The 230,686-nt window shown below is 41.6% G+C and carries 209 protein-coding genes, 2 tRNA genes, 3 pseudogenes and 2 riboswitches (2 of these 216 only partly in view); of the genes and pseudogenes, 113 read left to right on the top strand and 101 right to left on the bottom strand.

The window, feature by feature from the left end:
- From traM to MTO98_RS16090, 12 genes are all read left to right on the top strand, one after another.
- Positions 1–358, top strand: the 3' end of a protein-coding gene (traM, locus tag MTO98_RS16035; RefSeq protein ID WP_243487636.1) for a conjugative transposon protein TraM. Its footprint begins 788 nt before the window's first position; only the last 358 of its 1,146 coding nucleotides appear in the window; its start codon lies off the left edge, out of view; its stop codon occupies positions 356–358.
- A gap of 1 nt (position 359) precedes the next feature.
- Positions 360–1,157 (top strand): DUF4138 domain-containing protein, encoded by a 798-nt coding sequence (locus MTO98_RS16040; protein ID WP_243487637.1) that lies wholly within the window; start codon positions 360–362, stop codon positions 1,155–1,157.
- A 23-nt stretch (positions 1,158–1,180) separates the two neighbouring features.
- On the top strand, positions 1,181–3,181 hold the full coding sequence (locus MTO98_RS16045; RefSeq protein ID WP_243487638.1) for a type IV secretion system DNA-binding domain-containing protein: 2,001 nt from the start codon (positions 1,181–1,183) through the stop codon (positions 3,179–3,181).
- A gap of 32 nt (positions 3,182–3,213) precedes the next feature.
- Positions 3,214–3,624 (top strand): hypothetical protein, encoded by a 411-nt coding sequence (locus MTO98_RS16050; protein WP_243487639.1) that lies wholly within the window; start codon positions 3,214–3,216, stop codon positions 3,622–3,624.
- A 53-nt stretch (positions 3,625–3,677) separates the two neighbouring features.
- Complete coding sequence (locus MTO98_RS16055) at positions 3,678–4,091, top strand: hypothetical protein (RefSeq protein ID WP_243487640.1); 414 nt, start codon at positions 3,678–3,680, stop codon at positions 4,089–4,091.
- On the top strand, positions 4,088–4,516 hold the full coding sequence (locus MTO98_RS16060; RefSeq protein WP_243487641.1) for a M23 family metallopeptidase: 429 nt from the start codon (positions 4,088–4,090) through the stop codon (positions 4,514–4,516). Before MTO98_RS16055 ends, MTO98_RS16060 begins: the two co-directional genes overlap by 4 nt.
- On the top strand, positions 4,509–5,696 hold the full coding sequence (locus MTO98_RS16065) for an ArdC family protein (RefSeq protein ID WP_243487642.1): 1,188 nt from the start codon (positions 4,509–4,511) through the stop codon (positions 5,694–5,696). Before MTO98_RS16060 ends, MTO98_RS16065 begins: the two co-directional genes overlap by 8 nt.
- A gap of 26 nt (positions 5,697–5,722) precedes the next feature.
- Positions 5,723–6,469, top strand: coding sequence for a DUF4099 domain-containing protein (locus MTO98_RS16070; RefSeq protein ID WP_243487643.1), 747 nt, complete (start codon positions 5,723–5,725; stop codon positions 6,467–6,469).
- The gene (locus tag MTO98_RS16075; RefSeq protein WP_243487644.1) at positions 6,469–7,062 is read left to right on the top strand and encodes a hypothetical protein; all 594 of its coding nucleotides are present in this window, start codon (positions 6,469–6,471) and stop codon (positions 7,060–7,062) included. Before MTO98_RS16070 ends, MTO98_RS16075 begins: the two co-directional genes overlap by 1 nt.
- Positions 7,046–7,504, top strand: a complete 459-nt coding sequence (locus MTO98_RS16080; protein WP_243487645.1) for a PH domain-containing protein — start codon at positions 7,046–7,048, stop codon at positions 7,502–7,504. Before MTO98_RS16075 ends, MTO98_RS16080 begins: the two co-directional genes overlap by 17 nt.
- Positions 7,505–7,513: 9 nt before the next feature.
- Positions 7,514–7,861, top strand: a complete 348-nt coding sequence (locus MTO98_RS16085) for a hypothetical protein (protein WP_243487646.1) — start codon at positions 7,514–7,516, stop codon at positions 7,859–7,861.
- Positions 7,862–8,151: 290 nt separating this feature from the next.
- Positions 8,152–8,712 (top strand): GNAT family N-acetyltransferase, encoded by a 561-nt coding sequence (locus tag MTO98_RS16090; RefSeq protein ID WP_243487647.1) that lies wholly within the window; start codon positions 8,152–8,154, stop codon positions 8,710–8,712.
- Positions 8,713–8,777: 65 nt separating this feature from the next.
- On the opposite strand, the gene MTO98_RS16095 is transcribed toward MTO98_RS16090, so the two are convergent.
- On the bottom strand, positions 8,778–9,284 hold the full coding sequence (locus MTO98_RS16095) for a hypothetical protein (RefSeq protein ID WP_243487648.1): 507 nt from the start codon (positions 9,282–9,284) through the stop codon (positions 8,778–8,780).
- A gap of 41 nt (positions 9,285–9,325) precedes the next feature.
- On the opposite strand from MTO98_RS16095, the gene MTO98_RS16100 reads away from it, so the two are divergent.
- The gene (locus MTO98_RS16100) at positions 9,326–9,901 is read left to right on the top strand and encodes a hypothetical protein (RefSeq protein WP_243487649.1); all 576 of its coding nucleotides are present in this window, start codon (positions 9,326–9,328) and stop codon (positions 9,899–9,901) included.
- 56 nt (positions 9,902–9,957) lie between these two features.
- Here the strand turns inward: MTO98_RS16100 and MTO98_RS16105 are convergent, their stop codons facing one another.
- Positions 9,958–10,761: an SOS response-associated peptidase gene (locus tag MTO98_RS16105; protein ID WP_243487650.1), complete on the bottom strand. Its 804-nt coding sequence runs from the start codon at positions 10,759–10,761 to the stop codon at positions 9,958–9,960.
- A 2-nt stretch (positions 10,762–10,763) separates the two neighbouring features.
- Positions 10,764–11,252: a hypothetical protein gene (locus MTO98_RS16110; RefSeq protein WP_243487651.1), complete on the bottom strand. Its 489-nt coding sequence runs from the start codon at positions 11,250–11,252 to the stop codon at positions 10,764–10,766.
- A 145-nt stretch (positions 11,253–11,397) separates the two neighbouring features.
- Here MTO98_RS16110 and dinB point away from each other — a divergent pair, with 145 nt between their 5' ends.
- Genes dinB through MTO98_RS16125 form a run of 3 tightly spaced genes read left to right on the top strand, consistent with a single transcriptional unit; the run spans position 11,398 to position 15,770 of the window.
- On the top strand, positions 11,398–12,555 hold the full coding sequence (gene dinB, locus MTO98_RS16115; RefSeq protein ID WP_243487652.1) for a DNA polymerase IV: 1,158 nt from the start codon (positions 11,398–11,400) through the stop codon (positions 12,553–12,555).
- A 4-nt stretch (positions 12,556–12,559) separates the two neighbouring features.
- Positions 12,560–15,502 carry a DNA polymerase III subunit alpha gene (locus MTO98_RS16120; RefSeq protein ID WP_243487653.1) on the top strand — a complete coding sequence of 981 codons (2,943 nt, stop codon included), beginning with the start codon at positions 12,560–12,562 and terminating at the stop codon, positions 15,500–15,502.
- Between the two features lie 10 nt (positions 15,503–15,512).
- Entirely contained in the window at positions 15,513–15,770 is a 258-nt protein-coding gene (locus MTO98_RS16125) for a hypothetical protein (protein ID WP_243487654.1), read from the top strand.
- A 382-nt stretch (positions 15,771–16,152) separates the two neighbouring features.
- Here MTO98_RS16125 and MTO98_RS16130 read toward each other — a convergent pair whose 3' ends face one another.
- The 8 genes from MTO98_RS16130 to MTO98_RS16165 form a co-directional block, all read right to left on the bottom strand.
- Positions 16,153–16,497 carry a hypothetical protein gene (locus tag MTO98_RS16130; protein WP_243487655.1) on the bottom strand — a complete coding sequence of 115 codons (345 nt, stop codon included), beginning with the start codon at positions 16,495–16,497 and terminating at the stop codon, positions 16,153–16,155.
- Entirely contained in the window at positions 16,488–16,898 is a 411-nt protein-coding gene (locus MTO98_RS16135; RefSeq protein ID WP_243487656.1) for a hypothetical protein, read from the bottom strand. The genes MTO98_RS16130 and MTO98_RS16135 overlap by 10 nt, the downstream gene beginning before the upstream one ends.
- A 149-nt stretch (positions 16,899–17,047) precedes the next feature.
- On the bottom strand, positions 17,048–18,133 hold the full coding sequence (locus MTO98_RS16140) for an exodeoxyribonuclease VII large subunit (protein ID WP_243487657.1): 1,086 nt from the start codon (positions 18,131–18,133) through the stop codon (positions 17,048–17,050).
- A 10-nt stretch (positions 18,134–18,143) separates the two neighbouring features.
- The gene (locus tag MTO98_RS16145) at positions 18,144–19,019 is read right to left on the bottom strand and encodes a reverse transcriptase family protein (protein ID WP_243487658.1); all 876 of its coding nucleotides are present in this window, start codon (positions 19,017–19,019) and stop codon (positions 18,144–18,146) included.
- Between the two features lie 2 nt (positions 19,020–19,021).
- Positions 19,022–19,306 (bottom strand): helix-turn-helix domain-containing protein, encoded by a 285-nt coding sequence (locus MTO98_RS16150; protein ID WP_243487659.1) that lies wholly within the window; start codon positions 19,304–19,306, stop codon positions 19,022–19,024.
- A 29-nt stretch (positions 19,307–19,335) separates the two neighbouring features.
- Positions 19,336–19,569, bottom strand: coding sequence for a hypothetical protein (locus MTO98_RS16155; RefSeq protein ID WP_243487660.1), 234 nt, complete (start codon positions 19,567–19,569; stop codon positions 19,336–19,338).
- Positions 19,570–20,182: 613 nt separating this feature from the next.
- A complete protein-coding gene (locus MTO98_RS16160) occupies positions 20,183–21,475 on the bottom strand; it encodes a HEPN/Toprim-associated domain-containing protein (protein ID WP_243487661.1) in 1,293 nt (430 codons plus the stop codon).
- 79 nt (positions 21,476–21,554) lie between these two features.
- Positions 21,555–25,355 (bottom strand): SEC-C domain-containing protein, encoded by a 3,801-nt coding sequence (locus MTO98_RS16165; RefSeq protein WP_243487662.1) that lies wholly within the window; start codon positions 25,353–25,355, stop codon positions 21,555–21,557.
- A 113-nt stretch (positions 25,356–25,468) separates the two neighbouring features.
- Between MTO98_RS16165 and MTO98_RS16170 the strand changes: the two genes are divergently transcribed.
- Positions 25,469–26,839, top strand: coding sequence for a hypothetical protein (locus tag MTO98_RS16170; RefSeq protein WP_243487663.1), 1,371 nt, complete (start codon positions 25,469–25,471; stop codon positions 26,837–26,839).
- Between the two features lie 236 nt (positions 26,840–27,075).
- Here MTO98_RS16170 and MTO98_RS16175 read toward each other — a convergent pair whose 3' ends face one another.
- Both MTO98_RS16175 and MTO98_RS16180 read right to left on the bottom strand, forming a co-directional pair.
- Positions 27,076–28,137, bottom strand: a complete 1,062-nt coding sequence (locus tag MTO98_RS16175; RefSeq protein WP_243487664.1) for a hypothetical protein — start codon at positions 28,135–28,137, stop codon at positions 27,076–27,078.
- A gap of 71 nt (positions 28,138–28,208) precedes the next feature.
- Positions 28,209–29,168 carry a hypothetical protein gene (locus MTO98_RS16180; protein WP_243487665.1) on the bottom strand — a complete coding sequence of 320 codons (960 nt, stop codon included), beginning with the start codon at positions 29,166–29,168 and terminating at the stop codon, positions 28,209–28,211.
- Between the two features lie 389 nt (positions 29,169–29,557).
- Here MTO98_RS16180 and MTO98_RS16185 point away from each other — a divergent pair, with 389 nt between their 5' ends.
- Complete coding sequence (locus MTO98_RS16185) at positions 29,558–29,821, top strand: helix-turn-helix domain-containing protein (RefSeq protein WP_243487666.1); 264 nt, start codon at positions 29,558–29,560, stop codon at positions 29,819–29,821.
- A gap of 319 nt (positions 29,822–30,140) precedes the next feature.
- Here the strand turns inward: MTO98_RS16185 and MTO98_RS16190 are convergent, their stop codons facing one another.
- The 7 genes from MTO98_RS16190 to MTO98_RS16220 form a co-directional block, all read right to left on the bottom strand.
- On the bottom strand, positions 30,141–31,376 hold the full coding sequence (locus MTO98_RS16190) for a site-specific integrase (RefSeq protein ID WP_243487667.1): 1,236 nt from the start codon (positions 31,374–31,376) through the stop codon (positions 30,141–30,143).
- Positions 31,377–31,635: 259 nt separating this feature from the next.
- Positions 31,636–31,722 (bottom strand) — tRNA-Ser (locus MTO98_RS16195).
- 98 nt (positions 31,723–31,820) lie between these two features.
- The gene (locus MTO98_RS16200) at positions 31,821–32,801 is read right to left on the bottom strand and encodes a YihY/virulence factor BrkB family protein (RefSeq protein WP_243487668.1); all 981 of its coding nucleotides are present in this window, start codon (positions 32,799–32,801) and stop codon (positions 31,821–31,823) included.
- An 11-nt stretch (positions 32,802–32,812) separates the two neighbouring features.
- Positions 32,813–33,220: a thioesterase family protein gene (locus tag MTO98_RS16205; RefSeq protein WP_243487669.1), complete on the bottom strand. Its 408-nt coding sequence runs from the start codon at positions 33,218–33,220 to the stop codon at positions 32,813–32,815.
- Positions 33,220–34,269 (bottom strand): endolytic transglycosylase MltG, encoded by a 1,050-nt coding sequence (gene mltG, locus MTO98_RS16210; protein ID WP_243487670.1) that lies wholly within the window; start codon positions 34,267–34,269, stop codon positions 33,220–33,222. The genes MTO98_RS16205 and mltG overlap by 1 nt, the downstream gene beginning before the upstream one ends.
- A gap of 30 nt (positions 34,270–34,299) precedes the next feature.
- Positions 34,300–34,608 (bottom strand): rhodanese-like domain-containing protein, encoded by a 309-nt coding sequence (locus MTO98_RS16215; RefSeq protein ID WP_243487671.1) that lies wholly within the window; start codon positions 34,606–34,608, stop codon positions 34,300–34,302.
- Positions 34,586–35,380, bottom strand: a complete 795-nt coding sequence (locus tag MTO98_RS16220; RefSeq protein WP_243487672.1) for a PASTA domain-containing protein — start codon at positions 35,378–35,380, stop codon at positions 34,586–34,588. Before MTO98_RS16220 ends, MTO98_RS16215 begins: the two co-directional genes overlap by 23 nt.
- A gap of 254 nt (positions 35,381–35,634) precedes the next feature.
- On the opposite strand from MTO98_RS16220, the gene MTO98_RS16225 reads away from it, so the two are divergent.
- The 3 genes from MTO98_RS16225 (at position 35,635) to MTO98_RS16235 (ending at position 38,479) form a co-directional block, all read left to right on the top strand.
- On the top strand, positions 35,635–36,624 hold the full coding sequence (locus MTO98_RS16225) for a D-alanine--D-alanine ligase (RefSeq protein ID WP_243487673.1): 990 nt from the start codon (positions 35,635–35,637) through the stop codon (positions 36,622–36,624).
- A 110-nt stretch (positions 36,625–36,734) separates the two neighbouring features.
- Positions 36,735–37,370 carry an ABC transporter ATP-binding protein gene (locus tag MTO98_RS16230; RefSeq protein ID WP_243487674.1) on the top strand — a complete coding sequence of 212 codons (636 nt, stop codon included), beginning with the start codon at positions 36,735–36,737 and terminating at the stop codon, positions 37,368–37,370.
- Complete coding sequence (locus tag MTO98_RS16235) at positions 37,370–38,479, top strand: hypothetical protein (RefSeq protein ID WP_243487675.1); 1,110 nt, start codon at positions 37,370–37,372, stop codon at positions 38,477–38,479. Before MTO98_RS16230 ends, MTO98_RS16235 begins: the two co-directional genes overlap by 1 nt.
- Before the next feature lie 3 nt (positions 38,480–38,482).
- Here the strand turns inward: MTO98_RS16235 and prmC are convergent, their stop codons facing one another.
- The gene (gene prmC / locus MTO98_RS16240; RefSeq protein ID WP_243487676.1) at positions 38,483–39,346 is read right to left on the bottom strand and encodes a peptide chain release factor N(5)-glutamine methyltransferase; all 864 of its coding nucleotides are present in this window, start codon (positions 39,344–39,346) and stop codon (positions 38,483–38,485) included.
- A 33-nt stretch (positions 39,347–39,379) separates the two neighbouring features.
- Between prmC and ribD the strand changes: the two genes are divergently transcribed.
- The 6 genes and pseudogenes from ribD to bioB all read left to right on the top strand — a co-directional run bounded on the left by ribD (position 39,380) and on the right by bioB (position 44,934).
- Entirely contained in the window at positions 39,380–40,435 is a 1,056-nt protein-coding gene (ribD, locus tag MTO98_RS16245; protein WP_243487677.1) for a bifunctional diaminohydroxyphosphoribosylaminopyrimidine deaminase/5-amino-6-(5-phosphoribosylamino)uracil reductase RibD, read from the top strand.
- Complete coding sequence (locus tag MTO98_RS16250) at positions 40,436–41,314, top strand: DMT family transporter (RefSeq protein WP_243487678.1); 879 nt, start codon at positions 40,436–40,438, stop codon at positions 41,312–41,314.
- A gap of 9 nt (positions 41,315–41,323) precedes the next feature.
- Positions 41,324–41,938, top strand: a complete 615-nt coding sequence (locus tag MTO98_RS16255) for a YigZ family protein (protein ID WP_243487679.1) — start codon at positions 41,324–41,326, stop codon at positions 41,936–41,938.
- Between the two features lie 92 nt (positions 41,939–42,030).
- Complete coding sequence (mgtE, locus tag MTO98_RS16260; RefSeq protein WP_243487680.1) at positions 42,031–43,383, top strand: magnesium transporter; 1,353 nt, start codon at positions 42,031–42,033, stop codon at positions 43,381–43,383.
- 44 nt (positions 43,384–43,427) lie between these two features.
- Positions 43,428–43,805, top strand: a pseudogene (locus MTO98_RS16265) (GxxExxY protein).
- A gap of 124 nt (positions 43,806–43,929) precedes the next feature.
- Positions 43,930–44,934, top strand: a complete 1,005-nt coding sequence (gene bioB, locus MTO98_RS16270) for a biotin synthase BioB (RefSeq protein WP_243487681.1) — start codon at positions 43,930–43,932, stop codon at positions 44,932–44,934.
- 265 nt (positions 44,935–45,199) lie between these two features.
- Here the strand turns inward: bioB and MTO98_RS16275 are convergent, their stop codons facing one another.
- The 3 genes from MTO98_RS16275 to MTO98_RS16285 are packed head-to-tail and all read right to left on the bottom strand — an operon-like array spanning position 45,200 to position 50,095.
- Positions 45,200–46,138 (bottom strand): glycoside hydrolase family 43 protein, encoded by a 939-nt coding sequence (locus MTO98_RS16275; RefSeq protein ID WP_243487682.1) that lies wholly within the window; start codon positions 46,136–46,138, stop codon positions 45,200–45,202.
- A 1-nt stretch (position 46,139) separates the two neighbouring features.
- Positions 46,140–46,907, bottom strand: coding sequence for a response regulator (locus tag MTO98_RS16280; protein WP_243487683.1), 768 nt, complete (start codon positions 46,905–46,907; stop codon positions 46,140–46,142).
- A gap of 2 nt (positions 46,908–46,909) precedes the next feature.
- Positions 46,910–50,095: a two-component regulator propeller domain-containing protein gene (locus MTO98_RS16285; protein ID WP_243487684.1), complete on the bottom strand. Its 3,186-nt coding sequence runs from the start codon at positions 50,093–50,095 to the stop codon at positions 46,910–46,912.
- Between the two features lie 557 nt (positions 50,096–50,652).
- Between MTO98_RS16285 and MTO98_RS16290 the strand changes: the two genes are divergently transcribed.
- From MTO98_RS16290 to MTO98_RS16335, 10 genes and pseudogenes are all read left to right on the top strand, one after another.
- Positions 50,653–53,697, top strand: coding sequence for a TonB-dependent receptor (locus MTO98_RS16290; protein WP_243487685.1), 3,045 nt, complete (start codon positions 50,653–50,655; stop codon positions 53,695–53,697).
- A gap of 10 nt (positions 53,698–53,707) precedes the next feature.
- Complete coding sequence (locus tag MTO98_RS16295; RefSeq protein WP_243487686.1) at positions 53,708–55,372, top strand: RagB/SusD family nutrient uptake outer membrane protein; 1,665 nt, start codon at positions 53,708–53,710, stop codon at positions 55,370–55,372.
- A 156-nt stretch (positions 55,373–55,528) separates the two neighbouring features.
- On the top strand, positions 55,529–56,323 hold the full coding sequence (locus tag MTO98_RS16300; RefSeq protein WP_243487687.1) for a sialate O-acetylesterase: 795 nt from the start codon (positions 55,529–55,531) through the stop codon (positions 56,321–56,323).
- Between the two features lie 168 nt (positions 56,324–56,491).
- Complete coding sequence (locus MTO98_RS16305) at positions 56,492–57,577, top strand: 1,4-beta-xylanase (protein WP_243487688.1); 1,086 nt, start codon at positions 56,492–56,494, stop codon at positions 57,575–57,577.
- A gap of 96 nt (positions 57,578–57,673) precedes the next feature.
- A complete protein-coding gene (locus tag MTO98_RS16310; RefSeq protein ID WP_371825418.1) occupies positions 57,674–58,444 on the top strand; it encodes a DUF1080 domain-containing protein in 771 nt (256 codons plus the stop codon).
- Between the two features lie 8 nt (positions 58,445–58,452).
- A complete protein-coding gene (locus MTO98_RS16315) occupies positions 58,453–59,799 on the top strand; it encodes a Gfo/Idh/MocA family protein (RefSeq protein ID WP_243487937.1) in 1,347 nt (448 codons plus the stop codon).
- Positions 59,777–60,820 carry an FAD:protein FMN transferase gene (locus tag MTO98_RS16320; protein WP_243487689.1) on the top strand — a complete coding sequence of 348 codons (1,044 nt, stop codon included), beginning with the start codon at positions 59,777–59,779 and terminating at the stop codon, positions 60,818–60,820. The genes MTO98_RS16315 and MTO98_RS16320 overlap by 23 nt, the downstream gene beginning before the upstream one ends.
- Positions 60,817–62,016: a Gfo/Idh/MocA family protein gene (locus tag MTO98_RS16325; RefSeq protein WP_243487690.1), complete on the top strand. Its 1,200-nt coding sequence runs from the start codon at positions 60,817–60,819 to the stop codon at positions 62,014–62,016. Before MTO98_RS16320 ends, MTO98_RS16325 begins: the two co-directional genes overlap by 4 nt.
- 203 nt (positions 62,017–62,219) lie before the next feature.
- A protein-coding gene (locus MTO98_RS16330) for an IS3 family transposase (protein ID WP_371825378.1) occupies positions 62,220–63,472 on the top strand; the annotation gives its coding sequence in 2 pieces (ribosomal slippage) (positions 62,220–62,562 and positions 62,562–63,472; 1,254 coding nt in all).
- A gap of 614 nt (positions 63,473–64,086) precedes the next feature.
- Positions 64,087–65,538: pseudogene (locus MTO98_RS16335) on the top strand (IS1182 family transposase).
- A gap of 144 nt (positions 65,539–65,682) precedes the next feature.
- Here the strand turns inward: MTO98_RS16335 and istB are convergent.
- Together istB and istA are read right to left on the bottom strand one after the other, a co-directional pair.
- A pseudogene (gene istB / locus MTO98_RS16340) lies at positions 65,683–66,432 on the bottom strand (IS21-like element helper ATPase IstB).
- 32 nt (positions 66,433–66,464) lie between these two features.
- Positions 66,465–67,937 (bottom strand): IS21 family transposase, encoded by a 1,473-nt coding sequence (gene istA / locus MTO98_RS16345; protein WP_243487691.1) that lies wholly within the window; start codon positions 67,935–67,937, stop codon positions 66,465–66,467.
- Positions 67,938–68,429: 492 nt separating this feature from the next.
- Here istA and MTO98_RS16350 point away from each other — a divergent pair, with 492 nt between their 5' ends.
- Both MTO98_RS16350 and MTO98_RS16355 read left to right on the top strand, forming a co-directional pair.
- The gene (locus MTO98_RS16350; protein ID WP_243487938.1) at positions 68,430–68,756 is read left to right on the top strand and encodes a transposase; all 327 of its coding nucleotides are present in this window, start codon (positions 68,430–68,432) and stop codon (positions 68,754–68,756) included.
- A 1,701-nt stretch (positions 68,757–70,457) separates the two neighbouring features.
- On the top strand, positions 70,458–71,756 hold the full coding sequence (locus MTO98_RS16355) for a hypothetical protein (RefSeq protein WP_243487692.1): 1,299 nt from the start codon (positions 70,458–70,460) through the stop codon (positions 71,754–71,756).
- A 1,095-nt stretch (positions 71,757–72,851) separates the two neighbouring features.
- Here the strand turns inward: MTO98_RS16355 and MTO98_RS16360 are convergent.
- From MTO98_RS16360 to MTO98_RS34280, 3 genes are read right to left on the bottom strand one after another with little or no spacing between them, the layout of a single operon-like run.
- Complete coding sequence (locus MTO98_RS16360) at positions 72,852–73,037, bottom strand: hypothetical protein (protein ID WP_243487693.1); 186 nt, start codon at positions 73,035–73,037, stop codon at positions 72,852–72,854.
- Positions 73,034–73,264 carry a hypothetical protein gene (locus MTO98_RS16365; RefSeq protein ID WP_243487694.1) on the bottom strand — a complete coding sequence of 77 codons (231 nt, stop codon included), beginning with the start codon at positions 73,262–73,264 and terminating at the stop codon, positions 73,034–73,036. The genes MTO98_RS16360 and MTO98_RS16365 overlap by 4 nt, the downstream gene beginning before the upstream one ends.
- 48 nt (positions 73,265–73,312) lie before the next feature.
- On the bottom strand, positions 73,313–73,438 hold the full coding sequence (locus MTO98_RS34280) for a hypothetical protein (protein WP_256464375.1): 126 nt from the start codon (positions 73,436–73,438) through the stop codon (positions 73,313–73,315).
- Positions 73,439–74,055: 617 nt separating this feature from the next.
- Here MTO98_RS34280 and MTO98_RS16370 point away from each other — a divergent pair.
- Complete coding sequence (locus MTO98_RS16370; RefSeq protein ID WP_243487695.1) at positions 74,056–74,262, top strand: DUF2911 domain-containing protein; 207 nt, start codon at positions 74,056–74,058, stop codon at positions 74,260–74,262.
- 39 nt (positions 74,263–74,301) lie between these two features.
- Here MTO98_RS16370 and MTO98_RS16375 read toward each other — a convergent pair whose 3' ends face one another.
- From MTO98_RS16375 to MTO98_RS16385, 3 genes are all read right to left on the bottom strand, one after another.
- Positions 74,302–75,003 carry a hypothetical protein gene (locus MTO98_RS16375; RefSeq protein WP_243487696.1) on the bottom strand — a complete coding sequence of 234 codons (702 nt, stop codon included), beginning with the start codon at positions 75,001–75,003 and terminating at the stop codon, positions 74,302–74,304.
- A gap of 101 nt (positions 75,004–75,104) precedes the next feature.
- Entirely contained in the window at positions 75,105–75,431 is a 327-nt protein-coding gene (locus MTO98_RS16380) for a hypothetical protein (protein ID WP_243487697.1), read from the bottom strand.
- A gap of 354 nt (positions 75,432–75,785) precedes the next feature.
- A tRNA-Lys gene (locus MTO98_RS16385) sits at positions 75,786–75,858 on the bottom strand.
- Positions 75,859–76,122: 264 nt separating this feature from the next.
- Between MTO98_RS16385 and MTO98_RS16390 the strand changes: the two genes are divergently transcribed.
- On the top strand, positions 76,123–76,302 hold the full coding sequence (locus tag MTO98_RS16390; RefSeq protein ID WP_243487698.1) for a hypothetical protein: 180 nt from the start codon (positions 76,123–76,125) through the stop codon (positions 76,300–76,302).
- A 62-nt stretch (positions 76,303–76,364) separates the two neighbouring features.
- On the opposite strand, the gene MTO98_RS16395 is transcribed toward MTO98_RS16390, so the two are convergent.
- From MTO98_RS16395 to pyrE, 3 genes are all read right to left on the bottom strand, one after another.
- Positions 76,365–77,993, bottom strand: coding sequence for an ABC-F family ATP-binding cassette domain-containing protein (locus tag MTO98_RS16395; protein ID WP_243487699.1), 1,629 nt, complete (start codon positions 77,991–77,993; stop codon positions 76,365–76,367).
- A gap of 375 nt (positions 77,994–78,368) precedes the next feature.
- Positions 78,369–78,764, bottom strand: coding sequence for an SRPBCC family protein (locus tag MTO98_RS16400; RefSeq protein ID WP_243487700.1), 396 nt, complete (start codon positions 78,762–78,764; stop codon positions 78,369–78,371).
- Between the two features lie 95 nt (positions 78,765–78,859).
- Positions 78,860–79,519 carry an orotate phosphoribosyltransferase gene (gene pyrE, locus MTO98_RS16405; RefSeq protein WP_243487701.1) on the bottom strand — a complete coding sequence of 220 codons (660 nt, stop codon included), beginning with the start codon at positions 79,517–79,519 and terminating at the stop codon, positions 78,860–78,862.
- Between pyrE and MTO98_RS16410 the strand changes: the two genes are divergently transcribed.
- Positions 79,518–80,156: an NUDIX hydrolase gene (locus MTO98_RS16410; RefSeq protein ID WP_243487702.1), complete on the top strand. Its 639-nt coding sequence runs from the start codon at positions 79,518–79,520 to the stop codon at positions 80,154–80,156. The genes pyrE and MTO98_RS16410 overlap by 2 nt on opposite strands.
- Here the strand turns inward: MTO98_RS16410 and coaD are convergent.
- Positions 80,125–80,586, bottom strand: a complete 462-nt coding sequence (gene coaD / locus MTO98_RS16415) for a pantetheine-phosphate adenylyltransferase (RefSeq protein WP_243487703.1) — start codon at positions 80,584–80,586, stop codon at positions 80,125–80,127. The two genes, MTO98_RS16410 and coaD, sit on opposite strands and share 32 nt — an antisense overlap.
- 73 nt (positions 80,587–80,659) lie before the next feature.
- Positions 80,660–81,235, bottom strand: a complete 576-nt coding sequence (gene nudK / locus MTO98_RS16420) for a GDP-mannose pyrophosphatase NudK (RefSeq protein WP_243487704.1) — start codon at positions 81,233–81,235, stop codon at positions 80,660–80,662.
- Between the two features lie 59 nt (positions 81,236–81,294).
- On the opposite strand from nudK, the gene MTO98_RS16425 reads away from it, so the two are divergent.
- Entirely contained in the window at positions 81,295–82,047 is a 753-nt protein-coding gene (locus tag MTO98_RS16425) for a DeoR/GlpR family DNA-binding transcription regulator (protein ID WP_243487705.1), read from the top strand.
- On the opposite strand, the gene rsmD is transcribed toward MTO98_RS16425, so the two are convergent.
- The 3 genes from rsmD to MTO98_RS16440 all read right to left on the bottom strand — a co-directional run bounded on the left by rsmD (position 82,044) and on the right by MTO98_RS16440 (position 83,910).
- Positions 82,044–82,580: a 16S rRNA (guanine(966)-N(2))-methyltransferase RsmD gene (gene rsmD, locus MTO98_RS16430; protein WP_243487706.1), complete on the bottom strand. Its 537-nt coding sequence runs from the start codon at positions 82,578–82,580 to the stop codon at positions 82,044–82,046. The genes MTO98_RS16425 and rsmD overlap by 4 nt on opposite strands.
- Positions 82,568–83,368: a DUF3822 family protein gene (locus tag MTO98_RS16435; protein WP_243487707.1), complete on the bottom strand. Its 801-nt coding sequence runs from the start codon at positions 83,366–83,368 to the stop codon at positions 82,568–82,570. Before MTO98_RS16435 ends, rsmD begins: the two co-directional genes overlap by 13 nt.
- 68 nt (positions 83,369–83,436) lie before the next feature.
- Positions 83,437–83,910 carry a hypothetical protein gene (locus tag MTO98_RS16440; RefSeq protein ID WP_243487708.1) on the bottom strand — a complete coding sequence of 158 codons (474 nt, stop codon included), beginning with the start codon at positions 83,908–83,910 and terminating at the stop codon, positions 83,437–83,439.
- 57 nt (positions 83,911–83,967) lie between these two features.
- Between MTO98_RS16440 and MTO98_RS16445 the strand changes: the two genes are divergently transcribed.
- Entirely contained in the window at positions 83,968–85,389 is a 1,422-nt protein-coding gene (locus MTO98_RS16445) for an ATP-dependent RecD-like DNA helicase (RefSeq protein ID WP_243487709.1), read from the top strand.
- Between the two features lie 66 nt (positions 85,390–85,455).
- Here the strand turns inward: MTO98_RS16445 and MTO98_RS16450 are convergent, their stop codons facing one another.
- A complete protein-coding gene (locus MTO98_RS16450) occupies positions 85,456–86,643 on the bottom strand; it encodes an erythromycin esterase family protein (protein ID WP_243487710.1) in 1,188 nt (395 codons plus the stop codon).
- 103 nt (positions 86,644–86,746) lie between these two features.
- Positions 86,747–88,135: a sensor histidine kinase KdpD gene (locus tag MTO98_RS16455; protein WP_243487711.1), complete on the bottom strand. Its 1,389-nt coding sequence runs from the start codon at positions 88,133–88,135 to the stop codon at positions 86,747–86,749.
- A 150-nt stretch (positions 88,136–88,285) separates the two neighbouring features.
- Here MTO98_RS16455 and clpB point away from each other — a divergent pair, with 150 nt between their 5' ends.
- On the top strand, positions 88,286–90,904 hold the full coding sequence (clpB, locus tag MTO98_RS16460) for an ATP-dependent chaperone ClpB (protein WP_243487712.1): 2,619 nt from the start codon (positions 88,286–88,288) through the stop codon (positions 90,902–90,904).
- 82 nt (positions 90,905–90,986) lie between these two features.
- On the opposite strand, the gene MTO98_RS16465 is transcribed toward clpB, so the two are convergent.
- From MTO98_RS16465 to MTO98_RS16480, 4 genes are all read right to left on the bottom strand, one after another.
- Complete coding sequence (locus tag MTO98_RS16465; RefSeq protein ID WP_243487713.1) at positions 90,987–92,222, bottom strand: homoserine dehydrogenase; 1,236 nt, start codon at positions 92,220–92,222, stop codon at positions 90,987–90,989.
- The gene (metX, locus tag MTO98_RS16470) at positions 92,222–93,277 is read right to left on the bottom strand and encodes a homoserine O-acetyltransferase (protein ID WP_243487714.1); all 1,056 of its coding nucleotides are present in this window, start codon (positions 93,275–93,277) and stop codon (positions 92,222–92,224) included. The genes MTO98_RS16465 and metX overlap by 1 nt, the downstream gene beginning before the upstream one ends.
- A gap of 152 nt (positions 93,278–93,429) precedes the next feature.
- Positions 93,430–94,749, bottom strand: coding sequence for an O-acetylhomoserine aminocarboxypropyltransferase/cysteine synthase family protein (locus tag MTO98_RS16475; protein ID WP_243487715.1), 1,320 nt, complete (start codon positions 94,747–94,749; stop codon positions 93,430–93,432).
- A gap of 246 nt (positions 94,750–94,995) precedes the next feature.
- A riboswitch (SAM riboswitch) is annotated at positions 94,996–95,107 on the bottom strand.
- Between the two features lie 214 nt (positions 95,108–95,321).
- Entirely contained in the window at positions 95,322–96,440 is a 1,119-nt protein-coding gene (locus MTO98_RS16480; protein WP_243487716.1) for a PLP-dependent aspartate aminotransferase family protein, read from the bottom strand.
- A gap of 98 nt (positions 96,441–96,538) precedes the next feature.
- On the opposite strand from MTO98_RS16480, the gene MTO98_RS16485 reads away from it, so the two are divergent.
- From MTO98_RS16485 to MTO98_RS16525, 9 genes are all read left to right on the top strand, one after another.
- The gene (locus MTO98_RS16485) at positions 96,539–97,057 is read left to right on the top strand and encodes a hypothetical protein (RefSeq protein WP_243487717.1); all 519 of its coding nucleotides are present in this window, start codon (positions 96,539–96,541) and stop codon (positions 97,055–97,057) included.
- Between the two features lie 92 nt (positions 97,058–97,149).
- Entirely contained in the window at positions 97,150–98,343 is a 1,194-nt protein-coding gene (mqnE, locus tag MTO98_RS16490) for an aminofutalosine synthase MqnE (RefSeq protein ID WP_243487939.1), read from the top strand.
- A gap of 86 nt (positions 98,344–98,429) precedes the next feature.
- Positions 98,430–99,062, top strand: a complete 633-nt coding sequence (locus tag MTO98_RS16495; RefSeq protein WP_243487718.1) for a histidine phosphatase family protein — start codon at positions 98,430–98,432, stop codon at positions 99,060–99,062.
- A 7-nt stretch (positions 99,063–99,069) separates the two neighbouring features.
- Positions 99,070–99,813, top strand: coding sequence for a menaquinone biosynthetic enzyme MqnA/MqnD family protein (locus tag MTO98_RS16500; protein WP_243487719.1), 744 nt, complete (start codon positions 99,070–99,072; stop codon positions 99,811–99,813).
- A gap of 176 nt (positions 99,814–99,989) precedes the next feature.
- Complete coding sequence (locus MTO98_RS16505) at positions 99,990–100,802, top strand: SDR family oxidoreductase (protein WP_243487720.1); 813 nt, start codon at positions 99,990–99,992, stop codon at positions 100,800–100,802.
- Positions 100,803–101,028: 226 nt separating this feature from the next.
- Positions 101,029–101,505: a hypothetical protein gene (locus MTO98_RS16510; protein WP_243487721.1), complete on the top strand. Its 477-nt coding sequence runs from the start codon at positions 101,029–101,031 to the stop codon at positions 101,503–101,505.
- Between the two features lie 150 nt (positions 101,506–101,655).
- Positions 101,656–103,863, top strand: coding sequence for a bifunctional alpha,alpha-trehalose-phosphate synthase (UDP-forming)/trehalose-phosphatase (locus MTO98_RS16515; RefSeq protein WP_243487722.1), 2,208 nt, complete (start codon positions 101,656–101,658; stop codon positions 103,861–103,863).
- Between the two features lie 117 nt (positions 103,864–103,980).
- A complete protein-coding gene (locus MTO98_RS16520) occupies positions 103,981–104,217 on the top strand; it encodes a hypothetical protein (RefSeq protein WP_243487723.1) in 237 nt (78 codons plus the stop codon).
- 74 nt (positions 104,218–104,291) lie between these two features.
- Positions 104,292–104,831, top strand: a complete 540-nt coding sequence (locus MTO98_RS16525; protein WP_371825428.1) for an MBL fold metallo-hydrolase — start codon at positions 104,292–104,294, stop codon at positions 104,829–104,831.
- A 101-nt stretch (positions 104,832–104,932) separates the two neighbouring features.
- Here MTO98_RS16525 and MTO98_RS16530 read toward each other — a convergent pair whose 3' ends face one another.
- Complete coding sequence (locus MTO98_RS16530) at positions 104,933–106,717, bottom strand: glycoside hydrolase family 15 protein (RefSeq protein ID WP_243487724.1); 1,785 nt, start codon at positions 106,715–106,717, stop codon at positions 104,933–104,935.
- 146 nt (positions 106,718–106,863) lie between these two features.
- Here MTO98_RS16530 and MTO98_RS16535 point away from each other — a divergent pair, with 146 nt between their 5' ends.
- The 12 genes from MTO98_RS16535 (at position 106,864) to MTO98_RS16590 (ending at position 120,472) form a co-directional block, all read left to right on the top strand.
- Positions 106,864–107,499: a peroxiredoxin gene (locus tag MTO98_RS16535; protein WP_243487725.1), complete on the top strand. Its 636-nt coding sequence runs from the start codon at positions 106,864–106,866 to the stop codon at positions 107,497–107,499.
- A gap of 141 nt (positions 107,500–107,640) precedes the next feature.
- The gene (locus tag MTO98_RS16540; protein WP_091207011.1) at positions 107,641–107,838 is read left to right on the top strand and encodes a cold-shock protein; all 198 of its coding nucleotides are present in this window, start codon (positions 107,641–107,643) and stop codon (positions 107,836–107,838) included.
- Positions 107,839–107,964: 126 nt separating this feature from the next.
- Positions 107,965–109,197 carry an MFS transporter gene (locus tag MTO98_RS16545; RefSeq protein WP_243487726.1) on the top strand — a complete coding sequence of 411 codons (1,233 nt, stop codon included), beginning with the start codon at positions 107,965–107,967 and terminating at the stop codon, positions 109,195–109,197.
- 292 nt (positions 109,198–109,489) lie between these two features.
- Entirely contained in the window at positions 109,490–110,404 is a 915-nt protein-coding gene (gene hemF / locus MTO98_RS16550) for an oxygen-dependent coproporphyrinogen oxidase (RefSeq protein ID WP_243487727.1), read from the top strand.
- An 83-nt stretch (positions 110,405–110,487) separates the two neighbouring features.
- The gene (locus tag MTO98_RS16555; RefSeq protein WP_243487728.1) at positions 110,488–110,886 is read left to right on the top strand and encodes a hypothetical protein; all 399 of its coding nucleotides are present in this window, start codon (positions 110,488–110,490) and stop codon (positions 110,884–110,886) included.
- A 161-nt stretch (positions 110,887–111,047) separates the two neighbouring features.
- Positions 111,048–113,639 (top strand): DNA gyrase subunit A, encoded by a 2,592-nt coding sequence (gene gyrA, locus MTO98_RS16560; RefSeq protein ID WP_243487729.1) that lies wholly within the window; start codon positions 111,048–111,050, stop codon positions 113,637–113,639.
- A gap of 5 nt (positions 113,640–113,644) precedes the next feature.
- Positions 113,645–114,763 (top strand): lipopolysaccharide assembly protein LapB, encoded by a 1,119-nt coding sequence (locus tag MTO98_RS16565; RefSeq protein WP_243487730.1) that lies wholly within the window; start codon positions 113,645–113,647, stop codon positions 114,761–114,763.
- 5 nt (positions 114,764–114,768) lie between these two features.
- Positions 114,769–116,028, top strand: coding sequence for a lipopolysaccharide assembly protein LapB (locus MTO98_RS16570; protein ID WP_243487731.1), 1,260 nt, complete (start codon positions 114,769–114,771; stop codon positions 116,026–116,028).
- Positions 116,029–116,533: 505 nt separating this feature from the next.
- Positions 116,534–117,394 (top strand): glycosyltransferase family 2 protein, encoded by an 861-nt coding sequence (locus tag MTO98_RS16575; RefSeq protein WP_243487732.1) that lies wholly within the window; start codon positions 116,534–116,536, stop codon positions 117,392–117,394.
- 270 nt (positions 117,395–117,664) lie between these two features.
- Positions 117,665–118,753: a GNAT family N-acetyltransferase gene (locus MTO98_RS16580; RefSeq protein WP_243487733.1), complete on the top strand. Its 1,089-nt coding sequence runs from the start codon at positions 117,665–117,667 to the stop codon at positions 118,751–118,753.
- Positions 118,754–118,759: 6 nt separating this feature from the next.
- Positions 118,760–119,563, top strand: a complete 804-nt coding sequence (locus tag MTO98_RS16585; protein WP_243487734.1) for a phytanoyl-CoA dioxygenase family protein — start codon at positions 118,760–118,762, stop codon at positions 119,561–119,563.
- 114 nt (positions 119,564–119,677) lie between these two features.
- Positions 119,678–120,472, top strand: a complete 795-nt coding sequence (locus MTO98_RS16590) for an SDR family NAD(P)-dependent oxidoreductase (RefSeq protein ID WP_243487735.1) — start codon at positions 119,678–119,680, stop codon at positions 120,470–120,472.
- Between the two features lie 76 nt (positions 120,473–120,548).
- On the opposite strand, the gene MTO98_RS16595 is transcribed toward MTO98_RS16590, so the two are convergent.
- On the bottom strand, positions 120,549–120,731 hold the full coding sequence (locus MTO98_RS16595) for a hypothetical protein (RefSeq protein WP_243487736.1): 183 nt from the start codon (positions 120,729–120,731) through the stop codon (positions 120,549–120,551).
- Between the two features lie 174 nt (positions 120,732–120,905).
- Here MTO98_RS16595 and MTO98_RS16600 point away from each other — a divergent pair, with 174 nt between their 5' ends.
- Genes MTO98_RS16600 through MTO98_RS16615 form a run of 4 tightly spaced genes read left to right on the top strand, consistent with a single transcriptional unit; the run spans position 120,906 to position 123,931 of the window.
- Positions 120,906–121,382: a DUF4442 domain-containing protein gene (locus MTO98_RS16600; RefSeq protein WP_243487737.1), complete on the top strand. Its 477-nt coding sequence runs from the start codon at positions 120,906–120,908 to the stop codon at positions 121,380–121,382.
- Between the two features lie 9 nt (positions 121,383–121,391).
- Positions 121,392–121,847 carry a GNAT family N-acetyltransferase gene (locus tag MTO98_RS16605; protein WP_243487738.1) on the top strand — a complete coding sequence of 152 codons (456 nt, stop codon included), beginning with the start codon at positions 121,392–121,394 and terminating at the stop codon, positions 121,845–121,847.
- 16 nt (positions 121,848–121,863) lie between these two features.
- Positions 121,864–122,496, top strand: a complete 633-nt coding sequence (locus MTO98_RS16610) for a helix-turn-helix domain-containing protein (protein WP_243487739.1) — start codon at positions 121,864–121,866, stop codon at positions 122,494–122,496.
- A 52-nt stretch (positions 122,497–122,548) separates the two neighbouring features.
- Positions 122,549–123,931: an MATE family efflux transporter gene (locus tag MTO98_RS16615; RefSeq protein WP_243487740.1), complete on the top strand. Its 1,383-nt coding sequence runs from the start codon at positions 122,549–122,551 to the stop codon at positions 123,929–123,931.
- On the opposite strand, the gene MTO98_RS16620 is transcribed toward MTO98_RS16615, so the two are convergent.
- Genes MTO98_RS16620 through MTO98_RS16645 form a run of 6 tightly spaced genes read right to left on the bottom strand, consistent with a single transcriptional unit; the run spans position 123,928 to position 128,736 of the window.
- Positions 123,928–124,830, bottom strand: a complete 903-nt coding sequence (locus tag MTO98_RS16620) for a histone deacetylase (RefSeq protein WP_243487741.1) — start codon at positions 124,828–124,830, stop codon at positions 123,928–123,930. The genes MTO98_RS16615 and MTO98_RS16620 overlap by 4 nt on opposite strands.
- A 5-nt stretch (positions 124,831–124,835) precedes the next feature.
- Entirely contained in the window at positions 124,836–125,690 is an 855-nt protein-coding gene (locus MTO98_RS16625) for a bestrophin family protein (protein ID WP_243487742.1), read from the bottom strand.
- 14 nt (positions 125,691–125,704) lie between these two features.
- On the bottom strand, positions 125,705–126,988 hold the full coding sequence (gene kynU / locus MTO98_RS16630) for a kynureninase (protein WP_243487743.1): 1,284 nt from the start codon (positions 126,986–126,988) through the stop codon (positions 125,705–125,707).
- 25 nt (positions 126,989–127,013) lie between these two features.
- Positions 127,014–127,616, bottom strand: a complete 603-nt coding sequence (locus MTO98_RS16635) for a DNA-3-methyladenine glycosylase (protein WP_243487744.1) — start codon at positions 127,614–127,616, stop codon at positions 127,014–127,016.
- A complete protein-coding gene (locus MTO98_RS16640) occupies positions 127,613–128,260 on the bottom strand; it encodes an alpha/beta hydrolase (protein WP_243487745.1) in 648 nt (215 codons plus the stop codon). The genes MTO98_RS16635 and MTO98_RS16640 overlap by 4 nt, the downstream gene beginning before the upstream one ends.
- Complete coding sequence (locus MTO98_RS16645) at positions 128,260–128,736, bottom strand: GAF domain-containing protein (RefSeq protein WP_243487746.1); 477 nt, start codon at positions 128,734–128,736, stop codon at positions 128,260–128,262. Before MTO98_RS16645 ends, MTO98_RS16640 begins: the two co-directional genes overlap by 1 nt.
- Positions 128,737–128,810: 74 nt before the next feature.
- On the opposite strand from MTO98_RS16645, the gene MTO98_RS16650 reads away from it, so the two are divergent.
- Positions 128,811–129,512, top strand: a complete 702-nt coding sequence (locus MTO98_RS16650; protein ID WP_243487747.1) for a DUF3291 domain-containing protein — start codon at positions 128,811–128,813, stop codon at positions 129,510–129,512.
- Positions 129,513–129,519: 7 nt separating this feature from the next.
- A complete protein-coding gene (locus tag MTO98_RS16655) occupies positions 129,520–129,768 on the top strand; it encodes a hypothetical protein (protein ID WP_243487748.1) in 249 nt (82 codons plus the stop codon).
- A gap of 225 nt (positions 129,769–129,993) precedes the next feature.
- Here the strand turns inward: MTO98_RS16655 and MTO98_RS16660 are convergent, their stop codons facing one another.
- The 4 genes from MTO98_RS16660 to MTO98_RS16675 form a co-directional block, all read right to left on the bottom strand.
- Entirely contained in the window at positions 129,994–130,707 is a 714-nt protein-coding gene (locus MTO98_RS16660; RefSeq protein WP_243487749.1) for a diphthine--ammonia ligase, read from the bottom strand.
- 39 nt (positions 130,708–130,746) lie between these two features.
- Positions 130,747–131,433, bottom strand: a complete 687-nt coding sequence (locus MTO98_RS16665; protein WP_243487750.1) for an NAD-dependent deacylase — start codon at positions 131,431–131,433, stop codon at positions 130,747–130,749.
- An 85-nt stretch (positions 131,434–131,518) separates the two neighbouring features.
- A complete protein-coding gene (locus MTO98_RS16670; RefSeq protein WP_243487751.1) occupies positions 131,519–132,091 on the bottom strand; it encodes a DUF6580 family putative transport protein in 573 nt (190 codons plus the stop codon).
- A gap of 52 nt (positions 132,092–132,143) precedes the next feature.
- Complete coding sequence (locus MTO98_RS16675) at positions 132,144–134,096, bottom strand: TonB-dependent siderophore receptor (RefSeq protein WP_243487752.1); 1,953 nt, start codon at positions 134,094–134,096, stop codon at positions 132,144–132,146.
- Positions 134,097–134,215: 119 nt separating this feature from the next.
- Positions 134,216–134,410, bottom strand: a riboswitch (cobalamin riboswitch).
- Between the two features lie 136 nt (positions 134,411–134,546).
- Here MTO98_RS16675 and MTO98_RS16680 point away from each other — a divergent pair.
- The 3 genes from MTO98_RS16680 to MTO98_RS16690 all read left to right on the top strand — a co-directional run bounded on the left by MTO98_RS16680 (position 134,547) and on the right by MTO98_RS16690 (position 137,212).
- Positions 134,547–135,137, top strand: coding sequence for a hypothetical protein (locus MTO98_RS16680; protein WP_243487753.1), 591 nt, complete (start codon positions 134,547–134,549; stop codon positions 135,135–135,137).
- Positions 135,138–135,155: 18 nt separating this feature from the next.
- Positions 135,156–136,412: a serine hydrolase gene (locus MTO98_RS16685; RefSeq protein ID WP_243487754.1), complete on the top strand. Its 1,257-nt coding sequence runs from the start codon at positions 135,156–135,158 to the stop codon at positions 136,410–136,412.
- 65 nt (positions 136,413–136,477) lie between these two features.
- Entirely contained in the window at positions 136,478–137,212 is a 735-nt protein-coding gene (locus tag MTO98_RS16690; protein WP_243487755.1) for an SRPBCC family protein, read from the top strand.
- A gap of 111 nt (positions 137,213–137,323) precedes the next feature.
- Here the strand turns inward: MTO98_RS16690 and rplT are convergent, their stop codons facing one another.
- The 5 genes from rplT to MTO98_RS16715 form a co-directional block, all read right to left on the bottom strand.
- Complete coding sequence (gene rplT, locus MTO98_RS16695) at positions 137,324–137,668, bottom strand: 50S ribosomal protein L20 (RefSeq protein WP_022829871.1); 345 nt, start codon at positions 137,666–137,668, stop codon at positions 137,324–137,326.
- 81 nt (positions 137,669–137,749) lie between these two features.
- The gene (gene rpmI, locus MTO98_RS16700) at positions 137,750–137,950 is read right to left on the bottom strand and encodes a 50S ribosomal protein L35 (RefSeq protein ID WP_090525627.1); all 201 of its coding nucleotides are present in this window, start codon (positions 137,948–137,950) and stop codon (positions 137,750–137,752) included.
- 91 nt (positions 137,951–138,041) lie between these two features.
- Entirely contained in the window at positions 138,042–138,608 is a 567-nt protein-coding gene (gene infC, locus MTO98_RS16705) for a translation initiation factor IF-3 (RefSeq protein WP_090525629.1), read from the bottom strand.
- Between the two features lies 1 nt (position 138,609).
- Complete coding sequence (thrS, locus tag MTO98_RS16710; RefSeq protein WP_121225221.1) at positions 138,610–140,535, bottom strand: threonine--tRNA ligase; 1,926 nt, start codon at positions 140,533–140,535, stop codon at positions 138,610–138,612.
- A gap of 234 nt (positions 140,536–140,769) precedes the next feature.
- Positions 140,770–143,373, bottom strand: a complete 2,604-nt coding sequence (locus tag MTO98_RS16715) for a M1 family metallopeptidase (protein WP_243487756.1) — start codon at positions 143,371–143,373, stop codon at positions 140,770–140,772.
- A gap of 269 nt (positions 143,374–143,642) precedes the next feature.
- Here MTO98_RS16715 and MTO98_RS16720 point away from each other — a divergent pair, with 269 nt between their 5' ends.
- The 6 genes from MTO98_RS16720 (at position 143,643) to rseP (ending at position 150,498) form a co-directional block, all read left to right on the top strand.
- The gene (locus MTO98_RS16720; RefSeq protein ID WP_243487757.1) at positions 143,643–144,593 is read left to right on the top strand and encodes a glycosyltransferase family 2 protein; all 951 of its coding nucleotides are present in this window, start codon (positions 143,643–143,645) and stop codon (positions 144,591–144,593) included.
- A 104-nt stretch (positions 144,594–144,697) separates the two neighbouring features.
- Positions 144,698–145,666, top strand: a complete 969-nt coding sequence (locus MTO98_RS16725; RefSeq protein ID WP_243487758.1) for a glycosyltransferase family 2 protein — start codon at positions 144,698–144,700, stop codon at positions 145,664–145,666.
- Between the two features lie 5 nt (positions 145,667–145,671).
- Positions 145,672–146,448, top strand: a complete 777-nt coding sequence (locus tag MTO98_RS16730) for a glycerophosphoryl diester phosphodiesterase membrane domain-containing protein (protein WP_243487759.1) — start codon at positions 145,672–145,674, stop codon at positions 146,446–146,448.
- Between the two features lie 2 nt (positions 146,449–146,450).
- Positions 146,451–147,950, top strand: a complete 1,500-nt coding sequence (locus MTO98_RS16735) for a GH3 auxin-responsive promoter family protein (RefSeq protein WP_243487760.1) — start codon at positions 146,451–146,453, stop codon at positions 147,948–147,950.
- Positions 147,951–147,956: 6 nt separating this feature from the next.
- Positions 147,957–149,144 (top strand): 1-deoxy-D-xylulose-5-phosphate reductoisomerase, encoded by a 1,188-nt coding sequence (locus MTO98_RS16740; protein WP_243487761.1) that lies wholly within the window; start codon positions 147,957–147,959, stop codon positions 149,142–149,144.
- 19 nt (positions 149,145–149,163) lie between these two features.
- Positions 149,164–150,498, top strand: a complete 1,335-nt coding sequence (rseP, locus tag MTO98_RS16745) for an RIP metalloprotease RseP (protein ID WP_243487762.1) — start codon at positions 149,164–149,166, stop codon at positions 150,496–150,498.
- 186 nt (positions 150,499–150,684) lie between these two features.
- Here rseP and MTO98_RS16750 read toward each other — a convergent pair whose 3' ends face one another.
- The 5 genes from MTO98_RS16750 to MTO98_RS16770 all read right to left on the bottom strand — a co-directional run bounded on the left by MTO98_RS16750 (position 150,685) and on the right by MTO98_RS16770 (position 156,017).
- Positions 150,685–151,248: a DUF4199 domain-containing protein gene (locus tag MTO98_RS16750; RefSeq protein ID WP_243487763.1), complete on the bottom strand. Its 564-nt coding sequence runs from the start codon at positions 151,246–151,248 to the stop codon at positions 150,685–150,687.
- A gap of 145 nt (positions 151,249–151,393) precedes the next feature.
- The gene (locus MTO98_RS16755) at positions 151,394–151,975 is read right to left on the bottom strand and encodes a DUF4199 domain-containing protein (RefSeq protein ID WP_243487764.1); all 582 of its coding nucleotides are present in this window, start codon (positions 151,973–151,975) and stop codon (positions 151,394–151,396) included.
- A 34-nt stretch (positions 151,976–152,009) separates the two neighbouring features.
- Entirely contained in the window at positions 152,010–152,678 is a 669-nt protein-coding gene (locus MTO98_RS16760; RefSeq protein WP_243487765.1) for a hypothetical protein, read from the bottom strand.
- Between the two features lie 7 nt (positions 152,679–152,685).
- The gene (locus tag MTO98_RS16765) at positions 152,686–153,936 is read right to left on the bottom strand and encodes a dihydroorotase family protein (RefSeq protein WP_243487766.1); all 1,251 of its coding nucleotides are present in this window, start codon (positions 153,934–153,936) and stop codon (positions 152,686–152,688) included.
- A 32-nt stretch (positions 153,937–153,968) separates the two neighbouring features.
- Positions 153,969–156,017 (bottom strand): BatA and WFA domain-containing protein, encoded by a 2,049-nt coding sequence (locus MTO98_RS16770; RefSeq protein ID WP_243487767.1) that lies wholly within the window; start codon positions 156,015–156,017, stop codon positions 153,969–153,971.
- A 168-nt stretch (positions 156,018–156,185) separates the two neighbouring features.
- On the opposite strand from MTO98_RS16770, the gene MTO98_RS16775 reads away from it, so the two are divergent.
- From MTO98_RS16775 to MTO98_RS16800, 6 genes are all read left to right on the top strand, one after another.
- On the top strand, positions 156,186–157,181 hold the full coding sequence (locus tag MTO98_RS16775; RefSeq protein WP_243487768.1) for an aldo/keto reductase: 996 nt from the start codon (positions 156,186–156,188) through the stop codon (positions 157,179–157,181).
- A 60-nt stretch (positions 157,182–157,241) separates the two neighbouring features.
- Positions 157,242–157,694 (top strand): DUF3592 domain-containing protein, encoded by a 453-nt coding sequence (locus tag MTO98_RS16780; protein ID WP_243487769.1) that lies wholly within the window; start codon positions 157,242–157,244, stop codon positions 157,692–157,694.
- 71 nt (positions 157,695–157,765) lie between these two features.
- Entirely contained in the window at positions 157,766–158,941 is a 1,176-nt protein-coding gene (locus tag MTO98_RS16785; RefSeq protein ID WP_243487770.1) for a dipeptidase, read from the top strand.
- A 73-nt stretch (positions 158,942–159,014) separates the two neighbouring features.
- The gene (trxB, locus tag MTO98_RS16790; protein ID WP_090526227.1) at positions 159,015–159,971 is read left to right on the top strand and encodes a thioredoxin-disulfide reductase; all 957 of its coding nucleotides are present in this window, start codon (positions 159,015–159,017) and stop codon (positions 159,969–159,971) included.
- A gap of 397 nt (positions 159,972–160,368) precedes the next feature.
- The gene (locus MTO98_RS16795; RefSeq protein WP_243487771.1) at positions 160,369–162,672 is read left to right on the top strand and encodes a family 20 glycosylhydrolase; all 2,304 of its coding nucleotides are present in this window, start codon (positions 160,369–160,371) and stop codon (positions 162,670–162,672) included.
- A gap of 19 nt (positions 162,673–162,691) precedes the next feature.
- Positions 162,692–163,438, top strand: coding sequence for a PliI family lysozyme inhibitor of I-type lysozyme (locus MTO98_RS16800; protein ID WP_243487772.1), 747 nt, complete (start codon positions 162,692–162,694; stop codon positions 163,436–163,438).
- 132 nt (positions 163,439–163,570) lie between these two features.
- On the opposite strand, the gene MTO98_RS16805 is transcribed toward MTO98_RS16800, so the two are convergent.
- Positions 163,571–165,199, bottom strand: coding sequence for an acyl-CoA carboxylase subunit beta (locus MTO98_RS16805; protein WP_243487773.1), 1,629 nt, complete (start codon positions 165,197–165,199; stop codon positions 163,571–163,573).
- Positions 165,200–165,388: 189 nt separating this feature from the next.
- Complete coding sequence (locus MTO98_RS16810) at positions 165,389–165,973, bottom strand: TIGR00730 family Rossman fold protein (RefSeq protein WP_243487774.1); 585 nt, start codon at positions 165,971–165,973, stop codon at positions 165,389–165,391.
- Between the two features lie 108 nt (positions 165,974–166,081).
- On the opposite strand from MTO98_RS16810, the gene MTO98_RS16815 reads away from it, so the two are divergent.
- Entirely contained in the window at positions 166,082–166,846 is a 765-nt protein-coding gene (locus MTO98_RS16815; protein WP_243487775.1) for a hypothetical protein, read from the top strand.
- A gap of 191 nt (positions 166,847–167,037) precedes the next feature.
- Here MTO98_RS16815 and guaB read toward each other — a convergent pair whose 3' ends face one another.
- The 3 genes from guaB to MTO98_RS16830 form a co-directional block, all read right to left on the bottom strand.
- Complete coding sequence (gene guaB, locus MTO98_RS16820) at positions 167,038–168,510, bottom strand: IMP dehydrogenase (RefSeq protein ID WP_243487776.1); 1,473 nt, start codon at positions 168,508–168,510, stop codon at positions 167,038–167,040.
- A gap of 302 nt (positions 168,511–168,812) precedes the next feature.
- Positions 168,813–170,090 (bottom strand): pitrilysin family protein, encoded by a 1,278-nt coding sequence (locus tag MTO98_RS16825; protein WP_243487777.1) that lies wholly within the window; start codon positions 170,088–170,090, stop codon positions 168,813–168,815.
- Positions 170,091–170,193: 103 nt separating this feature from the next.
- Positions 170,194–171,432 carry a pitrilysin family protein gene (locus MTO98_RS16830; protein ID WP_243487778.1) on the bottom strand — a complete coding sequence of 413 codons (1,239 nt, stop codon included), beginning with the start codon at positions 171,430–171,432 and terminating at the stop codon, positions 170,194–170,196.
- A gap of 122 nt (positions 171,433–171,554) precedes the next feature.
- Between MTO98_RS16830 and MTO98_RS16835 the strand changes: the two genes are divergently transcribed.
- Positions 171,555–172,139 carry a hypothetical protein gene (locus MTO98_RS16835; protein WP_243487779.1) on the top strand — a complete coding sequence of 195 codons (585 nt, stop codon included), beginning with the start codon at positions 171,555–171,557 and terminating at the stop codon, positions 172,137–172,139.
- A gap of 92 nt (positions 172,140–172,231) precedes the next feature.
- Here the strand turns inward: MTO98_RS16835 and MTO98_RS16840 are convergent, their stop codons facing one another.
- The 3 genes from MTO98_RS16840 to gpmA form a co-directional block, all read right to left on the bottom strand.
- The gene (locus MTO98_RS16840) at positions 172,232–172,576 is read right to left on the bottom strand and encodes a phosphoribosylpyrophosphate synthetase (protein ID WP_243487780.1); all 345 of its coding nucleotides are present in this window, start codon (positions 172,574–172,576) and stop codon (positions 172,232–172,234) included.
- Positions 172,577–172,746: 170 nt separating this feature from the next.
- The gene (locus MTO98_RS16845) at positions 172,747–174,357 is read right to left on the bottom strand and encodes a hypothetical protein (protein ID WP_243487781.1); all 1,611 of its coding nucleotides are present in this window, start codon (positions 174,355–174,357) and stop codon (positions 172,747–172,749) included.
- A 182-nt stretch (positions 174,358–174,539) separates the two neighbouring features.
- Entirely contained in the window at positions 174,540–175,229 is a 690-nt protein-coding gene (gene gpmA / locus MTO98_RS16850) for a 2,3-diphosphoglycerate-dependent phosphoglycerate mutase (protein ID WP_243487782.1), read from the bottom strand.
- 103 nt (positions 175,230–175,332) lie between these two features.
- Between gpmA and MTO98_RS16855 the strand changes: the two genes are divergently transcribed.
- Genes MTO98_RS16855 through MTO98_RS16865 form a run of 3 tightly spaced genes read left to right on the top strand, consistent with a single transcriptional unit; the run spans position 175,333 to position 177,137 of the window.
- Complete coding sequence (locus tag MTO98_RS16855; RefSeq protein WP_243487783.1) at positions 175,333–175,923, top strand: acetate uptake transporter; 591 nt, start codon at positions 175,333–175,335, stop codon at positions 175,921–175,923.
- 23 nt (positions 175,924–175,946) lie between these two features.
- Positions 175,947–176,330, top strand: coding sequence for an SRPBCC domain-containing protein (locus MTO98_RS16860; RefSeq protein ID WP_243487784.1), 384 nt, complete (start codon positions 175,947–175,949; stop codon positions 176,328–176,330).
- Positions 176,331–176,360: 30 nt separating this feature from the next.
- Positions 176,361–177,137, top strand: a complete 777-nt coding sequence (locus tag MTO98_RS16865; RefSeq protein ID WP_243487785.1) for an HAD-IIA family hydrolase — start codon at positions 176,361–176,363, stop codon at positions 177,135–177,137.
- 122 nt (positions 177,138–177,259) lie between these two features.
- On the opposite strand, the gene MTO98_RS16870 is transcribed toward MTO98_RS16865, so the two are convergent.
- The gene (locus MTO98_RS16870; RefSeq protein ID WP_243487786.1) at positions 177,260–177,616 is read right to left on the bottom strand and encodes a response regulator; all 357 of its coding nucleotides are present in this window, start codon (positions 177,614–177,616) and stop codon (positions 177,260–177,262) included.
- Positions 177,617–177,989: 373 nt separating this feature from the next.
- Here MTO98_RS16870 and MTO98_RS16875 point away from each other — a divergent pair, with 373 nt between their 5' ends.
- Entirely contained in the window at positions 177,990–178,412 is a 423-nt protein-coding gene (locus tag MTO98_RS16875) for a thioesterase family protein (RefSeq protein ID WP_243487787.1), read from the top strand.
- 3 nt (positions 178,413–178,415) lie between these two features.
- On the opposite strand, the gene xerD is transcribed toward MTO98_RS16875, so the two are convergent.
- Entirely contained in the window at positions 178,416–179,315 is a 900-nt protein-coding gene (gene xerD / locus MTO98_RS16880) for a site-specific tyrosine recombinase XerD (protein ID WP_243487788.1), read from the bottom strand.
- Between the two features lie 40 nt (positions 179,316–179,355).
- Here xerD and aroQ point away from each other — a divergent pair, with 40 nt between their 5' ends.
- Both aroQ and MTO98_RS16890 read left to right on the top strand, forming a co-directional pair.
- Positions 179,356–179,775: a type II 3-dehydroquinate dehydratase gene (aroQ, locus tag MTO98_RS16885; RefSeq protein ID WP_243487789.1), complete on the top strand. Its 420-nt coding sequence runs from the start codon at positions 179,356–179,358 to the stop codon at positions 179,773–179,775.
- A gap of 79 nt (positions 179,776–179,854) precedes the next feature.
- Positions 179,855–182,398, top strand: a complete 2,544-nt coding sequence (locus tag MTO98_RS16890) for a mechanosensitive ion channel family protein (protein WP_243487790.1) — start codon at positions 179,855–179,857, stop codon at positions 182,396–182,398.
- Here MTO98_RS16890 and MTO98_RS16895 read toward each other — a convergent pair.
- Positions 182,370–183,407 carry a glycosyltransferase family 2 protein gene (locus MTO98_RS16895; protein WP_243487791.1) on the bottom strand — a complete coding sequence of 346 codons (1,038 nt, stop codon included), beginning with the start codon at positions 183,405–183,407 and terminating at the stop codon, positions 182,370–182,372. The genes MTO98_RS16890 and MTO98_RS16895 overlap by 29 nt on opposite strands.
- On the bottom strand, positions 183,404–184,288 hold the full coding sequence (locus tag MTO98_RS16900) for a lysophospholipid acyltransferase family protein (protein WP_243487792.1): 885 nt from the start codon (positions 184,286–184,288) through the stop codon (positions 183,404–183,406). The genes MTO98_RS16895 and MTO98_RS16900 overlap by 4 nt, the downstream gene beginning before the upstream one ends.
- 35 nt (positions 184,289–184,323) lie before the next feature.
- Here MTO98_RS16900 and MTO98_RS16905 point away from each other — a divergent pair, with 35 nt between their 5' ends.
- Together MTO98_RS16905 and corA are read left to right on the top strand one after the other, a co-directional pair.
- On the top strand, positions 184,324–184,935 hold the full coding sequence (locus tag MTO98_RS16905) for a WbqC family protein (RefSeq protein ID WP_243487793.1): 612 nt from the start codon (positions 184,324–184,326) through the stop codon (positions 184,933–184,935).
- Complete coding sequence (corA, locus tag MTO98_RS16910) at positions 184,936–186,060, top strand: magnesium/cobalt transporter CorA (RefSeq protein WP_243487794.1); 1,125 nt, start codon at positions 184,936–184,938, stop codon at positions 186,058–186,060.
- 76 nt (positions 186,061–186,136) lie between these two features.
- Here the strand turns inward: corA and msrA are convergent, their stop codons facing one another.
- The 3 genes from msrA to MTO98_RS16925 all read right to left on the bottom strand — a co-directional run bounded on the left by msrA (position 186,137) and on the right by MTO98_RS16925 (position 188,095).
- Entirely contained in the window at positions 186,137–186,796 is a 660-nt protein-coding gene (msrA, locus tag MTO98_RS16915; protein WP_243487795.1) for a peptide-methionine (S)-S-oxide reductase MsrA, read from the bottom strand.
- Positions 186,797–186,871: 75 nt separating this feature from the next.
- The gene (locus tag MTO98_RS16920) at positions 186,872–187,123 is read right to left on the bottom strand and encodes a DUF3820 family protein (protein ID WP_243487796.1); all 252 of its coding nucleotides are present in this window, start codon (positions 187,121–187,123) and stop codon (positions 186,872–186,874) included.
- A 36-nt stretch (positions 187,124–187,159) separates the two neighbouring features.
- Entirely contained in the window at positions 187,160–188,095 is a 936-nt protein-coding gene (locus MTO98_RS16925; protein ID WP_243487797.1) for an MBL fold metallo-hydrolase, read from the bottom strand.
- A 166-nt stretch (positions 188,096–188,261) separates the two neighbouring features.
- On the opposite strand from MTO98_RS16925, the gene MTO98_RS16930 reads away from it, so the two are divergent.
- Complete coding sequence (locus MTO98_RS16930; RefSeq protein ID WP_243487798.1) at positions 188,262–188,498, top strand: hypothetical protein; 237 nt, start codon at positions 188,262–188,264, stop codon at positions 188,496–188,498.
- A 54-nt stretch (positions 188,499–188,552) separates the two neighbouring features.
- Here MTO98_RS16930 and MTO98_RS16935 read toward each other — a convergent pair whose 3' ends face one another.
- The 7 genes from MTO98_RS16935 to MTO98_RS16965 all read right to left on the bottom strand — a co-directional run bounded on the left by MTO98_RS16935 (position 188,553) and on the right by MTO98_RS16965 (position 197,853).
- Positions 188,553–189,863 carry an MFS transporter gene (locus MTO98_RS16935; protein ID WP_243487799.1) on the bottom strand — a complete coding sequence of 437 codons (1,311 nt, stop codon included), beginning with the start codon at positions 189,861–189,863 and terminating at the stop codon, positions 188,553–188,555.
- 19 nt (positions 189,864–189,882) lie between these two features.
- Positions 189,883–190,545, bottom strand: a complete 663-nt coding sequence (locus MTO98_RS16940; RefSeq protein WP_371825419.1) for a bifunctional 4-hydroxy-2-oxoglutarate aldolase/2-dehydro-3-deoxy-phosphogluconate aldolase — start codon at positions 190,543–190,545, stop codon at positions 189,883–189,885.
- Positions 190,545–191,573: a sugar kinase gene (locus MTO98_RS16945; RefSeq protein ID WP_243487800.1), complete on the bottom strand. Its 1,029-nt coding sequence runs from the start codon at positions 191,571–191,573 to the stop codon at positions 190,545–190,547. The genes MTO98_RS16940 and MTO98_RS16945 overlap by 1 nt, the downstream gene beginning before the upstream one ends.
- Complete coding sequence (gene uxaC / locus MTO98_RS16950) at positions 191,574–192,974, bottom strand: glucuronate isomerase (protein ID WP_243487801.1); 1,401 nt, start codon at positions 192,972–192,974, stop codon at positions 191,574–191,576.
- Positions 192,975–193,184: 210 nt separating this feature from the next.
- Positions 193,185–194,891, bottom strand: a complete 1,707-nt coding sequence (locus tag MTO98_RS16955) for a sodium/sugar symporter (RefSeq protein ID WP_243487802.1) — start codon at positions 194,889–194,891, stop codon at positions 193,185–193,187.
- Positions 194,892–194,939: 48 nt separating this feature from the next.
- On the bottom strand, positions 194,940–196,268 hold the full coding sequence (gene xylA, locus MTO98_RS16960; protein WP_243487803.1) for a xylose isomerase: 1,329 nt from the start codon (positions 196,266–196,268) through the stop codon (positions 194,940–194,942).
- 109 nt (positions 196,269–196,377) lie between these two features.
- Entirely contained in the window at positions 196,378–197,853 is a 1,476-nt protein-coding gene (locus MTO98_RS16965; protein ID WP_243487804.1) for a xylulokinase, read from the bottom strand.
- 130 nt (positions 197,854–197,983) lie between these two features.
- On the opposite strand from MTO98_RS16965, the gene MTO98_RS16970 reads away from it, so the two are divergent.
- The 5 genes from MTO98_RS16970 (at position 197,984) to MTO98_RS16990 (ending at position 203,828) form a co-directional block, all read left to right on the top strand.
- On the top strand, positions 197,984–199,015 hold the full coding sequence (locus MTO98_RS16970; protein ID WP_243487805.1) for a LacI family DNA-binding transcriptional regulator: 1,032 nt from the start codon (positions 197,984–197,986) through the stop codon (positions 199,013–199,015).
- Positions 199,016–199,128: 113 nt separating this feature from the next.
- Complete coding sequence (locus tag MTO98_RS16975; RefSeq protein ID WP_243484318.1) at positions 199,129–200,103, top strand: integrase core domain-containing protein; 975 nt, start codon at positions 199,129–199,131, stop codon at positions 200,101–200,103.
- Positions 200,104–200,379: 276 nt separating this feature from the next.
- A complete protein-coding gene (locus MTO98_RS16980; protein WP_243487806.1) occupies positions 200,380–201,696 on the top strand; it encodes a cytochrome ubiquinol oxidase subunit I in 1,317 nt (438 codons plus the stop codon).
- 2 nt (positions 201,697–201,698) lie between these two features.
- Complete coding sequence (locus MTO98_RS16985; RefSeq protein ID WP_371825420.1) at positions 201,699–202,712, top strand: cytochrome d ubiquinol oxidase subunit II; 1,014 nt, start codon at positions 201,699–201,701, stop codon at positions 202,710–202,712.
- An 87-nt stretch (positions 202,713–202,799) separates the two neighbouring features.
- On the top strand, positions 202,800–203,828 hold the full coding sequence (locus MTO98_RS16990; protein ID WP_243487807.1) for a GntR family transcriptional regulator: 1,029 nt from the start codon (positions 202,800–202,802) through the stop codon (positions 203,826–203,828).
- A gap of 124 nt (positions 203,829–203,952) precedes the next feature.
- Here the strand turns inward: MTO98_RS16990 and MTO98_RS16995 are convergent, their stop codons facing one another.
- The 4 genes from MTO98_RS16995 to MTO98_RS17010 form a co-directional block, all read right to left on the bottom strand.
- Positions 203,953–205,314, bottom strand: a complete 1,362-nt coding sequence (locus MTO98_RS16995; RefSeq protein ID WP_243487808.1) for a DUF1080 domain-containing protein — start codon at positions 205,312–205,314, stop codon at positions 203,953–203,955.
- A 140-nt stretch (positions 205,315–205,454) separates the two neighbouring features.
- Entirely contained in the window at positions 205,455–206,786 is a 1,332-nt protein-coding gene (locus MTO98_RS17000; RefSeq protein WP_243487809.1) for a Gfo/Idh/MocA family protein, read from the bottom strand.
- A 286-nt stretch (positions 206,787–207,072) separates the two neighbouring features.
- Complete coding sequence (locus tag MTO98_RS17005) at positions 207,073–207,891, bottom strand: peptidoglycan-binding protein (RefSeq protein WP_243487810.1); 819 nt, start codon at positions 207,889–207,891, stop codon at positions 207,073–207,075.
- Between the two features lie 168 nt (positions 207,892–208,059).
- Entirely contained in the window at positions 208,060–209,091 is a 1,032-nt protein-coding gene (locus MTO98_RS17010) for an aldo/keto reductase (protein ID WP_243487811.1), read from the bottom strand.
- 147 nt (positions 209,092–209,238) lie between these two features.
- Between MTO98_RS17010 and MTO98_RS17015 the strand changes: the two genes are divergently transcribed.
- The 4 genes from MTO98_RS17015 to MTO98_RS17030 all read left to right on the top strand — a co-directional run bounded on the left by MTO98_RS17015 (position 209,239) and on the right by MTO98_RS17030 (position 212,075).
- Positions 209,239–209,466, top strand: coding sequence for a hypothetical protein (locus tag MTO98_RS17015; protein WP_243487812.1), 228 nt, complete (start codon positions 209,239–209,241; stop codon positions 209,464–209,466).
- A gap of 98 nt (positions 209,467–209,564) precedes the next feature.
- Complete coding sequence (locus tag MTO98_RS17020; protein ID WP_110583172.1) at positions 209,565–209,789, top strand: CDGSH iron-sulfur domain-containing protein; 225 nt, start codon at positions 209,565–209,567, stop codon at positions 209,787–209,789.
- A 107-nt stretch (positions 209,790–209,896) separates the two neighbouring features.
- Positions 209,897–210,694, top strand: coding sequence for a tRNA pseudouridine(38-40) synthase TruA (locus MTO98_RS17025; RefSeq protein WP_243487813.1), 798 nt, complete (start codon positions 209,897–209,899; stop codon positions 210,692–210,694).
- Positions 210,695–210,776: 82 nt separating this feature from the next.
- The gene (locus MTO98_RS17030; protein ID WP_243487814.1) at positions 210,777–212,075 is read left to right on the top strand and encodes a DEAD/DEAH box helicase; all 1,299 of its coding nucleotides are present in this window, start codon (positions 210,777–210,779) and stop codon (positions 212,073–212,075) included.
- A 69-nt stretch (positions 212,076–212,144) separates the two neighbouring features.
- On the opposite strand, the gene MTO98_RS17035 is transcribed toward MTO98_RS17030, so the two are convergent.
- Positions 212,145–212,357: a VF530 family DNA-binding protein gene (locus MTO98_RS17035; protein ID WP_243487815.1), complete on the bottom strand. Its 213-nt coding sequence runs from the start codon at positions 212,355–212,357 to the stop codon at positions 212,145–212,147.
- Positions 212,358–212,531: 174 nt separating this feature from the next.
- On the opposite strand from MTO98_RS17035, the gene MTO98_RS17040 reads away from it, so the two are divergent.
- The gene (locus tag MTO98_RS17040) at positions 212,532–216,833 is read left to right on the top strand and encodes a two-component regulator propeller domain-containing protein (protein WP_243487816.1); all 4,302 of its coding nucleotides are present in this window, start codon (positions 212,532–212,534) and stop codon (positions 216,831–216,833) included.
- 13 nt (positions 216,834–216,846) lie between these two features.
- Here MTO98_RS17040 and MTO98_RS17045 read toward each other — a convergent pair whose 3' ends face one another.
- Entirely contained in the window at positions 216,847–217,389 is a 543-nt protein-coding gene (locus tag MTO98_RS17045; protein WP_243487817.1) for a hypothetical protein, read from the bottom strand.
- Positions 217,390–217,693: 304 nt separating this feature from the next.
- Here MTO98_RS17045 and MTO98_RS17050 point away from each other — a divergent pair, with 304 nt between their 5' ends.
- Positions 217,694–219,193, top strand: coding sequence for a malate:quinone oxidoreductase (locus MTO98_RS17050; RefSeq protein WP_243487818.1), 1,500 nt, complete (start codon positions 217,694–217,696; stop codon positions 219,191–219,193).
- 21 nt (positions 219,194–219,214) lie between these two features.
- Here the strand turns inward: MTO98_RS17050 and MTO98_RS17055 are convergent, their stop codons facing one another.
- The 4 genes from MTO98_RS17055 to ppk1 form a co-directional block, all read right to left on the bottom strand.
- Positions 219,215–220,195, bottom strand: coding sequence for an energy transducer TonB (locus MTO98_RS17055; RefSeq protein ID WP_243487819.1), 981 nt, complete (start codon positions 220,193–220,195; stop codon positions 219,215–219,217).
- 187 nt (positions 220,196–220,382) lie between these two features.
- Positions 220,383–220,946, bottom strand: a complete 564-nt coding sequence (locus tag MTO98_RS17060) for a UbiX family flavin prenyltransferase (protein WP_243487820.1) — start codon at positions 220,944–220,946, stop codon at positions 220,383–220,385.
- A gap of 173 nt (positions 220,947–221,119) precedes the next feature.
- Positions 221,120–221,998 carry an ethanolamine ammonia-lyase reactivating factor EutA gene (locus tag MTO98_RS17065; protein WP_243487821.1) on the bottom strand — a complete coding sequence of 293 codons (879 nt, stop codon included), beginning with the start codon at positions 221,996–221,998 and terminating at the stop codon, positions 221,120–221,122.
- Positions 221,999–222,000: 2 nt separating this feature from the next.
- On the bottom strand, positions 222,001–224,046 hold the full coding sequence (ppk1, locus tag MTO98_RS17070) for a polyphosphate kinase 1 (protein WP_243487822.1): 2,046 nt from the start codon (positions 224,044–224,046) through the stop codon (positions 222,001–222,003).
- Between the two features lie 192 nt (positions 224,047–224,238).
- On the opposite strand from ppk1, the gene MTO98_RS17075 reads away from it, so the two are divergent.
- Positions 224,239–224,730 (top strand): YajQ family cyclic di-GMP-binding protein, encoded by a 492-nt coding sequence (locus tag MTO98_RS17075; RefSeq protein ID WP_110583183.1) that lies wholly within the window; start codon positions 224,239–224,241, stop codon positions 224,728–224,730.
- A 269-nt stretch (positions 224,731–224,999) separates the two neighbouring features.
- On the opposite strand, the gene MTO98_RS17080 is transcribed toward MTO98_RS17075, so the two are convergent.
- Positions 225,000–225,353: a HopJ type III effector protein gene (locus tag MTO98_RS17080; protein WP_243487823.1), complete on the bottom strand. Its 354-nt coding sequence runs from the start codon at positions 225,351–225,353 to the stop codon at positions 225,000–225,002.
- A 246-nt stretch (positions 225,354–225,599) separates the two neighbouring features.
- On the opposite strand from MTO98_RS17080, the gene MTO98_RS17085 reads away from it, so the two are divergent.
- From MTO98_RS17085 to MTO98_RS17095, 3 genes are all read left to right on the top strand, one after another.
- Positions 225,600–226,598, top strand: a complete 999-nt coding sequence (locus MTO98_RS17085) for a glycoside hydrolase family 43 protein (RefSeq protein ID WP_243487824.1) — start codon at positions 225,600–225,602, stop codon at positions 226,596–226,598.
- Positions 226,599–227,114: 516 nt separating this feature from the next.
- Positions 227,115–230,102: a SusC/RagA family TonB-linked outer membrane protein gene (locus MTO98_RS17090; RefSeq protein ID WP_243487825.1), complete on the top strand. Its 2,988-nt coding sequence runs from the start codon at positions 227,115–227,117 to the stop codon at positions 230,100–230,102.
- Positions 230,103–230,113: 11 nt separating this feature from the next.
- Positions 230,114–230,686: the beginning of a RagB/SusD family nutrient uptake outer membrane protein gene (locus MTO98_RS17095; protein WP_243487826.1), read on the top strand. Its footprint extends 1,158 nt past the window's final position; only the first 573 of its 1,731 coding nucleotides appear in the window; its start codon is at positions 230,114–230,116; its stop codon lies off the right edge, out of view.

The following is a 230,686-nucleotide window of genomic DNA, read 5'->3' on the forward strand; positions in this document are numbered from 1 at the left end:
CAGTGGTTTTTCCCAACAGCGGGTAACACTGAGTATCAGTTCCATCCTTTACGATGGCAAAATTCTTCCTGTTAAAATGGATGTTTATGACCTTGACGGAATGCCCGGCCTTTATGTTCCTGCATCAGCCTTCAGAGAATTTACAAAAGATCTCAGTGGTAACACTATCCAGGGTATCACGATCGACGGGGGCTCTTCAGGAAGCCAATTCCTGATGAGCTCAGTTGACAAAATATTTCAGTCAACCTCATCCGCGATCGCTGACCTTATCAGAAAAAACAAAGCCAAACTAAAATACAACTCCTACATATACCTCATCGACACCGATGCTTTACAAAACGCGCAAAAAAAATACTGACATGAAAAAGTTTCTGATCTATTTCTTCCTGCTGTTTTCGGCTTTTGCCCGCGCGCAGGACAAACTACCTGTGGTTTATCTCCCGGAAAATATGACCATCCATTTTATTTCACCGGAACCAGTGCAGTATGTTGACATCTCCGATAAGGATCTTGCTGGCGACCTGCCCTTAAAGAACGTTTTAAGGATCAAGCTAAGGGATTCTCTCAAAAGATTCACCGGCTCTGTCATCACGATCGCTGGTGAGACCTTTTTGGCCCAATATCGTTTGCTGCCGGGGTATCCCGGGGTGGCGACGGAGATCAATATCATGCCGGCTGATACCAAACCCCTCGACATTTCCGGAATAGGGCTATCCGGTAATCAACTTCGCCAGCTATCTTATAATTTATACGCGCAGCGCACGGAGAAAAAGCTTGCGAAAATTAAAGCTTTTGGCCTGAAAGGCCTGGTTAACCACATTGCTACCCTGGGCGATTATATCTTCCTGGATATTTCTTTTAAGAACGAAACCAATCTAAGGTACGACATTGAAGATCTCCGGTTCAGGATCGACGACAAAAAGGTAACGAAGGCTACCAATGTCCAGTCCGTTGAGATCAGCCCGGTGTTCAGCCTTTCCGGCATGCCTTCATTTGCTAAATATTACCGAAATGTATTTGTATTTAAAAAAATGTCCTTCCCTGGCAATAAGGTCCTTCATGCAGAGCTAAGCGAGAAGCAGATCTCGGGCAGGGTGATCACGTTGACCATCAGCTACAAAGACCTGCTTGATGCGGATACGCTGGATCTGAATTGAATTGAAGAATGAGTCTTTAGCTTATGGAAGAAACCCGCGAGCAGCAGAAGTTGCATGGGTTCATGCGCTCTGCGATCTACCTGTCCGTTTTGTTAGAAATTGCCATTTTTGTCTATCACAAAGCCCCTATATGGGGCTTTTTTTATACGCCATTGGATAAGATCGCTCACATTGCGATCTACAGGGATCTTGTGCTGAGTAAATTGACCACCCTAGCATTGATATGTCTCGTCAGCATTGGTACTTTATCCAAAAAAAACAAAGATCTCGATCCCAAGAACCATATCGTTTATCCATTATGCCTTGGTTTGATCCTCTTTTTCGGGAGCATATTTTTTCAAGGAAAGTCGTCTTCAATGGTATTGCCCTATACCTCCCGAAATGACCTTATTTATATTCTGCTGTCCTTTTCCGGTGCCTTGACGGCTAGCCTGGCCATGGATAATATATCCAAGATGCTCAGATCGGGGCTCGGAAAGGATCAGTGGAATACCGAAGCAGAAAGCTTCATGCAGCCGGTCTCGCTCATGCAGACGCCATATTCGGTAAACATTCCGATGTTGTTTTACTACAAGGGCAAGGTTAGAAAGGGTTGGATAAATATTGTTAATGTATTTCGGGGAACCATCGTCATCGGCACGCCTGGCTCCGGTAAGTCATTCTCCGTCGTTAACCCATTTATTCGTCAGCTTATAGCCAAAGAGTTTGCCGTTTGTCTGTATGACTTTAAATATCCTGATTTAGGACAAATCGCTTACTACCATTACCTGTTAGCAAAGCAACAAGGCAAACTTAAGGGCTATACTTTTCATGTTCTAAACCTGAATGAAGTGGAAAAAAGCCGGCGGATCAACCCTTGGCGTGCTGACTATATCCGTTCCCTGGCTGACGCTGCTGAAACTGCTGAAGCATTAGTAGAAGCCTTGAAAAAAGGTGACCGGTCGGGTGGGAGCGATCAGTTCTTTACGCAGTCGGCTATAAATTTTCTGGCCTCCTGCATTTATTTCCTGAGTAAACACGACGGCGGAAAACGCTCCAGTTTTCCGCATGTACTGGCCTTACTGAATCGTTCGTATGAGGAGATCTTCAACGCGCTGGTTTCTGAACAAGAGTTAAAGCCGCTGTTATCGCCGTTTATGAGCGCTTATCACGCCAAAGCGTTCGATCAATTAGAAGGCCAGGTTGGTACCCTTAAAATATTTATCAGCAGGCTGGCGACGAAAGAAACTTTTTGGGTATTCTCAGGTGACGACTTCGACCTGAAAATATCTGCAAGAGAAAATCCCGGGATCCTGGTATTGGCGAACGACCCCAATACCCAAAATATCAATTCTGCCTGTTATTCGATCATTACTAACCGCCTGACAAAGCTGATCAACACAAAAGGGAATCTGCCATCTGCTTTGATCGTAGATGAGGTGCCCACTTTGTTCCTGCATAAGGTCGAGAACCTGATCGCCACAGCCAGGAGCAATAAGGTTGCGGTCTTAATGGGATTGCAGGAACTTCCTCAGTTCAACCAGCAGTATGGCAAAGACACCGCTTCGACCATCACTGCTGTGATAGGAAATGTGCTATCCGGCTCGGTAAGGAACAAAGAGACGTTGGAATGGCTGGAACGCCTTTTCGGCAAATCTAAACAGCTTGGTGAAGGACTCTCTATCGACCGTAATAAGACATCGACATCCTTGAACGAAAAGCTGGAAGCACTGATCCCTGCGGGTAAAATTGCCTCGCTGAATGCAGGGGAGATGGTTGGGGTGATCGCCGCCGATGCACGTCCACAATTTACCGGGCAGTTTGAGACCTCCGCTGTTAACTGCCGGGTATCGCTTGATCTCAAGGAAATTGAGAAAGAAGAAAAGGGTTATCGGCCTTTGCCTACCTATTACAATTTTGGCGATAAAAAAGACGATATCCTTCGCCAGAATTTTTCACGGATCAACCTGGAAGTTCAAGAGCTGGTCACCCGCTTTAGATCGCAGGAACCGCCAAAGCCGCCAAAAGGCACACTAGATCAATAGACAATAGAAGGCTTTAATTTAAATCAATTAAGATGACAGAACAGGAACTGATCAATATGAATGTTTTGGTGCATCCGTTGCTGTTGAATGATCCGGCAAAGCGAAGCGGCCAGATCGGTACCATCATCGATGCCGACATCCGCAGGGATGACTTCACTGTTTTATTTGACGACAATCGTACAGCGTTGTACAGCAGTAGCGCACTGATCATCCCTAAATCAGCTGACCGCATCTACGATCATGCTGTAAAACATGAGGCTTCTATTTCCTACGAGCTCAGGCAAGTACTGGCTGACTATGCCAATCACATAGAATATTATGGCGCTGAAGCGCAGAAAGGCTCCTTAAGGCTTGTCCAGGCGAATGATAGTCTGATGGAATTCCTCACAGATCCCCTGAAAGATATGCTGGAAATAACACGCCCCTATAAAATCGGCAGGTAACCACCAGTCTCAAAGAGTACCCGCCTGATCGATCTCATTAATTAAATTTTTTTATGCAGAACAGTGAAAATCTAAACGGCACGCTCGTGATCGTACGGCCGGATCTTACCATTGATCCTGCCAATGGGCAGGGAAAGGTAGCCATTGTTACCTACGATAGGCAACAATCCAATGAAGTATACGTCAATTTTGCTAACGGAAGGGAAGGGGTATATCCGCCGGAATTGCTGCTAAAGCTAAAGGACAGACAAACTATTCTTAGTGATCTTAAAAGGGATGGGGCGGCAATGCCACTCGATAATTTTAAAGATCTCTACAAGGTCGGGCTCCTGCTGGACCGGGGAACCAGTACTGCCCAATGGCAGGCATTAGAAATAGCTGGTAAAAACCCCGCCATATGGGAGAAAGCGCTTGAGCCTGCAAGGCTAACGGAGAAGCAAGTGCTTGAAAAGGCATACTCACGATGAAGGCCTCCATCGCCTTGCTGGTCATTTGCCTTCCGCTAAAAACATTGAAAGTTACTTCGCCATTCGGTTGGCGCATCCATCCCATAACCGGACAGATCGATTATCATCCCGGGGTTGACCTGCGTGCACATCACGATACCGTCTACGCGGTACTGGATGGCGTGGTCAGATCGGTTGGTAAGGGTCATATTCTCGGTACGGCCATCACTTTGCAGCACAGCGGTATCGTTTCCAATTATGGCCATTTGAGCCAATGCCTGGTAAAGACAGGCGATACCGTCAGGGCCGGGCAGCCCATCGCCATCAGCGGTGCCAGTGGCCGGGCCACTGCCGCCCATTTACATTTCGGCCTGCGTTACGGCAACCACTATCTCCATCCATTGAATTTTTTATATCAACTTTTAAAAATAACAGATCATGAGTAAGAACTTTAAACCATTGCATGAGCAGATCGCAAATAAGCTCATCGCAGAATTGAAAGAAGGTACTTCACCTTTTCAAAAACCCTGGAACGATTCGACAGCGCCGGCATTTACCATTCCGGTGAACCCAACCACCGATAAAAATTATCGCGGGATGAATGCCCTCTGGCTTTCTATGCAAGGTCACCAGGATCCGCGCTGGATGACCTTAAAACAGGCAGACTTTGCCGGTTACACTGTAGAAAAAGGAGCAAAAGCCACGCTGATCAACTTTGTTAAAACGAGCAACATGGAAGCCATCCGTGACGTGGACGGCAACAAGATCAAAGACGAAGCCGGCGTTACGCAAACAAGGGTTACTAACCTGGATAAACCGATCATTACCAACGCCTGGGTGTTTAACGCAGAGCAGATCAAAGGGATCCCGCCACTGGAAGAATACCTTCAGAAGCATAGAAGTGAACAAACCTGGACACCTATCGAGCGCGCTGAAAGTCTGTTAACGGCCAGCCAGGCTACCATTGATCACGGTGGCAATCAGGCATATTACAATAAGACCAGTGACGCTATCCAATTGCCGTTCAAGGAACAATTTGATAACGAAACCAAGTACTATGCTGTAGCCCTGCACGAGCTTGGACACTGGACAGGGCATCCTAGCCGCCTCAACCGCGAAATGGAAGGAGGGTTCGGTTCTGAGAAATATGCACGCGAAGAGCTAAGGGCAGAGATCGCTTCACTAATGATCGGTAGTGAACTGAAGATCGGGCATAATTTCGGCCAGCACGCTGCTTACGTCAACAGTTGGGTCAAAATACTGAAGGATGAACCATTTGAGCTTTTCCGCGCTTCTGCCGATGCGCAGAAGATCTATGATTTTGTGCTTGACCTTGTCGAAAAGCGCGAATTGAAACAGGAAAATAAACCTGTGGTGAATCAGGCAGAGATGCCGTCACTCGCAAAGGGCGATGAGATCGCCTATAACAATAATGTGTACAAGGTTCTTGACCTGAAAGGTAAAACCTTCAAGATGGAGGATATGGAAGGCAATAAATTCAACCTGAAACAAACAGATGGACTCTTCAAATCCCTCGTGACCGCAAAGAACGACCCCTCTGCGCAGCAAATGGTTGTTGCTGAGGTAGGGGAAGAAGTAAATGTTTCAAGAAAGGTAGGCAGATAATGGATATTATACATTACAACGAGAAAATGCTTCCGCTACAGGATCTCGAAACGATCGGGCTTGCTACGGGCGGACAGCTGTTATTGAACGTGGATGATCTCAAGGCGCTGCTTTCGGGCCGCAGGACGGGCTTAATGCAATTGCAGAACCTCGAAGCGGAGAACATTCGCATCAAATCGATAGACGCTAAGATATCTTTAAAACCCGACGAGACAGGCAAGCTTAATTTAATGATCCACCCGATCTATAAAAAACCGGCAACACCATCGTTCCTGGATGATAACGAAGCACATAAGCTGGAAAAAGGGGAGGTGGGTAATTATCTGAAAACCACTACGGATGATAAAGGCAATAAGAAGGAGATCCTGGTAGAATACGATGCTGAAACACGGGAATTTATTGTTTCTGATACGGAGAAGATACTGGCACCGGATATGGTCAATCTTCAGTTTCTGACCGCTGCACAAAAAGAAAATTACCGTAAAGGCAAGGAAGTGACGATCGCAGATAAGACGACCTTTGGCTATTCAGCGACCGATCCACAGGGGGTCAAGGCCAATAAACTGGCCTTGGTCGCTTCGATCCTCATCGATGGTGGTTTAACGTATGTGGTTTACAAAGGCCTGAATATGCTTTTTAATCAGCAACGTAACGAGGTCGATGCGGCTAAACTAAGCCCGGGCTACTATAATGCGGTCAAGGATGCAGAAAATGAAAGCCCACGTGTGCCTAACCAGATGAGTCGGTCTTATACCCGCAGCGGTTCCCGCTAATGAATGAATACCTAACTAAACTCGGCGTTCCCCCTAAAGTGCAGGCATTTTTTGCATTGGGGGAGCCCGTTTTTTATTTTGGGGATGAGGTTGAATATTTCAGTGAAGCCGTACACTACATCCCGCCCACGCATAATCTGTGGATGGCAGGTTCTTTTTTTGCCCGCCAGATCATTCTTACTTTTTCAGCGATGGAGGCGGTCTCGTTCTTGACGCTGAACCAAGCGGATTACCTTGATTTTGATGATCTTTTGTTCTTGTCTTTTGGGGTTCGGATAAGTGCCGACCAGCTTAATTGGGTGCGGTCGAATCTTAGGGGTCGGGAATTTACCTTAGCTTTCGGTAATGACCTGATGGGTAGGCTGGCAGATATTAAGGCTGCTACTGCTATCCGCAACAGGATGGTCAGGCTGAGTTATCACGAAGGCAATGTGACCGCCTGGCTGAAAGAAAAAAAGATCTGTTTTGAAGGAGAAAAATTAAGCCTCTCTTCATTTGAAAAAGCCTTTGGTATCCGGACAAGGATCAGGACCTGCAAGCCTCCCAGCCAACTCACCTTTTTAGATCAATTAAAATATGACACACCAAGATGACATACTGCTTAAGCCAGCCATGGCTTTTGCATTTTTGAAGACCCTGCCTTTAGTGACGCTCGGGTTAACGTTCTTATTTCTTGCATGGCAACTTTCGCCATACTTCGTTGTCTTTGCAATTGCGACCACCGGCATCGCCTGGTACCGCGTGTTATTCCTGCGAAGTTGTGAATACCGCATCGGCCGGGAATATATCCAGATCACCACCGGTATCTTTTTTAAGCGTATAGACCAGGTAGAAATGTACCGTATAAAGGATTATGTGATCACGCGTTCATTGTTATTGCAACTATTTCGACTGATGGATGTGATACTTAAAAGTACAGATTCCGAAACACCCGTTGTTTGGCTGAGGGGCATCCCTCTATCCGATATCATTGAAACGATCCGTGAGCGGGTGCAGGAGGCCAGAAAAGTCAATAAAATAGTTGAACTAAACTAAGCATTCCACTTGTTCTTAACTAAAATTATTAGTAACTTTAAGTTTGATTTTAAAGCCATGGGAGCCATCGTTAGAAACTTTTTGCTTGCTTTCTTGATCTCAACATTCTGTTTTTTCGGCATGATTGGAAAACGACCTGACACGCCAGGCGTAAAGTATACTTCTGAACAACTTTCTGCTAAGAAAGCTGAGTCGTCAAAGGAAACTTTTACCCTTTTCGGCGTAATCGGCTTAACATGGGTGCTTTGCTTTTGGCGCTGTAATGCGATCAATAAACGCTTGAACGCTGAGCGTTTGTACAAACAGCGTTTCGAAGAGTACATGCGAAGCTCTGCTTATCAACGACAATATCGTTAATAAAATATTTTTCTTTTTATTTGCACAAAGCGAGCGGAACTCATCGCTCGATTGTGATAAGGTTTAGGTTGAACGCCTCCTGGCAGCAAGTGCGGGGAGGCGTTCTTTTTATCACGAAAATGGTTAAGTCTTTAAAAAGCAAGGAGTAGTCGAACGGCCTTGATTTTAATGAACCAGTGTTGATGTAAATGTTATTGTTGAGAAATAATCTTGTGATTAACCTGAACAATGTTGTCATTTGCCGATTATTGTAGCAGTACAAAACGCTACTACAATATCGCCTTGCCCTTATGTTAGAGCCGATACATTTAGAAAATGAAACACTCATAATTCAATCGTTTGATGCCGGTGATCTCCAGCGATGGTCCGGCATGGTAGACGATATTTATGCTTTACTTTCAGATAATCAGGCTCTAAAATATCTGCCTTTTAAGCGATTGACCTCCCTTAGTGCTGCAGATGCGCTACTCAAAAACGCATTGATCAACCTGCACTGCGGCAGAAATTACCTTCACTTTATACGAAAACGCATCGATGGCCGTATCATCGGCTTCATCGATATCATTTCACCGGATCTCGCCCGAGAACATTACCGGCTTAAGAAATACCCATACTTCATCGAGTTTTGTATAAAAACCGAATATTCCCAAAAAAAATTAATGTCTAAATTACTGCCGGATTTCCTGGCTTCCTTACGCCGTCAGCAGATCGGCGACATTGCGGCGGTGATCAACAGAAATAACATAGCCGCTCAAAAGTTATTGAGCCGGTCGGGATTTAACTATTATCACATTTTTGATGATAATCAGGATATCTATCGGTATTCACCGGAACAGATCAATGTAGCTTAGATCACCTCGACTATGCACGAATTACCTAACATGCTGTTCAAAAAAGTTCATTATATCCGTTGGCCTCATTTGGAATAGCGGGCGACCACACGCATAGTATCTGGATCAGCGGTAAGCTCGTGCATTGGGCAAACCAAACGACCGTCTTTGTCCAGCATTTCAGTTCCAAAATGAGGACAACGTTTACCCGCACAAGATTTACCGATATAAGATGCGTACCACTGCTCATATCGTTCCAGGTTATCGCTTTGACTCTTTGTTGGTGTTTCCGGAAAGGTAAGCCCGGTTTGGGTTTGCACGCAAGGCAGTATTCTGGTTTCTATTCGCAGAAATTTTGGCGTTTCATTCCCCGGCCGGATCACCGCTGATGTATGACCGGCATGTAACCGATATTCATGACCCATGCGGGGTTCCATGTAGAAACGTCCATCGATGTGGTAGTGTTTGTGCGGGAAACCAAACTGTGGATCGGCGTGAAGGTGGTCAAAGACCGGAATGGCATACTCCCGGCCATCGCTGGTTCTAACAATGGCACATGGTCGCTCATAACATCTTCCGGGTTCAATTTCCATAAACGAATTTACGGGTTTCATTTAAACTATTACCTTTAACCATGGAAGCACCTGAATTTTTAAGTCCAGAGGACGGCTACTTGCAGCTGACCATACCGTCTCCGTTCGGCGACGGCCGCAAAACCGTCGATATTTTCGCACGGAATATGGAGGAGGCGACGGAGTACATCATATACATTGATGAGCATGAGATGGGCGACCTGATGTTTGATGGAGAATGGTATCCGATCCGAGATTGTTTGCTTACCGCTAAAGAGATCAGCATACTCACGCCGATCATTGAACAAAGTGATATCAGGCCCTCACAGCCTGCACCTCTGAGCGAGCAGGAACAAACTTTACGGAAATGGCTTGATGAGCAGGGTGTTTATCCTGGAGATAAACTATTGCAGGCGATGGTGATCAATTCTTTCTATGCGGAAGAAAACGACGATATTGATGATGATGAGGATCTCGATACCGAACTCGGGGACGAGCCTTTAGAACCTTTTGACCTTGACGACGATCTTGATTATCTGGATGATGAAGATGATACCGGTTGGGAAGAAAAGATAAAGTATTGTTTGTCTCATCAAGACAATTTTCTCGCCTACGTTGAAGCCAACTGGCGAGACTAAATAGCACAGTGCGCGTATATTGATGAAGTCTGAATGATTATCAATATACCAAGCTACTAAAACAGCGTAGCCTGTTCAGCGGGAGGCTCTTCCTGACCATAAACCGGCAATTTTTTACCCCAATCATAGTATTCATTTGGGATGATCCCGTCCGGCCTTGGCTTTCGGCTCCGTATCGAATATACCGGATAATGTGCAATGGCTTCTGATGGCATTTCAAAATGAAAGAACTCATCAAGGTCATCATCGCCCAGGTCATCAAGTACCCAGGCCTGCTCCATTTCAGGCGTCAGGAACAAAGGCATCCGATGCTTATTGTCCCCGGCATTATGTATCCATTGCATCTTATCATTAGCGTGACGGGTGATCATGGTGAATGATGCCAGATTGGTTATATCGCCGGTATGTTGATCGACTTCCTGACTTACCTGGTATAGTGCCGGTACATAAAATTGCTTGCGTCCCTCAAGACTGATATGGTAAGGGATCTTATTTTTAAAGCCCTTTACTTCCCTGTGCTCATAAATACCGGTAACAGGTATCAGGCAACGGTTATTTCGAATCCTGTACCAATAAGATTTCTTATCACCAAGAATTCTTTCTGAACGTGCGTTAACGTAATTCAACCGCTGTTTTTGCCTTTCGTTAGGATCATCGATAAATGTCGGTACTACACCCCAGCTCATATTCGCTAATACTAAAGCCTTCCTGTTAACGACGATCGGATGTGTCGGTAATACCTCGCAGGTCACATGCAGCATTTCGTTAGGATAATGCGCCAAACTGGGGGCAAGTTGAATGCCCTTAAAATCCTGGGTGACCATCTGTATCTCGGAATGAAAGCTGATATCTCTACACATAGCTATTTGATCATGTCATAAAAAAGGGCCGTGTGACTTTGCTCACCCGAGGTGATCTCTGCTTTTAAGCGGCCATGCTCAACAAATATACGCACATCATAGTGATCTTCTTTTTTCATACGGATATAGTGAATGTAACCTGAAACCCTTTTCACATAAGCTTTTTGCAACCTTTTTTCGTGACGTGCATCTATTGTTCCATTATAGAACACCGTCATGCCGGATTCGTTTTTCAGAAGTTTAACAACAGTTTGGTATTGATCCAGGTCTAAGAGGTTCTGCATCTTTCCTTCTTTAAGCATTAGCACTGATTGGTGGTAAAGGGCTTCCTGTTGGTCCGCGTATGCAGACAGTAAAAAAGTTTGTTGCAAAGGCTGGCCTGGCCATTGAAAGCGTTGGATGACCACATATGGCCTGCCTGCGCCCATGAGTTTTTTCAGATTATCCTCCTTCATGCGCAGAAACGGATTATAAAACAAGCTGTCAGTCATTTAGCCCAACTTCCAAAATTATTTTCAAACATAAACAAAATACTAATATTTTTAGTATTAGTTTTGTTCTCCGTTTTCGAAACGAATAAAAGCAAAAATTTGATGTGATCTAATTTAAAGATTTACGAAATAATTCCAAGGCATAATGAACACTGACCGCCAGATTATCCACATGGACCAGGACGCATTTTTTGTATCCGTAGAGGTTCGGAAAAACCCAGAACTATCAGGAAAACCGGTCATCATCGGGAGCCTGTCGGATCGTGGGGTGGTGGCCTCATGTAGTTATGAAGCCCGTAAATTTGGGATCCATTCCGCCATGCCGGCGCGTATGGCACGTATGCTTTGCCCTCATGGGATATGGATCAAGGGAAATATGGATGAGTACTCCAAGGCCTCTCACGAGATCACATCCATACTGAAAGAAAATGTGCCGCTGATCGAGAAAGCCAGTATCGATGAACATTATATCGATATGACAGGGATGGATAAGCACTTCGGCACATTGAGATATGCCAAAGAGTTACGTGCCAAGGTAATGAAGGAAACGGCGCTCCCGATATCTTTCGGGCTTTCGGTCAATAAAACGGTTTCAAAGATGGCGACCAATGAATGCAAGCCTAATGGCGAGCTGAATATTGAGCGGTCAGTTGTCCAGCCGTTTTTAGATCCCTTGTCCATCCGTAAGATACCCGGACTGGGAGAAAAGACTTTCATCAAACTCAGTGACATGGGTATCAAGCGTATCTATGAACTTTCGCAGGTGCATCCTGAATACATGAACAGTATCCTTGGGAAAAACGGAATATGGCTGCTGCAAAAGGCAAAGGGAATTGACGACTCGCCGATCGTTCCTTATCAGGAACAAAAATCAATAGGTACCCAAACTACTTTCAAAAATGATAGTATAGACCTGGTCTCGATCAACCACTTGTTAACTTCCATGGTTATGGATCTTGCTTTTGAATTGCGCCAGAAGAAGAAACAGACCGCCTGCGTTACGGTGACTGTCAGGTATTCAACGCGTGAAGATGTCACTAAGCAGGCCACTATTCCTTACACCGCGCTGGACGAGCCGCTGATCAAAAAAGTAAGGGAGCTTTTTAAGCAGGTTTATCAAAAACGGCTACTGATTAGGTTAGTTGGGGTGCGCCTTTCTAATCTCGTAAATGGATTTGAACAGATCGCTCTTTACAGCGAATCGGAAGAGCAATATAGTTTATGTCAGGCCATGGATAAGATCCGCCGCCGCTTTGGCCCTGATGCTATCAAACTCGCTTCTGGAATCGACCTAAATCTTTGATCGTATGTATCTGAACGTTCATTCCCAATATAGCCTGCGCTATGGCACCATGTCTATACCGGCATTGGTAGAGGAAGCTATTTCCTGTGGGGTGACCCAAATGGTGCTGACCGATATCAATAACTCGACCGGCATCATGGAATTCATGCGGGAGTGTGATGATAAAGGTATCAAACCCATCGCCGGGATGGAGTTTAGGAGGGAAAAGCGCCTGCTGTACTTCGGTATCGCGAAAAATAGGGAAGGCATGAAGGAGTTGAACGATTTCCTGACCGAGCATAACCTGGAGCAGAAGCCGTTACCGGACCTGGCACCGGCCTTTAAAAATGCGTACATCGTCTACCCTTACGGTCATCAGGAAGTTTTAAAGGATAATGAATATCTCGGCATTCGTTATGAACAACTCAACAGTTTATTTAATAAGAATCTTAACAGCATTAGGGAAAAGCTGCTTGCATTACAGCCTGTTTTTATTTCAGATAAAATAGAATACCGGTTACATGAATATCTGCGCGGTATCGATCTCAACGTAGTTTTAACGGAAGTAGACGCAAAAGATAAATGTAAACCGACGGATAAGTTCCTGGCGCCCGGGCAACTCGAAGCAAAGTTCTCACGCTATGCCTTCATCTTGGATAATACGCGAAACCTGATGAACGGCTGCGTGATGGACTATCCGAAAGGCAGGGTCAATCTCAACCGCCGAACTTTTACCGGTAATAAAAAGAATGACCGGGAATTATTGGAAAAACTGGCTCTGAGCGGACTGGAATACCGTTACGGAAAGTCTAATAAGGAAGCTTTGCGGAGGGTAAAACATGAACTCAAGGTCATTTATGAACTCGATTTCTGTGCATATTTCCTGATTACTTGGGACATCATCCGTTACTCCAGTTCACAAGGTTATTATCATGTTGGCCGGGGCTCTGGTGCGAATAGCATCGTAGCCTACTGCCTTAAGATAACGGATGTGGATCCTATCGAACTGGATCTTTATTTTGAGCGCTTCCTGAATGCTCAGCGCACATCGCCACCTGACTTTGATATTGATTATTCCTGGGATGAGCGGGAAGATGTGCAGGATTATATTTTCAAGCGCTATGGAAGCCAGCATACAGCCTTACTCGGCACGATGTCAACTTTTAAAGATCGGAGTATCATCCGAGAGATCGGCAAAGTAATGGGTTTACCTAAGTCAGAAATAGATGGGTTCACCGATCAGACCCGTGCTGCCGTCAATCAAAATAATGATACGTTCCGGAAGATCGTGGCCATACATGAACGAATGGCTAATATGCCGAACCAACGTTCTATCCATGCAGGTGGGGTATTGATCACTGAAGAACCGATCACTTATTACACGGCACTTGACCTGCCGCCCAAGGGGATGGCAACCGTGCAATGGGATATGTACGAAGCGGAAAAGATAGGCTTCGATAAATACGATATTCTAAGTCAGCGAGGCATCGGTCATATCAAAATGGCTGTAAAACTGGTCGAAGAAAATCAGCAACGTAAGATCGATATCCATCAGGTCAAAAACTTTATGAAGGATCCTGCTGTGAATGGCAACTTGCGGATCGGCAATACGAAAGGCTGCTTTTACATCGAATCACCTGCGATGATCCAGCTGAACAGAAAACTGGGCTGCGATAATTACCTTGTTCTGGTAGCAGCAAGTTCGATAATAAGACCTGGTGTGGCAAGTTCCGGGATGATGGGGACATATATTAAATATCATCATTCGCCGGAAAGCGTTGTCTACCTGCACCCGGTCATGGAAGAGATATTAAAAGAAACTTATGGGGTCATGGTTTACCAGGAAGATGTGATCAAAGTATGTATCCATTTTGCGGGCATGGATGGAACGGATGCAGACATTTTAAGGCGGGGAATGAGTGGTAAGTACCGTTCAAAGAAGGAATTCGATAGGTTAGTCGAGAGGTTTCATCAAGAAGCCATCGCGTTAGGCCGACCGGAAGATGTCGTAAAGGAAGTATGGCGGCAGGTTTCTTCTTTTGCCGGCTACAGTTTTTCAAAGGCACATTCTGCCAGTTTTGCTGTGGAAAGTTATCAAAGCCTCTACTTAAAAACGTATTACCCTAGAGAGTTTATGGTCGCGGTGTTAAATAATTACGGAGGGTTTTATGACCGGGCGCTGTATGTGCAGGAATTGCAAAGGGCAGGAGGCATCGTTCATCTTCCGTGTATCAACAACAGTGATGATCTGGTTAATATCAGTGGGGTAGATGTGTATCTCGGTCTGATCGGTATTCATGGTTTGAACGAAACATTTATCCAGTTGATTCCGGAAGAACGGAGACAAAATGGTGCCTACCAAAGCTTGGATGATCTTATTAAGCGAACCAGTATCGGATTGGAGCAGGCTATCACCCTAATCCGTGTCGGGGCGCTTCGCTTCACCGGAAAAAGTAAAAAGGCATTGTTATGGGACGTACATCTTTTGATGGGAGCAAAGGCGAAACCAAATAATAATGCCGAACTATTTTGCGTGGAATCAAAAAACTACGCTTTACCGGTATTGGTCAATACCAGCCTGGAGAATGCTTACCATGAATTAGAGCTGCTTGGCTTCCCGTTGAGCATGACCATGTTTGAATTACTGCAAACCGATTATAGGGGAGAGATCGGTGCCAATGACCTGATCAATCATGTTGGGCAGACCGTTCGCATGGTCGGCCAGTATGTTTGCGAAAAGACGGTGCACACCAAGAATAATCAACGAATGTGGTTCGGTAATTTTTTAGATGTAGAAGGCAACACCTTTGATACGGTGCATTTTCCAAACCGGACACCAGCATATCCTTTCCGGGGTGCAGGGTGTTATTTGATCCTGGGGAAAGTGGTGGCCGAGTTCGGGTTTGCCAGTTTAGAGGTAATGAAATTCGCTAAACTGCCAATAGTGCCAAATCCAGTAATCTCATAATTATCATATCATGGATAGAATTAATTTAAAATGTTTGATTGCCGACCAGGAGGTCGATCTCCAGTTAGATAAAAAAGCGATGCCGGGCGAGAAGGGGCCATGTTTTATGATCACAGAGGAAGGATGCTTTAAGGGATATATCGCTTTACAAAAAGATTACCTTGTCAAAAACATAGGGGTATCTTACTATACAGATATAGATTTTCAATCAATCAGTTTACATCTAAAGAAATGCAACATTGCGCTGGAGAATCCAACGCGCAAATAAACATCCTATACACCGGGTTCGACGGCTTTGAGATCAACTTGAATGATGTATAATGTTCAGTTATCATTTGTTGACTTCTTGTAAATAATGAAGTTCAATTTCGGGCATCAAAGATTATTAAATCTCTCAAACTCTCAGAATCGGGTGGTTTTTAAATATATTCGCTGTTGTCATCAAATCGGTTTATTTAAAATAAAAAAGTCCTAAATTAGAAGATACCGATGCGATTATTGTTCATCATCCAAAGTTTTGACAAGTGCTTTAAATCTATTCCTTTTATCGGTGCGGACGGTTTTGGTCTAACAAAAACAAAGCAAAATAAATTAACAGCTTAACTGTATTTGGGAAAAAAGCCCCCCCCCCCCGGGGAACCCGGCAGCCTTTATATTGTTTGTGCACGCATTTGATAATCCTGGAAAGCGCAAATGATTTCATTTTTATATTCAGCATGATGCGGGCCAAGTACAAGCAATAATTGCTTATAAGAATGAGGGTTTCTGTTCATGTGTTGCAATTGGCTCATTGCTTTAAAGCCTAGAATTGAACTATACTCCATTCGGCTGACTCTGTTAGGAAGAAACACTGACGGAGTTTCAAAAATAACGCCTTCAAAGCTCATAAATATTTTACGTTGCTTTCCCGGATCAAAAAAACGGAGTTTTACTGTACCGCCGATTTTTGTAATTTCGCTCAATTCGCAGCCTTCCAGCCCATATTTTAATTCCATCTTTTTACAATTCCTCCTTCAATTTGCGTTAATAAAGTACGGCCATTATGAAAGGTCGTTTGCGCCAGGTAATCTGGATTATGCAATATCATTGATAATTCCCATTCAGTAATCATGTTATTGTCTGATGCTGCGTCGTAAGACTCGAAACCTGCAATGGCAGCATCCAAATCCACTCCGCTTATGTTAAAAATAAAACTTCCGTGTTCCCGAGAGATAGTTAAGAAAACAGCTCTCAGCTTGTTTTCAGGCGATAATTGGTTGGAAAGACCTAATCCGAAACCGTCATCATACATACAAGCGGCACCCGCATCCCTACTGAAATTTGGATGATATTCTGTGGATTTCCCAAATGAAAATTTTGGGTTCGGTAATTCTCTCAAGGTATCGAACAACGCCACAAACAAAAATAATAAATTTCAACATGCTTTTTTCAATATTGTGGTTTTACTATTGGTTAAAGTAGCTTTTCCCTCAACCGGTCTTAAGTAATCCTTTTATTCGCGATAGTGTGTTTCAAATCATTCAATTGATAAGCTATCCGGAAAATTTATAACTTAAAATGCAACACGCTATAAATAAGTAATCCAAGTAATAATCCAACAAATAAACTGACGGCAATAGCAATTTTGTTCCGGTTCTTAGCCATATCAATCTGTTGTTTCATAAAGCTTAGTTCCTCCTGTTTTAATCGCTCACTTTCTTTGATTTGCTGGTTCAAATTGTTTATTCGCTGATCGTAATTGGCGCTAAGCTGTTTCGTCACCGCATCGACTAATTTAGCTTTAGAGTGTTGGATTTCCTCCAGTGTGTGATTATAAGTGTCGTTCAGGAACTGACCAAATTCAGATGGTGTAATGAAGGCCTTGTCGGCCACCTGTTGTAGTAAGGTAACATCTTGTTTATGACCAATTGCAGTGACAAATAAAGCTTTCAGATCTGTAGCTGCTCCTGCAATGGCGACTTGATTAAAAACATCCAGGTTCTCACCCCCGCCACGTGAAACGGCAATAACATCGACGCCTTCTTGCTCAAGCGTCTTTATAGCGTGAATGATTTCTTGCTCGTTGGTTAGGCTGACCCGATGAAAGAATAGGTCATAAAAGCTTACCGATTCACGAAGCTGGTGTTTGATATCCTGATCGATGATGGCCGATTTTCCGATAATAACTCCTATACGAAAATGTTCCTCTCGTCCGATTTTTTCTTTGATGTAGGTACTAAGATCGCGGAAGCCAGTATCTGCTTTTTTTTGTAATATGCTAACACGTTGCGTATCCTCCTCACTGAATTTGCTTTGGGTTTGTTCGACTAACTCCGTTACTGTGAACTGTATATCTATCCGACTGGCGTTATTGACTACTCTGCGTGTAATAAAACCATTAATTGTAATCGCTTTATTGGCTTGTAAATTGTTTCTAATCAGCATGGGGACAATAATCGTCAACAGGGCATCGGCTGATTCATCACGCAGGCTATCATAATAATACCCATTATAGGCTGCACCGCCTCGTGGTATAAAAACGCCCTTCAACTGAATCAGGCGCTTGGCTTGGTTTACGGTAATTGCATTATTGAACAAATTCAATATCGCTAAGGGGGAATATTGTTGGGTAACTTGATCTCCGGTTTCCATGCTGATCAGATTAGGCGTTTGACGCGATCATCTGGTTGATGACCTTCTTACGGGTCTTACTAATTTTTTCAACGCGTTCATAGTAATTGATAGTACCAACCGCTTGCGGAGTGGATTTATCTTCAAAAGCTTCGATCTTCATTTTATAGGCCTTATCCAACGATAACCCATTTTGGCCGACAATAACATTTGTGACCTTCGGCCTGCCTTTTTGATAATGCGTTTTGTCATGGCTGATCTTAAAGCCATTGTCAGTAATCAATTGCACGATCTCATTGACCATAGGTTTAAAATCGCTCTTAGCAGAAATAGTGATATCATCTACGAAGGTGGTAAATGTAAACTTGTTGGCAGCAGTTAATTCCTGCAACTTTAAACCTGCGTTGGTAAATACCAAATTAGCCAAATAAGGGGCAGTAGTCGTGCCTTGCGGCAACATTCCCTTGAAAGTTGTCAGTTTCGTAAGTATACTGGCGACTTTAGGCGCGAAGCCTTTATTAATAAAAAGCTCGAATATCTGGTTGTGTGTAATACCGGGATAAAAATTTCGCAAATCAGTTACAAAGAAATAAACGTTTCCTTGGTGCATTTTGGCGTTTAGTATATTGTCGCGTTTCTTTACGCCGCCAAATGCGTAATCCGGTAGCTTAATGGTCTTCAGTAGGATGTGGTAGATGCGCTTTTGAACTTCCTTTAACTGTCGCAACGTAGGATAGATATCGCGGGTTCGGGGTTTGCCGTTACGATCAATTAATTGCAAGCCAGTTTTTTTATTAAGCTTAGGATGGCTAATACAATAATAATAATCATTTATATTGTCGAGTAAATACTTCAGCTCCCGGCTGTTAACATTCAATAAACGAAGCAGTTTCGGCACATCCAGCATACTTAAAAAAATTTATCAATCATACTTTGAATGGATGGTAGAATGAATCCAAAAGCTTCCCTCTTTTGCGGAGCGACATCCTCCGAGGTCATTGACTGAAAGAAAAGTACAGGTAGTGGAACTTTCAGTTGCTCCGCTATCGTACGCACGGCGCCGATAGTCGGTTCTTTCTGATTGCTTTCTATTTTAGACAAATAAGCTTGGGTCATTCCACAAGCTTCTGCAAGGTCTTTTTGTTTGATCTCTTTATTTGTCCTTATCCGTTTGATAGTGTTTCCAAGATCCATAATAACATTTAAATAAAGTAGGAGGCAGATTAGAACCAGTCTTTTAGGTGATCAACAAAGGAGAAAATATGACCTAACGAAATCAGAACATCAAAGAAGACTTTCTGTCGCTTAGAATCACACTGTTCGGCTTCCGCCGCCTCCATCTTCGTGATACACTGTTTTACAAGAACAAGTTCGTCATCTGTGAACGAACAACCGTACTTTGAAACCATGGTCTGCAAACCGTTTGCAAACTCAATAAAACTTTTATTTTTTTCCATGATAATGGGATTGAGTTAAGGCATTATTGCCTGCTTCTTCCATTAATGCAGTAACTGTATCCACAACTGTTGTTCGTTATTTTTTCCTCCTACTTATCTTGCTTCAAATAATAATAATCATTGTAGCGGTATTGGAAATAGCTGATATCATCAAGATGATACTGGCTTAGATCGATTGTATTCGCGGAGTGCATTCTGATACTGTTTGGCTTCTTAACTTCAACAGTTAATAACTTAATAGCAGCAGCAGCAGCATTTTAGAGTGTTCCCTTGATATCCTTGGCGATTTTGTAATACTAAACAGCGGCAGAATAAAGAGGTGCGTAGCAGCAGCTAGCCAGCAGTAGAGCGTAGCGGAGCAGCAGCGTTGCATAGAGATGCGATGGCTTGATCTACCAAAGGACCCGAAGGCTGTGTATATCATAAAATATACACTTTACTATTTGGATGTGTTACCTAATAAAAGCGTTTCAAAGAACTATGGTGCAATATTAGATAATATTCCCATTAGAACAAAATTTATTTGAAAATTTATTTCAAAGGGCATTTTAGGCATATGCGGTATAAGTAACAATATATGTGTTATAAGGTTTTTCAATTATTAAAAGTTCGGCTATAAAGAAGCCGCTTTAAATATAGCGTTTAGTATCAGGTGCATCCCCGACCAATCTGCTGCATTAGACAGACCATTTTTTTCGCTATCGGTGAGTTTTGCTTGAAAAAGTTTTTGAACAACACTTTTGTCGATCAATTCACCTTGATAAGCGTTGATCTGCTGTTCCAGATTCCGCCATGCTATCGGTCTGAGGGCATTGCCATCAGTTAAGATATCTTCGCCGAGATATAACTCTATACTGCAAGCACGCCCGTTGATGTTTTCCACCGTTTTCCCTTGCGGCCCAATGGTCGGATAGGACATAGCAAGCGCCAAGTCAGGAAGTGTCAGAATGCGGATGTTATTGGTCACCTTTTTTTTCTTTAGCCGGTTGCAAGATGCTAAACCTACTGCATCATTATCAAATAAGGCGATAAATTTATTTGTCATTCTTGCAGCGGAAAATGCCTTAATCATTTTTTCCAATGCTGATGCGCCGCCCTCCAAGCCGTTGTTTTCGAAATCCAGAAAAGTAAAATAATCGACAATTTTAGGGTAAAGTAATTTTAGTGAGCGGCTTATAAATTGTGTGTCAGATGTTCCTTCTGTAAGGATAACTATTTTCTGAAACTCGTCAACAATGCTTACCCGGTCAGTCCGTATTTTTTTTATGATCATCTCCTGCTCGTCATAATATCCGGCATGTATCAAATCTGTGATATCTAACGTTAATTCTGTGTCTTCATCTACGATTTCGATTAATGCCCTCAATAAAAAACATAAGCCAACATTTGGAAAACCAAAGAATAGATCTTCCAGAATATCATCATAGGTGACCATGAAATTATATAAATTTTCATACTGCTCTTCATGGGTCATATACCAGTTCCCTAACGGCTTGTTTTGATGCATGATATATTTAGCAGCCTTTTTCCAACCCTCAAAGCCGCCATCACGTAATTGCTGTATATAATTTAGCTCTGCTTTATAATCGAGATGATCGTCTCCATAAAATTCTTTTCGTCCCGTCAATACTTTTTCAATACCTGAAACAAATATCCTTTCTGTTTGATTAAGGGTGTAGCCCATAAGTTCAAGACGTAGCCTAAGCGTGCCCAGGTCAATGGCGTACTCATGTTGGTTAACAAAATTTGTACCTTCTTCTATTGGCTCGGTGTAGTATAATTCATAGTTTACCCGCACTGTTCTACGGTCTTCTTCGTTGAACCAACACGCCCAAAAGGGATCAATGTAGCTTTTCGCCGTAGCTATTTCATAATGACCCAGTTTTAACGAACAATAACTTCCCATGTTTTTTTAATTCCTTAGATGGTGATCAAACTTAAACGTTGACGCTCAGCTTTCAATCATTTATATTTTCCAGCCAGATTCATTCTGAACTCCCATCTTTAGCTATAATATCAAATCCTTTTCTAACCAAGTCCGGAAAAGAAAAAATAGGCAAAGCCGATTTAGTTTTTGCCAAGTACAACACAGGAATTACGTTCGAGGTTAATACGATGGAACGGATTTCGTAATTCTCCGGGTCTTTCACGAATTTCGATAATTGATTTTTATTAGCTTTTAGCCAGGTGTCACGGTTAAGGTGTTTGGAAATGTGCCCGGATTTTCCATCTTTACCGATGTAATTGTCCAATTCTGTTTTCATTTCGTGTATAGCTCGTGCACTCACCGTATTTTTGCATTCAATCGCGTAAATGATTTTTTTGTCATGATCTATGGCCATTACGTCCACATCTCCATAATTGCGGTCTGCCACCAGTACCCCTGTTTCGTGTAAGGTCACTTCATAGTCGATGGTTTCCAGTTTAGTTTTAGCCTTTAACCAGGTCACCACCTGTTGACGGTAACGTTTTCCTTTCCGGTGCCGGAAAATGGTCAATACCTCTTTTTCAATCGGGCCTCCTTCTTTTACAACCAGCCTGCCGCTGGTTATTAAACTACTCAGGTTATCATAAGCTTTTAAAACATGCCGGAATCCCCAATGATAAAATGTTTGTCCGTTATCGGGGTGAACTATTTTTATTAATGGGCGCCGGTTATAGCTTAATGCCCGGTTAAACCGCCAGGGCATAATATCTTTATTGGTAAAGCCGTCTGGTGCCTTGTCTAACGATTCCCGTTTCTCTAAGGTTAAGAGTTGCAATCCTTTGAGCAGCTCTTCTTCGCTTACTGGCGTAACAAAATCCTTTCCGATTTCAAGCATAAATTTTTCTTCAACCATGATCATAAAAGATTCACCTGTGGCCATACCCATTTTAATGAGGTTCCCACAAATGGCGGTCAGCGTGGTTAAAGTCACACCCCATTCCTCAAAAAAAGCATTGTCCGTAGTTTTATTGTTCACCAGGATGTTGCCGTCATTTTCGATCGTGCCGCATTCTTCTGTTTGTAGCATAGCGTGTACTTCGCTTTCCGTCCGGGCAAGATTAAATGGTTTTAAATAGGTTTCAAAAAATTCATGAGATACATATAACCTGCCTGAAGGTAAAAGACCCATTTCAGGGTCATTTAATCCCAAAGCAATTGAATCGGCAATATTTGCATAATGAATAACTTCTGACATCAGGGCGATCAGTTCATCCATTTCATCCAGGTTTATTGGCCGTTGACCCGACAGTGGTTCAGCGGCTATAAACTCAATAAGACAGCGACAAGCCAATGCGGTGGGTATAATTTCACCATTTTTCTTTTGTAGGTCAGCGACTGCCGTAGGAAAATCGCTATAACAGGCAACCTGATGTGGTAAGCGCATATCATTTTCAGCATCTTCCTGTATCAGGCTTTCATTAATTGTTATTAACCACTTGATAAGAGAGTAGAGGTTAAAGCCTGCAATTTTTTCCCTAATCTGGCTGATTAGGGAATCAACGATAGCCATACATAGCTTGTTCTTTTCCTTAATTGTCTTTACTACATCCGGTATAGGTTCAGCAAGACCTAAATTCGGGATCAGGTAGTCATCCACCAACGCCTGGTCCGCCTCGTATAGGTGGCGGCGAAAACCTGTTCCCCGTGTATCCAATATGGGGTTCTGGTCACTATTACCAATCAGGATCATTTTTGCATGATCAGGTGACATTACCTCATTGATTTTTTGTTCAATGTCCTCGTCAGTCAGCACATTCTGTTTGTTTTTCTTCAGCAGGACATTAAAAGCTTTTAATACCGTGCGCATGATGGTTCGCTCCCCTTTATTATGATCTTCGGCAAGCGAAGGAACGATTGTTAGCGGTACTTCTATAGTAATTACCCTATCTTCTACTGTAAATTCCAGTAATTCAGGCAAGATATCTTCTGGCCAGTCAGCCACGGAAAGATTGGTATACAATCCATTATCCAATTCTAAAGTAATCTCTACAGGTCTGCTGCCAAGTTCATTCAGGCTACTTTTTAAGGTATCTGAAAATTTTAATAGCCAAAATGCCACTGCTTCAGTATAGAATCCGATCTGTCCGTGTTCCGGCTTATTATGTGCCTGTTTATTAACAATCCAGCAAGGAAAAACAAATGGTTCGATCAGCCTTACGCTTTCGGGCGTTGTTTGTTGCTGCCGGTAGATAGGCGCATATTTGCTGCCGCGCCTGACCGGAACATCAATCGGCTTACTGCCAGAATAACGCCTGGCGGCGTGTTCATCACGAAAAGAAACAACACGGCGCTGAAAATCAGTGCCCACTCCCATGAAAGTGAAAAGATCAAAATTTTCATCTCTTGGAAGCATCGAGCCTTGATTTTCAAGGTAAAGTACATAGAGGTCTAATGAAGAAGCGGAAGGCATAAAACGGGTGGTTTGGGCCGCACGACCGTAAGCTTTAGCAAATTTCCAAAGAGACAAAGGTTCCAGAGCGCCCTGAAAAATCACCTTTTCAAAATCGCTGAAAGAAAAGAATAAGGTTTGGTTGCCTTCCTCTGGTTTCGGCCAGGCGTACATGGCATGACCGCCGATGCCGCCTGCAATAAAAAGTGTGACCACTTTCATTGGCTGGCCTTCTTTTAATTCGTTTAAGTAACGGGCTACTACCTCATTCCGTTCATTTATTGTTTCCTGCTTTTTTGCTGAACTATCCGCAGGCTTCATAAACTCCACATTCGGCGCAGAATTTATGGTTCCTCTGATTAACTGAACATAAGCCAGCTTATCCTGATCGATCCGAAAAACACCCTCGGTAAATCTTTCCGGCGAAACAGCCGGGGGGAGTGTTATATCTGTTTCCGACCAACCCATTTCATCAGCATAGTGACGGAATTTTTGCCATTGCCAGTCATGATAGGCAACGAGAAGATTCTTTTCTTCCCCCGTTTCACCTGACAACCTTTTAATAAAATCAGACAAGGCTTTCGACAGGGTGGCTGGAATAATACAAATAATTTCATCACCGGCGTCATACAGCGGATATGAAAATATCGGGGACTCGTAAGGATCGTGGCTTTCGCCCAAATCTTTCCCGTTAATCAGAAATTCTTTAATAATTTCCGGAGGGATCTGCCAATCCTTGCACAACTTCTCGATATAATTTTTTTCAAGACGCACCGCAGATAATAATTTGTTGAATGGATCAAACTCTGGTACGAAGACAGGATCATCAGCTTCTTCCTCAATGGTATAACGGGGCAGGCCAGTTTGACTGATCATGATTTCACTAAATAGCAATAACAAAAATGAGGCTTGTCTGGCTTTTTCCTTAAACGCCTCAGATAGGCCGTTTGGAACCGTGAAAATGCTCTCCAAAAATCCATTTAAAATTTCGGTGGCATCAGTATTGATCCCCGGCAAAACACGGTAATTTCCACCGTAGAATACTACATTTTCAATGAAGTGATTTACGGTTGGGTCCTCCATGCTATCAAAACGAAGATGTTTTTCAAAAAACTCTTGTATATCTTCGTAGGTTGCTCTTTGATCGCTTTTTATCCCTTGGCGTAATATATCATCCGTAAATTCTTCCAGCCGTATATTCTTGCCGTGATTTTTTTCATTTAGCTGCAATGCCGCAGAAACAGCCAAAAGCTGTGTTTGGTCGAAGCTTTTTAAAAAATTATTTATCGCTTCCGGATCAACAGAAAAGTCATCAGTGTCGTTATCGTCATTGATGTCGTCCTGACCATGACATTCTGAAAATTTCTTTCCGCTGCCACAAGGGCAATTCTCAAATAAATCTGTTTCCATAAAAATTAATTAAGTAAAGTTACCACAATAATTACCCGAAATTTGTGCCTTCGCGATTGCTTTACTGACAACGTTAGGATGCTAATAAATTCTTTATTTTAGCAGTAGCATTTATGATAGAGCAACTAAGTTTAGAAAAATTAGCCGAATACGGCTTCACCAGTGAAGACATCGAGAACTTTCGGCGTTGGGAAAACTTCGAACTGATGTTTCATAAAACAACGCAGCAACGCTATTGGGCGTCTAATAAAGAACACAAGATTTATTCCGGCGCCGATGCTTCCCGTAAACTTTATTTCAAAAGCCAGGAACAATTTCGTTTTCCAGATGACGAGTTGAGTCTTATCCCTGAGTACTTTAGTTTAAAGCGGAACAAATTTTTAGAGGAGCGCCAACTTCGGGCCGGGCTTGTATATGATGACGGCAGTGCAAAGGAACGTTTCATGGAAGATGAAAATGAATGGGCAGAATCTCAATTGGCAACGGCAAAAAAACAATCGCAAGGGAACGATGTGGTTGCCAAATTAGCTGCAAAAAAGCATAAGGAAAATATGGAGGTATATGCAGACTGGCTAAAAAGATATGAAGAGCCTGTCGTTGAGCCGATACTGCAACCTTCAATGATGAAATATGTCCGGGAAATTACTTCAAAGGAATATAGTCATGGACATATTCACGATGATGAATTGATGCTTCATTATGAGGCGTCGCTAAAAAAAGTAAACACAGAGTTGAGTTTAAATACAACGATATACCAACTGCCAGATATCTTTAAAATCAGGGAGAGGTGGCAGTATCAACTGTCAGAACGCCTGCAAAACGCTCCATCAGCAGAACTGGCTACAGAAGCTTTTAAAAAGGAGCTGCTGGAAAGTTTGATTTATCATGAGAAAGCGGCATCTAATGATCCTTCAAACGAAGGCCTGTATTACAACAGATACCGAAAAATAACTTATGACCAAGCCGTAAAAGGATTGGTTTATACATTGAAAGACCTGGGCTATTTGATGTTAAAATATCAGGTTGGCCGTCCCGAAGGTGTCGAGGTTATCCAGTCTATCATGCCCGTGTTTGGTTTAGATACTTTGCTTATCGTTTTGGCGGAAGGCGTCGGGATCGCACTATTTGTACATGGCTCGGCTAATAATCAATCTTCCAATGATTCCCCTAAACCCGTACTGTTTAAACCAGAGCATGATGCTGCCGACTACTTGGCATTGCTTCGCAATCCTGACTACCCAATCTTAAATGAACTTGGCGAATATATCTATGGTGATAAAAAGAAGTCTGCTATTACTGCCTTTTTTGATGTGCTGGATAATCGTGGAATCGTTTACCATTACAGTGCTAAAAAAAGAGCGCCCTTGATCAATGAGTTAATTCCTGGACTAAAAATATCCGCCCGAGTATTAGACACGTACCCTGACTTATACTCGCAAATGAAGCCGTATTTTGAAAAGCTGATAAATGACTTTCTTCGCTGAGAATCTGCGTAATCTGCGCCATCTGCATTTACGCCTTTAGTGCAATCCGCATTCTATAAAATTGTGCCATTAATCAAAATAACAATGACACAACAAAAAATTAGACAATCGCTGAACGTACTAACAATTGCAACCCAAGCCACTATTTTGGCTTACTGGATAATGAAAATTATATTGCTGTTAGTTAATCCGTAATGTTGTTTCCATTTTGTGCAAACATTGGAGCTAACTCTATCTTACTCATCATCAGTTTTAAAAAATAGGTTTTTAAGTTTTTGGTGCGCTGCCTCACTTAAGTTCATCGGATTATGACACCGTTTACAGTAAAATTCTCTTTCAAAAAAATAAGCCATTAAATATGACTTTGAGAACCTGTTTTTTTCCTGGCAGATTGGACAGATCGTTTCAAGCATCCTACCGATGTGTCTTAGCATAGTGTTGGTGGGCTTGTCATTTGGTTCATGAAATATCATAGCAAATGCAAGCATACGTTCTAATGCTTTCAATTCATGTCGCCCTTCCGGATCTTTGATAAGAGTAAAAACAACACGGTCAACTACTTCACCAACATAGCTTAATAGCAATGGCATCACGAAATAGTAATGTTTCCACTGGTCTTCTACCCGGTCAGGCGCACCAAAAATAAAGTTAAGGTCTCGTTGTTGGGTAGGATAACCCTTATCATTAGTAACGATATGTAATGCTTGATTAGTAATACCGTTGATACTCGCAGTTGAGCTCCTGTCAAATCGCAATTCATAAAGAAGGTCCGCATTATAGAGATCAATCGTATTTAGCATTTCTACTGCCTTATCAACAATACCTTTTTTATCAATTGTACGGTCACTTGGGTCATATTGCTTTGGTTCCCCTGAGTGGTAAAAGCGATTTATAAAGTCTTTACGATCAATTAATAGCTGCTCAAAAATCAACAGCTGGTCAGTAAAAGGTTTTCTTAACAATGCGTAGGCGACGCTCATCTTTCCACTTTTAGCAATTCTTAAAGATTCATAAAGGAAATTAGCCATATCGCCGATCATAGACATTACAAGATGTTTAGTCACCACAATCTCCAATTCATCATGCCTTCCGTGTTTTTCAAGATAATCTAGATGATCAAAATCATCATTCCCTGCTTCCGGGGGCAGCGGTGGATCAAATGGCGTATCCGCCATATTTAAGTAATAGAAATCACCTATTACTTCGGTCATGTGATCGTACAGGTAAGCGCAGATATTATGCACTGTATAATATCTTTTGGGCAACGGTGTCTGTTCTCCTTTTTCAATTATAAGCATCGTTGAGGAATGGTTAAAGTAAACTTAGTTGTAGGTTTGACTGGTTGGTATAATTGCGATAATAAATCCCATTAATGAAACGGCTGCGCTTTCAAACTGGAAACGTATAATTTTTTATTGAGTTCATATTTAGCCATTACATCCTGAACCAGATCTTTGAACCATTCTGCGGAAGTTGGGGAAACATAAACTTTTTCTATAAGGTAATTTAAACTTACAGGAACCAATCTGCCAAATGATTCTTTCGCGAAGTGATCGGAAACGATAGCCCTAACCTCTCGCTCATGCTCAAAGGATTTTCTTTTGTACCAAAAGGATTCATTGACGCCGGTGAATCTTGATTCGTAATCAATGTAATTGACATGGCCGATATGAATCGACGGATCACGATTTAATGCTTTATACAATCTTTTATAAGTGGTCTTTATCGCAATTCCTTGTTCAAGTGTGCTGGTGTATAATTTCCACATCGCTTCGGATTCATGGGAATTTTCATACCAACAATTAATGAATGTCTCCTGAACCTGTCTTTTGCCAATTTGATTTAAACTATCTACTAGTTTCAACGCCTCCGATAGTAATTCTTTATCAGATTTATTTAAGTTACTGCCACCCGGTACCGTTCTTATCGCCTCTATCATATGGTTTTTATAAAAGCTGTCCCATTTGGGTTTGTTTTTTAATAAGCCTTTAGCTCCTTCAAAAGGGTCTTCAAACCTATCTGCACGAGTAAAAAACAAGGATTTATCTTTCAAAAGCGAAACAAATTTTGTAAAATCCATAAATCGCCACAGTACCGTTTCTTCGGTCGGTTTTTTATAAGCCCTTTTTTGATAGGCATGGCGTATGATAGTTGTTACTATCTCATTTGCACAGCAATCACTGGTATAAATTAGTTTGCCTTTGTTAGTATAACCCAAATGAGTTGTATGGTGATCTAAGAACGGAGTATTACATACGGAACACCAATCATGATGTTCTTCAATAAATCTTCGAGTAGTTATATTATGTTTTAAGGTCATCGGCTGCATTCAGTAAAATTAATATTTATCAGCACATATCTTAATAAGGTGGATTGACGTAATTATGGGAGTGCTTTCAAAAAAGGTTATCTGTTGAAAAGGTGGAGTAACGAAAATATCATAATACCTCAGAGATTCGAAACCTCTTATCTCCACAAAAGAGCCAGTTTTAACTATTGGTTTTTTTTACGCTCAGTTTTGCATTCAGTTTCCAAATAGTGAACAATAGATAACTATTTATTATTTACTACAAAAGGCTGAATCTCGCGTAACTCATCGCTTAAACAGTTTTATCCTTTTGTGTGAAGAATTTAGTTCACCCTTGTTCACTGTTTTCAAAATTGTCATGTTTCTAATTTCGGTTTCGATTACAAATCAGAAAGGAAGGGAACGATAACATGTCACTGGAATTAATAACTAAAGATGATCTCGAAAACTTTCGTCAATCTTTATTAGACGATATTAAATTAATTATACAACCACCCGTGAAGCCCACAGACGAGTGGCTCAGATGCTCTGATGTCAGAAAATTATTGAAGATCTCCACGGGAACAATTCAAAATTTACGGATTAGTGGTAAGCTTAAATCCAACAAGGTTGGTGGCATTCACTTGTACAAAAGGTCGGATGTTGAAAATATGATCACAGGGAAGGGGAAATAAGCGTGCCTGACCTTTTAACAGCTTTCAAGCTATATACTAGGATAGCCAACGACAGGAGAGTCAATGTATGGCATATTAGCCTATATATTGGCCTTTTGGATATCTGGCGTCTGTGTGAATTTCAAAAACAGTTTAAGGTCACTCGCCAGCTACTGATGGAGAAATCTCATTTCAAAAGCATCACCACCTACCATAAATGTATCCATCAACTTATAGAACTAGGCTACATTGTTTATTTGCCAACTTATGATTCTTATCAAGGTAGTCTCATCGAGCTTAAATTCTAGGGGCCAGCATATTTGTGCTGACCCCAGAAGTCCTAATTGTCTTTATAGCTTTTGGCTGTCAATGTATCTTCTAACAAAAGCATATCCTGGCTCACTTTGTAATTCTGCATTTTAGCATAATGCTGCGTTTGTCTTATTGAGGAATGGCCAAGCATTTTTGAAACCGCTTCCATTGAAACTCCATTGTTTAGCGTTACTGTCGTCGCAAATGTGTGCCGGGCGATGTGAAAGGTGAGTTCCGCATTGATTTTGCACGAATCGGCAATTTCCTTTAAATAGGAATTCATTTTTTGATTCGTTAAAACAGGCAGCGCATAACCGGAGTCAGCGCATCTGCTATGTTCCCTATACTTTGACAAAATTCTCTTTGCCTGAGCCAGTAAGGGCAGGTGAGAGGCTGAATTGGTTTTCTGACGATTGATAAATATCCATTCCTTTCCATCTACTCCGTCTTTGATGTCTGATCTTTTTAAATTCTTTACATCCGCGTAGGCAAGGCCGGTATAGCAGCTAAAAACAAATATATCTCTCACCAGGTCGAGGCGCTCTGTTTCGAATTTGCGTTCAATAACCCTTTTCAACTCCAATTCAGTTAGGGCGATTTTCTCTACTTCCTTTTTTGTTAGCTTGAAGTTTGCGAAAGGGTCAGCCGGTAGCCACCGGTTCTTAACGCAGATCAACACTACCTTTTTGAAGTTTGCCAAATATTTCATTGTGGAATTGTGATTGCATTTACGAACGGTTTTTAGCCAAAAAGCATACTGGGAGATAAATTCATAATCTAACTCCTTGATCGCCTTATCATCCGTTTTATACATCCACTTGATAAAATCTCTCGTGTGCTGCATGGATATGTCGTATCTGCCGATCGTTCCTGCAGCATAGTCAATTCCCTCCAATGCCTTCATTTGATCATTATGGTGCTTGAAAACCTCAAGGATCATCTTTTCTTTTTCAGTTTTGCCATTCATGACATCTTTGATCGCCTGTGCAGAAACTTGCTTATTAGCGTCCACCAGTGTTCTTTTGGCGTTATATACCATTCGCTCCAAAGTATCCAGGTATTGATTTAATTCTCTAGTTGCTTCTTTAGTCCCGGTTGCACGGCCACTATGGGAGTTCCATCTAGGCTGTTCGCATTTACGTTTTGTAGACAGTTCTACGGACTTACCATCTACTGTGATCTTCAAATAAATGAACCGGAGGTCATCATTCGCGTTTTTTGTTTGTTTTAGGAAAAACAATAATCCAAAGCTCGTTTCCAGCATAACACATTAATAAAAAGTTAAACAAAAGTACGTTTGTGCTTAATGTACAACAAGATGTCCACGGCGTAAACATGCTGTAATACAGGTTATTACATGACTTTCATTGCGTCTTTTTATTTTTTTGATTGATTTTAGAAAGACGCAATGAATGACGCAATAGAGTTTTGCGATCGTATGCGAGTTTTGGTAGGTAATGACAAAGAAAAAGCCCTTTAATCTTTCAATTAAAGGGCTTAAATGACTTTTTTAATGCTTTCAGCGGAGAGTTAGGGATTCGAACCCCAGGAACCTTTCACAGTTCAACAGTTTTCAAGACTGCCGCAATCGACCACTCTGCCAACTCTCCGGCGACAAAAGTACAAATCTGAACCGAATTGCCAAATTTGAATTGTACTTTTTTTAACTTAATTAAATAATCTATATAAATTACTGATTAACAAAAAGTTAATTTTTTACTTGGCCAACTTTTTTGGCTCGGAAAGTGTTAAATCGTGGTTTTACAATGCGGATTGTTCGCTTGGAAAGCTCTACGGATGCGTTTAATTCAAAGCCGATGATCAAAATTAATGAGTTTATGTACATCCAGATCATGACCACAATGAGTGTACCGATGGAGCCGTAAACTTTATTATATGATGAGAAATTGTTGATGTAATAGGAGAAACCTAATGAAGTTAAAACCGCCAGCGCTGTAGCCAGTATGGAACCTGGATTTATAAAATTCCATTTCTTTTTATGTGCAGGGGCGTATCGATATAAACAGCCGATAGTTACAAAAATGATCACTACAATGATCACCCATCTGAACAGCATGACCGGGTAAACCCAAAAGTGATTTTCGGACGCCACATGCGATTGGATAAATTTAATTATCGATTGGCCCAGGATGAGTATAGAAACGGCCAGCAACAATGCAAAACTTATGGCTACAGTGATTCCTGTTGCTACCAGGCGTCGTTTAAGCCAACTCCGCTTATCTTCAATCAATGAGGACTTGTTAAAGGCTTTCATGAGATTGATGACCCCGTTTGTGGCAAAATATAAGGTTGAAAGGAAACCGAACGAAAGCAATTTGCCGTTTTGATTACTAACAATATCAAAAATAGTTTCCCTGAAGGCCAGATACGCATTTGTGGGCATTACAGAAGCCAGCACCATCATCAGGTTGTTCTTAAAGTGCTTTACAGGCACATAGGGGATAAGTGTGAACAAGAAGATGGTAGCCGGAAAAACGGCCAGCATAAAGCTGTAAGCCAGGGCATAGGCCCGGTTAATAAGCGAGTTATTGGTGATCTCTTTAACAAAGAAATCGATAACCGTATATAAAGGCAATGGCCTGAAACCCGGAATAATGACAGACTTTGTCCACTCGATAATATACCTGTAGAAACTAAACCGGAGCAAAAAGCGGTGCAGCCATTTCATTTACACCAAATCTACTTAAAAAAGGGCATTAATCTACCTGTAAAATCCTGCGGAGGGAGACACGGTCGGTTAGTTTTCATGTTGATGAATACCAATAACGTTTCGCCTGTATTAATGAGTTCGCCTTTCGGGTTTGTAAGCTCATATCTGAAATGGATGCGAATGCCAGGGAGCTTATCCATGATAACCCTGATACTGATCTCTTCGTCATATAATGCAGGCTTGAGGTATTTGCACTGAAGCTCAAGCACAGGCATCATAATGCCAGAATCTTCCATGCCTTTATAGGTAAGGCCAAGGCTTCGGAGCATCTCTACACGGCCAACTTCATAAAATTCGGCATAATTACCATAGTACATATAGCCCATCTGGTCGGTTTCGCCGTAGCGCACCCGTATTTTGGTGGTGTGCTCAAACATTACCTGAGGATCTTACGTTCGTTAAGGGCTTGCTGAAATTTATGGGCGTTAATTAAATGGTCGGCCACATTGGTAGCAAAGGCATGGTAGCCCGAAAAATCAGCTTTGGCACACATGTAAATGTAATCGTTCTTTTGATAGTTGAGCACCGCTTTTACAGCATTAACAGATGGCATCATGATAGGACCCGGAGGTAAACCTTTATGCAGATAAGTATTGTACGGCGAATTGTATGAAAGATAACGGGTTAGTACACGTTTTATGGTAAAATCATTCATCGCGAAGATCACTGTAGGGTCGGCGTCCAGTGTCATGCCTTTTTTTAAACGATTAAGATATAAGCCTGCGACAGCCGGCATTTCATCATCGTGCAGCGCTTCGGCGTCAACTATTGATGCCAGAATAGATACTTCCTGCGGAGTCAGGTTTATAGCTGCAGCTTGTTGTTTACGTTCTGAAGTCCAAAATGCCTGATAATGATCATACATCCTTTTGAAAAACTTTTCCGGACTTGTATTCCAGTACATCTGGTACGAATCGGGCATCATCATCGTATATACATTATCGGTTGTGAAGCCGTATTTGCTCACAAAACTTGTCGAATCGAGCAGTCTGATGATCGACATTGAATCGGGTTCGATCTTTTTTGAGATAAAACCTGCAAATTGCTCCTTAAGTCTTAATCCATGAAATTCGACCTTAACAGGCTCCTGTGTGCCCGACGCCAGCATATTGATAAGCTTGCGGTTACCCAGGCCCGCATGCAGACGGTATTTACCAGGCTTTACACGGGTAGTATAATTCATATTACGGGCCGCCCATGCAAACGAAGCAGTGTCTTTCACAATCCCCTCATCTTGTATGGTTTTAAAAACATCATTAAAAGTTGCTCCCGTATGGATATATAAATATTCTTGTTTATCGGTAACATTCGGGCCAAAATACTTAGCGTAATAGTTGTACCCTGTAAAACCCAATAACACTATGATAACGATTACCAGTGCTACGATAAATTTTTTGAACATGCCTCCTTGTTTTTTCTCGGTCATGATATTGAATAGATAGAGTGTTTGTTGTATTTATTTTAGTTTTTGAACAGCAATTAATCCGCCGCTTAAATTGCGCACATTGCTGTAACCATGCTGTTCAAATATAGCTTGCGCTGTTTCGCTCCTTAAGCCAACTTTGCAAATAACGATTATCTCATCAGTTTTGTTGTATCGTAATCCGTTAAGTGCATCTTCCAGTTTTGACAGCGGAATATTATTGCCTCCTATATTGTAGGTATGGTATTCAATAACCTCACGCACATCAATCAGGTTAAGGTTTTCGCCGTTGTTTAAGCGTTCGAGCAGTTCGGTTGCTTTAATTTGCCGGTGGGACTGCATCTGTTTTTGTGCCTTGTGAAACAGTTAAGTTGATACGGGTGCCGATACTTGTTTTGCTTAACGAGTCGGTTTTCATTGGATATTGCGACACCACGACCACGTTGGTGGAGTCGGTAATTGTGCCCTGGTAAGTAACGATACCAACAGTGAGCCCTGCGCCTTTAATTGCAAAACGGGCAGCATCCAGATCAAGATTTACCAGCTCGGGGATTTCTACCTCACTCGCACCTTCGCCATCTCCTAAAACAAGATCAATTTTTGATCCTTTAGGAAGCTTAGTGCCAGCTTTTATAACCTGGCCGCCAAAACGTACTTCCAGGATCCGGTCGCGGGCAATATCAGAGCGATAGGTTGTATCTCCAACCTTTAATCCATAATTTGATATAGTGGCCACAGCTTCACGGTAATTGCTTTGTTCAAGATCAGGCAGGGATACGGGCGGAGCCTGAAGAGTTACCATGGTAAGGTAAATCACCCGGTTTTCTTTAACGTTTGTTCCAGGATCAGGGTCCTGTTCAACAATAGTGCCGGGGGCTACGTCCTGTACATAAACAGAATCAATTTTATAGCCAAATCCCTGTTCTTTTAAAATATCCATAGCCTTGTCAATGGTAAGGCCTTTAAGCTTTGGTACAGGTATGCCCGAACCGTGGCGGGTGTAGTAACCAAGACTGAAAAATGCTATTAAAACAACGGCTATTACTGTCACAATAGCCATTAATAAGTTATTCCGGAATGATTTTGATTTTAAGTAAGCCCCAAATTTGCTCATCAGTATATGTAAGGGTAAACCTTTTAATTAAGTATCAAACATAAGGATTATTTTGGATATGGAATATTGGGATGTCGGATTTCGGATGTTCAACTTCGGAATGAATGAATTACTTAATTTGAAGAATTAGCATCCAAAAAATTAATTTTAGTGTTACATGCTATAATATTTATCCTAATTTCGAGATCGAAAAATTAGGCAAAAATAGCCGTCAATAAGAAATCCGAAATCGAACATCCGAAATCCGAAACAACATGAGTGTTAAAAATATAGCCCTTTTGGCCGGAGGCTTTACCGGCGAATACGAAGTATCCCTGAACAGTGCAAAAAACATAGCCGCCAACCTTGCAGCTAATAACAACTATAAAGTTTACACTATATTAATTACCCGCGACCGATGGTTTTTTGAAGCAGATGACACTACTGTTGACGTAGATAAAAATGACTTTACTATCACCCTTAACCAGGAAAAAATAAAATTCGATTTCGCTTTCATTACCATTCATGGCACCCCCGGCGAGGATGGTAAATTGCAAGGCTATTTTGATATGATGGGTATTCCGTATAATACCTGCGATGCTACGACATCGGCCATTACCATGAACAAAGCTTATACCAAAGCCATTGTGAATGGGATCCATGGATTGCACACCGCACATTCCATGCGTTTATTTGAGCGCGATGTGCATGATGTGGCCACCATAGCGGCTAATTTGAAGTTTCCGCTGTTTGTTAAGCCAAATAACGGTGGCAGCAGCGTGGGCATGAGCAAAGTGCAAAACATAGCTGGTTTGCCTGATGCATTGAACAGGGCATTCCAGGAAGATACACAAGTACTGGTAGAAGAATTTATTAAAGGCCGTGAATTTAGTATTGGTATAGCACGTTTGCATGGCAAAATAAAAGTGCTGCCTGCTACGGAGATCATTACTTCTAAAGATTTCTTTGATTACGAGGCTAAATATACAGATGGCGTAACCCAGGAAATTACTCCCGCCGACTTATCCGCCGAAAAGGTTGAAGAAATTGCAGGTATAGTTACCGAGGTATATACCCGGCTTAACTGTCGCGGTATGGCAAGGATAGATTTTATTTTGCTTGAAGGCAGTAACGATTTTTATTTTATTGAGATCAATACAACGCCGGGGCAGTCGGCCGCCAGTTTGATTCCACAGCAGGTACGTGCCGCAGGTATGGATGTTGGCGAGTTTTACAGCGCGCTGATTGAAGGGGCAGCGCTATAATTTCGAAATTGGGATTTTTGATTTCTAATTTATTGGGATAATTATTTAGAGACGCGTTTAAGGCGTCTCTTTTTATGTAACAACAGGTCCATTTTGTTATCAAACCAACAATGCTGCAATTTCAAAATTTTACAAAATCATACGGTAATTACCCGGCTTTAAAAATTGAAAACCTGCAATTACAGGCCGGTATCTACTGGATAAAAGGTGTAAACGGCTCCGGTAAAAGCACTCTGCTAAAATCTATTGCAGGGATATTGGCATTTGATGGCGACATTTTGATCGATAATAGCATCAGCATAAAAAAACAACCGGTAGCTTACCGTAAGCTGGTAAACGTCGCCGAAGCAGAACCCGTATTTCCCGATTTTTTAACGGGATCAGAAATGATCGCCCTGTTTGTAGATGCCAAAGATGCCCCAACAGGGCAGGAGGAACACTATATTAAAAGCATGGGCATGCAAAGCTTTGTTGAGCGCCCGGTTGGTACCTACAGCAGCGGCATGATGAAAAAGCTTTCCTTATTGCTGGCGTTTTTAGGCAAACCGAAATTGATCCTTCTTGATGAACCACTGATTACCATTGATACGGCATCGTTGGCAGTATTAAATACCTGGATCAGGGAAAGGCATGAGCAGGAGGGAACCAGCTTTTTATTATCATCGCACCAAATACTGGAGGATGGCTCATTGCCCATATCGGGCGAGTTATTAGTTGAAGATCAAACCCTAAAGTTTATCAGCTAATGAAACCGCTAACCAATGTATTGTTAAAAATATTTGCTGGTGGCTTTTTCCGTGTACACGCAGGAATCCTGTTGTTTATGTTTTTGGCGATGGTAGGGGTAGTGCCACCTCAATACCTGATAGGCTATCACAAAGCGCTGATGCTGGCTATGGATAGCAGTTCGGCAGTGATGGCGCTGGTATTTGCGGTCTGGCTAATTTATGCCGTTAAAAGCTGGCATTATGTATCCGGGCAGATCTTTGCCTCTGGTCAGCATTTTTTATTTTACAGCAGTAATTCTCTGAGTAGGGAGAAACAATTAAAAAGCTGGTTTGGGATACAGGCAGCTATATCATCGCCAATAATAGCTTATGCAATCATAACGATTTGTGTTGGCATTGCTAATGATTATTATCTGTTGCCGGTTTGCATTTTGTTGTACTTAATAACATTAAGCTATTTAAGCGCGGTTATTTATACAAGGCAAATCAACCGGCTTGTTGATGGCAGTAATCAATCTTTATTATTAAAGCTAAGCAGCAAATGGCGTAAGCCTTATTTCAGCCTATATATTTATCACCTGTTTGATAAGCGCAAAGTACCGTATTTGATCACCAAGGCATTGTCATGGCTTATTATTACCAGTGTATTTTATGTATTTGCCGATGTTAAAACAGATGCACGGGTAGCCGGCATAGCAATACTTGCTGTAGTCACAGCACACATTGTTTTGATATTTGAAGAACGGAAGTTTGAAGAGAACGGATTAGGTTTCTCCCGCAATTTACCTTACAGCAGACAAAGGCTCTTTTTGAATTTTACAGGTGTTTATTTCTTTTTGCTGATCCCCGAAGGTGTTTGGCTATTCAGCAGGTTTAACCCCTTGATGGCTACTGAATTATTACTATTGGCCTTAAGTACCACAATGTTGTTCCATTGCCTGCTTTATTGGTTCGGGCTTAATATGGACAAATACCTGCAATGGATTCTCGGGTTATTTATAGTACTGTTCTGGATCATTATGTTCAAGCTGCTTTGGGTGCTTATTCCATTAAATCTGGGTATAGCTTACTGGCTGTTTTACAGTAACTATTATAAGTTTGAGGGAGTAGTAAGCGATAAGCTCTGATGATTAAAATTGCGCTTTTATCATCCTGTCCCTGCCGCTCATATCTTTTCTTAACGATATGTTTTTAAATCCTTTATCTGTCAGTAGTTCTACTGTTTCTTTACCCAGGTTTTCATTGATCTCAAAGTAAATTAAGCCATCGGTAAGCAAATTATTCAAAGCAAAATCGGCTATAGCACGATAAAATATCAGCGGGTCGTGCTCGGGTACAAACAATGCGGTATGCGGTTCAAAATCAGTAACATTGCTATGCATCTGTTTTTTGTCATCAAGCGTTACGTAAGGAGGGTTACTTACGATAATATTATATCCAGCGCCTTCATTACCCGGTTTGGTATTTAAAATATCAGCCTGAATAAAATTAATTTCAACCTCATTTAGCATAGCATTTTCCTTAGCCGTTTTCAAAGCCCCCTCAGATATATCTATTGCAGATATTTCGGCATCTGCCAAGTTCTTTTTTAAACTAATGGCGATACAGCCGCTACCAGTGCCTATATCCAACAAACAAAACCTTTCACCTTTCGCCTTTAACCTTTCACCTTCTAAAATCCATTCTACAAGTTCCTCTGTTTCCGGACGGGGGATCAGTACGTACGGGTTCACTTTGAAAGGCAAGCCATAAAACTCGGTAAAGCCTAAAACATACTGAACAGGTTTTCCTGTTTTTAGCTCGATGAGGATATTTTTGATCCGTTCTGATTGTTCGGCAGTTAACGCTCTTTCAGAGAATGCTTTGATCGATGCCCTTGACATACCGGTAACTTCGGCAATAATAAGCAGCGTAATAGCTTCTGTTTCATTAATATCGTAAACGCCATTTATCTGCTGCCTGTAATCTTCAAAAACATCCTTAATCGTAATCATGCAACAAAGTAACATAAAAGCTACTTTTGCAGCATGCTTGAACATGAAAAATATATGCGCCGCTGCTTGGAGCTTGCCCAATTGGGCGCAGGTTATGTTAGTCCGAACCCCATGGTTGGCGCAGTTGTGGTTCACGATGGCCGGATAATAGGCGAGGGCTATCACCAAAAATATGGCCAGGCCCATGCCGAAGTTAACGCCATTGCCCAGGTTATCGAAAAGTTTGATAACCATGCTGAATTGCTTAAAAAATCAACCATATATGTTTCTTTAGAGCCCTGTGCGCATTATGGCAAAACACCTCCCTGTGCCGATCTGATCATCAAGCACCAGATCCCCAAAGTAGTAGTAGGCTGCCGCGACCCTTTTGCCCAGGTTGATGGCAAAGGCATTGAAAAACTACAGGCTTCCCGTATTGAGGTGACCACTGGCGTACTTGAACAGGAAAGCCAATGGCTTAACCGCCGCTTTTTTACTAAAGTACAAAAACACCGGCCTTACATTATACTAAAATGGGCACAAACACAAGACGGCTTTTTTGCCCTGGCAGATGGCAGCCAGTTCTGGATCACCGGTCCCGAGTCGAAAAAGCTGGTACATAAATGGCGGAGTGAAGAAGATTCAGTATTGGTTGGTAAAAACACAGTATTGAGCGATAACCCTCAATTGAATACCCGTTACTGGGAGGGCCCTTCGCCCAAACGTGTGGTAATTGACCGCAGGCTGGAATTAAATAAAGGGTTGAATGTATTTGATCAGTCGGCCGAAACGTTGATATTTAACGAGGTTAAGTTTGATGTGGACGGCAAAAACAGGTATATAGCGCTCGAGGATTTTGAACGTTTTGTGCCGCAGTATATTTTATACCAGTTATACCTTCAGGATATCCAATCGGTTATCATTGAGGGGGGCGCACGTACGCTTGAGGCATTTATTGAGGTTGGTCTCTGGGATGAAGCCCGGGTGTTTACCGGCGATAAAGTTTTGAACAAAGGCATAAAAGCGCCGCAAATAACAGGTATACTTGCCGAGGAATATCCCGTAGGCGCAGATCGTTTACAATTGTTATACAATAAGCCAGTTATATAAATGCTGTTCGTTTTTTTAAGTATTTGCTGTAGTGTTATCGTTTCTATTTTGCTTAAACTGGCAAAACGATACCACGTAGATGTTTACCAGGCCATCACCTGGAATTACTCTATGGCTATTTTACTTACCTGGTTATTTTTTAAACCACAGCTAAGTATTATTCAAAACGGACCTGTTTTTAATTACTTGGCTTTAGGCATCCTGTTCCCGGCCATATTTGTGATCATGGCAACATCGGTGCGTAAAGCTGGGATTGTACGTACAGATGTGGCACAACGCCTGTCCTTGTTCATCCCCATATTGGCAGCTTTTGTTTTATTTGGCGAAGCTACGGGGGCAATTAAGGCCATTGGTATTGTATTAGCATTTATTGCAATTATCTGTTCTGTTCCCTGGCAAAAATCTGCTGGTAATAAAGTGGAAAAAGGTTCATGGATTTACCTGTTAATTGTTTTCCTGGGTTTTGGTGTTATTGATGTGCTGTTAAAGCAGCTTACCAAAGTGAGCAATGTGCCGTTTACCACAGCCATATTTGTGATTTTCATTATAGCCTTCGTATTAACCTTTGCAGGTTTAATTTACCAGGTATCTACTAAAAAAACAAAGTTCTCCCTGCCGCAAATAGTTATAGGCTGGATCCTGGGGATAGCTAACTTTGGCAATATCCTGTTTTATTTAAAAGCGCACCAGGCACTGGCCAATAGCCCTTCGGCGGTGTTTTCTTCGGTAAATATTGGTGTTATTGTGGTTGGTACGCTGGTTGGTATCGTTATATTTAAAGAAAAACTGAGCCTGATCAATAAGATCGGCATAGCTGTAGCCGTACTTGCTATTGTTATTATTTATTTTCCCCAAACATTGGGTTTTCTGCACTTGTAATATTTTTGAATGCTTTTTGACGATACTTATAAAACTATAGAAAATCCTGCCGAAGGTATTTTTCGCGACCGGGGCAGCAAATTCCTGGCCTATGCTTTCCCTATCAATTCTGAAAATGATATCAAGGCTATTGTAGCTCAATTGAAATCAGAACATCCTAAAGCCAATCATCATTGCTGGGCTATGCGCTTAACTATTGATCGTTCTGTTTTCAGGGTTAACGATGACGGGGAGCCTTCAGGAACCGCAGGCAGACCGATCCTCAACACGCTTTTATCAAAAGATCTCACTAACCTGGTGGTTGTGGTTGTCCGTTATTTCGGGGGTACTTTATTAGGAGTGCCCGGCTTAATCAATGCTTATAAAGTAGCAACCGAAGAAGCATTAAACCAGTCGGTTATCATTTCGAAAACGGTAAATGACGTTTACACCGTGTCCTTTGATTACCTGCAAATGAACGATATAATGCGGATCATTAAGGATGAGAACCTTACCATACTTAATCAGCAATTTGATAATGATTGCAGTATCCAGCTTTCCATTCGTAAAACACAAGTTGAACAGGCACTTTTTAAATTGAGCAAAGTGAACGATACAAAGGTTAAGTATGACCACAGTATCTAACAGTTGAACCCCTTTACTTTACCAATCAGGGCACTGTTTTTGTGCTGATTTAATTCCATAATTCTGGTGTAATTGTTTTAATTTAGTCGGGTATGCAATCTTTTGACTTAGATAAAACCGACCTGCTCCGCATTAAAACAGCGCTCGAAGCTGATGATGCTGAGTTAGAGAATGTTCTGAAGGAATATCACGCCTCGGAGATTGCTATACTATTTGAAAAACTTCAGCAGGAAGAAAAAGAAAGGATCATAAATATCCTCCCGGCCGACGTTGCATCGGAAGTTTTATCCGAAATGGATGAAGAGCATGGCCCCGCCGAGTTGCTTGTAAACCTTGATCCCGAGAAACGTACTGAGATAGTTGAAGAGCTTGACTATGATGATGCTACCGACATTATATCCCAGCTTGACGAGGAAGACCAGCAGGAGATTTTAGAGGATCTTGATCATGAAGATGCCAGCAGCATCCGTGCGCTGATGACTTACGCCGAGGATACTGCCGGCGGTTTGATGAACTCGGAGATCATCAAGGTGAACATCAACCTTGATAAAAAGGATGCTTTGGATGAGATCATTCGTCAGTCGGAAGAGATGGAGGAGTTTTATACCATTTGTGTGGTTGATAATGATGACATCCTGAAAGGCATACTTTCCATCAAAACAGTTATTAAAGCCCGCGCCGATGCCCGGATCAGTGACCTGGTGACTACCGATTTTGTGTACGTAAAGGCTGATCTTGACCAGGAAGAAGTAGCCCGCCTGATCAAGCAGTATAACCTTACCAGTATCCCCGTTGTTGATGATCATATGAAACTGCTTGGCCGTGTTACGGTAGATGACATCATCGACGTAATGGAGGAGGAGAACACCGAGGACATCCTGAAAATTTCCGGTGTATCTGAAGATGAGGAATTAAGCGGTAACTGGCTTGAGGCTGTAAAAAGTCGTTTGCCGTGGTTAATAATCAACCTTGGCACGGCATTCCTTGCCGCATCCATCATCCGTAACTTCGATTCGACAGTTGCCAAGCTTTCTATTATATCCGCCTATATGACCATTATAGCGGGCATGGGCGGTAATGCGGCCACGCAGGCGTTGGCAGTAACAGTAAGGCGTATTTCATTAAGCGACCTTTCTGATAAACAGGCTTATAATACTGTATTAAAAGAATTTCTGGTAGGTATGATAAACGGTGCAGCCAATGGTGTCATCGTTTTTATAGTAGCTTTCTTTTACGATGCCAATCCGCTGCTTGGCCTGGTATTATTTTTAGCTATGACAGGTAATTTGATAATAGCCGGCTTAACAGGAGCTTCTATTCCGCTGATATTAAAGAGGGTAGGGATAGACCCGGCAGTAGCATCGTCCATTATCATTACTACTTTTACCGATTGTATTGGCTTTTTATTGCCCCTTTGGTTGGCTACGAAGCTTTTGTTGAAGTGATAATTTAATTATTTTTCTCGCAAAGGCGCTAAGACGCAAAGGGTATGGATGAAAATTCAATTTCAAAAATAATCGTAAATACTGCATACGAAATTCATACCCAACTTGGGCCGGGTTTATTAGAATCTGTTTACGAAGAAATTTTGTATTTTGAACTTTTAAGTCACGGCCTTAAAGTTGAAAGACAAAAAGGCATTTGTGTATTTTGGAAAGAAATAAAAATGGATATTGGCTTTAGGGCCGATTTGATTGTTGAGGATAAAGTGATTATTGAAATAAAATCGGTTACAGCTATATCACCAGTACATAATAAGCAAGTATAAACTTATTTGAAATTGTCAGGATGCAAACTGGGACTTTTAATTAATTTTAATGAACAGCTTATAAAATCAGGAATAACAAGAGTAGTTAACAATCTCTAATGCTTTGCGCCTTAATACTTTGACAAGTGAATGTGATAATGTTTGATGGAATTATAAATAATCTTTGAATCTTTGCGCCTTAGCGTCTTTGCGAGAGAATAAATAATATTTAATTTTTAAATCGATGACTGAAGTTAGACACAACTGGACGAAAGAAGAAATAGCTGAAATATACCATACGCCGCTGCTTGATCTGATATACAAAGCAGCTACTATACACCGTGAAAATAAGGATTATGCAGAGGTGCAGATCAGTTCATTGATCTCTATCAAAACCGGCGGATGCTCTGAAGATTGCGCTTATTGCCCGCAGGCTGCCCGTTATAATACAGGTGTTAATGTACACGCTATAATGCCCAAAGATGAAGTTATTGCTGCTGCCGAAAAGGCAAAAGCCGGCGGTGCATCACGTTTATGTATGGGTGCTGCCTGGCGCGAAGTGCGCGATAACCGCGACTTTGATAAAGTTATTGACATGGTAAAGGCTGTAAACAGCCTTGATATGGAAGTTTGCTGTACCCTGGGCATGCTTACCGAAAGCCAGGCACAGCGCTTAGCCGATGCCGGTTTATATGCCTACAACCACAATCTGGATACATCTGAAGAGGATTATAAACGCATTATCACTACCCGTACATATGATGAACGCCTCAAAACGCTTGAACATGTGCGCAAAGCTAAAATCACTGTATGTAGCGGCGGTATCATAGGTTTAGGCGAAACTGTGGAAGACAGGGTATCTATGTTAAAAACATTATCAAACCTGCCTAAGCACCCCGAGTCAGTGCCTATTAACGCTTTGGTACCTGTAGCAGGAACCCCGCTGGCCGATCAGCCGCGTGTTTCTGTTTGGGATATGGTACGTATGATTGCTACAACCCGCATCATCATGCCTAAAACCGTAGTGCGTTTGTCTGCAGGCCGTACTGAGATGAGTACCGTTGAACAGGCATTCTGTTTTATGGCCGGTGCCAATTCTATTTTCGCAGGCGAAAAACTGCTTACCACGCCAAACCCATCGTTTGATACAGATATGGCTATGTTTGAGTTATTGGGTTTATCGCCACGTAAAGCCTTTAAAAATGGCCGTCCTAATGAAGTTAAAGAAGAAATTGAAGTAGCCGGTTAAAACAATTTTAAAACAATAACAAAAGAAGCCGTGCATTATTGCTACGGTTTCTTTTGTTTTAGAGATAATTTAAAACATTTGCACCTGTTAAAGATAGCTGGCAGGCTCAGGGCAAATAGTAGGAAACTGCTTGAGAATGGAAAGTATTCATTACCAATTGTTTACCAAACAGTAATGAAATTTTATTTACTTGTAACGATACTCATCAATATTAAACAGCTTCCAAATGAACGGTTGTTTTTCTAAAGCGAGTAATACGAAGTGATTACTCTTCCTGTTCCAAATAGCGAAACGATCCGCGTTTAATTGAAATAATAGCTGGATTGCTATTTGATGTAGTTATTTCAACAATACCGGTTTTTCGCTTGCCTGTATTTTCGTTTGATTCGTGTGTATGCAATACGTAGTACGTTTTTTTATCCTTCCCCAAAAACAAATCTCCGTGTCCCGAGCCGTTTTGCCCTGTATTTGCTCTGCTTATAATAGGATTTCCGCTGTATTTTGTCCATGGGCCAACAGGTGATGGGGATGTTGCATAACCTACTGCATAATCGATATTTCTGAAATCATTGGCCGAATAAAACAAGTAATATAAGTTGCCTATTTTCTTTACTGTTGGCCCTTCTGATACTGGCCAGTTTGTATTGGCGGTATTTTCCCATCCCTGCTCTGCGTGGATGCATTCAGTTATACTGTTTTCATCAACGTCCTCCAATCCGTTTTTAAAACGGGCGCAAAAGATACGGTTGCCTTCCTGAAGCCGTACAAAATATAAATAAAGTTCACCATTGGTATCCATGAAAATAAACGGATCAATTTGTTTGCCGCTCACGGAGATGGATTTAAGAACAGTTTGTTTAAAAGGGCCCAAAGGGTTATCACTTTTTGCTATAGCAATATGCTCGTCTGCAGTGTAAGCCATAAAATATTCATTCTTATACTTAAACACCTGTGGTGCCCAAAAGCCTTTGGTTCCGTAGCTTTCGCCTTTCAATAAGGCGTTTTTGCTATGCTGATGCCAGTTTTTCAGATCAGTTGAAGTATAAACCCCAAATCCGTCCTGCGCGCCGGTACCGTATAAGTAGTAGGTTCCCTCATCTAAAAATATTGTAGGATCGGCAAGCCTGATCGGGATTTTATTAGTTTGGGCATAAGTGCTTGCAAATGCAACGCAAAGCAGGAGGGTTATTATTTGTTTTTTCATCTTATATTTCTTTATGCAATGAATTCATATACTCCACCGGGGCGGCGTTAAAATGTTTTTGAAAGTTTTTGTTAAAAATACTTTGAGAACTGTAACCTACCATTCTCGCTATTTCAGAAAATGAAAACTCATTTTGCGCTATTAAACGGGCTGCTTTTTTTAAACGGGTAACATCAATAAGTTCCTTTGGCGAAAGAGAGGAGAGCGATTTTATTTTTCGATAAAATGTGGGGCGGCTCATGTTCATATGATCGGCAAGTTTATCAATGTCCATATTAATATCGCGGATGTTTTTACGAATATATTCGTCAAGCTTCTTTAAAAACGCCTCATCTGTTTTTGAGTGGGCCATTACCCGTACATCTTCGAAAGGCGAACTGGCAAAATGGGCCTTGATCTTTAAGCGATTGGTTAAAAGGTTAGCTATCTGTACCTGTAATAACTCCGGAGAAAATGGTTTTTGAACATAAAGATCTGCACCCACTTCCAAGCCCTCTATGTGGGCTTTATATGTATTTTTGGAGGTTAACAACACTATTGGGATATGACAAAACTCAACATTCGACTTAATTAACCTGCAAAGCTCGAAGCCATCAATCCCAGGCATCATGATATCCGATATAATGAGGTCGACTACTTCTTCGTTCAGGATGTTTTGAGCAATTTCACCGTTGGCAGCTAAATGAAGTTTATATAAGTCACCTAAAACATCTGATAAAAATTCCAGGATCTCTTCGTTATCGTCTATGATCAAAATACTGTTGTCCATACTTATTCTATTTTTTTCCAGCTCCCCAATCTAAACTCAATTTCTTGATGTACGGGTAATAATAGTTCAAAAACGGTTAAATCAGTGTCATCAGTCACTATTTTTAATGAACCATTGTGCAAATGAGTTAATGATTTAGCCAGGGAAAGGCCAATTCCGGTGCCTGGCTTGTCGTTTCCGCGCATCCTGAAGAAGGGTTCAAATACCCGTTCTCTAAAGTCAGGAGGTATAGTTTTGCCATCATTACTGAATCTGATAGTAAATGTTTCGTCAGCAGTATTAAATGTTGTTAACGAGATAATAGCCTTGGTTGACGCATATTTAATGGCATTAGATACCAGGTTGCTGCAAATTTTCACTAAGGCTTCCCTGTCAACAAATGCGATTAAATGGTCGTCTGGCAATTCAAGCCGTAAATCAATATTATTTTTCTGTGCTTCCTGTACAAAACCTGTTATCAATTCTTCCAGCAGGCTTGTGATATCTGCATTTACAAAATTCAACCCGAATTGATGCATCTCTGTTTTACGAAAATCAAGCAGCTGGTTTGTTAATTCGGCTAAACGTTTAGCGTTTTTATCAACCATCAGCAAGCTTTTTTTAATACCCGGTTGCTCCTCCGTTTTTTTAATCAACCATTCAACAGGGCCAACAATTAATGTTAACGGTGTTTGAATTTCATGGGCTATGTTAGTGAAAAACTCAATTTTTGCTTCGTAGATCTCTTTCTTTTTTTCATGTTCAAATAACTGAAGCTTGTTCTGATTTTTACGCTCCAAATAACGATGATAATAACGAACTGAGAGATAAAGGATGATTGCTAAAAGGCAAAGGTAAATACAATATGCAGGCACACTTTTCCAGATAGGGGGCAAAATTTTAATAAACAGATGGCGTTCCTTACCTCGCCAGTTGCCGATGTTGCTTTCTGCACTTACGATAAATGTATAATATCCTGGCGCAAGATCGGTGAAGTATGCGTTTCGATTGCTGTTTAAATAGGTCCAGTCTTTATCTAAACCCTTCATGAAGTATTTATACCTCGTAACTTTTGGTGAAGAATAATTGAGCGCAGCAAACTCAATACTGAAATTATTTTGATCGTGTGCTAAAACAATGGTATCGGTAAACAAAATCGATTTTGAAAGCGGACCGTTTTTATCATCAGGCGCTATTTCTTTATTATTGATCTGAAAACCGGTGATGTAAGTAGGCGGCGGAACTTCTTCCGCTTCAAATTGAGATGGGCTGAACGCGATCATCCCTTTTACAGAACCGAAATACATTTTGCCGGCACTATCCTTATAAGCGGAGTTATAATTAAACTGATCGGTTATCAACCCGTTTGATTGTGTGTAAGTTTTAGATTTTTCGGTAATAAGATCAAAGCAAATCAAACCTTTTAGTGAGCTTATCCAAAGATGTTTTGAGTTATCTTCCAAAATACTCAGTATCACATTGCTGGGCAAGCCGTTTTCGGTGGTGAATTTTTTTATGGTTTTTAAATCTGGAGATAGCTTTACCAAACCTCCGCCATCTGTAGCAAACCAAAGGCAATGATTGCTGTCTTCCAATATATTATGAATGGCAAACTCATTGATGTATTTTCCATTTATTTTATCACCAAAGCGGACATTACCGTGGTGTCCGGTTTTCGGGTTGTAGTAAAATGCCCCTTGTGATACGCTGCCCGTCCAGATATTTCCTTGTGCATCTTCCTTTATATCAAAAACATAGGAGTTATAAGGGATTTGTTTGATTCGGCTGAAGGTTTTGAGCTGCCTGTTATAAACAAAAAGCCCGGAACCATGGTAAGCTGTACCTACAAGCAAAGTACTGTCTTTAGTGAGGTAAATACAAAGTACAAAATCACTTGCCCTGCCATTTTCGTTGCCAATGAGCTTAAAACGGTCGGTCACCAAGCCGGTTCTCATATCCATTACTTCCATTCCATGATAGAACGGGCCGATAAACAGTTGATTTCCGAGTGCCAGTAAACCATGAATGTTTGGATAGGAGATAGCACCCTTTTTTCCGGAGGCACTGAAAGTGGTAAATTTTCCGGTTTTTAAGTCAAGTTTATTAAGCCCTGCATCCTCTGTGCCAATCCATAAATTACCCTTTTTATCGGAGATAATTTCCCTGACGGCATCGCCTGATATGGAATTAGCGCCTTGTAACGGATAATATTTCTCAAACCTTGCGTTGTCTTTTGAATAGTAATTTACGCCACTAAAAAAAGTACCGGCCCAAATACCTCCTTGTTTATCCTTGCAAATAGTATAAACTGCATTATCACCAAGCGAAAACGGGTCGCCAATTCTTTTCTGAAGATGGATACTTTTATTTTTAACTATGTCATAAATAAAAATGCCCGACTCCGTTGCTACCCAGTATTCCTTATTGTCGCCGGCAGTGATATCGCGCACGTATATCTCGGCATTTTTATCGTTGCTAAGGGCTACTGAACTGATAGCTCCTGTTTGAGGATTAAAGCGTTTCAGCCCTTGTTTAAAACATCCTATTAGGGCGTCATTTTTACTAATGGGATATATTTTGCTTATAGACCGCAGATTTGCCGGTACCTGCTCACTAATTATCCTGATTTTATTGATCGGCTTTAATTGGGACGTAACAATGCTAATGACCCCATCGTCGTTTCCGAGCCACAAATTCTTGTTTTGATCGATAGCGATACAAGAGGCTGAAATTTTAAGGCCTGTTACCGTTTCGCTTTGTTGATCGTATTTATGCAGGCTAAAATTGGCGAGAAACCATAAATTATCTTCACTGTCAATTAAAACATGACTGATATAACTTTTCGGGGCTTTATCAAGTAAGGTGAAGATCTCTTTGTAGGGATTGTATTTATAAAGGCCTTTACCGGTGCCTATCCATAACATGCCTTTTTTGTCCTGGGCAATGGCTGTAATGATATTGTTTCCGATGTTTCCAAACCTGTTTTTTTTGTTTTTGTAGGTTACAAAGTTATATCCGTCAAAACGGTTCAGACCTCCGCGGGTTCCAATCCAGATTAAACCTTTATTATCCTGAATAATGGATGTGACCGAGTTGTGCGCCAGCCCTTCGTCGCCCTGGTAGTGTTTAAAATAGTATTGTGCGCTGCAACGCGAAGCCGGAAGCTGTAATAGCAGGCTAATTGAAATGATATAACAGAGCAGGCGCATAATTGATTGACCAAATATAGTTAAACAGGCCGATTGCCATTGTAACGCGTTTGTTTTATCAATTGCGAAGCACTCTTAGGTATTCTGTTATATACTCATAATGAATATGTTACTTGCTGTTTCGGTTTCCTATTGCCTCGTAATTTGAGACAAATCGACAAAAAGTTGAACAAATTATGCAAATCACATTCCCTTATTTTGACATTCAATAAACCACAATAACAATAGCCTTACGGGGATTTTTAATTGCTGATAGTTCTGACAAGAGCATCTTAGCTATATCAATGTGCTACAACTAAGGTTTTTCGGAAACTTAGTTTGCCAGACGTTATGCAAAATTAACATGCCAATTAAACCACTAAACCAATACAATATGAAATCTTATAAAACATAAAAACGATGGTATCCAAAGTCTCGGGAGCTCAGTAAAAAGCGCCGGGTGTTTTTGAAATTAAGTGCCGCATATTCTTTGCCCCATCAGTGAAAAGCGCTTTAATACAGAGTTATTAACCTATTAATAAACCCAATCTCAAAATATGAATTATAAATATTTACTCATGAAAATTAGGAGAGTAGCATTTTTACCCTTATTTGCATTATTCTCGCTAATAAGTAGCTTACCTGCCATTGCCCATCCCGGTTTTTCCGTTTACAATTCCGGCAATGAAATTTCGACGCGAACAACAAAAGAGCCTGCAGATGCTATAAATATTACCGGTAAAGTAATAGATGAAAAAAGCGGTGAACCGCTGCCCGGTGTTACCGTAAAAATTAAAGGTACAAGCAACGGAACGGTGACAAACACAAATGGTATATATACAATAAGCGTTCCGAATGCAGAAACGGTACTTGTATTTTCATTTCTTGGTTTTGATCAGCAGGAAAAAATTGTAGGCAGTTCTAAAATTATCAACATTGCCTTAAAGGCCAGTCAAAGCAATCTTAACGAAGTTGTTGTGGTTGGTTATGGCACACAAAAAAGACAATATGTTACAGGGGCGGTATCGAGCGCAAATCTCAATTCCTTTCGTGATGCACCCAATACCAATATTGCCCAAAATTTACAAGGAACGGTGCCAGGCTTAAACGTAGGCCCCGTAACTGTTTCCGGTTCAACTCCTACAATTACAATCCGCGGGCAAAACACCATCAGCGGGAATAAAAATGTGTTGATCATTTTAGATGGGGTACAATACAACAACTCCCTTAGTTCCATCAATCCGGATGATATAGCATCTATCGATATATTAAAAGATGCGAGCTCCACCGCTGTATATGGTGCCCAGGCAGCTAATGGCGTTATACTGATAACCAGTCGCAAAGGAGCAAACAATACAAAACCAAGGGTTAATATCTCTACATCATACGCTACAGAAACCCCGGCGGGCGATACTCATCCTATGGAACGCGACGAGTACCTGCAACACGTAAAAAACCTTTACTATACCAAAGCATTTCTTGCGCCAGACTACACTACGCCCGATCCAAGCTTTAACCTGGCACTATATGTGGACCATACGCAACGTGATGCTTCCAATAACCTGGTGCCTACGGATTTTAACTGGTATAAATCGGGCACAAAGACGGGCTTTATCAATGATAACCAGGTAAGTATTTCGGGAGGTGGAGAGAAGGTAAATTACCTCTTATCTGCAGCCTATACTAACCAATCCGGATATATCATCGACGACCTGTTTAAGCGTAAAAATTTGCGTACCAACTTAGAGATACAGCCTGAAAATTGGCTGAAGGTGGGAGTACAGGCATTTGGTTCGTTTGTAAATAACGATGGGGCAGAACCTTCACTGACCGACTTATTTCAAATGGGCCCGTTAAATACACCATATAACGCAGACGGCAGCCTGAACCCGTATCCGATGGGTACTAACCAGGTTAACCCGTTCTTAGCTTCCAACGTTGATGACTTTGAAAGGCACAATTATCTTTTCGCCAACCTGTATGGTCAGATAGATTTTCCGTTCCTCAAAGGATTAAGCTACAGGCTTAATTTCGGAAATAATGCACGAACTGATGAGCATTATTTTGCCAGCCAGTATGGTGCCGGCTTAACAGGATCAGCCTATAAAAACAGTGAACAATACTATGATTACACCCTGGATAATATACTGACCTACAACAAGAGCTTTAAAAAACATAGTATTACAGCAACATTACTTTATGGTGCCGTACAGCGTAAAGACGAATCGACCGGAGCATCAGCCAATGGTTTTACCCGCCTCACATTAGGATATAATAACTTAGGCCAGGGTACAAATCAATTTGCTACATCAAACGCATGGTCGGAGCAGCTTAATTATCAAATGGCGCGTATCAATTACGCTTATGACGGCCGTTACTTGTTAACGGGTACTGTTAGGCGTGATGGCTACTCAGGCTTTGCCGCTAATAATAAATATGCCACTTTTCCATCGGTTTCCCTGGGCTGGTTGTTTTCTGATGAACCCTTTATACATCTGCCCTGGCTTGATAATGGAAAGCTCCGGGCCTCATATGGTGTAAGCGGTAACCAAACAGCACGCTATTATTCGCTCGATCAGGTTTCAACCCAACCGGCATATGTATTTGGCGATGGGGGTACAACCCAGTACGGCCAGTATGTATCTACCTTAGCTAATCCTAACCTTAAATGGGAGCGTACCTTCGAACTTAACTTCGGTCTTGACTTTTCGATATTTAAGGGCCGGCTTTCAGGCAGCGTGGATTATTATGACCGGCATACTAAAGATCTTTTGTTTAGCGTGCAGATCCCTACCATTACAGGTTTTGGCAGCATAAATACCAACGTGGGCGAAATCTCCAATAAAGGTGTCGAAATTTCACTTTCCTCAAAAAATATCGTGGGGAAATCCTTTAACTGGAACACTACATTCGCATTTTCGCGCAACATAAATAAAGTGGTTAGCCTGTTGGGTACAGGTGATCTCGTTTCCAGCAATTTGTTTATAGGGCAATCTGTTAATGCGGTGTACGGATACAAAACCAACGGCATTTACCAGGTTGGTGAAACCCCGCCTTCGGGTTATTATACGGGAAACTTACGCATTGTAGATAATAACGGTGATGGAAAGATCACTACAGATGATCGTACCATTTTGGGCAGCGCAGATCCTGCATACCGTTTTAGTGTGCTTAACACGTTCAACTATAAAAATTTCTCCCTCAGTGCGTTCATTAATTCTGTTCAGGGCGGCAGTAATGGTTATCTCGGCAGTAATTCGCCGGCGCAGCAATTAACGGATAACAGCGTACGCTGGAACTCAATGAGTGGCATAGATTTTTGGAATCCCAGCAATCCCAATGGCCGTTATCCGATGTTCATTAACTCGCCTACAATTACCCCAACTCAATACTTCAGCCGCAGTTTTGTAAGGCTGCAGGACGTTACATTATCCTATAAAATCAATAACAGCTTTACCAAACGCCTGGGTATACAGAATCTATCCATTTTCGCCAGCGGCAAAAATATCCACACCTGGACTAAATGGCAGGGCTGGGATCCGGAAATCGCAAATGGAGGGCTAACTATCAGCGGCCGCCCATTGCTTAAAACTTATTCTCTCGGACTTAATTTGACGCTTTAATCCAACTATCATGAAGAAGATATTTTATTCAACAACTTTATTATTTATTCTCAGCACAATTTTCTCGTGCAAAAAATCATTTCTGGATGAGAAGCCGTTGGATTTCCTGAGTGGCTCAAACGCCTATCAAACTTATGCCGATTTTACTATTGCGGCCAATGATATTTACCGTGTAGTGCGCCTGGAGTTTTATACCCGTGATGAAAGCACGCCTTTTGATTATATGTTTGGCTGCGACATTGTTTATGACGGGCAACCGGCAACAGCACGCCATACGCCAATGGCTTCGGCCTATGCGCCAACCGGAAGTATCCCAACTTCGCATTGGTCGGCGTTTTATAAAATCATCTCTGAAGCTAACGCAATTATAAGTCGGGCCCCCGCTTCGGCCATGACCGACGATCAGAAAAAGCTTGTTACAGCTAAAGCAAAGTTTTTCAGAGGGTTTGCTTACCGTACGCTGGCATATCTTTATGGTGGGGTGCCATTAATTACAGAAGAAGTAACAAGTCCAAAAACCGATTTTACAAGGGCATCCAAAAGTGATGTTTATGCGCAGTGTATTGATGATTTGAAATTTGCAGTCGATAACCTGCCATCTATTAATAAGGTTTTGGATGGGGAGATTAACAGCCAGGCTGCCGGGCACTTACTGGCCGAAGTATACCTGGCCGCAGGTCAGTTTCAGAATGCTGTTGATGCATCTACCAAAGTGATCAGCGATGCCAACGTACATTTGATGACCTCAAGATTTGGTTCAAAGGCTAATGTTACCACTGGGAACGTTTATTGGGACCTTTTTCAACCTAATAATCAAAACCGGACAACCGGCGGAAATTTTGAAGGGCTTTGGGTGATCCAGCTTGAAACCGATGTACCGGGCGGGTCGTCAGTATCAACCGCAATGGGCGGTAACTACCTGCTTGAACGAAATGCAGGTCCTAACCTCTCATTGATAACAGGCGTAACGCCCAACCCTTTTTTGTGGCCTGTTGATGATTTAACAGGTGGCCGCGGTATCGGCTGGGCTATTTCTACCAGGCATTTCAGTGATGAAATTTGGGCAAGCGATTTTGATAACGATATCCGTAACGCCAATATTAACTTTGTGCGGAGTTTCACTGCAACAAATCCGGCTTCTCCTTATTATAAAAAAGTTATCTCTACCCAGGCCCCTATACCTGGCATTACCGTTCCTTCGAGACAGTTTTATGCGTACGAAGCTAAATGCACCACTCCGGGTGCACACCCTACAAATCTCATCATGAATGCATCCAACGGTTTGCTTAAAGCAACGGCAGGTGGCACCTATCTGGATCAATACATGTTCAGGCTGGCAGAAACCTATTTCATCAGGGCCGAAGCATATCTCGGCCTTAATAACCCAACCGCCGCTGCCGCCGATATCAACGCCGTAAGGGCAAGATCGAACGCCAAGCCAGTGGACCCCGCCAATGTGAATATAGATTACATACTTGATGAGCGTTTACGCGAATTGGGGTATGAGGAGAAGAGGCGGCTTACTTTAATGCGGCTGGGATTGTGGTATGACAGGGTTAAACGTTTTAATCCTTACTACAGCGATGCGCTACAAACATATAATCTGTGGCCTATCCCACAATCAGAAATGGAACGTAACAATACTGGCACGCTTATTCAAAATCCGGGATATTAATTAATTTGCCCTTGCGGATGTTAAAGGCTGGCCGATGCTTATTAATAAGAGCTGCAGGCCAGCCTTTAGTTAATTATTAGTGAATGATGAGGCTGTTGAAGGCCCTTTAGTTAGTTCTTCATTTGATGTGTGCTTTTTTTATCGAAAAAAAATCTGATGCGTACTAAACTTACTTTTTTAATATCGCTTTGGGGACTCTTGATGTGGAGTACATCTGTGGTTGTTGCACAAACAAGTAAACCAGATTCCAACTTTCATATTTACCTGCTAATGGGACAATCAAATATGGCCGGCAGGGGGCAACTATCAGAAAAATACAAAGCAATACATAACGACCGGGTTAAGGTACTGAGCAAAGACTTTAACTGGATTACTGCGCACCATCCGCTGCATTATGAAAAACCGGCTGTTGACGGCGTGGGGCCGGGTTTGTCATTTGGAATAGCGATGGCGAAAAGACATCCCGGGATCATCATCGGTTTAGTCCCTTGCGCCATTGGCGGCTCACCAATTGAACATTGGGTGCCGGGAGCATTTGACCCGCCTACCAAAACATATCCATGGGATGATGCCGCAAAGAAAATTGCTTATGCCATGAAAACTGGTGTAATCAAAGGTGTAATATGGCATCAGGGCGAATCCGACAGCCATCCCGAACTCGCTGCCGTCTATTTAAAAAACCTACAGGCACTCATTAAGCGGATCAGGGAGGTTACCGGCGATAACAATTTACCTTTTATTGCTGGAGAACTTGGGCGGTTTTATAAAGAAAACAGCACTATTAACGCTCAGTTACAAAAACTGCAGTCGCTGGTACCTTTTACGGCAGTAGTGTCATCTGAAGGACTGGTGCACAAAGGGGATACACTGCATTTTGATAGCCGGTCTGCCGATAAGCTGGGTAAACGGTACGCCAAAAAAATGCGTGAGGTACAGTCCGCATCAAATTAACTATGTATTTGATTTTTCAAATTGAGACAAATCGACAAAAAGTTGAACAGATTTTCCAGATGCCAATGGCTTACTTTGGTTTCAAAATAAATCCAATAATAAATCGTACTGCAAATTCTATTAAAGACAATATAGTCAATCGTATTTTTCAGTACACAGCTAATTTTTATGAAATTTAAGATACTAACCTTAATTATTGCAGGGGTAACTCTTACTACAGCCGCTTTTTCTCAAAGCAAGGTGATCAGTCCTGATAAAGTTTGGACAGCCGAAAAGGCTGATGAATGGTACAAAAAACAGCCCTGGCTTGTTGGTGCCGACTACATCCCGGCAACAGCCATAAATCAACTGGAAATGTGGCAGGCCGATACTTTTGATGCAGCTACCATAAACAAAGAACTTGGTTGGGCCGAAGGCATTGGGATGAATACGATGCGGGTGTTTTTGCATAGCCTTGCCTATAAAGCCGATCCCGCAGGATTTAAATCACGTATCAACCAGTTTTTGACAATTGCCGATAAGCACCACATCAGGCCGTTATTTGTTTTTTTCGACGATTGCTGGAATAAAGTGCCTCAAATTGGCAAACAGCCCGCGAAAAAATTAGGGATCCATAATTCGGGTTGGATGCAGGACCCCGGCGACCCGGCTTACAAAGAAACGTCGGGTTACCCGGCCCTGGAAACGTATGTAAAAGATATACTAAAAACCTTTTCGCACGATAAGCGCATACTACTTTGGGACCTTTACAACGAACCTGGAAATAGCGGCAAGGTAAGTACCAGCCTGCCTTTGCTTATTAAAATATTTACCTGGGCGCGGGAGGTAAATCCGGAGCAGCCTGTAACAGCAGGCCTTTGGAACTGGAGCGAGAAGTTTAGTGAACTTAACAAATTTCAGCTGGCAAACTCAGATGTTATTTCATACCATTGCTATGACAACCCTGCCGAGCATTTGCGCACAATTGAACTTCTGAAGCTTTTTGGCCGGCCTTTAGTATGCACCGAATACATGGCCAGGCCGCGTAACAGCACCTTCGCAAACACATTGCCGATACTAAAAAAACAAAATGTTGCGGCTATTAACTGGGGCTTCGTTGACGGAAAAACTAACACTAAATATGCCTGGAGTGCCCCAATGCCTGATGGTGCCGAGCCCGCATTGTGGTTTCATGAGATTTTTAAAGCCGATGGAACCCCTTATAAAAAAGAAGAAACAGATTTAATTAAAGAGCTAACAGCTGCTAAGCCGTAACTCATTAACAGGATGGTTTGAGCGTAGGCACGATTGAAATATACCGTACTACTCAAACGATATAAACATAACCAACAACTATCATTTTTTAAATTTATGAAAAATTACAAATTGATCATTAGTGCATTGGCATTGTTTTTTGCCGCTACTTCGGTAAATGCACAAACCAACGCTTCTGATAAACCGGAGCTTAAAATAAATACACTTAGCCCCGCCGAAAAAAAAGAAGGATTTAAGCTGCTTTGGAATGGCAGGGATGCAACGGGATGGCGCGCCATTTTTAAAGAAAGTTTTCCTGTAAAAGGCTGGAACATGCAAGATGGTATCCTTACAGTTCATGCTTCAAATGGAAAGGAAGAAGGCTCTGGCGGTGATATTGTAACGACCAAAGAATACTCGGCTTTTATATTAAAGTTTGATTTTAAGCTTACACCGGGAGCTAATAGCGGTATTAAGTATTTTGTTACCGAGGAAGAAAAGACCGAAAAATCGGGTATCGGCCTGGAGTACCAGGTACTGGATGATGACCTGCACCCTGATGCAAAATTAGGTAAAGATGGCGACCGCAAGCTGGCATCGCTTTACGATCTTATTCCATCAAACAAGCCAGCTTCAATCATTAAACCAATTGGCGAATGGAATAGCGGCGAGATAAGGGTTTATCCGGATAATAGGGTAGAGCACTGGCTTAACGGTGTTAAAGTAATATCCTATATCCGCGGGTCGAAAGAATTTAAAGACCTGGTAGCTGTCAGCAAGTATAAAATATGGAACAACTTCGGCCAGGCAGCTAAAGGTCACATACTGATACAGGATCACGGCAATACGGTATCATATCGCAACATCAAAATAAAAGAACTTAAGTAATCGCAATGATGGAAAATTCGAGAAGAGAATTTATAAAGAAAACAGCCATTGCGGCAGTTGGCACTTACGTTGGCATGTCGGCGAAAAGCTATGCCAATATCATTGGCGCTAATGACAGGGTACGTGTAGGCGTTGTCGGATTTTCGGATAGGTTTAAGGATACGCTGTTTCCCTGCTTTTTAAACCATAACAAAGAGCTGAATTTTGATGTTGTCGCTTTGTCCGATCTGTGGAATTATCGTCGCGGTTTAGGTGTAGAACATATAAAGCATAAAATAGGGCATGATATCACTGCCTGTAAAAATAACGATGAACTTTATGCACTCAAAGACATTGATGCAGTAATCATTAGTTCGCCGGATTTTGCACATGCCTCGCATGCTATTGAAGCAGTAGGGCATAAGAAGGACGTTTATTGCGAAAAGCCCTTTGCCGAAACAATGGATGATGCCCGGGCTGCGCTGAAAGCGGTACGCGCATCAAAACAGATCCTACAGATTGGATCACAACGCCGCAGCGGACAAAATTACCAGGCGGCAGCAGAATTTATTAAGCAAGGGAAGTTTGGCGATATCACCATGGTTGAATTGAGCTGGAACGTTAACCAACCCGGACGCTGGCGGCGGCCCGATCTCGTAGCTAAATTAAAAGAGGAAGATACTGATTGGAAACGTTTCCTGCTAAACCGGCCATATGAACCTTTCAACCCAAGGATATACCTGGAATATCGCTTGTTTTGGCCTTATTCATCCGGAATGCCCGGGCAATGGATGAGCCATCAGATTGATACGGTACATTGGTTTACCGGCTTGCCGCATCCGCGCAGCGTAACTGCCAATGGTGGTATTTATCAATGGAAAGATGGTCGCCGCAACTGGGATACCACCACCGCCGTTTTTGATTACGGCCCTTTAGATGATATGAGCAAAGGCTTTCAGGTTGTGTTTACTTCACGTATGCATAACGGCGATGAGAAACCCGCAGAGATCTATTATTCAAACGGGGGGGAGCTAAACCTGATCACCAATACCATATCCCCTCAAGGCGGATTAACTGCAAGGGCTGCTTCTGCCATGCACATGCAGCCAAATTTACTGCCGGAAGTAAAGCTTGCAGCGCCATCAGCAGCTGCGGCATCTGCCAATACCGGGGCAGATATATTGAGTTCAAACCACATGCGCAACTGGATGGAATGTATCCGGTCACGTAATGAGCCCAATGCGCCTGTTGAAGCGGGTTATCATCACTCAATCGCAAATATTATGACCAATGCAGCAGTACATACCGGCGCAAAAGCCATATTTGATGAAAAAAGTCAAGAGGTATTAGTAAATGGCAAAGTATTTAAATATTAAAAGAAAGTGGCTCGTTATAATTTTTTTGTTAAGCTATTGGATACAAGCGAAAAACGAGGCTTTAGGACAGGAACACCTCAATAAATTTCATATCGAGGGCTACTCGCAGGGCACTACTTACCAAATCACCTACTACGCGGCCGACAGCGTAGTTACACAAAAGGAAACGGATAGTTTGCTGGCGCGTTTGGATAGATCGGTATCATTGTATCAGCCCTCGTCGCTGATCTGTAAGTTTAACAAGTCTGCAAAAGGTATAATTATTGATGAGCATTTTAAAGTGCTTGTAAAAAAGGCACTCGAAATAAATAAGGCTACAAATAATAAAGTTGATATCACTGTAAAACCCCTGGTTGACGCCTGGGGTTTTGGAGTAAAAAAGCCTGCGAAATTTCCGGATAGTGCGGCTGTGAAAAATATTTTGAAAAACGTAGGCAGCGATAAGATCTGGTTAAAGGGACTGTTCCTGCACAAAAAAAAGCCTGGAGTACAAATAGATTTAAACGGCATTGCCCAGGGTTACGCAGCCGACTTGCTTGCCAATTTTTGTGAGCAGCGGCACGTTCTTAACTACGTTGCGGAGATTGGAGGCGAACTGCGCATAAAAGGCCACAAGCCCGACGGCGAGCAATTTAAAATAGGCATTGAAGCCATTGACGGAAATGACATAAACCCAGGCCCGCTGCGGAAGATAATTGAACCCGGAGACGGCGCTGTTACCACATCAGGTAATTATCGTAAGCATTTAGAAGCAGGAGGCAGGCAAATTTCTCATATTATGGATCCTAAAACCGGCTATCCTACCCAAAATGAAATGATCAGTGTTACTGTTTGGGCAAAGAACGGCATCACAGCCGATGGGTACGACAATGGCTTTATAGCTATGGGACTGAAAAATTCACTTCGGTTTTTGGCCGGCAAAACGGATATTGGCGCTTATATTATTTACAAAAAGCCCGACGGAAGTATTGCTGATACAGTAACCGCAGGTTTTAAAGGTTATATAAAATTGAAAAAATGAAAAGAAGGATTTTTCTTAAAAATACTGGGCTAATGGCTGGAGGCCTTTTACTAAGTCGCATGGACGCAGCGCAGGCAGCGGGGACTGATGCTTTGAAGATTGGTGTTATTGGCTGTGGAGATCGTGGCAAAGGCGTGATGCAGGTAATGAACCAGATGCCTGATAAATTTAAAATTGTAGCAGTATGTGACGTTTTGGACTTTCGTTTAACCGAAGCTCAAAAACTCAGTAAAGGGTCCCCTTATAAACAATACGCCGATTACAGGCAGTTATTGGATGATGCCGCTGTAGATGTGGTATTAATTGCCGTTCCGCTTAATATGCATTATCCGGTGGCTACAGCGGCACTTAAGGCAGGTAAGCACCTGTACCTTGAAAAAACAATGACCTATGATATTGACCAGGCCCTGCAATTGGTAAAGCTGGCCAAGAGCAGACCTAAACAGATTGTTCAGGTTGGTCACCAGTATCGTTATTCGCCGCTTTATTACAGGGTTAAGGAAATGATAAACAAAGGATACCTTGGGAAAATCACCCAGATTGATTGCCGCTGGGACAGAAACGGAAGTTGGCGCAGGCCGGTGCCAGACCCCTCACTTGAAAGGCAGATCAACTGGCGCATGTATAAGGAATATTCAGGTGGTTTGGTTGCAGAATTATTATCACACCAAATTGATTTTATTAACTGGGCATTTGATACCCATCCCACCGAATTTCACGCAATGGGCGGCATCGATATCTACAAAGATGGACGTGAAACCTATGATAACGTGCAGGTGATGATGCGATATCCGGAGCAAGGAATAGTTGGCAACTTTGGTGCAACCTGCGGAAATGCCCGCGATGGCTTTTTATTTAAAATAAAAGGGGATTTAGGCACCGTTTCTATGTTGACAGATCAGGGAATGTTTTATCCGGAGAAGCAACTACTCAAAGAAAAAGGGCTGGTTGATGGTGTTACAGGAGCAACCAGGATCACGTGGAACAAAGAAGGAGGGACGCCAATTCTTCCTGAGCCAACTAAAGATGGTACATGGTATGCCCTCAATGCTTTTTTTGAGAAGATACAGTCGGGACAATTGCCTGATTCAAATATATTTACCGGCTCCAGAACAGCTATCTGTGTTCATCTTGCCAATCGGGCCTTGTATAATAAAGAAATAGTTAACTGGAAAGATGAATATACAGTGAGTTGATACTATTATTCCGTAAACCAGCCTATGCAGCTTTTAACGGTTAAATAATTGAAATTTTCAGTAATCCTTGTTGGTGAAACATTTTATTTTTTGAAACGCTGCGAAGCAACTATGAAACAAAAAAAGGCTTTTACGATATCGTAAAAGCCTTTTTTGTTTCAAGTGTCGCGTCCTGAAATAAGTTGACACTCAAGTTGACTTATATGGAAAAACGAACAAAGAATGTAAGTAGGCGCAGTCAGCGCGATTACAGCCTTGCCTTTAAGTTGCAGGTCGTGCAGCAGGTTGAAAAAGGCGAACTGACCTATAAAAAGGCTCAAAAACATTACGGGATCCAGGGAAGGAGTACGGTATTGGTTTGGTTAAGGAAACATGGTACCTTAGATTGGACATTACCCAAACAGTACACCTTGGAAAACGATCGGGAACTTAGTCCGGAACAGCGGATCAAACAATTAGAAGCAGCATTAAAAGATGAACAGGACAAGAACCTGATCTACAAGACCATGTTCGATATCCTGCAGCAAGAGCACGGTGTTGCATTGCCAAAAAAGTCTTTGCCCAAGCAATCCAAAGGCTCAAAGCCAAAGGAATAGTGAGCCTGTCAAAGGCTTGCAGGTTGTTTGGGATCAGCCGTCAGGGCTATTATCAAAAGCAGCAGCGCATAGAAAAGCGTTTAAAAGAACTTAGCCAGGTAAAAGCGGATGTGATTAAAGAACGAATCCATTTGCCCAGGTTGGGTACGCGTAAGCTTTATCATCGTTTAGGTAAACAGATCAGAAGCAAGGGAATAAAGATAGGCAGAGATGCTTTATTCGATTTTCTGCGTTCGGAACATATGCTGATCAAACCAAAGCACTCTTATCATAAAACGACGAACTCCAAGCACTGGTTACATAAGTATCCTAACTTACTTAAACACAGGAAAGCGGCAACGAGGCCTAACGAAGTATGGGTAAGCGATATTACTTATATCGACACTAAAGCAGAGACCGCATATCTTAGCTTGATCACTGATGCTTATTCAAGAAAGATCGTAGGATATCATCTGCATCATAGCTTGCACACAGATGGTGTGGCTGCTGCCATGCAAATGGCTGTCAGACATGAGCAGATCAAAGCGCCATTGATACATCATTCGGATAGAGGTTTGCAATATTGCTCAGCACAATATCAGCAGTTGTTGGCCAAACATCAGATTACCCCATCTATGACGGATGGATATGATTGCTATCAGAATGCTTTGGCAGAACGCATCAACGGCATTATTAAAAACGAGTTCCTGGTGGTTAAACCAGCAGATATACAGCAGGCAAGGGTAATGATTGCAGAAGCTATTAAACTTTATAACTGTCGAAGGCCTCATTTGGCTTTAAATTATCAAACACCACAATTTGTACATCAACAAAAAATCCTTGCTGGTATCGACCAACAAGGACTATCTTTAAATCATTAATTTCTGTCAACCTATTTTAGGACGACTCAAAGGTACCCCCACTTGGATTATCTTCGAACGACTTTATGCAAAATCTAAAGGTAATTTTACATATGTTACTACTGTGAAGGAGGTAGATTTTGCAGGGGGAATTTTAAGAATATTGCTTTTTTTATCTCACAAATAACTGTTAATCAAATATATAAAAAATATAAAATCACTCGCATGAGCAGTTCGATGAGCATCTGCATCGCACAATTTTGCTGCAGGAGAACGGATTAGGAATGCTAAACCCAACAGGATTAAATTTACTAAAGAATTGTTAGTTGAAAAACTTGAGGTTTTGTATTGGCAAAAATAATACGTTTCGACGCTCTCAGACACTTAAATGAAAAGAGAAAAGCTTGAAGCAAAATATTGAGGCTTTTTGCTACATTTAGAATTGAAGACTATCAGCATTCACTTAGTAAATAGTTTTCTCAATGAACTAAAATCAATCTACTAATGATATTTTCTAAAAAGAACCTATCTTTTATCAAGGGCACTGAAAAATTCTATTAGACAAAACAGGGTTGAAAATTTAGGTTTTCAACCCTGTTTTTTTTATTTTAAGGTGTCGAAAGAAAGACATCAAGATGCTTGCCCAACAACAACAAATCCAGTTCAGCGTATTTTCAGGCTTATATGATCTGATCGTTCCGAAAGACAATCTTTTGCGGAAGATCAATGACCTGGTAGATTTTACCTTTATCTATGATGAACTGGTCACCAAGTATAGCATTACCAATGGCAGGACAGCCGCAAGTCCTGTACGGATGTTCAAATACTTGCTATTAAAAACGATCTACACCGTTTCAGATGTCGATGTGGTGGAACGTTCGCAATATGATATGTCTTTCAAATATTTCCTGGAGATGTCCCCGGAAGAAGGCGTTATCGATCCAAGTTCATTGACCAAGTTTAGAAAGCTGAGGCTGAAGGATAATGATCTTTTAAACCTACTTATCAATAAGACAGTGGCCATAGCCATTGAAAAAGGGATCATCCGCAGTAAGTCCATCATTGTTGATGCCACACATTCTCTGTCAAGGTCAAACCCCTATTCAGCATTGGAAGTATTACGGGAGCGCTCGAAACTGCTCCGCAAAGCGGTATATGCTATCGATGAAGATATGAAGGTAGGTATGCCGGAAAAGAACACTACGGACGAATTGGAAAAAGAATTGGCCTATTGCAGCGCATTGGAAAAGTATATTGAAGCTGATGAGCCTTTATGCCAAATACCTGCGGTAAAAGAAAAGCTGAACTTATTGAAGGAGACGGTGGCAGATACGCAGGAGCATTATACGCTATCCAAAGACAAGGATGCCAAAACAGGCCATAAATCAGCTGATAACTCTTTCTTTGGTTACAAGACCCATTTGGCGATGACCGAAGAACGCATTATTACCGCTGCGGTGGTCACCTCGGGTGAAAAAGGCGATGGTCCGGAACTCCCCAAACTTTTGGAGATCAGCCAGGAAAATGGTATTCAGGTAGAAACGATCATTGGGGATTCGGCTTATTCAGGAAAAGAAAATCTTGAAATGACAAGCGAACAAGATATTAAGATAGTGGCTAAACTAAACCCTATCATCACTCAAGGGGGCATAAAAGAAGAAGACAAATTCGATTACAACAAAGACGCAGATATGTTTGTCTGCCCCACAGGGCACCTGGCTATCCGAAAGGCTCGACAGGGAAAGAAGAACAGAGGGAAAAACCAGGCAAACACTTATTAATTTGATGTTGAAAAATGCAAAGTATGTCCATTAAGGGATGGTTGCTACAAGCCGGGGGCAAAAACCAAAACCTACTCCGTCAGTATCAAATCTGATATGCACTTGCAGCAAATGGCTTTTCAGGAAACGGCAGAATATAAAGAAAGCATCAAACACAGGTATAAGATCGAAGCGAAGAACAGTGAACTGAAAAACGTTCATGGCTATGATCGGGCGATAGCCTATGGCATCGAAAATATGCAAATCCAGGGCGCATTAGCCATCTTCACCGTCAATCTGAAAAGGATTATCAACCTGATCGGATAAACCCAAGCTAAAATGGCTGCTTAGTTGTAAGTTCTGACGAAACTGATCACCTGATTCAGCGTCACTTTGACCAGTTAAGTAACGTCCATTTCGGGCACCAAATCCCTCCAATCAACCTTCTTTTAACTAGATTTATAGTTAACTTTATTGATAGGAAACATCCGACTCTACACTACGTTTTTTTCTCATGGAATCTCCCTTAAGTTCTATCCGGTGCGCGTCGTGTAGGATCCTGTCAAGTATGGCGTCAGCGATCGTTTTTTCTCCGATGACTTCGAACCATTTACTGACCGGTAACTGGGAAGTGATGATCAAAGAGGTCTTGCCATGCCGGTCCTCTATGAGCTCCATGAGGGCTGCACGGCTCTGGGCATCAAAAGGCTGTATTCCGAAATCGTCAAGGATAAGTACCTGTTGCCTTTCGAACTTAGCGAGTTCCTTGATCTAGGAGCCGTTTGCTTTAGCCATTTTAAGTTTGGCAAAGAGTTTAGGAGTACTTGTATAGAAAACTCTGTAACCCAATATACAGGCCTGGTATCCCAAAGCCGTGGCCAGATAACTCTTTCCTATACCAGTGCTCCCGGTAACTATAATATTTTCGAAACGGTCAATGAAATTACATTCAGCAAGACGCTGTACCTGGTTACGGTCCAAGCTGCGGCTGGCATGATAGTTCACATCTTCGATGGAGGCCTTATAGCGGAATTTGGCGTAGAGGATGGTACGTTCGATCTTCCGGTTCTGGCGATCATCCCATTCAGCGTCCACTAACTGGGCTAATAGTTCATCTGCCGTGTAATCATTTGTTTTACCTCCTTCCAGGCTGGTTTTAAAGGCATGGAACATGCCATAGAATTTCATTTTACGCAGTTTGTCTAATGTATTGTTATTCATGATGGTATGGGGTGTACGTATAGGTCTCAAGATTATTTGTAATCGCCACGGATATTATCGTGGCAGGGCATCGGGAGTTCGTCCGCGAAAATGCTTTCCTCATAGTTGTCCATCTTGTTTTCCAGGATAGATTGTATGGTTTTGTAGTTGAAAACGCCAAAGCTGTTAGCGCGCTGGCAGGCCATGATCAGACGGTCATTACCGATCTTTTTGGCAAAGCTGAGTACCCCCAGACAGGATTTGTAGGCCTGTTCCGGAAGCTGCTTCTTTTCGAGGATCTGAAGGATAAAGTACCGGACATCTTCGTGAATACCGGCTGCCCAATTGAGGAACTTATCCGGAGTCCATTCGCTTTGAAAGCGGTGAGTACTGGCCATGTGTTCTTTGTCTGTTGTATAGTCGTATGGAGCCTTATCACGTTTATGGGTGACGATACGTTCATAGTTGGAAAAGATCTCTACGGTTGTCCGCGAGTACAGGAGTTTAACCCGCCTGCCGATATAACGGTAAGGCACACTGTAATAGTGTTTGTCCGGTCCAAGGTTAACGTGACCGTTCTTGATCACCCGGGCGTGGAACAGCTTCTTGAACTGGTAACGCTGCACAGGTAACGGAGCCAGCTCCTGCTTTTCGATCTCTTGAAACTGCATTCTGCGGCTGTAATTGCGTCCCTTTAGCATTTGAGTATTGTGCAGCTCGATCGCCTCGTAGATAGCCTTGTTCAGGTCGTTCAGCGTATGAAAGACCTCTTTACCCAGCGGCAGGTGCAGTTTAGTGTAAAGGATCTTGACAGCCCCCTCTACGAGTGCCTTATCCCGCGGACGATAGGCTCGCGCGGGAAGCACCGTTGCCCCATAATGGTCGGCGAAGTCTTCGAATGTTTCGTCGAGCGTAGGCTCATAACGATTGCTCTTCGTGATGGCTGCTTTGAGGTTGTCAGGTACAATTACAGCAGGTATGCCGCCGATGTAATGCATGGCATTCTCACAGGCTGCGATAAAGTCTTCCTTCTGCTGGGTAGGTACAGCTTCTGCACAGGTAAGCTGACTGTCACCCAATATGGCTTCAAAGACCTCCACCGCAATGATTTCACCGGTCTCCTTATCCGTGAGGTGAAGCTTCTCCCCGGTAAAGTCAACATATAGCTTATCTCCTGCTTTATGATCCATATGCATGGTAGGATTCACCCGGGCCTTCCACTGATTGAAATAGAAGCAGAACTGGCTGTATTGATAACCGTCAGGAAACTCTTTGATATAGGCCTGCCAAAGGATAAAACGGGTCATGCCTGTTCGCTTGAGTTCCTTATCGACATGGGGGAAATAACGTACCATGCATTGCATTCGTGGAGAAGGCGGATGTTCTTTCGCTTTTCCGAAGAAATCCTCAAGTTCCCGGTCACTCAGGGCGTTTACTTCTTCAAAGCCGAATCCAGAGTTGCTAAATTGCGTCAAATACTTTTTGACAGTGTTGCGGGATGCGTCCGCCTGCGCAGCGATCATCATGATACTGCGACCCTGGCTGTGCATCTTTAAGATCTTTCTTATCTACTCATGCTGATGTTGTGGTTAGCCATTCTTTAGGTTCATATGGTGCCCTCAAAAGGCTGGTTCGTCCTACAACGTTTTGCCGCGATCAGGGGTGGTCAGTTTGTCCGGAATGCCCTGGTCAGTCCGGGCCGGAACGGGTGGTCACCGGTTTGCGGAATGAACTGATCAGTTTCATCAGAATCTCCACTGAAACCCAATAAAACAATTGATCTGAAAGCGGCACCCTGCGATTATTGCAATAGTGAGGAGATCTTTACGTCAAAAGCACTCTCCAAAAAAATCATTGATTTAAACTTTTCAGGAAGAGGGATCAAAGTATTCGTTACACAATACCATTCATATAGGTATAAGTGCCTGAACTGTAAACTTGGGTTTGTACCGGACGGTTATCCGGCAGGTAAGATAAAACTGGGTCACAATTTAATCGTATGGGCGGTATACCAGCATATAGTTAACAAACAGGGCTTCGGGGTAATAGAGCATAACTTCAGAGATTTTTTTCATTTGTCTTTATCAAGTTCGACCTTCTTCGCATGTAAAGATTATTTTGTCAGGTACTATGAAACGACTTACCAAAAGCTGCTGGATAACATTGTCAAAAGTGCCGTTTTATATGTCGACGAAACTCCTTTCACTATGCAATTCGAGAAAGGATACGTATGGGTGTTCACCAATGGCACCGAAGTTATCTCCATATATAAACCAAACAGGGAGGCTGCTTTCCTCAGGGAATTTTTGAAAGAATTTACTGGAGTGCTGGTTACAGATTTATAACGGGTATGATTCCATCAATTGCCGGCAGCAAAAATGCCTGATACATCTAATACGGGATTTTAATTCGGACTTGATCAGAAATCCGTTTAACGAGGAATTTAAGCAGATTGCAAAAGGCTTCACGATGCTTTTGCAAAGAATTATCTCGGCTATTGACAGATTTGGATTGCAAAAATATCATCTTAACAGGTACAAAAAGATGCTACTGTATATTTTTCCAAAATACTGTCACAGGTCTGCCAAACCGAAATAGCGCAGCAGTATCAGACGAGGTTAAAAAAGAACCGTGATAGTTTATTTGAATTTCTTAATCACGATAATGTGGCTTGGAACAATAGTAATGCGGAGCACGCGATAAAAATACTGGCTCTGCATACGAATAAAGATATTAATTCTTTTCGGAAATCAAGGATTGACGGATATTTAAAAATTATGAGTATTTATCAAACCTGTGAATATAAAAATTTAAGCTTTTTGAAGTTTCTGCTTTCGAAAAAAAAATCTGATTAACCGAAATACTTGATCGTTTGTTGCTCAATATCTTTTGCCTTTTAATATTTAAAAAAGAATCAGAGCGGGAATCGAACCAGAACTTTAAGTCCTTAAATTATAGCACATTATAAAATTTAAAAGATTATTCAACGATTTATACAAAAGTGTATTTGGCCATTAATCGTCATATTACAATATATACAAAATAGTGGGTTTGAGACGAAATCGGAAACGATATTATTTATAATAATTGAATGATGGGCTCGAACTGTATCCATTGTTACCATATACTAGGGGATAATCATTGTTTGGACGGGATATGAAATATGTAAATCTTTCTGATTATCAATATTGTATTGAAGGTTAAAAAGTAGTCAGGCTAAATCAAATCCAAGTTTTTTCAATGAAATGACCTACACTTTACCGATGTGGGCGTAGCAGTTACCGGAATGATCTTTAAAAGTGAATTTTTATGGGAGCATATCATTAAGCAAAAAGGGATAGGGAAGTTTTTAATACTATATCACACCAATAAATTTAGAAATTTTATTAACAAGTCACAGTTAACACAAGAGGAATTGCTTTTTATAAAATCAAAAATAGCAAAGAAATAATTTGAGATAGACCTATTTATCCTGATAAAGTTACAGTATGGTTCAATTAAAAGCGGGTTAGATATTTCAAATCGACCTCACTCATCAAACAGAGTGGCTAAACGTTTCGGGTCGTCTAAAAATTGGTTCGTGGGGCCGTCGGATTTGAGTACTATTTTAGGCAAGTTGTCAATTTTATTGACAACTTTTTTACAGGTAAGCGGTGTGATACTTTAATAGTTGCCTATTTTTCTATATGTTCAGAAGAGCATTAAAATAATTTTTGAAAAGAATGATATTTAGAAATTGCTTGCAACTTTCGTTTAATTAATATCTTTGGGACAAATATTACTTATCTAAACCATCACAACAATAATGAAACAATTAAACTTCACCGTGCTAATTTCGGCATGGCTCTCACCGTTACTGAACCAGCCAACATATCATTCTTTGTTAATGGGACTAATGTTCGTTAAACAGAATAAAAGATTAATGAAATTGGAAGGAATGATGATTTCAAAATAAAGACCTTTTTAAGTGGAATGCAAAATCGTCATACAGTATCCCGACGGTTATAGATTCAAAAATCCAACACAAAATATTAGAATACGGAACAATGAACAAATTAATCTTAACCGGAATCTTCATCACTGGAACTTTAAACAGTGTATTTGCCCAGCAATGGACCACAAACGGCGACCATATCGGCAACACCAATGTGGGTAGTGTTGTTATTGGCAGCACCAGCCCGGCTGTTATAAATAGCGCGGCTGCACTTTTCCCCGGAGTCACGCCAAAATTAAATATTTTGACCGGACAGGGTACAGCCCCTTTTTCCGAAGTGGTAACCATGTATCACCAGGGGGTAAGCGTCGATGCTGTTCCGCGGCAGATGGGCTTTTTGATGAAGCTTTCTACCGAATCGACAACCGAGACCAGCAAAATGGGCGGGATGATACTTGAAAGTAGTAACGGCTACGGCAATAACCCGTCACTTAGTTTGGTAACCGGTAATGCTCGCCGGCTTTCTATTGATTACTATGGTAATGTCGGTATAGGCACTACAACCCCAACAGCTTCTCTTGAGGTTAACGGGGGCGGACGCTTTACAGGTAGTAACCCGCTTGGGGGGATCGGCGCCGGAATTGAAGTGTATTATAATACCAATGGAGGTTTTTTTCAGACCTTTGACCGAGCCGCCAGTACTTTTCTTCCGCTCAGTATCCAGGGTAGCAGTATCAATTTTAGCAATAGCGGCGCTTCAATCTCTAATCCTTCTTTAATAATAAAGGGAGGTAATGTTGGTATCGGTACGCCATCTCCTGTTTCTACTTTTCAGGCAGGCAACACCTTTCAAAAATTCAGCGCTGGAAATGCCGGGGGAGTAAATCTTAATTACGGCACATCATATATGGGATTCAATGCTGCCCGCACCGGGAGCGGATCAACTGCAAGCTGGATAATTGACGGCGATAACTCTCACAATGGTGCAGGAGTTATCTATGGGGATGTTTCCGGCAATATTTACTTTGCCCCTTTACCTTCTGCCGGTACCTCACAAAGAACGCTCACCGATCTTGATATCAAAAATAGCATTACATTTAGGGTTGCCAATGACGGGGTGACTTATGCAAAAGCAATAACCGTGCAAATAGCGGTGGCGCCCGATTATGTATTTAAAAAAGATTATAAACTGCCCAGGTTGAATGATGTGAAACAGTATATCGACCAAAATCAGCACCTCCCCGAAATACCTTCTGCCCGGGAAATGGAAAAAGATGGGATGAACGTTGGCGAAATGAACAAGTTGTTGCTGAAGAAAGTTGAAGAGCTAACGCTGTATATGATAGAAAAAGATAAGCAAATTAATGCGTTGCAAAAAAGAGTTTCATCATTGGAAGCTCATCAGAAATAATCATTATGAAAAAGGAAATACTTTGAGCAATTGACTTAAAAACAAATGTATTTAATCGCTTGATTTGCGGAATTTTAAATGATCTCATATAAGACTCGGCGGAGGGTTGGAAACAATTATCACATTCTTGTTGCTTCTATTTCAATGCGGTGTATCTTCAATAAATCATCAGATAACCTAATGGGGCGCCTTGAAAATAAACCAAACACTGCTTTGACTTTTATCAGCATTCATGTACAAAAGAAAGCGAACTTGCCACTAAATTCAAAAGTCAATCGCATGATTCTATATAAAAAAGTTCACTTTAAGAATTTTCCAATATAGTATACATTAACATTGTAAGAACAAACACTTGCAACAAGTAAGTATTGTTTAAAATTGGCGAAAAAATAAGTACTAGAGTTCGTATAAATTGCGTACTAGGCTATTCAGAAAGCTGCTTATCGTCGGGCACGGTTTCTAGTCTAAAGCTTATTCCTGCTTATGACTGAATTGATAGAATATAAACCCAATACGAATTTTTCAACGGACAGTTATTTAGTTAAAATGAACGATTGCTTGCTGGTATTTCGTCGTTGCCAAAGTATATGGATATTTGCCTGCTAGACAGCTTCTAAGGTTGTCGTTAAGGATAATAATTTAATAATATGAATATTGAAAAGTTGCTTTTGTATAAAAATATAATTAATTATATTTGGCTGACCTTGCAAAATGTATATGAGAACCTTATCGCAGTATCAAAACAATTCTCCTCGAGTTTCATTTGGACTTATTCGATTTAAGATTTTTTTCAGAAATGTTTAACTCAATTTTACGGGGCTCAACTGCCGTTGTAAATCCGAAATCATACTAAATTGGATATTCCTCACCATATTGACCCTTGTTGGCCAAATTGGTTTTGACCACTTTTAGTTATCTGAATCAAATAGTTGAGAATGTAAATGAATTGGTGAAGAGGGGGCAACTAAAATGGTTTTTCCAGCTAAGCGGTAGTACTCCCAGGCAACTGCCGGTGGTATCAGGTCAATCACCCCTACAAGCGTTCCGCAGGCCTTAGACCTGATCAGGTGTACCTGATTGCGGCCGGAATAAAAGTTAGGTAAAGCCGCATTCAGCCAGTTTCTGGCTGAATCTATCGAATGTAATTTTCTCCGGCAGGAACTGCAAGGTATGCTCGTCAGTCAGTAATTGGTAGATCTCTGCTGCCAGTTGTTCATAATGCCGAATATCCCCGGCACCCAGGGGATCGATACGGTAGGCTTTACTTTCTATAACTGTCATATACAGAAACGCAGGATAATGGCTTTTGCGATCGCCTGAACCAATTCGGCAGGCACCTCACCGGCCGGATCTTTCCATTGCCAGCTTTGCCCGCTTTTAATAATCGTATGCGCCGCACTGCCCAACAATAGATCGATCTCCGTTGTTGCGCGGGTAACCGGCCCATTATTCAAGATCCTGAAAGAGTGATCTTTATTTTCAAAATGAAGGCGTAACAATTGTCCCATAACAGCGGACCGAAAATTAAAGGATTTTCTTATTCCTTCCAACGATTTTTAAATTCCGATCGACCGGAGTAACTCGTTCATCTCTTTCTGATGCCCCGTAATTTGCCCCGCCACTTCTTCCTGTTCTTCGATATCCAGCACGTTGCCGTCATAAATTGGACATTCCGGAGGCATTGATCAACGCGTTCCGTTACACTTTGACCATGCTAACTTGCTGGTTTAAATATTGACAATTAATATCCATCAACACAATTCCTTGGTCCAAAACATGCGGAATAGCATGATCAAGTAAACCGGAATGCCCAGTTTATACTAATCCAAACTTTACAGATAGCCAGTATGATGGTATCCTTACTGCCGATGGTAGCGAGGCGGCTGTTTTCAGTAATTTAACTCCTGGACGGTATTATGTAAAGGCCATTGGATATGCGAACCAGATGAAAGTTCAGGGAGACTCTATTGCCCCTGTGTTACGCCCGCTATAGGGGGAACGCGTCTAACTTTATAATTGATGTTCGATGATAACAGGCATTTGATACTCCGGTTTATGAATATGGCTTACCCCTTCGATTTTTTTAAGATCAGGATTGTTCCAGCTGAATATCTTGCAACAAATCAAGGTCTGTTTTTAAATTCGGAACTACAATTTCAAGTTTCTCCTGCTGAAAATATAACACCTTACCATCCTGCGACTCAATTCGAGACGAGTAATGATATAAAGGTAAACGGAAAAACCTCACACGTCGGTAGGTATAGTTTTATTTACAATTCCAGGTGGAAAGGAATGGAAAATGATCTTTAATTCAGCAGCAGGTATACCCGGTATTAAAGAGGATGGTTCAACTACCGACGATCCCGCGAAGGAGGTTATAGTTGTAACTACCAAACCAGTGAAATCAGCGACGATGAATGACCGGTTTAAAATAGAAGTGAATGATAAAGGCTTTACATTACTTTGGGAGAATTTAGAAGTTCGGGTGAAGGTGAAAGCCAATTAATTAAAAAGGCTGGACATTAAATTCCAGCGTTTTCTTATTTTATGCAGCGCCTTTTAATTTTGTGGAGATTTTAATGACTTGATTTATAACTGCGGCTTGAATTTCATCAATTATTGACCAATCCTTCGGCAGGTATAAATCGGTAACCGCGTTCACATCGTCAATATGGTTTAAAGCCAGTGCTACATCATCCACGGGGAATCTGCACTTATTACGTGCTGTATCGGCGAAAGCGTGCCTCGCATCATAGAATTCAAGCTCTACATATTTTAAGATTTTTCCAATCCTTCTCATTCCAAATGCTAAAGCCTGGTCAAGAGCGTTGTGAGTAGAGTAGCGCGTTGACAAAGCGCCTGCATACTTCAAATACAAAGGCCTCGCAAGTTCCACCAATTTGATGCTTATAAATGCATCATCGGTTCTCCTTCCTGCCGTTTTAGAGCGGGAGTATTCAATTCTTTTTGGTAGGATATCTACTTTGTTGAGTTTGTACATATCAACTGCATTCATCCCACACATATAAAAACTAAGCATGAAAAGATCCCGCGCAAGTTCAACACGTGTGTTTTTTGGCAATGGCAAATCTCGGATGGCTATGATTTGTTGAACAGTTAATTTCTTTTTCCTTCTTGGCTTGTATCGCTTGATCTTGAATTTTTTAAAGGGATAATGCTTCACGATTACAATACCCATATCCTCATCATTGTAATGATCCTTATTATTATTGAAAAGGATTCTCAAGTCTCTAAAATGGCAGTGAATCCCATTATCAGTTAAACCAGGCTCATGAGTTGTTACTTGTTTTTGAAATTGATTTGGACGTTTTAAAATTCTTAGACGCTTTAATATGCTTCGTATTTCAAAAGCATTTTGGCAGTAATTGCCGTGATTGGGACAAAATCACTTTTGAAATAGTCAACAAGACCGTTTACGACGGTTGTCATATTGCCAACGCTTGACGTTCTATTCAATTCACGTAGCTCATCAATTCGTGGCCGACCGTAGGAGATTACGTTTATATCTTCTGGCTTAATTTCTTCAGCCTTTGGCTTTTCTACCTCATTGAGTTTTTCGGAGAGTTTCCAAACATCCAGATGATCGTATTTCGTCCCAAATGAATTAAGTTTTTTGCGGTATTTTTCGACTTCATCAATTAATTGCTTAAGCATGAAATTGTCTTTGATTGCAAAACTTTTATCTAATTGTTTGCGGTTAAATGATAAACGGTATCCATATAAGTGGATTTTTGTTTGTGGGTTAATTTAATTTTTACATTCCACGTATTGTCTTCTTTTTTGTGGTGTGGTAAAATAATTCGTTTTAAGGTCGCCATTTCCATACAGCTTTGCGACGAAATGTTTTACAAAGCGCGGCGTTGTAAAACATTTTCGTCAAATTCAACAAAAAAACCTGTTTAACTGGCCCTGACCTGTTCAAGACGATATGGAAATTTCCGCGGCCAAAATGGCCCTGGGGTATAAAAAAAGCCCTTTTTTCTTCGAAAAAGAGCTTTTAAAATTCAGTGACCCCGGAGAGATTCGAACTCTCGACCCAATGATTAAGAGTCATTTGCTCTACCAGCTGAGCTACGGAGTCAGGATACCAGCTTTTGCTGGGCTGCAAATATGCACATTATTTTCTTTTTGCCTATTAAAAATGCTTGCTGTTAGTAATTATTTAATCGGTTAAATGTAAAAAATATTCGATCTCGATCAATCTGTCTGTATAAAGATGGCTTCCTTTTATACTTCTTAAAGCACCTTTGAGTATTTTTAATAGCAAATTCGCAACAAAATGCAAGATTTCTTGTTGAAATTACAACAAAATCTGTTTACATTGTAAAACTTAAAGCCTACTCCTATGAAAAAAAGAAAATCATTGAAAATTGACAAACTGCATTACGAAAGTGTTCTTAAAGACTTCATTGCGCAAAATGGCTTAAATGTTCAATATTCGTACACTAAAGATCATTTTTACCTCTTTGCCGATGAATCTACCATCAATCAGCTCGAAACGCAGGCTACAACGCATAATTTGTAAAAAGAAAAAGGCCAGAAGTTATAACACTCCGGCCTTCCTTTATTCATAGCTGCTTTATTACATTAAGCTACAGCGTAAAGATCTTCCTGTTGTTTTTGTACTACAGGGCTGTTGATATATTCATCATAGGTCATAAGCTTATCAATATAACCGCTTGGTGTCAATTCTATAATACGGTTAGCTACAGTTTCAACCAATTCATGATCTCGCGAAGTAAACAGAATAGTTCCGCGGAAATCTTTCATGCCGTTATTAAGCGCCGTGATCGATTCCAGGTCAAGGTGGTTGGTTGGCTCATCAAACATCAAAAGGTTGGCTTGCTGCAGCATCATACGGCTAAACATGCAGCGCATTTTTTCGCCACCTGAAAGCACACTGCACTTTTTCATCACCTCTTCGCCCGAGAAAAGCATCCGGCCTAAAAAACCGCGAATAAACTGATCATCCTTTTCGCCGGGCGAGTATTCGCGCAGCCAATCAATCAGGTTATCATTTTTACCATCGAAATATTCGCTGCTATCATTTGGGATATCGGCAGCATTTATGGTTACGCCCCATTTAAAGGTACCGGTGAAATCCTTATCGCGGCCTGTTAAAATATTGTAGAAGGCGGTAGTTGCCAAACTGTTTTGCGACAGGATAGAGATCTTATCACCTTTGTTTACCGTGAAAGTAATATTATTGAAAATTTGTTCGCCATTAAGCGTCTTACCAAGGTTTTCAACTGTCAGGATCTGGTCACCAGCTTCGCGGCCCAGGTTATTGAATATAATGCCCGGGTATTTACGGTTTGACGGCTGAATTTCATCCAGGTTGATCTTATCCAATGCCTTTTTACGGCTGGTAGCCTGTTTTGATTTTGATGCGTTGGCACTAAACCTGCGAATGAACTCCTGAAGCTCTTTAACTTTATCTTCAGCTTTCTTATTCTGCTCAGCACGTTGTTTTAGGGCTAACTGACTCGATTCATACCAGAAGGTATAGTTACCGGTATAAATGGTCATCTTACCAAAGTCGATATCTACCACGTGGGTACAAACCGTATCAAGGAAGTGCCTGTCGTGAGATACGACAAGTACAACAGCCTCATATGAAGCCAAGAAATCTTCCAGCCAGCTAATGGTATGGATGTCCAAATCGTTGGTAGGCTCATCCAGCAACAGGATATCGGGTTTGCCGAACAATGCCTGGGCTAATAACACACGTACTTTTGGGGTATTATCAAGGTCTTTAACCAGTTGATAATGGAATTCTTCTTTAATACCAAGATTACTTAACAGGGTAGCAGCATTGCTTTCAGCATTCCAGCCGTCCATTTCTGCAAAAAGATTTTCCAGCTCACCGGCGCGTTCGCCATCGGTATCGCTAAAATCTTCCTTCAGATAAATAGCGTCTTTCTCTTTCATGATGGCATACATTTCCTTATGGCCCATCATCACAGTTTCAAGAACTGTAAACTCGTCAAATGCGTAATGGTTTTGGCTCAAAACAGCCATACGCTCGCCGGGAGTGAAACTCACCGAGCCGCTGGTTGGGTCAATATCACCCGAAAGGATCTTCAGGAATGTGGATTTGCCAGCACCGTTGGCACCGATAATACCATAACAGTTGCCTTGTGTAAATTTCAGATTAACGTCTTCAAACAAAGTCCGCTTACCGTAACGTAAAGAAAGATTGGATACCGTGATCATGCTACACCTCTAATTTGGCGCAAAAATACGGTAAAATCTTCATTTTAACGATATACCGCGCCGATATTATGGATGGGGATTTTTTGAGAAGTAATTTTCCCCATAAAATTAATTCATGGGCATACAATTACACAGAAATGATAATAGAATGTAAAATAAAAGTGCGTTTAATGCGTTTTAAAGCAACATTCCGCCAATTATAGTATAGTGGTACAGCCTTTGACTAACATATAATATAACAATCATTAAAATTATTTAACAATGGTCATGGGAGCTTTAATTATAGGTTTAATTATCATCAATGTGGTAATAGCCATCAACAATACACATAAACGCAAAGTATACTAATATAAACTTTGCAAAAATGCTGCGCGGTTAGCTTAAGATATTAAACAAACTCTGTGTTTCGTGGTCGGCCAGTTTTTGGAGCGGCCCTGATGCCAGCATTTTCATCATCATGCTAAGTTCAGCATTAATGGTGAATAATATATCTGTTTGGTCGTTATTGAAAGATAACGACCATTTTAGTTCAAGGTCAAATGGGGGTTTCTCTGCGGGGATGATCCTTATCAACTCATCGGGAATACGTTCCTCAATTTTCAAAGCAAGCTTAGCCATATTCTGAATGCTGAAGCGGGCCTCATCCTTTGTAGATACCCATTCCTGGATATTATCGGGCATTAGCTGCTTGTGATTGTTAAAATCGGCCAGGAAATTGTAAACCTCAGTTAAAGGCTTATTAATGCTTATTGTACTGGTAAATGTATTCATAAATAGATTTGAGATAGGGAACATTAGATTTGAGACTAATTGCGCCGACTATTAATCATCAGCGCAATCATCGAAATCAAAAAAACTCAGCGGTCTTAATTTGCAGCTATTTCGCCCCAGGTTGATGGGCTCTCGCGCCATTGTTTAAGCAGGTTTACATCTTTTTCGTTAATGAATTGATGCTCTTCGGCGTATTTGATAAGTGCGTTATAATTTGACAGGGTTACGTAAGGGCAGTTAGCCTGTTTGAAATTTTCGTCGGCTATATCAAAGCCGTAGGTAAATATCGCTGCAAGGCCGGCAACATCATAACCTGCGGCACGCAAAGCTTCAACAGCTTGTAAACTGCTTTTACCGGTTGAAAGTAAATCCTCAATTACCACAACACGTTTGCCTGATGTTGTAGGGGCGTCGCCCTCGATCATGCTGCCGGTACCATGTTCTTTAGGTTTTGAACGTACATAGATAAAAGGAAGGCCTAATTCTTGTGCTACTAATGCACCTTGCGGAATGCCTGCTGTAGCAACACCCGCAATGCAGCCAACCGAACCAAATTTATCCTGTATGGCGGCAACTAATTGTTGCCTGATATAGGTGCGGATGGTTGGATGAGAAAGGGTAACGCGGTTATCGCAGTAAATTGGAGATTTCCAACCCGATGCCCATGTAAAAGGATTATTGGGTTGTAATTTAATTGCTTTAATTTGCAGCAGGAATTCGGCTACTTGTTGTTCGATCTCATTATTAGTAAACATGGCTCAAAAATACAGAATTTATATTAACGAAAAGGTTATCCTGCTCACAGAATCTGAACCAAAGCATGCAGATAATTTTGAAAGGCTTGATGCAGAGACCTTTGACCTGAAAATTATATACACTTGGATCCTCGCTAACCCCAATAAATTGTTTTATATAAAAACGCCTAATGCCAAAGTGTACCTTAAGGCTGTTAAAAAGAATATTACACTTATTGAAGCAGCAGGTGGCCTGGTTATGAACACAAAAGGACAATATCTGTTTATTTACCGTAACGATAAGTGGGACCTGCCCAAAGGCAAAATTGAAAAAGACGAAAAGGTAAAAGAAGCGGCAGTACGCGAAGTAGAGGAGGAGTGCGGCATAAAAGTAAGCGAACTGGGTGAAAAAATCTGTAAAACCTACCATGTGTACGTGAACCGGGGCGAGGTAGTACTTAAGAAAACACATTGGTTTGCCATGAAAAGCAAGGGCAAGGAAAAACTAAAACCTCAAAAAGAGGAAGGTATTACCGATGTGCGCTGGTTTGAACACGAGCATATCGAACCTATAATTGAAAATACGTTTCCATCCATTATGGATGTGCTGCATAAAGAAAAGCTGGTTACAAATAAGGTAATGCCTCTTTCGGAATAAACTGGCTTACATCACCGTTATAGCGGATGATTTCGCGCACAATGGTTGAGCTTATAGACGAGTAGCCCGGCTTGCTTACAATAAATATGCTTTCTATATCTGGAGCCAGCGAGTGGTTCATCTGGGCTATTGCTTTTTCGTATTCAAAGTCAGATACGGTACGGATGCCCCTGATCATATAAGCGGCACCTATACTTTTGCAAAAATTCACGGTTAGTCCCTCGTAAGCTACCACATGGATCCGCTCGTCATGTTCAAAAACGGCCCTGATCATCTGCTCGCGCTGTTCAATCGTCAACAGGCCCTTCTTGCTGCTGTTTACACCTATACCTATATAAAATTTATCAAAAAGCTCAACAGATCGCTTTACAATATCAACGTGCGCCTTGGTAATGGGATCAAATGAACCTGGAAACAGAGCTATTTTCATATGGTAAAATTAGGGAATTGTTGATAAGATTGACCGCCCGAAGCATATTTTTTCCTTATTGGGCTACAGCGTTTTAAAGTAAATTATCAATCTGCGCATACTGTAATAGCATAATAGTTTTGGCATCCTTTATTTCTCCTTTTTTTACCATTTGCAGGGCGTCGTTGAATGGCATTTCTAAAACTTCAATATTTTCATTTTCGTGAGCGAGGCCACCACCATCGCTAACTTTCATTTCTTTGGCATATTCGGCCACAAAAAAGTAAAGGATTTCGGTAACCGATCCAGGCGACATGTAGGCTTCGAAAACTTTTTTTACGTCCGTTATTTTATAACCTGTTTCTTCTTCGGTTTCTTTACGGATACAATCTTCCGGATTATCCTTATCAAGTAAACCGGCACAACACTCAATCAGCATCCCATCCGGGTTTCCGTTGATATACGTTGGCAGCCTGAATTGCCTGGTTAATATCACCGAGGCTTGTGCTTTGTTGTAAAGCAAAATGGTTGCACCATTGCCGCGGTCATAAGCCTCACGATTTTGTATTGAGGTACTTCCATCGCTTTCAGTTACCTCGTAAGTCACTTTTTTGAGTATGTACCAGTTATTTGATAAAATATCAGTGTTAAGTATCTTGATTTGGCTCATTTTATTTGATCGTTTTTGATTAAAAATGATTATTATTGAACAATAATAGCATTAATAAAATGAACTTCCCTAAAAGAAAACAAAAAATAATTGAGCAGCTCAATCAGTCGGGAGAAGTTGATATTAAGCAGTTAGCGGTTGAACTGAACATATCAGAGATCACAGCGCGGCGCGATCTGAACCAATTAGCAACAGATGGATTGCTTTATCGCACCCGTGGAGGTGCAACAAAAGTTAATCCTCTTGAAAAACCGCATAGCTTTGTAAATAAAAGCGCTCAAAACGCTGCTGTTAAAGATGCGATCTGCCGCTTGGCCGCAATGCAGATCAATGACGGGGATATTATTTTTATGGATTGCGGCAGCACTGTGTTCAGGCTTTGTCAGTTCATTAAAAACAAGAAGATAAAAGTTATAACAAATTCATTACCTGTAATATATGAATTACAAGACTGCGCCGTAAGTGTCAATATAATAGGAGGGGAGCTCGATAAAGAGCGACAAGCCGTTCATGGTGCAACTGCTATTGAGCACATCCAAAAATACAGGGGAACTAAAGCTTTTTTGGGCGTTGATGGCATTTCTAAAAAAGGTTTGTTTGCCAATAGTGAGCACGAAGCATCAATAACAACGGCCTTTGCTGCCAACAGTGCTTACACCTATATTTTATGCGATGCTGGTAAAATAGGCAGAGAAACCTACCTTAATTTTGCAAGTTTAGATATAATTAATGCAATTATTACAGATGCGGATACCAATCAGCTAAAAGGCTTTAAAGACACGGGCATAACTGCTTTAAAGGCAGATATTTAAACCGGTCTGAAAAACGAAAAAGACGAATGCCCGTATTTTCTTTGTTCCGCAAAAGCGGGATGATTGCTCAAATTTTGAAGTGATTGATGTTCAACTATCAGCAACCCATCAGGTTTGAGCAAATTTTTCTCGAAAATAACTTTTGGCAGGTCCGGGATCTTGTTCAAATCATACGGCGGATCGGCAAAGATCAGATCATATTGTTCGGTTTCAATGTTCAGGTATTTGAATACATCTTCCCGGTAAGTTTTTATTTGTGTAAGCTTATGCTGGCGCGAAGTATCCTTAAGATAATTTACGCAATGGATACTTCTATCTACAGAAATAACCTCCGATGCCCCGCGTGATGCAAATTCAAGTGAGATATTACCCGTGCCGCTAAACAGATCAAGCACTTTAATACCCTCAAATTCAATTTGATTAAGCAGGATATTAAATAAAGCTTCTTTTGCCAGATCGGTAGTAGGGCGAACGGGAAGATTTTTGGGTGGATTAAGCCTTAAGCCTTTTAAACTGCCTCCTATAATACGCATAATGAAAGAGCCGCTATCGATAATACCCTGTGAGCAACAACTTCTGCCGGTAGCTGTAATACCTCTAAATTATTAACTTCTGCCTTAGCAAAAAACTCTGCCAGGCGGCTTAAAATTTCATCATCGGCCTCCAGGTCGCCACTTAGGTATAAGCTGGTGTTTTTAGGTTCCAGGTTAAGTTCTTTAGCTACCAGCACCGTAAAATAGGCAAGTTCATCCGTTTCCTTAAACTCAAATGAATTATAAAAACGAAGTTTACCGGAAGCAAAATAGCATATTTCCAGCTTGTCTTTTTCAATATTAAGATAAAGGTCATCATTTCCAGCGTTATTCCGGGCTATAGCAGCTAACCAGCCTTTTGAAGTAAAAACTGTGTTCTGGATACCAAATTCTTCGGCAGCATTTACAATGGCCTCATTGGTTTTGTACACGATGATATTTTCCGGATCTAATGTTTGCGCTAAAACTTTGCTATCGGGTTTCACATCAAGAAACCGGGCAAATTTAGGCAAACGATCAGCAGTAAACAGCTCGGCAGGCACCAGCGTAAAGCTATGGGCCGGCAGCCCGATAACTATTTGCTTGTATTTGGCCGATAAAAGATCAAGTAGCTCCTGCGGGTCACTGAGTTCATCAAAAGGATAATTCTCGGCCCATGCAATCAGGGAACCGTTATTGCTTATGGCGTACGAAAACGATTTGTCTTCAACCTGTATTAATAAAGTATAATCTTCAGTTTTATCTAAACTAAAGTTATCATCATGGTAAGTGTAATTATGTTCGTTCATACCGGTTTTAACAAAAGTAATATTTTTTAGCAGATACAGTAATTACCATGCCTTAAATCGGTATGCTGTTATAAAATACGTGTTATTACTACCAGCACAATAAATATTAAAATAGGTAAGCCTACCGGTTTAGGGTAATAGTCATTATCCGGAAAGTACCTCTTGAAAAAGAACTGGCTAAGTATCAGTGCTCCAACCAAACCAAAGCCCACATTAAGCCCGGCTACTGAAAGCATTGCTGTAACTTGAGCAGGTGTAGGCTGACCGCCTTTGGCGGTTAGGTTCATGGCGTCAACTACCAATTGCAGGTTAACACCCGAATGCAGTATTACAAAATATGATAAATAGGAAAAGAACAAAACAAAGGCCAGCACTGCCGGAACAGCCCTTTTGTATCCGGCATTATATAAATTGATGATCAGCAATACGCCGCCAAATATTAAATTGAAAAACGAAAACCAGAATATCGCTCTTTTGGAGTAAATATCTACATAATCGTCTTCGCTGTATTTTTCTTCCTCTTTGTTTTCGTCAAATTCCATGGCCCAAATGTAAAACTAATCTTACTGAATTAAATTACTTATCATCATTTTTGCAGGGTGTCAAATCCCGATCATATCCGCCAGTCATTTCCGCATGAGCCAACAGGCCAGCAAACGGAACTTTTTAGTAAGCTGCATGCCTTTTTGAAAAGTACCGAAGGCGATGAATGCTTTATCCTAAAGGGCTACGCAGGCACAGGTAAAACAACTATAGTAGGTGCATTGGTAAAAGCGTTGAAGCATTATAATTACAAAGCCGTGTTGCTGGCACCAACAGGTCGTGCTGCAAAAGTCATTACCAATTACTCCGGGCGCAAGGCTTTTACCATCCATAAGCGCATCTACCGTAAAAAATCGGCTTTGACCATTGATGATGGTTTTGCCCTTGCCGATAACCTGGCCAGCGATACACTGTTCATTGTAGATGAAGCCTCCATGATCTCGGATGAGGCCATGGGCAGCAACCATGTATCATTATTGTTCGATTTACTGCGATACGTTTATAATGACAAAAATTGCAAACTGATACTGGTGGGGGATACCGCCCAATTACCACCGGTGGGTGCTGATAACAGCCCAGCGCTTGATGAGCAGGTGATGAACGGCAAGTTTGGTATCACCATATTTAAGTATGAGCTTACCGAAGTACTGCGTCAGCAAAAAAATTCGGGTATATTGTTTAATGCCACCAATATCCGCGACCTCATCCGGACCGAAACCATCGAAGCTCCTAAAATTGTAACCAAAGGTTTTAAGGATGTTTTCAGGATGACAGGGGAACGATTACCCGAAGGATTGGAATACGCGTATCGTAAATATGGTTATGACCGCACGCTTATCATCTGCCGCTCAAACAAAAATGCTAACCTGTATAACGGGCAAATCCGAAATCGCATTTTGTACAGAGAAGAGGAACTTACCGGCGGCGATCAGATCATGATAGTGAAAAATAATTATTTCTGGTTGCAGGATAAAGACGAGAACAGTACTGCATTTATTGCCAACGGCGATATAGCCCGTATAGTAAAGGTGCGCCGTACCGAGGATATGTATGGTTTTCGTTTTGCTGATGTACAGCTGGAATTCATAGACTATGCCGAAGATCCAACCCTTGATTGTAAAGTGTTACTTGATACCCTTTACGCCGATTCACCCGCATTAAGCCAGGAAGATCAAAAACGGTTTTACCAGGAGGTAATGAAGGATTACGAACACCTCCCCAATAAAAGGGCTATGCATAACGAGCTGAAGCTTAATCCATATTACAATGCTTTGCAAATAAAATTTGCCTATGCTATTACTTGTCATAAGGCGCAGGGGGGCCAATGGGATGCCGTTTTTGTTGATCAGGGCTATGTAACCGACGAAATGATCAATATGGATTTTTTACGTTGGTTTTATACGGCTTTTACTCGTGCTACTACTGAATTGTTTTTGGTAAACTTTGATGGTAGGTTTTATAAAGATAAAGAAGTATAAGACGTGTTATGAGAAGGAGAATATTATTCAATTTTCCGGGTTGACATTTAACCAGACTTCAACGCTCTAATTAAAAACAAAGGGCTCAACCCGGCCTAAAATAACCAGCGCGTCAAACGCGTGCCCTTTGCCGAGTGTAAACTGATTGCCAACCCTGTCGATAGTATTAAGTTGCACCTGGTTTGATTTGAGATTTTTAAAAAGAACTATCCCGTTATCAATTCCCGTTTTTTTATGGATCAGATATGATGTCGTTTTGGGGTTGGGATTAAAGGTTTTTTTCGACAGTATGCCTTCGTTAGAGATTGACCAAACTGTAGCCGGGTTAAAAAAATCGGTTAGAACACAATAGTATTGTTTGCCAACGGAGGCATTTAAATAATTACCCAGGCTTACCACGTAATCCGAAGTAGTAATGTGCATATTGTGCGACCAGATTATCGTTTTCGCATCATTAAAGGCGGTGATATTGGAAGCCATAATGCTATCTCTGAATGCGGAAGCTTTATAAAAGTTAATCTTCTGCAATTTTTGATGTGTCAGTTTATCTTCGGCAGCTTTAACATTATAAACGATGTTTCGATAGGCAACAGCGTTCAGCTTTTCTTCAAGATTTTTTTTATGATCTTTAAACCAAATTAATTCGGCTACAGTTATTGAGTCTTTAGCATCATGGGGCCATTTGCTGTGGATTTCTGAAGCATATTGAGAATCAAACGGAGCGAGAAAATTATTCATGAAATAATCAGCGAAACCTATAGATGCCCCTTCAATATCAAAACCACCAATAGTGAACATATCGTTGGGTTGCGATAAATTATATCGTTTAAGCCATACCAGTAAATCATAAAAAGAGGTATTCCCCAAAAACGTTCGGCCAAATGTGTTTTGAGCAATTATTTTAACACTATCCGAGCTGGCTGCGGTTTTATTGAGCAAATAATCGTTGATTCTACGTAAAAAAACATTAGGGTATTCGATCATCAAAGTCCTATACCCCTTGTTTTTAATAAGGTACTGGATCATTTTAGATTTAAACAGAATAGTTTCTTTTCCTCCATGGCTAAACTCTCCCAATCCAACAAACCTAACGCTATCGTTTATTTCGTTGCTGAATGGTTTTTCGAGCCACTGATAATCAGAATCGAGCGCTAAGGATTGGAGCGGAAAAACCGGTGGTTTTGATGATTGCTGGCAGTAGATAGCAGGTGTTACCCCAACTAATAAATAAAGTATAAATGCCAGGTATTTCATAGATAGTTGTACCTGTACATGAATCAATAAGGTGATTTCGGATCAGGCATATTCCAAACCTATCAAAAATATCAGCAAAACGGGAAATATTTCATGTAAAAGACTAAGCCATTTGCTTTGTGCCGTTCGCCGGCTTAAGCAAATCTCCCAATACCATAGCGCCTGAAGCGGGCAGTTTTATAGTAAAAGTTGATCCTACCCCTTCTGTGCTGGTTACGGTGATGCTGCCTTTATGTTTCTCGATGATCTGCCTCACAATACTTAAACCCAACCCTGTAGATTTTTCGCCGCGTAGCCCTGTGCGGCCGGCTTTTGAAAATTGGTTAAAAATTTCGGGTAGGATATTAGCAGGGATACCCAAGCCGTAATCCTGTACCTCGATAGTTATAGCCTCACTTTGTTGTGATAGGCGTACATCAACACGGTCGCGGTCTTTTGAAAACTTCACAGCATTGCTGATCAGGTTATCAATAACCCGGTGAAATTTTTCGTGATTTATAAGTGCATTAACAGCTCCCCCTGAACTATTGAACATGACATTAACCTTGCTACCTTGTTGCAATTTCCACTCATTTACAATGCCGTTAAGCCATTGATTGAGGTCGGTATTCCGGGTTTCAAAAACTGCTATATTTTCGTTTTGGGCAGCCTCCAATAAATCATCAATAATACTGCGTGCTTTAACGCATGAGGCCTTCATCATATTGATATTGTCCTGTGTTTCTTCGTCGATCTCGTCAAGTTCCATCATCATGGCAATTGACTCGACGGCGGCTATCGGGTTACGCAGGTCATGGGCAACCATACCTAATACCTGGTTTTTAAACTCGCCTGCTTTCTCTATTTCTGAGTTTTTTTCGCGGATCTCGATCACCTGCAAATAGTAGTTAGCTTTGTAGGTGAAAAAATACCTGGAGATAAAATAAAAGCCTGAAATCAGGATGGCGGAGATCAGCTGGTTGTATAGCATATCCGTAGCCGGCGTTTGGCTGTAAAATAGCAGGGAAGTAAAAAAAAGCTCAACGGCTACAAGCAGTAATACGGTTTCATAGTATTCAAAAACAACTATCACGCTGATCAGGCTTAGCGCTACAAGATATAAGGTGAGTGCATTACTTGGATCGGATGTGGCGATAAAGCTCGAGTACATACCGCAAACAATAATATAAAGCGCAAACAAAAACACAAGCAACGACATGCCTGTTGTAGATTTTTTATGCCTTTTAAAACCAACTATAAAAATGTTGCTGGCTATCAAAAAAAAAGGAGTAACAATAATAAAAACCCAATTGCTGAAATTAAATTCGGGAAAGTTTTGAGCTTTGGTTAAACTAACCGGGAATACCAGGTAAAGAATGCGGATAATTACATTGAGAAGCAAAAATATTGTACTTGCCCCCCTGATAGCTACCAGGTTTTGGTAAGTATAATGATCACGATATTGCGACCGGTATTTTATCGGAAGGCTGTTAAAAAAGAAATGGGTATTCACCTTGTTTTACGGTATAGATTACAACAAAAATATGAAAATATTTCCTTTTGATGTAACAGGAATATGACAAAGTGCCATTCTGTTTTGTAAATGAATGACATTTTTTCACTATAGGTTAAATGGCAGGCAAATTGACTACAACTAATCACTATGAATTTTAACAACTTTACCATAAAAGCTCAGGAAGCTGTGCAGAAAGCTTCCGAAATTGCTGTTGGTAACCAACAGCAGGCAATTGAGACCGCACATCTGCTTAAAGGCTTGTTGCTGGTTGATGAAAACGTAATTACCTACTTATTAAAGAAATTAAATGTTAACCTTAACAGGTTAAATGATACTTTAGACGCACAGATAGCATCGTTCCCTAAAGTTAGCGGGAGCAATGTATATCTTTCGTCTGAAGCAAATTCGGCTTTGCAAAAAGCTTCGGGTTATTTAAAAGAATTTAAAGATGAGTTTGTATCTGTTGAGCATGTACTGTTAGGTATTTTGGCAGCAGGCGGCGCGGTCAGTACAATACTTAAAGACTCGGGGGTTAACGAAAAAGATCTCAAAAAAGCTATAATAGCTTTACGCGGTGATAGCAAAGTGACTGATCAAAACGCCGAAGCTACTTACAATGCCCTTAACAAATATGCCCGTAATTTGAACGAATACGCAGGTTCGGGCAAACTGGACCCTGTAATTGGCCGCGATGATGAAATTCGCCGTGTTATCCAGATCCTTTCGCGCCGTACCAAAAACAACCCGATATTGGTTGGTGAGCCCGGTGTTGGTAAAACAGCCATTGCCGAAGGTATCGCCTTCAGGATCATCAAAGGTGATGTGCCTGAAAGTCTGAAAACCAAGGTGGTATACTCTTTGGATATGGGCGCACTGATTGCAGGAGCCAAATACAAGGGCGAGTTTGAAGAGCGGTTAAAAGCCGTTATAAAAGAAGTTACCCAAAGCGATGGGGAGATCATCCTGTTTATTGATGAGATCCATACGCTGGTAGGTGCAGGCGGGGGAGAAGGTGCTATGGATGCAGCCAATATTCTGAAGCCGGCCCTGGCACGTGGCGAACTGCGTTCAATTGGAGCCACTACACTTAACGAGTACCAGAAATACCTTGAAAAAGATAAAGCCTTGGAACGCCGTTTCCAAAAAGTGATGGTTGAAGAACCTGATACTGCCGATGCGATATCTATTTTGCGCGGATTGAAAGAACGTTATGAAACCCACCACAAGGTTAGGATCAAAGACGAAGCGATCATCGCCTCTGTCGAAATGTCACAGCGTTATATTTCTGACAGGTTTTTACCCGACAAGGCTATTGACCTGATGGACGAAGCCGCTTCAAAACTCCGTTTGGAAATGGATTCGGTACCAGAAGTAGTTGATGAGCTTGAACGCCGCATCATGCAGCTTGAAATTGAGCGTGAAGCCATTAAACGTGAAAAAGACGACCGTAAGGTTGCCGAACTGAGCGAAGAAATAGCTAACCTGTCACAACAACGCGATTCGTTACGTGCTAAATGGAAAGGCGAAAAAGACCTTGTTGATGGCATTAACACTAAGGTTGAGCTGATAGAAAATTATAAACTGGAAGCCGAGCAGGCCGAACGTGCCGGCGATTATGGCAAAGTAGCCGAATTACGCTACGGAACCATAGTAGAAGCTCAGGCCGAAGTTGAAAAACTGAAAGCCGCCCTGCTCGAAAACCAGAGCGACAGCCGCATGCTGAAAGAGGAAGTTACTGCCGATGATATTGCCGGTGTTGTAAGCCGCTGGACAGGTATCCCTGTAAGCAAAATGATTCAGAGTGAACGTGAAAAGCTGCTTAACCTTGAAGACGAATTACATAAACGTGTAGCCGGGCAGGAAGAAGCTATAGAAGCAATAAGTGATGCTATCCGCCGCAGCCGTGCAGGTTTACAGGATAAGCGCAGGCCAATTGGTTCGTTCATATTTTTAGGTACAACCGGTGTAGGTAAAACCGAACTGGCAAAAGCCTTGGCCGAGTACTTGTTTAATGATGAAGGTGCACTTGTGCGGATAGATATGAGTGAATACCAGGAACGCCATGCTGTGTCAAGGTTGATAGGAGCGCCTCCGGGCTATGTTGGGTATGATGAAGGCGGACAGTTAACCGAGGCCGTTCGACGCAAGCCTTACAGCGTGGTACTACTGGACGAGATTGAAAAAGCCCATCCCGATGTGTTCAACATTCTGTTACAGGTTTTGGATGATGGCCGTTTAACCGATAACAAAGGCCGTGTGGTGAATTTTAAAAATACCATCATCATCATGACCTCCAACATTGGCTCAAATATCATCCAGGAAAACTTCCAGAACCTGGAGGATGAAAACCGTGACGAGCTAATAGCAAAAACCAAGAACGAGCTGTTTAACCTGTTAAGGGTAACTATCCGTCCGGAATTTTTGAACAGGATAGATGAGATCATCATGTTTACCCCGCTTAATCGCGACGAGATCCATGATATTGTTAAACTGCAATTTAAACAGGTTCAGCAAACCCTTGCCGAAATGGGGGTAACTATCGAAGCATCGGACGAAGCATTGGATTGGCTGGCCCAGTTAGGTTACGATCCGCAGTTTGGCGCACGTCCGTTAAAACGTGTGATCCAGAAGAAGCTCTTGAACGAGCTAAGTAAGCAGATCCTGGCAGGTACCGTGGATAAAGACAGCATCATTAAAATTGATATGTTTGATAACCAGTTCGTGTTCCTGAACGCAGCTAAAGAAGCCGGAGAACCGGCCAAATAAGTTTATAATAACAAAATGAATAATAGAAAAAGGCTTCCCAATTTGAGAAGCCTTTTTCTATTATTAACAACCGGAGAATCTACTAAAAAACTTCGGCTGTTTGTTTAGTTACCGATGCTAAGCTGACCCCCGTAAGCTGATCGGCAAAGGCTACGAAAGCCTTACTTTCCGATATACGTAATTGATTAGCGATCAGATTTTGTAAATTGATTTTTCCAATAACAAATTTATAATTACCTGAATAGTAACGCTCATTAATGTGTTCAAAGTTCAGCGCCTCAACTAATTCTTCATCGTCATAACGCAGGTAAACAGTTAATTCGATATTATTGGTAAAATTAAGATCTGTTTTTTCTTTAGCTTTTTTATACTCGTACTGGTAGTTGTAGCGTAATGCGGCTATATCTGACAATACAGCTGAGCCGGTAGGGTGGCCGCCTGCGCCTTTTCCGAAAAAGAATTGCTGATCGGCAAAGGCAGCCTGTACAGTTACACCATTGTATTCGTACTCAACGTTGTACAAAAACTCTTTATCGTTCACAAATTTAGGCAATACAAACAGGGCAACATTACGGTCGTCAAGCTCTTTAGCTACCGGTACCAGTTTAATTTTGAGATTTTTCTCACGGGCATATTGCAGATCGGCAGCTGCGAGGTTTTGGATGCCCAGGTTAAATACCTCATCGGGTTGTACAACTACACCATAAGCATGGGCAGCAGCAATAACCAGTTTGTATTTAGCATCAAAACCGCCAACATCGCTGGTAGGGTCCGTTTCGGCAAAGCCGAGATCCTGGGCTTGTTTTAATGCGCTGTCATAATCCAATCCTTCAATAAAACCTTTTGAAAGTATATAGTTTGATGAGCCGTTGAAAATGCCGCTTATTGAATGCAGCAATTCATTATCATAATACTCTTCCAGGTTACGGATAATTGGGATACTACCGCAAACTGCGCCTTCGTATAATAACGATGTACCGTATTGATGCTGGATCTCAATCAGCTCATCCAAATGCAGGGCAATCATTTTTTTACTGGCCGATACTACATTTTTGCCCGATTTTAAGGCCCTTGAAACAATTTCAAAAGCAGCCTCGGTATCGTTGATCAATTCAACGATAGTATTGATCTCGGGGTTGTTAAGCAGTTCTTCCTTATCAGTAGTAAATAAATGTGCTGGCAGGGAACGCTTTTTATTAGGATCCTTAATAGCAAATTTTACTATCTCGATATTTAAGTGCTTTGTTTTGATGATGTCATATAAACCCTGGCCTACAACTCCAAATCCGAAGAGGCCGATATTTAACTTTTTACTCATTACGCTGTACGTTGCAGTTCTATAATTTTTCCTTTTACATCAGTTTTAAAAAACGATGTAAATATGTTTGTTAATGCTTCTGTTTCGATTAAAAATCCATCGTGCCCATAAAACGAATCCAGTTCGGCAAAGGCAGCTTTCGGAATATGCCTGAACAGGTATTGCTGTTCTTCAACAGGGAATAATACGTCTGACGAGATTCCGATAACCAACGTTTTAGCCTTGATCAGGCTCAACGCTTTATCAACCCCGTTACGGCCGCGGCCAACATTATGCGAATCCATCACCTTGGTTAAATACCAGTAACTATAAGCATTATAGCGGTTAACCAATTTCTCGCCCTGGTAGTTTTGGTAGGATGATGAGCGGAAACCGTCTTTTACATCATCGCTTTCTTCCTGTTGGGTGATACCGTATGTTTTATAGGTACGATAGCTTAAAAGCGCAATGCTGCGTGCAGCCTTTAAACCTTTCTGACCACCTTCGGGTGTGTTGCTATAAAAAGTGCGATCCGCACTAATAGCCAAACGCTGCGACTCATTAAAAGCAATGCCCCATGGCGAGTGCTTGGCGTTAGTGGCAATCAGGATAAGGTTTTTGATTCGCTCTGGTTCAATAATAGCCCATTCCATAGCCTGTTGACCACCCAATGAACCACCTATCAACACACTGATACTATTGATCGTTAAATGTTCGGCAAGCAATTGATGAGCTTTAACCATATCCCTTGTGGTAAACTGAGGATAAGTAAGGAAATACGGATTCCCTGTAACCGGATTAATACTCAAGGGGCTTGTGGTGCCATAAGGTGAACCCAAAATATTGGCACAAACAATAAAATGTTCTTCGGGGTTGAAAAAATACCCTTCCCCAATAAGTCCTTTCCACCAGTCAAACACGTCGCTATTAGCGGTAAGCGCGTGGCATACCCAAACAACGTTATTTTTTTCTTTATTTAACCGGCCATAAGTATGAAAGCCTATCTCTAAACCTTCAATTGTACGGCCCGATTCAAATTCAAAAGTATCAGTGTATTTAAATATCTCTGCGTTCATTCTTTTGTTTGCTACGTTGTGTTAAGTCGAAAGTCTTTAGTTTGGAGTCTTAAGTCGAAGCTTTGATTTTCCGGCTTAAGACTAAATACTTAGAACTTAAGACTTAACTACACGTAACGTTTACTATATCACTTAAAAAAAACTATACATTATTAAACTAACTCACCCGCACCTTGCTTAATTTTTGCAAAAGCCTGCTCAAAATCGGCTTTAATATCATCTATATGCTCAATACCAACCGCTACGCGTAACGACGCCGGCCTAACCCCAGCCGACAATTGCTCCGCATCAGACAATTGCTGATGCGTAGTTGCCGACGGCTGTATGATCAGCGTTTTTGCATCGCCCACGTTGGCTAAATGGCTTACCAGTTTCAGGTTATTGATCAACTGGCTGGCCTGCTCCTTATTTCCCTTAATTTCAAACGACAATACGCCGCCGAAACCGTTCTTTAAATATTTTTTTGCAAGTTCATGGTAAGGCGATGATTCCAAGCCAGGGTAATTTACACTCGCTACTTGTGGATGCTGCTCAAACCATTTGGCTAATTGTAAAGCATTGTCAACATGGCGTTGTACACGCAACGACAGTGTTTCCAGCCCCTGAATGTTTAACCACGAATTAAACGGCGACTGCGACGGGCCAAAATCCCTCAAACCTTCAACACGCGCACGAATAATAAACTGAATATTACCAAACGGGCCGCCAATGCCAAATACATCGTTAAATACCAAACCGTGATAACCTTCAGATGGCTCGGTAAATTGCGGGAACTTTCCATTGCCCCAATTGTAATTACCGGCATCAACAATAACACCACCAATACTTGTACCATGCCCGCCAATCCATTTGGTGGTTGATTCGACAACCACATTAGCGCCATGTTCAATAGGGCGGAAGAGGTAACCACCCGCACCAAAAGTATTATCAACAATTAATGGCAGGTCGTGTCTTTTAGCTACTTCACTTACTTTTTCAAAATCGGCAATAGTAAACCCAGGGTTTCCAATGGTTTCCAGGAAAATGGCTTTAGTTTTATCGTCGATAAGCGCTTCGATATTTGCTGCAGTATCATCTTTAGCAAAACGTACATCAATGCCAAGGCGTTTAAAGGCTACTTTAAACTGGTTATAAGTACCGCCATATAAAAAGGGAGAAGTAACAAAGTTATCACCAGCCTGCAGGATGTTATTTAGTGCTATAAATTGTGATGCCTGTCCCGATGCTGTAGCCAAAGCCGCAACTCCACCCTCTAAAGCAGCTATGCGTTTCTCAAACACATCAGTAGTAGGGTTCATGATGCGGGTATATATATTGCCAAACTCTTTTAATGCAAATAAATTGGCACCATGCTCGGCGCTGTTAAATACGTAAGAAGTAGTTTGATAAAGCGGCACTGCACGTGAACCCGTTGTTGGATCAACTTCCTGACCGGCATGTAATTGTAAGGTTTCGAATTTTAAGGCAGACATAGTTTTAATTTTTAATGTGTTTAATTTAGATTTTGAATCTTAAGATGAATTTTGGCAAACCGGTTTTAAATAATCGGCTTTGTAACATGCGTTTTTTCAAGGGAATGAAAACAACAGCGTGCTAAGCATCAACAGCAGCAACACATACAAATACAGCCAATAGGAGAGCTAATATGTTGTACATTACCGTTTGCGGTGTAAAAAGTGTTGTGTTGCGTAAATTTAATTAAACTTTTCATGGTTATAAATTTATATTCCCCGGTGTTATTTGCCGGGACAGGAATTGGCACCTTCTTCAACATTGAAGGGTTGCCAGCGGGTCATTAGAGCCTGATCTCTCGCCGCTTCTTTATAAATCAAAACCCGAACTATGTGCGGAGTATTGATCGACCTTGGTATCGCTACCAAATAATGTTGCGAATATAAGGGATTAATGGGCAATGTGCCAAATTTTATTTTTTTTGAGGATTTTCGAGGCGAAAGGTCAAAGGCGAAAGGTTAAAGGTTTTATTTTAAATGGCGTTCAAAGTTGTGAATGTAGCTTCTACCTTTCGCCTTTAACCTTTTGCTTTTTACCTCAATAACGCCTGTTCCATATCAGCTATCAAATCATCAATATGCTCCAAGCCTACAGAAACCCTTAATAAATTCCTCGGGGTTTTAGTATCGGGGCCTTCAACTGTAGCGCGGTGTTCAATCAGGCTTTCTACGCCGCCAAGGCTGGTTGCTTTGATGAATAGCTTAAGTTTATTGATAATGTTGTGCGTATCGTTCTCATCGCCTTTAATAATAAAGGATAACATACCGCCAAAGGCAAGCATCTGATCTTTAGCTATATCATGCTGCGGATGCGATGACAGGCCGGGGTACATCACCTGTTGTACATTAGGGTGTTGTTCAAGATATTCGGCAAGTAGTTGCGCATTTTGCACGTGGCCCTTTACTCGGTATGGCAGGGTTTTAATACTGCGTACCAAATAATAACAATCCATAGGCGAGGGGATAGCGCCGCCCATTTCCTGCACCTGCCTGATTTTTGTCCACCAATCATGCTTTTCGGCAGTAATTAAAACGCCGCCCATCAAATCGCTGTGCCCGCCAAAATATTTCGTGGCCGAATGCATCACCATATCAGCACCTAACTCAAGCGGGCGTTGACATATCGGGGTAGCAAAGGTATTATCGCATAAAACTTTTATACCCTTTGATTTTGCTATGCCAACTACTTTTTTAATGTCGGTAATTTTCAGAAGCGGGTTTGAAGGCGTTTCTATCCATATTAAACCTGTTTTTGGTTTAATATGCTGCTGCAAAACTTCGGTATCATTTACATCGATAAAATCAAAAGTAAGGATCCCGGCGAACAGGGTCTTAAGTTGGTTACGCAAGCCATGATACATATCATCCGGAGCTATAATATGAGTACCTGGTTCAAGGGACTGAAAAACCGACATACCTGCGGCATTGCCTGATGAAAATGAAGCCGCTTCAACACCGCCTTCCAGTTTAGCCAGTACATGCTCCAAAGCATGACGGTTAGGATTTGATGAACGACTGTAGATATAACCTGCCGGAAATCCCCCGTCGTCACCCCGTTCAAACGTGGTTGACATAATGATGGGTTGTATTACGGCCCTTGTTGCCTCATCAACGTGGTTACCAGCGTGTATGGCTATAGTTTCAGTTTTCATGGCTCAAAATATGATATCGCCCAAAGTAAAAAAGAATATTTGTTATTCATTGTAGCGTTTTTTCATTTTTAACCGAATGGACTATAAAACCTATCCACATGAAAAGAACCTTTATCCTGACTCTGCTTATTGTCAGCGTGTTAACAGCCTGTAAAAAAGATGCTAACGACTCCGCTTACGACAAAAGCTATAAAGTATGGCAAAATTTTAAGGCAGACAGCAAAAATTCATATGCCTACACAGTCAACACAGGTTCAGTTTTTGGTTATGGTTCTGACACAAAGATCACCGTTCAAAATGGGGTTATTATAGCAAGAGACTTTGTATCATATACCTTAGCGTATACACCAAATGGCGTTCCCGGTAAAACAACAAAGGAACAATGGCACGAAGATAAAGCGTTGCTGGGGCAGCATGCTTCGGGCGCTGCGTTACTTACACTTGACCAGGTTTATTTAAAAGCCAAAACCGAATGGCTTGCCGCTGACAAGAAGAAAAACACCGTTTACTTTGAAGCCCGTAATAATGGTATGATATCTGACGCCAGTTATGTACCTAATGGTTGCCAGGATGATTGTTCAATTGGCATCTCCATTAGCGAGATCATGGCTCTGTAACCTTAATGTAATTTACCGCACAAATTGGTCAATATATGTCATAACGCATATTTCTATTGCGCTTTTTAGTACATTTGGCCAAATTTATAATGATGCAAAATTCAGATAACTTACAGATATTGCTTCAGGATCCGAATTTATCTGCTGACTTAAAGCACATTGCCCAAAAGGTACTAAATAAACAACGCATCACTTTTGATGAAGGCGTTTTGCTTTATGAGCAGGGCGAGCTTGGATATCTCGGCACTTTAGCCAATTACATCCGTAACGAGCGCCACGGCGATAAAACCTATTTCAACCGCAATTTTCATATTGAGCCTACCAACCTTTGTGTTTACGACTGTAAATTTTGTTCGTATTCGCGCCTGCTGAAACAAAAGTCGGAAGGCTGGGAATACACCATGGATGAAATGTTTAACATGGTTGCAAAATATGACGACGAACCGGTTACAGAAGTTCACATTGTTGGCGGTGTTTTGCCTCAATACGATGTGCCTTTTTATCAGGAGCTTTTTTCACGTATCCGGGCTCACCGCCCCGGGCTGCATATCAAGGCGTTAACTCCGGTTGAATACCATTACATTTTTAAAAAAGCCAAAATTGACTACGCAACAGGCATGCGCCTGATGCAAGAAGCAGGCCTGGATTCTATTCCCGGCGGCGGTGCTGAGATTTTTGATCCGGAGATCAGGGATCAGATCTCGAAAGATAAATGTACTGCAGATCAGTGGCTGGCTATTCATGAAGAATGGCATAAGCTTGGCGGCCGTTCAAATGCTACCATGCTTTATGGGCATATTGAAGCATATAAACACCGCGTCGACCACATGGAGCGCTTACGCCAGTTGCAGGACAAAACCGGAGGTTTCCAAACGTTTATTCCGCTTAAGTTTCGTAATAAAGATAACCAGATGTCGCACGTACCCGAGGTTTCGGTAATTGAAGATCTACGCAACTACGCGGTAGCGCGCATCTATCTGGATAACTTTGATCACATCAAAGCATATTGGGCCATGATAAGCCGCACAACCGCGCAGCTTTCCCTTAACTTTGGTGTTGATGACATAGATGGTACGCTGGATGACACCACAAAGATCTATTCAATGGCCGGTGCCGAAGAACAGCATCCGGGTATGAGCACCAAACAAGTGGTTGAGCTAATTAAGCACGTAGGCCGCCAGCCTATTGAACGTGATACATTATATAATGTAGTAACGGATTATACCAACTTTGAGTTTGGCGACGAAGTAAAACCACAATATTACAAGTTACCGGTAATTAATTAAGCTAAAAGCTCAAGGCTTAAAGCCCAAAGCGAAAAAACAAAAGCAAGCTTTATGCTTTAAGCCTTCGGCTTTCAGCTCAAAAATAAATGATACAAAAAACCTTATATATAGTACGCCACGGCCAAACTGAGTATAACAAACTTGGTATTATACAAGGCCGCGGAGTAGATACCGATTTAAATGACGAAGGGCGTAAACAGGCCTGCCAGTTTTTTGAGGCTTATAAAACCGTTCCGTTTGATAAGATTTATATTTCGGCATTAAAGCGTACCCAACAAAGTATCCAGCCTTTTATTGACCTCGGCATCCCTTATGAAAAGCTTTCGGGCTTAGATGAGCTGGCCTGGGGTATACATGAAGGCCAGGCACCAACTACGGATAATAAGGCAGCCTTCCTGCAAATTATGCGTGATTGGCTGGATGGCAAGCTGGACAGTAAATTTGAAGGTGGTGAAAGCCCGCGTGAGGTTGAAGTACGCCAGCGTGAGGCCATGAGAGTGATCATGAGCCATCCCGAAGAAAAAAACGTGCTTATCTGTATGCATGGACGTGCATTACGTTTGCTGCTTTGCATCCTTACCAATAAGCCCTTATCTGAAATGGATACCTTCCCGCATCAAAATCTGGTATTATATAAGGTAACCTACAATGGCGAAAAATTTGAAGTCGCAGACTTTAACAATGCCGAACATCTAAAACATCCCGACGAACAGAAATAGCGAATTTGTGAACAAGATCAGAATATCAGCAGTAAGCTACACTAATACCAAACCCTTTTTATACGGCATTCAACATACCGACATTATTAATAAAATAGATCTGAGCCTCGATATCCCGTCTGATTGTGCTCAAAAGCTCATCGATGATGTAGTTGATATTGGTCTTATTCCGGTTGCAGCGGCATTAAGCCTCCCGCAATGGGAAATTGTTTCCGATTATTGTATCGGAGCCATTGGCGCTGTAAACTCCGTTTTTATCTTTAGCAATTGCGAAATTAAGGATGTAACCACTATCCAGCTTGATCCGCAGTCGCGCTCATCAAATAATCTGGCCCGTGTACTGCTAAAAAACCATTGGCAAGTGAGTCCGCAACAGGTTTCTAATGCTGCTGACTATGCTCAACCGACAGACGGGCACACAGCTTTTGTACAAATAGGCGACCGTACCTTTGGCAAAAAACAGCAATACAAATACGTATATGACCTGGCCGAAGAGTGGCAAAAGATGACAGGTTTGCCATTCACCTTTGCAGCCTGGATAGCCAACAAACCTATCCCGCAGGAATTTATGGATGAGTTTAATGCATCATTAAAATATGGACTCGATCACCGCGAAGAGCTCTTCAAAGAAATAACCATGCGCGATGATTTTGATTTAGTTGATTATTTGATGGTTAAAATAGATTACGATTTAACCGCAGATAAGAAAAAGGCTTTGTACCTGTTTCATGATTATATAAAGGCGTTGTAAACGGCTTTTTTTTTCTGAACCGGGATTTATTGGATTTACTGGATTAACGGAATATCAGATTTGTAATTTGATATTCAAAATCCCGGAATCTGAAAAATCTCCCCAAATCCCGGTTCAGACAAAAACAATTCCCTTCTCAATTCAATTGCTTATCTTAAACACAAAAACGTTTATCTATGAGCAATAATCCCCAACTATTAAAAGGACAGGCGGCCCTTATAACCGGTGCCGATAGCGGCATTGGCAAAGGCGTTGCGTTGGCAATGGCTGCGGCCGGTGCCAAACTCCTCATTAACTACGCACATAATAAAGCTGCTGCCGATGATGTTGTAAGCCAGATTACTGAATTGGGCGGCGAGGCATTTGCGTTTCAGGCAGATGTAAGCCATGAAGATGAGGTAAAAGCCATGTTTGCGGAGTTATTTAAGCAATACGGTACCATTGATATCCTTGTAAATAATGCGGGCCTGCAAAAAGACTCCAAATTTGTTGACATGACACTTGATGACTGGAACAAAGTGATCAGCATTAACCTTACGGGCCAGTTTCTGTGTGCCAGGGAAGCCGCTAAAGAATTTATTAAAAGAGGAGTTATTGAAAATAGAAGCAGGGCTGCTGGCAAGATCATTTGCATGAGCAGTGTGCACGAAGTTATCCCTTGGGCGGGCCATGTAAACTATGCTGCAAGCAAAGGCGGTATTATGATGTTTATGAAAAGCATAGCTCAGGAGCTTGCCCCTCATAAGATCAGGGTAAATGGTATAGGGCCGGGTGCCATACAAACACCCATTAATAAAGAAGCATGGGATACCCCCGAAGCGCTGGATAAACTGCTCACACTCATCCCATACAATAGGATCGGGCAGCCTGGCGATATCGGAAAACTGGCGGTTTGGCTGGCATCAGACGAGTCTGACTACGTTACCGGGGTTACAATTTTTGCAGATGGGGGCATGACTTTATACCCAGGCTTTGCAGATAATGGCTAAATGACATTTTAATGACAACATAAATCGGTTTAGCATGTATAAAAAGCACATTAATAGCCCTTTTTTCTTTTAGATATTGTAAAATATACACTAAGGTGATTGATAAAATTTAAATTTTGAGGCTGCAAAAGGCTATAATTATTAAATATTCATAAAAGTTTCAGAAAATTTTAAATATTGATAAGTACACTGTATTTTTGTTGCAGGATTTAAAATTTAAACGAACATGAAAAAGATATTTTTAACAATAGCAACTGCAGCCTTATTTACCGTTAACGCTTTCGCCGATGGTGGCAAAAAATCAGATGGTGGTACCAACGTATCTTACGTTGCGTTACACGGCTTTACTGCTGACTTCGCCGAAGCAACTAACGTTAACTGGACTGTAACTAAAAACGTACAAAAAGCTACTTTCACTGTTGATGGCGTTCAAAAAACTGCTTTCTACAACTTACAAGGTGAATTTTTAGGTACAACTCAACGTGTTGATAACAAAGCTATCCCTGCAAAAGCTCTTAGCCAAATCAACAACGAATACAAAGGTTACGAAGTAGGCGAAGTTATCGTTTACCAGGCTAACACTTCAATCAATGACGCTATCGAGCCAACTTCATACTTTGTTGACTTGAAAAACGACAAACACGAAGTTTTGGTAAGGATCACCCAACAAGCTAACATTGAGTTTTTCCAACAAGTGAAATAATTCCGAAAATTATAACAATTAAAAGCCGCCCTGATATTCACAGGGCGGCTTTTTTTATGACTAAAAATCACGTTATTATATTCTAAAATACCATTTTATAAAACAAAAGCGCTGTTTTTCCCTTTAAATATTAATTAATATTTAGTTAGTATGTCGAAAACAATAATTGTATCAAACCGTTTGCCTATTAAAATTTCCAAAACTGATGGTGTTTACCATTCATCACCAAGCGAGGGAGGATTAGCTACCGGTTTAGGTTCAATATATAAACAGGGCGATAATGTGTGGATAGGGTGGCCCGGGGTAGAAATAACAGAACAGGAAGATAAAGACCAGGTTACCAAAGAATTAAAGGATCTAAGCTTAGTCCCGGTTTTTTTAGATCAGGAAGAAATAAATCAATATTACGAAGGTTTCAGCAACGAGGTTTTATGGCCCGTTTTCCATTATTATGCTTCAACGTATGCAGCGTATAAACAATCAAATTGGGATTACTACAAAGCGGTAAACAAAAAATTCAGAGATAAGATCCTCAGTATTGCTGAGCCGGGTGATGTGATCTGGATCCACGATTATCAGTTATTTTTACTACCACAACTTGTAAGACAGGAAATGCCGGATGTTTCTATCGGTTTTTTCCTGCATATCCCTTTTCCGTCAAACGAAATGTTCAGGCTTATCCCATGGCGTTCGGAGTTATTGGAGGGTATACTTGGTGCCGATCTTATCGGGTTCCATACTTTTGATGACGTGCGCCACTTTTTGGGAGCCGCAACACGCTTGCTGCCGGTATCATCCAGCGCCAATATCATAAGTAATGGTGAACGTTCGGTTGTTGTCGAGTCGTTCCCTATGGGGATAGATGAAAAAAGATATTCTTCTTTGCCGTTGCAGGATGATGTAAAACACCAGGTGGAGCTTATTAAGGAAAACTTTCAAAACAGAAAACTCATCCTTTCTATAGACAGGCTTGATTACAGTAAAGGAATTTTGCAAAGGCTCGAAGCATTTGAACTCCTGCTTGAGCAATGCCCCGAATGCATTGACCACATTACACTTTATATGATCGTGGTTCCATCCCGTGATACCGTGCCTCAGTACGCTCATCTTAGGGATGAGATAGATAAAAAAGTGGGCAAAATCAATGCGCTGTACCGTACTATGGACTGGAGCCCGATCCATTATTACTATCGTTCATTTCCGATAGAGACCCTTTCGGCCCTCTACTATTCGGCCGACGTATGTTTGGTAACCCCCATGCGCGACGGTATGAACCTGGTGAGTAAGGAGTATGTAGCCAGCCGGATAAATAATGATGGAGTGCTCATTATGAGCGAAATGGCGGGGTCATCTAAAGAACTCATAGATGCCATTATAGTTAACCCCAACAATACGGGCGAAGTTTGCCGTGCCATTTTACAAGCCATCAACATGCCGCTTGAAGAACAACGCCGTCGCATGATCCCGATGAGACAACTTGTCGCCAAATTCAATACATCGCATTGGGTTAAAATTTTTATGGACAAGCTTAAGGAGGTGAAGCTCATGCAGCGTTCTCTACAGGCCAGGCACGTAAGTAACACCACCGAGCAAAGTATCATCAACCGTTATATCAAAACTAAAAAGCGCATTATCTTTTTAGATTATGATGGCACGCTGGTGAATTTTAAATCAAACATAGATCAGGCCAGCCCCGATAAAGAGTTATACAACATTATCAATAAACTTGCCGAAGACCCTGCAAACCAACTGGTTTTAATAAGCGGACGCAAGCATGAAAACCTTGATGATTGGTTTAAACACAACGATATTTACCTTATTGCCGAGCATGGTTCGTGGTTTAAACAGCCAGGCACTTCCTGGCATAAAATAGGAGGGCTAAGCGACCAGTGGAAACACGATATTTATCCAATACTGGAAACTTATGTTGACCGTACTCCAGGCTCTTTCGTTGAAGAAAAAACATACTCGCTGGTTTGGCATTACCGCAAAGCGCAGGCCGGCCTTGGCGAACTAAGGGCCAATGAGTTGATGAACAACCTCAAATACCTTGCAAGCGATAAAGGCTTACAGTTATTAGCAGGGGATAAGGTACTGGAAGTGAAGAATATGGATATCAATAAAGGCAAAGCTGCTTTAACCCTCACCGAAGGCAGAGACTATGATTTTGTTATAGCTTTTGGCGATGATTATACCGATGAAGATATTTTTAAAGCCTTGCCAGAAAGCGCTATAACCATTAAAGTTGGCAGCAATCTTTCGGCTGCTAAATTTTACCTGCGTAATCCAGCCGAAGTGAGGAAACTACTTACCAGCTTCGCGAAGTATACACCGGTAGAAGAAACTGTATACAAATAGCAGGAAGTGGCAGTTGTAGCTTTTAGCTAAAATTTAAATCATTAAATAATTAGTTGTGCCCATGGTTTAGCCATGGGCATTTTTTATATTCGGGAGCGTTTATTCTGCAAACCGATTATGAAAAGAATCATCTTGTTCATTATTTCCTTAACCTTAATCAGTTTAATAGTTAAGGCTCAAAAAAATCCAACCTATAAAGTTTATACAGTAAAATTTGCCGAATCCGGCTATCCCTTTAAAATCGGCGATTGGGCGCTGAACGGTCCTAAAAACGTGCCGGTAAAAATTGATTTTATGGTATGGCTTATTAAAGGCGAAAATGGCAGAAATATATTAGTTGATGCAGGATTTTAGGTGATAGCGAAGATGCTAAGGAATTTAAGTTAAAGAGCTATCAACGGCCAGATTCGGCGCTTTTAAAGCTTGGTATAAAGTCCGGTGAAATAACAGATATTATTGTAAGTCATCCACATTGGGATCATATCGATGGATTAAGTCTTTTCCCGAAAGCGAAAGTTTGGATGCAAAAACTTGATTATGAGTTTTTTGTTGGATCCGCCTGGCAAAAGCCTGGTGAAGCTGGCGGCTACGCTAAACGGGATGTTATTAATACGGTAAATTTAAATTTGGCTGGCAGGCTTAAATTAATTGATGGCGATGATAAAGAAATTATTAAAGGTATAAAAGTTTATACCGGTTCAAAGCATACCTATAATTCGCAATATGTGTTGGTGCAAGCCGGAAAAAACAGGGTTGTGATAGCATCTGATAACATCTGGACTTATTACAGCCTTCAGCATTTGGTCCCGCCTTCCCAGGGTGGAACGCTTGATCCGGCAGGTTATGTAAAGGCTATGAAGCGGATGAAAACGCTTGCCAGTGATGTTAAGTTTATCATTCCGGGACATGATGGCAAGCAATTAGAAATTTTTCCAAAAGTTGCGGATGGCGTGGTTGAGATAAGATGAAACTTATTTAAAGGGGAATTACTTAATTCAGACTTACGAAGTTTTAAAAACTTCGTAAGTCTTATCGGCTATTAATTTTATGCAAAATGGGAGATCAAACCCTACAAAAAGATTGGCATATCCAATTTCATTGCTATCCTGTAGGCGGCATTCATTAGTCCTACATGGCTGTAAGCCTGGGGAAAATTACCCCATTGGCTGCCGTCTTCTTCATCTACATCTTCGCTAAACAACAACAGATGATTTGAGTATTGCAGCAGGTTGCCAAACTCACGCTGGGCATCATCCAATCTGCCAACCGTAGCCAGTGCTTCTACATACCAAAAGGCACAGATCAGGAAAGTAGTTTTAGGTTTGCCAAAATCATCGGCATATAAATACCTGTAAAATAAACCATTAGGTGTTCTTAGTTCTTTTTCTAATGCAGCTAAATGATCCTTTGCTTTTTGCGAATTAGGATCAAGATAGTTCATCATGATAAGCTGCAGGGTGCTTGCGTCAAGATTGCTGCTGCCCGCTGAATTGGTGTAAACCTTACGCACAGGGTCGTAACAGCTTTCAATATGCGCCGCTGCACGTTCTTTAAGGGAAATGGCCCGGTCAATCAGTTCCTGATTTTGGATTGTGCATGCCATTTTTTCGGCGGCAGATGCGCCGGCCCATTGAAACAGGTTGCTGTAACAATGAATATTGGCCATGTTCCGAAACTCCCAGATGCCGGCATCTTTTTCGTCGATAGTATGTTCGATTTTATCCAGCAAAAATTCTATCCAGTGAACCGAGTCTTTACGTTCTGAAAAAACAAAGCGATGATCGGTGTACAAAGGGAGCAGGGAAATCAATACTTGCCCGTAAATGTCATTCTGAATATGTTCTGATGCCTGGTTACCCACACGTACGGGCTTATTACCCATATAACCGGATAAATCTGTCAAAATAACCTCTACAAGATCTTTTTTACCGGTGATGCCATAAAGCGGCTGGTAACGTTCCATTTCGGAGATGGTAATATCAGTAACATAGCTAAAATACTTTTCCATCTCCTCAAAATGGCCTATATGATTTAATGCCGTTATCACATAGTAAGTATCGCGCAACCAGCAATAGCGATAATCCCAGTTACGGCCACTTCCCGGCGATTCGGGCAAACTGGTAGTGCTTGCAGCTATAATGGCACCAGTGTCCTCGTATTGGTGTATTTTAAGGGCTAAGGCAGAGCGGATCACGAAAGGTTGAAAGTAAGTAGCAATTGATGAATGTTTGATCCAGGTACGCCAGTACTGAACTGTTTCGGCCAGGAAGCGATCAGATGTGCTTATAAGCGGCGCTTCAAGCGGTTCGCCGTAAGTCATGGCCAGATACTTGGTTTCATTAAGTACAAATGCCTGTTCGTCAAAAATATAACTTATCGGAATATTGGTAGTAAGGCGGATGTTTTCTTCGCCACCCTGGTATTGAATATGATTGCTGCCCCGGTTCACACTTAGCTTAACTGCACCGTATTCAGACACAGGCTCACATTTAACTTTTATTCGCGGCGAACCTTCAATAGCCTCAATTTTCCTGATCAGCATTAAAGGTTTATAGTAACGCTGATGCTGATAAAACCTTGGCGCAAAATCGGTTATACGATACTTTCCGCCACTTGCCGGGCTTATTTCGGTAATTAAAACATTGGTATTTTCAAGGTAATGCTGTGCTGTAGTGTATTCACCCTCGGGCCGGATAGTAAACTCGCCACCTTTTTCCTGATCAAGCAGGCCCCCGAAAATAAATGTACTGTCAAACCGTGGCCAACATAACCAGTCGACATTGGTGTTTTTATTAATATGGGCTAAAAAGGCGCAATTACCAATTATCCCGGTATCATAGGTGTGTTTGCTCATGGATATAGCTGTTATTTATTTCAAACTTCAACAACACAGCCTTTGTAATGTTGGCGTAAATAATATGATTATTTAAAGTTTGTTTGCATTTGTCTAACAATGTATAGTAACTTAGTCGTATTAATTACAACAAAAAATCTATCATCATGAGTTTAAGACTGGGCGACAAAGCGCCAAACTTCCAAGCAAAAACATCAGCAGGCGAAATTGACTTTTACGAATATTTAGGCGATAGCTGGGGTGTGTTATTTTCGCACCCGGGCGACTACACGCCAGTGTGTACTACCGAACTTGGTAAAACCGCGGCATTAAAAGATGAGTTTACCAAACGTAATGTCAAAGTATTGGCACTAAGCGTTGATTCGGTAGAATCACATCACGGTTGGATCCAGGACATCAACGAAACTCAGGGTGTTGAAGTTAACTTCCCGATTATTGCCGATGAAGACCGCAAAATTTCTGAAGCTTATGACATGATCCATCCAAATGCCTCGGTAAATGCTACAGTGCGCTCATTATTCATCATAGGCCCCGATAAGGCAGTTAAGCTGATCATTACTTATCCTGCTTCAACCGGCCGTAATTTCCAGGAGATTTTAAGGGTTATTGACTCATTACAGTTAACCGCTAATTACAGTGTTGCTACACCTGCCGACTGGAAGGAAGGAGAGGATGTTGTTGTGGTGCCTGCTATTAAAACTGAAGACATCCCCGCCAAATTTCCAAAGGGTTTTACAGCAGTTAAGCCCTATTTGCGCCTGACACCACAACCAAATAAATAATTTTATTTGGTTTATTTAATAATTTTATATATTTGAGGGAAGCTGGATATCTATTCCTTCTGAACCAATATAAACCTATTTTGTTTTCAGTTTGGTTTTAGTTGATCTTAACACGAATTTTTTATTACGATTATTATAATTATGAAAACTGGAAAAGTAAAATGGTTTAACACACAGAAAGGTTATGGCTTTATTATTACCGAAGAAGGTAAAGATCTTTTTGTACACTTTAAAGACGTTCAAGGCGGTGTAAATGCTATTAAAGATAATGACAGCGTTACGTACGACGTAGAAGAAGGCAGAAAAGGGTTACAGGCAGTTAACGTGAAAAAGGTATAAAATATATAAAGTTATTGAACAAAATTTACTTACAAAACCTCTGTGCGTACAGGGGTTTTTTTGTGCTCATTTTTTTGTTTTTATTTACGCAAATCTCATACATTAGCCAACCAATTTTTATAATTTATGACTGATGCTATTAATACCAAAACAACAAGGAATGCTATTTTCTTAGTAATTGTTGCTTCCCTGGGGTATTTTGTTGATATATATGACCTTTTAGTTTTTTCGATAGTACGGCTTTCCAGTCTTAAGGACATTGGCTTAAGTGCACAGGAGATAACTGATAAAGGGCAGTTCATTATCAGCATCCAAATGTTTGGGCTATTGCTTGGCGGGATTATTTGGGGTATTATGGGCGATAAACTTGGCCGCATTAAAGTACTTTTTGGGTCAATATTGCTTTACTCCATTGCCAATTTTGCCAATGGCCTTGTTCATGATGTAAATACTTATGCTCTTGTACGGTTTATTGCAGGTCTCGGCCTGGCAGGCGAGCTTGGCGCAGGTATTACCCTGGTTAGTGAAACATTGAGCAAGGAAAACCGCGGCTACGGAACCATGATTGTTGCTGTTATTGGCTTATTCGGCGCTACTGCCGCTTATGCAGTGGCTAAGTTTGGCTGGCGTAATGCTTATTTTGTTGGTGGTGGCCTGGGTATATTATTGCTTTTGCTGCGCATTGGCACTTTTGAATCGGGCATGTTTAAAAATGTAGAGAAAAGCGATGTATCCAAAGGCAACATGTTTATGCTGTTTACCAACTGGGAACGGTTAAAAAAATACCTCTTTTGTATCCTGATAGGCGCACCGCTTTGGTATGTAGTGGGTGTATTGATCAGCTTTTCGGATAAGTTTGGAGCTGCATTAGGGGCTAAAACCCTGATCAAACCCGGCGACGGCATTTTTTATAGCTACATCGGCATTGCCATAGGCGATATTGTGGCAGGATTACTGGCGCAGGTTACCAAATCGCGAAAATTAACTATGGCTGTATTTTTAATACTTTCATTGGTGAGTGTGCATTTTTACCTGAGCGATAACGGTATTACACCCGAACGCTTTGCCGTACTAAGCTTTTTCATGGGATGCACTGTGGGTTACTGGGCAACTTTTGTTACGATTGCATCTGAGCAATTTGGTACCAATATCCGCTCAACGGTTACTACCACGGTGCCTAATTTTGTACGCGGCTCACTAATCCCGATAACATTAGCGTTTAACGCGTTCAATGCAAAATACGGATATATCAAATCGGGATATATCATGATGGGCATCCTTACGGCAGTCGCATTATTATCCTTAAGCCAGCTAAAAGAAACTTTTGGCAAGGATTTGAACTATGTGGAGATTAGCTAAAAAGCCAGGTGTTCAACTTTTGAAAAAGGGGTGTTCAAAATGTTCAATGTTGAAGGGATGTAAAATTACAAGTTGTTAATAATCAGCGATTTGAATTTTAACATTTAAAAACACGAACACTTAATTAATTGACTATCAATCATTTGATTTTTTTTCATGTGTTTACACTTTAAAAACTGAACACCCTGAATTTTCTGTTATTAGCGATAATATAACAGACACAATAATCTCTCTTTTCTGCTTTACAAAAGGCATCCCCGGCAATCTTCAAAATTCATTACTTTTACAGCATATGATCAGCAAAGAACAAATAGCCGAAGATTATAAGCAAATACAGGACGAGATCTGCACGGCGCTTGAGCAATTGGATGGCGCAGCAAAATTTGAAGAGGAAGTTTGGGAGCGTGAGGGTGGCGGAGGAGGCCGTACCAGGGTTATCCAAAACGGAAACATCCTTGAAAAAGGCGGTGTTAATTTTTCGGCAGTTCACGGTCATTTGCCCGATACCATGAAACGGGCGCTACAGGTTGAGCAGGATGATTTTTTCGCTACCGGAGTATCTATAGTGATCCATCCCAATCATCCGTTGGTACCCATCATCCACATGAACATCCGTTACTTTGAAATGCCATCTACCATGGGAGATACCCAGAAACCTGTTCGATGGTTTGGAGGCGGCATAGATCTGACACCGCATTATGTAATAGAAGATGATGCACGTTTTTTTCACGGCGGCTTAAAAGCTGTTTGTGATCAATATTACGAGGATTTTTATCCTCGTTTTAAAAAATGGGCCGATGATTACTTCTTCATCAAACACCGTAATGAAACCCGGGGCATAGGGGGCATATTTTATGACAGGCTTACCGCCAACGACGACCTGAGCTGGGAAGATATCTTTGAGTTTTCAAAATCGGTTGGCCGTTCTTTTGCGCCATTATATACAGAACTTGTAAACCGTAACCGTAATAAGTCATTCACGGAGGCACAGCAATTATTTCAATACCAGCGCCGTAGCCGTTATGCCGAATTTAACCTGGTTTATGACGCAGGCACCAAATTCGGGCTGGAAACCAATGGCCGAATCGAATCTATATTGATGAGCCTGCCGCCCACAGCTAAATGGGTTTATGACTATCACCCGGCAGCGGGCACTGAAGAAGAAAAAACATTATCTTTACTAAAAAAAGGTATAAACTGGGTATAGGACAAAGCTTAAAGCTAAAAGCAAAGCCCAAAGAAAAAAGCTTTCAGCATCATGCTTTGAGCTTTTGACTAATAATATCACCAATGAAAAGATCTATTATGCCGGTTATCGGTATCTTACTGTTATGTGCTTTCCGTTTTGATGGTAGCCCGCTGAAGGGGATTTGGGAATATCGGGGCGGTATAATTAACGGCAAACTTGATGCAGCTCCTACGGCCTATAAACTGCAAAGGGATTATGACAATGAGCATTATAAGGCTAAGGTAATAGAGGATGGCGAAAAAACAGTAGTATATGAAAAAGGCGATTACCAGTTAAAAGAGGATACCTGCTTTGAAACTCAAACCTATTGTATGCAGGAATCAAAATTACTCAACAAAACCATAAAGTACAACTACACAATCAGTAACGATACGCTCAAACTGCTTTCGGTTTTACCCAACGGCAACAAGGTTGAGGATTATTGGGTAAAGGTTAAATAAATCCCGGTTAAAGTAACAGAATTGTTGTACCTGTGGTAATATCTGCCCCGGTTTATTGTTACTAAATTGGCGCAATCCCAAGTATTTTTTTAACTTCGCAGGTCGTTGAAAAATCAATTTTAACACGCAATTATAAGAGAAGGTTCTACAAATAATTAAAAATGGCTGAAGGAACAGAAAACGATAATTCACACGCAGAAGACAGGATAATTTCGATAAATATTGATGAGGAAATGCGATCGGCGTACATTGACTATTCAATGTCGGTGATTGTTTCCAGGGCTTTGCCCGATGTCCGCGATGGACTGAAACCGGTACACAGGCGCGTGCTTTATGGCATGCTTGACCTTGGTTTAACAAACAACAAGCCCTATAAAAAATCTGCCCGTATTGTGGGTGAGGTGATGGGTAAATATCACCCTCACGGTGATAAATCGGTATATGATACCATGGTACGTATGGCCCAGGAGTGGAGTTTGCGCTACTTACTGGTTGAAGGCCAGGGTAACTACGGTTCGGTTGATGGTGATGAGCCGGCGGCAATGCGTTACACAGAAGCTCGTTTGCAAAAACTTGCCGAAGAGATGCTTGCCGATATCAATAAAGATACCATTGATTTCCAATTAAATTTTGACGACTCGCTTCAAGAGCCAACCGTACTGCCATCCAAATTCCCTAACCTGCTGGTTAACGGAGCTTCGGGTATTGCAGTAGGTATGGCTACCAACATGGCACCGCATAACCTTTCGGAAGTTATTGATGCTACTATGGCGTTAATTGATAACCGCCAGATTGAGGTTGCCGAGTTAATGAAATATGTAAAAGGCCCTGATTTTCCTACGGGCGGCATTATCTATGGTTATGATGGCCCGCGCGAGGCGTTGGAAACAGGCCGTGGCCGTGTGGTTATCCGTGCCCGTGCCGAAATCGAAACTCACAATGGCGAGCGCGAACGCATCATTGTTAGCGAAATACCTTACCAGGTAAACAAAGCTTTAATGATTGAGCGTACTGCCGAACTGGTTAACGAAAAGAAACTGGAAGGAATCTCGGCCATTCGTGACGAATCGAGCCGTGAAGGGATCCGTATTGTATACGAGATCAAGCGCGATGCCAATGCAGCCATTGTATTGAACAACCTGTTTAAATACACAGCGCTTCAAACTTCATTTAGTGTAAACAACATCGCCCTGGTTAACGGCCGTCCGATGCTGCTTAACCTGAAAGATCTGATCCATCACTTTGTTGAACACCGCCACGAGGTTGTTGTACGCCGTACCAAATTTGAGCTTAACGAAGCTGAAAAACGTGCGCACATTCTTGAAGGCTTATTGATCGCGTTAGATCACCTTGATGAAGTTATCCGCCTGATCCGCGCGTCGCAAACGCCTGATGAAGCAAGAGAGGGCTTGATGACCAGCTTTGGTTTAACAGACATTCAGGCACGTGCCATCCTCGATATGACTTTGAGGAGGTTAACAGGACTTGAACGGGATAAGATCAAAGACGAATACGCGGCTTTAATGAAACTTATTGAGCATTTAAAAAACATCCTTAGTGATGAGGGCTTAAGGATGCAGATCATTAAGGATGAGCTGCTTGAAATTAAGGAGAAATATGGCGATGAGCGCCGTACCGAAATGGTTCACTCATCTGCCGAAATGCAAACTGAAGACTTTATTGAGGACGAGGATGTTGTTATCACGATCTCGCGCGAAGGCTATATCAAACGTACTCCGCTTACAGAATACCGCAGGCAGAGCAGGGGAGGTAAAGGTGCTATAGGCAGTAACAGCCGCGATGCAGATTTTATTGAGCACCTGCTTATCGCCTCAAATCACAACTACATGTTGTTCTTTACCGAATCGGGCCAATGTTTCTGGCTCAGGGTATTTGAAATACCAGAAGGTACACGTACTTCAAAAGGACGTGCTATTCAGAACATCATCAATATTCCGAAAGAAGAGAATATAAAGGCATATATTAAACTGATCTCGCTTAAAGATCAAAATTACCTTGAAAATAACTTCATTATCATGTGTACCAAGAAAGGTACCATTAAGAAAACCTCACTTGAGGCTTACTCACGTCCGCGTTCAAATGGTATTAATGCCATCAACATTAATGAAGGTGATTCATTACTTGAAGCGAGCTTAACCAGCGGAAGCAGCGAAATTGTAATGGCACTTAAATCGGGCCGCGCTATCCGTTTCAATGAATCAACAGTTAGGCCGATGGGACGTACAGCTACCGGTGTTCGTGGTATCAGCCTTGATGACGAAAATGATGAAGTAGTTGGCATGATTGCAATTGATGATGCAGAAACAACTGTATTAGTAGTATCAGAAAAAGGATACGGCAAACGTACCGACATTGAAGACTATCGCGTTACAAACCGTGGGGGTAAAGGTGTAAAAACACTAAATATTACTGAAAAAACCGGAAACCTTGTAGCCATAAAAGGTGTTGCAGATAAGGAAGACCTGATGATCATTAACAAATCGGGTATTATTATCCGTATAGCTGTAAGTGAATTAAGGGTAATGGGCCGTGCCACACAGGGTGTTAGATTAATAACACTTAAAAACAATGACGAGATAGCTTCAGTAGCCAAAATTGAGCATGATGAAGATGAAGAGGTAAAAGAAGGCGATGAAAATGCAGAGGGCACTGAAACTAACACCGAAAATACCGGTGATAGCGACTCTGCTGAAAACAATGCAGAAGCATCAACTGACGATACAACAGAATAACAAATATGCACTACCGCAAAATTATTTTATCGGTTTTAATTACAAGCTTTACCACAACGTTTGCCTTCGCTCAAAAGGAAGCGCTTAAGGTTGTGGTAAATAACCTTGCTTTTTATAAACAGAAAAACGACCTGAAGTATTTGGCCGCCGCTAAAAAATCTGCAGATAGTTTGATCATTACCAAGTCGGATACGGCTGATATTGAAAAGAACCTTTACAGGGCTATTGTTAACTCGAGCATCCTGTATATAGATTCTTTAAATAAACTTGGAATGCCTGCCGATATGCTCGATAAAACAACCAAACTGGTTGACAGATTATCGGGCATGGGCAAGATTTTCAAGTACCAGTCAGAACTTGACTATACCAAACGATGCCTGGCAAATGTTTATATACGCAAGGGGTTTGAAGCGGTAAATAATTCAGATTTCCCCAACGCCAGAATAGCATTTGAAAATGCAAAACGGTATGCGCCGGGAATGAACCAAATTAATACCTATATAGCTTTTGCAAATAACAAAGCCGGTAATTTACAGGATGCCGCCAAATATTATACAACAATGCTTCAGGTTGATAGTGGCCGTACGGAATATATTGAAACGGCGTCAAATATCTACAAATCGTTAGGAGACACAACTAAGGCTTTACAGATTCTTCAAAAAGGCAGGAAAATTTTACCTAATGACAGGTTTTTATTGCTCGATGAAGCCAATATCTATAATAACAGGAAAAATTATAAGGCCCTTGAGCCCTTAATTGGCCCCTTGCTTGATATTAATGCAAATAACGCCGATATTGCGTTTGTTGCCGCTAACTGTTACGATCATTTAGATAAATTTGATCAGGCAGAGTCTCTTTATCTGCATGCAATTGAATTAAGCGGAACATATTTTGACCCGGTATTCAACTTAGGGTTGCTATATTTAAAACAGAGTGCAACTACAAAAGGGGAGAAGAGCATCCAGGATTTGGGAAGGGCAATTCAATGGCTGGAAAAGGCTAATGAAATATCTCCAAACAATGCAAATAGCCTGCAGGCATTGCAATTAGCATATGCAAAAACTAATAATCAGGATCAGTTAGACAGAATAAACAATAAACTAAAACAGTTAACCAATCAATAATAATCATGAAAATCAAATTTTTGATGGCGGGCCTGTTAGGCTTGGTTTCAGCAACAGCTTTTGCACAAAAAGGTGAGTTAAATACCGCAAAAGAAGAATATGAAAAATATTCAGGCTTAAGAGGTCAGCCAGCAATGGCGTCAATGGCTGGTAAAAGCCTTACAACTGCAAAAGAATCAATTGATAAAGCTTCAGCCAATGAAAAAACCGCTACATTACCGCTTACTTACGCTGTAAAAGGTTCAATTTATTCAGCATTAGCTATTCAGGATACTGTACCTGCTACCTCACTGCCATTATTTACAACTGCCGAAGAGGCTTTGAAAAAAGCTAAAGAAGTAGATACAAAAGGCGAAAACAAAAAAATGGTTGATGAGGCCTATTTAAACCTGGCCCAATATCAGCTAACTAAAGGCGTAAAAGAATATTCGGCAGGCAAGTATGACCTTGCTTACAAATCATTTGATTTTTACCGCACTGTATTACCTGAAGATACCAACGCCATTTATTACACAGGCCTTGCAGCTGCGAACGGAAAAAACTACCCCGCAGCAATTTCAAATTACAGTAAATTGGTGACCACTAAATATTCAAAAAACGCAGGGGTTTACCTTGATCTTTCTTCATTGTACCTTGCCAGCAGAGACACAGCAGGCGCACTTAAAACAGTATCAGAAGGAGTAAGCAAATATCCTGCAAACAGCGAACTGCGTAAACGTGAAATTGAAATCAGCCTGCAAACAGGAAAAGAGAAAGAGGTTACCGACAAGATCCAGGCAGCCTTAGCCAATGATCCTAAAAATAAAACTTTATATTACTATGCTGGCTTAACGTATTCACAAACAGCAGACAACTATGCCAAAGAGGCTGCTGCAACTAAAGATGCCGCTGCAAAAGGTAAATTAATGGCATCAAAAGCTGATGCTTACGTTAAAGCCGGAGAAATGTATAAAAAAGCTTTAGAAATTGATCCTAATTATTTTGAAGCTAACTTAAACTATGGTTATGTAATACTTAACCCTGCAATTGATGCTTATAATGCAGCCAATAAATTGCCAGCTAATAAACAAAAAGAATACGATGCTGCTATTGCCAAAGCTAAAGCTCAGTTTGAACAAGCTAAGCCATATTTATTAAAAGCCGTTGAACTTCAACCAAAATCAATTGATGCTTTGCAAAACTTAAGAACTTATTACTTAGGTGTTAAAGATGATGCAAATGCTACTAAATTGAAAGCGCAAATAGATGCATTACCAGCTAATTAATAATTTTAAAAAACGTTTTTAAAAAGAAGAGGCCTTGAGAAAGGCTTCTTCTTTTTATTTACTATTTAACATAATGTTAATTATGTGAATTTTTATTAAGTGTATTTTTAGGTCTCTGATCCTGCTGTTTTATTTTGAGATGGATCTCACGGGTATACAATCAAAATTTAAAGGTATTCACAGGTGTGAAAGTAATTGCAAATAAGTTTACAATTTCAGAGTCAATAAAGCGCCGTCAGCTACTAATAGCTATGAAATAAATATATTTGACATAGCAAAATTGTTGTAGTAGCCGACTCGTAATTATTGATTTTGATCCGAAGCTTAAGTGAAGTTTAAAAGTCGTTTTGATGCCCTAAGCTTTTCCTGATCAAAGAAATAATGTGAGTCTTATGGCGAAGCACCGTGCGATTCCCAAAGCAACATAGTTAATTATCGTTTTCATCAACGATATCACCAATATCCAAAACCATTTATAGGCCCATAATTAATTTTACCCCTTTTTATGATAACAAACCAGGATTTGATGGTTAGTGTCTGTTGCACTACGTATAACCACAAAGATTTTATTAGTCAGACTATTGAAAGCTTCCTTATGCAGGAAACTAATTTTAGATATGAAATTGTTATTGGCGACGATTGCTCAACTGACGGTACAACTGAGATACTGAGGTCATACAAGGATAAATATCCGGATAAGATCAAAATAATATATCCTGAAAAAAACCGCGGCGCCCATTTAAATACCATTAACACCGTCAAAGCATGTGAAGGAAAATACATTGCACTATGTGACGGGGATGACTTTTGGACAAGCCCGCAGAAACTCCAAAAACAAGTAGACTTTTTAGAAAACAATCCGGAATATATTATTTGCTGCCATTATACGCGAGTAATTGATATCAATAACAACACGCTGAATATTGAAGCAAACCCTATTCCTCTTGAATACACTTATCACGATTTGTTAGTTGGCAGGCAAGCGGAAACCAAAACAGCTACTCTTGTTTATCACAACATCCCTGAAGTACATGAACTATTTCAGACCAGCTGGTATCTAAGCTGTTACGCAGCGGATAAATTTTTCAAACTCTTTGCCACGTTTAATACCGGGCGTAAAATATATGTAATGCCCGAGGTTATGAGCTGCTATCGCAACCATGCCGGAGGCATTTGGAGCATGATAAGAAATGAAGCTCGTATGGAAATGGTCATCAGCGATTTTAACGTGATCATCAGACGCTTTCATTATCGTGGAATGCAAAAGAAAATGCTCTTAATGTTATATATAAAAAGGTACATTCTGTTTGAATTGGGCCGTTTTCGATTACGCAAGGCTTTTGATACTGTAAAATATTTACTCTAAACCTAAAGTCACAGTTTATCTTCCTGCAAACTGTGACTTTAGGTTGTTTATAATTATACAAAGCTTTTAGTACTGTAAATATTTACTTTAAACTATAAACATAGTCTATCTTCCTGCAGGCTATAAGTTTACGCCATATTCTGGCATCTGAGTAACTATTTCATTGTAAAAAGCATAATATCGTCAAATAATATTGACTGTTCTGTACCCCTATGCCCTCCCCCAGGGCATGCAACTTATCAATCATTATCCACCCTTAAAAACCTACTTATGAGCTATCGAAGTTTTACCATACGTAACAGGGATGACTGGGACAAATACATAGCCCAATCTTATGCACATGAAGGGTTTCACACCTGGTATTATCACTCTTTAAATACCGAAGGAGAACCGCTTTTATTTGTTTATGAAGAAAGCAAAGTTTTTGTGTCACTGCCAGTGATCAAAAGAAAGATCGAAGGTTCTGAATATTTTGACATGACTTGCGTTTATGGCTATGCAGGACCTTTATCTAACATTGCTTTTGAAAAATTAACTACCCCCACAATTATGCAATTTAAAATTGCATTTGCAGCTTTTATGAAGGCAGAATCCTCTATCTGTATCTTTTCAAGACTGCATCCATTTCTTAATCAATATCATTTATTGGAGAATATTGGCGGTATCAAGGATAATGGAACAACATTATACGTTGACTTGTCCATATCTGAAGAAGATCAACGTAACAGATACGACAAAAGACTTAATCGCCAAATAAGAAGTCTGCGAAAAATGGGGTACGTAATTAAAGAGGCCGAAAGCGTTCAGGAGATTGAAGATTTTGTTGAAATGTATCACAAAAACATGGATCGTCTAAATGCCTCGCCAAATTATTACTTCAATGCTCAGTATTTCATCAATCTGCTCAACAAAGAGTACATGAAAAACAAGCTCGTTTTAATTTACGACGGCGCTAACCTCATGTGCGGAGCACTTATCTTATTATCAGATGATATTGTAAGAAATCACCTTTCGGCTACTTCGCCCGATTATTTGAGCATCTCTCCAAGCAAATTATTAACGGATGAAATAAGCATGATCGGAAGAAGGTTAGGAAAAAAGATTTTTCACCTCGGAGGCGGCGTTGGTGGAAAAGAAGATTCTCTTTTCAATTTCAAAAAGCTTTTTTCAAACCTCCAGGTAAAAGACCGGATCTGGTGTTACATTAACGATGAATCTGCTTACACGCATCTTGTTTTAAGATCCGGCGTAGAGATCAATCCTGAAACTAAATTCTTCCCTTTATACCGACATCCACAAATAAAGATACAAACAACTAACCCAGAATCCGAAACCACCACAATTGAAAACCTTAACTGAAAAAAAATGAAAAATAAGTTTAATTATTCCGATGCTAACCTTGCTGTATTTGACCAGGTAATGGATGAATATGGTTGGATTATATATGAAGATGCCCTTGATGACGCTTTTGTCGACGAAATAAATGATTCATTGATCCCTGCTTATGATGTAAGGCGCAAAATTCAGATCGCTAATGGCATCGGCGACAACATGAACGGCACGCTACACCACCTGGTTGAACGGGAAAGGTTTTCATTGAAATTTCTTGAACGGAAATATTGCGCCGATCAAATCAACCATTTTTTAAAAGGGAATTATATCATAAACTCTTTGGGAGCGGTCATCAACTTAAGAGACGAAAAACCTTATGTTCAAAATATACACCGGGATATAAGAAGCTTTACCGGAGATTTTAAAGTAATGATCCAAATGATGATCACTTTAGACGATTTTACTTCTGAAAATGGATCGACCTATTTTTTAACAGGATCTCATAAAAGCGACGAAAAACCAGAAGCTGACTTCTTTTACAAAAATGCAGATCGCGCTAATACAAAAAAAGGCAGCATTATTTTGTTTGACTCCAATTTATGGCATGCCGCTGGTAAAAATTATACCGACGCAACAAGGCGAACTCTAACTATGGCATTTACTAAACCATTCTTTAAGCAACAGCTTGATTATCCAAGGTTTTTAGGTTATGAATTTGGCGAAGGACTAAGCGATGACTTAAGACAAATATTGGGTTATAAATCCCGCGTGCCGGAAAATTTAAATGAATATTATCAACCTCTGGAAAAAAGAATGTATCAACCGGGGCAGGGTTAAATTTAATTTTATTTAAAAAACTGCATCAATTGTCAGTATTGTTTAATCTTTGATTTTAAAATTAGCTAAGAGCTAACAAGGTGTTACCTTGTGTTGTAACCTAAAAATAAAATCATGGATCTTAAACTTAATGATAAAACAGCCCTTGTAACAGGATCGACAGCCGGCATCGGCTACGCTATTGCTAAATCATTGGCCACCGAAGGTGCTAATGTATATGTAAATGGGCGCAGCCAAAGCAAAGTTGATGAAGTGGTAAAAAAACTGATTGAAGAAACAGGAAATCATAAAATTAAAGGTATTGCTGCTGATTTTTCAAATGCCGAACAGGTTCAAGCTTTAATAACGCAATTATCCGAAGTTGATATCCTGGTGAACAACGTTGGCATTTTTGAGCCAAAGCCGTTTGTAGAAATTACCGATGCCGACTGGCTCAGGTTTTTTGAAGTTAATGTTTTAAGCGGGGTACGCTTATCACGTGCTTACTTTGACAAAATGGTCAGCAAAAACTGGGGACGAATAATTTTTATTTCCAGCGAATCTGCATATCAGATCCCTGACGAAATGATTCACTATGGAACAACCAAAACTGCTCAGATTGCAGTAGCCCGTGGCTTAGCCGAGCTCACCAAAAGTACCGGTGTTACTGTTAATACAGTTTTACCCGGGCCTACTTTATCTGAAGGTGTTGGCGATTTTATAGAAGCTTTAGCAAAAGATCAGAATTTAAGCAACGCGGAGATTGAAAAAGATTTTTTCACTAATGTGCGTGGTACCTCATTACTAAAACGCTTTATCACTACAGATGAGATTGCCAGTTTAGTTACTTATGTTGCAAGCCCGCTATCGGCAGCAACAAATGGTGCTACTTTACGGGCCGATGGTGGTGTTATAAAAACAGCATTCTAAAATTTAAAAACGAGCAATAAAAAAATCCCGGTCAGGTGAAATACCCGGCCGGGATTTTTTTATGCTTTCAAAATTACTAATGTTTCGTAGTATCTGTTTTGGTGGTGTCTGTAGCGGCCGGTGCTGGTGCGCTCTGACTTGTTGAATCCATTTTTGTAGTGTCAGATCCATCTCCTGCTTTTTTTTCCGAACTACAACCGGTCGCAATCGCACCGATCATGGCCGCGACAAGTGCGAAACTTAAGAATTGCTTTTTCATAGTTATTTGCTTTTGATTAAATTATCAATGTATGTTGAACCATACTATAAACCAAGCTTTGGGATTATTGTTTACCGGTTATTCTTGATTTTATTATCTTTTATTTTTTAACATAAGGCCGTTTGATCCACATTTACGGCCCTTTGTTTAATTTTTTTCTGATCTTTAAGCGCGATGATAATATCCGAAGGATTATTAAAGTGGGTAATGCGTTTTTATCCCCCTCTCCTTTTCCAGCGTATCTGGGTAGTGAAATTCAGCAAGGGGTACCGTGGTGTTGAAGTTAGGATCAGGAAGAGTTTTCTTAATAAAAACTACAACAATTCAATTTTTGGCGGTACGCTTTTCTCGGCTGCAGATCCATTTTACCCCATCCTGTTTCATCAAATATTTAATCATAAAGGCTACAAGCTAATGGTTTGGTCAAAATCGGCCACCATAAAATATGCAAAGCCCGCAGCAACAAATTTATTTTTCAATATTAAGCTGACTGATAGCGATATAGCCGACGCGGAACATATTTTAAATACTACCGGCAAATTTATTCGCCCCTTCCCTATTGACATTTACAATAAAGATGGCGAAATATGCGTATCCGTCATGATTGAGGTTTATGTACGAAACTTAAACTTTATTGATACTACTATATAACTTATACTGATGACCGTAATTATGAATGACGAAGCTTTTGAAAAAAAAGGCTTCATGATCTCAACCGATAAAAATCTGCTTAATGTTGATGTTATTTATGATTACCTGAATAATGAATCGTACTGGGCAAAGGGTATTCCACGACAAAAATTGGCCCGGGCCATTGAAAATTCCATGTGTTTCGGTATTTATTTAAACAACGAACAGGCAGGTTTTGCACGTGTAATAAGCGATAATGCTACGTTTGCTTATATCTGCGATGTGTTTGTGCTGTCTTCTCATCGTGGCAAGGGACTTTCTAAATGGCTGGTACAAACAATTGTTAAGCACCCCGATCTGAAAGGTTTGAGGAGATGGTCGTTAGCTACTAAAGACGCGCATAATTTATACAGCCAGTTCGGCTTTTCGCCCATCGCACGCCCGGAAACATGGATGGAGATTTTTACACCGTATATTAAGCCCTGATAATTAATAAAAGGCTATGAATAAAACAAACGTTAAGAAGCTGATTTTTGAAGGAGAAGGCGTTACAGTAGACTTTAAGAAGACGATAACCAGTTGTGAAAAAATAGCCAGGACAATGGTATCATTTGCCAACAATAAAGGAGGCAAATTACTTATTGGCGTAACTGACGACGGCACAATAAAAGGTGTAAAGTCTGAAGACGAAGAAAAATATATGATAACAAGAGCAGCTCATCTTTTTTCCCGCCCAGCCCTGGAACCAACTTTTGAGGAGGTTTATTTTGATGATAAGTTAGTACTTGTTGTTGATACCCCTGCAAGCGAGCTGAAACCGCATTATGCGCTTGCCGAAGATGGTAAATGGTGGGCATATGTACGTGTAAAAGACAAAAGTGTACTGGCCAGTAAAATTGTACTGGAGGTTTTAAAACGCTCATCAAATGATCAGGGTGTTTTAATTGAATATTCTGAAAACGAAAGTACGTTGCTTGGTCATTTGGAGAAGGTTGGGCGTATTACTATAAAAGAGTGCAGCGAGCTGCTTAAAGTTGGTCGCCGCCGTGCTCAGAATGTACTTGTAGACTTGATTTTATCTGGTCTGATTAAGATCAACACTACCGAAAAGGAAGAATATTATACAGCCTCCTGACTTTTGTGTGTGCCCAAATGGTTACTTTTGCGCTCCTGTTGCCTGAGTAATTATGAGATCCGTTTACCAAAAATATAAGCCTTATTACCTTGAAAGCCTTAAACTGGCAATCCCGGTAATTATCTCAAACGTTGGGCATACGGCTGTACAAATGTCTGATACCATCATCGTAGGGCATTTTGCGGGCACTGTTTCTTTGGCTGCGGTATCAACAGTAAACAGTCTTTTTATGGTTCCGCTGGTTATTGGGATGGGCATCTCCTATGGTTTAACACCGCTCATTGCTCAAAATAATGGCCGTAAAAATCATAAAGAATGTGGGCTGCTACTTTCCAATAGTTTATTCCTGAATATCCTGAGCGGCATGATCCTGTTCTGCGGAATCTATTTCGGCACCATGTTACTTATTGGGCATCTTGACCAATCGCCCGAGGTTGTGACAGAAGCCAAGCCTTATTTATTCCTGCTTAGCCTGTCGTTGATCCCTTTGCTTATCTTCAATACGTTTAAGCAGTTTGCGGAAGGCCTGGGCTTTACCAAGCAAGCCATGATGATATCTATCTGGGGTAATTTGATCAATATTTTATTGGGGATAATTTTCGTTAAAGGTTTGTTCGGCATACAACCAATGGGTATCAGAGGTGTTGGTTACAGTACCCTTATCGATCGATGTTTGATGGCTACCGTGATGGGTATTTATGTTTTCCGGTCGAAGAATTTTAAAACCTATTTAACAGACTTTGCCCTTAAAAACATCGACAGGCTACGCGGTATCCAGATCATGAAAATTGGCGCGCCGGTTGCCATGCAATATACTTTTGAGATCAGTGCCTTTGGCGGTGCTGCCTTGCTTGTGGGTACTATTGGCGTAGTTGCACAGGCTGCACACCAGGTAACCATAACCATGGCCTCCATGACGTATATGATGGCAAGCGGTATTGGTGCAGCTGCAGCCATTAAATCAGGTAACTATTTTGGCGTAAGCGATCACCGCAATTTAAGGCTTGCAGCTATTTCAAATTATCACATCGTATTGCTGTTCATGAGCTTTACCGCTGTGATATTTGCATTAGGCAGGCATCTTTTACCATGGATAATTACTTCTGATGAAGAAGTAATAGCAATTGCATCACAGCTACTTATCATTGCGGCATTTTTCCAGCTGTTTGATGGCGCGCAAGTTGTTGGGCTTGGGGTATTGAGAGGAATGGGAGATGTAAACGTTCCTACCGTTATTACCTTTCTTGCTTACTGGGTAATTGGTTTGCCTGTTGGTTACTTGCTCGGTATTAAATTTAACCTGGGTGTTTATGGGGTTTGGTATGGCCTTGTATTGGGCTTGGGTACGGCGTCGGTACTGTTGTTTGCACGTTTCAATGTGCTTAGTAAAAGTCACAAGATCAAACCGGCAATACCGATAATAGCCAAAGATTAAAAATAAAGATCAATGGCCGTTTTAAACGTATTGCAATGCGCTTCTACAATATCTTTAATCTGCGGTGAATAACCACCTCCCATACTCACCTGTACCGGCGTATTGTGTTTAATGCATTGTTCAAAAACAAACTGATCACGGGCTTTGCAGGCTTCTTTGCTTAACGAAAGTTTACCCAGCTTATCAGTAGCCAGAATATCCACCCCCGAAAGATAGAAGATAAAATCAGGCTTCTGTTGTTCTATCAGTCGAGGCAGCGTTGTTCTAAGAATTTCAAGAAACTCGTCATCGCTTACGCCGTCCAGTAAAGGAATGTCCAGATCAGATCGCTCCTTTCTGTAAGGGAAATTATTGGCCCCATGCATAGAGAAAGTGAACACCCTTGGTTCGTTTTCAAAGAGCTGGGCAGTGCCATTGCCCTGGTGCACATCTAAATCAATTATTAAGATAGATTTAGCTAAATAACTATCCAATAAATAATTAGCTGCAATTGCCTGATCATTTAATAAACAAAAGCCTTCACCCCAATTACTGCCCGCATGATGAGTGCCTCCGGCTACATTGAATGCGACTCCGCTTTCGAGAGCATACCTGCAACCATCAATTGTACCTTTAGCAATTCTTATTTCCCGCTCCACCAAACGCGCTGATAAAGGAAATCCTGTACGGCGTTGTTCTTTTGGAGGCAACGTCAAATCACGAAGTTGGTGCCAGTAATATTCATCATGGGTACGGGTGATAATATGTTCCGCCAGGAGACCGGGAGAAAACAGGTTCTCTTTGCTAATCACGCCTTCATGCAATAGCTGCGCGGGGATCAGCTCATACTTCAGCATCGGAAAGCGATGGCCTTCGGGCAGCGGATGGGCGTATATCGGATCGTAGGCTATTTTGAGCATCCCTTCTATCCTATCAACTCCCCTACATGCTTTTGGATATTATCGCAGATACTATCCAGCGGTAAATCATTAGCATCGCGACCAAATGGATCCTCAATTTCTTCGGCCAATAACTCAATACTTGCAAAAACAAAAAGCACAAAGCAAATTATAGGGATGATAAAATACTTCAGATCAAAAGCCCAGGTAAACGGTAGCGTCATGATATAGGTGAAGATAAACTTCTTGATGAATACATTGTACGAAAACGGAATAGGTGTTTTCTTGATACGTTCACAAGCTCCACAAATATCTGTAAAAGAAGTAATTTCGGTAGTTATGCTAAATAATTGCTCCGGGTTAATTACACCTTCTTTATTTAACCGGTAAATATTTTTGATCATTTCAGAAGCTACCTGGTTAGGTACATGTTTCAGGGCATCAATACTAATAAACGGCTGTTCTTCGGGAACGTATTCGTCGCGCAAATGATCACGCAGTGTCCGTGCATAGCGGGGGATCGCATAATTGAAAAAAGCTAGGTCATCTTCACCTATTAGATGCTTTAGTTTAATAGCGAGGTTGCGGCTATTGTTAACTAAACTCCCCCATATCTTACGCCCTTCCCACCAGCGGTCATAAGCCGAGTTGATACGAAATGCAAGCAATAAGGAAAATACGAAACCTATTGTTTGATGAATGAAGATCACTTTCCTGAGTATGCTGGTATCGGGCAACTGCCAAAAATCGATCAGGAAATAAGTAACAACGCCGGCATACGCACCAACCGCAAGCATAAGCGGAAATAGCTCACGCAGTGTTTCGGCCTTGTTTATTTTAAAAATGAATGAAAACCATTCTTTGGGATTGTAATAAACCATATCTCTTAAGAAAATTAAACAGCTTTTAGTGCATCAGCCATCAGTATGGCTGTTTTATAAACATCTTCAAAGGTATTGTAAAGCGGTACAGGACTCAGGCGGATCACGTCGGGTTCGCGCCAATCGCCTATGACGCCGTTTTGTGCCAGGTAGTTAAAAATTGTCCGCGCATTTCGCTTGCAAACTACCGAAAGCTGGCAGCCGCGGGTAGCCGGATCTGCTGGAGTAATGATCCTGTAAACTTCTTCGCCCTGCTCCTGATTGATCTCCCGAATTAAAAACTCCAAATAGCCCGTCAAACGAACGCTTTTCTCCCGGAGAGCATCTAACCCACCCGCATCATCAAAAATAGCCATGGAGGCTTTAAATAACGCGAGAAGCAATATTGGGCTTGTGCTTACCTGCCAGCCTGCAGCGCCGATCTCAGGATCGAAGCCCGGAGCCATCAGGAATTGCTTGTCCCGGCGGTAGCCCCACCAGCCGGCAAACCTGCTTAGTTCTTTACCGGTAAAATGTTTTTCGTGTACAAAAATGCCGCTTATCCCACCAGGCCCGGCGTTCATATACTTGTACGAGCACCAGCAGGCGAAGTCTGCGCCCCAGTTATGTAGCTGAACAGGTACATTGCCCGCCGCATGAGCCAGATCAAAACCGGCATAGGCCCCTGCTGCATGGGCCGCGTCGGCTACCGCTTTCAGATCAAAGAACTGCCCGGTATAATAATTGATCCCGCCAAACAGTACTAAAGCCAGCTCATTTTTATGTTGATCGATAGTTTGGATGATATCTTCAGTTCGTAATGTAGCCTCACCTTCCCGCGGAAAAATCTCAATTATTGCATCTTTAGGATCGAGGCCATGGAACTTCACCTGGCTTTCCATAGCGTATTGATCCGAAGGGAAAGCCCCTCCTTCCATGATGATTTTAAAACGTTTATTATCTGGTTTATAAAAACTTACCATTAGTAAATGAAGATTTACTGTAAGTGAGTTCATTACGGTAACTTCATTTTCCTGCGCGCCAACAATGCGGGCAATGGAACCGGTAATCGATTTGTGATAGTCAAGCCAGGGATCATCTCCCTGGAACCAACCTTCAACAGCAAGGTTTTTCCAGGCGTCTAATTGGTCGGCAAGATATTGCTTCGCCGACACGGGCTGCAACCCGAGCGAGTTACCACAAAGGTAAACCGCATCCCCGCCATTGTGCTTCGGAATTAAGAAGCGGCTTCTGAAATCTTTAAGCGGATCCTGCTCATCCTGTTGTCGGGCAAATGCCAGATCATTTTGATAGTTCATTCGCCAATATTACAAAATAGGAAGCTTATTTGTTGGGCTTGCTTACGTAAATATTGCCCTTTACATAGAAACGATAAGGCAGTAAGGCATCTTCGGCAGCGTACGCTACCCCTATCCGCGGACCGGCTTTTATCTGCTCATCAGGAAAAGTCAAACCGCGATCTTCAAGCCAGATTGTATCACTTTGCAGGCTAAAAGCATTAATATTGCGCGAAATCCCTAAAGCCTTAGCTACCGAACCCGGCCCTGCTGTAATATTGGGCTTAAGCACCGGCATATTACGGCGTACCTGCATAGCCTCGATACCATCTGTGGGTTGAATGGCCCGGATTAGGATTGCCTGCGGATGCCCTTCGCTTGAGGTAACGATATTGAACATTTCGTGAATGCCATAACAGAGGTAAACATAAGCGATGCCACCCTGCATGAACATGGTTTTAGTCCGCGGTGTGTTGCGATTGCCGAAAGCATGTGAGGCCTTATCTGTAACGCCATTATAAGCCTCTGTTTCAACAATATAACCACCAGTAATTACACCATCAATACAGGTAAATAAATACTTGCCTAACAGATCTTTACTGATACTTACCACATCATTGCCCAGGTAATAACTTTTAGGTAATTTCATTTTTTCAGGATTCCCTTCAATAATTTATTGATCTCTTTTGCCTTATCGAAGATCATAATATGTGTGCCGCCCCTAATAAGGGTAGCACCTTTTATTCTTTTATAATTAAACACCAAGTCTTTATCACCGGTAATATGATAGAGATTTGGCGGGACAATTTCGTTTTTCCAATGCAAAATGGCATACATAGCCCATTTCATAAATACCGGCGATGATTTTTTGAGCATATCGCTAAATAACCATGCATCCTCCTGGCTCATGTGACCAGACAAAGGTTTAACCATGAAACCCATCGAATTAAATACTTTACCCGGAATAAGTTTGTAAACAGGCAGCTTGCGGAAAAGCCTGAAATACCCTGGCGCCTCATCGCTGGTTTTAATACTGGAGATCAGAATAACCTTTTCTACCGGTATGAACTTTGCTATTTCAACAGCAATGATCCCACCTAAAGAATTACCAATGAGTACAGAATTAGGCTTGATATTATATTGATAAATAAGCCTTTGTGCATAATCAGGTAAAGTGTCGTTTAAGCCAGGTTCAATCCAATCAACGGTAATTACCTCATGTTCATTAAGGTTGATATTATTATATACACGGGTGTCGGCGCCGAGACCGGCTATCAGATAGATCCTGCTCATTAAAAATTAACAAGCTTTACTATTTGCTCAAGATACTGTGCGTCGGTTTCGTTGAATTGATCGAGCAATTCACTATCTACATCAAGTACCGCCACTACTTTATCGTCTTTAAATACCGGCACTACGATCTCCGAGCGCGAAAGTGAGCTGCAGGCAATATGCCCCGGAAATACCTCAACATCGGGCACAACCAATGTTTTAGCCTGTTGCCATGCTGCGCCGCAAACACCTTTCCCCAGGCCAATACGGGTACATGCTACGGGGCCCTGAAACGGTCCTAACACCAACTCGTTTTCTTTAACCAGGTAAAAGCCTATCCAAAACCATTTAAACTGCTCTTTTAAAGCCGCTGCAACATTGGCCATGTTGGCCACCAGGTCGGGCTCGCCATAAAGCAAAGCTTCAATTTGAGGGATAAGCGTGGTATACTGTTCGGTTTTATCGGTTGATGCGGTAATTGTTAAATCCTCTGCCATGGCACAAAAGTAAGGATGTGCTGTTGAAAGTAAATAAGGCAAATATCATATTTAATCTTTTATTTAGCATTTGCATGATCGTTAGCCTCACTATAATCCGCTACCGCAAACTGTTTATTCCTTTTGCCTTATTGGCTATGGCTATTCATCGCCTCCCCTTGCTAATGCAAAAAGGATGCAGCTTTTACAAGCTTCTGGGCTCGGGCAAAAACGGAACCTTTGATCTTGAGCCCGATTGGCAACAATGGGGTTTATTGGCCTGCTGGGATAGCCGTGAAGATTTTGATGTATTCCATAACCGTTCGTTTGTTTCTTCCTGGTGGAGGCTGTTAAGCACCGAAAGCTGGACAATGCTTTGCGCTCCCATACAAAGCCATGGAAGCTGGGATGGTAAAGAACCTTTTGGCAAGCCGGACGCAAGCGATATTAGCGGTCCGGTTGCGGTACTTACACGCGCAACCATTAAATTTAGCAGGTTAAAGAATTTCTGGACTAATGTAGATACAGTTGCAAATACCATGGCATCCGCACCGGGATATATAAATTCATTTGGCGTCGGCGAAGCTCCAGTGTACAGGCAGGCTACGTTTTCTGTTTGGGAAAGCCTGGATTATGTAAAGGCTTTTGCCTATAAAAGCCCCGAACATGCCGAAGTAATAAAAAAGACGAGAAGCGAAGGCTGGTACAGTGAAGAACTCTTCGCCCGATTTAAACCGGTTGCCAGCTTTGGCACCATCAACGGAAAAGATCCGTTAAACGGACTATTGGATAAATAAAAAAGACATGAGAATTATTGCAGAACTCCCGCACCCCGATTTCAAGATCTCTATCCTAAATATGAACAATAAATTTATTGTAAAGATAGAGCAGGGCTCCCTTGAGCAAAGTTACAAGATCCCCGAGATGGATTTAACCGATGGTGTTAACAGTGTTTTTGAATTGCTTGACGAAGAATTTTTAAAGAAAATAGCAACCCGGTTTAATGACATGCGTGTGGATTACAAGGATGCTTATTTCAGATACAACTATTAAGTTAACCAATACAAATGACTAATAATTAACTACTTATAAAATAAGCCAATCTGAAACAGAATTTAATTTGGCAATTAATTGCCTTTGGGGCACTAATTGATTTTATCTTTGGCTCTATCTAAATAAAAAGTTAAGATATTTTAAGTTAAAGTTCTGATAATTAATAAACTTATAACGCCAAACAAAATTTAATTCTGCGTTGAATTTGGCAAAATAAATGATAAGTTAAGCCAGTAAAAGGTCGCAATACCAAAATCCGGCAGGCGTTGATTCAGTCGCCGAAACACAGGAATCATCGGCGTTTTTGGGCGCAGCATATTCCTTAAAAATCTTCACACCGGTTTTATATTTTATTTCACTGTTAAATATAGGCCCTTTAAAAGTGAAGGTATGGAACTCCCCATTCTCGCCGCATACATCGACATCGTCGGGCAAAGCATCAATCAGTTCGCGGCTGATTTCTTTTCCAACTATCCTTTCCAAACGCTGCTGGCTACAGGCTATCACTGTACCGAAACCGAGATTTAAAAATTCATTTATCAATTGAGATGTATCCCGTTTCCACAACGGGTAAATCCCTTTAAGACCTATTTCACTTAACCGGGCGTCGCGGTAATCTTTAAGGTCCTGCAAAAAGATATCGCCAAAAATGGAATGGGTTATGCCCTCGTTTTTGAAACGGGTTAAATGATGACGCATCACATCGTCATACTCTTTCATCCCGGGCATTTCGGGCAGGCGGATCTGGTATAAAGGAATGCCAATGGCCTCAGCCTGTTTGATCAGTAACTCAGTTCTTACGCCATGCATCGAAATTCTGTCGGCGGCGTCATTAATGGTGGTCACAAGATACGCGATCTCAATCTCCGGGTTTTGCAGGCAATAATATAAAGCAAGGGCGCTGTCTTTACCGCCGCTCCAATTGAAGATGCACTTCATATTTAATTAGTGATTTAGTGCGTTAGCGAATTAGTGATTTCAATTTTTCAGCAATTCATTTACTAATGCAGGTACGCCAACTGTAGCTTTTTCCTGGATCTTAATTACGTTTCCCCTCACATTTACTGAAAGAATACTAGGGTCGACAATATATTTCGGCACTTCCCGATCAACGTAACCGATCAGTCCGGCTGCCGGGTAAACTGCCAGCGAGGATCCAACCAGGATAAATAAATCGGCACCGGCGCAGATCATGGCGGCGGTTTCTATCATTGGCACGGCTTCACCAAACCAAACTACGTGCGCGCGCAATTGCGAGCCTAATTCGCATTTCTCTCCCATTTTAATTTGCCAGCCATCGATTGGGTAAGTAAGTTCAGGCTTGATACTTGATTGCGACCGGGTGATGATTCCGTGCAGGTGTACCACGTTAGTTGAGCCTGCTCTTTCATGCAGATCGTCGATATTTTGGGTAACGATGGTCACTTTATATTTTTCTTCGAGCGCGGCAAGCGCATAGTGAGCAGCATTGGGTTTTGCCTCCAACACAGATTTACGGCGCTCGTTGTAAAACTGCTGCACCATAACCGGGTTGTGCTCCCAGGCTTCGGGTGTGGCAACGTCTTCAATATTATAACCTTCCCACAGCCCATCGCTGTCCCTGAAGGTTTTTAAGCCGCTTTCGGCGCTGATTCCGGCTCCCGTTAGTATTACTATATTTTTCATATTTATTTAAGTAGACAGGCTGGTTAGGCCATAAAAAAAGCGGATCGTTTTTCAACAATCCGCTTTAAATTTAAGTTCATTTATCTTATAAAGCCAATTGCTTTTTATCCTGCAGAAAAGTATACTTGCTCTTCGCCAGCTCAAAGCCGCCAAAAAGTATCGCACTGAACACTAATGTACCCAACGCCATATTGCGTTCAAACGGAATAGCTTTAACCAATGATTCTCCATAACCGGCCAGGGTATGTGGATAAAGCGTACCATATAACCATGGCAAATCTGTAATTAACCAGTGAATTAAAACAGCTGCAATTGAACCTAAAAGTACATTGATAACATTTACCTTCTCAAGCAAACTACCTATCAGCACCATCAAGGCAAAGCATAAGTACACCCATGCTGCACCGCCATACCATAAAGTTAGCTTTGAGGTATACAGGTAATTGATCACAATATCAGTTGTAAACAGCGTAAGCAATACTGTTGCATACCCCTTCCATTTTGATGTAAAATAAGCACCGCCAAACAATGCAATAGCACCTACCGGGTTAAAATTGCTCAATTCCTTATATTTAAATGCTAAAAGCCTGAAAGCGGCAGCAACCAGGATCATCAGGATCAGGAACAGGTTGCGGTTAGTGTTATCTTTTGCGGTCATGATTTTATATATGGCGTAAAATTACTTAATAATATCTGAACAATAAAAATTACTAATTGAACTGATACCGCGCACCAAGCATGAAGTTGATACCGCGTGTGTTGTATCCTAACCAGTCTACGTACTTAGTATCCAAAACGTTGTTCAGGTCGCCAAAAACATTCAATTGTTTGGTGGCTTTGTATTCAAGGTGCAGGTCAACCAGGTTGTAGTGTTTCAACATAATCACTTTTGACGGATAGGTTGAAAAATCCTGATCGGTACGGCTGCCTGTATATTTGTAATTAACGCCAAACTGCAAATTAGCTAAAACCTCATAGTTTACGTTAGCACCAAAAGTACTTTTAGGCCTGCGGTATAGGTTGTTTGTTTGCAAGCCTGTTTCGTCAGTAAGTTTACCGGTTACATATGCGTAGTATGCAGATGCATGTATTTTGTTGGCGTGATATTTCAACTCGGTTTCAAAGCCTTTGTCTTTTTGCTCCTGCCCGTTTTTATAAAAGGAATCATAAGGTGGCTGCGACTCAGAGAAAAAGTAGATCACATCTTTTGTATTACGCTTAAAAAACTGTGTATTAAATGAAAGTTCGTTCCTGACAATTTCCCAGTCGAAACCTGCTTCATACGATGTCGTGATCTCCGGATTTAATTTAGGATTGCCATATTGCGAAAACAACTGGTATAACGAAGGCGACCTGAATGCCGAAGCTACAGTACCGAAGATCTTAAACTGATCGGCAAGGTACAATGACGGGTTTATAGTATAGGTAAATTTATCACCGTATTTGCTATGATTATTATACCTGCCGCCTAACTCCATATGGAAGATATCATATTTAAAAAACAACGATGTGTATGCGCTGAAGATGTTATTGGCAGCATCACCAGCTTTGATAATGCTCGGCTGGCCCGGATAAGCTGTTGATTCAAATAAGCTATACTGGCTTGTGTTGCTGTATTTAAAGCCCGCGCCGCTGGTGATATCCAAATACTTATTCAGCTCATAATAAAACACGGCTTCGGCATTGGTTATACGGCCTGTATTTTTCGTAACCTGGTGGGTGCCGTCATTATCAGAAGACAGGTTATTAAAATCGTTCTGAACTGTATTTTGAGACAGGTTTACATTAAGGTTACCTTTAGGCAAGATCAATTTTGCACCTACACCGCCAAATAAGAAGGTATTTTTATAGGTGTAATCATTGTCATTGGTAAAAGCACCGTAAGGCAGATCGCCAGTGTTATGGCTTACCTGCAAATTTCCATTCAGGATAAACTTAGACGATATGTTTTGGCTTAGGTTTACACTGGCAGAGCGTTGATGAAATCCATCTTTCTTAAAACCGCCTTTGCCTGTGGTATCTGTAGCCGCTGCAAAACCTTTCGAATCGGTATTTGACAGGTTAATGGCTACACCTGTATTTTTTACCTGCCCAATTAATGAAGCCGATTCTTTAAACGTATTATAGCTGCCGCCCATTAACTGCAAACCACCGGTCAATCCTTCTTTTTTAGCCTTTTTGGTGATTATATTGATAACACCGGCTACAGCGTCAGAACCATACAGTGTTGAACCGCTTCCTTTTAAAATCTCAATATGATCTATCAAATCTACCGAAAAGGCATTGAGATCATAACTGCCGTCGATGCCGGATGCATTATTTACCGGGAAGCCATCAACAAGGATAAGGGTATTGCCCGATGATGCTCCACGCAGGAAAACCGAGGTACTGATGCCCGGCGCATTGTTTGCTCCTGAAAATGTTATGCCTGCAACATTATTTAGTAATTGAGGCAATGATTTACCTTGGGATTTATTGATCTCATCAGCCGAGATGATAGTAACAACCCGACCAATATCTGACAGCTTTTTAGGCGAACGACTTGCAGTTACTACCACTGTATTTAATGTGCGTGTGGTATCCTGGGCATATGCAGCATTGGCCGATAAACCAACTGCTAACAAGCCGAAACCCAAAGTAATTTTAGCGTACTTTTTTTCCATGTATGATTGATAATGTATAAAATAATAATGCAACCTGGATAGCATACACGGAAATGAATAAATGAAAACACGCCAATTGAAGAGCATTCACATTCAAGCTTCAATCCCCGAAAGCTATGAATAACATATAATGCCTTGGCAGGTCTTCTGACTTACTCCCCATTTGCCTGGCCTTCCCTCCTGTTTACAGAAAGTGACCTATAGATTTGGCAACGGTTACAGAGCTTACAGCTGCGGGACAGTTACGGACTTACACCGTATTCCCTTTTAATTCATCAAACAATTTCAATGAAACCTAAAGCGCTGCAAAAGTAACGTAACTAAGGCAGATACGCAAGCTCTTTAGGTTGAGCATGAATTTTCATTTTTGCAAATCAATGAGTTACATAAACCATAACATTAAATAAAAATATACCGATATTGAGCCGACTTTATTAACCAATAACATTTATGAGTTTAGACCTGCAAGTTTACACCAACTCGCTATCCGATGACCTTATCCCAAAAATTGTAAAGCGACTTAATGATTTCGACATGGTCGTTGAAATACATTCGGCTTTTTCATTCAACACGCAATCCGGCTTTTTGCCGTTTAAATTCATTTTAACAAATCCCCGTTTTGATGTGTTAAAGGGCAAGCAACTCGTTAGCGGGTTTGAGTTATTTATAGATGATTTTAACTTAAAATCTAAAAAAGCTGAGCTTAATCCACCTCCCTCGAAGGGCCTCTTCCAAAAATTATTTGGCAAAAAAACATCAGAAACTTTGTTTGCGCCTTTGGAGTTTGAAGAACAGTTGAAAAACTGTACAAAAGAAGTGACCTTTGTATGGCATGCTGGTGATAGTTTTGAATTAAGATTTTCCGCGTTAGTAAGTGCGGTTTTAACTGAACTTACAAAAGGCGTTTGTTGCTATCCGGCAGACGAAATATGGTATAATACCGATACAATTGTTGAAGATGCTTATCGGGATGTGCAGGAATTTGAAGGAGCGTTGACTGAAAAAAGTCTACAATATCACGAATTTCAACAGTGGAACTAATAAGTCCGCCTATTCTTAATGAGAATTTGTATCACGATATTATTTGTCATTTGCTTTCTACAGGTTTCCGGGCAGCAAATCGATACGGTGCTTTTAAAAGGCTTGCTGCATGAGCACTCCGAATTATTTTCGGGCATCCTGAATCATCCCACACAAAACGAAATACAGATCTTATATACCCGGATAGACAGGGACAAAAACAACGTTCCCCATTTTACTTCATATAGTTATCGCCTTAACGCTAATCATTATTTTTATCCTGCAAGTACCGTAAAGCTTCCTACAGCCATATTTGCGCTCGAAAAGCTAAACGAGCTAAAGGCAAAAGGCTTAAACCGAAAATCGGTTATGATTACCGACAGCTCATTTGCTGGTCAGACTAAAGTCCGAGTAGACACATCATCCGCTATGGGCTTACCGAGTATCGAAAACTATATCAAAAAGATCCTGCTGGTAAGCGATAACGATGCCTATAACCGGTTGTATGAATTTGTGGGGCGGGCGGAGATCAATCAAAAGCTTAAAAAATACCATCTTAATGATACCAGGATTGTAGGCAGGTTAGCTATCGGCGATGCCGGTGAAAGTACAAGGCACACCAACCCTATCGATTTTTATGACGATGACAAACTGGTTTACCATAAACCAGACTTGTACGATGCTTTGAACTATCCCATGCACCTTGAAAATATGCTGCAGGGCAAAGCTTATTTAGATAGCAGCGACCACCTGGTTAACAAGCCGCTTGATTTTTCTGAAAAGAATGTTTATTCCCTTGCGGATCAACAAATGGTACTTGAACGATTGCTGTTCCCTGAAACTTTCCCGAAAACACAGCGCTTTAACTTAACTATAGATGACTATCGCTTCATTTACCGTTACATGAGCACCTTCCCTACCGAAAACACTAAACCCACCTATAACCGGCCTGGATATTTCCCGGCCTATTGTAAGTTTTTGTTTTATGGAGGTGACAGTACAGCTGTTATAAACCCAGATATAAGGATCTTTAATAAAGTTGGTGACAGTTATGGTTATGATATTGACAATGCCTATATCGTAGATTTCAAAAATAAGGTAGAGTTTATGCTCAGTGCCGTTGTGCAATCAAATGAGGATGGGATACTGAACGATAATAAATATGAATACGCTACCGTATGCCTGCCTTTCCTGAAAAACCTTGGCCAAGTCATATATCAATATGAATTAAAGCGTCCTAAAAATCGCAAGCCCGATTTAACTAAATTTAAATTTATCTACAGTAAAAAGCAATAAAATTCACTTCAGAAAAACTTAGTAGCCATAAAGGTGTTTTAAAAGCGATAACTATTTAAAAACCTATGGCAACTACAATAGTAAAATATACCGACAACTTCCCTGTACTTTATGGTGATGACCGCATAAACCTGAATTGGCCCGAGCGCTTCACCTCTATTGCAGGCGGCATGAAACTCGGCTTCTCTGGTTTTAAAAACATTTTTAAAAACCCATTTGCAAGTATCGTAAAAATAGGTGCCGGTGGTTACCTGTTAAACCGTGGCATTACCGGGCATTGCGAACTCTATAAACGCATTGGCAAGCTATCAACCAATCCCATAAATGTAAATATCCGATCCTCGTTCATCGTAAACAAACCGCGGGAAAAAGTATACGAGTTTTGGCGCAAGCTGGATAACCTGCCGCTGTTTATGAAGCACCTGGAAAGCGTGGAGGTCATCGATTCAAAATATTCACATTGGGTATTAAAGCTGCCGAAAAATGTAGCAACAGTTAGCTGGCATGCCGAAATTGTTCATGACGAACCTAATGAAATGATTGGCTGGAGCTCTCTGTCCGATTCCATGATCAATAACGCCGGTAAAGTACGCTTTCAGGATACCGTTGACGGGCAAGGCACCATTGTTGATGTGGTGATCAGCTATCAGCCTCCTGCAGGTGGTGTTGGCGCAGGTATAGCTAAAATACTAAACCCCGTATTTAAGAATATGGTTGATAAAGACATCCAGAACTTTAAACAGTATATGGATATCAATAATGATGCTGATGAATTTACCGAGGTGATCATCATTGAATAATCATAGCCCTTTCATTGGGCAGGCGATGCTTTCGTGAGGACACAAAAGCCGGGGAGATAAAACAAAAAAGGCCGCAAATTGCGGCCTTTTTCTTGCATTTACAATGCGATATTATTTTACTGCATCAACAACTGCTTTGAAAGCATCTGGGTTGTTCATCGCTAAATCAGCTAATACCTTACGGTTTAAGCCAATTTCTTTAGCGGCTAATTTACCCATTAACTGAGAGTAAGAAATTCCGTGCTGACGGGCACCAGCGTTAATACGTTGGATCCATAAAGCCCTGAATTCTCTCTTTTTGGTTTTACGGTCACGGTAAGCGTACTGTAAACCTTTTTCAACTGTGTTTTTTGCAATGGTGTAAACCTTGCTACGTGAACCCCAATAACCTTTGGCGAGGTTCATGATCCTTTTCCTGCGTCTTCTCGACGCTACTGCGTTAACTGAACGTGGCATCTTGTTTGATTTTTGGTAGTGAGTGCCTGCATCTCGTGTGCCGGACTTAAAACTCTAATACCTGGTTTTAAAATTTGTGAATTACTTTCCGATACAAAGCATACGTTTTACGTTACCCATGTCGGCATCAGATACTAAGCTGGTTTGACCAAGGGCACGCTTACGTTTTGTCGACATCTTGGTTAAGATGTGGCTTTTGTATGCGTTTTTTCTTGCGATTTTACCTGTTCCAGTAAGCTTGAAGCGCTTTTTAGCACTGGAATTGGTTTTCATTTTTGGCATAACTCTATTTATTTGTGTTAGATATTAACGTTTCTCAACGTTTTATTTTTAGCATCTGCACATTTTTAATTTGCACATCTGCACATTTTCATTATTTCTTAGCTGCCTTTGGCGCAAGGGTTAAAAACATCCTTTTTCCTTCAAGCTTAGGTAATTGCTCCACTTTACCTACTTCTTCTAATGCCTGGGCAAAGCGAAGCAACAAAATCTCACCTTGTTCTTTGTAAACAATGGCACGACCTTTAAAGTGTACGTAAGCTCTTACCTTTTCGCCGGCTTCCAAAAACTTAATGGCATGCTTTAATTTAAATTCAAAGTCATGATCATCAGTATTCGGTCCGAAACGGATCTCCTTAATAACCGTTTGCTTGGCATTACTTTTTATCTCCTTAAGCTTTTTCTTCTGCTCGTAAATAAACTTATTGTAGTCAGTTACTTTACAAACCGGCGGTACGGCGTTTGGAGATATTTCAACCAGATCCAGTTCCTGCTCCTGCGCAATGGCAAGGGCATCTCTTAATGAGTAAACTCCCTGCTCAACGTTATCACCTACAAGGCGAACTTCCTGAGCCCTAATGAATTGGTTTATGTTGTGTTCGGCTTCTTTTTTCTTAAAAGGAAGCCTTGGTCCTCTATTGAAAGGTTTGTTTAATGCCAAGTTATACTGTTATTTCTTTAGTTATCTGTTCTTTAAAATCTTCTATGCTCATACTTCCCAAATCACCGGTACCGTGCTTACGTACAGAAACCAACCCTTCGGCAGCTTCTTTTTCACCCACAACCAGCATGTAAGGGATTTTTTTGACTTCAGCATCACGTATCTTTCTGCCTATTTTCTCATCCCTGAAGTCGATTAGCCCGCAAATATCGGAATCTTTTAATATATCAGAAACTTTTTTTGCATATTCTTCATATTTTTCTGATATGGGCAGTATAATGAACTGTTCGGGTGATAACCACAGCGGGAAATTACCTGCGCAATGCTCAATTAATACCGCGATAAAGCGTTCCATCGAGCCAAATGGTGCCCTATGGATCATTACCGGACGGTGCTTTTGATTATCGCTGCCAGTGTATTCAAGTTCAAAACGCTCAGGCAGGTTGTAGTCAACCTGGATAGTACCTAATTGCCATTTACGGCCAAGGGCATCTTTCACCATAAAGTCAAGCTTAGGGCCGTAAAACGCAGCCTCGCCTAACTCTACAACAGTAGTCAATCCTTTTTCGGCAGCAGCCTCAATGATCGCACTTTCGGCTAAAGCCCAGTTTTCATCTGTACCGATGTATTTTGCCTTGTTTTCAGGATCACGTAACGACACCTGTGCAGTGTAATTTTCAAAGCCCAAAGCTTTGAACACGTACAGCACCAGGTCAATCACTTTTTTAAACTCATCCTTCACCTGGTCCGGACGGCAAAATAAGTGGGCATCATCCTGAGTAAAGCCACGTACCCGTGTTAAACCGTGCAACTCACCGCTTTGCTCATAACGGTACACAGTACCAAATTCAGCAAAACGCACCGGCAAGTCTTTGTACGAACGTGGTTTTGTTTTATAGATTTCGCAGTGATGCGGGCAGTTCATCGGTTTAAGGAAAAACTCCTCACCTTCCTGCGGTGTTTTTATCGGTTGGAACGAATCGGCACCGTATTTTTCGTAGTGGCCCGATGTTACATACAGGTTTTTATGACCGATGTGCGGAGTAATTACCTGCTCATATCCGGCTTTAACCTGTGCTTTTTGTAAAAAGTTTACTAAACGCTCGCGCAGTGCAGTGCCTTTAGGCAGCCACAATGGCAAACCCATGCCTACTTTTTCCGAAAAAGCAAACAGTTCCAACTCTTTACCCAACTTACGGTGATCGCGCTTTTTAGCCTCTTCGATCATGTGCAGGTACTCAGTAAGCTCACTTGCTTTGGGGAAAGTAACGCCGTATATACGGGTTAACTGCTTGCGTGTTTCGTCGCCACGCCAGTATGCACCGGCAAGGCTCATCAACTTAACCGCTTTTATAAAACCTGTGTTAGGGATGTGAGGCCCGCGGCACAGATCAGTAAAATTTCCTTGCGAATAAAAAGTGATAGCGCCGTCAGGCAGGTCCTTAATAAGGTCCAGCTTATACTCGTCACCTTTTTCAGTAAAATATTCAATAGCATCAGCCTTGCTAACCGGTTTGCGGATGTATTCCTCTTTGGTTTTAGCAAGTTCGATCATTTTATCTTCTATCTGCTTAAACTCGTCAGAAGATAAAACCTTGTCGCCAAAGTCAACATCGTAGTAAAAACCGGTTTCAATTGCCGGACCGATACCGAATTTAGTACCCGGATAAAGGGCTTCCAAAGCCTCGGCCATTAAGTGGGCTGATGAATGCCAGAAAGTTGATTTACCATCAGCATCGTTCCAGGTTAATAATTTAACGTGGGCGTCCTGCTCAATAGGGCGGCTTGCATCCCAAACCTGGCCGTCAACTTCGGCCGCTAATACGTTACGGGCTAAACCTTCGGAAATCGACTGGGCGATTTGCATCGAAGAGATCCCTTTGTCATACTGACGAACGGATCCATCAGGAAGTGTAATGTTAATCATCTACAACTATGATTTAAAGTTTAATAAAATTACGTTTAAACGGTCACCTACAAAGTGACCCTCATTTTGTGGGTACAAAAATAGAATTTTAAATAGCATTTAGCATCATAGCATTTTCAAAATTTTATTTGATGATTTATAAAGGAATTGACGCATTTAAAACAAAAACGGGGTATTCTTATTTCCGCATAAATTGGAAACAAGAATACCCCGTTTTGCTTGTACTAACTAAGCCTATTTAAAGGCTTCGTTTGAAGGATTTGAATTAACCGAGGTTTCCTTAACCTTAAACTCAATCGGCTGGCCAACAAGGGTAGCTTTTATAGAGAACGGAATTTTAATTCCTCCATTTATGCCTTCGTAGTTGCCAAATTCAACAGACAGATCATTCGCCCCCTCAATAGTTTGCTTAAGCTTCAATCCCGTTTTTTGACTGTAGTAATTATGGATGTGAATTTCGGTACCTATATTAACATCGATCTCGTAAGCAAGGTCCCCGTTTACAACACGCAATATAGGCTGTAAGGCCATGTTTTGATTTATCCGCTCGTAATCGAGTTCAGGAAACGGGCGGCTTCTGAGTTTGATCATTTTTTTACCTGTATCATCAAGCTGCATATCCCTGTTAACCTGTCTTGCTTTTATACTGTCGCCATTAAGTGTAACATGTGATACAACCAGATTATTATATGACGGCACCATTGCCTCCTGGTAGTATTTATCAGGCATTTTATACCTGGTTACCAACTGAACATCAGCCCCCTGTATATTACCAACTGCCGATGTTTGCAGGTCATGCACATTCTTTAATTTATCTGCCCCTCCAATTGCATCTAAGTAAGCTTTAATAACAGAACCCGCAGTTGTACCCTGGGGTATTGGCAGCCCGCTGTAGGAGTTATTTTCGCGGTTAACATCAGGCAGTGTATGATCAGGGTCGATAGTTGCGTAGACAATTTTAGAGGTTGATTTGTAGGGAAACGTCCATGTATCACCCCGTTGCCAGATCTCAGCCGGAAGTTTTACCGTACCGATCTTTCCGTTCTCTTCTTTAACAGAAATGGTGATAGGTAAAGCCATTTCCTCCAGGTTTACAATAGTGATCATGGCACCTTTTGAGGCATCATTATCAGGATACGAAATATCTTTTATGCCCTGATCAAGTTTCCAGGTTGTAAAGAACCATTCGTTCCAAAACCAGCTCAAGTCTTCACCTGCGGCATTATCCATGGTATGGAAAAAATCCCACGGGGTTGGGTGTTTAAAAGCCCAGCGTTTGATGTAAGTTTTAAAAGCATAATCAAAACGCTCTTCGCCTAAGATCTGTTCGCGTAAAATAGTTAATCCTAATGCCGGTTTTTCATAAGCAGCAACGGCTAAAAAATCTTCCTGTATCACATCAGGGGTATTCATGATAGCCTCGGCACCGGGGCTAAATAAATAACCAGCGTTTTTTTGCTGATCGGGCTTTTCATAATATTCGCCTTTGTTAAATACCTTGGTATCAACATTATTCAGGAACGTATTAAAGCCCTCATCCATCCAGGCATATTTACGTTCGTTTGAGCCTACAATCATCGGGAACCAGTTGTGGCCAAATTCATGATTGGTAACTTCCCATAAACCTCCGTTTTGATTGTTTGAACCGCAGAACACAATACCCGGGTATTCCATCCCTCCCACTATACCAGCCACGTTAGTAGCAACAGGATAAGTGTACTCAAACCATTTGTCGCTGTATAATTCAATTGCGGCCTTCACATATTCGGTTGAACGGCCATAAGAGTTGTTTCCTTTAGCCTCTACCGGATAAACAGATTGTGCCAGCGCTTTTTTACCACTTGGCAAATTGATCCTTGCTGCATCCCATATAAATGCTTTTGAAGCTGCCCAGGCTACGTCACGGGCATTTTTGCAAAAGAAATGCCAGGTAAGAGTTGGCTTTTTCGGATAATCGTTATTGCGTAAAATGTCGGTTGAATCCTTAATGGTAACTGTTTTATCACTTTTACGCGCTTCGGCCAAACGGTTTATTGTGGTTGGTGATAATACTTCGGCAGGGTTAAGTAATTCGCCAGATCCTGCTACAACTAAACTTGCAGGGGCAGTAACGGTGTAATCAAAGTTGCCGTATTCCAGGTAAAACTCGCTTGCGCCAAGGTATGGTATCGTGTTCCATCCGGTTACATCGTCATAAACTTCCATGCGCGGGTACCATTGGGCAATTTCATAGATCCAGCCGTTTTTAGTATGCTGACGCCCCATCCTGTCGGTACCATATTCCGGAACATCAAAGGCATATTCAATTTTGATTTGTAATTTACTCCCCGCAGCGCGCAATGAATCTTTGAGTTTTATCTGCATCCGGGTATCAGTAATCAGGTAATCGGCTTTCAGCGTTTTTCCTTTATTAATGACATAAACCGATTTTATTTCGGCCCCCTTGGTGTAAGATTTATTCACAAATCTGCCTCCCGAAACATTGCTTGTAGCTTCGGAGCGTGAATCTTCCTTGTATATATTCTGATCAACCTGCAGCCACAAAAAGCCTAACGCATCCGGACTGTTATTGGTGTAAGTAATTAAAGTACTGCCCTCTATCCTATGTTTAACGGTATCAAGCGTAACATCAAGCTTATAATCAGCACGGTTTTGCCAGTATTTTGCGCCTGGTGCGCCGCTGGCCGATCTGAACTCGCCCCCTCTTTCAGGGTAAAACATGGGGGTAAATACTTTATGCTGATCATACTTAGGTGCTGCCTGATCTGCATTTTGTGATTTTACTTCACCGGCATAAAAGCCTAAAACCAATAATAATGCGGCTTTGTAGAATTTCATTAATTGTGCTTTAATTGTGAGGGAAAGATATTAAAATATATTTGAGTTGAAACGTAATTGCTTGGTTACGTAGTATCAAGTGTGCTTTTTATAATAGCCACTTCTAAATCCCGCCGAAAGGGGAAACTTATAAGGCACTTCCTTCCGGGTAGTATTGGGTGGCGCTTAGCGGCAATTTGATTTGATAGCCTGTTGCAAACCATTCCCTATTTTTTATATTTTTGCGGATGATTTGCGGCATGTACAGCTGTTGATCGCATTCCCGATAAATGGATATATCAGTTGTAGTACCTCTTTACGATGAAGTAGAATCGTTACCCGAATTAACCTCATGGATTAGCCGGGTGATGGACGAAAACCGTTTTACATACGAAATAATTTTGGTTGACGATGGCAGCAAGGACGGATCGTGGGAAATGATCAGGAAGCTGCAAACTGGAAATCCTTTTATTAAAGGCATTAAGTTCAGGCGTAATTACGGTAAATCTGCAGCCTTAAACACAGGCTTTATTGCGGCTAAAGGTAACGTGGTGATCACCATGGATGCAGATTTGCAAGATAGCCCTGATGAGATCCCTGAACTTTATCGCCGGATAACCGAAGAAAAATATGACCTTGTATCTGGCTGGAAAGCCAAAAGGCATGATCCGCTGAGTAAAACTATCCCGACCAAGCTATTCAACGCAGCCACCCGTAAAATGAGTGGAATAAATAATCTGCATGATTTTAATTGCGGTTTAAAAGCCTACCGTGGCGAGGTGGTTAAAAACATTGAAATTTATGGCGAAATGCACCGTTATATCCCGGTGCTGGCCAAATGGGCAGGTTTCACCAAAATTGGCGAACAGGTTGTTGAACACCGTCCCCGTAAATATGGCAAAACCAAGTTTGGTTTAAGCAGGTTCATCAATGGCTTCCTCGATCTGCTTTCGATATTTTTTGTGGGTAAATTTGGAAAGCGCCCTATGCACTTTTTTGGCTTGCTGGGCACATTGAGCTTTTTTACAGGTTTTTTTATAACAATTTGGATCATCGGCGAAAAACTATATAACCTGGCTCACGGAATAACTGTACGGCAACCAACCGATAACCCGCTGTTTTATATAGCATTGGTGGCAATCATATTAGGTTCTCAGTTATTTTTAACCGGCTTTGTTGCCGAATTGGTATCGCGCAGCGCAAGCGAACGCAACCATTACCAAATTGAGGAAACAATTTAATTAGATTTGAGATGTTAGATATGGGATTTGAGACTTTTTGAAAACTCAACAAAAGCACGAAGTCTCATATCTAACATCTCAAATCTCACATCTATCTACAAAACATGTTTTTTTCCATCATTATCCCTTTATATAACCGCCCGCAGGAGATCAAAGAACTGCTGGAAACCTTGACCCTGCAAACGTACAGGGATTTTGAGGTGCTGGTTATTGAGGATGGTTCTGTAAATGATGCTGAAGCCATAGTAAATACCTTTACTGATAAGCTTAACCTGCGCTATTTTAAAAAGCAGAACGAAGGCCAGGGCTTTACCCGTAATTTTGGTTTTGAGCGTGCCAAAGGCGACTATTTTGTAATTTTTGATTCGGACTGTCTGATCCCTCCTACTTACCTTGAGATTGTAAATAACTCGCTGGCTGCAAATTATCTTGATGCCTATGGCGGGCCCGATGGTGCACACGACTCTTTTACGCCTACGCAAAAAGCAATCAGTTATTCCATGACCTCTCCCTTTACTACGGGCGGCATCCGCGGTAATAAAAAAGGCATAGGTCAGTTTCATCCGCGCAGCTTTAATATGGGCGTATCAAGGCAGGCCTGGGAAAAAGCAGGTGGTTTTATCATTACCCGCCTGGGTGAGGATATTGAATACAGCATCCGCATTCACTCGCTGGGCTTTAAAATTGGGCTCATCCCCGATGCAGTTGTTTTCCATAAGCGGCGCACCAGTTTTTACCAGTTTTACAAACAGCTGCACTTTTTTGGCAGGGCACGTATCAACATATCAAAGTTTTTTCCGCAGGAGTTAAAGCTGGTTCATTTTTTTCCGGCTGCCTTTACAGTGGGCGTTATCCTTACTATTATTCTAAACCTGTTTGGTTCTGTATTAGCGCCTGTAGGTAATTTTATACTATTGATTTTCACATTGTTAATATTTTTCCATGCCTGGTGGAAAAATAAATCGTTAAAAATCGCATTTTTGAGCATTGTAGCTGCCTTCACTCAACTCATTGCCTACGGGTTAGGATTTATACAGGATTTTTGGAAGCGGAAAGTTTTAAGTAGATCATAAGCAATATGTACCACCCTTTTTCTGTAGCGGAGACCATTAAAACCGCATGGAATATTTTAAAGAAGAATTTTGTGCCGTTGGTGGTTTATTCAGCTATATCACTATTCGTAAATGAGTTTCTTGAGTTTTTAAAAACGTTCATCTTCTTCTCAGATGATATGCTCACTCAATTCGTTTTTTTGGTATTGCAGATGATCGTACAGTGTTTTATAGGACTAAGTTTTTATAAACTGATCCTAACGTTAATGGACAGGGAGTATTACGAATTTGAATTTAAGGATATCCTGCCATCTTTTAAGATGACCTTAAACTTTGTGATCATAGGCTTTTTAACAGGGATTTTGGTAGCTGTGTTGGTTTTCTTTTATGTTTTGGGTAAACGGACTATTGGTTTCGATAGCCTTATTGAGGCAATAGAACTGCTCCTTGTGCTCTACATTAGCTTACGCAGTATTTTTTGTATCTGTTTTATTGTGGATGACGATTCCTCACCCCTCGAATCGCTGCGTCAAAGCTTTGAGATCACTAAAGATAATTTCTTTAAAACCCTGGGGATATTTGCCTTTATTATATTCATAATGGCCATTGTGCTTATTCCTGTAATAGCCTTTATAAGCTTGCTTGGGTTTGATGAAAATAAAGAAGGACTGGTTTTCAGGCTTGCATTTTATTTTTGGTTTGTAATTGTATTTCCTTTTACACAAGTGATAATTATGGTTACCTATCGTAAACTGGTTTACAGTCACCGGGATATAGACGATGATCTTTCTGAAACCAATTAAAAATGGGACTTAAATCTGCATTAAGTAAGGTATTCGCCGCTTTCGTTAACCGTGAGCTAAACAAAGTCCGTAAAAACGCTGTCTCGTTACAGCAAAAAGTTTTTACTGACTTGGTTCACGCAGCAAAAAACACCAGTTTCGGTAAAGATCACCAGTTTGAACAGATCAACAATTACGAAGATTTTAAACGCCTGGTACCTGTATATGATTACGAAGACCTTCGCGCCTATATCGACCGCGTAGTTAACGGTGAGGAAAACGTATTGTGGCCAGGCAAGCCCGCTTACCTGGCTAAAACTTCGGGTACAACATCGGGGGTAAAATATATCCCTATCTCTAAAGAAAGTATGCCTGAGCATATCAAAGCAGCACGTAACGCGTTGCTTAGCTATATCCACGAAACGGGCAAGGCCGATTTTGTAGATGGCAAGATGATATTTTTACAAGGCAGCCCTATTTTAGCCGAGAAACATGGCATCTCAACAGGCAGGCTTTCAGGTATAGTTGCCCATCATGTTCCTGCTTACCTTCAAAAAAACAGGTTGCCAAGCTATGAAACCAATTGTGTTGAAGATTGGGAACAAAAGGTTGATGCCATTGTAGAAGAAACTTTTAATGAAGATATGCGCCTTATCAGCGGTATCCCGCCATGGTGCCAGATGTATTTTGACAGGCTTTCGGTAAAAGCAGGCGGCAAAAAAGTGCAGGACATTTTCCCGAACTTTAAACTTTACGTTTATGGTGGGGTCAATTACGAGCCTTACCGCGGTCGCATTGAAGAAAGCATCGGTTTCAAAATCGACTCGATAGAAACCTATCCGGCATCCGAAGGTTTTATTGCTTTCCAGGATTCGCAGAAAGAGAAAGGGCTGCTTCTCTTGGTTGATTCAGGGATTTTTTACGAGTTTATTCCTTCCGAAGAATACTTTAACGAAAACCCAACCCGTATCAATATCAAAGATGTAGAGCTTGATAAAAACTATGCCCTCATCATGAACACAAGTGCCGGTTTATGGGGATATAGTATAGGTGATACTATTAAATTTGTTTCTAAGAATCCATATCGCATCGTTGTAACCGGGCGAATCAAGCATTATATCTCTGCCTTTGGCGAACATGTAATAGGTGAAGAGGTAGAGCATGCATTAATGAGTGTGGCCAAAGAAGAAGGTGTTGATGTGGTTGAGTTTACAGTTGCCCCGCAAGTTAACCCACCGGCAGGCCAACTTCCTTACCACGAATGGTTTGTTGAGTTTGGGACGCCTCCTTCCGATCTTCAGGCTTTCGCCATAAAAGTGGATAAGGCCCTTCAGAATAAAAATATTTACTATTTTGACCTGATTGAAGGTAACATTTTACAACCTTTGGTAATCCAAAGCCTGCAAAAAGACGCCTTTATCAATTACATGAGGGCCGAAGGCAAGCTTGGAGGACAAAACAAAGTACCGAGGCTTTCAAACGACAGGAAGATAGCTGAAGGATTAAAGAGTTTTATAAAATAAAGATAATTGAGTAATCAGGTAAAAAACATTGCCATTCTTGGCTCAACAGGCAGCATCGGTACACAAACACTTGATGTAATAAGGTGGAACAGTAATTTATTCAGAGCATTTTTGCTCACAGCACATTCTAATGCCGATTTGCTCATTAGCCAGGCTATCGAGTTTGTGCCGGAATATGTAATTATTTGCGACCAAAGCAAATACCAGGAAGTTAAGCAAGCTTTAGCGTACTTACCGATACAGGTACTTGCCGGGCATCAAGCTATAATTGATACCATAACCCATCCCGAAATTGAAGTTGTGCTGACTGCCATGGTTGGCTTTGCCGGTTTGGAGCCGACTATAGCCGCCATTAAAGCAGGAAAAGATATTGCCCTGGCCAATAAAGAAACACTGGTTGTAGCCGGGGATATCATAACGACTTTGGCAAAACAACATGAAGTTAACATTTCGCCAGTTGATTCAGAGCATTCAGCCATATTCCAAAGTCTTGTTGGTGAAGATTATAGCTCGATAGAAAAACTGATCATCACTGCTTCCGGCGGACCGTTCCGTGGGCGTGGCCTCGACTTTTTAGCCAACGTTACCCGCGAAGATGCCCTAAAACACCCTAATTGGGTAATGGGGGCCAAAATTACTATTGATTCGGCTTCGTTAATGAATAAGGGCCTTGAGGTTATTGAAGCCAAATGGTTATTTGGTGTTGAGGCCGATCAAATTGAGGTGATAGTTCATCCGCAATCTATCATTCACTCGCTGGTACAGTTCAGAGATGGATCTATCAAAGCGCAATTAGGCGTGCCGGATATGAAGCTGCCTATACAGTACGCCCTAACCTATCCTGAACGGATACAAACTAATTTCAAACGTTTCAGCTTTACCGACTACCCTAATCTCACTTTTGAAAAACCGGACATGGAAACTTTCCGTAATCTAAGCTTAGCATATGCTGCTTTAAGACAGGGAGGTAATATGCCTTGTATTATCAATGCGGCAAATGAAATAGCAGTTGCAGGGTTTCTTGATCGTAAAATTGGATTTTTGACCATGAGCAACATCATTGAGGAGTGTATGCAGAAAATAAATTTTATAGCTAACCCTACCTTAATTGATTATTTGAATACTGATAAAGAAACACGCATCTTTGCGCAAAATTATATACAGCAAAGCCCATCAAAGGCATTACAATTTTAATATTACACAGATATAAATAATGAGTATAGTGATCATGGTAGGCCAGCTTATACTGGGCCTTTCAATTTTAATTATCCTGCACGAACTTGGACATTTCCTGGCGGCACGAGCGTTTGGCATTAAGGTAGAAAAATTCTACCTGTTTTTTGACGCGTGGAATGTGAGCCTGTTTAAATTTACATATAAAGGTGTTGAGTATGGCATTGGCTGGTTGCCATTAGGTGGCTACGTTAAAATAGCCGGTATGATTGATGAGTCGATGGATACCGAGCAAATGGCCGGCCCGCCGCAACCATGGGAGTTTCGCTCAAAACCGGCCTGGCAACGCCTTATTGTGATGCTCGGCGGTGTTACCGTAAACATTATATTAGGTATATTAATATTTTGGGTATTAACTATGCGCTTTGGGGATAGCTACATCCCTAATTCGGCTGCAAAATATGGTATTGTACCGGGCGAAGTTGGTAAAAAGATAGGCCTTCAAATTGGCGATAAGGTTATCGCTATAAACGGGAAACCATTTGAGCGCTTTGACGATCTGACAAGTCCGCAAGTGTTACTGGATAATACCGTGTTTACTATACTGCGAGGTACCCAAACTTTGCAGATCAGCATTCCGCGTACTATTTTAAACGATTTGAACGATCACGATATAGAAGGCTTTATCAGCCGCCTGCCCCGCGCCAAATTTATTGTCGATTCGTTAGAACCAGGCAGTAATGCCGTAAAAGCCGGTTTAAAAAAGGGCGATAGCATTGTAATGGCCAACAACCATCCAATTATATTTTATGACGAATTACAAGCTCAACTTGTTGCGAATAAGGGCAAACAGGTTGAATTGGGCATAAAACGTAATCATGAATTGGTTACCCTTAAAGCACAGGTTACTCCCGAAGGTAAATTAGGATTTTATCGTGCAAAAACTGATTTTCCTGATATTAAAACGGTTAAATATGGTTTCTTTGAAGCTTTCCCTAAAGGAGCTGAGAGAGCCTGGGAAACTTTCAGGGATAATGCCAAAGGCATAGGCAAAATTTTCAAAGGTGATGTTAATCCTGGCAAAGCAGTAAGTGGCCCGGTAGCGATAGCCAACCTGTTTGGCGGCACTGTTGACTGGGTTCATTTCTGGACGCTGGTAGGCTTCCTTTCAATGGTATTAGCACTGATGAACCTGTTACCTATTCCGGCACTTGACGGTGGCCACGCAGTGTTCCTGATCATCGAAATGATCAAAGGTAAACCATTGAGCGATAAATTTCTTGAGCGTGCACAAATTGTAGGCTTTGTAATATTAGTTACCCTAATGGTATTTGTTTTTGGTAACGATATCGTGAAGCTGGTGATGAAGAAATAGCGGTTAGAGATTAGTTAGCCTTCTGAAGCACATCATATAAAAAACAAAACAGGCCTTTCTATACTTGAAAGGCCTGTTTTGTTTTATTTAGAATTCATCAACTAATTTCGCATAAATCAATTGAATGCTGTAGCAGTCAGAAGGTATTAGCTTTTAGCCTTGTGCATTCTGCTTTCAGCCTCTTTTTTATACCGCCGGATCAGTCGGTTTAGGAGCTTCATAATTATCAGGAGTATCAAACGGCGAACGCTCGTTTTTAAACACAGCAGCCGAAATCAGGCTTACAATTGTGCCGAAGATAGCGTACATAAAAACAACCCCAACAACCGCAAACGCTGCAAAATATTTACGGGTCATATTTAACGCTGCGTCAATTTGATCCTGGCTTAATTTACCATCTTCAGTCATTTTCTTTTGCGATGCATCGATGATCTTATCAACCATTTCCGGACTTAATATGGCATAGTATACATACGTAAATATGGCTATGAATACTCCTGTGAAAATTGCATATAAAAAGCCGGATAGGAAGCCCTCGCCATAAGTGACATACCCCCCAAGCTGATCTTTATATTCTTTTTGAGCAAGAAACATAAACGCAAGAAAAGGCAAAAAGCTCAAATATTTAAGGGATGAATTTGGATCGATATCCAGGAATTGAAATGCGTAGGTTATAACTATTGAAGTTATGAGGTTAATTAACGCCCACTTTAGGGCTGGCTGCGACGGACTCGCTTTTTTTATTTCCATGATATAGGTTATTTAGTGTTTGGTTAAAATTAACCAATAATATTATATCATGCATATCTTTATTTTAAACGCAAATAGTTTATATAATAACACAGGCCTTTCAATGTTGAAAAGCCCGTGTTTATATAGTTTAACTACTTCGTTATCAGGAAGCGGTGCCAACGGGCTCCTTTTTAAAAAAGGCCGCAAAAATTATTGATAAAACAAACAAAAATATAATGCTTATCCCTAACGACTGAATTTGTTGTCCTATGGTAACTGTTCTTTCGGCGTCAAATGCCTTTTTCATTTCCAGTATTTTAGCATCAGCTTCTTTCTTTTCCTCCGGTTTTGTGGTTTCGTCTTTCAGTTTATTAAGGGCGTTAACCATTGCCGTCTCCGTTTTTTGAACCATATTGGGCTCAATTACTTTTGCAAAAACCTGGTCTTTAATAATAAAGACCATCAGATACGAAACAAAAAACATAATAAAAATTCCGGTACCAGCCTGCCGCATTGTCCATAAACCACCTATTTTGGCCCGCAGGTTTAATGAAAATAGAGCTGCAGCCGCTAAAGGCAGGAAGTATGAAAATACCACTGAACCAAAGGTGATGACCACGGCCGATTTGGCCAGTGTAACCATAAAATAAAAGTAAATAATACTTATGGCTGATATTACCAACCCTAAGAATACCCCTTTGATCAAGCCCTGTTTTTTTATCTTTTTATCTGTTTCTTCACTCATTTGGTGACTTCTATTTACTAAAACGCTCTATATACTATTGAAAATTAACAAGGATCTCTAATACCGCCATATCAAATTCTTTATTGATGGCATTATCGGCAATCTCTTTTTTCTCCTCATCAGATGGATCGATATTCTGGAAAAAGCAAATCATTGGGTAAAACAGTTCCTTTAGTTCTGAATCTTCAGGAAGTGTTGCTGCTACTTTACTGATCTCAGATACAGGGCTTTCTATCAGGATCTGGTTTGCAATAACGGGTTCATAAATTCGGTATTCATCCTGGAACTCGTCTTCATCAACTAATAAAAACTCCTTCAGGTAATCTTCCAGTTCAGGCTCAATATCTTCGTCTTCGCACTCGTTAAGGTATAATAACAGATTAAGGAGTTCGGTACCGCGGTCAAGGGTTTCTTCTTCAATGCTCTCCCATTCCGGGGTATCAAGATAATCTTCTTCCAGCTTTTTAACATCGGCACTAAAGAAATTGATCATGAGCAAATCGAAGAATATTTCGCGAAGCTCTTCTACTTCAGCGTTTTCATCAAAAACAGCATCAAGCTCATCTACTTTTGATAAAAAATCTTCGTCGGATGCAAAAACGTCGGCAAACTCATCGGTTAGCTGCGTTGCATCAAAGCTGTTGTATTTTGAGAAAGCCTCAAGCGCTGCTATAAAGGCGGTTTCTATTTTTGGATCGATCATAGGTATGTTATTTAAAGATTTGTTGATTGTTGTAAGTTAACAATACTTTGCCTTTTAAACTGTGCCCGATAAACGGCGAGTTCGCAGATTTAGATTTATTGTTAGCCGATGTATATTCCCATTCGGCATCTATATCAAAAATTACCAGGTTGGCATTTTCTCCCTCGGCAATAACAGAGGTTTCGACACCGAGTATTTCGCGTGGATTGATAGCCAGTTTTTCAACTATGAGTTCAACCGGCAGGTCGGCTTTTAAAGCCAGAGAAAAGGCCGTTTGCAAACCTGTTATACCATATTCAGCAACCTCAAACTCTACATCTTTAAATTCAATTTCGTGTGGGGTATGCTGCGATACTATGGCATCGATAGTTCCGTCTTTCAAACCTTTTATCAGCGCGGCAACATCATCGGCAGTACGAAGCGGCGGTTTAACTTTATACAAGCTGTCGAAGCCTAACAGGGCTTCGTCAGTTAGCACCAGGTGATGTGCAGCAACATCGCAGGTAACTTCGATTCCCTTGCGTTTGGCTTCGCGGATCAATTCAACCGAACGTGCAGTTGATATGGTGGTAAAATGGATGCGCGATACGGTGTATTCGGCAAGATAAAGATCGCGGGCAACCATCAGCTCTTCGGCGAGGGAAGGAATTCCCTTCATGCCCAGCAGTGTGCTGATCTCGCCTTCATTAACCTTCGCTTTACCGGCTATCGCGGTATCCTCGGGATAAGAGAAAACCAGCGCATCAAAGCCTTGCGCATACAGCAAAGCCCTTTCCATTAGTCCGGCATCCTGCACCGGGCGACTGCCATCCGTAAAAGCTTTAGCGCCGCTTTGGTACATATCGTACATTTCGGCAAGATCTTTCCCTTCGCGTTTTTGCGATATGGTACCTAAAGGATAAACATCAACCAAATTACCTTTCGAACGATTAAGCAGGTACTCCACCTCTGATTTAGAGTGTACAGGAGGCTGGCTGTTTGGCATAAGCGCTATACCTGTAAAGCCACCGGCTGCTGCTGCGATGGTACCCGAACGAAGGTCTTCCTTAGTTTCCAGGCCTAATTCGCCTATATTACAGTTAAGGTCGAAAAAACCGGGGGATACATATTTGCCCTCGGCGTCAAACAGTTCAACATCGGCGTCAATATCGTCGGCTATGCGGGTGATAACACCATTTTCAATTAAAATATCGGCAACTTGTTGATGAAAGGATGATCCGGGATCAAGAATAGTGGCTGATTTGATAAGCAAATTCATTAGCACTGCTTTATGTGTAGATTTTTATCGAACTATCCCGCCTGAATAACACCCTGTTGATCAGGCTTATAAAACCTAATTAACAATATTTCTGCAAGCAGGAAGATCAACGCCAAAATTATACAAAGTTTCCATAATTGTGTGCCAAAATTTGATTCGGCCACAACGCTTTTTATTGAGCCGTTACCTGCTGTTAATAAGGGTTTTGCATTTGGCAATATTTTTTCCAGATCGGCTGCGGTAAAATAACTCATGTCTGATTCGGCCCGGTTATCATTAAAAGCCAGCGTGGCCAATGTACTATCCTGTTTCCTGAGCGAATAAATTCCAGGCTCGCGTAACTGATCCGAAACATATAATAACGTGCCCCCCTCCTGCTGTTTTACATCGGGGATAATGCTTTGATCGCCTTTAGTAAGTTTAAGCAATTGTTTTTCGGTAGTTTGCACAGACGGCACCTCAAAATTTTCGTCGGTACCGAGTGTATAAAATAAAGGCTGATCATGCCCGCTTAGCAACGCCATCCTGAATAGTACCGGCACAAACAGGGCATGCCTTGGTAAATTGCTAAAATCTTCGTTAAGCGGCACAGCAGATATGTACACATTTCCCTTTCCACTGGTATAACTCTCCCAAAACGGCTCGCCGGTAGTCAAACTCATCAGGTTTTCCTGTTTAGCACCGCTTTTACTTAGCTGGTAATATTTTTTAACCAACGGCAGGTCGGGGTTTTGAGGAAAACTTTCAAACACATTTTTAAATACCGGGCTCTGCCTGTTAATGGAAGCTACTTTTACATCCTGGGTTATCAGTTTTTCAGGATACCCGGTGTTTAGTCCTAACAGAAACGATTTATAATTAACAAGATCGGCATCTGCAGATGGGAATACCACCAGCACTCCTCCTTTAGTTACATAAGTTCTTAGCTGCTGGACCAGTCCGGTAGCAATGGTTTTAATATCGCTGATAATAATTATGGGATAAGTATTCAGCGCCGCATAATCAACATTACCATCGGCAACCCTTGTTGCGGCAAAGAAAGCATCGGATGCAAAAACAGCTTTTAAATAAGGGTTTGGCGCGCCTCCGTCAATTAGTAAAACAGGCATTTGCTGCCTTACATTAAAGCTAAAATAAAACTGGTTATCAAATGTAACAGGGTTATCTTGCAGCTGAATTTCGCCACGTTGCCAACCGGCTTTTAAACCTGAAAAGGATAAAGTATCGTTTTGAACTTCTCGCCCCTTGATGCTAAAACTGCCAAGCGCTTTCTGTTCGTTATTGATCAATACTTTAAGCGGAATCTTTTCGGCTTTTTCGGCAGCGTAATTATGCAGGCGCACAACCAGCTTCTCACTTTCGCCCGGCCGGTGTACGGCGCTAAGAAGCCAAACCGAATCAACCGCTACATTTGGCAGGTTTCCGGCCTTAAGTTGTACCAAGTTGATGGCTATATTACTATCAGCCTTTACGGGTTTATCATTCCTTCCATTTTGGAAATCTGAAATAATGAATACTGATTTAGTAGCACCTGGTTGATTTTCCAATAAGTTTTCCTGCCTGCTGATCACCTGTTGCAGGTTCCGGCTTTGAGGGCTGGATTTAACCGCATCCACAGCATCGTTAAACTCATCGCGACTAAGCAACCGTTGATGTTTACCCTCAAAATCTTGGGTGAGCAGTTGAAACCGATCATTAATATTATAAGCCGAAGCTATTTCCTTAGCACGCCGTTTAGCCTCATCAAGTAATGAACCTTCGCGGTTAAGCGTTTGCATGGAGTACGAATTATCTACAAAAACACTGATCACCTGCTGTTTACCGGCACTGCTATTTTGAACACCCGGAATATATGGGCGGGCAAATGCCAGCACCAGGAACAGTAAAGCAAGTAAGCGCGAAGCCAGGATCAGGCGCTCCTTTAAATTGCGGCGCGACGCTTGTTGCTCTTGCACCTCTTTTAAAAACTGTACATTACTGAAATAAACCTTTTTGTATTTACGAAAATTGAAGAGATGGATCACAACCGGGATGGCCAGGCTCAGCAACGCGAATAAAAAAGCGGGATATAAAAAATACATATTTTATATAGGTGGTTGTGCTATTTACAAATGTGCTAATTAAATTTATAAATATGCAGATGTGCAAATTTCAAATGTGCAGATGCCATTGGTAACACTAAGGAGACGATAGCACTTTCAAATAATGTTTAAATAAATATATTTGGTGCATACATCAATCTACTTAAAATGGAATACAGAAAATTAGGCGAAAGTAAACTAAGCGTATCGGCAATAACCTTTGGAGCATGGGCAGCAGGCGGTTGGATGTGGGGCGGCAATGATGACCAGGAAGCTATCGATGCTATGCGTGCGGCTTATGATCTCGGGATAACTTCAATTGATACGGCACCTGTTTACGGCCAGGGCAAAAGCGAGGAACTGGTTGGTAAGGCCATCAAAGACCTGCCCCGTGATAAAGTGCAGATCCTAACCAAGTATGGCCTGCGCTGGGATTTAGCCAAAGGTGAGTTCTTTTTCAAGAGCAAAGACAATAGCGGCAAAGACATCGATGTTTATCGTTATGCAGGTAAGGATAGTATCATAGCCGAGTGTGAAAGCAGTCTTAAACGCCTTGGTACCGATTATATCGACCTGTACCAGATCCATTGGTCGGACAAAACCACTTCAATAGATGAAACCATGGAAGCTATTTTACGCTTGCAGGAACAAGGTAAGATCCGCGAAGCCGGTGTATGTAATTATAGCGTAAGCCAAATGCAAGCGGCCGCCAAAACTATTAGACTGGCAGCAAACCAGGTTCCGTTTAGTATGGTTAACCGTGCTATTGAGGATGAACTGATCCCCTATTGCATTGAAAACAGGAAAGCAATACTGGCCTATAGTCCGCTTGAACGTGGCTTGCTGACTGGCAAAATGAAACCTGGCCAAAATTTTGGAGAAGGTGATCATCGTGCGGGCGTTAAATATTTTAAAGATCAGAACATCGAGCGCACCAATGCTTTCCTCGCCAAAATAAAACCATTAGCCGATGAAAAGGGAGCAACACTGGGTCAGTTGGTTATCCGTTGGACAATCAATCACCCAGGTATAACTGTTGCGCTGGTTGGTGCCCGTAATGCCGAACAATCCATCCAAAATGCCAAGGCCATCAATATCCATATCAATGGAGAAGAGATGGAATTTATCAATAACCAATTGAGCGACCTGGTTATTGTCGATTAAAAAACTACTATATTGCGGGGAGCCTTCCAGGCTCTTCGCATTGCATACTAAACCTGAACCATGATCCTTGATATTTTACTTTACAGAAACCATCTGAGTTCGAGCAACAGCCCTACTGTAAATGCTTTGATATTTGGTGCTCTTGGTGCCATATTTACTGTAGTAGGTGCAGTATTGCACGATCGCGGCAAAAAACTCAGAAAAACAGGTATAAAAGTTGAAGGCATTGTATTTAGCATTGAACATGAAATTAGTACCAATGATTCAATGGGTGTGTATTATCCTGTTATCCGTTACGTAACATTACAAGGCGAATGGATTACTAAGAAATACAACGTCGGCAGCAGACCAAGCTCATATTCTGAAGGTGATACAGTGGCTGTAATTTATGATCCTGACGATACTTCTGTATTTATGTTGAATGACAAGGTTTCAAAAATTGCTCCTCTCGCCGGTATGATATTGGGTTTGATAATGATTATTGCCGCGGTTGTTATGTATATATTGCAATAAAGAGCCTTATCAAAATCAACGAAATCAAAAAAATCAATTAAATCGGCGGTCAATTTCCCTATCTTCCATTTATGAAAAGATCGCTGTTAATATTTCCTTTATTGCTGGCGTTAAAGCTATCTGCTCAAAACGCGCAACAAATCCATCAAAAGGCTATTTTAATTGATACACACAACGACGTTATTTCGAACGAGCTGATAACCAAAGTAGATTTGGGCAAGCGTCAAAATGAAGGTAATTTCGATCTTGTTCGTGCTACAGAAGGTGGACTTGATGCGCAGATCTTCTCTATCTGGTGTGGCGAGAGTTATGGCAAAGGGACAGCCTTTGCTTTTGCAAACCGGGAAATAGACTCGCTGTATGCACTCATAAAACGTAATCCTGATAAAATAACTTTAGTACGTAATACCAAAGAACTTAAAAAAGCTGTTGCTGATAAAAAGCTTGCGGCGCTGATAGGTGTTGAGGGCGGTCATATGGTCGAAGACAGGATGGATTACATTGATAGCCTTGCTAAACGCGGCATGCGTTACCTCACCTTAACCTGGAATAACAGTACTTCATGGGCAACTTCGGCCCGTGATGAAGTTACTAAAAAGGATAGCCTAAAACATTTAGGCCTTACGGATTATGGCAAACAAATAGTAAAGCATCTCAATGAGCTTGGTGTTATGGTTGACGTATCTCATGTAGGTGAACGTACTTTTTACGATGTACTGGCTACCACATCAAAACCTGTTATTGCTTCGCATAGTTGTGCTTATAGCATTGATCCCAATCGTCGTAATTTAAAAGATGATCAGTTAAAGGCGCTTGCGAAAAACGGCGGCGTTGTCTGCATCAATTTTTACAGTGCTTTTGTAGACAGTAGCTACATGCCAAAAGTACTTAAGTTCCTGGCCCTACATAAAGCCGAGCTTGATTCACTAACCAAAGTTTATCATGATGTTGACCTTGCCAATATCAGATTGAACGTTATGTACAAAACAGAATCGGAGAAACTCAGGCCGCCGCTTGAGCTGCTGATCAAACATATTGATTACATAGTAAAACTTATAGGTGTTGATTATGTGGGCATAGGATCGGATTTTGACGGCGCCGAATCCTACCCGCTTGGCCTGGACAGCGTAGCTGACTATCCCAAAATAACCGAAGAGTTGTTAAAACTTGGGTATAAGCAAAAAGATATCGATAAAATATTGGGTGGAAATGTGATGCGGGTACTTGCTGCCAATACAGGCAAATGATGTCACTTTGTTGACGATATGCCCTTTGCCTTATGCGCTTAAAATTGTAAATTCGCAACTCATTTATAATAAAATGTCTCAAGAAACTGAACACGTAAAATGCCTGATCATCGGATCAGGTCCTGCAGGTTACACTGCTGCTATATATGCTTCCCGTGCTGATCTTAAACCAGTTATGTATACCGGCTTACTGGCAGGCGGTCAGCTTACACAAACTACCGAAGTTGAAAACTTCCCGGGCTATCCGCAAGGGATAATGGGTCCGGAACTGATGGAAGATTTCCGCAAACAGGCTGAACGCTTGGGTACTGAAATCCGTTTCGGATATGTAAGTTCTGTCGATTTTTCAAGTTTGCCACATAAAGTTGTGGTTGATGATGTAAAAACCATTACTGCCGATACCGTAATTATTTCAACCGGAGCTTCGGCCAAATGGCTTGGTTTGGAGTCGGAACAAAAATACAGCGGGTTCGGTGTTTCGGCCTGTGCGGTTTGCGATGGCTTCTTTTTTAAAGGCCAGGATGTAGCCATAGTTGGTGCCGGTGATACCGCCGCTGAAGAAGCTACCTATTTAGCTAAATTGGCCCGTAAAGTATATATGATCGTTCGCAGGGATGAATTCCGTGCTTCAAAAGCAATGGTTCATCGTGTATTGAACACCCCGAACATTGAAATTTTATATAATACCGAAACCAAAGAAATTTTAGGCGACGGCCAAAGTGTTACCGGTGTTAAGGTGATCAATAACCAAACCAATGCCGAAACCGATCTTGACGTTACTGGCTTCTTCGTGGCAATTGGCCATCATCCTAATACTGATATTTTTAAAGGCTGGTTACATATGGATGAAACAGGCTATATCATCACCCGTCCCGGCTCAACCGAAACCAATGTTGAAGGTGTATTTTGCGCCGGTGATGCCCAGGACCACATCTACCGCCAGGCTGTAACAGCAGCCGGCACCGGCTGTATGGCTGCCATCGATGCAGAGCGTTACCTGGCAGCTAAAGAGCATGTGGTGACAGCTTAATTGGAGTGATTAGAGATTGGAGGTTAGAGATTAGTATCTTAACCTCACAAAAGCGATAGGTATACCTATCGCTTTTGTTGTTTATAAAAAGATCCTATTATTAAATTCGCGAATAGCCTGGCCGAAGGCAATGCCCATATTCTGAACCAGGATTTGGGGAGATTTTTCGGATGTACAGGATTTCCCACCCCCGTTGCCGTGTCCTCACGGCAACGGGGGTGAGATTACCTGAAGCTGAATTAAACAGATTATAGTATTTATTGGTTTATAGTAACCGGTTCAGATAAACACCTGATCAACTAATCAATTATTAAACTAATTTTTTACACACTAAAACTTCTTATATTTTTTTAAAAAGATTTATCTTACAGGCTCATACTAACCTGATTGATAAATTATGTATAAAAAGGCTTCTTTGATACTGCTTGCCGTGCTTGCAGTGTGCACCACCACCGTAAACGCACAAGACAGCGATCCAAACCTGGGTATCATCCCCGCTCCTGTTTCATTAAAAAAAGCTTCCGGCCAATTTGTGTTGAGCCAGGAAACCACTATCCAGGCCGATACGCCTTCAAACAAAGCTGTTGTGTTTTTTAAAGATTACCTTGCCAATAACCAGGCTTATAACAAGCCTGTTGTTGTTAAAAGCAGTACAAGTACAAATGTTATAACCCTTACGGCCGCCGGTACCGATGGTTTACCTGCCGAAGGTTACCGTTTAACTATTACCCCGCAACAGATCATTGTAGCAGGTAAAGGGGCCGGATTATTTTACGGTGTGCAAACCTTGTTACAATTAATGCCGGTCGAGCATTCCGCTACCATTAAGCTGCCATGCGTACAGGTTGAAGATTACCCTCGTTTCGGCTATCGTGGTGCCATGCTTGATGTCGGTCGCCACTTTTTTGGGGTAGAAATGGTTAAGAAGTATATTGACCTGCTGGCTGCCTATAAACTGAATACTTTTCACTGGCACCTTACTGAAGACCAGGGCTGGCGTATCGAAATAAAGAAGTACCCTAAATTAACCCAGATCAGCAGCATGCGCGCGCAAACGCTCATCGGCGGCTATCGCGACCGTACCCCTCAGCAGTTTGACGGCACCCCTTACGGTGGATTTTATACGCAGGATCAGATCCGCGACGTAGTAAAATATGCATCCGACAGGTTCATTAACATCGTACCAGAAATTGAAATGCCGGGCCACTCGCAAGCTGCCCTTGCTGCGTATCCTGAATTGAGCTGTGATCCGTCTAAAACCTATAAAACCGCTGAAACATGGGGCGTATTCAAAGATATTTACTGTCCTAATGAAAAAACCTTTGCCTTTTTACAGGACGTTTTAACGGAGGTGATGGCACTTTTCCCAAGTAAGTACATCCATATTGGTGGTGATGAAGCTCCAAAAGATGCATGGAAAAATTCTCCTTTCTGCCAGCAATTGATCAAAAAGCTAAAGTTGAAAGATGAACATGCGCTGCAAAGCTATTTTATACAACGCATTGAAAAATTTGTAAACTCTAAAGGTCGCAGCATCATTGGCTGGGACGAGATTTTGGAGGGCGGCCTCGCTCCTAACGCTACCGTAATGAGCTGGAGAGGTGAAGAAGGTGGTATTGCAGCGGCACAGCAAAAACACGATGTGATCATGACGCCGGGAAGTAACGGTTTATACATTGACCATGGCCAGGGCAAACCGAGCCAGGAACCATTAAGCATTGGCGGTAACGAACCTCTTTCAAAAATTTACAGCTACAACCCTACTCCGGCTGTATTAACGCCTGATGAGCAAAAATACATTAAAGGTGTACAAGCTAATTTATGGACAGAGTATATACCTACAGACGCAAAAGTTGAGTTTATGCTACTGCCAAGGCTCTTAGCCCTTTCGGAAGTGGCATGGTCGCCGTTGGCTAATAAAAACTATGCTGATTTTGCCGACACCCGTTTACCGGGTCATTTGGCATGGCTGGATAAAAATGGTTTTGATTACCATGTGCCAACTGCTATTGGTGCAAAAGATACCGTAATGATAGGCAGTAAATTAACAGCAGTATTAAAGCCATCTGTAGAAGGTGCAAAAGTTCATTATACCATTGATGGTTATACCCCACGTGAAACAGATTTAATCTACACCATTCCATTGAATTTGGATATCCCTGTTGACCAATACCGCGAGTTGCAGACCATTGTGATCACCCCATCAGGTAAACGGAGCAACGTAACCACTACATTGGTTTATAATAAAGCACCAATGCCTGCCGTTAGTTATACAGGTGCAGCAACAGGAGTTAAATACCAGGTTTTTCCCGGTCTTTATACCAGCACAAACCAATTAGGCATTATGCCCGCCGATAGCGGCGTTACTAAAACCTTCAATACGGCCGATCTGCGAAAAAATAAAGGTAAATACGGTGTAATTTACTCAGGATTTATTAATATTGATACCGATGGCGTTTATGGTTTCGCAACATCATCTGCAGGTGGTTCGGTTTTATTAATTGACGACCAGCAGGTAGTTAGTAACGACGGAAAACATACCATGAACGAGCAAATGGGTGCAGCACCGCTATTGAAGGGTTATCATAAAGTGACCGTAAAATATTTTGACCAGGGTACTGGTCCTGTAGCATTAAAGGTGTTTATCACTGCGCCTGGTAAAGCAAAGGCCGAATTAACGCCAGATACGTTATATAACTAAGCAGAACTATATAAAAAATATGACTAAGAGGTTTTACCTTTTTGCGTTTGCGATGAGCGCATTAATGGCAGGATGCGGCAGGCAGGAAACAAAAGCACCTGCCGCTCCAACGGCACCTAAAAAGCCGGAATTGATGGCGCCTTTCAGGTTTCATAAACTGATAGAGGTATCGCCCGGGCAAAGCTATGACGTTTTGAGCTGGGGCCGTGGCGCAGAAGAGGCAGGATCATTCATGATATTACATTCGGATTCGTCGGCTATAAAATATACAACAACCACCGGAGATTTGGATGGCGTTATCATCGATGTTTATAATTCGGATATGGATGTGGACGGCAACCCGGAGATCCTGATCCAGGCAAAATCAAAGGATACAACCAATTACACGTCCATCTACGCTTTTGAGTTTAACGACAACAACAGCAAGGCCAATAAATTGGATTTTCCGAGGCTAACCAGTTCACAACGCAAAGGCTACCGTGGTAATGATAATTTTTATATCAGGGATGGAAAGTTGATGCGGGAGTTCCCGATCTTCAATGGTACAGGTAAAGAGGCAAAACCTTCGGGTGCAAAACGCCAGCTGGAATATGGTTTACGTGGTAATGAATTTACCGTAAAACAGCTGAGCAAAGACTCTACTGATGTAAGCAATAAAGCTTCTGACAACCAGCCTGCTAAAGCTGAGGAGAAAAAATCATCGAATAAACAAAGCTCATCTTCTTCAAAATCATCGAAGAAAAAGCATAAGAGGCATAGAGGATAGTTTAGTTTGCGTTACAAACGCAAACCCAAGTTAAGCGCTCGTTACAAACGAGTGCAAGGTAAAAAAGCCTGATAGAGAAAATAACAACTTTATCAGGCTTTTTACTAACCTCTTATCTCCAGGCTCTAATCACTAAGTTTGTATCACCCCCACATTAAAAGCTTTTTCGATAGGCGCGTGATTGGCAGCTTCAATCCCCATCGATATTACCTTACGGGTTTCAAGCGGATCGATTATACCATCAACCCAGAGACGGGCTGCAGCATAGTATGGAGTTGTTTGAGAGTTATATCTGTCTGTTATCTGTTGCAGTAATTCGGCTTCTTTTACGGCGTCTACTTCTTCGCCTTTGGCTTTGAGTCCTGCTGCCTGAATTTGTAACAGGGTTTTGGCTGCTTGTCCGCCGCCCATTACTGCGATCTTGGCTGACGGCCATGCATAAATTAACCGGGGATCGTAGGCTTTGCCGCACATGGCGTAATTGCCCGCCCCGTAGCTATTTCCAATAACGATGGTAAATTTGGGCACTACAGAATTTGCAACTGCATTCACCATTTTAGCGCCGTCTTTAATGATCCCACCCTGCTCTGAGCGACTGCCCACCATAAAACCGGTAACATCCTGTAAAAACACCAGTGGGATCTTCTTTTGATTACAATTCATGATAAAGCGCGTAGCCTTATCCGCCGAATCAGAATAGATCACCCCGCCAAACTGCATCTCACCCTTTTTAGATTTGATCACCTTGCGCTGATTGGCAACAATTCCTACAGCCCAGCCATCAACGCGGCCCAATCCACAAATAATAGATTGCCCATAACCATCTTTATAGGGTTCAAATTCGGAGTTATCCAAAAGGCGGAGGATGACCTCCATCATATCATAGGCTTTCTCCCTGTTATCCGGCAATATGCCATAAATTTCTTTTTCGTTAAGTTTTGGAGCCGATGACTGAATCCTGTCGAAACCGGCTTTAGTATAATCGCCAGTCATGCTCATGATATTCCGGATGGAATCAAGCGCGGCCTGGTCATTAGGCTGCTTATAATCGGTAACACCGGAGATCTCGCAGTGCGTAGTGGCACCACCAAGAGTTTCATTATCTACATCTTCACCTATGGCTGATTTTACCAGGTATGATCCCGCCAGGAACACAGAGCCTGTGCCCTCTACGATCATGGCCTCATCGCTCATGATTGGCAGGTAAGCGCCGCCCGCAACACAAGAACCCATAATGGCAGCAATCTGGATAATCCCCATACTGCTCATGATAGCGTTATTGCGGAAGATCCGGCCAAAATGCTCCTTATCCGGAAAGATCTCATCTTGCAAAGGCAGGTAAACGCCCGCCGAATCGACAAGATAAATAATAGGAAGTTTATTTTCGATAGCTATTTCCTGGGCGCGCAGGTTCTTCTTGGCAGTTATCGGGAACCAAGCCCCTGCCTTTACGGTAGCATCATTGGCAACAACAACACATTGCCTGCCCGATATATATCCAATGCCACAAATAACGCCACCTGATGGGCAACCACCGTGTTCACCATACATACCATCGGCTACAAAAGCACCGATCTCCAGCCATGGTTTATCTTTATCAATCAGGTAAGCCACCCTTTCGCGGGCGAGCATTTTGCCTTTTTCTTTTTGTTTGGCAGCTGCCTTTTCGCCGCCACCCTGGTATACTTTGTTAAGCCGGGTGTTTAGCTCATAAACAAGCTGCTTATTAATATCTTCATTTTTATTGAATTCGATATTCATAATTGGTTTTAGATAGGACAGGTAATTTAGAAAATTTCCTATCACAAAAAGGCAATCATGAACTGTTTTGTTTTAAAGAAGAAAAACGGTCATTGATCTGAAGTATAAATGGCGATATGCCGTTTTATCCCGGCAACAAAAACTCGCCGATTGCAAATACTCTTCGACTTCAAACTTTCGACTTAAGACTTAAGTAAGGTTTCTGTCCTTAAACCATACTTCATCTGGTTTGGCATTGAAAGTATCCATCAGATTTACCAGTTCTATCGGATCGCCCGAAGTAAGGATCAGTTCACGATTGGCTGGCTTCAGGAAACGCTGTTCAACCATTACATCCATCTGTTTAAGTAACAGATCATAAAAACCGTTTACGTTTAACAGCCCAATCGGGTGATTATGCAAACCCAATTGCAACCAGGTTAATACCTCAAAAAATTCCTCAAGGGTACCCCAACCACCAGGAAGCGTAATGATGCCGTCGCTAAGGTCATTCATCATTTGTTTACGCTGATGCATATTCTCAACAATATGCAATTCGGTTAAACCGGTATGCCCAACTTCTTTATCCATTAAAAATTGAGGGATAATACCTATGGCCTTGCCTCCCCTGCTTAACACAGCATCGGCCATTAAACCCATGACGCCAACTTTGCCGCCGCCAAATACAAGGGTAATATCACGGCTCACCATTACTTCGGCCAGTTGATCAATTGCTTGTTTTAATATAGGGTCGCCATTAAAATTAGCGCCGCAGAATACACAGATAGCTTTCATATTGAACAAAAATAAAGGTTTAATATTAAGTGCTGAATAACTATTAGTCATTATTTATATGACCGGTTTACATTGTGGTATTATTAATATATTTAAAAAAAATATCACATGAAAAAACCTATTTTAACCATTATCACCTTTTTTATTATCGCATCGCAGGCGTTTGCGCAAAACATCATTACTCCTAAAGTTGAGCAAAAAGATGATCAATCAACGATCATCAAAAAAATTGAAACTGACAATTTATATACTGTTGTAACTTTTATAGGCCATGCTTACCAGGATAACGCATGGATTCAGCTCAATAAGGAGATTTATCTCCAAACTGATTTGAACAACGCACACTATGACTACGTTAAGTCAGAAAGTATAGCAATGGTACCGAATAAAACCATATTAAAAAAGGCCGGTAATAAACTTGAATTTAAAGTATACTTTAAAAAAATACCTGCGGCTGCAAAATCAATAGACATCATAGAACATGCCGGGTTAAGCAAGTCGGGAATCAGCTATTTTAACTTTTATAACGTTAGTTTAATTGAGCAAGCTCCTAAAATAACAGATGTGGTTTTGCTTCCGCCGCCGCCAATACAAAGAGACACAGCCTCAACGGGCTTGCTTTACGGAAACGCTTCAAACGAAATGCAAAACGCTATGAGCTCTATGGGCCCGATGTATGCATCTATGGCAAAATCAGTACTTGATGCCCAGCTTGGCTACTTTAAACAGCCGGGCAAATTAGCCGAAATAGCCAAATTGAATAAAGAATATTTTGACGCGCTTGTTAAAGAAGGTTTCACTTATGATCAGGCATTAAAAATTATAACCTCCGGTAGCCTGATTTCTAAGTCATCGTCTGTTCCCGGCCAGTAAGGTTATTAAACAAAAGAGCCTGAAAGTACGGTAAACTTGCGCTTACCATATCTTTCAGGCTTTTTATCTTTATGCAGTTTATATTAAGAATTACCTGCTTGTATTATTAAACAAAAGAGCCTGAAAGTACGGTAAACTTGCGCTTACCATATCTTTCAGGCTTTTTATCTTTATGCAGTTTATATTAAGAATTACCTGCTTGTATAGTTAGGTGCTTCTTTAGTAATAGTAATATCGTGCGGATGGCTTTCACGCATACCAGCAGCGGTGATGCGTACAAATTTTGCACGTTGCAAGTCTTCGATATTAGCCGCACCGCAATAGTGCATACCGGCACGTAAACCACCGATATATTGGAATATTACTTCGGCCATGCTGCCTTTAAATGGCACGCGACCAACAATACCTTCAGGAACCAATTTGGTCACCACGTCGGTTTCATCCTGGAAGTAGCGATCTTTTGAACCTTTTGCCATAGCCTCAACCGAACCCATACCGCGGTATGATTTAAATTTACGGCCTTCGTATATAATAGTTTCGCCGGGTGACTCTTCAACACCTGCAAACAATGAACCTGCCATGATTGAACTTGCTCCGGCAGCTATAGCTTTAACGATATCGCCAGTTTGTTTAATACCGCCATCGGCAATAACCGGGATACCACGGCCTTCAAGCGCTTTAGCGCATTCGTAAACGGCATATAGCTGCGGTACACCTACACCTGCAATGATACGGGTAGTACAAATTGAGCCCGGGCCAATACCTACTTTAACAGCGTCTGCTCCGGCATCGGCAAGTGCTATAGCGGCATCACCAGTGGCAATGTTACCGGCAATCACCTGCAGATTAGGGTAAAGCTTTTTAACCGCTTTAACCATATCAATAACTCCTTTTGAATGGCCGTGAGCGGTATCAACCGTAACTACATCCACACCTGCGTTAACCAGAGCTGTTACACGGTCAATATTATCGGCAGCAACACCAACGGCAGCACCTACGCGTAAACGACCGTATTCGTCCTTACAAGCGTTAGGGAAGTTTTTAACTTTCTGAATGTCTTTATAAGTGATGAGGCCTACCAGTTTCCCATCTTTATTAACAACAGGTAGTTTCTCAATCTTATTACTTTGCAATATGTTGGCTGCATCGGTTAAGGTAGTCCCTTCTGGTGCAGTGATCAGGTTTGTTTTGGTCATTACTTCACTTACGGGAACGCTCATGTCCTTTTGGAAACGAAGATCGCGGTTGGTGATAATACCTTTCAGGTTATGATCTGCATCGATAACCGGGATGCCGCCAATGCTAAATTCTCTCATAATTTGGAAAGCATCTGCAAGCAGTGCATCTTCCAGTAAAGTTACCGGGTCCTGGATCATGCCGCTCTCTGAACGTTTCACCTTGCGCACCTCGTCGGCTTGTGCCTGTATGGTCATGTTTTTGTGTAACATGCCGATACCGCCTGCCTGTGCAATGGCAATAGCCAAATCAGCCTCAGTAACGGTATCCATAGCGGCCGAGATGATGGGAATGTTTAACCGGATGCTTTTAGTTAAGTAAGTTCCGGTATTCACTTCGCGTGGTAAAACTTCTGAATAAGCCGGGAGTAGTAAAACGTCGTCGTAAGTTAATCCTTCGGCAACAAATTTTGATGGGTCTAACTGCATAGCAAATAATTATTTTGGAGTTATTATTTGCCGGGCAAAGGTAATAAAATATTTCGGAATTGAGAATTTCGATTTCGGATTTATTTAAAATTGCCTTGGGATGATAATTCAGGATTTCGGATTTCGAATGTTCGATTTAGGATTTTAGCAGTGGGCATTCAATAATTTAGATTTGGGATGTTCAGCCTTCAAGTGGGCGCCCTGAACATCCCAAATCCAAAATCAAGACAAATCCGAAATCGAACATTCGAAATTCGAAATCAAAGTAATCCGAAATCGAACATCCCAATTTCGAAATACCTCTAATACTTTCCTACAATCACTTTATAAAACTGATCGAAGTTAAAGTATGTGTTAGCCAGTTGGATCAGCTTATCTGAAGTTATATTTTTTACAGTTGCTGTGTACCTGTGGTAGTAATCATAATCCAAGCCTGCAAAATAGATAGTTTTGAATTTATCAGCATGCGAAAACACATTTTCCAGGCTGCCCAGTAACGAGCCAAGCATATAATTGCGCACCAATGATAACTCTTCTTCCGGCACCAATTCAGTTTTCAGTAGGTTGATTTCCTTTTCAATTTCATTAACTGCCAGCTTGCAAACATCAGCTCCAACTTCAGTAGCTATAAAAAATGAGCCCCCTTGCTTAAACGAGGCGAGGCCTGAGCCTATACCATAGGTATATCCCTTATCCTCGCGGATATTGGCCATCAGCCTCGAACCAAAATAACCACCGAATACCGTATTTAATATCTGTAAAGATTGAAAATCTTCATGTGAACGGTTGATGGTAGGCGTGCCTATCCGGATGGCTGATTGCAAGGCTTCCGGTTTCTCTGTAAAGTAGAATAGGTCGGCGGCGGCCTTTATATCTGGTTGAGTTGTAGCACCCAGTTCGGAGGTGTTTGACCAGTTTTTATCAAAAGTATCTGTAAGCAGATTTAGCGTTTCGGGTTCAACTTTGCCTGCTATAACGATAGTGCAATTTGATGGCTGATACATTTTTTTGTAATGGGCCAGCATATTGTCACGTTGCAAGGTTTGATAGTCAGGCATTTCAGAGGCATAACCAAAAATGGTGGCTCCATAAACCGCCCTGTTAAACACACGCCGTGCCACAACATCATTTTTTTGCAGGCTAACCTGTAGCTTTTGCTGTTGGTTACGCTTAAAAGTTTCCAGTTCCTTTTCGGGGAAAATTGAATTGTTAAGGATATCAGCGATAACCGGCAATGTATGGTGCAAATGTTTGTTTAAGCTGTATAGCGTAACCTGCGAACTTTCGTAACCATAATCAACCTGCAAAAAGGCACCGTAGAAATCAATTTTATCAGCAATTTGTGCGGCGGTTAAGGTTGTAGTACCATCGGTAAGCATGGAGTTTACGGCCATATTAAGCAACGGTTTTGCCGGATCAAAAGTCAGATTACTGAAGATCCATTCAATGCGCACCAATTTCTGATCGCCGGAGTTAAAGCAAAAAACGTTACAGCCATTGCCAAGCTTCTGATGCTCCGGCTTAATCAGGCTTATATTATCGATAGCCCTGAATTCAGGAGCTAATTGTCTGTTGATCATATGTATATTGTTTGACCCTGATTTGCCTGATTTTTGGATTCCCTGATCCTGATATACTCAATCCATCCGGGCAATCCTAAAATCCAATAAATCAAGGTTCTGTTTACTTCTCTGCTAAATAAATAAGCGTTGATGAATTATCTTTCCTGAACAGTTTATTGGCTTGCTCCTTTACCTGTGTAGCGCTCACGGCAAGATATCTTGCTGTTTCATGGTTGATCAGGTCAGCATCGCCAAGGAGCTCGAACGAGGCCAGGTTCATCGCCTTATCCAACAATGACATTTCTGAAAATATCATGGTCGATTCGGTTTTGTTCTGAACTTTGGTAAGTTCGTCGGCCGGGATCTCTTCGGCTTTAATTTTCTCCAGCTCATCCCATAACGCAGCTTCTGCCTGTTCAATGCTGATACCTTCAAGCGGTTTACCTTCTAATACAAACATTCCTTTATCCAAACTGCCCGTAATATAAGCATGTACTTCGCTAAAGATCTGTTTTTCCTTGATCAGCGATTTGTACAATCGTGATGAATTGCCGCGCGAAAGGACATCTGAAAGCAACTCAACCACATAGTAGTCATCATCCGTACGGGTACCCATCTGAAACGCTATATACACATCATTAAGCGGCACTTTAGCAGTCACCGTTTCGCGACGGGCTTCATGTTGCTCGGCCTCTTGTGGCAGGTTACGATGATATTTTTCACCGGCAGGGATCGCCCCAAACCATTTTTCAGAAAGCTCTTTTACCTGTTCTGTTGTTATATTGCCCCCTACTACCATGATGGCGTTTTGCGGGTTATAATGCTTTTTGAAGAAGGCTTTTACATCCTCAATACGGGCATCCTCAATGTGTTTGATGGTTTTACCGATGGTTGCCCAGCGATAAGGGTGTGTTTTATAAACCAACGGACGAAGCTTTAACCAAACATCGCCATAGGGCTGGTTCAGGTAGCGTTGCTTAAACTCTTCAATAACCACGTTGCGCTGCACTTCAAGGCTTTTTTCGCTAAAGGCAAGGCTTAACATGCGGTCGCTTTCCAGCCAAAAGGCAGTTTCCAGGTTAGCTGAGGGTAAGGTTATATAGTAGTTAGTGATATCATTGCTGGTAAAGGCGTTATTTTCGCCTCCTACCCTCTGCAGTGGCTCGTCATACACAGGGATATTTACAGAACCGCCAAACATCAGGTGTTCAAACAAGTGGGCAAAACCGGTTTGTTCAGGATCTTCATCGCGTGCCCCAACATCATACAGAATATTGAGCACAGCCATAGGTGTGGTATTATCTTCATGTACAATAACCCTGAGGCCATTGTCAAGCGTAAATCGGTTGAATTTAACCATGTATCTATTAAATTTTTATACGGATAGCAAATGTATAACTTTTGGTGACATTGAAAGTGAATGCCAAAAATGAACGACAGTTTTAGGTTAGGCTCCGGTATTTTTTTACTTTTAAGCTACCAATGACCCGCGACGAACTTACTCAAAAAATAGCGAATACCATAGGCAAGCTTAAAGTGCTTGAACTAAGCCGCATTTTAACCGAGCAGCAGTTTGATCTGCGTGATTTGATAGACATTACCTTTCATCCAGATAAACCACTCGGCTTTCGCGCAGCCTGGCTGCTGGAAAATATGTTTTTAAAAGACCCTGCTGTTTTTACTAATAATCTTGAATATTTAATTGAACGGCTACCACAAGTTACCAATCCAGGTTGCCAAAGGCATTATGCCAAAATACTAATGCACGCGAGTGAAGAAAATGAACAATCGCCGGTAAAGAAAAAATTGAACATTCTTGACCTTGAACCTGTTGTTGAGCAGCTTTTTGACTGGATGATAGATTCAAAAGTAAAAATAGCGGTGAAAGTATTTGCCGGCTGGGCTTTGCTGAATTTGCGGTTCCGGTATCCCTGGGTGGCCGATGAATTGCCAGCACAGCTTGAGTTTTTAATGCGAAATGGTACCGCAGCTATCCAATCGGCTGGAAGAAAAATGATGAAGGAGTTAAGCTCCGCTAAATCTCCCCGAGAAGAAGGCTTTAAATAAAAGCCAAAAGCCGCCAACAAATATCCCGCTGTCCCTACAGAAATATTTGTCGCCGACTTTTAACTTAAGATTTTCGACTTAAGGCTACCGACTTACTCGGTTGGCCTGTCTTCTCCGTGCAGGTTGTGGCTTACCTGGCCGTGATGCAATTTGGCAGCCAGAGCTGATGAACTATCGTCGGCATAGGTACCATAAGCATTTACCAACACGCCCTTTAAGTTATATTTGGATGATGACACAGCATATACAATCGACATATCGGAGGGATTGCTTGCACCTTCAAAACGGTAAAACTCGTCTATTTCAAAATCATCGGCAGTCATATGAATATCTTTTTCCTTATCATCAATGGTATCACCATCAAGACTAAGGTTGGCTGTATATCCCCTCTTCAGCAGGTCATTAGTGGCATCTACTAAGGTTTCGTAATTTTTCATGGTGATGTTCTTTGTATAGGTAAACAAAAAAAGATCTGGTTGATCATCTTTTAATGTATAACTACAAAGGCTGCTAACTTGTTTGAATCAGAGAGATAAAAAAATCCTGCTGCAGTATGCAACAGGATTTAAACTAACAATTGAAACTTACCCTTTTCGGGTAAATATTTTTACTGCGCTTTAGCCAGCCACAATGACGCATTTAAATGGAATGCGGAATGTGAGGTATATCCTGATGGAGCATCGCCCGACCAGCCATTAAATAAGCTGTCGCCGGTATCACCGGTACCGTCATCAGCATCCGAACTATCACCTATCCAAACTACGCGACCGCTACCATAAGTTGCCAATAACGCCATAGCATTGGCATTACCCCCATTTGTAGCACTGTTACGCCAGAATAACCCCTGTACACTTGAGTTATTGCCAGGGAACAAGGTTGCTGTAGAGCCATCATAAAAGGCCATTTTTGAAGCCGTACCGGCTGCACCGTTCAATACTTTTTGCGCATTAGCATTGGAACCGGTGTAAACGTTGGTAGATGGGCTTTCATTGATATCAACATAATTAATGTTAAAGCCGAATGGGTTGTTGTTATTGATACCGTTATTGGTCATCAAATCATTCCAAACCCTTGGTGAATCGTAACCATCGCCGTCACGGTCTGACGGATTATAGCCATTGGCATCAGTACCGGCAGTTGTTGCCGCTGTGTGATCGGCTATCATGAATAAACCACCGCCGTTAGCCACAAAATTCATCAGGGCAGTTTTTTCGGCAGCAGTAAATAAACGGTTAGGTTCGCAAACAACAAAAACGTCGTAGTTGCTCAAATCCTGGGCACCGCCGCCGCCATAAGTGATGGCAGTTCCTACCGGAAGTGATTCAACCAGTTCCCCGCGTTTTACCAGTTCCACAGCCCATGCCGAAAGGGCACCTTTCCAATAAGTTTCAGAAGTAGATGAAGTAATACCTGTGTATGATGGAGTAGGAATACGCTGAGCTTTGGTTTCGGTAGTGGTGCCGCCGGTGTAAATAGCAACCTGCTCGGTACCGTCGGCGTCAATCTGCCAATCGGCGCTGCCTGCATTTTCAAGGTGACTTGCGTCAAACAGAAACTTTTTACCTGTAAGTACGGTTCCACCACCTGTACCACCGCCCGCGTTATCATTAATGGTGATATCATCAATATTGATACGGTTGCTGCCACCAGTAAGCTTCCGGATCTCTAAACGTACATTACCGGTTTGAGTAACTGTAAAGGTTGAAACAGTTAATGCTGACGTAGTAGTAATTGCCGAACCCGATTGAGTCCATAACGAACCACCATTTGTTGAATAAAACAATCCCCAGGTACTTGGGCTGTCACCGCTATAGGTGGCGCTTTTAATGGTTACGGTGCTGATGCCATTAGCAACATCAAACAACATGGTGATTTTACCCGTGTTGCGCACACGGGCACTCCATGCACCTGCTTTTTGATCGGCGGCGAGATTGCCGATCAGGGCGTCATACATGTTCCATGAATTGCCTGATAAAGTAACATTGTCGCCGCTTGACGAGCCGGTTGGCGATACATCATAAGCAGTTTTTGGGCTGGTTGAACCAACCTCAAAACCCTGCGTTAAGGATACAGCTAAGGTTTTGATTACTTTGTTGCCGGCAGAAATTTGATCAGCATCTTTTAATGCCGGCATTTGGCCATTTTTTTGGCAACTTGCCAGCATGCCGGTTATGGCAGCGGCCATTACCCACATACGCAGATTAGTAAGCTTTAGCATAATGATTTTTTTAGGTTTTAATGTATAAGTTAATATTATTAAATTATACGGCACACCTATACAAAAGTTAACCGATAATTATTGCCATTTCATTAACTTATTGTTAAATAAACTCATTAAAACTCACAAACCATTTTTTACATATTTGAAGCTTGACAAGCCGCTCAAAGGTTAGGCCTTAATTATTCCAGGTAATAGTGCCTGATCTTGTTCAAGCCTTCATCGAGCTCGTAAACCCATGGTGTTGCTGTAGGGATCTCCAGTGTTGTTACTTCCTCATCTGTTAAATTATCAATATATTTTATCAGTGAACGAAGACTGTTGCCGTGTGCTACTACAATAACCTTTTGATTTCGGCGCATGGCCCTCACAATTCTCTCATTCCAAAAAGGCAGTACCCTGTCCATGGTTTCGCTCAGATTTTCGGTTAGGGGGAGTTCACGCTCGGTTAAGTCTTTATACCTGAGGTCGTGACCGGGATAACGCGCATCTTCTTTGGTTATAGCCGGTGGATGCTCATTTGGGTCGCGCCGCCATTTTAACACCTGCTCTTCACCATATCTGGCAACTGTTTCATCCTTGTTCAATCCCTGAAGGGCTCCGTAAAAACGTTCATTCAATCGCCATGACTTTTCAACCGGAATCCATAAATGATCGAGTTCTTCCAAAACATAATGAAGGGTTTTGATCGACCGCTTCAGGTATGACGTGAAACCGATATCAAAATTGTAACCATTCTTATCAAGTATCTTACCAGCATGGTGGGCCTGTTCGTATCCCTTTTCCGACAAGTCGACATCTTCCCATCCGGTAAAACGGTTTTGTTGGTTAAAAACGCTTTCACCGTGACGTATTAATACTAATTTTTGCATAGCTATTTACTTAACGCAAAAGTAAGTTAAGGGTTGTCAAAAACTTGCTTAATATTTATAAATCAGTTAGCTTGCGGTACAAACCAATAAACTAAAACCTAATATGATCCCTACTACACCTGTACCGGTGAAGGATGGCATTGCCAATCCTGCGCCGCTTGGCCTTTGCGCTTTCGGTATGACCACCGTTTTATTAAACATCCACAACGCCGGCTTTTTTGAAATGAATACCATGATCTTAGCCATGGGTATATTTTACGGCGGCTTAGCACAGGTTATTGCCGGTGTTATCGAAGCTAAAAAGAACAATACTTTTGGGTTAACAGCATTTACATCATACGGATTTTTCTGGCTTTCGTTGGTTGGCTTATTGGTAATGCCTAAGCTTGGCTGGGGCGCAGCCCCGTCTGAAGGTGCAATGATAGCTTACCTGAGTATTTGGGGTATATTTACTTTCCTGTTATTTTTTGGAACTTTAAAACTCAACCGCGCGCTGCAATTTGTTTTTGCTTCGCTAACTATATTGTTTTTCCTGTTAGTGGCGGGTGATGCTACGGGCAACGCAGGCATTAAACATTTGGCTGGTTATGAAGGTATCATTTGCGGAGCTTCGGCCATTTATACCGGTATTGCAAACGTACTGAATGAAGTTTATGGAAAAACTGTTTTACCAATTGGCCCGGTGAAGGTTTAAATTATTTCAGCTAAATTGCGTGGGTGAAAGATTATAAAAAATATTACAGCATACCGGCCACTCCCGAAGAGATTTACATGGCCATCACCAACCCTGTTACCATTGAATTATGGACTGGCGAAGTAGCAGAAATGTCTGCCGAGCCCGGTACCGAATTTTCAATGTGGGATGGCAGTATTGTAGGAAAAAACCTTGAATTTGAGCTCAATAAAAAAGTTGTTCAGCAATGGTATTTTGAAGGTCAAAGCGATAACTCGATAGTAACCATCAAACTACACGCCGATAAAAATGGAACATCAGCCGAACTAAGGCACACCAACATTCCCGATGATGATTATAACGACATTGTTGATGGATGGAATGACAGCTATTTTGGTGGCTTGATCGATTTTTTTGAAGGCGCTTAAGACATCTAAATAGTAAAATACATTATACCCATGAAACAAGGTCTTTTAATTGATATGGATGGGGTGATTTACAGCGGCGAACAACTCATTGAAGGCGCTGATAAATTCATCAAACATCTTATAGATAATGACATCCCTTTTGCCTTTATGACCAATAACAGCCAGCGCACCAGCCTGGAGGTTGTGCGCAAGCTTAAAAGGCTTGGAATAACTGTTGAAACCAAGCACGTTTATACCAGCGCCATGGCTACCGGCAAATTCCTGGGCGATCAAAGCCCTAATGGTACCGCTTTTGTGCTGGGCGAAGGCGGCCTGCTTACCAGTCTTCACGAAAATGGGATCACACTTGTTGATTCCGATCCGGAATTCGTTGTTTTAGGCGAAGGCAGAAACTTTACCCTCGAGATGGTACAGCGTGCAGTTGATATGATCCTGGCAGGTGCTAAATTTATAACCACTAACAGGGACCCATCTCCTAAAAAACCGGGATGGAACAATTTAGGCATTGCAGCTACAACTGCTATGATTGAAGAAGCTACCGGTCGTAAGGCATTTGTAACTGGCAAACCAAGCCCGGTGATGATGCGGTCGGCAAGGAAATTCCTGGGCCTTGAAACTGCCGAAACAACCGTTATCGGTGATACGATGGAAACTGATATCCAGGGAGGCGTACAAATGGGTTATAAAACTATTCTTGTTTTATCGGGTATTTCCAGCAAGGATCAGTTAAGCCATTATGCTTTTAAACCTGATATGATAGCAAGTTCAGTAGATAAAATAGTTTTCCCGCTTAAGTGGTGGCAATAAATTAATACAAGTTCACAATCTTTTAAACACCTGATGGCCAATTTTATAACCATCGGGTGTTTGCTTTTTTATAGCTATTGGTAAATAAAGTTGATTGAAAATTTATTTAGCAGTTTTCAAACTTATACCATCACGCTTGTCAATACCTCTACCAGCTTTTGAATTTCAAAAGGCTTGCCCACGTACGCATCAGCATCCCCAAGAGCCGCCATCTGTTTGATTTCCGGGTTTGCGGAAATTAAAACGACAGGGATATCCCTTGTAGCCGGCTTAGATTTAAATAAAATACACATAATATGACCGCTAATAACAGGCAGGTTCTCATCAAGTAAAAAACAATCAGGACGCAGGGCTGTCATCTCCTCCAAACTGGTGAAACTTTTAAATCCGGTAACCCGAAAGCCTTCATGTTCAAGTAATAACGATGTAGATTCAAGGATATCGGCGTCGTCTTCTATTAATACAATATGTTTGTTCATAAATAATCCTTTTCTACGATATTGCTGTTATTCTGGTTGCAAGGCTGCGAAAGTATAATAAAATCCGAAACCAAGTCTTGAATATCCGCGGCTGATTAAAAAAATGCCATACGTCATAGTGAAAAACAGCAACAATACTCGTACCATAAATACTTTGGTTATTATACTTATTTCTCAGGTTTATCTTGATTTCGCAGCAACTTAAAAGCTTTGATAATGACTCTGTGCAAAAACATAACAATTGCTGCGTTACCGGTAATCCGGAGCTTTCATCAAGATCAGGTGATCCGGTTAAAATTGCGACCACGGGAGCAGTTTTGTTGACACGCCGACTGATTTCCTTTCGCTTAAATAGGATTGCTATATTTGTTGCATGGATACACCACTCCAACTCTCCACCTTCGAATCTGAGTTTCGCGTACGCCCCGATGATATAGATATGTTTCAGCATGTGCATAATAGTAAATACTTTGATTATGTACTGGCCGCCCGTTATGACCAAATGGAGCGCTGTTACGGCATGGCCATGGAAAAGTTTATAGAGCGCGGTTTCGGCTGGGTGGTGCGTACGGCTCACGTTGACTATAAACGAGCATTAACCATGGGCGATTACTTTATTGTAAAAACCGGCATCGAAAGCATTGACGATAAAGGCTGCCGCGTAAAGTTCGCCATCACCAATAAAGCCACTAAAAAAATCTGCTGTGATGGCTGGTTTGATTATGTTATGATTGATATGGCTACCGGTCGCGGTGCCAAAATTCCGCAGGATGTAATTGATCAGTACCTGATTTGACGGTCAACTGCGGGGGTGGAACTGGCTGATAGTGCTTTTTAAATATTCCCTGTCTAAATGAGTGTAGATTTCGGTTGTGGTGATGCTTTCATGTCCCAGCATCTCCTGTACAGCGCGTAAATCAGCGCCTCCTTCAACCAGATGGGTGGCAAACGAATGGCGAAATGTATGCGGGCTTATCTTTTTCTTCAACCCTATTGTTTCAGCTAAACCTTTTATAGTTAAGAAAATGATCTGCCGGCTTAACCTTGTTCCGCGCCTATTCAGGAAAACATAATCTTCCTCTCCTTTTTTTATCGGATTATGCACCCGCACGTTTTCTACCCAGAGCCTTATTGCCTTTATAGCTTCGCTTCCTATAGGCACCAACCGTTCCTTGTTACCTTTACCCGTTACTTTTATAAATTCAATATCAAGGTACAGATTGGAAAGTTTAAGTTCTGTGAGCTCGGATACACGTAAGCCAGATCCATAAAGGGTTTCCAGTATAGCTTTATTACGCATGCCTTCGGGTTTTGAGAGATCCAGTGCGGCTATGATCTTATTGATCTCCTGGTAGCTAAGCGTATCCGGCAATTTCCGTCTGATTTTTGGCGATTCAAGCAACTCAGAAGGATCAGTCTTAATGATATCCTCCATTAGCAGGTATTTATAAAAAGCTTTAATACCAGATAGGATCCTGGCCTGCGACGACGGGATCATGCCCAGTTCATTTACCCAGTTGATAAATCCGCGCAAATCAGTTAAAGTAATTAATTCGGGCTTTAGCTTAACTACTTGTAAATCTGAAAATTGATATAGTTTTTCTATATCCCTGCTATAAGCCTCGATAGAGTTATCAGACAGCGACTTCTCTAATTTTAAATATGCCTGGAAACCTTTTATTGCCGAACGCCAATCCAATTGATTTTAGTTTTGATGATTTATAGCTAAGTTTGAACTAATGAAGATACAAATTATAAATGGCCCAAATCTGAACCTGTTAGGCGTTCGTGAAAAATCAATTTATGGCGATGCCAGCTTTGAAACTTATCTTGAAACCCTGCGTCAACGCTTTACAAACATCACTATTGATTATTATCAAAGCAACATTGAGGGCGAAATTATAAATAAACTGCATGAAATTGGTTTTAGTTATGATGGCATTGTGATAAATGCCGGAGCTTATACCCATACCTCCATAGCCATTGCAGATGCAATTGCTGCCATCAACACGCCGGTTATCGAAGTGCATATCTCTAACGTCCATAAGCGCGAAGAGTTCAGGCATAAATCAATGATAGCAGCTAACTGCCGTGGTGTAATAGCAGGTTTCGGAATGGACAGCTATCGCTTAGCCCTTGAAAACCTTGCGCTTAAATAGCGTAAAAATATTTTATCATTTTGATAAAACGCTTTTACAAAAAAAGCGTTTAACCTTTGCTTTTAGCTTATAGTTCCAGATGCCTAAAATATTCAGAGTAGCCGCGCTAAGTTTACTTTTTGCGACACTGTTATGCAGTGTTAATACATTTGCTCAAACCAAAAAGAAAAAAACACATTCAGTAAGAGATTCACTCCGCGCCTCCATCTTATCGCGCGATTCAATGATGCGGGCGCTAAAACGCTCTGATACGTCGGTAAATAACCTGCTGCAAAAAGTTGAATATTATACATCTGCCTTTAATCAGATCAAAAGCAATCTTTCAAAAAAGTTAGATACTGTAGATATAAGTACTAAACTACCATCGTTTGAAAAGCGTGTTACACTTATTAAATCACTTATTGACAACGACAAATCAAGCACGTTAAGATATCTGTACACGATCAGGGATGTACTTACCCGAAGCGACGATCAGCTTGATCTGTGGCAGGAACAACTTGCTGACATCAACAGTAAACTTGTTCAAAACCAGAATGACCTCGACGCTATATCACGGGATAGCGTTTTAAAGATCCTGCCTGCCGATAGTTCACTGGCCACTACCTATCTTATTCAAAAAATAGCCATCGACAGCAAGTATCATCGTCTTGATACAACCAACAAAAAGGTAATGGTAAAGATAGGGCTGCTGCAGAACCGTACTTCTGCAGTTTATATCACCATACTTGACCTTAAAGATCAGATTGATACCAAGATCCGGGATTTCAGCATCAGGGCTATGTCTCAGGAATACAATAATATCTGGAGTATGAATGCTGATGAAGGCAACGATTTTGGTATTGCTACCAAAGCTACCGCCGATATGAACGCGAAGCTTTTTAACTTTTTCATTGGCCGTGATATCCTGATTCATATTGCTGGTTTAGTGATGTTATTTGCGTTTTTTGCCTGGGTACGGGCCAGTAGACGGAGAATCTTACGCGACAATGATACACCTGATAGTGTCTTTAACCAAGCCAATTACGTGGTGAATCACCCCTTCGTGTCCTCTCTCATTATAACATTTACGTTGCTGCCTAATTTTTATGATCACCCTCCGGTAATTGTATTGGAAATGTTTTTACTGGTCTTAATGGCAGCTTTGCTTTACCTTGTAAAAAGGACCTGCAATTCGGCTATGTTTGGTTATATGCTGCAATTATTTGGCATTACCCTTATTTATAGCCTGAGCAACCTTTATATCCAGGTAACTAATATTGATAGAGTAGCTATTTTAGTATTAGGCCTCGCAGCATCCATAGTAAGTTTCAGGTTTTTATCGAAAGTACGCAAGGCCAAAAGCGATTATCTGCCCTGTACCAGCCCGATACTTAAAGTGTTTATATTTTTGCAGGGCGCATCTTTTTTATGCAATGTATTCGGCCGGGTATCTCTGGCCAAGATCATTGGTGTTAGCGTAGTATACAACCTATGGCTTGCCCTTGCAATGTACTACATTGTACATTTTATTATGGAAGCCTTGTTCCTGCAATTGGAAGCTGGCAAAAAGAGCAATAATCTTACATCATTCATTGATTATAAGTTATTACAAAACAAGTTTAGAAGCGTGCTCAGCATACTGGCTGCTATATTATGGCTGGTAATGCTTACCCAAAACCTAAATATTGAAGATACTGTATTTGATTCGCTGGGCGATTTCCTGACCAAAAGCCGGAGCATTGGCGGTACCAATACACAGTTTACTTTTCAGAGTGTGATCATATTTGTGGCCGTGATCTGGCTATCGTCTATAGCTTCAAAAATTATCAGTTACTTGTACGACGTAGCCGCTAAACATGCCAATGATATTGATGTAGCCAAGAAAAAGAATCGTACATCTACCCTCTTAATCAGGATTGGTGTTATTGCTTTAGGATTTTTCCTGGCTGTTGCTGCTTCCGGCGTGCCAATTGATAAGATCACCATTATCATAAGTGCTTTTGGTATTGGTATAGGTTTTGGTTTACAGAACATTGTAAACAACCTGGTATCGGGTCTTATACTCGCTTTTGAAAAACCTATCCAGGTTGGCGATATAATAGAAGTAGACAGCCGCTCGGGAACTATAATGGACATAGGTATCCGTGCCAGTAAAATTGCAACTTCAGATGGTGCAGAAGTGATCATACCTAACGGCGACCTTATTTCGCATCACGTAATTAACTGGACATTAAGCAATAATAACCGCCGGGTTGAACTGATTATTGGGGTGGCTTATGGCTCAGATATTGAAAAAGTAAAAACAGTATTATTGAACCTGTTAACCAACCATGATGATATCATGACCCAACCTTCGCCCTCGGTATTTCTGCATAATTTAAATGAAAGCTCTGTTGATTTCAGGATATTTTTCTGGGCTGCTGATATTAATACATGGCTGGGTCTTAAAAGCCGTGTATTAGCCGATATTTACGAAGCCTTTAACAGGGAAGGTATTGATATACCGTTCCGCCAGCAGGATGTGCGGGTAATATGGCCTAAAGGCTTGCCTCCTATCAAAATAGAAGCTCCAGGTATAAACGAGGCCGAAGAAATTAAACCGGATACAGACGATACTAAAGCTCCGAAGGATCAAGATCAGTAAAATGGGTTTTCTTTTTCACGAAGAAGTCCCAAACTATACTGCCTTTATATATACCTTTTGTGTTTTGTGCTGCGCTACCTTTTGCCTTTTGCCTTTCACCTTTCGCCTTTTTAAAAAGGCTCATCACAAAGCTTTGGTGCGCCCGGCTTACCGCCCAGGCATCCTTGCGTTTACCTTCCATTAAAAACCTGAGCAGGGCAAGCAGATCCATCATAAAACGAATACAGATCACCCAAAAGGCCCGCCCAAATGGAAGGTTCTTTTTGATAAGCAACAGGTTATTCCTGAAGTTGAGATAGGTTTTGAACGGATTTTCGGCATTAAGGGTACCACCGCCAACATGGAAAATGGTTGATTGCGCGCAATACATCACTTTATATCCCATGTTTTTTAAACGCCAGCAAAGGTCGATCTCTTCCATGTGGGCAAAGAAACTTTCGTCAAAGCCACCGGCTTCATCCCAGATACTTTTTTTAATGAACAGTGATGCTCCAGACGCCCAAAACACCTCGCCCGATTGCTCATATTGCCCATTATCCTTTTCCAGTTCATAAAAGATCCTGCCACGACAAAACGGGTATCCATGCTTATCAATAAAGCCCCCGGCAGCACCGGCATGCTCAAAATAATCTTTTTGCGCGTACGATCTGATCTTGGGTGCAGCAGCAGCAATTAAACTGTCGCTTTCCATTAGTTCGATCACAGGCTCAATCCAGCCAGGGATAACTTCCACATCTGAGTTAAGGAGGATATAATAATCGGCATTAACCTGCGCCAGTACCCGGTTATAACCGCCTGTAAAGCCGTAGTTTTTATCATTTTGGATAATCCTCACCGACGGATAGTTCTCGCGCATAAATGCCACGGAATCATCTGACGAGGCATTATCGCCCATCACAATTTCAAGGTTGGGATATGTAGATGATAATACCGAAGGAAGAAATTGTTTAAGGTATTTTACGCCGTTCCAGTTTAAAATAACTACAGCAACTTTAGGTGTATGGGTCATCTATGTAAATCCTCCGGCTTAAACTTCCATCTCCGGTGCGACCATAACCAATATTGCGGTTCTCTTCTGATCATCCCCTCAAGGTACTTCACGTGCATATCTGTTATTTCGTGTTCGGCAGTTTCTTTTGGTGTTTCGGTAAGCGGTATCAGGGTGTATTCATAATATCCGCGCTTTACCCGTTTCATGTCGTAAAAAACAACAGCGGCGTCAATTGTTTTGGCAATTTTTTCAATCCCCAAAAATACGGCGGTTGGCTGGTTCAAAAAATCAGTAAAATAGTTTACCTCATGCATCACGGGGGTTTGGTCGCCTACCAGTACGCTTACTGTAAGCTCCTTACGGTACTCAACCATTTTGCGCAGTGTTTGCTTCATAGCAACCGGCTGCCCGCCAAACCGTGATCGTATTTTAATAAAAAAATCGTCGAATGTTTTATTTGACAAGTTTTTATAAACTATCATGAACCTTTTATCGGTAACAAAATTAAAATTCAGCGCCGCCATTTCCCAGTTACAATAATGGCCCGCAACTGCAATAATACTCTTACCTTTAGCAAAGTATTCAAAAACAAGTTCGGAGTTGGTAGCAACTACCCTTTTCTGAATCTGTTTTTCGGATACGGTTATCATTTTAATGGTTTCCACCATCAAATCGGACAGGTAACGGTAGTATTTGCGTTCAATATCATGGCGCTCCTGATCTGTTTTTTCGGGAAAAGCATTGCGCAGGTTTTGCTGCACTACATCGCGGCGGTAATGAACGATATAGTATATAATAACGAACGCGATATCGGATAAAATGTATAAAAACCAAAAGGGAAGTAACGATATCAGGTATAAAATTAATATACCAAACTTAGTAAAGCCCTTTTTTATCATTATTTTCGCCAATTTTGAGCACAAACATAAAATATATGATTGAAAAAGGCGCTGTGTTACCTATGTTTTATCTTCCGCCGGTAGATTATTTTGTACAGCTAAACACGTACAAGCCTGATATACTGATAGAAAGAGAAGAACATTTCCCTAAACAAACTTATCGCAACCGGGCTAATGTTTATTCGCCCGATGGTATGCTGGCATTGGTAGTACCGGTAATTAAAGGTTCAAAAAATCACACTAAAGTTAAAGACGTAAAAATCAGCTACGATTTTATGTGGCAGCGCCTGCATTGGCAAAGCTTACAAGCCTGTTATCGCCGCTCGGCTTATTTTGAGTTTTATGAAGATGATTTTGCACCGTTTTATGAAAAACAAATTACCTACTTATTTGATTATAACCAGGAGCTTTTGAACCTGCTGCTCAAGCTCACCAAAATAAAAACTGAATTAAACTTTACGGATGAATACCATGCCGATTATCCTAACCTGCATGATTTTCGGTTTTCCATTCATCCCAAAAGAGAAAGTGAAATGCAGCAGAAGCCATATTTTCAGGTATTTGAAGACCGCCGGGGTTTTATGAAAAACCTGAGCATTATTGATCTGCTGTTTAATCAAGGACCGCAAACAATAAACTATTTGTAAATGAATGGCAATTTAAAACGCTTACGCTTTAAAAAACATAAACACGCAGGCAATGTTGGCGACAGACCGGGTACTATCAACATACCCAGTGATGCGCTTAAGCCAATTATTTCAGTTTACTCCTATAATAAAGACGAACTTGTAACTTGCGAAGGCAAGGATATAAAAACAGCCTTAAAGCAGCTTGATAAATGCGATAATCATACCCACTGGATCAAAATAAACGGCTTAGGGGATGCTGACCTCATTGAACAGATTGGCGAACACTGCAATATCAATTCATTGGTTTTGGAGGATATTGCCAATACCCATCAGCGCCCTAAGTTTGATGAATATGAAGATTATGCGTTTTGCACCAGCCGGATAGTTCAATTCAATAAAGATAACGAGATCATTAACTGCCAGTTTTCGGCTATTATAAAGGATAATATCATCGTTAGCTTTGAGGAAGATCATACCGAACGCTTTGATGCAGTAAAAGCCCGTTTAAAAGCAGGAAAAGGCGCTATCCGCACCGCTGGGCCTGGTTATATGTGCTACGCACTTACCGACACCATAATTGATACCTATTTTGTTTTATTGGCCGAGATTGGTGACCATCTGGACGCGCTGGAAGATAAACTTTACCAAAGCGCTGATAAAACGATCATGTTTGATGCCCAGCAGTTAAAACGCACACTTATTGTTGTACGTCGCGCCAGCTGGCCCGAGCGGGATAAAATCAATGACATGATCCGGTCTGAAAGCCCGTTGATAACGCCTGAAGTGAAACTATTTTTGCGCGATGCTTATGATCATTGCATCCAGGCTATGGATTTGATAGAAAACTACAAAGAGGTAACATCAAGTATTATCGATCTGTACCTATCTATGGTAAGCAACCGCATGAATGAGATCATGAAGGTGCTCACTATCATTTCGGTGATTTTTATACCGCTTACTTTTATCGCCGGTATTTACGGCATGAACTTTTCCCGCCAGGATGATAAAGGTCATATCCTTCCGGATAACATGCCCGAATTGTACTGGCATCACGGCTATATTTATGCCATTGTGTTTATGCTTTTGATAGCTGTAGTGCAGGTATTTGTATTCTGGAAAAAGGGTTGGTTTAATAGGTTGTAGATCCCCAGCTCCGTAAAGGGGGTGTTATCGGCAACCCAAAAAAGAACATTGCCGTATGCAACGTTCCTCTTATTTATTAATGGGCAAACTCTGGCCTCAGATCAGCTTTCATTGCTTTCCTGAACTTCATCACCTTGGGCTCTGATACGCCTACTATATAAGGCTGATTGGGGTGAGCACGATAATATCCCTGGTGATAGTTCTCGGCAGGATAAAACACTTTGAAGGGCACAACCTGTGTAACTATTGGATCGGCATAATGCTTTGACTGATTTACTTTCCTGATGGTAGCCTCGATTGTATTTTTCTCTGCTTCATTACGGTAAAAAGCGATAGAACGGTAATCAGTACCTTCATCAGGCCCCTGACGATTGAGCGTGGTTGGATCATGCGCAAAGAAGAATGCTTCGGTTATTTTATCAAAACTGATCACCTTTGGATCATAATAGATCTGCACAGTTTCAGCATGATTGGTATTTTGCGAGCTTACTTCCCTGTAGGTGGGATTTTTAGTTGTCCCGCCGGCATACCCCGAAATTACTTTGTTAACGCCCTTTAATTCGGACATAGCCTCGCTCATACTCCAGAAACAGCCCCCTCCGAAGGTGGCCACAGCCTCCCCGGTTTTTGGTGCGGGTAAAGTCGCAAAATCATCTCCATTTTTTGAACCTTGTCCGTCAGCACAACTGCTTAAAAACAGGAATATCCCAATTGTATATAAGATCAACTTTTTCATGATTGATAAAACTATTTTAGTTCATTATATACGCCATCCCGGAGCAGACAGATGGTCATTGCCGTGTAAATAAGGTTAACGCTGGCCTCGCTGTTGCATGAGCGATTTCTTCACCATGAAAAGGATCTCGCCAAGGCCATTTGTTTTGATCTCGAATGTGGTTGATAACAACATGCCCATTTTATCTTTAGTAAAACCCTTGCCGGACATCCACTCCAGGTATGATACCGGGATATCGGCTATGATAGTACCTTTATATTTACCGTAAGGCATCCTGGTTTGTACAATATCGATGAGTATTTTGGGGTCTGGTTTTAAATTTTCCACACGGCAAAGGTAAGCACAAACCTGCGGGATTCTTCTTTATTCCTGCAATCCGCGGATAATAAAAAATGTTGCCAGCGCCGCTGCTACACCGATACTTGCCTTTAAAATCCCGCTGCTTACATATGGCGGGATATATTTTACGCCCATTTCATCGGCAACGGCCGGGTGGCCTACATAACGGCCTTTTGCGGGTACTGCCAGCTGCTCAAAATTATCTGCCAGCTCATGCAGTTCGTCATGAAGCTCGCGGCCACGCATAACGGGGCCATGGCCTGCCGCTACTGCACGTGGCTCAAGCGCAGTGAGCCTGCGGACAGATTCGGCTGCGGCTTCCCAGTCGGTAGTGAAGTATCTTGGCGGGCCGGTTAACTTTTTAAACGAACTCAAGGAATACAAAGCTGATTCGGCCTTTGTAGTTGAAAACGCATCGCCAACCAAAAGCGTTGAGTTTATCGGCAAAAACAGCGAAATATGCCCCGGTGTATGGCCTGGCGTGTGAATTACCTTCCACTCAGGCAGCTCTTGGATCCCTTCTTCCATATCGATTGCCTTTACTTTAGTGCCGAGGTTTATAGGTGCTGTAGGGAAAAATACCGACAGCAGGCTCATCACCCCATCACGTAATGAAGGATCGGTTGGTGGATATGATGACAGGCCGGTTAAATAAGGCAATTCAAGTGCATGGGCGTAAACAGGCACATTCCATACTTTCAATAACTCTTCAAGGCCGCCGGAATGATCGCCGTGGCCGTGTGTAAGCACAATAGCAGCCGGTCTTGTTCCCAGTCCAAAAAGGTCCTCGGCCATGGCAATGATCTTACCTGCCGAACCTTTTAATCCCGTGTCAACCAAAACCCAGCCCTTAGCAGCACCGGGACGGTTAGCTATCATGTAAACATTAACAAACAATAATTTGGTTCCCCATACCCTTTGCGATACCTGGAAATACTTTGTGCTGAGCCTTCTGTTCATGGTTTATAATTGTTAACAAAACATAACTCGGATATTAAAAGTTTTAGCTGTGTTAAATTTAAAAAACAATTTTATCAGCTTAAAAACAAATAATATAGCGGCTTACCTAATGCCCGCGCAAACAGAAATTGCCCAAGCCATGTTAAGTTAATAAATCGTAAATATTATGGAACAGCAATTTGATGCTACACTTACAGGAACTGACAGTGAAATTGATGGCATAGCGCAACAGGTAAGCCGTCCCGGTTACCCAAATGCTTATGAATTTAAATCAATAGATGAAACACTGCATTTGGTAATAGCCAGGGATAAAGACGGTGAATGGATAAGGCTTGATGGCACGGAACCCTATCTTTCAAGCTGGATAGATGAACTTGCCGAACAAGCGGCAAGCCACGCTTAATAAAAAAGAAAGCCGGATCCTTTGACCCGGCTTTCTGCGTAATAATTCAATTAGTTAGTCCAAATCAATTGGTTTCATCCGGGGCACTAAAAAGTGCATGATAAGCCAGGCTAAAATGTAAGCGCTTCCACAAACAAAAAACATAATGTAATAAGCAATCTCAATTTTATGGATTGACCGGTAATACACAAATAAGTTTTTTTGTACGGCAAGCGATAAAAACACGCCTCCGATAGAACCGAACATCCCTCCCAGGCCAGTTACCGAACCAATGGTACGTTTTGGGAACATATCCGACACGGTAGTGAAAATATTAGCGCTCCAGGCCTGGTGTGCCGATGCTGCTATACCTATTACAATAACGGCAAGCCACATATTAACACCACCTAAAATTTGGGCAAATATGATAGGGATTACTGCAAGTGCATAAATAAACATCGACGTTTTACGGGCTTTAAACACCGGCCAGTTGTTTTTAATCAGGTTCATGGGCAACCAACCGCCCCCAACGCTGCCGAAGGTAGACATGGTATAAACCAATGCAACAGGGATAGCTATTGCTGTACCTTTTAAGTTGTACTGGCTCTCTAAAAAATCGGGTAACCAAAAAAGGTAAAACCACCAAATAGGGTCGGTAAGAAATTTGCCTATAACAAAAGCCCAGGTTTGTTTAAAAGAAAGCAACTTACCCCATGATATTTTCTTTTGCTCAATAGGTTGTAGGCTTTCGGTTTGGCTATCATGATCACTGTTGATGTAATCAAGCTCAGCTTTTGATACCTTGCTGTGTTGTGCGGGTGCACGGTAAATTACCTGCCAAAGCACCAGCCATATAAAACCTATCGAACCAGTTATAATAAAGGCCCAACGCCATCCCCATGCAGCTGCGATAAACGGAACAGTTAAAGGGGCAACTATCGCGCCTACGTTTGCGCCCGAATTAAAGATCCCGGTAGCAAAAGCACGCTCCTTTTTCGGGAACCATTCGGCAACTGTTTTAATAGCAGCAGGGAAATTTCCCGCCTCACTGATACCTAATGCAGAACGCACTACGCCGAAACCAAAAGTACCACCAACAAAAGCATGGCATACTGCCGAAATGCTCCATAACAGCGTTGAAAGGAAATATCCCAATTTGGTACCGATCTTGTCTATGATCCGGCCGGCAGCCAGCAGGCCTATAGAATATGCTATTTTAAATGCTATTTCAATATTGGCATAATCGCCATCGTTCCACTTAAACTCCTTTGTAAGGTCTAATTTAAGTAAACTGATCACTGCCCGGTCAAGGTAATTAACGGTTGTTGCGAAAAACACCAGCGAGCAAATTACCCAGCGGTAGTTTCCAACTTTTTCTTCTCTCATTATAATTTAGGTTAACAGGCTATTTAATGGTTTGTACTATTTCCAGCAGCTTTAAAGTATCGTTATAAAGCTTATCATACTCCTTGTTTTCGAGTACACTTTTGCTGATGAGCTTGCTGCCCATACCCACTGCACATACACCGGCTTTAAACCAGGTACTGATGCTGTCGTGGCTCAAGTCAACCCCACCTGTTGGCATGAACAACTGACCCGCGAACAGATCCCTGATAGAGGATACAAACTCCGGTCCCAATATATTGGCCGGGAATATTTTTATTAAAGCAGCACCGTTTTGTTGCGCTAAATAGATTTCGGTTGGTGTCATACTCCCCGGAATCCACAACAGGTTATGTTGTGCGGCCAGTTTGCCCACTTCGGGATTAACAATCGGCGACACGATAAAATCAGCCCCGGCGGCAATAAAATCCTCAGCTTCCTGAACGCTTTTAATGGTGCCGATACCTAATTCCAAACCAGGCATTTCGCCGTTGGCAAGGGCTTGTTTTAAAACCTTAAAATTTTCAAGGGCAGCCACACCACGGTTGGTATATTCAAATACCCGGATGCCGGCTTTGTAAAGCGTACGGGTTATCTGCAGGCTCACTTCCGGGTCTTTATAAAAGAACAGCGGCAGTGTGCCTTGCTTTAATATCGCGTCAAGTACTATATCTTTTTTACTCATTATTTCATAGCATTATAAATTTCATCAACTGTTTTGGTAGTTGCATCACCTTCAATAAAAAGCTTTTCGAAGGCAGCAGCCGTAGCAAAATCCAATAACTGCTGCGGATCCTGCTTATTATAAAAGCCGTAGATAAGCCCGGCCATAAAGCAGTCACCACTGCCCACTTTATCAACCACGGTTTCGGTAGTGTAGGTTGGCGAATGATAAAAGCGATTGCCTGCATAAAGTGAGGTATAATACTCAACACCTTTACCGGCATCAAAACGGAAAGTATTGGCTACAGCCCTACAACGCGGATAAGCATCCATGATCTTTTCGGATGAATAAAGCCCCTCTTTGAGGTAAATGCTTTGTTGGCCCGATTCATGGATATCCGGTGTAACAGGAATGCCCAGCATGGTTTCCTCTGCCCAAACATTGCCCATAATGATATCTGCGTATTGCACCAGTTTTGGCATGATCTCAACTGGCTTTTTGCCATACTGCCATAATTTGGGGCGATAGTTAAGATCAACAGATATGGTGATATGTTTCCTGCTTGCCGCTTGTAAAACTTCTTCGCAAACATCGGCAGCCTGCTGACTTAAAGCCGGGCATATCGCGCTGAAATGAAACCAGCTTACCCCTTCAAGAACGGTATTCCAATCAACCATGCCCGGTTTCAGATCGGCAAAAGCCGAACCTGCACGGTCATATACAATGGCATTATTCTTTACATCTTTACCACGGGTAAGGTAATAAAGCCCTATCCTGTTGCCGCTTTTATGTATTGCTGCCGTATCAATGTTTTTGCTTTCCAGGTAACTGATAAGCTGTTCGGATAACGCGTTGTCAGGCAAAGCGGTAAAGTATTTTATCGGCTGCTCCCATAAAGCTAACGCATTGGCTACATTGAGCTCAGCGCCGCCTATGAAAAATGGCAGCTTATTTTCTGCGAGCCATTGCCCCTCGCCATCGGGGCACATGCGTAATAACAACTCGCCAAATGAGAGTATGCTTCCCTTGGTATTTTCGATATTGCTCATTTAAAAATTGAAATAGTTTTTGGCGTTAAAATAGCAAATATCACTCACGATCTTTCCTGTCCATTCAATATCATTTGGTAATTCGCCGTTCTCTATATCATCGCCCAAAAGGTTACAAAGCAACCTGCGGAAATACTCATGCCTTGGGAACGACATAAAGCTTCGCGAATCTGTAAGCATCCCTACCAAACGGCTTAGTAAGCCCATGTTTGATAATGCATTCAATTGCTTGATCATTCCATCTTTCTGATCCAAAAACCACCAGGCCGAACCAAACTGCATTTTGCCTTCAACCGAACCATCATTGTAATTACCAGCCATGGTAGCAAACAGTTCGTTATCGGCCGGGTTAAGATTATAAATGATGGTTTTAGCTAATTGATTAGTGGTATCCAGTCTGTTCAGGAATTTGGATAACGCCCTGCCCTGTACAAAATCGCCGATAGAATCCCAGCCTGTATCAGGGCCTAAATTGGTTAAGGCACGCGCATTATTATTACGCAGCGCACCAAGGTGAAACTGCTGCACCCAGCCTTTTTCATGATCCCAAATGGCAAAGTAATGCAACATAGCCGATTTGAATTTCAGGATCTCTAATGGCAACAATACTTCGTTGCTCCTGATTTTGGTAAAGATGGCAGCTATCTCAGCGTCAGTATAATCTTCGGCATAAATCTGCTCCAGACCGTGATCGGATAGTTTGCAGCCGTTTTCGGCGAAATAATCATGCCTTGCTTTTAACGCCGAAAGATATTCATCAATGTTAGATATGGATACATTTGCGACTGCTTCCAACTGGTCGATGTATTTGTTGAGCCCGGAAATGTCGTCGGCATTCATAGCTTTATCTGGGCGGTAGGCCGGTAATACTTTTACACTGTATCCATCCTGCTCAAGTTTCTGATGATAGCTAAGATTATCCAGCGGGTCATCAGTTGTACCAACCACCTCTACATTTTTATTTTTCAGGATATTGCGAATGCTAAACTCAGGCGATTGCAGTTTTTCATTGCATTGGGCATATATTTTTTGTGCCGACGCTGGCGAAAGCAATTCATCGATACCAAAATAACGCTGCAATTCAAGGTGGGTCCAATGATATAACGGGTTTCTTAACGTATAAGGCACAGTTGCTGCCCAGGCGATAAACTTTTCCTCGTCGGTTTTATTACCGGTGATATAGGCCTCATTAACACCGTTTGCACGCATAGCACGCCATTTGTAATGATCGCCGTAGAGCCAGATCTGGGTTATGTTTTTGAAATTGATATCATCAGCAATCTGATCTGGTGGCAGGTGGCAATGGTAATCAATGATAGGTTGGTGGCTCGCAAATTCGTGATATAAGCGTTGCGCTGTTTTAGTTTGAAGTAAAAAATCCTGATCTAAAAAATTCTTCATTGGTTATTAACAGATGTATACCAGGGTTAGTGGTATGGTAGTTTATACTTGTAAGCGGCAAATTACACATCATACAGGCAAGTTGGAAGTAATAAGCCTAAACAATCCACGCAAACGTTTTCGCTGGCAGGTAAAATCCACCTATTATCAAGCAAAAAAGGCGACAGGTGCTAACCCATCGCCTTTTCTTATCTATTGGTAAAATTTCTGCTACCAGAAAATTGAGTACAATGCAACTACGATGCCGGTTACAATTAATGCACCTGCTAAAAATCCCTTTGAAGTTTTGAACATCGAGCTCTCAATTTCAAGGCCGTTTGTAGTAACACCCCTGGCCTGGTCAATTTTTGAAATGATGTACATACCGATAACGCAGAGAATAAATACAAAACCCATACGGTCAAGGAAAGGGATTTCATATAACTTGGTTACCTTATCATCCTGCAAGGCCAATTTTGAGAAGCCATAAGGCGACAGGAAGCTCAGATCAATAAACCTTGGACAAAGTTTAAAGAAGCATGAGAATATGAACCCACCAATGGTTGCAAATAAAGCTGCGTTTGAAGTCGCCTTTTTCCAGAAGAAACCGAGGATAAACATAGCAAAGATACCCGGAGATACGAAGCCTGTATATTCCTGGATGTACTGGAAGCCCTGTTTGCCTTCGCCCATTAATGCTTTACCGATAAGTTCAGATAACAGGATACCTAATAACAAGGCAACAAGTACCGAGATTTTACCCAGGTTAACCAGTTTTTTATCGGTAGCTTCAGGATTGATCGCTTTTTTGTAAATATCTAACGTAAAGATGGTAGCAATACTGTTTGCTTTACCCGCTAACGAAGCCACAATTGCAGCTGTTAACGCAGCGAATGAAAGGCCTTTTAAGCCGCTTGGCAATAGGTTTAACAGTGATGGATATGCTTTGTTAGGATCCAATACACCTGATGAGCTCGCCATTTCCTGGTGGAACATACCTTTTTGATACAACAGGTAAGCAGCAATACCAGGCAACACCACAATAACAGGCATCAGCAACTTAAGGAAAGCCGCAAACAGGATACCGCCACGGGCAGTTTTAAGGTTTGCACCCAAAGCCCTCTGTGTGATATATTGGTTACAGCCCCAATAATTAAGGTTAGTGATCCACATACCGCCTATCAGTACCGATAAGCCCGGAAGATCCATGTAATTTGGATTATCCTTTTTAAAGATCATATGGAAGTGATCGGTAGCTTCGCTATGCAGGATCTTGAAACCGTTCAGTAAGCCTGTGGTGCCTTCTTTTTCACTTAACAGAGTAAGTGCAAGGTAAGATGCCATTAAACCGCCCAATATAAGTACCGCCACCTGTATAACGTCGGTATAGCCGATAACTTTCATGCCACCCAGCGTAATAACCGCCGAGAATATAGCAAGCAACCAGATACAAAGGTGAATATCCAGGCCTGATATACCGCTGACAGCCAATGCACCAAGGTAAAGGATTGACATTAAGTTAACCACGATGTACAGTAACAGCCAAAAGATGGCCATGATCATAGCTACTGTTCCGTTATACCGCTGATGCAGGAACTGAGGCATGGTAAATATCTTATTTTTAAGATATACCGGAATAAAGAAAACCGCCACAATGACAAGGGTAATAGCAGCCATCCACTCGTAAGTAGATATCGCTAAGCCCATTTTAAACGCAGACCCACTTGTACCTATAAATTGTTCGGCAGAGATATTTGAGGCAATGAGTGATGCTCCGATAGCCCACCAGGTTAACGATCCTTCGGCTAAAAAATAGTCTTTTGAGGTGGCATCGGCGTTGTGTTTACGCTTATACACCCAGAAGCCGTAACTGGCAACAATTATAAAGTAGATAAAGAAAACAGCATAATCGCCATTCGAGAGGGTTTTGAGGTTCATTGTTTTGGTTTGTCTTTGGGTTTAATATGTATGATTGACAATTATAAACTATATATATCGATTTATCAAATTTTCGATGTATTCTTGTTTACCGCTTGTCACTTTAGGTTCGCCGTTAGCTATCGCATAGTTACGCAAATCTTCTAAAGAAACCTTACCCTCTTCAAAATCTTTCCCGGTGCCGCTGTCAAATGAGGCATACCTGTCGGTACGTAATTTTTTGTATGCTGATTTTTGCAGAATGTTGTCAGCAGTTACCAAAGCCCTTGCAAACAGGTCCATACCGCCGATGTGCGCGTAGAATAAATCAGCCGGATCAGTTGAGTTACGACGGATCTTGGCATCAAAGTTAATACCACCGCCCTGGAAACCACCTGCTTCAAGGATGATCAGCATGCACTCGGTGATCTCGTTAATATCATTCGGGAACTGGTCTGTATCCCATCCGTTTTGGTAATCACCACGGTTAGCATCTATCGAACCTAATAAACCGGCATCGGCAGCTACCTGTAATTCATGCTGGAATGTATGACCGGCCAATGTAGCGTGGTTAACTTCAAGGTTCAGTTTAAAATCATTGATCAGGTCGTACTTCTGTAAAAAACCTAATACGGTAGCTGCATCATAATCATATTGATGCTTGGTTGGCTCGCATGGTTTAGGCTCAATGAAGAAAGTGCCTTTAAAGCCTTGTTTGCGGGCATAATCTTTAGCAGTATGTAAAAATTTAGCCAAATGCTCCTGCTCGCGTTTCATATTGGTATTTAACAGGCTCATATAACCTTCACGACCACCCCAGAAAACATAATTTTCACCACCCAAAGCGATGGTTGCATCCAAAGCTGCTTTTACCTGTGCGCCGGCATGGGCCAATACATGAAAATCAGGATTGGTTGAAGCGCCGTTCATATAACGTTTGTGGCTGAACAGGTTTGCAGTGCCCCAAAGTAGTTTTACACCGCTGGCTGCCTGTTTTTGTTTGGCATAATCAACCAAGGCCTGTAAACGGCGGTCGTTTTCAGCAACATCATTACCATAATCAACCACGTCGACATCGTGGAAACAGTAGTATGGCAGGTTCATTTTGGTCAGGAATTCAAATGCCGCGTCCATCTTATCTTTAGCGCGCTCTACGGCATCAGCTTTTTCATCCCACGGGAAAACATGCGTAGCACCACCAAACGGATCGGCACCGGTACCGCAGAACGAGTGCCAGTATGCACCTGCAAAACGTAAATGATCTTTCATGGTTTTGCCGGCCACTACCCTGTCCGCGTCATACCAGCGAAACGCCAGTGGGTTATCTGATTCAAGGCCTTCAAATTTTATCTGGCCTATTTCTTTGAAAAATTCCTTTTCTCCTGTTACTATGCTCATGTTTATTTTAATTATTGAGTTATTGAATTAGTGATTTATTTTGATGATAGATGTTGAATTATTTAGTTTGATATGCAGGAAATACCTTTCGCCTTTAACCTTTTCCCTTTCACCTCGACTTCGCCTCTAAAAGCGCTTTCCACTCCTGGTAAACAGGTTCAAACTGGTCGGTTGTGGGTTCAACCAGTTTAACGGCTTTGATATTGCTGAATGCTTCGGCCGGTGATTTGAAAATACCAGCGCCTATGCCCGCTCCTAATGCTGCGCCAACGCTCCCGTCATTATTGTAAAGCTCAACAGGTACTCCTGTAGCATTTACAAACGTTTGGGTGAACAGATCGCTCAGGAAAAGATTGCTTTTGCCTGCACGGATCACGGTTGGGTTCATACCATTGCCGCGCATGATATCAAAACCATAGCGGAATGATGAGGCTATGCCCTCCTGCACCGCCCTGAAAATATGTGCAGGTGTATGCAGGTTAAGGTCGATATTTTGGAAATGCGCACCTACCTGCTTATTATTTAACATCCGTTCGGCACCGTTGCCGAATGGCAATACTTGCAAACCCTCACTACCTAAAGGAGCTTTTTCGGCTTCGGCATTCATTTGATTATAGCTGTAGCCGGTTCCGAAGGTGTTTTTTACCCAGCGATATAAGCTGCCGGTTCCGTTAATACACAACAGCACACCAAGTCTTTTTTGTTCATCGCTATAGTTAACATGTGCAAAAGTATTGATGCGCGATTGCTGATCGTAAACCAGTTGATCATCAACCCCATATATAACGCCAGATGTGCCGGCTGTGGCAGCTACTTCACCGGGATTAAGTACATTTAGTGATAAGGCATTATTAGGCTGGTCACCTGATTTATAGGTAACCGGGATACCGGCCTTTAAATTCAGTTTTTCGGCAACAGAAGCCTGCAAAGTTCCATGTGAGGAAAATACAGGGTTAATAACAGGGAACAGGCTTTCATCGAAACCAAAGTAGCTGATAACTTCTTTAGAGATGCTATTCGCTTTGAAATCAAAGAACACACCTTCAGACAGTGCCGATACCGATGTAGTGATCTCGCCGGTAAGTTTCATGGCGATATAATCGCCGGGCAGCATGATCTTATCTATTTTACTGTAGATCTCCGGTTCGTTTTCTTTGACCCAAGCGAGTTTTGAAGCCGTAAAGTTCCCCGGTGAATTAAGCAGGTGCGACAGGCAATGCTCCTCGCCTATTGCTGCAAAAGCCTTATCGCCTATTTCAACGGCTCGGCTATCGCACCATATAATACTATCACGAAGTACATTTTGGTCTTTATCAACCAATACCAGGCCGTGCATTTGGTAGGCTATACCTATGGCTGCAATATCTTTTGAGTTGTAGCCTCCTTTGGCATGGCAGCGCTCCAGCGCCTTTTGTGCCTGCTCCCACCACATTGACGGTGACTGCTCGGCCCAGCCTGGGTGCAATGCTTTTATTGGCGACTCCTGGTCGGGGTATTGTGCCGAAGCAATTGTATTTTGCGTTGCGGCATCAACTACACTTACCTTTACCGACGAAGTACCTATATCAATCCCTAATAACAGCATAGCCTATTCAGATTTTTGTATGATTTTTTGGTTGTATTTATTAATTGGTAACTTAACGCAACGAAAATAAAGAAATAAATAAAAATTGCAATCGATTGCGTAAAATATTTTTTCCAACTTGCACGCTATAATGAAGAAAGTTAAACGTACCACCATTTATGACATTGCCGCCAAGCTTGGCATAACCGCTTCTTCGGTATCAAGGGCGCTGAACAACAGCAGCCAGGTAAACGAAAAAACCAGGGAGCTGATCATTAAAACTGCCGATGAGCTGAATTACAAACGCAACACTCTTGCCTCAAATCTGCGTAAGGGGCATTCAAAAACCATTGGTGTGGTGGTACCGAGGATAAACCAGAACTTTTTCAGTAACGTAATAGCAGGGATCGAGGAAACAACCTACCAAAAAGGGTATAATCTTATCATTTGCCAATCGGGCGAGGTGCATGATAAAGAAATTCAATGCGTAAATACGCTCATCAACCAGCATGTAGATTGCATTGTGATCTCAGTATCTGCCGATAGCTACGATTACCAGCACCTGCAAAATGTGCTTGATCATGGCATTCAGCTCATCCAGTTTGACCGCGTTGCCGAAGAGCTGGAAACACTCAAGGTAATTAACGATAACGAGCAAGCTTCATTTGAGGCAGTGTCGCACCTGATAGAAAACGGATATAAACGCATAGCCTTGTTGGAAGGGCCACAAAACCTGAACATTTTTCGCCAGCGAAAAAACGGATATCTGAGGGCATTAGCAACGCATAAAGTAAAAGTTATTGATGAACTGGTAGTTGAAAACGCATGGACAAAAGAACTCGGTGCCGAAGGCACCCGTAAGCTGCTCAACCTCCCCCAGCCTCCCGATGCGATATTTGCATCAACGTCAGATTTTTCGGCCTTAGGCGTTTTGGAGGTAGCTAATGCAATGAACATTAAGGTACCTTCTGAACTGGGCATTTGCGGTTACTCCAATGAAGCTTTTACGGAGATCACCAGTCCGTCAATCACTTCGATTGATCAGTTCAGCGTTTACATGGGTAAAACCATCGGTAACCTGTTTTTCCAGGAAAATGCCAGCACCGAGGTTTCGGTTAAACCAAAGATCATTAGTATAAAACCGGAGTTGATCATCAGGGGGTCGACAGCGAGGAAAGGGTAAGCCCGCTTGCTTATAAGTTTGATGATTTATTAAGATCAAAATAAATGTCATTGCTGTAAAGGTTAGATAATTCGGAGACAGAATTAGCTTTATATAACTAAGCTAATTTTGTTATGCGAATAAACACTACTGACCTCACCTTAAAGCGAAACTATCTCAGTAAGTATCGTTTTTTAATCAGCGAATATGAGCAGGTAAAGCGTGGGGAACACCCGGGTTTTAGGTTCGCTAAAGACTTTTATTTGGCTCATGATACCGACCGGAGAAGTTTTCTGAAGTATTACAATCGGTTTAAACAATCCGGTAATGAACTCGACTTATTACCTGGTAAACGTGGGCCTAAGTACAGTACACGGCGTCCTGATCCCCAGGATGAACAGCAAGTGCTCGATTTGCGTTCGCGAGGCTGCAATAAGTTCGAGATAGCAGACCGGTTTAAACAAAAAGCTAATAACTTTACCCCATCGCCTTCAGGGGTGTACAACATCCTGAAGCGACACAACAAGAACCGTTTAACTGTTACAGATAAGGAAGTAAAGCGAAAGATCATCAAGGAACGCATGGGCCAGTTAGGACATATAGACTGTCATCACCTGAGTAAAAGTGTGATCAGGGGACAAAACAGGAAGCTGTACCTGCTTTGTGTGTTGGACGATCATTCCCGTCTTGCCTGGGCAGAGGTGATGGAAGATATTACCGCCTTGACCACCATGTTTACTTCGCTGCGCTGTATGCAAGCCCTTAAGCGCGAATTTGGTATTCAGTTCGAAGAGATCATCGCTGATAACGGCCCTGAATTTGGCACCTCTACCAGCTTAAATAAGAAAAACCATCCCTTTGAACGAATGTTGGTGGAAACTGGTATCAAAAGAAGATATATGAAACCTTACCGCCCGCAGACGAACGGCAAGGTAGAACGTTTTTGGCGTACACTTAAAGAAGATCTGATCGAAGACACCGATTTTGACAGCTTCGAAGAATTGGAGGATGAATTGCTCAAGTACCTCGTTTACTATAACTGGGAAAGGCCGCATCAGGGTATTAACGGCAAAAAACCTATTGAAATGGCAGCCTTAAACAACAAATAAAAACACCTGATTCTGTCTCCGAATTACTAAACACTTACAATTGCGAGCGCAGCGTGGCAACCGCATGCTATACAGAGCGGTCATGCTTCCGTGCGATTGCTTCGTCGTTCCTCCTCGCAATTGACATTTTTTAAGTGTTATTTTTTACGAAATTCCCACCGTAAATCCAACCCTATCCCAATAAAAATCATATTTTAAATTCAATATCGATAAGCATTTAGTTACAGATTTGTTACATTAAGCCTTAATTTCAACCATTATTTAAGTATAATACTTATGGATGATTTTTTAGCGGCCAGATCTCAAATGGCCTTATCGTTAGGTTTTCATATCATATACTCCTGTATCGGTATGGTAATGCCGGTTTTTATGGCTATATCACACTTCAAATGGATAAAAACGCAGGACCCTGTTTATAAGAACATCACCGTTGCATGGAGCAAAGGCGTGGCTATCTTTTTTGCCACCGGTGCAGTATCGGGCACCATGCTCTCGTTTGAGCTTGGTTTACTTTGGCCAGGCTTTATGAGGCATGCCGGACCTATCTTTGGTATGCCCTTCTCCCTTGAAGGTGTGGCCTTTTTTATAGAAGCCATAGCGTTAGGTTTATTCCTTTATGGGTGGAACCGGTTAAATAATTGGGTACATTGGACCGCCGGGATCATTGTTGGTGTAAGCGGCGTTGCATCGGGCATCCTCGTAGTAGCCGCCAATTCGTGGATGAACAGTCCATCGGGCTTCGACTTTGTGAACGGGCAGTATATTAATATCGATCCTGTAAAAGCCATGTTCAATAAAGCCTGGTTTTCCGAATCGCTGCATATGATCATAGCTGCTTTTTCAGCAACAGGCTTTGCAGTAGCGGGCATCCACGCATTGATGATCTACCGTAAAAAGAATATCGTTTTCCATACCAAAGCGTTTAAAATAGCTATCATCTTTGGTGCGGCTGCAGCTATATTACAACCCTTCAGCGGCGACTTATCAGCCAAAAACGCTGCTAAACGCCAGCCAGCGAAGCTGGCTGCAATGGAAGCTTATTTTCACACCCAGGAATATGCACCGCTGGTAATTGGCGGCATCCCCGACACGGCGGCTAAAAAAGTAAATTATGGTATAGAGATCCCCGGTTTGTTAAGCTTTTTAGTGCATGATAATTTTAAAACATCGGTAAATGGCCTGGATAAGATCCCGGTGAAGAACCAGCCGCCGGTAGCCGTTACGCATTACGCTTTCCAAATCATGGTAGGTATAGGGGTTTTGATGATGCTGATCGGGATCATTTATTTTTACGAGCTCTGGAAAAAGAAGGACCTGCTTTCCAAACCCTGGTTTTTGAAAACTTTTATCTGGGCTACTCCGCTTGGTTTCATCGCCCTTGAAGCCGGGTGGACAGTTACCGAGGTTGGTCGCCAGCCATGGATCATACAAGGGGTTATGCGTACCAGCGAAGCGGTTACCCCCATGCCGGGTATCCAGTACTCATTTTACCTGTTCAGCTTTATTTATTTTACACTGAGTGTGGCTGTTATATTTTTATTAAAAAGACAGATCCAGATGGTGCCTGAATTGTATGACCGTAAAACCGCCTGACCATGATGCTTTATATTGTAATCCTTTTCCTTTTCGCGGCCATCACCCTCTACTTTTTATTAGGCGGAGCTGATTTTGGTGCCGGCATTATCGAGCTTTTTACATCCACCGATAATAAACACCGCACACGTAAAATTATGTACCAGGCCATCGGACCCATTTGGGAGGCCAATCACATGTGGCTTATCATTACCGTGGTGGTGTTGTTTGTAGGCTTTCCGGTTATCTACAGCGAAATGTGTATTTATCTGCATATCCCCTTGCTGGTGATGCTGCTTGGGGTTATAGCTCGTGGTACAGCATTTTCTTTCCGTAACTATGATGCCGTTAAAGACGAAAAAACGCAGGCATTTTATACCCATATATTCGTCTATTCGAGCTTTGTAACCCCTTTGTTTTTGGGTATTATTGCAGGCAGCGCCTTATCAGGGCAAATTGATCCCAAAGCCACGGATTTTCTGCATGCTTATATCTTTAGCTGGTTCAACTGGTTTTCAGTATCTGTCGGTTTTTTTACTGTGGCGCTGTGCGGCTTCCTGGCAGCTATTTATATAGTCGGCGAAACGGAAGATGTAGACGAAATTAAGCGCTATATCCGCAAAGCAAAGATCATGAACGTTGCCGCCGTGATTTGTGGGTCATTGGTATTCTTAGCCTCTCATTTTGAGCATGTTCACCTGGCCAACTGGATTTTTGGTAACCCTGTGAGTTTAGTTGCGGTAATTGCTGCAACTATTTCATTGGCAGTACTTTATCTGATCATATCACATCGTCGTAACAGGCAGTGGATCAGGGTGCTCGCCGCTTTCCAGGTATGTATGATCCTGATATCGGTAGGGTTTTCGCGTTTCCCGAGGTTTGTTATTTTTAAGGACGGCAGCTCGATGTCGTTACTTACTGAACACGCCAACAGCAATAGTATAGATGACCTGGGGATTGGGTTATTAGTGGGCAGCTTATTTATACTACCGGCGCTGGGGTATTTGTATTATGCGTTTAAGAAGAAAGACCGCTGAGTTTTTTGATTCTATATTGACTGATATAACCATCTTTGTCTGTCCTGTTGGAGGTAAAAATGTGCTTTCAAATATTACATTTGTGATGTGAAGAATTATTTAAAGATCTTATCAATCGACGAGTACTCCATTACGCCCAAGTACCTGCAGCTCTCCAATGCTATTATCAGGGCTATTGAAAGCGGACAGATCGTGAAGGACGATATGCTCCCCTCTATCAATGACCTGAGCTATGCGCTGGATACTTCACGCAACACTATTGAGCGCGTTTATAAGGAGTTAAAAGAGAAGGGTATTGTGAGTTCGGTTCCCGGAAAAGGTTTCTTTATTTCAAATACCGATTTTCAGAAGCCGCTTAAGATCTTCTTGTTATTCAACAAACTCAGTGCTCATAAAAAGATCATTTATGATGCTTTTGTAGCCACTATTGGCGAGCAGGCTGCTATAGATTTTTATATCTACAACAACGATTTCTATTTCTTTAAAAAGATCATTACTGAAAGCATCCAGGGCGATTATGCTAAATACATCGTTATCCCGCACTTTTTAGATAATGAAACGAAGGCCCACGAGATCATCAACACCATCCCCAAGGATAAACTGATCTTACTGGATAACCTGGTACCCGGCGTAAACGGCAAATTTGCCGCGATATATGAAAACTTCGCGACAGACGTTTACGAGGCACTGAAGAGTATGCTTGATAACCTGAGCAAATACCATACGCTCAAATTGATCTTCCCGGGTAAAACCTATCACTCCAAAGAGATCATGAAAGGGTTTCTAAACTTTTGCAGACAGTATGCTTTTGAGTATAATATAGTTGAAACGCTTTCCACCGAGCCTATTCAGAAAAATACGGTATATATCAGTCTTACAGAGGATGACCTGGTTGAGCTCATTAAAAAGATCATCGCATCTGATTTGAAAGTGGCTAAAGATGTAGGCGTGATATCCTACAATGAAACCGCACTTAAAGAGATCATCCTTGATGGTATCACCACCATATCAACTGATTTTAAATTAATGGGCAGCAAAACCGCCGAGTTTGCGCTGAATAATTGTCATGAGCATTTCGCAGTTCCGTTTACGGTGAGGTTGAGGAGTTCGTTGTAGCCACGACCTAACAAAAATATATGTCATTGCGAGCGATAGCGTGGCAATCGCACGGAAGCATGGTCGCCCTGTATAGCATGCGATTGCCGCGTCGTTCCTCCTCGCAATGACATAATGAATATAACTACTTCAATTCCCTAACTTTAATACTTCTAAAAAACACTTCATTGCCATGATCCTGCAACAATAAATGGCCGGATGGGGCTTCGCCGAAGTTTTTCCAGATGGTGTATTTGCTGATAGCCACCAAATCGCGGAAAGCTTTTGAGCCGCGTTCGTACTCCAATACTTTTACTCCGTTAAGATAATGCTCAACGTGGTTATTTGGATAAACCACCACGCGGCCGATATTCCATGCTCCTATCGGGTGTACAAAACGCTCTTGCTTATTAGCTTTAATTAAATCATATAATGAGGCTAAAGTACGGTCGCCATCACGGCCAAGTTTAGCATCCGGGTGCAGTTTATCATCAAGCACCTGGTACTCCAGCCCGATAGCCGATCCTTTGGTAACTTCGGACAGGGTTACAAAATATTTGACGCCGCTGTTGGCACCGGGGGTAAGTTTAAACTCAAACGACAGGTCAAAAGCACCGTAATTATCATTGGTTACGATATCACCACCGCCCGATTCCTCCTGCCCGGCAGATGGCAATACGTGCATGGTACCTTTAGTATATTCCCAGCCTTTCTCCGGGAAACCCTTAAGGGTTGCACCACGCCAGCCCGTATTGGTTTTGCCATCGTATAATAACTTCCAGCCGTTTGCTTTTTCGGCAGCGGTTATGCTGTTTGGTGTAAGATTAACCACGTAAACATCCTTTGGAAATGGTTTTGGTTTCAAATTGGTGGTTTGCAGGTTCAGGTTTTTAAAATACACCTTTTTACCGGCTTGCTTTTCTTCACTTACTGCATGCACCTGCAATGCTATAAAGCCTTTGCTGTCAACAGTATCAACTACGTCGCCGGCCGGCACACCGTTTACCCATGTCTTCATCTCGTTGCCTATGCATTCAATCCTGATGTGATTGTATTCGCCCACTTTAAATGCTTCTTTGGCTTTTGGGTTCAGATCAAGCGGATACAGCCAGTCGCGCCGTCCTTCATCATAAATACCGCCTGTCCATTTGCGTGATGACGGATCTATTTCAAACTGCCTGCCATATACTTTGCCTTTACCTTTATTACCTTCCGGATCATAATGGCTGCGGGTTTGTACGCCCGAATTGCTTAGCTCACTTTCAATTTTAGCATCCAGCTCCAGTATGAAATTTCCGTATTCTTTTTCGGTAACTAAAAATGAATTGCCCGAGTTAAGCACCGTGGTACCTACTATGGCCCCGTCTTCCACCTTGTAATCGGCAGCACCGGCAAGGCGTTTCCAGCCCTTAAGTGTTTTGCCATCAAATAATTTGGTTTGAGCGTTTACCGGACTAAATGCCGTTGACGCCAGAAGCATAATTGCAGGGTATATTATTTTTTTCATGATTGATATTTTCTTATTTGAATTTTAATAAATGTCATTGCGAGTGATAGCGCAGCAATCCCGTAGCCAATGCTTTTTCGATATACATAGCTACGAGATTACTTCGTCGTACCTCCTCAATGACATAAAAACATATACATTTATACCTTCACCTCCCAGCCCTTTTCATACTCCCTGCTCCAAAGCTTTTGCGCTTCAGGATCATTCAAAATATGGCCGTTGTTTGGATCAATGTGCAATACACGGTCAACACGGTATGAGATATTGCCCAATTGCGGCAGCAAGGTTGATTTAAAACCGATCTCTATCGGGCAATTCAGCTTATCGGTTCCTCTTACCGAATCGGCAAAGTTTTTCATGTGAAAACCATCCAGTGCTTCTGTCGGGCTTACCTTATTGGTGCCATCAACCTTGGTATCGTCCTTAACCTCTTTTACCAGTTTATTATCTCCATCATAAACACGGTAGCTATTTCCGCTATCATAAAACAGGGTTCCTTTATCGCCATAAAACACTACCCCCCTGCTTAATTTTTCGATTTCGAAGCCATTACAGCTCCGGCATTCCCATTCTGCAGCGGTGTTATTAGGAAAGTTATACAGGATATTTTGTGTGTCGGGCGTTTGCCAGTCATCATTAAAATGGAACCGTCCGCCTGTTGACACTACCTTGTTTGGATAGTCAACGCCAAGCCCCCAGCGGATCACGTCCAGCTCATGTGTACCATTATTAAGCGCCTCGCCTGTGCCCCAATTCCAAAACCAGTGCCAGTTATAGTGGATCAGGTTATCCTGGTAAGGCCTTCTTGGTGCGGGCCCCTGCCATAAATCATAATTTAAATTGGCAGGCACAGGGACCTGTTTACCCTTGCCAATAGTTGAACGATGATTGGTATACCAGCCTTTAGCATAATAAGTACGACCAATGACGCCATCATGCAACTCTTTTACCATGGCTTGTACATTGGAAAATGAACGGCGCTGGCTTCCCATTTGCACCAGGCGTTTATATTTACTTGCTGCTTCAACAGCCATCTCCCCCTCGTGAGGGTTGTGGCTGCATGGCTTTTCTACATATACATGTTTGCCCGCCTGGCAGGCCATGATGGTTGCCGGTGCATGCCAGTGATCGGGCGGGGCTACTACTACCGCGTCGATATCCTTTATTTCCAACATTTTGCGGATATCCGTCAAGCCTTGCGGTTTTTTTCCGGTTTGTTTATAAACCGCATCAATCGTTTTAGCAACCACGTTTGCATCAACATCGCAAATATAACCGATCTCCACATTGGGTAATTTGGCAAAGCTTTGGGCAAGATACAGCCCGCGACTATTAGTCCCCATCATGCCTAACACTACTTTTTCGTTGGGCGACCCTTTAAAATAGCCGGCAGCTTTTGATAGTTGCGGTGCAAGCAGAAAACTTGTACCCGCTACGGCAGTTGATTGAATAAACTTTCTACGGTTAATCATATTCAAAACAGGTTAATTGGATTTATAAGCATACCCCGGCGGGCTGCCCCGCAAATTAGCTAAGTTTTATAAAGGGCTAAAGCCATCGGGCAATTTTTTTATGGAGCAATTGTAATTTAACTGTTACTTAATTGAGCTAAAAGCAGAAAGCTTAAGGCATAAAGCTGATGGTCAAATTGTTTAGCTATTCAATTATCTTTAAGCTTTTCGCCTTCGGCTTTTAGCTTATAAAAACAGAAAGCCCCAATAATGGGGCTCAAGGGGGTATTAATTGCAGGGAAGGCTTTTATACAAGGGGCTGTATCGAAAATACATCCAGTTTTGAAGTTTGAAAGTTACGCACACGCTTGTACACGCCGTTTCCATTGCTGCTTCCGTCGGTATTAGTATTTCCCTCAATAGTATCAAACAGATCACCATGTACACCGGTAATAAGACCGGTATGAAACCAGTCGTTAGGTGTTTTTTGAACCAGGAAAATGTCGCCGGGTTTTACTACCGACGGATTTGCTCTCACTGTTGCAACGCGGCTTAGCAATCCTTTGGCGATGCCGGTAGTACCTACCGTATCGCAACTATAGGTTAGCGGCATCAACGTGCGAAAGTCTTTTCCTAATTGGGTAGCAGCCTGGTCAATAATGGTTTGTACAAAACCCATGCACCAAAACCATGGTGTTCCTTCGTTATTATCCATATAAGCCCTCACCCATGGGCCGCTGTTACTTTGATCTTTAATCACAAGCTCAAATGGCGCATTACTTAAGTGCTGTATAGCCGTATTTACGATCAACTCCCTTAAACCGGTTCCGGCTACGGGGCTTTTGAATGCATTTACCATGGGTTGGGTTAGTGCCGCAAAAACATTACTATCAACAATACCTGTTTGTGGCAGATTTTTCGCCTTTTGGAAATTTTTAACCGCCGTTTCTGTACCAGGGCCAAAGCTGCCGTCAATTCCCGTCGCCGTGCCTGCCGACTGGTTAGTAACAGCATACAGGTTAAGCCAGCTTTGAATCTTGGTTACTTCTTTTTGATTATTTGTGCTGCCATTTCTTTGCTGGGTACCAGATATGGCTATTTCTTTCAGGTATTGTTTTTTGATCATAAAGGAAAGGTTTAATAGTGATAAGGTTCAGATATCATATAATGATTTCGATATCGTATTACCTTAAAAACAAAACTAAATCAATCCTTACAACTATAACTGCGTACAGCTACGGGATTTAAAAGAAAAGCTCACGTAGTTTTACGTGAGCTTTTCTTTTAAATATTTTTAATACTGTATTGGCAGCGGTACCAGTTTTAAATTTTGGCGCTGGTGCCAGTATGGATATATCGGATCTACCTCGCTCGCAGCGTCAAGTTTTTTAACCTGGTCAACCGTCAAATTCCATCCAATGGCACCGAGGTTTTGCCTAAGTTGCTCTTCATTACGAGCCCCAATTACCAGGTTGGCAACCGTAGGCCTTTGCAGTAACCAGTTTAATGCTACCTGTGCTACTGATTTGCCTGTTTCTTCAGCAACTTCATCAAGTGCATCAATGATATTATACAAATGATCAAAATTGGTAGCCGGGCCGTGGGCACCGCCTTGTACAGTCCTTGAGTTTTCAGGGATTGGCTGTCCTCGCCTGAATTTTCCACTTAACTGACCGGATGACAACGGACTCCAAACAATGGTGCTTACCTTTTGGTCAATCCCTAAAGGCATCAGTTCCCATTCAAATTCGCGATTAAGTAGTGAATAATAAGCCTGATGTGCTACGTAGCGGCTCCAGCCATATCTTTCAGATACCGAAAGCGATTTCATTAAATGCCAGCCCGAAAAATTAGAGCAGGCAATATAACGCACTTTGCCGCTGGTAACCAGATCATCAAGCGCCCTTAAGGTTTCTTCCACCGGGGTATTGGCATCAAAGCCGTGCATATGGTAAATATCAATCCTGTCGGTATTTAAACGGCGAAGGCTGTCTTCGGCCGATTTGATAAGGTGATAGCGCGACGAGCCGAAATCATTAACACCTTTCCCCATAGTAAACGTGGCTTTGGTTGAGATCAACACCTCGTTACGGATGCCTTCCAGGGCTTTGCCCAATATTTCTTCAGAAATGCCTTGCGAATAAACGTTTGCCGTGTCAAATAAGTTAACTCCGGCATCGAGGCAAATATTAACAAGCTTTTTTGCTTCATCAACCTGGGTATTGCCCCATGCTTTGAAAAACTCGTTACCACCGCCAAATGTAGCAGTACCAAAACTCAATACTGGCACCCTTAAGCCGGATGCGCCTAATTGTCTGTATTCCATAGTTAATGTTTTATGATGTAAAAGGCAGTAGCCTATTGCACAAATTTATGTGGAATCGATTGCAGATGGCATTTTAACATATCATAAGTTTGTCATTTATGGTTGAGGTTTTATTAGCGGGCGATAAACAAATATTAGCTTTGAATCATGATTGCAGACCCGCTAAGCGTTTCCCTTTTTGAAATGAGACTGGAAGAGATCCACCGCGGCAACCCTATGCTGAGGTACGAGATCAGTATCCGTGATTTTATTGCCCTATTCCCGCTTAAAATGAAAAACGGCAAACCTGTAAAGCCGGAGCAGCCATCTGCCTTTGCGCTTGACAGGGATGTTTTTTTGCAAGTATTGGTTGCGTTTAACCAATCTTTTAACTGAATATCCTCCCCTGTTTTGTCCAATCAGGAACTCTTCTAAATAACAAATAAACCATTTTGGGCCAACGCCATGTTTTAACTTTGCGCAAAATTTAAAACATGGAGAAAACTAAACTTACCATTAACAATAACGGTTCGGTTAAAATAGAAGGCGATTTTGAGATTGTAGACATGCAGGGCAATGCTTATGGCTTACAGGGCCGTACAGTACTTTCAATTTGCCGTTGTGGCTTATCAGCAAACAAACCATTTTGTGATGGTTCGCACAAAGGACATTTTGAACATAATGCCATTGCATTTGACCTTCCACCAAAAAAAGTATAAACAATTGTTTTTATATACATTAAGCCCGGTGTTTTTACATTGGGCTTTTGTTTTATCAGGTGTTTTCAAAATAATCTGCATTTTTGACAACCACATCCCAAACAACAATGCGTTATTTTTTTCATATTGGTTACCATGGTACAAGATATAGCGGCTGGCAGCGCCTTTCAAAGTTTTCATCTGTACAGGAAGTAATTGAAACAGCCCTTGGCAAAATTTTAAAACACCCGGTAGATATAGTTGGTTGCGGCCGCACTGATGCTAAAGTACATGCCAGTCAGTTCTTTTTCCATGCCGATATAACCGATAATTTAGATTATGACCTGCTATTCAGGCTCAATAAACTATTGCCAGACGACATTGCCGTATTTGACATCATATCGATGCAGGGAGATCCGCACGCCCGCTTTGATGCGGTAAAACGGAGTTATGATTACTTTATTCATAATTATAAAGACCCATTTTTGAGTAACTATAGTTCTTTTTATCGCGATCAGGACCTTGATCTCGATGCAATGAAAAAGGCTGTTTCTATCCTGCCAAATTATACCGATTTCCGTGCTATGTGCAAAACGCCCGACAGGGTTGACCATACTTTATGTCAAATAAAATCGGCGGGGCTGTATATCGATGCTAAAGGCGATAAGTTAAGGTTTAACATTACTGCCAACCGCTTTTTAAACCGGATGATCAGGATCATTGTAGGCAGGTTGCTTGAAATTGGCAAAGGCCAGATGAGCACTGATGAATTTGAGTTTTATATCGCTAATAAACAAACTCCCAAGATCATTATTCCCGCACATCCGCAGGGTTTGTACCTGTCAAAAGTGACTTATCGATACCTTGATCTTGAACCACGGTCGGCATATCCTTTGCTTAACAGTGTAGATTGGCACCCCTTATAATGCTTATTCTGCTGATTTTTAAAAATATGACGCGTTAATTTGGTACTTTTGCACCCTCATTTTAAATTTTAATAGTATCCTGATGGCGTGGTCTGACAAATTGAAGCTTAATAAACAACTGTTGCGTTCTGTAAATGAAGCCGGTTTTGCGAACCCTAAAGAGCTCCAGCTTAAAACCATCAACCGCATTATTGGCGGGCAGGATCTTGTAGCCATCGGCCCCGAGGGCAGCGGAAAAACCACTGCGTATGTATTGGGTGTATTGAACCGCTTTAATTACGCCCCTGAGGGCGTTCCACGTGTGCTGATACTTGTGCCAGAAAAAGAACACGTATTTGCTGTTATAGAGCAATTTGACCGCCTTAACAAAAATAAATCTATCCGCATAGTTGGCTTATACGTTACTCCCGGCTTTGAAAGCCAGATGGATGAGCTTGCTGACGGTGCCGACATTGTGGTAGCTACTCCCGACAGGGCAAGGGCTATCTACCTTAAATTGGCCCTGAATTTAAATAAAGTTGATTTGCTGGTGGTAGATGATGCCGATCAGATTGTGAAAAAAGGCCTGCAGTTGCCGGTTGTTGAACTGGCTAACAGCATTGATAAAGGCCAGCACCTGGTGTTTACCGAAGTAATGCATGCTAAGCTCGAAAAAATGATCGATCCCTTTATGAGGCAACCCGCAATAATTGAGGTTGATGAATTAAGCGAAACAGCTATTGAAACTCATGAGCAGCTTTTGTACAATGTACCCAACTTTGGCACCAAATTAAACCTGCTTAATCTGTTCATGTACGATGAAGAGCTATTTACTAAAACAGTTGTATTTGTAAACACGCAAACAACTGCCGAAAAGCTTTTTCAAAGCCTCAAAAGCCGGTTACGTACCGGTGTGGCATACTTAAATCCAAAGTTTTTTGACTCAAAAGGATTTAAGAGCGTTGAAGAATTTAAAGCTGAGGCTGGTGCAAGGATCCTGATCGTAACCAACGAAAACGAGGAAGAGCTCGACCTCAGCGGTATCCCCTTCCTGATCCATTTTGATCTGCCTGCGGATAATGAATTATTTATTAGCCGAATAGTTAATCAAGATTCTGACGATAAGGAAGAAACATTGGCGATGACCTTTGCCACTGATATTGAGTTAAGCCAGGTAAAGAAAATTGAGCAAATGATCGGCAATAAGATCCCGGTGGCTGAACTGCCGGATGATCTGGTGATAGTAACTGAATCGAAGCCTAAAAAGGCTGATGCAAAGGAAGATGTTAAACCAGCCGGTGTTGGTGAAGCTTTTCATGAGAAAAAAGCTTCAAACGCCAAAACTTATAACCTTAGCGCCGGTACCAAGGCTAAAATGAATAAGAAGAAAAAGCACGGGTAAGTAATCTTAAGGATGTCTGCCCAGACTTACGAAGTTTTAGAAACTTCGTAAGTCTTCACTGTTTCGCAGTTATACTATTTCCAAATACAACTCTTCTACTTTTTTCCTTGCCCAATCCGTTTTTCTTAAAAACTTGAGGCTTGATTTAACGCTCGGATTGTCATTAAAGCAATTGATCCGGATGCGCATTCCCAGTTCTTTCCAGCCAAAATGGACTACCAGTTCGTTTAAGATCATTTCAAGTGTTTTACCATGTAAAGGATTATTGGCCTGTTGCTGCATAATGCAAAAGTAACGGTTTGTTCCGTTTAAATAATATAACAAAATCTGTTAGCTTCCCGTTTAAATAACAATTAGTATTAGCGGATATTTAATAAATGGTAAAATTTATTAAATTTAATGACGTTAATCAGACTTGTTTAAATCGCTTCTTTCAATTTGCCCAAAAATATTTTAATGAATAGCTATAAGTGTTACCTTGTTTTATTATTGCAAGCTATTTCTTTATGCGCGTTCTCACAAAACCGACCTATTCATTTTCAGCACATTGGCAGCCGCGAAGGGCTTTCTGAATTAAACATCAATTGCATTGTTCAAGATAGTCGCGGCTTCATATGGGTAGGTACGCGTGATGGCCTCAATCGTTATGACGGAAACAAATTCAAAATTTTCAAAAATATTGTTAATGATAATAATAGCATCAGCAATAGCTTTATTCAGGATATAGCAGAAGACAATAAAGGCAACCTATGGATTGCCACCAGCGGCGGCGGGTTGAATATGTACGACCGCAAATTTGATCGTTTTATCCATTATCGCCATAATCCCAATAACAATAATTCAATAGCAAGCGATATCTTAGTAAAGATAGCACTTGATAAAAGCGGCAATCTTTGGATCTCAAACCAAAAAGAAGGGCTTGATCAGTTTAACATAGCTCAAAAAAAGTTCACCCATTACAAATATAACGAGGCGGATACATCAAGCTTAAGCGATAATAATGTACGCGTGGTTTATGTTGACAGCCAAAACAAATTATGGGCAGGTACAACCAACGGAGGCTTAAACCTTTTTAACCCGCAAAGTCATAATTTTGTGCGCTTTGTTCATGATAACAATAAATCTTCTTCTCTCTCTGCAAACAAGGTCAACGCTATTTTAGAGGATAGCAGCCACCGATTATGGGTTGGTGTAAGCGATGGAGGGCTTAACTTGTTTGATCCTGCTGCTAAAACTTTTACTCATTACAAAAATGATCCCGGCAATAAAAACTCCCTGTCATACAATAGTGTACAATGCCTTGCCGAAGATAGCAATCACGACTTGTGGATAGGTACCGAAAACGGCGGATTGAATATCTTTAATTATGCCCAGGGGATATTTAGTAATCACCAGGAAGATGATATAGATAACAGCAGTATAGCCAATAACTCGGTTGACGTGATTCTGAAAGACAGGAGCGGCAACATGTGGATAGGAGCCTTTGCTTCGGGGCTTAATTTTTATAAAAAAACGAGTGAAAACTTTACCCATTACCAACATGGGGCACAGTCTGGCAGTTTATCTAACAACTTTGTATTGAGTGTTTATCAGGATAAAAAGGATAACATATGGGTGGGAACGGACGGAGGCGGACTAAACCTTTTTAATCCCGAAAAAGGCGACTTCAAAGTTTACAAAAGCAACAATAGCAATATTTGCGGCAATTACGTTTTAACCATCCAGGAGGATGCCAAAAATAACTTATGGATAGGTACATGGGGTGATGGCGTGAGTGTGATGAACCCTCAAACCCGCACTTTCAGGTCATTTAAACATAACCCTAATGATAGTACCAGTATAAGTGGTAATAATATCTACGCCATAGCCAAAACACTTGATGGAAAGTTATGGTTTGGAACACTTGGCACCGGACTCGATCTCTTCGACCCTAAAACCAATAAATTTATTCACTATCGCCATGACGTTGACAATCCAAAAAGTATAAGCAGCGATAATATTAACTCATTGCTTGGCGATTCGAAAGGAAACCTTTGGGTAGGTACCAATGATGGCGGCGTTAACCTTTATGATGCTGCAACCAACACATTTAAACCTGTACAATACGAAAAACTGAATAGTGCGCTCGGCAATAACACCGCACTTGACCTTTTTGAAGATCATCTTGGAAACATTTGGATTTGCACCTATGGTGGTGTTTATCGGCTAAACCCCACTACCGGTAAGGTTACAAATTTTAAAGTAAAAGACGGACTGCCCAATAATTACGCTTACGCAGTTGAAGAAGACCATGACGGTAATTTATGGATCAGTACTAATAAAGGTGTTTCCAGGTACAATCCCCAAACTAACAGATTCAGGAATTTTACCGTTGAGGATGGGTTACAGGCCGATGAGTTTAAACCTCATTCTGCTGTAAAAAGCCATGATGGTACCATGTATTTTGGCGGAGTTAACGGCTTTAATATGTTCAGGCCTGAAAGCATTCGGGAAAACATATATAATCCGCCTTTGGTGCTTACCGATTTTCAGATCTATAACAAATCTATCCGCGTAGCAGAAAACAATGATGACCCTTCGCCTTTAAAAGAAGATATCTCCGAAACCAAATCGATTACCCTGACACACGATCAATCTGTTATATCGTTTGAATATGTATCAATGGACTTTGCGCAGGGAAATAAAGGTTCATATGCTTATCTGCTTGAAGGCTTCGATAAAACATGGAACTATGTGGGCAATAAAAATTCCGCCACCTATACCAATTTGCCGGCCGGCAGCTATGTTTTCAGGGTAAAAAGCCGCAGTAATGACGGCAAATGGTCGCTTAAACAGATAAGCCTGAATGTTACTGTGCTCCCCCCCTTCTGGCTCACGTGGTGGTTTATCACCCTGCTTATTTTATTTGTTGTTGCCGATGTTTATGCACTTTACAGGTATAATGTAAACGCTATAGTTAAACAAAAAAAACTGCTTGAAAAGCAGGTTACCGAACGCACGGCCGAGGTTATGCAGCAATCGGAGGAGTTAAAGGCCCAGTCCGAAAACCTGCAGGTTTTAAATATCGAGCTCCAAAATCAGTCGGAAGAATTACAGGCTTTAAATGAAGAGTTACTTTCACAGTCAGAAGAGTTGCAGTTGCAAAAAGAACAGGAACGCGAGGCGCGGGAAGAAGCAGATAAAGCCAACCAGGCCAAAAGCATATTTTTAGCTACAATGAGCCATGAAATCAGAACGCCAATGAACGGCGTTATCGGCATGGCCTCACTCCTTGGCGAAACTGAACTAAACGCAGAACAGCGCGATTATACAGATACTATTATTTCATGCGGTGATAGCCTGGTAAATGTGATTAATGACATCCTCGATTTTTCCAAAATTGAGTCGGGGAAAATGGAAATGGAACAGGAAGATTTTGACCTGCGCCAATGCATAGAGGAAGTAATGGACATCTTTTCGCAAAACGCGGCTAAACGTGAGCTGGAACTTGTTTATCAGATTGATCCTGCCCTGCCATCGCAAATTGTTGGCGATAGTTTAAGGCTAAAACAGGTACTGACCAATTTAACAGGTAATGCGATTAAGTTTACTGAGCGCGGCGAAGTATTTATTAAGGTATTTTTGTCAAAAAACATTGACGACCGGGAAATTGAGATTGGCTTTAGCGTGATGGATACCGGTATCGGTATTCCGGAAGATAAACTGACAACCTTATTCAACGCGTTTTCACAGGTTGATTCATCCACCACACGTAAATATGGAGGAACCGGATTGGGCCTTGTTATCAGTGAGCGGCTGGTAAGATTAATGGGCGGCGAAATTTGGGCCGAGAGTGTATTTGGAGAAGGTTCGGTCTTTGTATTTACCATAAAAACAACTATCAGCAGTAAACAATCAAAGCATGCACCTATTGTTTTTAATGCCGAAGAGCTTGAAGGCAAAAAGGTACTTATCATTGACGATAACAAAACAAACAGGTTCATCCTTCAGGCACAACTTGAACAATGGGGGATCCAGACGATAGCTGCAGCTTCGGGCAAGCAGGCACTTGGTATTCTTGCTGCCGGCGATGGCTTTAACCTTGTGATAACTGATATGGAAATGCCGGAGATGGACGGTGTTGGATTAGCCAGGGAAATCAAAAATAATTACAACAATTTGCCGGTAATTATGCTTAGCTCCATTGGTGATGGCTCAAAGAAAAAGTACCCGGGACTATTCTCCACAATATTGACCAAGCCGGTAAAACAATCACAATTGGGTAAAAGTTTACAAGCAGAGTTTCTGGGAAAAATACATGTACCAACACCTGAAACCAAGGCCGACAAGCTGCTTGATGTAAACTTTGCTAAGGAATACCCCCTTAATATTCTTGTTGCCGAAGATAATACGGTTAATCAAAAACTCATCAGCCGCATGCTGGAAAAGCTGGGTTATGACTTTGAATTGGCGCATAACGGATACCAAACACTTGATAAGTTAAATGCACGGCCTAATTTTGATGTGATATTCATGGATGTGCAAATGCCGGAGATGGATGGTTTTGAGGCCACGCGTCATATTCGTCAATATGCCATTAAACAACCTTTTATTATTGCTATGACTGCTAATGCCGGCCCCGATGACCGGGATATGTGTATAAGTGAAGGTATGGACGATTATATAGCCAAACCCATGAAAACCGATGCACTGATCAACGTTTTAAAAGGGGCTTACAAAATGATGAAAAATATAAAAGGCAAGCCTATTGGCCGTTGAAACTGCAAGGCGGTTATTGTGACGCTACTCCCCAGTAACAACTGTTCCGGATTTTTTTCAAGATAGCGGGTGTGATACTTGATATTTCATGCTGATATTTATTTTGACTGTTAAGCAGGTACATTGTGCCGCTGGTATTATTGTATATATATGAACATAACCTGGTGGCTTCACCGTCTTCGTCCTTCTTCACATCAACCCTTATACCGTTGGTCTTATGGCTTGTATCAGGCGTTAGTGCCGGATTTGAAGCTTTTACCCAGTTAATAGTATAATTTATGCTTTGCGGCGAAATACCGTTTGTATTTTCTTTATAGCTTTTGCTATCCTGAATAACAGCCAGCAGACATTTTACACAAGGATCGCTTACTGTTGCACCGCTATATTTTTTTTGCGGATTATTGATCACGCTGTCTTTTTTACCGGCTACTGTTACTGCTGTTTTTGAAACATCATTTGATACAGGGCTGGGTTTAGCTTGCTTATCCGGTTGCCTGCAGGCGCAGATCATTATCGCCAAAACACAAAAACACATACATGATTTAAACAACTTCATGGTATATAAATTAACACTTTATTTATATACACCATTTAAACTGTTTTGTGTTAATGGGTTTTGAATATACCGGATGTTGTATTAATCTATAAATTAAGTTTAAACTACGTAAACATAGATTTTATTGCATTTATTGGACAGGTAAAGGACTGTTTTTCTATAAAAATTTCTTAAAATTGCCTGATTTATTTTAGCCCCTGCCGGTTAATTACCTGCAGGACTTAAACCATCATAACAATTTTTCAAAAACGGGGTTTACCTTGTTATAAATAACACTGCGAGCTTTGCAGGATATCATAATAAAATGACTAATAACGGTACAGGTTCAAATTTAACGGTTGATGTAGTTTTAATTGGCGCAGGTATTATGAGCGCCACCCTTGGTGTAATGCTTAAAGAACTGCAGCCCGATTTGACGATTGAAATTTTTGAACGCCTGGACGTCATCGCTGCCGAAAGTTCGGCGCCGATGAATAATGCAGGAACCGGGCACTCTGCTTTTTGCGAGTTGAACTATACCCCGCAACTTCCTGATGGTAGCGTTGAAATAAAAAAAGCTATTAAAATTGCCGAACAATTTGAAATAAGCAAACAGTTTTGGACTTATCTTATTGACCAGGGCCTCATAAACAATCCACAAAGTTTTATCCGCAAAGTACCTCACATGAGCTTTGTTTGGGGTGCCGAAAATGTTGAATACCTAAAAAAACGCCAGCAAGCCCTTACAAAACATCACTTTTTTAAAGGGATGGAATACTCGGAGGATAAAGCACAGATCAAAAAATGGATCCCGCTGGTTATGGAAGGCCGTGATGCAAATGAAAAAGTTTCGGCAACATTTATGGATATTGGCACAGATGTGAACTTTGGCAGCCTGACCAGTGCGCTGATTGATGAACTTAAGCAAAAACCTGGCGTAAGCATACACCTTAACCACGATGTAAGGGATTTAAAACGTAATGCTGATGGTACCTGGAAAGTTACCGTAAAGGATAAAAACACTGGCAACAAAAGAAAGCTGAATACGAAATTTATTTTTGTTGGCGCAGGCGGCGGAGCTTTGCCTTTACTTCAAAAATCGGGAATTCCTGAAAGTAAAGGCTTTGGCGGTTTCCCGGTGAGCGGCCAGTGGTTGGTGTGTAATAATCCTGACGTTGTTAAACAACATGAGGCTAAAGTTTATGGTAAAGCTTCGGTAGGTTCGCCGCCAATGTCAGTTCCCCATCTTGATACCCGTATGATTGACGGTAAACGGGCTTTGCTTTTTGGCCCATATGCCGGTTTTTCAACCCGCTTCCTCAAAAAGGGCTCCCTGCTTGATCTTTTCGGATCCATCAAGCTGAATAATATACTTCCCCTGCTTGCCGTAGGGCGTGATAACTGGCCTTTAACTAAATATCTTATCTCGCAGGTACTGCAATCACCTGCCGACAGGCTTAATGCGCTTAAGGATTACATGCCAACGGCCAAAGCTGAAGAATGGGATTTGGACATAGCCGGGCAGCGCGTACAGGTTATTAAAAAAGACGCGAAACATACTGGTGTTCTTGAATTTGGAACCGAGGTAGTAACATCTGCCGATGGCAGTATCTCGGCCTTGTTAGGTGCGTCTCCAGGCGCATCAACTTCAGTACCAATTATGATTCAGCTGATTGAGCGCTGCTTTAAAAACCATATCAAAACCGATGCATGGCAGCAAAGGCTCAAAGAAATGATCCCTTCATATGGAGAATCATTGGCTAACAATGAAGTATTAGCCGATGAAACGAGAGCGAGGACCAGCAAGGCATTGGGATTGATTTAGCGGCTGTTTATCAAGTTTTGTTTAATACTCAGTTGCCATTGTGAAACTTATTGGTACGGAATAAACAGCGTCCATTGCTATCCCGTAACTGGTAGCCGGTTGCCAACGTGGAGATAACCGCATAACACGTACAGCTTCGGTAGCCAAAATTTCGTTTCCCAATACAGAATGGATATTATGTAAGTTACCTTGCCGATCCACATAGAAACTTATTAAGGCTTTCCCTTGTATATTATGATCCCGGGCAAAACTCGGGTATATAATAGTTTTTGCGAGATATTTGCCAAATTTGTCTAAGCCTCCTATAAATTCAGGCAAGGTATACTCTTTGTTAAACTGATACCTATTACCGCTTTTTGCATTACTAATTCCTGTAATTACCTTGCCGTTTTTATATGTAGCTTCATAGCTTATAGTATCATTTAAAACTCCTTTCCATACTGCGTCTTTTAAACCATCTTTTACAGGGCCACTTCCAATGGTGTACTTGAAATTGTCTGAATAAAGTACCAGTGTACCGTTACCATCTTCAACTAATACCCGCCCCGTAGAATCACTGCATCGGGCTACTATCAACGTATCTTTTTTGTAAACCCCGGATAAATAAATTTTACCATTAGGGAAATATTTGATCACATTACCGGAAAGCCTGCCTTTTTCGTAATTACAAATACATTTCTTTTTACCATTTGGAAAAAACTCAATACAGGGTCCCTCAAACTGAGCTTCAATAAAACCTGTATTTGAATTACCTTGAAGCTTAGGATTGCCATTTAAATAATATTCATTAACAGGAAAAAGACTTTTGCTTACACTGATGTCCGGACTTGTTACTGTACGTATAAAATCAGCACTATCTTTACTGCCTACTATCTTAGCTTTAAAAGGCTGCCAGGGAGCAGCATTAGAATTACTCATATAAGCAATCACGGTATCGCGTTGCGCAATTACACATTCAGAACAAAAGACAATAATTGTTAATAGAAAAGCTATCTTACGCATGGTTTAGGTTGTATTGTATCAGAAAATTTCGACTAAAATAACAATGAAATTCCAATTTCAAGATTAGTATCGATATAAAACTGAAGCAGTATTTTTGTTAACGAAACTGGTGAGCACAAAAAGAGTATATTTAAGTTCGTAATATGAATTTAGCAAAAATTTGTAGCGCTTGCTTAGTTCAACTGTTTTACATCCCCTTCCACTCGTAGCTTTTGCTTTCCAACCCAATTAGATCAATCACTCTGTTCACTACCGTCATGGCAAGCTCTTCGATAGTTTGAGGCTTACTATAATAAGACGGAATTGCAGGACAAATTATACCGCCGGCTTCTGTAACTGTTGCCATGTTACGGATATGGATCAAATTAAGGGGTGTATCGCGTGCAACAAGTATCAGCTTACGTCGTTCTTTAAGGACTACGTCTGCCGCGCGCGTGATCAGATCATCAGAAATCCCTCCTGCTATCCGGCCAAGCGTCCCCATAGAACATGGAACAATTACCATGGTATCAAACTTTGCCGAACCGGAGGCAAATGGAGCCATAAAATCTTTTTTTGCGTAAAATTTAAAGGGAAGCTGCGTGTAATCTTCGTTATCAAGCTCAAATTTCCAAACATCTTTAGCATTGTCTGACATTACAACACCTACTTCGGCAATTTGATCCTGTAACTGGTTTAGCTTTTTTAGCAACAGACTGGCGTATATCGAACCACTGGCACCCGTAATAGCAACAACTATCTTTTTCTTCATAATTACTCCTTCAACAACCCAAACACACAAAAAGTTAGGGGCACAAAAAAGGGTCGAATAACTTGTACCCGACCCTACATCTACCTATGAAAAACATGCCCTTGAGAGGGCACTACAAATGTAGTAAGAGTTTTTTAATTATTAAACAATTTGTTAAAATAATTTTAACCTGTTTATTGCAGATTTTTTTCTATTAAAGTTTGAATAATGCCGTCAACCATACCTACTCTTGGTACATAGATATTTTTAATGTTGGCATTCTTCATTAAAGTAAGATAAATTTCACATGCCGGGATAATAACATCTGCCCTGTCCTGGTTAAGGCCAAGTACGTTGATCCTGTCTTTTAATGAAAACGAGCTCAGGTAAGTATATAATGATCTCAATTTGGCAAAAGTAAGCGGCATATCCTCCTTTTCTTCAGATAACCTGAATAGCTTATTTATATTGCCACCGGTGCCAATGCCCGATAACTGCTTAAAGTTGCGCGTATTTTCGCGCACAAAATCTTTCATTTCATTCCAGGTTTCCTCGGTATCCTGGTTATCCAGGATGCGGATGGTGCCAATGTTAAACGAACGTGAAACGATAAGTTCACCGGCAGAGAACAGTGAAAGCTCGGTACTGCCTCCGCCCACATCGATATAAAGGTAGTTTTTGCTTTTATCGATGTTTTGCTCGGCATGGCTGGCATAAATGATGCTGGCTTCTTTTGAACCATGCACAATCTCAATATCGATATTTGCTTCATCTTTAATGAGCTTAACAACTTCTTCACCGTTTTTAGCTTCCCGCATGGCCGAGGTTGCACAGGCTAAATAATCAGTAACCTTGTATACATCCATCAGGTTGCGGAATGCAACCATCGACTTAACCAGCTCGGTAGTTTTTTTATCAGATATATGCTGCTGTATAAAGGCATCATCACCCAAACGCAACGGAACACGGATCAAAGTATTTTTTTTAAACGACACCGATCCGGTGTTTTGAATTATGTCGGCAATTAAAAGCCTCACGGCGTTTGAACCTATATCAATGGCGGCGTATCTCAATGTTATTTTGTTTTATTTTTTAGATAATTATATATTTCAATTTGCGCCCTGTGGCTTTCGGGCGAATTTGTTTTGTGGTATTTATTGGTATTCTGACTGTTGATTTCGCGGGCTTTGGTATTGTCTTCAAGCTGAATATCTATAATATCCCGGATCTCTTCCTGCAACTTTTCATCGTAAATAGGGAAGCCAACTTCAACACGGTTGTCAATATTCCGGGTCATGAAATCGGCCGATGTCAGGTAGATAAGCTCCTTACCACCGTTGCAATAAATATGCACACGAGCGTGCTCAAGGTATTTATCTACAATACTTATCACCTCTATATTTTCACTGTAGCCCTTCACCCCTGCTATTAAACAGCACATGCCCCTGATGATCATCTTGATCTTTACACCGGCATTGCTGGCCTGGTAAAGTTTGTTGATCAGGTCCTCGTCGGCGAGGCTGTTCATTTTCAGGATCATATATGCTTGCTTGCCGGCTTTTGCGTTTTTGATCTCATTGTCGATCAACCGGTAGATCGTAGGCCTTGAGTCTATCGGTGATACAATCAGACTTTTAAGCCCTTTGGGCAATAATCCTTTGTTGATAGCTTTAAAAACGTTAACCAGGTCATCAGTGATCTTTTTATTAGCTGTAAACAAGGTATGATCGGCATAGATCTGTGCCGTTTTTTCGTTGAAGTTACCTGTTGAAAGACAGGCATAATAAGCCAGCTTACCTTTTTCTGTGCGGCTTACCAAACATATTTTTGAGTGCACTTTATAACCAGGAACACCATACAGCACATTTACACCCTCCTCTTCAAGCCTGTTGCTCCAGTGAATATTATTTTGCTCGTCAAAGCGGGCCCTTAATTCCACAAGGCAGTTTACTTTTTTGCCGTTTTTGGCGGCGTTGATCAAAGCGTGGATTACCCTTGAGTTTTCGGCCAAACGATATACAGCAATGCTGATCTCTTTCACCTTGGGATCAATGGCTGCTTCACGTAAAAAGTGGATCACATAATCGTATGATTGATAAGGCGTACTTACCAGGTAATCCTTTTTAGCGATAAGGCCTATCAGGCTTTTACCAAACGACAGATCGGCAACAGGCAGTGGTATATATTTACTATATTCAAGTTCAGGGCCGCCAACGTTTGGAAACGAAATAAAATTCTTAAAATTATGGTACCTGTTGCCCGGGATGAGGCTTTCACCATGCAGCCCCATTTTACTTACCAGGTACTTCAGCATGTCCATAGGCATGTCTGAGTCATACAGTAAGCGCATTGGTTTTCCTTTTTTTCGCTTCTGAAGGCTCTTGGCCAACGAGTCGACAAATTTCTCACTTACCTCCTTATCCAGGTCAAGCTCTGCATCGCGGGTAAGCTGAATAGAGTATGCCTCAATACTATCGTGTTCAAAAATGAAAAAGATATCCTCCAAACTATACCTGATGATATCATCAAGCAGGATAATAAACTTCAGGTTGTTGGTATCCGGAAGTTTGACAAACCGCGAAAGGTTATCTGGAAACTCGATAAGGGCAAACCTCGTTTTTTTATTAGTGGTAAGCTTTACAAAAAAATAAACGGCCCTGTCCCTGAGCTCAGGCAGCGGTAAAGTATCATTGAGCATGATGGGCACTAATGTAGCCAGCAGCTTCTCCCTGAAATAGTTTTTCACGAAGGTTCCCCGGGTTACGTTAAGCTGCTTATCATTCAGAATAAAGATCTTTTCTTCGGCCAGCTGCTTAACAATAATGTTTTCGTAAAGATTATTGAATTTGCGTTCCTGCCTCACTACGATATTCTTGATCTGGTTAAGTACCTTTTTAGGATTATAACCAAGTATCTCCTTTGATTTTTCGTTAAGGGCAGCTAAACGAGTGAGTGTAGCAACCCTTACACGGTAAAACTCATCGAGGTTGGATGAAAATATGGCTAAAAAACGGATCCTGTCAATCAGGGGCACTGTTGGGTCTGCAGCTTCCTGCAAAACCCTGTCGTTAAAATACAACCAACTTATTTCTCTGTTAATTAAAGGAGCCTGTTTATCCATAAAAATTCTTGCTTTACAGCCAGATGTTACAAATCTGCTTATTTATTTGTTAACTTAATATTAACTCATGAGGAATTAACCGGTTTTCGTTCACCATTATTTATTGCAGAAATTAAACAAATTGTTGCAATATTGCACTGTGTGTTAACAATACATTAGTTTTGCAAAACATTTATAACCAATACACTACTTATGCCAACATTTGATATAGTTAGTAAGATAGACGGGCAAACGCTTGATAACGCGATAAATACCGCCAAAAAAGAGATCCTGAACCGTTATGATTTTAACGATTCAAAAAGTACTATCGACCTCGATAAGAAAACAAACGAGGTAACGATAGTTACAGAAAATGATATGCGCCTTAAAGCCATACAAGACAGCATTATCAGCCGCATGGTAAAGCAGCACCTTGATCCCAAAGCACTTGATTTTGGTAAAGAACAATACGCTTCTGGCAACATGATCCGTAAGGAAATTAAAATCAGAGAAGGTATAGACAAAGAGGCCGCCAAAAAGATAGTGAAGAAAATTAAAGACAGCGGCCTTAAAGTACAGGCATCAATCATGGACGATCAGGTACGTGTGCAAGGCAAAAAAATAGATGATTTGCAGGCCGTTATCAGCCTGTGCCGTGCAGAAGATTTTGGCCAGCCATTGCAATACATCAATATGAGGGACTAATCAATTTCAGAAATATAATTTTGTGCTTTAAAACCAACTTAAGGAGGTATTCTCAACGGGATACCTCTTTTTTATTAAACTCAATTATCAAATAATAATTCAACTGGCTTCGCTTAAATGCGATGACTGTTCCTTTTGTAGCGCCCGGAGCCGCCCTTCGGATCTTTATAATAAAGGGTACTAATGACAATGCCGAAAGTGTAATATCTGTTGGCACATAGGGATCAAAACCGCCCTTTTTGCAATAGGGACGGTTTATAGGGATCTATTTAGGCCTGTTCTGATTTTGGTATCAGCGCCTCTCCTTCAAATTCAATTCCTTCCCAGCCATGGGCCATAAACTGCCGGATATTCTGATGATCTGACCCGTTAGGCGTTGCCACTACAGCCTTATAATGTTCTGCAAATAAGCAAAGTGTATCTGCTTCAATAAGGTTATTGATTTGTGCAAACGCGAAAACCCTGGCGCTTCCCTGATTTTGGGTGGTTTCGTTATAAACATCACCATTTTTAAATGCGGTTGGCTGATGCTGATAGTAAACCGCTATAAATTCGATTACTTCATTAAATGTTGCAGTACCTTCTTTTAAGGCGATAAGCAAGGCAGACAATTGTTCTTTCATTCAGAGAATATTTTTTGCGAAAATATATTTTAAAACTTTAATGACGCAGGAAACCATGTCTTTCTTTTTAAGATTGAAAGATCTTAAATTGATAATATGAGAGCCGGTAACCAGATATAATGACTATCGCCCCCTTTAAAATATTATTTTACCCCCTGTATGTAAATGAAAAAGTACCGTAATTCGTATGCACCATATCAATAAAGAACCATTAAATCTACCTGATCACTACAAACACCTATAGCGATGAAGAAAGCTCTTGCCCTTTTTTATTTTTTATTACCTTTTTGTTTTATCGCCTTCGCACAGGAAAAGACAGTTATTGTCAAGAAAGATATCCCGCTTGATTCCATCCGTTTAAGTGATCCTTTTATCTTGGCCGACCATAAGACTGAAATGTATTACATGACCGGTACCGGAGGTATGCTTTGGAAAAGCAGGGACCTTAAATTGTGGGAAGGTCCTTTTCAGGTTGCACAAACTGATCCTAAATCATGGATGGGGCCTCACCCGATGATCTGGGCTGCGGAATTGCATGAGTATAAAGGCAAGTACTACTATTTTGCTACGTTTACAAACCGCAACATCAAGATTGATACCGTTAAGGGTAATGTTATAGAACGCAGGGCATCGCATATCCTGATAAGCGATAAGCCAGATGGCCCTTATGTGCCGATGAAAGATGCAACCTATCTGCCGGCAAACAAACCTACGCTGGATGGTACTTTTTGGATTGACAAGGACGGAAAACCCTACATGATATATTGTTACGAATGGTTGCAAAACTGGAATGGTACCATTGAAAAAATTGAACTTAAGCCAGATCTCAGCGGATCAGTTGGTAACGGAAAAGTGTTATTTCGCGCAAGCGACTCTCCCTGGAGCCGGGAAAAAGATGAAAGCGGGAATGATCGCCCCAATAAAGTAACAGATGGACCATACTTATTTCTTACTCAAACCGGACGGCTTGGTATGATCTGGACAAGTTGGGTATATTCAGTATATACACAAGGTGTTGCTTATTCCAAAAGTGGTACCTTAGACGGGCCCTGGATACAGGAGAAGGTACCGGTTACGCCGCCAAATTTCGGCCACGGCATGATTTTTAAAACACTACAGGGCAAACTATTGATGGCGGTACACAGTCATCAGGATATTAATGGACATTACCGAAGAATTCCGCATTTATTTGAAGTAGATGACTCTGGTGATAAGCTGATTGTTCGTGGCCCCTATATTCCCTAACGTTTATATTGCTCAAAACGGCTCCTTGATTGTAGTATCTCGAACAGCCTACCCCGGCTGTCAACTGATCAATAAGCATCAGAAATCTGGATGCTGTACGCACCGTTCATATAAACCGATGCGTACACATTTGAACACAAATTTGTACAAGCAAATGAGTGCAAACGATTTGCTATTGCCATTCAATTTAGCTCTTCTAAAGCACAATTGCTTATCAATGGGTTAGATTTTACCCATACATTATTTTTATAATAATCTAATAATAAGGAAGTTAGATTAATTTCATTCTGGATTTTTCTTTGGCCTCCCTGCCAAGGCTTGTGTCTTTGCGCTTATCGGGCTTATTTGCAAGCGAAACCAATTAGCGAAACATCACCGGTTATCGCCTAAAATTTACCTTAATGAAATACATGATAAAAGCACACGTGCCGCCTTAGCTGCTTGCATTTCGCCATTGCCAGGAGGCGTTAATTCCGGGGCCAGTTAATCTCAAAAATCAAATTATAAATTCTTCTTATGTACAAAAAACTTTTACTCAGGCTAAGCGCCTTTGCGCTCTGTTGTATCTTCACCAGCACCGCTCTGGCTCAAAACAGAACAGTGTCAGGCACCGTGACAGACGCTGCCGACGGTTCACCATTACCCGGCGTAAGTGTTGTAGTGACCGGTCTGTCGGTAGGTACCACCTCTAATGCAAAAGGTATTTATACCCTCAACGTCCCTGCATCTGCCAAAACCATTTCCTTTTCATATGTTGGCTACAACACCCGCGAGGTGCCGCTCACCGCTGATGCCACATTGAACGTTTCACTTACGGCCTCCAGCAAATCACTACAGGAAGTTGTTGTGGTGAGCGTTGGTTATGGCACGCTTGATAAGCGCGAGGTATCGAGCGCCATCACGCACGTTTCATCTAAAGATCTGCTTCCCGTAGCATCAAACAGCCCTCTTATGTCCTTACAAGGCAAGGTTGCTGGCCTCAACATTACCAATACAGCGTCCGCCGATCCAAACTCATCTCCTACAGTACAGTTGCGCGGGGTTTCATCCCGTAATGCCGGCCTGGGCCCGTTGTATGTTATAAACGGCGTACCCGGAGGCAACATCGATAACATCAATCAAAATGATATAGAAAGCATTGATGTGCTTAAAGGTGGTGCAGCATCTGCTATTTACGGAACGCGTGGAAGTAATGGCGTTATTATCATCACTACTAAAAAAGGTTCGTCGCAGGCGCGCACATTTTACGAAGGCTATGCCAGCTTTGATTATCTGACTAATCGCCTGCAAAATCTTACCCCCGATGAATTTATCAATGACCGTGTAAAGAACAACCAGGGACAGGATTACGGCGCTAAAACAAACTGGATGGATGCCGTTACCAACTCCCCTGCATTTGCTCAAAAACATACCGTTCAATTGTCGGGCGGTTCTGGTAAAACGAATTACTTCGCATCGGCCGATTATCGTAATGCCGATGGTATTGACCTTCGGGCCCATAAAAAAGAGTACGGCGCACGAATTAACGTAAACCACACCACAGACAATGGCATTTTTGTAGCTTCATTGAGTGTTGCGCCAAGGTATATGAATACCAGTAATTCCGACCAGGGCAATTTCAATAATGCACTCACGCTTAACCCAACTTATCCAATTTACGATACGGCACATAAATACAATTACATCAATACCGGTTTCTTCTCCAATAACCCCGTTGAAAATGCCAACGTGATTAAATCAGAAGCACAAATTAAAGAGCTGGACATGAATGGATCATTAAGAGTGAACATCCTTAAGAATCTGAGCACAACTGTCACGCTGTCGGAGATCAGCCGGTCGGCAAGGAGTTTAAATTTCACTCCTTCTACCCTGTCATCTATCGTGCATTCGGCTAAAATAACGCAAACCAATTTCGCATCGCAGAGGCAAGAGGAAAATGACCAGAAAAATGTGGAATGGACGGGAAATTATTCGCTTGAGCTGGGGCGTAATCACTTGAAGGTGTTGGGAGGTTACTCATATACGTTGTATAATTACAACACATTCTACGCTCAGAATTATGATTTTCCATTTGACTCGTACCTGTGGAATAACCTCGGCTCCGGATTGTATAACGGTGGTGCTGCCGGGCAGGGCCAGTCTGCCGTTAGTTCAACACAAAACGGTTCTACCCTCATTTCATTTTTTGGCCGGGCTAATTATGACTTCAACAACCGGTATATCTTAACAGCAAGTATACGCCGCGAGGGTTCATCAAAATTTGGAACTAACAATAAATGGGGAAATTTCCCTGCTGCATCTGCGGCCTGGCGCGTTTCTGAAGAAAATTTCATGAAAGGTGCGCTTCCATGGGTAAATGATCTGAAATTACGTGCTGACTATGGTGTTACGGGCAACCAGGATTTTGCCAACTACCTTTCCTTGCTATTATATGGCGGAGCCGGTTATTTTCCGTACAACGGCCAGGTTTACCAGGTTTATGGGCCAACATCAAATGTTAACCCCGATTTAAGATGGGAGAAATCAATCAATTTCAACGCAGGCCTTGATTTTTCTATCCTTGATAACCGTATTTCTGGTTCACTTGACTACTATATCCGCAAAAACAAAGATCTACTGGGCTATTACAATGTGCCCTTACCTCCAAACTCTCAAACACAAACCTTTGCCAACGTAGGTACCATGAAAAACTATGGATTGGAGCTGGCGCTTAACGGTGCAGTTGTCAGGAACGGAGATTTCAATTACAATGTAACCTTTGCGCTGGCGTATAACCGCAATAAATTCATCTCGTTCTCTAACGATATCTATAAAGGCGCACCATTTATTGAGCTCGCTGGCTTACCAGCCCCTGGCTCTCCGGGCAACATACAACGGATCCAGGAAGGCCGCAGCATTGGCGAGTTTTATACATTACGCTCTGCCGGGGTGAACAAAGACGGAGCCCTGCAGGTTTATAAAAAAGATGGCACCATAGTTCAGGCTAACCAGGCATCTGCAGATGATAAACAATTTGTAGGGAACGGCCTGCCAAAATTCATTGGGTCAATGGGAAATACCTTCAGGTACAAACGGTTTGACCTTGGCATCTTCCTGCGTGGTACATTTGGTTATAAAATATTCAACACATCTGCGTTTTATATCGGAACACCATCAAGCCAAAGCGATGCCAATGTGCTGAAATCGGCTTACGACAGCAAAAGCAAATATTCATTGCTAACCAATTCGGCAACAACCGCTATCGCTTCCGATTATTTCCTGGAGAATGGATCATTTGTAAAAATAGATAACGTGGCTTTAGGCTATACGCAGCCATTTAAAACCAAATACCTTAAATCGATACGCATTTATGCCACAGGCCGAAACCTGCATACGTTTACAAGCTTTACAGGCGGCGATCCTGACCTGGTAGAGGTTAACGGACTTACACCGGGTGTGAACACTTCACTTAATTATTATCCGGCTACACTTCAACTAATCCTTGGTCTGCAGGCAACCTTTTAAACCTACAAAACATGAAAAAAAATAAACTATATATCAGCGGCATTTTACTGTCGGCTTTATTGACCGGCAGCTGTACCAAACTGAATGAACACGTATATGACAAGGTAGATGCAGCCAGTTTCCTGACCCGTCGGGATGACGTGATCAGGGATTTTCTGCGTCCCTTTGAGCATGCTTACTGGAGCATACAGGGCAATGATGTTTATGCCGCCGGCGAAGACGCAACTGATGAAATAGGTACTTACAACAGGCAGGGCGACTGGCAGGATGGTGGTTATTACCAACGTATGCATTACCACACCTGGACCACCACAGATAATTTCACAACAGGCGCGTGGAACAACTTTTACCAGGGAATTGTATTGGCAACCAATTCACTAACAGATATGGAAGGCATCAAAGACCCCTCAAAGCTCAGTGTTACCGATGCCGAATTAACAGACTTTAAATCGGAATTACATACTTTGAGGGCATGGTTTTACTTAAGGGCATTTGACTTTTATCGCAATATTGAGATCGTTACCGACGTAAAAAACTCAACAAAGGGTAATCCGCAGTCTACTCCGCAAGAAATGTTCACCTAT

Origin of the sequence: Mucilaginibacter sp. SMC90, from assembly GCF_022811725.1 — a bacterium.
GTDB lineage: Bacteria > Bacteroidota > Bacteroidia > Sphingobacteriales > Sphingobacteriaceae > Mucilaginibacter.

Coding starts and splice junctions, on each gene's coding strand:
- MTO98_RS16075 (WP_243487644.1), top strand. CDS start 6,469: ATGAATGAATACCTAACTAAACTCGGCGTTCCCCCTAAAGTGCAGGCA.
- MTO98_RS16450 (WP_243487710.1), bottom strand. CDS start 86,643: ATGAAATACCTGGCATTTATACTTTATTTATTAGTTGGGGTAACACCT.
- MTO98_RS16635 (WP_243487744.1), bottom strand. CDS start 127,616: ATGAAATTACCTAAAAGTTATTACCTGGGCAATGATGTGGTAAGTATC.
- MTO98_RS17060 (WP_243487820.1), bottom strand. CDS start 220,946: ATGAAGAAAAAGATAGTTGTTGCTATTACGGGTGCCAGTGGTTCGATA.
- MTO98_RS16090 (WP_243487647.1), top strand. CDS start 8,152: ATGTTAGAGCCGATACATTTAGAAAATGAAACACTCATAATTCAATCG.
- MTO98_RS16645 (WP_243487746.1), bottom strand. CDS start 128,736: ATGGCAGAGGATTTAACAATTACCGCATCAACCGATAAAACCGAACAG.
- MTO98_RS16995 (WP_243487808.1), bottom strand. CDS start 205,314: ATGAAAAAAATAATATACCCTGCAATTATGCTTCTGGCGTCAACGGCA.
- MTO98_RS16610 (WP_243487739.1), top strand. CDS start 121,864: ATGAATAAAACAAACGTTAAGAAGCTGATTTTTGAAGGAGAAGGCGTT.
- MTO98_RS16390 (WP_243487698.1), top strand. CDS start 76,123: ATGAAAAAAAGAAAATCATTGAAAATTGACAAACTGCATTACGAAAGT.
- MTO98_RS16755 (WP_243487764.1), bottom strand. CDS start 151,975: ATGAGTGAAGAAACAGATAAAAAGATAAAAAAACAGGGCTTGATCAAA.
- MTO98_RS16900 (WP_243487792.1), bottom strand. CDS start 184,288: ATGATAAAAAAGGGCTTTACTAAGTTTGGTATATTAATTTTATACCTG.
- MTO98_RS16810 (WP_243487774.1), bottom strand. CDS start 165,973: ATGAAAGCTATCTGTGTATTCTGCGGCGCTAATTTTAATGGCGACCCT.
- MTO98_RS16555 (WP_243487728.1), top strand. CDS start 110,488: ATGAAAAGATCTATTATGCCGGTTATCGGTATCTTACTGTTATGTGCT.
- MTO98_RS16380 (WP_243487697.1), bottom strand. CDS start 75,431: ATGCTTAAGCAATTAATTGATGAAGTCGAAAAATACCGCAAAAAACTT.
- metX (WP_243487714.1), bottom strand. CDS start 93,277: ATGAACGCAGAGATATTTAAATACACTGATACTTTTGAATTTGAATCG.
- dinB (WP_243487652.1), top strand. CDS start 11,398: ATGAACACTGACCGCCAGATTATCCACATGGACCAGGACGCATTTTTT.
- MTO98_RS16480 (WP_243487716.1), bottom strand. CDS start 96,440: ATGAAAACTGAAACTATAGCCATACACGCTGGTAACCACGTTGATGAG.
- MTO98_RS17055 (WP_243487819.1), bottom strand. CDS start 220,195: ATGCGTAAGATAGCTTTTCTATTAACAATTATTGTCTTTTGTTCTGAA.
- MTO98_RS16320 (WP_243487689.1), top strand. CDS start 59,777: ATGGCAAAGTATTTAAATATTAAAAGAAAGTGGCTCGTTATAATTTTT.
- MTO98_RS16125 (WP_243487654.1), top strand. CDS start 15,513: ATGGATAGAATTAATTTAAAATGTTTGATTGCCGACCAGGAGGTCGAT.
- MTO98_RS16975 (WP_243484318.1), top strand. CDS start 199,129: ATGCGAATAAACACTACTGACCTCACCTTAAAGCGAAACTATCTCAGT.
- MTO98_RS16255 (WP_243487679.1), top strand. CDS start 41,324: ATGCTTTTTGACGATACTTATAAAACTATAGAAAATCCTGCCGAAGGT.
- MTO98_RS16055 (WP_243487640.1), top strand. CDS start 3,678: ATGCAGAACAGTGAAAATCTAAACGGCACGCTCGTGATCGTACGGCCG.
- MTO98_RS16050 (WP_243487639.1), top strand. CDS start 3,214: ATGACAGAACAGGAACTGATCAATATGAATGTTTTGGTGCATCCGTTG.
- clpB (WP_243487712.1), top strand. CDS start 88,286: ATGAATTTTAACAACTTTACCATAAAAGCTCAGGAAGCTGTGCAGAAA.
- MTO98_RS16440 (WP_243487708.1), bottom strand. CDS start 83,910: ATGGAATTTGACGAAAACAAAGAGGAAGAAAAATACAGCGAAGACGAT.
- MTO98_RS16275 (WP_243487682.1), bottom strand. CDS start 46,138: ATGAAAAAACAAATAATAACCCTCCTGCTTTGCGTTGCATTTGCAAGC.
- MTO98_RS16285 (WP_243487684.1), bottom strand. CDS start 50,095: ATGCGCCTGCTCTGTTATATCATTTCAATTAGCCTGCTATTACAGCTT.
- MTO98_RS16785 (WP_243487770.1), top strand. CDS start 157,766: ATGAAAAGATCGCTGTTAATATTTCCTTTATTGCTGGCGTTAAAGCTA.
- MTO98_RS16580 (WP_243487733.1), top strand. CDS start 117,665: ATGAGCTATCGAAGTTTTACCATACGTAACAGGGATGACTGGGACAAA.
- MTO98_RS16200 (WP_243487668.1), bottom strand. CDS start 32,801: ATGAAATGGCTGCACCGCTTTTTGCTCCGGTTTAGTTTCTACAGGTAT.
- corA (WP_243487794.1), top strand. CDS start 184,936: ATGAATGGCAATTTAAAACGCTTACGCTTTAAAAAACATAAACACGCA.
- aroQ (WP_243487789.1), top strand. CDS start 179,356: ATGAAGATACAAATTATAAATGGCCCAAATCTGAACCTGTTAGGCGTT.
- nudK (WP_243487704.1), bottom strand. CDS start 81,235: ATGAGCCAAATCAAGATACTTAACACTGATATTTTATCAAATAACTGG.
- MTO98_RS16980 (WP_243487806.1), top strand. CDS start 200,380: ATGGATGATTTTTTAGCGGCCAGATCTCAAATGGCCTTATCGTTAGGT.
- rseP (WP_243487762.1), top strand. CDS start 149,164: ATGAGTATAGTGATCATGGTAGGCCAGCTTATACTGGGCCTTTCAATT.
- MTO98_RS16540 (WP_091207011.1), top strand. CDS start 107,641: ATGAAAACTGGAAAAGTAAAATGGTTTAACACACAGAAAGGTTATGGC.
- MTO98_RS16395 (WP_243487699.1), bottom strand. CDS start 77,993: ATGATCACGGTATCCAATCTTTCTTTACGTTACGGTAAGCGGACTTTG.
- coaD (WP_243487703.1), bottom strand. CDS start 80,586: ATGAAAATAGCTCTGTTTCCAGGTTCATTTGATCCCATTACCAAGGCG.
- MTO98_RS16040 (WP_243487637.1), top strand. CDS start 360: ATGAAAAAGTTTCTGATCTATTTCTTCCTGCTGTTTTCGGCTTTTGCC.
- MTO98_RS16720 (WP_243487757.1), top strand. CDS start 143,643: ATGGATATATCAGTTGTAGTACCTCTTTACGATGAAGTAGAATCGTTA.
- MTO98_RS16160 (WP_243487661.1), bottom strand. CDS start 21,475: ATGGGAAGTTATTGTTCGTTAAAACTGGGTCATTATGAAATAGCTACG.
- MTO98_RS16145 (WP_243487658.1), bottom strand. CDS start 19,019: ATGCTGGATGTGCCGAAACTGCTTCGTTTATTGAATGTTAACAGCCGG.
- MTO98_RS16565 (WP_243487730.1), top strand. CDS start 113,645: ATGCACTACCGCAAAATTATTTTATCGGTTTTAATTACAAGCTTTACC.
- MTO98_RS16220 (WP_243487672.1), bottom strand. CDS start 35,380: ATGAGCAAATTTGGGGCTTACTTAAAATCAAAATCATTCCGGAATAAC.
- MTO98_RS16945 (WP_243487800.1), bottom strand. CDS start 191,573: ATGAGCAATATCGAAAATACCAAGGGAAGCATACTCTCATTTGGCGAG.
- rplT (WP_022829871.1), bottom strand. CDS start 137,668: ATGCCACGTTCAGTTAACGCAGTAGCGTCGAGAAGACGCAGGAAAAGG.
- MTO98_RS17075 (WP_110583183.1), top strand. CDS start 224,239: ATGCCAACATTTGATATAGTTAGTAAGATAGACGGGCAAACGCTTGAT.
- MTO98_RS17005 (WP_243487810.1), bottom strand. CDS start 207,891: ATGATCAAAAAACAATACCTGAAAGAAATAGCCATATCTGGTACCCAG.
- ppk1 (WP_243487822.1), bottom strand. CDS start 224,046: ATGGATAAACAGGCTCCTTTAATTAACAGAGAAATAAGTTGGTTGTAT.
- MTO98_RS17045 (WP_243487817.1), bottom strand. CDS start 217,389: ATGAAGTTGTTTAAATCATGTATGTGTTTTTGTGTTTTGGCGATAATG.
- MTO98_RS16595 (WP_243487736.1), bottom strand. CDS start 120,731: ATGAAAAAGCAATTCTTAAGTTTCGCACTTGTCGCGGCCATGATCGGT.
- MTO98_RS16690 (WP_243487755.1), top strand. CDS start 136,478: ATGGCAACTACAATAGTAAAATATACCGACAACTTCCCTGTACTTTAT.
- thrS (WP_121225221.1), bottom strand. CDS start 140,535: ATGATTAACATTACACTTCCTGATGGATCCGTTCGTCAGTATGACAAA.
- MTO98_RS16465 (WP_243487713.1), bottom strand. CDS start 92,222: ATGAGTAAAAAGTTAAATATCGGCCTCTTCGGATTTGGAGTTGTAGGC.
- MTO98_RS16425 (WP_243487705.1), top strand. CDS start 81,295: ATGAACTTCCCTAAAAGAAAACAAAAAATAATTGAGCAGCTCAATCAG.
- MTO98_RS17025 (WP_243487813.1), top strand. CDS start 209,897: ATGCGTTATTTTTTTCATATTGGTTACCATGGTACAAGATATAGCGGC.
- MTO98_RS16875 (WP_243487787.1), top strand. CDS start 177,990: ATGGATACACCACTCCAACTCTCCACCTTCGAATCTGAGTTTCGCGTA.
- mltG (WP_243487670.1), bottom strand. CDS start 34,269: ATGACCGAGAAAAAACAAGGAGGCATGTTCAAAAAATTTATCGTAGCA.
- MTO98_RS16060 (WP_243487641.1), top strand. CDS start 4,088: ATGAAGGCCTCCATCGCCTTGCTGGTCATTTGCCTTCCGCTAAAAACA.
- MTO98_RS16715 (WP_243487756.1), bottom strand. CDS start 143,373: ATGAAATTCTACAAAGCCGCATTATTATTGGTTTTAGGCTTTTATGCC.
- MTO98_RS16735 (WP_243487760.1), top strand. CDS start 146,451: ATGGGACTTAAATCTGCATTAAGTAAGGTATTCGCCGCTTTCGTTAAC.
- MTO98_RS16660 (WP_243487749.1), bottom strand. CDS start 130,707: ATGAAGTGCATCTTCAATTGGAGCGGCGGTAAAGACAGCGCCCTTGCT.
- MTO98_RS16940 (WP_371825419.1), bottom strand. CDS start 190,545: ATGAGTAAAAAAGATATAGTACTTGACGCGATATTAAAGCAAGGCACA.
- MTO98_RS17040 (WP_243487816.1), top strand. CDS start 212,532: ATGAATAGCTATAAGTGTTACCTTGTTTTATTATTGCAAGCTATTTCT.
- MTO98_RS16290 (WP_243487685.1), top strand. CDS start 50,653: ATGAAAATTAGGAGAGTAGCATTTTTACCCTTATTTGCATTATTCTCG.
- MTO98_RS16140 (WP_243487657.1), bottom strand. CDS start 18,133: ATGGAAACCGGAGATCAAGTTACCCAACAATATTCCCCCTTAGCGATA.
- MTO98_RS16495 (WP_243487718.1), top strand. CDS start 98,430: ATGATACAAAAAACCTTATATATAGTACGCCACGGCCAAACTGAGTAT.
- MTO98_RS16180 (WP_243487665.1), bottom strand. CDS start 29,168: ATGCAGCCGATGACCTTAAAACATAATATAACTACTCGAAGATTTATT.
- MTO98_RS16985 (WP_371825420.1), top strand. CDS start 201,699: ATGATGCTTTATATTGTAATCCTTTTCCTTTTCGCGGCCATCACCCTC.
- MTO98_RS17090 (WP_243487825.1), top strand. CDS start 227,115: ATGTACAAAAAACTTTTACTCAGGCTAAGCGCCTTTGCGCTCTGTTGT.
- MTO98_RS16795 (WP_243487771.1), top strand. CDS start 160,369: ATGTATAAAAAGGCTTCTTTGATACTGCTTGCCGTGCTTGCAGTGTGC.
- mqnE (WP_243487939.1), top strand. CDS start 97,150: ATGCAAAATTCAGATAACTTACAGATATTGCTTCAGGATCCGAATTTA.
- MTO98_RS16935 (WP_243487799.1), bottom strand. CDS start 189,863: ATGAGAGAAGAAAAAGTTGGAAACTACCGCTGGGTAATTTGCTCGCTG.
- MTO98_RS16685 (WP_243487754.1), top strand. CDS start 135,156: ATGAGAATTTGTATCACGATATTATTTGTCATTTGCTTTCTACAGGTT.
- MTO98_RS16970 (WP_243487805.1), top strand. CDS start 197,984: ATGAAGAAAGTTAAACGTACCACCATTTATGACATTGCCGCCAAGCTT.
- MTO98_RS16570 (WP_243487731.1), top strand. CDS start 114,769: ATGAAAATCAAATTTTTGATGGCGGGCCTGTTAGGCTTGGTTTCAGCA.
- MTO98_RS16170 (WP_243487663.1), top strand. CDS start 25,469: ATGATAGAGCAACTAAGTTTAGAAAAATTAGCCGAATACGGCTTCACC.
- MTO98_RS16300 (WP_243487687.1), top strand. CDS start 55,529: ATGCGTACTAAACTTACTTTTTTAATATCGCTTTGGGGACTCTTGATG.
- MTO98_RS16925 (WP_243487797.1), bottom strand. CDS start 188,095: ATGAACAGAAGGCTCAGCACAAAGTATTTCCAGGTATCGCAAAGGGTA.
- rpmI (WP_090525627.1), bottom strand. CDS start 137,950: ATGCCAAAAATGAAAACCAATTCCAGTGCTAAAAAGCGCTTCAAGCTT.
- MTO98_RS16675 (WP_243487752.1), bottom strand. CDS start 134,096: ATGGAAAAAAAGTACGCTAAAATTACTTTGGGTTTCGGCTTGTTAGCA.
- MTO98_RS16095 (WP_243487648.1), bottom strand. CDS start 9,284: ATGGAAATTGAACCCGGAAGATGTTATGAGCGACCATGTGCCATTGTT.
- MTO98_RS16305 (WP_243487688.1), top strand. CDS start 56,492: ATGAAATTTAAGATACTAACCTTAATTATTGCAGGGGTAACTCTTACT.
- MTO98_RS17010 (WP_243487811.1), bottom strand. CDS start 209,091: ATGGAATACAGACAATTAGGCGCATCCGGCTTAAGGGTGCCAGTATTG.
- MTO98_RS16280 (WP_243487683.1), bottom strand. CDS start 46,907: ATGGACAACAGTATTTTGATCATAGACGATAACGAAGAGATCCTGGAA.
- MTO98_RS16295 (WP_243487686.1), top strand. CDS start 53,708: ATGAAGAAGATATTTTATTCAACAACTTTATTATTTATTCTCAGCACA.
- MTO98_RS16325 (WP_243487690.1), top strand. CDS start 60,817: ATGAAAAGAAGGATTTTTCTTAAAAATACTGGGCTAATGGCTGGAGGC.
- bioB (WP_243487681.1), top strand. CDS start 43,930: ATGACTGAAGTTAGACACAACTGGACGAAAGAAGAAATAGCTGAAATA.
- MTO98_RS16535 (WP_243487725.1), top strand. CDS start 106,864: ATGAGTTTAAGACTGGGCGACAAAGCGCCAAACTTCCAAGCAAAAACA.
- MTO98_RS16310 (WP_371825418.1), top strand. CDS start 57,674: ATGAAAAATTACAAATTGATCATTAGTGCATTGGCATTGTTTTTTGCC.
- MTO98_RS16155 (WP_243487660.1), bottom strand. CDS start 19,569: ATGGAAAAAAATAAAAGTTTTATTGAGTTTGCAAACGGTTTGCAGACC.
- MTO98_RS16620 (WP_243487741.1), bottom strand. CDS start 124,830: ATGCTCAAAATAGCCTACGATCCGATATACGCCCATCCGCTGCCCGAA.
- MTO98_RS16895 (WP_243487791.1), bottom strand. CDS start 183,407: ATGACCCATACACCTAAAGTTGCTGTAGTTATTTTAAACTGGAACGGC.
- MTO98_RS16655 (WP_243487748.1), top strand. CDS start 129,520: ATGAGAATTATTGCAGAACTCCCGCACCCCGATTTCAAGATCTCTATC.
- MTO98_RS16955 (WP_243487802.1), bottom strand. CDS start 194,891: ATGAACCTCAAAACCCTCTCGAATGGCGATTATGCTGTTTTCTTTATC.
- MTO98_RS16315 (WP_243487937.1), top strand. CDS start 58,453: ATGGAAAATTCGAGAAGAGAATTTATAAAGAAAACAGCCATTGCGGCA.
- MTO98_RS16865 (WP_243487785.1), top strand. CDS start 176,361: ATGAAACAAGGTCTTTTAATTGATATGGATGGGGTGATTTACAGCGGC.
- MTO98_RS16870 (WP_243487786.1), bottom strand. CDS start 177,616: ATGAACAAACATATTGTATTAATAGAAGACGACGCCGATATCCTTGAA.
- MTO98_RS16045 (WP_243487638.1), top strand. CDS start 1,181: ATGGAAGAAACCCGCGAGCAGCAGAAGTTGCATGGGTTCATGCGCTCT.
- mgtE (WP_243487680.1), top strand. CDS start 42,031: ATGCAATCTTTTGACTTAGATAAAACCGACCTGCTCCGCATTAAAACA.
- MTO98_RS16165 (WP_243487662.1), bottom strand. CDS start 25,355: ATGGAAACAGATTTATTTGAGAATTGCCCTTGTGGCAGCGGAAAGAAA.
- MTO98_RS17030 (WP_243487814.1), top strand. CDS start 210,777: ATGGCGTGGTCTGACAAATTGAAGCTTAATAAACAACTGTTGCGTTCT.
- MTO98_RS16765 (WP_243487766.1), bottom strand. CDS start 153,936: ATGAATTTGCTTATCAAATCAGCCACTATTCTTGATCCCGGATCATCC.
- MTO98_RS16105 (WP_243487650.1), bottom strand. CDS start 10,761: ATGTGTAGAGATATCAGCTTTCATTCCGAGATACAGATGGTCACCCAG.
- MTO98_RS16840 (WP_243487780.1), bottom strand. CDS start 172,576: ATGAAAAATTACGAAACCTTAGTAGATGCCACTAATGACCTGCTGAAG.
- rsmD (WP_243487706.1), bottom strand. CDS start 82,580: ATGCGTATTATAGGAGGCAGTTTAAAAGGCTTAAGGCTTAATCCACCC.
- MTO98_RS17085 (WP_243487824.1), top strand. CDS start 225,600: ATGAAGAAAGCTCTTGCCCTTTTTTATTTTTTATTACCTTTTTGTTTT.
- MTO98_RS34280 (WP_256464375.1), bottom strand. CDS start 73,438: ATGCCTCCGGAATGTCCAATTTATGACGGCAACGTGCTGGATATCGAA.
- MTO98_RS16070 (WP_243487643.1), top strand. CDS start 5,723: ATGCTTCCGCTACAGGATCTCGAAACGATCGGGCTTGCTACGGGCGGA.
- MTO98_RS16825 (WP_243487777.1), bottom strand. CDS start 170,090: ATGATCAACAGACAATTAGCTCCTGAATTCAGGGCTATCGATAATATA.
- MTO98_RS16615 (WP_243487740.1), top strand. CDS start 122,549: ATGAGATCCGTTTACCAAAAATATAAGCCTTATTACCTTGAAAGCCTT.
- MTO98_RS16230 (WP_243487674.1), top strand. CDS start 36,735: ATGCTGCAATTTCAAAATTTTACAAAATCATACGGTAATTACCCGGCT.
- MTO98_RS16515 (WP_243487722.1), top strand. CDS start 101,656: ATGTCGAAAACAATAATTGTATCAAACCGTTTGCCTATTAAAATTTCC.
- MTO98_RS16355 (WP_243487692.1), top strand. CDS start 70,458: ATGAACAAATTAATCTTAACCGGAATCTTCATCACTGGAACTTTAAAC.
- MTO98_RS16150 (WP_243487659.1), bottom strand. CDS start 19,306: ATGGATCTTGGAAACACTATCAAACGGATAAGGACAAATAAAGAGATC.
- MTO98_RS16175 (WP_243487664.1), bottom strand. CDS start 28,137: ATGCTTATAATTGAAAAAGGAGAACAGACACCGTTGCCCAAAAGATAT.
- MTO98_RS16760 (WP_243487765.1), bottom strand. CDS start 152,678: ATGATCGATCCAAAAATAGAAACCGCCTTTATAGCAGCGCTTGAGGCT.
- MTO98_RS16845 (WP_243487781.1), bottom strand. CDS start 174,357: ATGCTAAAGCTTACTAATCTGCGTATGTGGGTAATGGCCGCTGCCATA.
- MTO98_RS16235 (WP_243487675.1), top strand. CDS start 37,370: ATGAAACCGCTAACCAATGTATTGTTAAAAATATTTGCTGGTGGCTTT.
- MTO98_RS16835 (WP_243487779.1), top strand. CDS start 171,555: ATGACCCGCGACGAACTTACTCAAAAAATAGCGAATACCATAGGCAAG.
- MTO98_RS16575 (WP_243487732.1), top strand. CDS start 116,534: ATGATAACAAACCAGGATTTGATGGTTAGTGTCTGTTGCACTACGTAT.
- MTO98_RS16400 (WP_243487700.1), bottom strand. CDS start 78,764: ATGAATACATTTACCAGTACAATAAGCATTAATAAGCCTTTAACTGAG.
- MTO98_RS16190 (WP_243487667.1), bottom strand. CDS start 31,376: ATGCTGGAAACGAGCTTTGGATTATTGTTTTTCCTAAAACAAACAAAA.
- MTO98_RS16770 (WP_243487767.1), bottom strand. CDS start 156,017: ATGTATTTTTTATATCCCGCTTTTTTATTCGCGTTGCTGAGCCTGGCC.
- MTO98_RS16590 (WP_243487735.1), top strand. CDS start 119,678: ATGGATCTTAAACTTAATGATAAAACAGCCCTTGTAACAGGATCGACA.
- uxaC (WP_243487801.1), bottom strand. CDS start 192,974: ATGAAGAATTTTTTAGATCAGGATTTTTTACTTCAAACTAAAACAGCG.
- MTO98_RS16215 (WP_243487671.1), bottom strand. CDS start 34,608: ATGCAGTCCCACCGGCAAATTAAAGCAACCGAACTGCTCGAACGCTTA.
- MTO98_RS16780 (WP_243487769.1), top strand. CDS start 157,242: ATGATCCTTGATATTTTACTTTACAGAAACCATCTGAGTTCGAGCAAC.
- trxB (WP_090526227.1), top strand. CDS start 159,015: ATGTCTCAAGAAACTGAACACGTAAAATGCCTGATCATCGGATCAGGT.
- MTO98_RS16360 (WP_243487693.1), bottom strand. CDS start 73,037: ATGACAGTTATAGAAAGTAAAGCCTACCGTATCGATCCCCTGGGTGCC.
- MTO98_RS16185 (WP_243487666.1), top strand. CDS start 29,558: ATGTCACTGGAATTAATAACTAAAGATGATCTCGAAAACTTTCGTCAA.
- MTO98_RS17035 (WP_243487815.1), bottom strand. CDS start 212,357: ATGCAGCAACAGGCCAATAATCCTTTACATGGTAAAACACTTGAAATG.
- MTO98_RS16930 (WP_243487798.1), top strand. CDS start 188,262: ATGGAACAGCAATTTGATGCTACACTTACAGGAACTGACAGTGAAATT.
- MTO98_RS16365 (WP_243487694.1), bottom strand. CDS start 73,264: ATGGGACAATTGTTACGCCTTCATTTTGAAAATAAAGATCACTCTTTC.
- MTO98_RS16120 (WP_243487653.1), top strand. CDS start 12,560: ATGTATCTGAACGTTCATTCCCAATATAGCCTGCGCTATGGCACCATG.
- MTO98_RS16410 (WP_243487702.1), top strand. CDS start 79,518: ATGGCTCAAAAATACAGAATTTATATTAACGAAAAGGTTATCCTGCTC.
- MTO98_RS16670 (WP_243487751.1), bottom strand. CDS start 132,091: ATGACCGCAAAAGATAACACTAACCGCAACCTGTTCCTGATCCTGATG.
- pyrE (WP_243487701.1), bottom strand. CDS start 79,519: ATGTTTACTAATAATGAGATCGAACAACAAGTAGCCGAATTCCTGCTG.
- MTO98_RS16890 (WP_243487790.1), top strand. CDS start 179,855: ATGCCTAAAATATTCAGAGTAGCCGCGCTAAGTTTACTTTTTGCGACA.
- gyrA (WP_243487729.1), top strand. CDS start 111,048: ATGGCTGAAGGAACAGAAAACGATAATTCACACGCAGAAGACAGGATA.
- MTO98_RS16510 (WP_243487721.1), top strand. CDS start 101,029: ATGAAAAAGATATTTTTAACAATAGCAACTGCAGCCTTATTTACCGTT.
- prmC (WP_243487676.1), bottom strand. CDS start 39,346: ATGATTACGATTAAGGATGTTTTTGAAGATTACAGGCAGCAGATAAAT.
- xylA (WP_243487803.1), bottom strand. CDS start 196,268: ATGAGCATAGTAACAGGAGAAAAGGAATTTTTCAAAGAAATAGGCCAG.
- MTO98_RS16775 (WP_243487768.1), top strand. CDS start 156,186: ATGGAATACAGAAAATTAGGCGAAAGTAAACTAAGCGTATCGGCAATA.
- MTO98_RS16585 (WP_243487734.1), top strand. CDS start 118,760: ATGAAAAATAAGTTTAATTATTCCGATGCTAACCTTGCTGTATTTGAC.
- MTO98_RS16110 (WP_243487651.1), bottom strand. CDS start 11,252: ATGACTGACAGCTTGTTTTATAATCCGTTTCTGCGCATGAAGGAGGAT.
- MTO98_RS16730 (WP_243487759.1), top strand. CDS start 145,672: ATGTACCACCCTTTTTCTGTAGCGGAGACCATTAAAACCGCATGGAAT.
- MTO98_RS16370 (WP_243487695.1), top strand. CDS start 74,056: ATGATCTTTAATTCAGCAGCAGGTATACCCGGTATTAAAGAGGATGGT.
- MTO98_RS16830 (WP_243487778.1), bottom strand. CDS start 171,432: ATGGTTAAATTCAACCGATTTACGCTTGACAATGGCCTCAGGGTTATT.
- MTO98_RS16750 (WP_243487763.1), bottom strand. CDS start 151,248: ATGGAAATAAAAAAAGCGAGTCCGTCGCAGCCAGCCCTAAAGTGGGCG.
- kynU (WP_243487743.1), bottom strand. CDS start 126,988: ATGAACTATCAAAATGATCTGGCATTTGCCCGACAACAGGATGAGCAG.
- MTO98_RS16225 (WP_243487673.1), top strand. CDS start 35,635: ATGAGTGTTAAAAATATAGCCCTTTTGGCCGGAGGCTTTACCGGCGAA.
- MTO98_RS16530 (WP_243487724.1), bottom strand. CDS start 106,717: ATGAGCAAACACACCTATGATACCGGGATAATTGGTAATTGCGCCTTT.
- MTO98_RS16625 (WP_243487742.1), bottom strand. CDS start 125,690: ATGGTTTATTACAATCCCAAAGAATGGTTTTCATTCATTTTTAAAATA.
- istA (WP_243487691.1), bottom strand. CDS start 67,937: ATGATGATCGCTGCGCAGGCGGACGCATCCCGCAACACTGTCAAAAAG.
- MTO98_RS16600 (WP_243487737.1), top strand. CDS start 120,906: ATGATAATATCCGAAGGATTATTAAAGTGGGTAATGCGTTTTTATCCC.
- MTO98_RS17080 (WP_243487823.1), bottom strand. CDS start 225,353: ATGAAAGAACAATTGTCTGCCTTGCTTATCGCCTTAAAAGAAGGTACT.
- MTO98_RS17050 (WP_243487818.1), top strand. CDS start 217,694: ATGACTAATAACGGTACAGGTTCAAATTTAACGGTTGATGTAGTTTTA.
- MTO98_RS16640 (WP_243487745.1), bottom strand. CDS start 128,260: ATGAGCAGGATCTATCTGATAGCCGGTCTCGGCGCCGACACCCGTGTA.
- MTO98_RS16080 (WP_243487645.1), top strand. CDS start 7,046: ATGACACACCAAGATGACATACTGCTTAAGCCAGCCATGGCTTTTGCA.
- MTO98_RS16905 (WP_243487793.1), top strand. CDS start 184,324: ATGATTGAAAAAGGCGCTGTGTTACCTATGTTTTATCTTCCGCCGGTA.
- MTO98_RS16435 (WP_243487707.1), bottom strand. CDS start 83,368: ATGAACGAACATAATTACACTTACCATGATGATAACTTTAGTTTAGAT.
- MTO98_RS16130 (WP_243487655.1), bottom strand. CDS start 16,497: ATGGAATTAAAATATGGGCTGGAAGGCTGCGAATTGAGCGAAATTACA.
- MTO98_RS17015 (WP_243487812.1), top strand. CDS start 209,239: ATGATTGCAGACCCGCTAAGCGTTTCCCTTTTTGAAATGAGACTGGAA.
- guaB (WP_243487776.1), bottom strand. CDS start 168,510: ATGCAGTTAGACCCATCAAAATTTGTTGCCGAAGGATTAACTTACGAC.
- MTO98_RS16725 (WP_243487758.1), top strand. CDS start 144,698: ATGTTTTTTTCCATCATTATCCCTTTATATAACCGCCCGCAGGAGATC.
- gpmA (WP_243487782.1), bottom strand. CDS start 175,229: ATGCAAAAATTAGTATTAATACGTCACGGTGAAAGCGTTTTTAACCAA.
- MTO98_RS16520 (WP_243487723.1), top strand. CDS start 103,981: ATGAAAAGAATCATCTTGTTCATTATTTCCTTAACCTTAATCAGTTTA.
- MTO98_RS16800 (WP_243487772.1), top strand. CDS start 162,692: ATGACTAAGAGGTTTTACCTTTTTGCGTTTGCGATGAGCGCATTAATG.
- MTO98_RS16815 (WP_243487775.1), top strand. CDS start 166,082: ATGAAAAAACCTATTTTAACCATTATCACCTTTTTTATTATCGCATCG.
- MTO98_RS16650 (WP_243487747.1), top strand. CDS start 128,811: ATGATCGTTAGCCTCACTATAATCCGCTACCGCAAACTGTTTATTCCT.
- MTO98_RS16605 (WP_243487738.1), top strand. CDS start 121,392: ATGACCGTAATTATGAATGACGAAGCTTTTGAAAAAAAAGGCTTCATG.
- MTO98_RS16855 (WP_243487783.1), top strand. CDS start 175,333: ATGATCCCTACTACACCTGTACCGGTGAAGGATGGCATTGCCAATCCT.
- hemF (WP_243487727.1), top strand. CDS start 109,490: ATGATCAGCAAAGAACAAATAGCCGAAGATTATAAGCAAATACAGGAC.
- MTO98_RS16475 (WP_243487715.1), bottom strand. CDS start 94,749: ATGTCTGCCTTAAAATTCGAAACCTTACAATTACATGCCGGTCAGGAA.
- MTO98_RS16065 (WP_243487642.1), top strand. CDS start 4,509: ATGAGTAAGAACTTTAAACCATTGCATGAGCAGATCGCAAATAAGCTC.
- MTO98_RS16545 (WP_243487726.1), top strand. CDS start 107,965: ATGACTGATGCTATTAATACCAAAACAACAAGGAATGCTATTTTCTTA.
- MTO98_RS17000 (WP_243487809.1), bottom strand. CDS start 206,786: ATGATTAACCGTAGAAAGTTTATTCAATCAACTGCCGTAGCGGGTACA.
- MTO98_RS16665 (WP_243487750.1), bottom strand. CDS start 131,433: ATGAAAAATATAGTAATACTAACGGGAGCCGGAATCAGCGCCGAAAGC.
- MTO98_RS16485 (WP_243487717.1), top strand. CDS start 96,539: ATGAAAAGAACCTTTATCCTGACTCTGCTTATTGTCAGCGTGTTAACA.
- MTO98_RS16505 (WP_243487720.1), top strand. CDS start 99,990: ATGAGCAATAATCCCCAACTATTAAAAGGACAGGCGGCCCTTATAACC.
- MTO98_RS17020 (WP_110583172.1), top strand. CDS start 209,565: ATGGAGAAAACTAAACTTACCATTAACAATAACGGTTCGGTTAAAATA.
- MTO98_RS16100 (WP_243487649.1), top strand. CDS start 9,326: ATGGAAGCACCTGAATTTTTAAGTCCAGAGGACGGCTACTTGCAGCTG.
- MTO98_RS16805 (WP_243487773.1), bottom strand. CDS start 165,199: ATGAATATCGAATTCAATAAAAATGAAGATATTAATAAGCAGCTTGTT.
- msrA (WP_243487795.1), bottom strand. CDS start 186,796: ATGAAAAAGTTGATCTTATATACAATTGGGATATTCCTGTTTTTAAGC.
- MTO98_RS16965 (WP_243487804.1), bottom strand. CDS start 197,853: ATGCTGTTATTAGGGATTGATATAGGTACTTCGTCGGTAAAGGTAAGT.
- MTO98_RS16205 (WP_243487669.1), bottom strand. CDS start 33,220: ATGTTTGAGCACACCACCAAAATACGGGTGCGCTACGGCGAAACCGAC.
- ribD (WP_243487677.1), top strand. CDS start 39,380: ATGCTTGAACATGAAAAATATATGCGCCGCTGCTTGGAGCTTGCCCAA.
- MTO98_RS16250 (WP_243487678.1), top strand. CDS start 40,436: ATGCTGTTCGTTTTTTTAAGTATTTGCTGTAGTGTTATCGTTTCTATT.
- MTO98_RS16680 (WP_243487753.1), top strand. CDS start 134,547: ATGAGTTTAGACCTGCAAGTTTACACCAACTCGCTATCCGATGACCTT.